Annotated in this window: 239 protein-coding genes and 7 pseudogenes (1 of these 246 only partly in view); 130 read left to right on the forward strand and 116 right to left on the reverse strand. The window is 61.3% G+C overall.

The genetic code is table 11. The features are described from left to right. Positions 1-693 carry the 3' portion of an NAD(P)/FAD-dependent oxidoreductase gene (locus tag FHX03_RS00320; RefSeq protein ID WP_183851931.1) on the forward strand. It extends 600 nt beyond the left edge of the window, so the window shows 693 of its 1,293 coding nt (coding positions 601-1,293); its start codon lies off the left edge, out of view; it ends in the stop codon at positions 691-693. 28 nt (positions 694-721) lie between these two features. Here the strand turns inward: FHX03_RS00320 and FHX03_RS00325 are convergent, their stop codons facing one another. Together FHX03_RS00325 and FHX03_RS00330 are read right to left on the reverse strand one after the other, a co-directional pair. Continuing rightward, positions 722-1,510: a polysaccharide deacetylase family protein gene (locus tag FHX03_RS00325; protein ID WP_183851933.1), complete on the reverse strand. Its 789-nt coding sequence runs from the start codon at positions 1,508-1,510 to the stop codon at positions 722-724. A gap of 91 nt (positions 1,511-1,601) precedes the next feature. Next, positions 1,602-1,991 carry a DUF930 domain-containing protein gene (locus FHX03_RS00330; RefSeq protein WP_003587774.1) on the reverse strand — a complete coding sequence of 130 codons (390 nt, stop codon included), beginning with the start codon at positions 1,989-1,991 and terminating at the stop codon, positions 1,602-1,604. Between the two features lie 253 nt (positions 1,992-2,244). Between FHX03_RS00330 and FHX03_RS00335 the strand changes: the two genes are divergently transcribed. Together FHX03_RS00335 and FHX03_RS00340 are read left to right on the forward strand one after the other, a co-directional pair. Next, the gene (locus FHX03_RS00335; protein WP_183851935.1) at positions 2,245-4,353 is read left to right on the forward strand and encodes a S9 family peptidase; all 2,109 of its coding nucleotides are present in this window, start codon (positions 2,245-2,247) and stop codon (positions 4,351-4,353) included. Between the two features lie 31 nt (positions 4,354-4,384). Then, positions 4,385-4,903 (forward strand): DUF1697 domain-containing protein, encoded by a 519-nt coding sequence (locus tag FHX03_RS00340; RefSeq protein WP_183851937.1) that lies wholly within the window; start codon positions 4,385-4,387, stop codon positions 4,901-4,903. A gap of 58 nt (positions 4,904-4,961) precedes the next feature. Here the strand turns inward: FHX03_RS00340 and FHX03_RS00345 are convergent, their stop codons facing one another. Further along, entirely contained in the window at positions 4,962-6,404 is a 1,443-nt protein-coding gene (locus FHX03_RS00345; RefSeq protein ID WP_183777465.1) for an MFS transporter, read from the reverse strand. Between the two features lie 260 nt (positions 6,405-6,664). On the opposite strand from FHX03_RS00345, the gene FHX03_RS00350 reads away from it, so the two are divergent. Next, positions 6,665-8,167 (forward strand): protein adenylyltransferase SelO, encoded by a 1,503-nt coding sequence (locus FHX03_RS00350; RefSeq protein WP_183851939.1) that lies wholly within the window; start codon positions 6,665-6,667, stop codon positions 8,165-8,167. Positions 8,168-8,309: 142 nt separating this feature from the next. Then, positions 8,310-10,649, forward strand: coding sequence for a glucose/quinate/shikimate family membrane-bound PQQ-dependent dehydrogenase (locus tag FHX03_RS00355; protein ID WP_183851941.1), 2,340 nt, complete (start codon positions 8,310-8,312; stop codon positions 10,647-10,649). Positions 10,650-10,871: 222 nt separating this feature from the next. Here the strand turns inward: FHX03_RS00355 and bla are convergent, their stop codons facing one another. From bla to dmeR, 3 genes are all read right to left on the reverse strand, one after another. After that, on the reverse strand, positions 10,872-11,762 hold the full coding sequence (bla, locus tag FHX03_RS00360) for a class A beta-lactamase (RefSeq protein WP_183851942.1): 891 nt from the start codon (positions 11,760-11,762) through the stop codon (positions 10,872-10,874). 128 nt (positions 11,763-11,890) lie between these two features. Further along, complete coding sequence (gene dmeF, locus FHX03_RS00365; RefSeq protein WP_183851944.1) at positions 11,891-12,910, reverse strand: CDF family Co(II)/Ni(II) efflux transporter DmeF; 1,020 nt, start codon at positions 12,908-12,910, stop codon at positions 11,891-11,893. Positions 12,911-12,933: 23 nt separating this feature from the next. Then, positions 12,934-13,206: a Ni(II)/Co(II)-sensing transcriptional repressor DmeR gene (gene dmeR / locus FHX03_RS00370; protein WP_003587785.1), complete on the reverse strand. Its 273-nt coding sequence runs from the start codon at positions 13,204-13,206 to the stop codon at positions 12,934-12,936. Between the two features lie 260 nt (positions 13,207-13,466). On the opposite strand from dmeR, the gene FHX03_RS00375 reads away from it, so the two are divergent. After that, entirely contained in the window at positions 13,467-13,961 is a 495-nt protein-coding gene (locus FHX03_RS00375) for a GNAT family N-acetyltransferase (RefSeq protein WP_097627633.1), read from the forward strand. Positions 13,962-13,973: 12 nt separating this feature from the next. On the opposite strand, the gene FHX03_RS00380 is transcribed toward FHX03_RS00375, so the two are convergent. The 3 genes from FHX03_RS00380 to FHX03_RS00390 form a co-directional block, all read right to left on the reverse strand. Beyond that, a complete protein-coding gene (locus tag FHX03_RS00380; RefSeq protein ID WP_183851946.1) occupies positions 13,974-14,888 on the reverse strand; it encodes a cytochrome c in 915 nt (304 codons plus the stop codon). A 135-nt stretch (positions 14,889-15,023) separates the two neighbouring features. Continuing rightward, positions 15,024-15,464, reverse strand: a complete 441-nt coding sequence (locus tag FHX03_RS00385) for a c-type cytochrome (protein WP_097627767.1) — start codon at positions 15,462-15,464, stop codon at positions 15,024-15,026. A gap of 144 nt (positions 15,465-15,608) precedes the next feature. After that, positions 15,609-16,244, reverse strand: a complete 636-nt coding sequence (locus tag FHX03_RS00390; protein WP_097627629.1) for a LysE family translocator — start codon at positions 16,242-16,244, stop codon at positions 15,609-15,611. Between the two features lie 130 nt (positions 16,245-16,374). Here FHX03_RS00390 and FHX03_RS00395 point away from each other — a divergent pair, with 130 nt between their 5' ends. Further along, entirely contained in the window at positions 16,375-17,067 is a 693-nt protein-coding gene (locus tag FHX03_RS00395) for a helix-turn-helix transcriptional regulator (RefSeq protein WP_183851948.1), read from the forward strand. A 196-nt stretch (positions 17,068-17,263) separates the two neighbouring features. Here FHX03_RS00395 and FHX03_RS00400 read toward each other — a convergent pair whose 3' ends face one another. Both FHX03_RS00400 and FHX03_RS00405 read right to left on the reverse strand, forming a co-directional pair. Beyond that, on the reverse strand, positions 17,264-18,109 hold the full coding sequence (locus tag FHX03_RS00400) for a metallophosphoesterase (protein WP_183851950.1): 846 nt from the start codon (positions 18,107-18,109) through the stop codon (positions 17,264-17,266). Positions 18,110-18,247: 138 nt separating this feature from the next. Then, positions 18,248-18,850 (reverse strand): superoxide dismutase, encoded by a 603-nt coding sequence (locus tag FHX03_RS00405; protein ID WP_003569477.1) that lies wholly within the window; start codon positions 18,848-18,850, stop codon positions 18,248-18,250. A 213-nt stretch (positions 18,851-19,063) separates the two neighbouring features. Between FHX03_RS00405 and FHX03_RS00410 the strand changes: the two genes are divergently transcribed. The 3 genes from FHX03_RS00410 (at position 19,064) to FHX03_RS00420 (ending at position 20,942) form a co-directional block, all read left to right on the forward strand. Beyond that, complete coding sequence (locus FHX03_RS00410; RefSeq protein ID WP_183851952.1) at positions 19,064-19,390, forward strand: hypothetical protein; 327 nt, start codon at positions 19,064-19,066, stop codon at positions 19,388-19,390. Positions 19,391-19,499: 109 nt separating this feature from the next. Beyond that, on the forward strand, positions 19,500-20,153 hold the full coding sequence (locus FHX03_RS00415; RefSeq protein ID WP_183851954.1) for a class I SAM-dependent methyltransferase: 654 nt from the start codon (positions 19,500-19,502) through the stop codon (positions 20,151-20,153). Between the two features lie 57 nt (positions 20,154-20,210). Continuing rightward, positions 20,211-20,942 (forward strand): sulfite exporter TauE/SafE family protein, encoded by a 732-nt coding sequence (locus tag FHX03_RS00420; RefSeq protein WP_012557008.1) that lies wholly within the window; start codon positions 20,211-20,213, stop codon positions 20,940-20,942. 98 nt (positions 20,943-21,040) lie between these two features. Here the strand turns inward: FHX03_RS00420 and FHX03_RS00425 are convergent, their stop codons facing one another. Continuing rightward, on the reverse strand, positions 21,041-21,382 hold the full coding sequence (locus FHX03_RS00425; protein WP_183851956.1) for a nuclear transport factor 2 family protein: 342 nt from the start codon (positions 21,380-21,382) through the stop codon (positions 21,041-21,043). A 115-nt stretch (positions 21,383-21,497) separates the two neighbouring features. Between FHX03_RS00425 and FHX03_RS00430 the strand changes: the two genes are divergently transcribed. Continuing rightward, complete coding sequence (locus FHX03_RS00430; RefSeq protein WP_183851958.1) at positions 21,498-22,796, forward strand: multidrug efflux MFS transporter; 1,299 nt, start codon at positions 21,498-21,500, stop codon at positions 22,794-22,796. A 51-nt stretch (positions 22,797-22,847) separates the two neighbouring features. Here the strand turns inward: FHX03_RS00430 and FHX03_RS00435 are convergent, their stop codons facing one another. Next, positions 22,848-23,459 carry a TetR/AcrR family transcriptional regulator gene (locus tag FHX03_RS00435; RefSeq protein WP_183851960.1) on the reverse strand — a complete coding sequence of 204 codons (612 nt, stop codon included), beginning with the start codon at positions 23,457-23,459 and terminating at the stop codon, positions 22,848-22,850. 114 nt (positions 23,460-23,573) lie between these two features. Between FHX03_RS00435 and FHX03_RS00440 the strand changes: the two genes are divergently transcribed. Continuing rightward, positions 23,574-24,257, forward strand: coding sequence for a glutathione S-transferase N-terminal domain-containing protein (locus FHX03_RS00440; protein WP_183851962.1), 684 nt, complete (start codon positions 23,574-23,576; stop codon positions 24,255-24,257). 11 nt (positions 24,258-24,268) lie between these two features. Here FHX03_RS00440 and nadE read toward each other — a convergent pair whose 3' ends face one another. The 4 genes from nadE to FHX03_RS00460 all read right to left on the reverse strand — a co-directional run bounded on the left by nadE (position 24,269) and on the right by FHX03_RS00460 (position 29,343). Continuing rightward, the gene (nadE, locus tag FHX03_RS00445; protein ID WP_097627612.1) at positions 24,269-25,102 is read right to left on the reverse strand and encodes an ammonia-dependent NAD(+) synthetase; all 834 of its coding nucleotides are present in this window, start codon (positions 25,100-25,102) and stop codon (positions 24,269-24,271) included. Positions 25,103-25,238: 136 nt separating this feature from the next. After that, positions 25,239-26,444, reverse strand: coding sequence for an adenylate/guanylate cyclase domain-containing protein (locus FHX03_RS00450; protein ID WP_097627610.1), 1,206 nt, complete (start codon positions 26,442-26,444; stop codon positions 25,239-25,241). 21 nt (positions 26,445-26,465) lie between these two features. Next, positions 26,466-28,076, reverse strand: coding sequence for an MDR family MFS transporter (locus FHX03_RS00455; protein ID WP_183851964.1), 1,611 nt, complete (start codon positions 28,074-28,076; stop codon positions 26,466-26,468). Positions 28,077-28,152: 76 nt separating this feature from the next. Next, a complete protein-coding gene (locus FHX03_RS00460; protein ID WP_183851965.1) occupies positions 28,153-29,343 on the reverse strand; it encodes an HlyD family secretion protein in 1,191 nt (396 codons plus the stop codon). A gap of 135 nt (positions 29,344-29,478) precedes the next feature. Between FHX03_RS00460 and FHX03_RS00465 the strand changes: the two genes are divergently transcribed. Continuing rightward, positions 29,479-30,381, forward strand: a complete 903-nt coding sequence (locus FHX03_RS00465; protein WP_183851967.1) for a LysR family transcriptional regulator — start codon at positions 29,479-29,481, stop codon at positions 30,379-30,381. A gap of 282 nt (positions 30,382-30,663) precedes the next feature. Here the strand turns inward: FHX03_RS00465 and FHX03_RS00470 are convergent, their stop codons facing one another. Continuing rightward, complete coding sequence (locus tag FHX03_RS00470) at positions 30,664-31,551, reverse strand: branched-chain amino acid aminotransferase (protein WP_097627602.1); 888 nt, start codon at positions 31,549-31,551, stop codon at positions 30,664-30,666. 249 nt (positions 31,552-31,800) lie between these two features. Here FHX03_RS00470 and FHX03_RS00475 point away from each other — a divergent pair, with 249 nt between their 5' ends. After that, positions 31,801-32,844, forward strand: a complete 1,044-nt coding sequence (locus FHX03_RS00475; RefSeq protein ID WP_183851969.1) for a zinc-dependent alcohol dehydrogenase family protein — start codon at positions 31,801-31,803, stop codon at positions 32,842-32,844. Between the two features lie 23 nt (positions 32,845-32,867). Here FHX03_RS00475 and FHX03_RS00480 read toward each other — a convergent pair. After that, positions 32,868-33,043 (reverse strand): annotated as a pseudogene (locus tag FHX03_RS00480) (sugar phosphate isomerase/epimerase); the annotation flags it as partial. A 183-nt stretch (positions 33,044-33,226) separates the two neighbouring features. On the opposite strand from FHX03_RS00480, the gene FHX03_RS00485 reads away from it, so the two are divergent. The 4 genes from FHX03_RS00485 to zwf all read left to right on the forward strand — a co-directional run bounded on the left by FHX03_RS00485 (position 33,227) and on the right by zwf (position 38,192). Then, on the forward strand, positions 33,227-33,706 hold the full coding sequence (locus FHX03_RS00485) for a cupin domain-containing protein (RefSeq protein WP_183851971.1): 480 nt from the start codon (positions 33,227-33,229) through the stop codon (positions 33,704-33,706). Between the two features lie 462 nt (positions 33,707-34,168). Continuing rightward, on the forward strand, positions 34,169-35,443 hold the full coding sequence (locus FHX03_RS00490; RefSeq protein ID WP_097627596.1) for a hemolysin family protein: 1,275 nt from the start codon (positions 34,169-34,171) through the stop codon (positions 35,441-35,443). A gap of 110 nt (positions 35,444-35,553) precedes the next feature. Beyond that, on the forward strand, positions 35,554-36,324 hold the full coding sequence (gene tam, locus FHX03_RS00495) for a trans-aconitate 2-methyltransferase (protein ID WP_183851973.1): 771 nt from the start codon (positions 35,554-35,556) through the stop codon (positions 36,322-36,324). A gap of 350 nt (positions 36,325-36,674) precedes the next feature. Beyond that, the gene (gene zwf, locus FHX03_RS00500; protein WP_097627592.1) at positions 36,675-38,192 is read left to right on the forward strand and encodes a glucose-6-phosphate dehydrogenase; all 1,518 of its coding nucleotides are present in this window, start codon (positions 36,675-36,677) and stop codon (positions 38,190-38,192) included. A 15-nt stretch (positions 38,193-38,207) separates the two neighbouring features. Here the strand turns inward: zwf and FHX03_RS00505 are convergent, their stop codons facing one another. From FHX03_RS00505 to FHX03_RS00515, 3 genes are all read right to left on the reverse strand, one after another. After that, the gene (locus FHX03_RS00505; protein ID WP_018241198.1) at positions 38,208-38,531 is read right to left on the reverse strand and encodes a hypothetical protein; all 324 of its coding nucleotides are present in this window, start codon (positions 38,529-38,531) and stop codon (positions 38,208-38,210) included. Positions 38,532-38,720: 189 nt separating this feature from the next. After that, positions 38,721-39,176, reverse strand: a complete 456-nt coding sequence (locus FHX03_RS00510; RefSeq protein ID WP_183851975.1) for an NUDIX hydrolase — start codon at positions 39,174-39,176, stop codon at positions 38,721-38,723. A 102-nt stretch (positions 39,177-39,278) separates the two neighbouring features. Further along, positions 39,279-39,671: a hypothetical protein gene (locus FHX03_RS00515; protein WP_183851977.1), complete on the reverse strand. Its 393-nt coding sequence runs from the start codon at positions 39,669-39,671 to the stop codon at positions 39,279-39,281. Positions 39,672-39,892: 221 nt separating this feature from the next. On the opposite strand from FHX03_RS00515, the gene FHX03_RS00520 reads away from it, so the two are divergent. The 5 genes and pseudogenes from FHX03_RS00520 to FHX03_RS34970 all read left to right on the forward strand — a co-directional run. After that, on the forward strand, positions 39,893-41,458 hold the full coding sequence (locus FHX03_RS00520) for a helicase HerA-like C-terminal domain-containing protein (protein ID WP_183851979.1): 1,566 nt from the start codon (positions 39,893-39,895) through the stop codon (positions 41,456-41,458). Positions 41,459-41,741: 283 nt separating this feature from the next. Further along, complete coding sequence (locus tag FHX03_RS00525) at positions 41,742-43,337, forward strand: ABC-F family ATP-binding cassette domain-containing protein (RefSeq protein ID WP_183851981.1); 1,596 nt, start codon at positions 41,742-41,744, stop codon at positions 43,335-43,337. Positions 43,338-43,514: 177 nt separating this feature from the next. Then, on the forward strand, positions 43,515-43,709 hold the full coding sequence (locus FHX03_RS00530) for a hypothetical protein (protein ID WP_183851983.1): 195 nt from the start codon (positions 43,515-43,517) through the stop codon (positions 43,707-43,709). Between the two features lie 168 nt (positions 43,710-43,877). Continuing rightward, positions 43,878-45,404 carry an ABC-F family ATP-binding cassette domain-containing protein gene (locus tag FHX03_RS00535; RefSeq protein ID WP_183851986.1) on the forward strand — a complete coding sequence of 509 codons (1,527 nt, stop codon included), beginning with the start codon at positions 43,878-43,880 and terminating at the stop codon, positions 45,402-45,404. A gap of 87 nt (positions 45,405-45,491) precedes the next feature. Then, positions 45,492-45,995: pseudogene (locus tag FHX03_RS34970) on the forward strand (outer membrane protein); the annotation flags it as partial. A 332-nt stretch (positions 45,996-46,327) separates the two neighbouring features. Here the strand turns inward: FHX03_RS34970 and FHX03_RS00545 are convergent. The 3 genes from FHX03_RS00545 to FHX03_RS00555 all read right to left on the reverse strand — a co-directional run bounded on the left by FHX03_RS00545 (position 46,328) and on the right by FHX03_RS00555 (position 48,500). Continuing rightward, entirely contained in the window at positions 46,328-47,107 is a 780-nt protein-coding gene (locus tag FHX03_RS00545; protein WP_097627572.1) for a VOC family protein, read from the reverse strand. 53 nt (positions 47,108-47,160) lie between these two features. Next, the gene (locus FHX03_RS00550; RefSeq protein ID WP_097627570.1) at positions 47,161-47,628 is read right to left on the reverse strand and encodes a DUF1579 domain-containing protein; all 468 of its coding nucleotides are present in this window, start codon (positions 47,626-47,628) and stop codon (positions 47,161-47,163) included. A gap of 143 nt (positions 47,629-47,771) precedes the next feature. Further along, positions 47,772-48,500: a DUF899 domain-containing protein gene (locus FHX03_RS00555; RefSeq protein ID WP_183851988.1), complete on the reverse strand. Its 729-nt coding sequence runs from the start codon at positions 48,498-48,500 to the stop codon at positions 47,772-47,774. Positions 48,501-48,586: 86 nt separating this feature from the next. Here FHX03_RS00555 and FHX03_RS00560 point away from each other — a divergent pair, with 86 nt between their 5' ends. Beyond that, positions 48,587-49,078 carry a MarR family winged helix-turn-helix transcriptional regulator gene (locus tag FHX03_RS00560; protein ID WP_097627764.1) on the forward strand — a complete coding sequence of 164 codons (492 nt, stop codon included), beginning with the start codon at positions 48,587-48,589 and terminating at the stop codon, positions 49,076-49,078. 298 nt (positions 49,079-49,376) lie between these two features. On the opposite strand, the gene FHX03_RS00565 is transcribed toward FHX03_RS00560, so the two are convergent. Further along, the gene (locus tag FHX03_RS00565; protein ID WP_003580247.1) at positions 49,377-49,799 is read right to left on the reverse strand and encodes an organic hydroperoxide resistance protein; all 423 of its coding nucleotides are present in this window, start codon (positions 49,797-49,799) and stop codon (positions 49,377-49,379) included. A gap of 125 nt (positions 49,800-49,924) precedes the next feature. On the opposite strand from FHX03_RS00565, the gene FHX03_RS00570 reads away from it, so the two are divergent. Further along, entirely contained in the window at positions 49,925-50,413 is a 489-nt protein-coding gene (locus tag FHX03_RS00570) for a MarR family winged helix-turn-helix transcriptional regulator (RefSeq protein WP_097627566.1), read from the forward strand. Positions 50,414-50,455: 42 nt separating this feature from the next. On the opposite strand, the gene FHX03_RS00575 is transcribed toward FHX03_RS00570, so the two are convergent. From FHX03_RS00575 to FHX03_RS00620, 10 genes are all read right to left on the reverse strand, one after another. Continuing rightward, positions 50,456-50,689, reverse strand: a complete 234-nt coding sequence (locus tag FHX03_RS00575; RefSeq protein WP_003580252.1) for a hypothetical protein — start codon at positions 50,687-50,689, stop codon at positions 50,456-50,458. A 107-nt stretch (positions 50,690-50,796) separates the two neighbouring features. Continuing rightward, a complete protein-coding gene (gene rpsU, locus FHX03_RS00580) occupies positions 50,797-51,033 on the reverse strand; it encodes a 30S ribosomal protein S21 (protein ID WP_003569533.1) in 237 nt (78 codons plus the stop codon). Between the two features lie 56 nt (positions 51,034-51,089). Next, positions 51,090-51,374: a cold-shock protein gene (locus FHX03_RS00585; protein ID WP_097627564.1), complete on the reverse strand. Its 285-nt coding sequence runs from the start codon at positions 51,372-51,374 to the stop codon at positions 51,090-51,092. A gap of 211 nt (positions 51,375-51,585) precedes the next feature. Next, on the reverse strand, positions 51,586-51,795 hold the full coding sequence (locus FHX03_RS00590; protein WP_003546468.1) for a cold-shock protein: 210 nt from the start codon (positions 51,793-51,795) through the stop codon (positions 51,586-51,588). 274 nt (positions 51,796-52,069) lie between these two features. Continuing rightward, a complete protein-coding gene (locus FHX03_RS00595) occupies positions 52,070-52,804 on the reverse strand; it encodes a L,D-transpeptidase (RefSeq protein WP_097627562.1) in 735 nt (244 codons plus the stop codon). 174 nt (positions 52,805-52,978) lie between these two features. After that, positions 52,979-53,785, reverse strand: a complete 807-nt coding sequence (locus FHX03_RS00600) for a L,D-transpeptidase (RefSeq protein WP_183851990.1) — start codon at positions 53,783-53,785, stop codon at positions 52,979-52,981. 294 nt (positions 53,786-54,079) lie between these two features. Next, positions 54,080-55,000, reverse strand: coding sequence for an alpha/beta hydrolase family protein (locus tag FHX03_RS00605; RefSeq protein WP_183851992.1), 921 nt, complete (start codon positions 54,998-55,000; stop codon positions 54,080-54,082). Between the two features lie 118 nt (positions 55,001-55,118). Then, positions 55,119-56,744 carry a cisplatin damage response ATP-dependent DNA ligase gene (locus FHX03_RS00610; RefSeq protein ID WP_183851994.1) on the reverse strand — a complete coding sequence of 542 codons (1,626 nt, stop codon included), beginning with the start codon at positions 56,742-56,744 and terminating at the stop codon, positions 55,119-55,121. Positions 56,745-57,011: 267 nt separating this feature from the next. Beyond that, the gene (locus tag FHX03_RS00615; protein WP_183851996.1) at positions 57,012-58,022 is read right to left on the reverse strand and encodes a ligase-associated DNA damage response exonuclease; all 1,011 of its coding nucleotides are present in this window, start codon (positions 58,020-58,022) and stop codon (positions 57,012-57,014) included. Positions 58,023-58,067: 45 nt separating this feature from the next. Then, positions 58,068-58,871: an alpha/beta fold hydrolase gene (locus FHX03_RS00620; RefSeq protein ID WP_183777455.1), complete on the reverse strand. Its 804-nt coding sequence runs from the start codon at positions 58,869-58,871 to the stop codon at positions 58,068-58,070. 120 nt (positions 58,872-58,991) lie between these two features. On the opposite strand from FHX03_RS00620, the gene FHX03_RS00625 reads away from it, so the two are divergent. Next, positions 58,992-59,963, forward strand: a complete 972-nt coding sequence (locus FHX03_RS00625) for a glycerophosphodiester phosphodiesterase family protein (RefSeq protein WP_183777454.1) — start codon at positions 58,992-58,994, stop codon at positions 59,961-59,963. A 132-nt stretch (positions 59,964-60,095) separates the two neighbouring features. On the opposite strand, the gene FHX03_RS00630 is transcribed toward FHX03_RS00625, so the two are convergent. Further along, the gene (locus tag FHX03_RS00630) at positions 60,096-62,393 is read right to left on the reverse strand and encodes an EAL domain-containing protein (RefSeq protein ID WP_097627547.1); all 2,298 of its coding nucleotides are present in this window, start codon (positions 62,391-62,393) and stop codon (positions 60,096-60,098) included. Between the two features lie 244 nt (positions 62,394-62,637). Here FHX03_RS00630 and FHX03_RS00635 point away from each other — a divergent pair, with 244 nt between their 5' ends. Beyond that, entirely contained in the window at positions 62,638-64,005 is a 1,368-nt protein-coding gene (locus tag FHX03_RS00635; protein ID WP_097627545.1) for a TIGR03808 family TAT-translocated repetitive protein, read from the forward strand. 100 nt (positions 64,006-64,105) lie between these two features. Then, positions 64,106-64,771 carry a glutathione S-transferase family protein gene (locus tag FHX03_RS00640; protein WP_097627543.1) on the forward strand — a complete coding sequence of 222 codons (666 nt, stop codon included), beginning with the start codon at positions 64,106-64,108 and terminating at the stop codon, positions 64,769-64,771. 106 nt (positions 64,772-64,877) lie between these two features. Here the strand turns inward: FHX03_RS00640 and FHX03_RS00645 are convergent, their stop codons facing one another. Continuing rightward, complete coding sequence (locus tag FHX03_RS00645) at positions 64,878-65,774, reverse strand: LysR substrate-binding domain-containing protein (protein WP_097627541.1); 897 nt, start codon at positions 65,772-65,774, stop codon at positions 64,878-64,880. Positions 65,775-65,887: 113 nt separating this feature from the next. On the opposite strand from FHX03_RS00645, the gene FHX03_RS00650 reads away from it, so the two are divergent. Further along, positions 65,888-66,082, forward strand: a complete 195-nt coding sequence (locus tag FHX03_RS00650) for a hypothetical protein (RefSeq protein WP_097627539.1) — start codon at positions 65,888-65,890, stop codon at positions 66,080-66,082. Between the two features lie 75 nt (positions 66,083-66,157). On the opposite strand, the gene FHX03_RS00655 is transcribed toward FHX03_RS00650, so the two are convergent. Beyond that, complete coding sequence (locus FHX03_RS00655) at positions 66,158-66,628, reverse strand: GNAT family N-acetyltransferase (RefSeq protein ID WP_239619797.1); 471 nt, start codon at positions 66,626-66,628, stop codon at positions 66,158-66,160. Positions 66,629-67,023: 395 nt separating this feature from the next. Here FHX03_RS00655 and FHX03_RS00660 point away from each other — a divergent pair, with 395 nt between their 5' ends. The 4 genes from FHX03_RS00660 to FHX03_RS00675 all read left to right on the forward strand — a co-directional run bounded on the left by FHX03_RS00660 (position 67,024) and on the right by FHX03_RS00675 (position 69,533). After that, positions 67,024-67,770, forward strand: coding sequence for a phosphodiester glycosidase family protein (locus tag FHX03_RS00660; protein ID WP_239619798.1), 747 nt, complete (start codon positions 67,024-67,026; stop codon positions 67,768-67,770). Between the two features lie 347 nt (positions 67,771-68,117). After that, a complete protein-coding gene (locus FHX03_RS00665; RefSeq protein ID WP_097627763.1) occupies positions 68,118-68,768 on the forward strand; it encodes a glutathione S-transferase family protein in 651 nt (216 codons plus the stop codon). Positions 68,769-68,871: 103 nt separating this feature from the next. Beyond that, a complete protein-coding gene (locus FHX03_RS00670; protein WP_097627535.1) occupies positions 68,872-69,126 on the forward strand; it encodes a type II toxin-antitoxin system Phd/YefM family antitoxin in 255 nt (84 codons plus the stop codon). Further along, entirely contained in the window at positions 69,126-69,533 is a 408-nt protein-coding gene (locus tag FHX03_RS00675) for a type II toxin-antitoxin system VapC family toxin (RefSeq protein ID WP_097627533.1), read from the forward strand. The genes FHX03_RS00670 and FHX03_RS00675 overlap by 1 nt, the downstream gene beginning before the upstream one ends. 45 nt (positions 69,534-69,578) lie before the next feature. On the opposite strand, the gene FHX03_RS00680 is transcribed toward FHX03_RS00675, so the two are convergent. Beyond that, a complete protein-coding gene (locus FHX03_RS00680; protein WP_097627531.1) occupies positions 69,579-70,199 on the reverse strand; it encodes a glutathione S-transferase family protein in 621 nt (206 codons plus the stop codon). 286 nt (positions 70,200-70,485) lie between these two features. Beyond that, positions 70,486-70,842: a DUF4406 domain-containing protein gene (locus FHX03_RS00685; RefSeq protein WP_183777452.1), complete on the reverse strand. Its 357-nt coding sequence runs from the start codon at positions 70,840-70,842 to the stop codon at positions 70,486-70,488. Between the two features lie 128 nt (positions 70,843-70,970). On the opposite strand from FHX03_RS00685, the gene FHX03_RS00690 reads away from it, so the two are divergent. Both FHX03_RS00690 and FHX03_RS00695 read left to right on the forward strand, forming a co-directional pair. Continuing rightward, a complete protein-coding gene (locus tag FHX03_RS00690) occupies positions 70,971-71,726 on the forward strand; it encodes a DeoR/GlpR family DNA-binding transcription regulator (protein ID WP_097627529.1) in 756 nt (251 codons plus the stop codon). A 110-nt stretch (positions 71,727-71,836) separates the two neighbouring features. Further along, positions 71,837-72,625 (forward strand): carbon-nitrogen hydrolase family protein, encoded by a 789-nt coding sequence (locus tag FHX03_RS00695; protein ID WP_097627761.1) that lies wholly within the window; start codon positions 71,837-71,839, stop codon positions 72,623-72,625. 79 nt (positions 72,626-72,704) lie between these two features. Here the strand turns inward: FHX03_RS00695 and FHX03_RS00700 are convergent, their stop codons facing one another. Then, positions 72,705-73,715, reverse strand: a complete 1,011-nt coding sequence (locus FHX03_RS00700) for an asparaginase (protein WP_097627527.1) — start codon at positions 73,713-73,715, stop codon at positions 72,705-72,707. A 684-nt stretch (positions 73,716-74,399) separates the two neighbouring features. Between FHX03_RS00700 and FHX03_RS00705 the strand changes: the two genes are divergently transcribed. After that, a complete protein-coding gene (locus FHX03_RS00705) occupies positions 74,400-75,611 on the forward strand; it encodes an MFS transporter (RefSeq protein WP_097627524.1) in 1,212 nt (403 codons plus the stop codon). Positions 75,612-75,639: 28 nt separating this feature from the next. Here FHX03_RS00705 and FHX03_RS00710 read toward each other — a convergent pair whose 3' ends face one another. Next, positions 75,640-76,236 carry a helix-turn-helix transcriptional regulator gene (locus FHX03_RS00710; RefSeq protein WP_097627522.1) on the reverse strand — a complete coding sequence of 199 codons (597 nt, stop codon included), beginning with the start codon at positions 76,234-76,236 and terminating at the stop codon, positions 75,640-75,642. Positions 76,237-76,239: 3 nt separating this feature from the next. On the opposite strand from FHX03_RS00710, the pseudogene FHX03_RS00715 reads away from it, so the two are divergent. Next, positions 76,240-77,660: pseudogene (locus FHX03_RS00715) on the forward strand (MFS transporter). 99 nt (positions 77,661-77,759) lie between these two features. Here the strand turns inward: FHX03_RS00715 and FHX03_RS00720 are convergent. The 4 genes and pseudogenes from FHX03_RS00720 to FHX03_RS00735 all read right to left on the reverse strand — a co-directional run bounded on the left by FHX03_RS00720 (position 77,760) and on the right by FHX03_RS00735 (position 81,763). Continuing rightward, positions 77,760-78,758, reverse strand: coding sequence for an NAD(P)H-quinone oxidoreductase (locus tag FHX03_RS00720; protein WP_097627518.1), 999 nt, complete (start codon positions 78,756-78,758; stop codon positions 77,760-77,762). Positions 78,759-78,834: 76 nt separating this feature from the next. After that, positions 78,835-80,696: pseudogene (locus FHX03_RS00725) on the reverse strand (GGDEF domain-containing protein). A gap of 114 nt (positions 80,697-80,810) precedes the next feature. Continuing rightward, on the reverse strand, positions 80,811-81,053 hold the full coding sequence (locus FHX03_RS00730; RefSeq protein WP_003587881.1) for a type II toxin-antitoxin system ParD family antitoxin: 243 nt from the start codon (positions 81,051-81,053) through the stop codon (positions 80,811-80,813). Positions 81,054-81,214: 161 nt separating this feature from the next. Further along, positions 81,215-81,763, reverse strand: a complete 549-nt coding sequence (locus tag FHX03_RS00735; protein WP_097627514.1) for an HdeD family acid-resistance protein — start codon at positions 81,761-81,763, stop codon at positions 81,215-81,217. A 157-nt stretch (positions 81,764-81,920) separates the two neighbouring features. Here FHX03_RS00735 and betI point away from each other — a divergent pair, with 157 nt between their 5' ends. The 4 genes from betI (at position 81,921) to FHX03_RS00755 (ending at position 87,328) form a co-directional block, all read left to right on the forward strand. Next, entirely contained in the window at positions 81,921-82,541 is a 621-nt protein-coding gene (gene betI / locus FHX03_RS00740) for a transcriptional regulator BetI (protein WP_246699188.1), read from the forward strand. Then, entirely contained in the window at positions 82,538-84,001 is a 1,464-nt protein-coding gene (gene betB / locus FHX03_RS00745; RefSeq protein WP_097627509.1) for a betaine-aldehyde dehydrogenase, read from the forward strand. Before betI ends, betB begins: the two co-directional genes overlap by 4 nt. 215 nt (positions 84,002-84,216) lie before the next feature. Continuing rightward, entirely contained in the window at positions 84,217-85,866 is a 1,650-nt protein-coding gene (gene betA, locus FHX03_RS00750) for a choline dehydrogenase (RefSeq protein ID WP_183852002.1), read from the forward strand. A gap of 118 nt (positions 85,867-85,984) precedes the next feature. Continuing rightward, positions 85,985-87,328 carry a chloride channel protein gene (locus FHX03_RS00755; protein ID WP_183852004.1) on the forward strand — a complete coding sequence of 448 codons (1,344 nt, stop codon included), beginning with the start codon at positions 85,985-85,987 and terminating at the stop codon, positions 87,326-87,328. A 43-nt stretch (positions 87,329-87,371) separates the two neighbouring features. On the opposite strand, the gene FHX03_RS00760 is transcribed toward FHX03_RS00755, so the two are convergent. Then, positions 87,372-88,286 carry a LysR family transcriptional regulator gene (locus tag FHX03_RS00760; RefSeq protein ID WP_183852007.1) on the reverse strand — a complete coding sequence of 305 codons (915 nt, stop codon included), beginning with the start codon at positions 88,284-88,286 and terminating at the stop codon, positions 87,372-87,374. Positions 88,287-88,386: 100 nt separating this feature from the next. On the opposite strand from FHX03_RS00760, the gene FHX03_RS00765 reads away from it, so the two are divergent. After that, complete coding sequence (locus FHX03_RS00765; protein WP_183852009.1) at positions 88,387-89,148, forward strand: SDR family NAD(P)-dependent oxidoreductase; 762 nt, start codon at positions 88,387-88,389, stop codon at positions 89,146-89,148. Positions 89,149-89,219: 71 nt separating this feature from the next. Here FHX03_RS00765 and FHX03_RS00770 read toward each other — a convergent pair whose 3' ends face one another. Then, a complete protein-coding gene (locus FHX03_RS00770; RefSeq protein WP_003569590.1) occupies positions 89,220-89,666 on the reverse strand; it encodes an RrF2 family transcriptional regulator in 447 nt (148 codons plus the stop codon). A gap of 419 nt (positions 89,667-90,085) precedes the next feature. On the opposite strand from FHX03_RS00770, the gene FHX03_RS00775 reads away from it, so the two are divergent. The 3 genes from FHX03_RS00775 to cysN all read left to right on the forward strand — a co-directional run bounded on the left by FHX03_RS00775 (position 90,086) and on the right by cysN (position 93,409). Beyond that, positions 90,086-90,844 (forward strand): phosphoadenylyl-sulfate reductase, encoded by a 759-nt coding sequence (locus FHX03_RS00775; protein ID WP_097627499.1) that lies wholly within the window; start codon positions 90,086-90,088, stop codon positions 90,842-90,844. Between the two features lie 113 nt (positions 90,845-90,957). Beyond that, on the forward strand, positions 90,958-91,911 hold the full coding sequence (cysD, locus tag FHX03_RS00780) for a sulfate adenylyltransferase subunit CysD (protein WP_064837453.1): 954 nt from the start codon (positions 90,958-90,960) through the stop codon (positions 91,909-91,911). Between the two features lies 1 nt (position 91,912). Next, positions 91,913-93,409, forward strand: coding sequence for a sulfate adenylyltransferase subunit CysN (gene cysN / locus FHX03_RS00785; protein ID WP_183852011.1), 1,497 nt, complete (start codon positions 91,913-91,915; stop codon positions 93,407-93,409). Positions 93,410-93,713: 304 nt separating this feature from the next. Here cysN and FHX03_RS00790 read toward each other — a convergent pair whose 3' ends face one another. Then, entirely contained in the window at positions 93,714-94,286 is a 573-nt protein-coding gene (locus FHX03_RS00790) for a TetR/AcrR family transcriptional regulator (RefSeq protein ID WP_097627495.1), read from the reverse strand. 129 nt (positions 94,287-94,415) lie between these two features. Here FHX03_RS00790 and FHX03_RS00795 point away from each other — a divergent pair, with 129 nt between their 5' ends. The 4 genes from FHX03_RS00795 (at position 94,416) to FHX03_RS00810 (ending at position 99,112) form a co-directional block, all read left to right on the forward strand. After that, on the forward strand, positions 94,416-94,763 hold the full coding sequence (locus FHX03_RS00795; RefSeq protein WP_183852013.1) for a DoxX family protein: 348 nt from the start codon (positions 94,416-94,418) through the stop codon (positions 94,761-94,763). Positions 94,764-95,175: 412 nt separating this feature from the next. Beyond that, positions 95,176-95,616, forward strand: a complete 441-nt coding sequence (locus tag FHX03_RS00800; RefSeq protein WP_097627491.1) for a hypothetical protein — start codon at positions 95,176-95,178, stop codon at positions 95,614-95,616. A 453-nt stretch (positions 95,617-96,069) separates the two neighbouring features. Then, positions 96,070-96,711 (forward strand): peroxiredoxin-like family protein, encoded by a 642-nt coding sequence (locus FHX03_RS00805; protein ID WP_097627489.1) that lies wholly within the window; start codon positions 96,070-96,072, stop codon positions 96,709-96,711. Positions 96,712-96,817: 106 nt separating this feature from the next. Further along, positions 96,818-99,112, forward strand: a complete 2,295-nt coding sequence (locus tag FHX03_RS00810; protein ID WP_183852015.1) for a PBP1A family penicillin-binding protein — start codon at positions 96,818-96,820, stop codon at positions 99,110-99,112. A gap of 136 nt (positions 99,113-99,248) precedes the next feature. Here the strand turns inward: FHX03_RS00810 and FHX03_RS00815 are convergent, their stop codons facing one another. Further along, the gene (locus FHX03_RS00815; RefSeq protein ID WP_183777448.1) at positions 99,249-100,286 is read right to left on the reverse strand and encodes a LacI family DNA-binding transcriptional regulator; all 1,038 of its coding nucleotides are present in this window, start codon (positions 100,284-100,286) and stop codon (positions 99,249-99,251) included. A 554-nt stretch (positions 100,287-100,840) separates the two neighbouring features. Between FHX03_RS00815 and FHX03_RS00820 the strand changes: the two genes are divergently transcribed. Then, on the forward strand, positions 100,841-102,343 hold the full coding sequence (locus FHX03_RS00820) for a DegQ family serine endoprotease (RefSeq protein ID WP_183852017.1): 1,503 nt from the start codon (positions 100,841-100,843) through the stop codon (positions 102,341-102,343). 158 nt (positions 102,344-102,501) lie between these two features. On the opposite strand, the gene FHX03_RS00825 is transcribed toward FHX03_RS00820, so the two are convergent. Then, positions 102,502-102,891, reverse strand: a complete 390-nt coding sequence (locus FHX03_RS00825; protein ID WP_097627481.1) for a hypothetical protein — start codon at positions 102,889-102,891, stop codon at positions 102,502-102,504. 171 nt (positions 102,892-103,062) lie between these two features. On the opposite strand from FHX03_RS00825, the gene FHX03_RS00830 reads away from it, so the two are divergent. From FHX03_RS00830 to FHX03_RS00865, 8 genes are all read left to right on the forward strand, one after another. Next, a complete protein-coding gene (locus FHX03_RS00830) occupies positions 103,063-103,365 on the forward strand; it encodes a hypothetical protein (RefSeq protein WP_183777446.1) in 303 nt (100 codons plus the stop codon). Between the two features lie 153 nt (positions 103,366-103,518). Beyond that, positions 103,519-103,782 (forward strand): DUF1488 domain-containing protein, encoded by a 264-nt coding sequence (locus FHX03_RS00835; protein ID WP_097627477.1) that lies wholly within the window; start codon positions 103,519-103,521, stop codon positions 103,780-103,782. Between the two features lie 126 nt (positions 103,783-103,908). After that, positions 103,909-104,271: a hypothetical protein gene (locus FHX03_RS00840; RefSeq protein WP_183852019.1), complete on the forward strand. Its 363-nt coding sequence runs from the start codon at positions 103,909-103,911 to the stop codon at positions 104,269-104,271. Between the two features lie 65 nt (positions 104,272-104,336). After that, positions 104,337-104,483 carry a hypothetical protein gene (locus tag FHX03_RS00845; protein WP_165503970.1) on the forward strand — a complete coding sequence of 49 codons (147 nt, stop codon included), beginning with the start codon at positions 104,337-104,339 and terminating at the stop codon, positions 104,481-104,483. 89 nt (positions 104,484-104,572) lie between these two features. Beyond that, entirely contained in the window at positions 104,573-105,016 is a 444-nt protein-coding gene (locus FHX03_RS00850) for a pyridoxamine 5'-phosphate oxidase family protein (protein ID WP_183852021.1), read from the forward strand. A gap of 201 nt (positions 105,017-105,217) precedes the next feature. After that, positions 105,218-105,454, forward strand: a complete 237-nt coding sequence (locus FHX03_RS00855; protein WP_183852023.1) for a hypothetical protein — start codon at positions 105,218-105,220, stop codon at positions 105,452-105,454. Positions 105,455-105,580: 126 nt separating this feature from the next. Further along, a complete protein-coding gene (locus FHX03_RS00860) occupies positions 105,581-105,748 on the forward strand; it encodes a DUF3606 domain-containing protein (RefSeq protein WP_097627471.1) in 168 nt (55 codons plus the stop codon). 265 nt (positions 105,749-106,013) lie between these two features. Then, positions 106,014-106,214, forward strand: a complete 201-nt coding sequence (locus FHX03_RS00865) for a hypothetical protein (protein WP_097627469.1) — start codon at positions 106,014-106,016, stop codon at positions 106,212-106,214. Positions 106,215-106,702: 488 nt separating this feature from the next. Here FHX03_RS00865 and FHX03_RS00870 read toward each other — a convergent pair whose 3' ends face one another. From FHX03_RS00870 to FHX03_RS00900, 7 genes are all read right to left on the reverse strand, one after another. Continuing rightward, positions 106,703-106,888: a hypothetical protein gene (locus tag FHX03_RS00870; protein WP_183852025.1), complete on the reverse strand. Its 186-nt coding sequence runs from the start codon at positions 106,886-106,888 to the stop codon at positions 106,703-106,705. 133 nt (positions 106,889-107,021) lie between these two features. Beyond that, on the reverse strand, positions 107,022-107,450 hold the full coding sequence (locus FHX03_RS00875) for a DUF1515 domain-containing protein (RefSeq protein WP_183852027.1): 429 nt from the start codon (positions 107,448-107,450) through the stop codon (positions 107,022-107,024). After that, positions 107,447-109,072, reverse strand: coding sequence for a hypothetical protein (locus tag FHX03_RS00880; protein WP_183852029.1), 1,626 nt, complete (start codon positions 109,070-109,072; stop codon positions 107,447-107,449). Before FHX03_RS00880 ends, FHX03_RS00875 begins: the two co-directional genes overlap by 4 nt. Continuing rightward, positions 109,069-109,281, reverse strand: coding sequence for a hypothetical protein (locus tag FHX03_RS00885; protein ID WP_183852031.1), 213 nt, complete (start codon positions 109,279-109,281; stop codon positions 109,069-109,071). The genes FHX03_RS00880 and FHX03_RS00885 overlap by 4 nt, the downstream gene beginning before the upstream one ends. Positions 109,282-109,300: 19 nt before the next feature. Then, positions 109,301-109,663 carry a hypothetical protein gene (locus FHX03_RS00890; RefSeq protein WP_183852033.1) on the reverse strand — a complete coding sequence of 121 codons (363 nt, stop codon included), beginning with the start codon at positions 109,661-109,663 and terminating at the stop codon, positions 109,301-109,303. Then, positions 109,663-110,127 carry a lysozyme gene (locus FHX03_RS00895; protein ID WP_183777436.1) on the reverse strand — a complete coding sequence of 155 codons (465 nt, stop codon included), beginning with the start codon at positions 110,125-110,127 and terminating at the stop codon, positions 109,663-109,665. Before FHX03_RS00895 ends, FHX03_RS00890 begins: the two co-directional genes overlap by 1 nt. Then, positions 110,102-110,356 carry a hypothetical protein gene (locus tag FHX03_RS00900; protein ID WP_183852036.1) on the reverse strand — a complete coding sequence of 85 codons (255 nt, stop codon included), beginning with the start codon at positions 110,354-110,356 and terminating at the stop codon, positions 110,102-110,104. The genes FHX03_RS00895 and FHX03_RS00900 overlap by 26 nt, the downstream gene beginning before the upstream one ends. A 160-nt stretch (positions 110,357-110,516) precedes the next feature. Between FHX03_RS00900 and FHX03_RS00905 the strand changes: the two genes are divergently transcribed. Further along, the gene (locus tag FHX03_RS00905; RefSeq protein WP_183852038.1) at positions 110,517-111,464 is read left to right on the forward strand and encodes an acyltransferase family protein; all 948 of its coding nucleotides are present in this window, start codon (positions 110,517-110,519) and stop codon (positions 111,462-111,464) included. 218 nt (positions 111,465-111,682) lie between these two features. On the opposite strand, the gene FHX03_RS00910 is transcribed toward FHX03_RS00905, so the two are convergent. The 17 genes from FHX03_RS00910 to FHX03_RS01000 form a co-directional block, all read right to left on the reverse strand. Continuing rightward, positions 111,683-112,240: an acyltransferase gene (locus tag FHX03_RS00910; protein ID WP_183696015.1), complete on the reverse strand. Its 558-nt coding sequence runs from the start codon at positions 112,238-112,240 to the stop codon at positions 111,683-111,685. A gap of 129 nt (positions 112,241-112,369) precedes the next feature. Continuing rightward, a complete protein-coding gene (locus FHX03_RS00915; protein WP_183852040.1) occupies positions 112,370-113,725 on the reverse strand; it encodes a hypothetical protein in 1,356 nt (451 codons plus the stop codon). A gap of 122 nt (positions 113,726-113,847) precedes the next feature. Next, positions 113,848-115,917, reverse strand: a complete 2,070-nt coding sequence (locus FHX03_RS34280) for a hypothetical protein (protein ID WP_246699178.1) — start codon at positions 115,915-115,917, stop codon at positions 113,848-113,850. A gap of 154 nt (positions 115,918-116,071) precedes the next feature. Continuing rightward, positions 116,072-116,383, reverse strand: a complete 312-nt coding sequence (locus tag FHX03_RS00935; protein ID WP_183777431.1) for a hypothetical protein — start codon at positions 116,381-116,383, stop codon at positions 116,072-116,074. Next, complete coding sequence (locus FHX03_RS00940) at positions 116,380-117,384, reverse strand: tail fiber domain-containing protein (protein ID WP_183852042.1); 1,005 nt, start codon at positions 117,382-117,384, stop codon at positions 116,380-116,382. Before FHX03_RS00940 ends, FHX03_RS00935 begins: the two co-directional genes overlap by 4 nt. Then, positions 117,359-117,766, reverse strand: a complete 408-nt coding sequence (locus FHX03_RS00945) for a GNAT family N-acetyltransferase (protein WP_183852044.1) — start codon at positions 117,764-117,766, stop codon at positions 117,359-117,361. Before FHX03_RS00945 ends, FHX03_RS00940 begins: the two co-directional genes overlap by 26 nt. Continuing rightward, positions 117,763-119,586 carry a hypothetical protein gene (locus FHX03_RS00950; RefSeq protein ID WP_183852046.1) on the reverse strand — a complete coding sequence of 608 codons (1,824 nt, stop codon included), beginning with the start codon at positions 119,584-119,586 and terminating at the stop codon, positions 117,763-117,765. The genes FHX03_RS00945 and FHX03_RS00950 overlap by 4 nt, the downstream gene beginning before the upstream one ends. Continuing rightward, positions 119,583-120,290: a hypothetical protein gene (locus FHX03_RS00955; protein ID WP_183777427.1), complete on the reverse strand. Its 708-nt coding sequence runs from the start codon at positions 120,288-120,290 to the stop codon at positions 119,583-119,585. The genes FHX03_RS00950 and FHX03_RS00955 overlap by 4 nt, the downstream gene beginning before the upstream one ends. Before the next feature lie 130 nt (positions 120,291-120,420). Further along, positions 120,421-120,984: a hypothetical protein gene (locus FHX03_RS00960; protein WP_183852048.1), complete on the reverse strand. Its 564-nt coding sequence runs from the start codon at positions 120,982-120,984 to the stop codon at positions 120,421-120,423. Between the two features lie 187 nt (positions 120,985-121,171). Beyond that, complete coding sequence (locus FHX03_RS00965; protein ID WP_183852050.1) at positions 121,172-121,957, reverse strand: hypothetical protein; 786 nt, start codon at positions 121,955-121,957, stop codon at positions 121,172-121,174. A 22-nt stretch (positions 121,958-121,979) separates the two neighbouring features. Further along, on the reverse strand, positions 121,980-122,954 hold the full coding sequence (locus FHX03_RS00970; protein ID WP_003587937.1) for a phage major capsid protein: 975 nt from the start codon (positions 122,952-122,954) through the stop codon (positions 121,980-121,982). 32 nt (positions 122,955-122,986) lie between these two features. Further along, a complete protein-coding gene (locus FHX03_RS00975; protein WP_183777424.1) occupies positions 122,987-124,039 on the reverse strand; it encodes a hypothetical protein in 1,053 nt (350 codons plus the stop codon). A gap of 35 nt (positions 124,040-124,074) precedes the next feature. Then, entirely contained in the window at positions 124,075-124,386 is a 312-nt protein-coding gene (locus FHX03_RS00980; RefSeq protein WP_183777423.1) for a hypothetical protein, read from the reverse strand. A gap of 14 nt (positions 124,387-124,400) precedes the next feature. Continuing rightward, a complete protein-coding gene (locus FHX03_RS00985; protein WP_183852052.1) occupies positions 124,401-126,500 on the reverse strand; it encodes a hypothetical protein in 2,100 nt (699 codons plus the stop codon). Further along, positions 126,500-128,071 (reverse strand): terminase, encoded by a 1,572-nt coding sequence (locus tag FHX03_RS00990; RefSeq protein WP_183777421.1) that lies wholly within the window; start codon positions 128,069-128,071, stop codon positions 126,500-126,502. The genes FHX03_RS00985 and FHX03_RS00990 overlap by 1 nt, the downstream gene beginning before the upstream one ends. Continuing rightward, positions 128,037-128,507 carry a terminase small subunit protein gene (locus FHX03_RS00995; protein ID WP_097627429.1) on the reverse strand — a complete coding sequence of 157 codons (471 nt, stop codon included), beginning with the start codon at positions 128,505-128,507 and terminating at the stop codon, positions 128,037-128,039. The genes FHX03_RS00990 and FHX03_RS00995 overlap by 35 nt, the downstream gene beginning before the upstream one ends. A gap of 18 nt (positions 128,508-128,525) precedes the next feature. Next, entirely contained in the window at positions 128,526-128,762 is a 237-nt protein-coding gene (locus FHX03_RS01000; protein ID WP_064837378.1) for a hypothetical protein, read from the reverse strand. 1,040 nt (positions 128,763-129,802) lie between these two features. Between FHX03_RS01000 and FHX03_RS01005 the strand changes: the two genes are divergently transcribed. Then, positions 129,803-130,648, forward strand: a complete 846-nt coding sequence (locus FHX03_RS01005) for a dienelactone hydrolase family protein (protein WP_183777420.1) — start codon at positions 129,803-129,805, stop codon at positions 130,646-130,648. A gap of 215 nt (positions 130,649-130,863) precedes the next feature. On the opposite strand, the gene FHX03_RS01010 is transcribed toward FHX03_RS01005, so the two are convergent. The 4 genes from FHX03_RS01010 to FHX03_RS01025 all read right to left on the reverse strand — a co-directional run bounded on the left by FHX03_RS01010 (position 130,864) and on the right by FHX03_RS01025 (position 133,409). After that, on the reverse strand, positions 130,864-131,301 hold the full coding sequence (locus FHX03_RS01010; RefSeq protein WP_183777419.1) for a hypothetical protein: 438 nt from the start codon (positions 131,299-131,301) through the stop codon (positions 130,864-130,866). A gap of 149 nt (positions 131,302-131,450) precedes the next feature. After that, positions 131,451-131,984, reverse strand: a complete 534-nt coding sequence (locus tag FHX03_RS01015; protein WP_183852054.1) for a YidB family protein — start codon at positions 131,982-131,984, stop codon at positions 131,451-131,453. 133 nt (positions 131,985-132,117) lie between these two features. Then, positions 132,118-132,459: a hypothetical protein gene (locus tag FHX03_RS01020; RefSeq protein ID WP_183777418.1), complete on the reverse strand. Its 342-nt coding sequence runs from the start codon at positions 132,457-132,459 to the stop codon at positions 132,118-132,120. A gap of 203 nt (positions 132,460-132,662) precedes the next feature. Then, positions 132,663-133,409 (reverse strand): glucose 1-dehydrogenase, encoded by a 747-nt coding sequence (locus FHX03_RS01025; RefSeq protein ID WP_097627421.1) that lies wholly within the window; start codon positions 133,407-133,409, stop codon positions 132,663-132,665. A gap of 108 nt (positions 133,410-133,517) precedes the next feature. Here FHX03_RS01025 and FHX03_RS01030 point away from each other — a divergent pair, with 108 nt between their 5' ends. Further along, positions 133,518-133,862, forward strand: coding sequence for an ArsR/SmtB family transcription factor (locus FHX03_RS01030; RefSeq protein ID WP_097627419.1), 345 nt, complete (start codon positions 133,518-133,520; stop codon positions 133,860-133,862). A gap of 76 nt (positions 133,863-133,938) precedes the next feature. Here the strand turns inward: FHX03_RS01030 and FHX03_RS01035 are convergent, their stop codons facing one another. Together FHX03_RS01035 and FHX03_RS01040 are read right to left on the reverse strand one after the other, a co-directional pair. Beyond that, entirely contained in the window at positions 133,939-134,346 is a 408-nt protein-coding gene (locus tag FHX03_RS01035) for a GFA family protein (RefSeq protein WP_183852057.1), read from the reverse strand. Between the two features lie 201 nt (positions 134,347-134,547). Next, positions 134,548-134,640 (reverse strand): annotated as a pseudogene (locus FHX03_RS01040) (RidA family protein); the annotation flags it as partial. Positions 134,641-134,963: 323 nt separating this feature from the next. Between FHX03_RS01040 and FHX03_RS01045 the strand changes: the two are divergent. From FHX03_RS01045 to FHX03_RS01060, 4 genes are all read left to right on the forward strand, one after another. After that, positions 134,964-136,877 carry an adenylate/guanylate cyclase domain-containing protein gene (locus tag FHX03_RS01045; RefSeq protein WP_183852059.1) on the forward strand — a complete coding sequence of 638 codons (1,914 nt, stop codon included), beginning with the start codon at positions 134,964-134,966 and terminating at the stop codon, positions 136,875-136,877. A 9-nt stretch (positions 136,878-136,886) separates the two neighbouring features. Then, complete coding sequence (locus FHX03_RS01050) at positions 136,887-137,621, forward strand: phosphotransferase (protein WP_183777413.1); 735 nt, start codon at positions 136,887-136,889, stop codon at positions 137,619-137,621. Between the two features lie 255 nt (positions 137,622-137,876). Continuing rightward, the gene (locus tag FHX03_RS01055) at positions 137,877-138,374 is read left to right on the forward strand and encodes a DinB family protein (protein ID WP_183852061.1); all 498 of its coding nucleotides are present in this window, start codon (positions 137,877-137,879) and stop codon (positions 138,372-138,374) included. Positions 138,375-138,768: 394 nt separating this feature from the next. After that, a complete protein-coding gene (locus tag FHX03_RS01060; RefSeq protein ID WP_183852063.1) occupies positions 138,769-140,559 on the forward strand; it encodes an ABC transporter ATP-binding protein in 1,791 nt (596 codons plus the stop codon). A 301-nt stretch (positions 140,560-140,860) separates the two neighbouring features. On the opposite strand, the gene FHX03_RS01065 is transcribed toward FHX03_RS01060, so the two are convergent. Next, positions 140,861-141,202, reverse strand: a complete 342-nt coding sequence (locus tag FHX03_RS01065) for an NIPSNAP family protein (RefSeq protein WP_183852065.1) — start codon at positions 141,200-141,202, stop codon at positions 140,861-140,863. A 204-nt stretch (positions 141,203-141,406) separates the two neighbouring features. Between FHX03_RS01065 and FHX03_RS01070 the strand changes: the two genes are divergently transcribed. After that, positions 141,407-142,417 carry a DUF4105 domain-containing protein gene (locus FHX03_RS01070; RefSeq protein WP_183852067.1) on the forward strand — a complete coding sequence of 337 codons (1,011 nt, stop codon included), beginning with the start codon at positions 141,407-141,409 and terminating at the stop codon, positions 142,415-142,417. 104 nt (positions 142,418-142,521) lie between these two features. On the opposite strand, the gene FHX03_RS01080 is transcribed toward FHX03_RS01070, so the two are convergent. Then, entirely contained in the window at positions 142,522-143,052 is a 531-nt protein-coding gene (locus FHX03_RS01080) for a dihydrofolate reductase family protein (protein ID WP_097627398.1), read from the reverse strand. 133 nt (positions 143,053-143,185) lie between these two features. Between FHX03_RS01080 and FHX03_RS01085 the strand changes: the two genes are divergently transcribed. Then, entirely contained in the window at positions 143,186-143,491 is a 306-nt protein-coding gene (locus tag FHX03_RS01085) for a hypothetical protein (RefSeq protein ID WP_097627396.1), read from the forward strand. Between the two features lie 88 nt (positions 143,492-143,579). On the opposite strand, the pseudogene FHX03_RS01090 reads toward FHX03_RS01085, so the two are convergent. Then, positions 143,580-143,744 (reverse strand): annotated as a pseudogene (locus FHX03_RS01090) (EthD family reductase); the annotation flags it as partial. A 362-nt stretch (positions 143,745-144,106) separates the two neighbouring features. Here FHX03_RS01090 and FHX03_RS01095 point away from each other — a divergent pair. From FHX03_RS01095 to FHX03_RS01110, 4 genes are all read left to right on the forward strand, one after another. Beyond that, a complete protein-coding gene (locus FHX03_RS01095; protein ID WP_165503968.1) occupies positions 144,107-145,603 on the forward strand; it encodes a winged helix-turn-helix domain-containing protein in 1,497 nt (498 codons plus the stop codon). A gap of 196 nt (positions 145,604-145,799) precedes the next feature. After that, positions 145,800-146,078: a hypothetical protein gene (locus tag FHX03_RS01100; RefSeq protein ID WP_097627392.1), complete on the forward strand. Its 279-nt coding sequence runs from the start codon at positions 145,800-145,802 to the stop codon at positions 146,076-146,078. Positions 146,079-146,200: 122 nt separating this feature from the next. Next, the gene (locus FHX03_RS01105) at positions 146,201-146,878 is read left to right on the forward strand and encodes a winged helix-turn-helix domain-containing protein (protein WP_097627757.1); all 678 of its coding nucleotides are present in this window, start codon (positions 146,201-146,203) and stop codon (positions 146,876-146,878) included. Beyond that, positions 146,865-148,232 carry a sensor histidine kinase gene (locus FHX03_RS01110; RefSeq protein ID WP_183852069.1) on the forward strand — a complete coding sequence of 456 codons (1,368 nt, stop codon included), beginning with the start codon at positions 146,865-146,867 and terminating at the stop codon, positions 148,230-148,232. Before FHX03_RS01105 ends, FHX03_RS01110 begins: the two co-directional genes overlap by 14 nt. A gap of 52 nt (positions 148,233-148,284) precedes the next feature. Here the strand turns inward: FHX03_RS01110 and FHX03_RS01115 are convergent, their stop codons facing one another. Continuing rightward, a complete protein-coding gene (locus FHX03_RS01115; protein WP_183852070.1) occupies positions 148,285-149,082 on the reverse strand; it encodes a glycosyltransferase family 25 protein in 798 nt (265 codons plus the stop codon). Between the two features lie 333 nt (positions 149,083-149,415). Here FHX03_RS01115 and FHX03_RS01120 point away from each other — a divergent pair, with 333 nt between their 5' ends. Beyond that, on the forward strand, positions 149,416-149,856 hold the full coding sequence (locus FHX03_RS01120; protein ID WP_183852072.1) for a copper resistance protein: 441 nt from the start codon (positions 149,416-149,418) through the stop codon (positions 149,854-149,856). A 307-nt stretch (positions 149,857-150,163) separates the two neighbouring features. Here the strand turns inward: FHX03_RS01120 and FHX03_RS01125 are convergent, their stop codons facing one another. Together FHX03_RS01125 and FHX03_RS01130 are read right to left on the reverse strand one after the other, a co-directional pair. Further along, on the reverse strand, positions 150,164-151,225 hold the full coding sequence (locus FHX03_RS01125; protein ID WP_183852938.1) for a DMT family transporter: 1,062 nt from the start codon (positions 151,223-151,225) through the stop codon (positions 150,164-150,166). Positions 151,226-151,471: 246 nt separating this feature from the next. Next, positions 151,472-152,365 (reverse strand): NAD(P)/FAD-dependent oxidoreductase, encoded by an 894-nt coding sequence (locus tag FHX03_RS01130; protein WP_097627369.1) that lies wholly within the window; start codon positions 152,363-152,365, stop codon positions 151,472-151,474. A 282-nt stretch (positions 152,366-152,647) separates the two neighbouring features. On the opposite strand from FHX03_RS01130, the gene FHX03_RS01135 reads away from it, so the two are divergent. The 4 genes and pseudogenes from FHX03_RS01135 to FHX03_RS01150 all read left to right on the forward strand — a co-directional run bounded on the left by FHX03_RS01135 (position 152,648) and on the right by FHX03_RS01150 (position 155,191). Then, positions 152,648-153,304 carry a TetR/AcrR family transcriptional regulator gene (locus tag FHX03_RS01135; RefSeq protein ID WP_183852940.1) on the forward strand — a complete coding sequence of 219 codons (657 nt, stop codon included), beginning with the start codon at positions 152,648-152,650 and terminating at the stop codon, positions 153,302-153,304. 34 nt (positions 153,305-153,338) lie between these two features. Next, positions 153,339-154,202, forward strand: coding sequence for a class I SAM-dependent methyltransferase (locus tag FHX03_RS01140; RefSeq protein ID WP_183852073.1), 864 nt, complete (start codon positions 153,339-153,341; stop codon positions 154,200-154,202). Positions 154,203-154,234: 32 nt separating this feature from the next. Beyond that, positions 154,235-154,414 (forward strand): annotated as a pseudogene (locus FHX03_RS01145) (IS630 family transposase); the annotation flags it as partial. Positions 154,415-154,495: 81 nt separating this feature from the next. Next, positions 154,496-155,191: a class I SAM-dependent methyltransferase gene (locus tag FHX03_RS01150; RefSeq protein WP_183852077.1), complete on the forward strand. Its 696-nt coding sequence runs from the start codon at positions 154,496-154,498 to the stop codon at positions 155,189-155,191. A 106-nt stretch (positions 155,192-155,297) separates the two neighbouring features. Here the strand turns inward: FHX03_RS01150 and FHX03_RS01155 are convergent, their stop codons facing one another. Beyond that, positions 155,298-156,908 (reverse strand): arylsulfatase, encoded by a 1,611-nt coding sequence (locus FHX03_RS01155; protein WP_097627366.1) that lies wholly within the window; start codon positions 156,906-156,908, stop codon positions 155,298-155,300. Positions 156,909-157,413: 505 nt separating this feature from the next. Then, a complete protein-coding gene (locus FHX03_RS01160; RefSeq protein WP_183852079.1) occupies positions 157,414-158,988 on the reverse strand; it encodes a carboxylesterase/lipase family protein in 1,575 nt (524 codons plus the stop codon). 543 nt (positions 158,989-159,531) lie between these two features. On the opposite strand from FHX03_RS01160, the gene FHX03_RS01165 reads away from it, so the two are divergent. After that, positions 159,532-160,089 carry a dihydrofolate reductase family protein gene (locus FHX03_RS01165; protein ID WP_310807000.1) on the forward strand — a complete coding sequence of 186 codons (558 nt, stop codon included), beginning with the start codon at positions 159,532-159,534 and terminating at the stop codon, positions 160,087-160,089. Positions 160,090-160,206: 117 nt separating this feature from the next. On the opposite strand, the gene FHX03_RS01170 is transcribed toward FHX03_RS01165, so the two are convergent. Next, positions 160,207-161,103 carry a LysR family transcriptional regulator gene (locus FHX03_RS01170; protein WP_097627360.1) on the reverse strand — a complete coding sequence of 299 codons (897 nt, stop codon included), beginning with the start codon at positions 161,101-161,103 and terminating at the stop codon, positions 160,207-160,209. A 228-nt stretch (positions 161,104-161,331) separates the two neighbouring features. Between FHX03_RS01170 and FHX03_RS01175 the strand changes: the two genes are divergently transcribed. The 6 genes from FHX03_RS01175 (at position 161,332) to FHX03_RS01200 (ending at position 165,136) form a co-directional block, all read left to right on the forward strand. Then, positions 161,332-162,066: an SDR family NAD(P)-dependent oxidoreductase gene (locus FHX03_RS01175; RefSeq protein WP_183852081.1), complete on the forward strand. Its 735-nt coding sequence runs from the start codon at positions 161,332-161,334 to the stop codon at positions 162,064-162,066. Between the two features lie 47 nt (positions 162,067-162,113). Next, positions 162,114-162,866, forward strand: a complete 753-nt coding sequence (locus tag FHX03_RS01180) for an SDR family NAD(P)-dependent oxidoreductase (RefSeq protein WP_097627350.1) — start codon at positions 162,114-162,116, stop codon at positions 162,864-162,866. Positions 162,867-162,897: 31 nt separating this feature from the next. Next, entirely contained in the window at positions 162,898-163,497 is a 600-nt protein-coding gene (locus FHX03_RS01185; RefSeq protein ID WP_183852944.1) for an NADPH-dependent F420 reductase, read from the forward strand. An 85-nt stretch (positions 163,498-163,582) separates the two neighbouring features. Then, a complete protein-coding gene (locus FHX03_RS01190; protein ID WP_183852083.1) occupies positions 163,583-163,996 on the forward strand; it encodes a nuclear transport factor 2 family protein in 414 nt (137 codons plus the stop codon). 107 nt (positions 163,997-164,103) lie between these two features. Next, positions 164,104-164,736: a class I SAM-dependent methyltransferase gene (locus FHX03_RS01195; RefSeq protein WP_183852085.1), complete on the forward strand. Its 633-nt coding sequence runs from the start codon at positions 164,104-164,106 to the stop codon at positions 164,734-164,736. Between the two features lie 163 nt (positions 164,737-164,899). Continuing rightward, positions 164,900-165,136 carry a hypothetical protein gene (locus tag FHX03_RS01200; RefSeq protein WP_027685648.1) on the forward strand — a complete coding sequence of 79 codons (237 nt, stop codon included), beginning with the start codon at positions 164,900-164,902 and terminating at the stop codon, positions 165,134-165,136. 212 nt (positions 165,137-165,348) lie between these two features. Here the strand turns inward: FHX03_RS01200 and FHX03_RS01205 are convergent, their stop codons facing one another. The 7 genes from FHX03_RS01205 to FHX03_RS01235 all read right to left on the reverse strand — a co-directional run bounded on the left by FHX03_RS01205 (position 165,349) and on the right by FHX03_RS01235 (position 167,814). Further along, entirely contained in the window at positions 165,349-165,942 is a 594-nt protein-coding gene (locus FHX03_RS01205) for a hypothetical protein (RefSeq protein WP_183852086.1), read from the reverse strand. 13 nt (positions 165,943-165,955) lie between these two features. Next, positions 165,956-166,153 carry a response regulator transcription factor gene (locus FHX03_RS01210; protein ID WP_183852088.1) on the reverse strand — a complete coding sequence of 66 codons (198 nt, stop codon included), beginning with the start codon at positions 166,151-166,153 and terminating at the stop codon, positions 165,956-165,958. Continuing rightward, on the reverse strand, positions 166,150-166,443 hold the full coding sequence (locus FHX03_RS01215; RefSeq protein WP_183852090.1) for a GcrA family cell cycle regulator: 294 nt from the start codon (positions 166,441-166,443) through the stop codon (positions 166,150-166,152). Before FHX03_RS01215 ends, FHX03_RS01210 begins: the two co-directional genes overlap by 4 nt. After that, complete coding sequence (locus FHX03_RS01220; RefSeq protein ID WP_097627343.1) at positions 166,440-166,835, reverse strand: hypothetical protein; 396 nt, start codon at positions 166,833-166,835, stop codon at positions 166,440-166,442. Before FHX03_RS01220 ends, FHX03_RS01215 begins: the two co-directional genes overlap by 4 nt. Next, the gene (locus FHX03_RS01225) at positions 166,801-167,166 is read right to left on the reverse strand and encodes a hypothetical protein (protein ID WP_064837306.1); all 366 of its coding nucleotides are present in this window, start codon (positions 167,164-167,166) and stop codon (positions 166,801-166,803) included. The genes FHX03_RS01220 and FHX03_RS01225 overlap by 35 nt, the downstream gene beginning before the upstream one ends. 23 nt (positions 167,167-167,189) lie before the next feature. Continuing rightward, positions 167,190-167,417, reverse strand: a complete 228-nt coding sequence (locus tag FHX03_RS01230; protein ID WP_246699179.1) for a sigma-70 family RNA polymerase sigma factor — start codon at positions 167,415-167,417, stop codon at positions 167,190-167,192. Positions 167,418-167,577: 160 nt separating this feature from the next. After that, positions 167,578-167,814, reverse strand: coding sequence for a hypothetical protein (locus tag FHX03_RS01235; protein ID WP_097627324.1), 237 nt, complete (start codon positions 167,812-167,814; stop codon positions 167,578-167,580). A gap of 82 nt (positions 167,815-167,896) precedes the next feature. Between FHX03_RS01235 and FHX03_RS01240 the strand changes: the two genes are divergently transcribed. From FHX03_RS01240 to FHX03_RS01250, 3 genes are all read left to right on the forward strand, one after another. Beyond that, entirely contained in the window at positions 167,897-168,544 is a 648-nt protein-coding gene (locus FHX03_RS01240) for a S24 family peptidase (RefSeq protein WP_097627752.1), read from the forward strand. An 820-nt stretch (positions 168,545-169,364) separates the two neighbouring features. Beyond that, positions 169,365-169,628 carry a hypothetical protein gene (locus FHX03_RS01245; RefSeq protein WP_183852092.1) on the forward strand — a complete coding sequence of 88 codons (264 nt, stop codon included), beginning with the start codon at positions 169,365-169,367 and terminating at the stop codon, positions 169,626-169,628. Between the two features lie 12 nt (positions 169,629-169,640). Beyond that, entirely contained in the window at positions 169,641-169,868 is a 228-nt protein-coding gene (locus FHX03_RS01250) for a hypothetical protein (RefSeq protein WP_183852094.1), read from the forward strand. 26 nt (positions 169,869-169,894) lie between these two features. Here FHX03_RS01250 and FHX03_RS01255 read toward each other — a convergent pair whose 3' ends face one another. After that, a complete protein-coding gene (locus tag FHX03_RS01255; protein WP_003580187.1) occupies positions 169,895-170,134 on the reverse strand; it encodes a DUF982 domain-containing protein in 240 nt (79 codons plus the stop codon). Positions 170,135-170,416: 282 nt separating this feature from the next. Between FHX03_RS01255 and FHX03_RS01260 the strand changes: the two genes are divergently transcribed. Continuing rightward, positions 170,417-171,997: a hypothetical protein gene (locus tag FHX03_RS01260; protein WP_183852096.1), complete on the forward strand. Its 1,581-nt coding sequence runs from the start codon at positions 170,417-170,419 to the stop codon at positions 171,995-171,997. 178 nt (positions 171,998-172,175) lie between these two features. Here the strand turns inward: FHX03_RS01260 and FHX03_RS01265 are convergent, their stop codons facing one another. From FHX03_RS01265 to FHX03_RS01305, 9 genes are all read right to left on the reverse strand, one after another. Beyond that, on the reverse strand, positions 172,176-173,519 hold the full coding sequence (locus FHX03_RS01265) for an integrase (protein WP_183852098.1): 1,344 nt from the start codon (positions 173,517-173,519) through the stop codon (positions 172,176-172,178). Between the two features lie 723 nt (positions 173,520-174,242). Beyond that, the gene (locus FHX03_RS01270; protein WP_183852100.1) at positions 174,243-175,586 is read right to left on the reverse strand and encodes a hypothetical protein; all 1,344 of its coding nucleotides are present in this window, start codon (positions 175,584-175,586) and stop codon (positions 174,243-174,245) included. Beyond that, positions 175,583-176,101 (reverse strand): hypothetical protein, encoded by a 519-nt coding sequence (locus FHX03_RS01275; RefSeq protein ID WP_183852102.1) that lies wholly within the window; start codon positions 176,099-176,101, stop codon positions 175,583-175,585. The genes FHX03_RS01270 and FHX03_RS01275 overlap by 4 nt, the downstream gene beginning before the upstream one ends. Beyond that, positions 176,092-176,565 carry a hypothetical protein gene (locus tag FHX03_RS01280; protein ID WP_183852104.1) on the reverse strand — a complete coding sequence of 158 codons (474 nt, stop codon included), beginning with the start codon at positions 176,563-176,565 and terminating at the stop codon, positions 176,092-176,094. Before FHX03_RS01280 ends, FHX03_RS01275 begins: the two co-directional genes overlap by 10 nt. A 2-nt stretch (positions 176,566-176,567) precedes the next feature. Further along, the gene (locus tag FHX03_RS01285; protein ID WP_183852106.1) at positions 176,568-177,056 is read right to left on the reverse strand and encodes a hypothetical protein; all 489 of its coding nucleotides are present in this window, start codon (positions 177,054-177,056) and stop codon (positions 176,568-176,570) included. Beyond that, the gene (locus FHX03_RS01290) at positions 177,049-177,348 is read right to left on the reverse strand and encodes a hypothetical protein (RefSeq protein WP_183852108.1); all 300 of its coding nucleotides are present in this window, start codon (positions 177,346-177,348) and stop codon (positions 177,049-177,051) included. Before FHX03_RS01290 ends, FHX03_RS01285 begins: the two co-directional genes overlap by 8 nt. Further along, on the reverse strand, positions 177,345-177,881 hold the full coding sequence (locus FHX03_RS01295) for a hypothetical protein (protein WP_183852110.1): 537 nt from the start codon (positions 177,879-177,881) through the stop codon (positions 177,345-177,347). The genes FHX03_RS01290 and FHX03_RS01295 overlap by 4 nt, the downstream gene beginning before the upstream one ends. Positions 177,882-178,187: 306 nt before the next feature. Further along, complete coding sequence (locus FHX03_RS01300) at positions 178,188-178,775, reverse strand: hypothetical protein (protein ID WP_183852112.1); 588 nt, start codon at positions 178,773-178,775, stop codon at positions 178,188-178,190. Then, complete coding sequence (locus tag FHX03_RS01305) at positions 178,772-180,163, reverse strand: replication initiation protein (RefSeq protein WP_183852113.1); 1,392 nt, start codon at positions 180,161-180,163, stop codon at positions 178,772-178,774. The genes FHX03_RS01300 and FHX03_RS01305 overlap by 4 nt, the downstream gene beginning before the upstream one ends. 434 nt (positions 180,164-180,597) lie before the next feature. On the opposite strand from FHX03_RS01305, the gene FHX03_RS01310 reads away from it, so the two are divergent. The 11 genes from FHX03_RS01310 (at position 180,598) to FHX03_RS01360 (ending at position 187,774) form a co-directional block, all read left to right on the forward strand. Beyond that, positions 180,598-180,936 (forward strand): hypothetical protein, encoded by a 339-nt coding sequence (locus FHX03_RS01310; protein WP_024315741.1) that lies wholly within the window; start codon positions 180,598-180,600, stop codon positions 180,934-180,936. Positions 180,937-180,968: 32 nt separating this feature from the next. Further along, the gene (locus FHX03_RS01315) at positions 180,969-181,274 is read left to right on the forward strand and encodes a hypothetical protein (RefSeq protein ID WP_024315742.1); all 306 of its coding nucleotides are present in this window, start codon (positions 180,969-180,971) and stop codon (positions 181,272-181,274) included. Positions 181,275-181,388: 114 nt separating this feature from the next. Continuing rightward, on the forward strand, positions 181,389-182,009 hold the full coding sequence (locus FHX03_RS01320; protein WP_024315743.1) for a hypothetical protein: 621 nt from the start codon (positions 181,389-181,391) through the stop codon (positions 182,007-182,009). Positions 182,010-182,011: 2 nt separating this feature from the next. Then, a complete protein-coding gene (locus FHX03_RS01325) occupies positions 182,012-182,305 on the forward strand; it encodes a hypothetical protein (protein ID WP_037070805.1) in 294 nt (97 codons plus the stop codon). Positions 182,306-182,436: 131 nt separating this feature from the next. Continuing rightward, the gene (locus FHX03_RS01330) at positions 182,437-183,195 is read left to right on the forward strand and encodes a hypothetical protein (RefSeq protein ID WP_183852115.1); all 759 of its coding nucleotides are present in this window, start codon (positions 182,437-182,439) and stop codon (positions 183,193-183,195) included. 66 nt (positions 183,196-183,261) lie between these two features. Further along, a complete protein-coding gene (locus FHX03_RS01335) occupies positions 183,262-184,749 on the forward strand; it encodes a DNA cytosine methyltransferase (RefSeq protein WP_183852117.1) in 1,488 nt (495 codons plus the stop codon). 53 nt (positions 184,750-184,802) lie between these two features. Continuing rightward, on the forward strand, positions 184,803-185,306 hold the full coding sequence (locus FHX03_RS01340; protein WP_183852119.1) for a hypothetical protein: 504 nt from the start codon (positions 184,803-184,805) through the stop codon (positions 185,304-185,306). Next, positions 185,306-185,479, forward strand: a complete 174-nt coding sequence (locus FHX03_RS01345; protein WP_183852121.1) for a hypothetical protein — start codon at positions 185,306-185,308, stop codon at positions 185,477-185,479. Before FHX03_RS01340 ends, FHX03_RS01345 begins: the two co-directional genes overlap by 1 nt. Beyond that, a complete protein-coding gene (locus tag FHX03_RS01350; RefSeq protein WP_183852123.1) occupies positions 185,479-185,814 on the forward strand; it encodes a hypothetical protein in 336 nt (111 codons plus the stop codon). The genes FHX03_RS01345 and FHX03_RS01350 overlap by 1 nt, the downstream gene beginning before the upstream one ends. Positions 185,815-185,871: 57 nt before the next feature. Then, the gene (locus tag FHX03_RS01355) at positions 185,872-186,672 is read left to right on the forward strand and encodes a hypothetical protein (protein WP_183852125.1); all 801 of its coding nucleotides are present in this window, start codon (positions 185,872-185,874) and stop codon (positions 186,670-186,672) included. Next, entirely contained in the window at positions 186,662-187,774 is a 1,113-nt protein-coding gene (locus FHX03_RS01360; protein WP_183852127.1) for a pentapeptide repeat-containing protein, read from the forward strand. Before FHX03_RS01355 ends, FHX03_RS01360 begins: the two co-directional genes overlap by 11 nt. Before the next feature lie 3 nt (positions 187,775-187,777). Here the strand turns inward: FHX03_RS01360 and FHX03_RS01365 are convergent, their stop codons facing one another. Together FHX03_RS01365 and FHX03_RS01370 are read right to left on the reverse strand one after the other, a co-directional pair. Beyond that, positions 187,778-188,020, reverse strand: coding sequence for a hypothetical protein (locus FHX03_RS01365; protein ID WP_183852128.1), 243 nt, complete (start codon positions 188,018-188,020; stop codon positions 187,778-187,780). Positions 188,021-188,024: 4 nt separating this feature from the next. Continuing rightward, the gene (locus FHX03_RS01370) at positions 188,025-188,936 is read right to left on the reverse strand and encodes a hypothetical protein (protein WP_183852130.1); all 912 of its coding nucleotides are present in this window, start codon (positions 188,934-188,936) and stop codon (positions 188,025-188,027) included. Positions 188,937-189,071: 135 nt separating this feature from the next. Here FHX03_RS01370 and FHX03_RS01375 point away from each other — a divergent pair, with 135 nt between their 5' ends. From FHX03_RS01375 to FHX03_RS01390, 4 genes are all read left to right on the forward strand, one after another. After that, the gene (locus FHX03_RS01375; protein WP_183852132.1) at positions 189,072-189,443 is read left to right on the forward strand and encodes a hypothetical protein; all 372 of its coding nucleotides are present in this window, start codon (positions 189,072-189,074) and stop codon (positions 189,441-189,443) included. A 116-nt stretch (positions 189,444-189,559) separates the two neighbouring features. Continuing rightward, positions 189,560-190,195, forward strand: a complete 636-nt coding sequence (locus tag FHX03_RS01380) for a hypothetical protein (protein WP_183852133.1) — start codon at positions 189,560-189,562, stop codon at positions 190,193-190,195. A 197-nt stretch (positions 190,196-190,392) separates the two neighbouring features. After that, entirely contained in the window at positions 190,393-190,941 is a 549-nt protein-coding gene (locus tag FHX03_RS01385) for a hypothetical protein (protein WP_183852135.1), read from the forward strand. A gap of 267 nt (positions 190,942-191,208) precedes the next feature. Beyond that, on the forward strand, positions 191,209-191,409 hold the full coding sequence (locus FHX03_RS01390; protein ID WP_183852137.1) for a hypothetical protein: 201 nt from the start codon (positions 191,209-191,211) through the stop codon (positions 191,407-191,409). Between the two features lie 38 nt (positions 191,410-191,447). On the opposite strand, the gene FHX03_RS01395 is transcribed toward FHX03_RS01390, so the two are convergent. From FHX03_RS01395 to FHX03_RS01405, 3 genes are read right to left on the reverse strand one after another with little or no spacing between them, the layout of a single operon-like run. Continuing rightward, complete coding sequence (locus FHX03_RS01395) at positions 191,448-192,341, reverse strand: hypothetical protein (RefSeq protein WP_183852138.1); 894 nt, start codon at positions 192,339-192,341, stop codon at positions 191,448-191,450. Beyond that, the gene (locus tag FHX03_RS01400) at positions 192,338-192,721 is read right to left on the reverse strand and encodes an HNH endonuclease signature motif containing protein (protein WP_183852140.1); all 384 of its coding nucleotides are present in this window, start codon (positions 192,719-192,721) and stop codon (positions 192,338-192,340) included. Before FHX03_RS01400 ends, FHX03_RS01395 begins: the two co-directional genes overlap by 4 nt. After that, complete coding sequence (locus FHX03_RS01405; protein ID WP_183852142.1) at positions 192,714-193,205, reverse strand: hypothetical protein; 492 nt, start codon at positions 193,203-193,205, stop codon at positions 192,714-192,716. Before FHX03_RS01405 ends, FHX03_RS01400 begins: the two co-directional genes overlap by 8 nt. Positions 193,206-193,368: 163 nt before the next feature. Here FHX03_RS01405 and FHX03_RS01410 point away from each other — a divergent pair, with 163 nt between their 5' ends. From FHX03_RS01410 to FHX03_RS01520, 23 genes are all read left to right on the forward strand, one after another. Further along, complete coding sequence (locus tag FHX03_RS01410) at positions 193,369-193,704, forward strand: hypothetical protein (RefSeq protein ID WP_183852145.1); 336 nt, start codon at positions 193,369-193,371, stop codon at positions 193,702-193,704. Between the two features lie 218 nt (positions 193,705-193,922). Next, positions 193,923-194,282 carry a hypothetical protein gene (locus FHX03_RS01415; protein ID WP_183852147.1) on the forward strand — a complete coding sequence of 120 codons (360 nt, stop codon included), beginning with the start codon at positions 193,923-193,925 and terminating at the stop codon, positions 194,280-194,282. Next, entirely contained in the window at positions 194,279-194,494 is a 216-nt protein-coding gene (locus FHX03_RS01420; protein WP_183852149.1) for a hypothetical protein, read from the forward strand. The genes FHX03_RS01415 and FHX03_RS01420 overlap by 4 nt, the downstream gene beginning before the upstream one ends. After that, entirely contained in the window at positions 194,491-194,778 is a 288-nt protein-coding gene (locus FHX03_RS01425) for a hypothetical protein (protein ID WP_024315764.1), read from the forward strand. The genes FHX03_RS01420 and FHX03_RS01425 overlap by 4 nt, the downstream gene beginning before the upstream one ends. Before the next feature lie 177 nt (positions 194,779-194,955). After that, positions 194,956-195,585, forward strand: a complete 630-nt coding sequence (locus FHX03_RS01430; RefSeq protein WP_183852151.1) for a terminase small subunit — start codon at positions 194,956-194,958, stop codon at positions 195,583-195,585. Between the two features lies 1 nt (position 195,586). Then, positions 195,587-197,734, forward strand: coding sequence for a terminase gpA endonuclease subunit (locus FHX03_RS01435; RefSeq protein ID WP_183852153.1), 2,148 nt, complete (start codon positions 195,587-195,589; stop codon positions 197,732-197,734). An 18-nt stretch (positions 197,735-197,752) separates the two neighbouring features. Then, positions 197,753-197,998 (forward strand): hypothetical protein, encoded by a 246-nt coding sequence (locus FHX03_RS01440; RefSeq protein WP_183852155.1) that lies wholly within the window; start codon positions 197,753-197,755, stop codon positions 197,996-197,998. A 1-nt stretch (position 197,999) separates the two neighbouring features. Next, positions 198,000-199,553 carry a phage portal protein gene (locus tag FHX03_RS01445; RefSeq protein WP_183852157.1) on the forward strand — a complete coding sequence of 518 codons (1,554 nt, stop codon included), beginning with the start codon at positions 198,000-198,002 and terminating at the stop codon, positions 199,551-199,553. 135 nt (positions 199,554-199,688) lie between these two features. Next, positions 199,689-199,868, forward strand: coding sequence for a hypothetical protein (locus FHX03_RS01450; protein WP_024315769.1), 180 nt, complete (start codon positions 199,689-199,691; stop codon positions 199,866-199,868). Beyond that, a complete protein-coding gene (locus FHX03_RS01455) occupies positions 199,865-200,263 on the forward strand; it encodes a hypothetical protein (RefSeq protein ID WP_183852159.1) in 399 nt (132 codons plus the stop codon). The genes FHX03_RS01450 and FHX03_RS01455 overlap by 4 nt, the downstream gene beginning before the upstream one ends. A 118-nt stretch (positions 200,264-200,381) precedes the next feature. Next, positions 200,382-201,476, forward strand: coding sequence for a hypothetical protein (locus FHX03_RS01460; RefSeq protein WP_183852161.1), 1,095 nt, complete (start codon positions 200,382-200,384; stop codon positions 201,474-201,476). Between the two features lie 23 nt (positions 201,477-201,499). Beyond that, positions 201,500-201,895 (forward strand): head decoration protein, encoded by a 396-nt coding sequence (locus FHX03_RS01465; RefSeq protein ID WP_183852163.1) that lies wholly within the window; start codon positions 201,500-201,502, stop codon positions 201,893-201,895. Between the two features lie 50 nt (positions 201,896-201,945). Next, a complete protein-coding gene (locus FHX03_RS01470; RefSeq protein WP_024315773.1) occupies positions 201,946-202,953 on the forward strand; it encodes a major capsid protein in 1,008 nt (335 codons plus the stop codon). Between the two features lie 81 nt (positions 202,954-203,034). Continuing rightward, a complete protein-coding gene (locus FHX03_RS01475) occupies positions 203,035-203,361 on the forward strand; it encodes a hypothetical protein (RefSeq protein WP_183852165.1) in 327 nt (108 codons plus the stop codon). Between the two features lie 5 nt (positions 203,362-203,366). Beyond that, complete coding sequence (locus FHX03_RS01480; RefSeq protein ID WP_183852167.1) at positions 203,367-204,536, forward strand: hypothetical protein; 1,170 nt, start codon at positions 203,367-203,369, stop codon at positions 204,534-204,536. Continuing rightward, on the forward strand, positions 204,533-204,778 hold the full coding sequence (locus FHX03_RS01485) for a hypothetical protein (protein ID WP_183852169.1): 246 nt from the start codon (positions 204,533-204,535) through the stop codon (positions 204,776-204,778). Before FHX03_RS01480 ends, FHX03_RS01485 begins: the two co-directional genes overlap by 4 nt. 1 nt (position 204,779) lies before the next feature. Continuing rightward, positions 204,780-206,873, forward strand: a complete 2,094-nt coding sequence (locus FHX03_RS01490) for a hypothetical protein (RefSeq protein WP_183852171.1) — start codon at positions 204,780-204,782, stop codon at positions 206,871-206,873. Between the two features lie 374 nt (positions 206,874-207,247). Further along, positions 207,248-207,706, forward strand: a complete 459-nt coding sequence (locus FHX03_RS01495) for a hypothetical protein (RefSeq protein WP_183852173.1) — start codon at positions 207,248-207,250, stop codon at positions 207,704-207,706. A 17-nt stretch (positions 207,707-207,723) separates the two neighbouring features. Continuing rightward, the gene (locus FHX03_RS01500) at positions 207,724-208,518 is read left to right on the forward strand and encodes a hypothetical protein (protein WP_183852175.1); all 795 of its coding nucleotides are present in this window, start codon (positions 207,724-207,726) and stop codon (positions 208,516-208,518) included. 60 nt (positions 208,519-208,578) lie between these two features. Continuing rightward, a complete protein-coding gene (locus tag FHX03_RS01505; protein ID WP_183852177.1) occupies positions 208,579-209,142 on the forward strand; it encodes a hypothetical protein in 564 nt (187 codons plus the stop codon). Between the two features lie 221 nt (positions 209,143-209,363). Next, positions 209,364-211,970, forward strand: coding sequence for a hypothetical protein (locus FHX03_RS01510; RefSeq protein ID WP_183852179.1), 2,607 nt, complete (start codon positions 209,364-209,366; stop codon positions 211,968-211,970). After that, the gene (locus FHX03_RS01515) at positions 211,970-212,506 is read left to right on the forward strand and encodes a hypothetical protein (RefSeq protein ID WP_183852180.1); all 537 of its coding nucleotides are present in this window, start codon (positions 211,970-211,972) and stop codon (positions 212,504-212,506) included. The genes FHX03_RS01510 and FHX03_RS01515 overlap by 1 nt, the downstream gene beginning before the upstream one ends. Next, positions 212,506-214,371, forward strand: coding sequence for a hypothetical protein (locus FHX03_RS01520; protein WP_183852182.1), 1,866 nt, complete (start codon positions 212,506-212,508; stop codon positions 214,369-214,371). Before FHX03_RS01515 ends, FHX03_RS01520 begins: the two co-directional genes overlap by 1 nt. A 203-nt stretch (positions 214,372-214,574) precedes the next feature. Here the strand turns inward: FHX03_RS01520 and FHX03_RS01525 are convergent, their stop codons facing one another. Beyond that, positions 214,575-215,330: a hypothetical protein gene (locus FHX03_RS01525; RefSeq protein ID WP_183852184.1), complete on the reverse strand. Its 756-nt coding sequence runs from the start codon at positions 215,328-215,330 to the stop codon at positions 214,575-214,577. Positions 215,331-215,339: 9 nt separating this feature from the next. Beyond that, positions 215,340-215,654, reverse strand: coding sequence for a hypothetical protein (locus FHX03_RS01530; RefSeq protein ID WP_183852185.1), 315 nt, complete (start codon positions 215,652-215,654; stop codon positions 215,340-215,342). 82 nt (positions 215,655-215,736) lie between these two features. Between FHX03_RS01530 and FHX03_RS01535 the strand changes: the two genes are divergently transcribed. Continuing rightward, positions 215,737-216,021, forward strand: coding sequence for a hypothetical protein (locus tag FHX03_RS01535; RefSeq protein ID WP_183852187.1), 285 nt, complete (start codon positions 215,737-215,739; stop codon positions 216,019-216,021). 141 nt (positions 216,022-216,162) lie between these two features. Next, a complete protein-coding gene (locus FHX03_RS01540) occupies positions 216,163-218,058 on the forward strand; it encodes a hypothetical protein (protein ID WP_183852189.1) in 1,896 nt (631 codons plus the stop codon). Here FHX03_RS01540 and FHX03_RS01545 read toward each other — a convergent pair. Further along, positions 218,055-218,417 carry a hypothetical protein gene (locus FHX03_RS01545; RefSeq protein WP_024315787.1) on the reverse strand — a complete coding sequence of 121 codons (363 nt, stop codon included), beginning with the start codon at positions 218,415-218,417 and terminating at the stop codon, positions 218,055-218,057. The genes FHX03_RS01540 and FHX03_RS01545 overlap by 4 nt on opposite strands. Before the next feature lie 410 nt (positions 218,418-218,827). On the opposite strand from FHX03_RS01545, the gene FHX03_RS01550 reads away from it, so the two are divergent. The 3 genes from FHX03_RS01550 to FHX03_RS01560 are packed head-to-tail and all read left to right on the forward strand — an operon-like array spanning position 218,828 to position 220,124. Beyond that, a complete protein-coding gene (locus FHX03_RS01550) occupies positions 218,828-219,625 on the forward strand; it encodes a glycoside hydrolase family 108 protein (RefSeq protein WP_183852191.1) in 798 nt (265 codons plus the stop codon). Beyond that, positions 219,622-219,864, forward strand: a complete 243-nt coding sequence (locus FHX03_RS01555; protein ID WP_183852193.1) for a hypothetical protein — start codon at positions 219,622-219,624, stop codon at positions 219,862-219,864. Before FHX03_RS01550 ends, FHX03_RS01555 begins: the two co-directional genes overlap by 4 nt. 5 nt (positions 219,865-219,869) lie before the next feature. Beyond that, positions 219,870-220,124 carry a hypothetical protein gene (locus FHX03_RS01560; protein ID WP_183852195.1) on the forward strand — a complete coding sequence of 85 codons (255 nt, stop codon included), beginning with the start codon at positions 219,870-219,872 and terminating at the stop codon, positions 220,122-220,124. Positions 220,125-220,184: the final 60 nt, after the last annotated feature.

The raw sequence follows: 220,184 nt of genomic DNA on the forward strand, positions 1-220,184 counted from the left end.
TTGATCGAAATGTCCGTCCGGCGCAGCGCGCGGCTGGTCAATGCTTCCGTCACCGCGCTTCACAGTGAAGGCGATCACGTCACGGCCGAGACGGACGGAGGCCACGTCATCGAGGCGCGGCATGCCGTGCTTGCCACCGGCTATTCGATGCCGGGCCTCTACATGCCGAAGCTGCACCGCACCAGTTCGAGCTGGGCGCTCGCCACCGTACCCCAGGACCCGGCAAATTTCTGGCGCGAGAGGGCGCTGATATGGGAGGACAGCCACCCCTATCTCTACATGCGCACGACAGAGGACAATCGCATCGTCGCCGGCGGCGAGGATGACGGCACGGCCGATCCCGAAGCCCGCGACCTCAAACTGCCGGCCAAGATCATGGCGATTCGCGAGAAGATAAATCGGCTATGGCCGAAAGCGGATACGCGGGTGGAGCACGCCTGGTGCGGAACCTTCGGCGAAACCGCCGACGGCCTGCCGCTGATCGGCCCGGTGCCCCATATGCCGCATGTGTTCGCAGCCTACGGCTACGGCGGCAACGGCATCACCTTTTCCTATCTCGCCGCCCAGATGATCGGCGCGATGCTGGCCGGCATGCATCGCGACTGGTTCGAGGATTTCGCGCTCGACAGGGATGGGCCGGGGCTGCGACGGTTTGGAGAGGATAGGCTGGGGGCTGGGAATGAGTTGCGGTAGAGGCCACGGCACACCGTTAGCCACAAAACTACTCCGTCGTCTTGTCGTCACCCATATCCTCGACATCCTCCAGACGAACGAACTCCGTCCCCTTCATCTTGAGATCGACCAGAGCCTTCGCCACCCCCTCGCCCGCCGCATGGGTCGGCTGGTTGATGTGCGAGATGACGACGTCGCCGTCCTTGGCCGAGGCGATGCGTTTTTCGGTGATGACGGCCCCGAGCAGCGAGCCGCCGTCGCCGTTTACCGAATAACCGGCGATGCGATAGCCCATGGCGCGGATCTCGCCGATGGCGGACAAGTCATATTTGGCGGTCGAGCCGCGGAACCAATGTGGCGCGGGAATGCCCGCCGCGGTCATTGCCGCGGCGCCGCCCTCGACCTCCTGCTTCACCGCCTGCGGCGAGCCGGCCGAGGCGATGCCATAGACCAGCGTCGGCGTGTCGACGGCCGGGATATGGTTCTCTCCGTGATTTTCGAGTTCGAAGAGATCAGGGTTCTGCAGGAACACGGCAAGGGCTGCGGGGTTGTGCTTCAGCCAGCGGGCGGTGACGAAGATCGTCGCCGGGATGCGCGCACGCACCAGCGTCGACAGGATGCGCTCGTCCGCCTGGCCCATGCAGGCATCGAAGGTCAGCGCAATGCGGGCATGGCCTGATATGTTGGAGCGGGCAATATGCAGATGCGGCTCGACGAGCTTTACCGCTGGGCTCTTCATGGGCGGAGCGGCGGCGGCCGGCAGCGGCGGCGCTTCGGCCGCGCACAGCGTAGACAGGCCGGCCAGAAGAAACGCCGAAGCAAGCAAGATGCGGTTCATGAAAGGACTTCTACGATTCGATCGGCCAAGTTTAGCGACTGCATTCGTCCAAAACCATGTGGCCTGTTAGCGCAGTCAATGGGACAGGCGATCAATCGTAGAGATAATACTTGTCCCACTTCTCGCGCGGCACCTTGTCGCCGATCTGGTAATTCAGTTCGCGCACGTTGATATGCTGCGGGCCGGTGATGCAATTGTAGGAGAGATGGTACCAGTCGCCCTTGCTGCGGAAAACGGCGCCCGGCGCCTGCAGCGAATTGTCGCCGGGGATCGGGTCCTTGAAGGTATAGGCAATCACCTTGTCGGGCTTGAAGCCGGCGCTGTCCTGGTTGATGCGGCTCATTGCCTCAGTGTCGCAGCTCTGTTCCAGGCGGGTGGAGGGATCGAGTTTTTCAAGCTGCTTCTTGATGGCGGGATCGACGGCAAAGGCAGGGGCAGCAAGGCTGACGAGGGATACAAACAGGAGCAGATGTTTCGGCATTGCGGAGAAATCCCTTGCTGTTGTCCATTCTTCACCCTGCCACAGGCAGCTTGCCGGGGGCTTGGCACGTGTAAATTTCGCTCTGCGATAGCGGACATTCTTAAATATTGTGGTGACATCAAGGCAAGGCCGGCAGGGTAGCCTCCAAGCCTGTGGAAGCTTATCCACCGCCTTGACGCAGCCTTGCCGCTTGATCCGGGACCAGTGCGCCTCTATCTCTTGCCAACCCGATATCCCGATCCGGAGCCATTCCTTGTCCGTTTTCAACAGCCTGCCGACACCGCCTGCCGCACCGAAGAAGCCCGTCTCCGATACGCGCCACGGCATTACCCGCACGGACGATTATGCCTGGCTGCGTGCCGACAACTGGCAGGCGATGTTCAAGGATCCATCGATCCTCGACCCGGAGATCCGCCGGCATCTCGAAGCCGAAAACGCCTATATGAACGCCGCGATGGAAGACACCAAACCGCTGCAGAAGCTGCTGTTTTCGGAAATGCGCGCCCGCATCAAGGAAGACGACAGCTCGGTGCCGGTGAAGGACGGCGCCTATGCCTATGGCACCTCCTACGTGACCGGCGGCGAACAGCCGCGCTATTTCCGCATCGCCCGCGACGGCGACGTCACTGATGAGACGATCCGCACGGTGCTGCTCGACGGCGACAAGGAGGCATCGGGCAAGGCCTATTTCCGCCTCGCCGGCCTCGACCATACGACCGATCACAGCCACGGCATCTGGAGCTATGACGACAAGGGCTCGGAATTCTACACGCTGAAGGTCCGCGATCTCGCAACCGGCGAGGACCTTGCCGACCGGATCGAGAACACCGGCGGCGGCGGCGTCTGGGCGCCCGACGGCAAGAGCTTCTTCTATTCGGCGCTCGACGAGAACCACCGGCCTTCCAAGGTGTTCCACCATATTGTCGGCCGGCCGCAGTCGGAAGACCGGCTGGTCTATGAGGAGGCCGATGCCGGCTTCTTCATGGGCGTCGGCGGCTCGCTGCTCGACGATGTCATCTATATCGACATTCACGATCACGAAACCAGCGAATACCGGCTGCTGTCGACCAAGGACCTCACCGCTGAGCCGAAGCTGGTGGCGGCGCGCGAGGAAGGCATCGAATATTCCCTGACCGAGGGCGGCGATATCTTCTACATCCTAACCAATGACGACGGCGCCAAGGATTTCAAGATCATGGAAGCGCCTGTCGACAATCCAGGCAAGGAGAGCTGGCGCGAAGTCGTTGCCCACAAGCCCGGCACATTGATCATCAGCCACATGGCCTATGCCCGCCATCTTCTCTGGCTGGAGCGCAAGGACGGGCTGCCGCAGATCATGATCCGCGATCGGGCGACCGGCGAGGAACATGCGATCGCCTTCGCCGAGGAAGCCTATTCGCTGGGGCTTTCGGGTGCGGCGGAATACGACACGGATGTCATCCGCTTCTCCTATTCCTCGATGACGACACCGTCGCAGCTCTACGACTACAACATGGTGACGCGCGAGCGGACGCTGCTCAAGACGCAGGAAGTGCCGTCGGGCCACAATCCCGACGACTACGTCACCCGCCGCGTCTTCGCGCCCGCCCGGGACGGCGAGACGGTGCCGGTCACCCTGCTCTATCGCAAGGACACGCCGCTCGACGGCACCGCACCTTGCCTGCTCTACGGCTACGGCGCCTACGGCATCACCATTCCGGCCGGCTTCAACACCAATTGCCTGTCGCTTGCCGATCGCGGCTTCGTCTATGCCATCGCCCATATCCGCGGCGGCAAGGACAAGGGATTTTCCTGGTACGAAGACGGCAAGATGGACAAGAAGACGAATACCTTCAAGGACTTCGTCGCTGCTGCAGATTATCTGAATCAACAGAAGTTCACCTCTTACGCGAGGATCATCGCCGAGGGCGGCTCGGCCGGCGGCATGCTGATGGGGGCCGTCGCCAACATGGCGCCGGAAAAATTCGCCGGCATCATCGCAGCCGTCCCCTTCGTCGACGTGCTGAACACCATGCTCGACGACACGCTGCCGCTCACCCCGCCGGAATGGCCGGAATGGGGCAACCCGATCGACAGCCAGGAAGAATACGAGCAGATCGCCGCCTACTCGCCCTATGACAATGTCGGCGCCAAAGCCTACCCGCCGATCCTGGCGCTCGGCGGCCTGACCGACCCGCGCGTCACCTATTGGGAACCGGCCAAATGGGTGGCGAAGCTGCGCGACCAGACGACCGGCGCAGCACCCATCCTGCTCAAGACCAACATGGACGCCGGCCATGGCGGCGCCTCCGGGCGCTTCCAGCGGCTGGAGGAGATTGCGTTCGAGTATGCGTTTGCGATCAAGGTGGCGGGGAAGATGTGAAATCTTTAGAGGTGTGCCGAGGAAGAAGCAAATGCCGGTCTATATCGCCCTCCTCCGCGCCGTGAACGTCGGCGGCACCGGCGCCTTGCCGATGGCTGAACTCAAGACCATCTGCGAAGGCCTCGGCTTCTCAGACGTGAAAACATACATCCAGAGCGGCAATGTGCTCTTCCGCTCGGATGCATCCGAAACGGCCGTGGAGGAAAAGCTCGACGCGGCGCTCGGGCAGAAGATGGGCAAGCGGCCGGGCGTCATGGTGCGGACCAGCAAGGCGCTCGAGGCGATTGCCGCCGACGCGCCCTTCCCTGATGCCAAGCCGAACTTCCTGCTCGTCTATTTCCTGCCGGAAAAGCCGCCCGGAAATGCGCTCGATAAAATGGTGGCGCCCGATGGCGAGGAAGCGAAGCTCGCCGCCCGCGAAATCTATGTGCATTATCCCAAGGGGTCCGGCCGCTCGAAGCTGAAGTTCCCCGCGCTGAAGTCCGGCACCTCGCGTAATCTCAACACCGTGCGCAAGCTTGCGGACATGGCGGCCGCGATGGAAGGCTGAGTGTCCAACGCAGAATTTGATTCAAGCGAGGCACCTCAAGCCTTTGTTTTATACATGGTCAATCCCTTGTCGTCCGTTTCGCCTTGTAGCCGCTGATCTCCTCGCCGGCGGTCTTGGAGAAGCGCAGGTTCCAGATGGTGGCGGTGATCGAGATGAGCGTGACGACGATGAAGGCTATGGAGAAATCGCCAAGCGACGGCGTTTCGACATTGTTGAAAGCCATCGAGCCGTGCAGCGCCAAGGCGCCGATGCAGATGCCGAGCGACAGCATGAGCTGCTGGAAGGTGGTGTAGAAGCTCGTGGCCGAGCTCATCCGTTCTTTCTCGATCTCGTCATAGGCGATGGTGTTATAGGCGGTGAACTGGAAGGACAGGAAGAAGGCGCTGAGCACCAGGACGATGAAGATCAGCGGCATCGGCCAGTCCGGCCGGAAGGCGGCGCAGAGACCATAACCGACGGTGCCGAAGATGCCGTTGAGGACGAGGCTGCGGCGGAAGCCCAGCCGGCTGAAGACGAACTTCGCCATCGGCTTCATGGCGAGCGCGCCAAGGGCGGTGGCGATGACGATCTGGCCGGCGGCGGCTGCCGACAGGCCGAAGCCGATCTGGAAAAGCAGCGGCAGCAGGAAGGGCTGGGCACCCTGGGTGATGCGCGTCAGCGAACCGGCGATCACCGAAGTGCCGAAGCTCGGCACCTTCATCAGCGAAAAATCCATGATCGGCGAGGGATGCCTGCGGGCATGCCTGAGATAGCCGATGCCGAAGATGAGGCCGACGGCGATCAGGAAGATCGAGAAGGCGCCCTCGCCCTCGTGGCTCGACATTTCGAAGCCGAAAAGCAGTGAGCCGAGCGAGAGGCCGGAGAGCACGAAGCCGATCGTATCGAAGGGACCGCTCGCCTTGCCCTTCACCTCGTCGATATAGATCGAGACGAAGATCATGCCGATGATGCCGACCGGCACGTTGATATAAAAAATCCAGCGCCAGTCGAGATAGGTGACGAAGAAGCCCCCGAGCGGCGGGCCGACGATCGGGCCGATCAGCGCCGGCACCAGCAACCAGGACATAGCGCTGACCATATCCTTGCGGGCAACGCTGCGCATCAGCACCAGGCGCCCGACCGGCATCATCATCGCCCCGCCTATACCCTGTAGCAGCCGCGCCAAGACCAGGAAGGACAGGGTCGGCGCCAGCGCACAGAGGATCGAGCCAATCACGAAGACGGCGATCGCCGCGCGGAACACGGTGCGGGAGCCGAAACTGTCGGCCATCCGGCCGCTCGCCGGAATGAAGATCGCCAGACTGAGCAGATAGGAGGTCAGCGCGATCGACATGGCCGGGGCGCTGACGGCGAAATCGCGCGCCATGGTGGGCAACGCGGTCGCCAGCACGGTCGCATCGATGTTTTCCATCAGCATAGCACTCGCGACGATCATCGCGATCACCCGGAAATTGGGCGCGGCGCGCCGAACCATCGGCGCCTGGTAAATCTGATCCGACATCGTCCGGGATCACTCACGGTGGCGCGGCGGAGCACACGAGGCTGCAGGGCCGCGGGGGATGACATGGCGTAACGCCAAGGGGAGACGATTTTCTATACGCCCGCGATCATGGCGGCGCTATGTCCTTTATGGCAAAGCTGCTTTGCCGAGAGGTAAAGGCAGATCACGATTCCTTGCATCGGCCCGCTCTTCGTGAAGGGCTGCGGGGTACTCATCCGAACCGGCTTGCGCCGCAGCCACCCCGGCCCTACCTATGAAGCATGACCTCCACGCTGCAGAAAAACCGGGCCGGCGCGCCCTTTCCATTCGACAACAGCTATGCCGGCTTGCCCGCCCGCTTCTTTGCGGCGCAGACGCCGACAGCGGTGGCCGAACCCTGGCTGATCAAGCTCAACGAGCCGCTGGCCGTCGAACTCGGCCTCGATGTCGAGGCGCTGCGCCGCGATGGGGCGGCGATCTTCTCCGGCAACCTCGTTCCCGAAGGCGCCGAACCGCTGGCGATGGCCTATGCCGGCCATCAGTTCGGCGGCTTCTCGCCGCAGCTCGGCGACGGGCGGGCGATCCTGCTGGGCGAGGTGATCGACCTGAGCGGCAGGCGCTACGACATCCAGCTGAAGGGAGCAGGCCCTACGCCTTTTTCGCGCCGCGGCGACGGGCGGGCGGCAATCGGGCCGGTGTTGCGGGAATATATCATCAGCGAAGCAATGTTTGCGCTCGGCATTCCGGCTACCCGGGCGCTAGCGGCAGTGACGACGGGCGAGCCGGTCTATCGCGAAGAAGTGCTGCCGGGCGCCGTTTTTACCCGGGTGGCGGCCAGCCACATCAGGGTCGGCACCTTCCAGTTTTTCGCCGCCAGAGGCGATACCGAGGGCGTGCGGGCGCTCGCCGATTATGTCATCGACCGGCACTATCCCGACCTGAAAGACGCCGACAATCCATATCTTTCACTGTTTTCGGCTGTCTCCGAGCGCCAGGCGGCGCTGATTGCCCGCTGGCTGCATGTCGGCTTCATCCATGGGGTGATGAACACCGACAATATGACTGTCTCCGGCGAGACGATCGATTTCGGCCCCTGCGCCTTCATGGACAACTACGATCCGGCAACGGTGTTCTCGTCGATCGACCAGCACGGCCGCTATGCCTATGCCAACCAGCCCGGCATCGGCCAATGGAACCTTGCAAGGCTCGGCGAAACGCTGCTGCCGCTGATCGACGAAGAGCCGGACGGGGCCGTCGACAAGGCAAATGCGGTGATCCGGGCCTATGGCGAACGCTTCCAGGCGCATTGGCTGGCCGGCATGCGGGGAAAGATCGGCCTTGCCGGCGAAGAGGACGGCGATCTCGAACTGGTGCAGGCGCTGCTGTCGCTGATGCAGACGCAAAGTGCCGATTTCACCCTGACCTTCCGGCGGCTGTCGGATCTTGCCGGCGATATCGCCGGAGAGCCTGCTTTTGCCGCAAGTTTCCGGGAGCCGGAGGCCTGCGGATCCTGGCTTGCGCAATGGCGCGAGAGATTGTCGCGCGATCCGCAGACGGCCGCTGAGCGCGCCACGGCCATGCGCAGCGTCAATCCGGCCTTTATCCCGCGCAATCATCGAGTTGAACAGGCGATCGAGGCGGCGGTCGAGAACAGCGATTTCTCGCTATTCGAGGCGCTGCTGACAGTGCTGGCGAAACCCTATGACGACCAGCCCGGCTTTGCCGCTTATATGGAGCCGCCGAAGCCGAGCGAACGGGTGCTTGCGACCTTCTGCGGGACGTGAGCGGGTTTCCTACAACCATACCGTGACGTCTGCCTGCGGCAAATGCAGCCGTTGAAAGGCATCTCCTTCGCGCTATCTGGCTGATCGGCGGAGCTTTTCCGCCGCATCTTCACCCGGCTAACCTCAGCGGGAGACAGCCCTTATGGCGATCGTCATCACCTCCATCCTCTTCATCATCATCGGGCTTACGCTCGGCGGCGGCGGGCTGTGGCTCGTCACGCTCGGCGGCAGCGTCTTCTATCTCTTCGCCGGGCTTATGTTCCTGATCACCGCCGGTCTGCTTCTGATGCGCAAGGCGGTGGCGCTCTGGGTCTATGCTGTGCTCGTCGTCGCAGCACTCGCCTGGGCGATCTGGGAGGTGGGTTTCGACTGGTGGCAGCTTGGGCCCCGTGGCGGCATGATCATCCTGCTCGGGCTCTGGCTGCTGACGCCGTGGATCCGCCGGCCGCTCGGCTTTCGCAGCCCGACGGGCATCATCTACGGCGCCAATCCCTGGCCGCTCGCCTTGCCGGTCATTCTCGCCATCGTCGTCGCGTTCTATTCGATGACCACGGACCCTCACGATCTTGCCGGAGAACTGCCGAAGGATGCGGTCGCCGCCAACCCCGCCGTCGGCGGCAACGTGCCGGATGGAGAATGGCACCAATATGGCCGCACGCCGTTCGGCCAGCGCTATTCGCCGCTCGACCAGATCACAACGGCGAATGTCTCCACCCTCAAGGAGGCCTGGCGATACCAGACCGGCGACGTCAAGCGACCGGACGATGTCGGCGAGACGACCTATCAGGTGACGCCGCTCAAGGTGAAGGACACGCTCTATCTCTGCACGCCCCACAACTGGGCGATCGCTCTCGACGCCAAAACCGGCAAGGAGAAATGGAAATATGACGCCAACTCCGGCATGAACCCCGACCGGCAGCATCAGACCTGCCGTGGCGTCACCTATTATGCCGATCCTGCCGTTGCCGCCGGCGAGCCCTGCGCCGAGCGCGTCTACCTGCCGACCTCCGATGCGCGGCTGATCGCGCTCGATGCCGCGGACGGCAAGGTCTGCACCGGTTTTGCCGACCAAGGCGTACTGCATCTGGAAACCGGCATGCGCTACAATCCGGCCGGCTATTATTATTCCACCTCGCCGCCGGTCGCGGTGGCGGGCAAGATCATCGTCGGCGGGGCGGTGAACGACAATTATTCGACCGAGGAGCAATCCGGTGTCATCCGCGCCTTCGATATCAAGACCGGTGCGCTGATCTGGAACTGGGATTCCGGCAATCCCGACGTGACAACGCCGCTGGCGGCAGGCCAGACCTATACGACCAACTCGCCGAACAGCTGGTCAGTCTTCAGCGTCGACGAGGCGCTCGGCATGGTCTACATCCCGCTCGGTAACCAGGTGCCCGACCAGCTCGGCATCAACCGCAGCGACAATGTCGAGAAATTCTCCTCCTCGATCGTCGCGCTCGACATCGCCAGCGGCCAGCTGCGCTGGGTGCGCCAGACGGTGCATCACGATCTCTGGGATATGGATGTACCGGCCCAGCCGGCGCTGATCGATCTGACCAAGCCGGACGGTACGGTGGTTCCCGCCCTCGTCGGCCCGACCAAGCAGGGCGATCTCTATGTGCTCGACCGGCGCAGCGGCGAGCCGATCATCCCGGTCAAGGAAATCGCAGCGCCCGGCGGCGCGGTCTCCGGCGATCACACCTCGCCGACGCAGCCGATCTCCGACCTCACCTTCTCGCCTGAGCCGCTGAAGGAAAAGGACATGTGGGGCGTGTCGCTGTTCGACCAGCTCGCCTGCCGCATCGATTTCCACCGATACCGCTACGAGGGCCGCTACACGCCGCCATCGCTTGTCGGCACGATCGTCTACCCCGGCAATTTCGGCACCTTCAACTGGGGCAGCGTGGCTGTCGATCCCGAGCGGCAGATCATGTTCGGCATGCCGACCTATCTCGCCTTCACCTCGCGCCTGGTGCCGGCCGCCGACATTCCGCCGAGAGGCCAGGACGAGAAGGGCAGCGAACAGGGGCTCAACCGCAATGACGGCGCGCCCTACGGCGTCTTCATGGGGCCGTTCCTCGGGCTTTTGAAAATCCCCTGCCAGGCGCCGCCATGGGGCTATGTCGCCGGCGTCGACCTGCGCACCGGCAAGATCGCCTATATGCACAAGAACGGCACCGTGCACGACATGACGCCACTGCCCCTGCCTTTCAAAGTCGGCGTGCCCGGCATCGGCGGACCGATGCTGACCAAGGGCGGGGTCGCCTTCCTCGGTGCTGCGGTCGACAACTATCTCAGGGCCTATGACGTGACGAACGGGCATGAACTCTGGCAGGCCCGGCTTCCGGCCGGCGGCCAGGCGACGCCGATGACTTATACGACAAGCGACAATAAACAATATGTCGTCATGGTCGCCGGCGGCCACGGCTCGGTCGGGACGAAGCCCGGTGATTATGTGATTGCTTATACGCTGCCGTGATGGAGGAGCGCGTGCTCCTTGCGGAAGCAAGACCCCTCCCCAACCCCTCGCCATACGGAGGGACTAACCCGCGGTGGGGTCCTTGCGACCAGAATACGGTGTCACAAGCTGCATCGGCAGAAATGAAAATGCGACGGGCATCCCAGGGGTAGCCCCTCCCCTTGTGGGGAGGGGTTTTCCCGCGAACCTGACAGCTGTCGATCATGCCCTTTGCATTTGCACTCAAACCATCTCCACAATCATCCGCCCAACCTCGGCAAAGACTGGATTGAGCTCCTTCACCGGTACGGACGCTTCGGCGATATAGACGGTGGCGACGATCGGGCCGCGGTCGGGGGGCCAGATGACGGCGATGTCGCCGAGGGAGCCGTTCGGGCCTGTGCCGGTCTTGTCGCCGACTTTCCACTCCGCCGGCAGGCCGGCCCGCAGCCGCTCGCCGCCGGTCGTGCTGGCCACCAGCCAAGCGATCAGCCTATCTGCGGAGGATTCGCTCAAGACCGAGCCAAGCGTCAGGTTGCCGAGCGTGTCGAGCATCGCATCCGGTGTCGTCGTGTCGCGCGGATCGTCCTTCCTTCCCTCGTTCAGTGTCGGTTCGGTGCGGTCGAGACGGGTGGTGCCGTCGCCGATCGAACGCAGCCAGTCGGTCAGCCCAGCCGGGCCGCCAAAACTTTCGAGCAGCAGGTTGCCGGCCGTATTGTCGCTGACCGTCACCGCCGCCTCGCAGAGCTCGGCGATGGTCATGCCGTCGGCACCGGCATGTTTTTCGCTGAGCGGCGAATAGTCGACCAGCTTATCCTTGCCGTAAGTCACCCGCCGGTCGAGGCTCTCCTCGCCCTTGTCGGCGCGGGCAAGCACGAAGCCGGCGGCCAGCGCCTTGAAGGTGCTGCACATCGGAAAGGCCTCGCTGCCGCGATAGTTGAAGGAAATGCTCGTGTCAGTGTCGAGCACCGAGACGCCGAGACGGCCGCCAGTGCGTTTTTCCAGGGCCGCAAGACGCTTCTGGATGTTGTCGTCGTCCTCCCCGGCCTTGTCCTCGGCAATGGCGGGCAGGCCCAAAACAGGCAGGCAGAGCGCCGAGCCGATCAGCATGCGGCGGGTAAGACTGAGATCCATGACATCCTCCGGCGGTGAGGAGGACAGAGCTAAGGCGCGATTGCGGCGGCATCTCGTCCCCGCGGCAACCTTGTTGCCGCCGAGCGAGTAATTCGGCCGCCGAGCAACCTTGTCGTCCGCCGCGGCGATTACGCCGCGCGCGTGACCTCGACGGTCACATGCGACAATTCCGTCAGCGCCGTAAGCCTGCCCTTGTAGAAGGCCGGCTCTCTCGGCGCCGGGGTGATAACGGCGACGATGGCGGCGTGATGGCCGGGGCCGACCTGCCAGACATGCAGATCGGTGATCCGGTCTTCCTCCGTCTCGATCGCATGGCGGATTTCTGCCGGCAACGTCTCGCCGTGCGGCACGACGTCGAGAAGAACGCCGCCCGAGGATCTCATCAGGCTCCAGGACCAGTTGGCGATGACAAGGCCGCCGACGATGCCCATGATCGGGTCCAGCCAGAGCCAGCTATAGAGGCTGCCGAGCGTCAGCGCCGCGATTGCAAACACGGAGGTCATGGCATCGGCAATGACATGCAGATAGGCGGCGCGGATATTGTTGTCGCCTGGCTTTGCGTGATGATCGTGGGCGTGATGATCGTGGACGTGATCAACATGACCGTGATGGGCATGATCGCCGTGATGGCGCGCATGGTGACCATGCGCGTGATGACCGTGGTGATGCCCATGCGCGTGGCCGCCGCCAAGCAGCCAGGCACTGACGAGATTGACAGCAAGGCCGATCACCGCGACGGCGATCGCCTGGGCAAAACCGATCGGCACCGGATTTGCAAGGCGCAGCCAGCTTTCCCAGGCCATCAGCAAGGCGATCAGCGCAAGGATGATGGCGCTGGCGAAGCCGGCGAGATCCCCGAGCTTGCCGGTGCCGAAGGTGAAACGCGGATTGCGTGCCTGCTTGCGGGCAAAGAGATAGGCGAGTGCCGAAATCAAAAGCGCACTGGCATGGGTCGACATGTGCCAGCCATCGGCGACCAGCGCCATCGAGCCATAGGCGGTGCCGGCGGCAATTTCCGCCACCATCATCACCGCCGTCAGCGCGATTACCAGCCAGATGCGCCGCTCGTTCACCGCATGGTCGGCGCCGAGGAAGATATGATCATGTTCCAGCGCGTTCACTCCGGCATTCTCGATCCCGGTACTCATTACAGGCTCCTTCGTCACGGCACTCAGCGGATATAGGTTCGCAAGACTTCCGATATTTCCTCGACCGCTTCGGCCCTTGCGGCGTCGTCCTCGGCATTCAGCACATGTTCGCGCAGATGATCGTCCAACACCTCACCGGTCAGCCCGGTCAGGGCGCCACGGACGGAAGCGAGCAGCTGCAGGATTTCGCCGCAGGGGCGCTCGGCCTCCAGCGCCCGCTCGACGGCCTCCATCTGCCCCTTCAGACGGCTGACGCGGGCGATGAGTTTCTTTTTCTGCAGCGTGGTGTGAGACATGGGTTCCTATATAGCATAGGGGGGTATACTATTAAAGACAAAAACGGGATCATTGCCGACGCGTGGCGATCGGCCTTGACAAACACGGCATTTCCGACGATTGATGCGCCATGATCAAAAACGCGCACCAGAGCCGCTCGTATTTTTGGCTGTACCTGTAAAGGGCGGCTGGACAGATCATATTGTCAACAAGCCGCCGTCAGGCGGCTTTGTTGTATCGGCAGCGTCCTGACGGCAGACTATCAAAGGACGCGAAGACCATGACCGAAATCGAAGACAGCGAAATTTCACTGATGCGCCCGTCTGTGGTGACGATCCGCGCCGCCAAGCCCCGCGACCTGCCCGAACTCAATTCGATGATCGCCCTCTTGGCAGCCCATCACGGCGATGCCGCGGCAACGACGCCGGAGCAGTTGGAGCGCGACCTCTTCGGCCCACTGCCGTGGATCCATGCACTGGTCGCCGAAACCGGCGACGGGCTGATCGGCTACGCCATTCTCGTGCCGCTCTACAGGGCGCAAGAGGGAAAACGCGGCATGGACCTGCACCATCTCTTCGTGCGCGACGGCCATCGCGGCCACGGCACCGGCCAGTTGCTCGTCGACCGAGCCCGTGAGACCGCGCGCAAGGCCGGCTGCGGCTACCTCTCCGTCAGCGCCGCCACCGGAAACGTGCTGGCGCACCGCTTCTACGAACAGCTGGATTTCACCCCGCGGCCGGTCACCGGCATGCGCTACATGCAGTCGATCGCTTGAGGCAGGTCTGTGCTACCGTCGCGGCACCGCCTTCAGATAGGCGGCGATCGCTTCGCGGTCGGCGGCCGGAAGATGAGCGATGTTCTGCTGCACATCGACCATCGAGCCGCCGACGCTATCGAAATCAGGCGTGAAGCCGGTTTCGAGATAGCTGGCGATATCGGCCTCGCTCCAGCCGCCGATGCTTTTGGAGGCCGGCGTGATATCGGGTATGCGGCCCTTGCCTTCCGGATTGGGAGCGCCGGCGAGCCACTGGTCTGCCTGGAAGCCACCGAGCGCATCCCTCGGTGTGTGGCATTCGCCGCAATGGCCGGGGCCTTCGACCAGATATTGGCCGCGCTTGATCTTGTCATCGCTCTTGGCGAGCGCAACACGCGGCTGATCGTTGAAATAGAGAAATTTCCAGCCGCCGAGCGCCAGCCGGATATTGTAAGGGAACGGCAGCTCGTGCGGGGGCGCGACATTTGCGCTCTTCGGCAGCGTCTTCAGGAAAGCGAAGAGATCGTTGACGTCCTTGTCGCTCATGCGGGAATAGGAAGCATAGGGAAAGGACGGGTAGAGGTGCTCGCCGCCTGGACCGACGCCGCGCTTCATCGCATTGCCGAACTCCGCCAGCGACCAGCCGCCGATACCGGCCTTTTCATCGGGCGAGATGTTCGGCACGTGGAAGGTGCCGAAAGGGCTCTTCAGCGCCAGGCCGCCTGATAGCGTCAGCTTGGCATCGCCTTCGGAACCGGGGGCGGAATGACAGCTGACACAGCCGCCCGCCCAGAACACCATCTGGCCGTTTGCCGGATCCGGCGCGCCGAGACCGGCCCAATGGCTTTCCGGCAGCGTATCGGGTGCGGTAACGAGATAGAAGGCACCCCCGCCCAGCACGGCGACGCCGATCAGACAGAGCAGTAACCGGATGAACCTGCGGATCATGCCCCGCCTCCCCTTTTTCCGAGATTTTCCTATTGGGACCGATTCTGCGACCAGCCCCGCACGGGCGGAGAATAAGGCGATCCGCGCCGGCGGCAAGGCGGCGCAGATCGGTGTCGGATGGGAATGGCCTATCGCTCACTCCTTGATGCGATAGGCCTTATGACAGCCGCCGCAGCTGGCGCCGAGCGTGTTGACCGTGGCGCCGACAGCCGCGGCATCGGCCGGAAGCTGGGCAAGCGCGGTTTCGGCATCGGCGGAGAGCTTCGCGGCGCGCGCCTTGAAGTCGTCCATGTTTTCCCAGATTTTCGGGCTCGCTTCTTGGTCGCCCGTTTCCGTGCCCGGCTTGAACTGATCGGGGAACACCTTGGCCGTTGCGGCGATCGTCGTCAGCGCCGTTTTTACCGCTTCGGCATCATAGGGCTTGGTGCCCTTGGCGATGGCTCCCAAGGCGCCGGCCGCACCGCCGATCTGCTTCATCAGGGCAATGCGCGAATCATGCGTGCCGTCGGCGGCGGTCACCGAACCGAAGGCTATTCCTGCCATCGCTGCGGCGGCAGCTACTGCTTTCCAATTCATATTCCTCTCCATTTCTTTTCTGCATTTTCCCGAGCCAAGGCGGCCGATGGCCAATCTGCACCGGGAGCATGACAAAATCCACGCCTGCCGGGCAGTCACGTTTTGCCGGATCATCATAAAAACAATGTGATAAGCCTTCGCAATTCAGGCGCTTTTCCAACCCTGCCAGAGGCTGAAAGCGGAGACCGCAACCAGGAGCAGCCCGGCGAAACGGCCGACGAATGCCGTGACGTCAGGATTGGCGACGAGCAGATCGCGGCTGCGGCCGGCCGTCATCGCCAGCGTACCGTAGATGGCGAACTGGGTGACTACCGTCATGGCGCCCATGATCAGGCCCTGCATCCAGACCGGGCCGTATTCCGGCTTCAGGAACTGCGGATAGACGGCGAACATGAATATATAGGCCTTCGGATTGACGAGACAGGTGACGGCGCCCTGGCGGAAGGCGCGCCAGCCGGAGCGCGCCGTTCCCGGCCCGACCGCCTCGACGGTGATCGAACTGCGGATCAGCGAAATGCCGATCCAGACCATGTAGGCGACGCCGGCAAAGAGCAGAACGTTGAAAAGCTGCGGCAGCATGGTGACGAGCAGACCGACGCCGGCCGCGCCATAGGCCGAATGTACGGCGCCGCCGGCCATGATGCCGCCTGTCGCCGCGAGCCCTCGCCTGACGCCGCCGGTCAGCGAATTGGCGAGCACGAAGAGCATGTCCATGCCCGGCACGATGATGATGCCGAAGAGAAGGGTGAAGAAGAGCCAGAGGTTTTCGTGGTAGTTCATGTCAGTTACCGCCTTGTCTGTGCATGGGCCGTTTTGAAAGACCATGATTGATTTCAATCTGATAGGCGGCTCTATACGCAAACCCAACTGACAGTGTATTGTCAGGAGCCTAAGGGATGGGAGAGGCAAAATGCGCAAGGCCTCGCGGCTTTTCGAGATCATTCAGATCCTAAGGCTCGCCAGAAAGCCGATGACGGCGGCTGTCATGGCCGAGACGCTCGAGGTGACGGTGCGCTCGATCTATCGCGATATCGCCGCCCTTCAGGCGATGCGGGTGCCGATCGAGGGCGGGCGCGGCATCGGCTACATCATGCGGCCGGGCTTCGACCTGCCGCCGCTGATGTTCTCGATCGAGGAGATGGAGGCGATCGTGCTGTCGCTGGCGCTGCTCGAACGCACCGCCGATGAGGAGCTGAAGCAGGCGGCGCGCCGGGTCAACCGGAAGATATCAGGCGCCGTGCCGGCGCCGCTCCGCCAGGCGATGGACACGAAGGCGCTTTACGCCTGGGGCTCGACCGCGCAGCCGGCAGGCTTCGATCTCGCGATCGTGCGCCGGGCGATCCGCGACGAATGCAAGCTCATGCTCGGCTACCGCGACGAACTTGGCCGCGCCACCGAGCGGACGATCCAACCGATCGCGCTGATCTATTATTCGCAGACCGCCAATATCGTCGCCTGGTGCGAACTGCGCCAGGCCATCCGCAATTTCCGCAGCGACCGGGTGGAGCGCTGTGCGGCAAGCAACGATTTCTTCAAAGGCGACGGCGACAGGCTGCGGGAATTGTGGACGAGCGGGTGGACGGAGAAGGCTGGGCCGGTGTGAAAATGTGAGACTTGAGATTGCTGCTTTCCCCTCCCCAAGGGGGAGGGACTACCGTGCCGCGCCCGTCACGCTTCAATTCTGACGATACCGCATGTGGCATCGCGTTTTGGTGGCGGGAGCGTGGCGCAGATTAGTCCCTCCCCTTGTGGGGAGGGGTTGGGGAGTGGTCTTGGATTTGCAAGAAGTCCCTTGCAGCCTAATAAACCAGCGTCCGGTTCTCCTCGCGGCCGAAACCGCGGATTTCGATGCGGTCGGGGTGGAGTTCGACAATGGCGAAGGCATTTTCGCTCTCGGTATCGACCACGCCCTTTAAATTGACGAAGTGGCAGGCGCCGACCTTGCCGTAATTGCCGGCATGGTTATGGCCGTTCAAATAGGCGATGACATTGTCGTGCGCGGCGAGCAACGCGACAATGTGGTCGCAGTCCCACATGTCGTGCTCGCCGGCGGGATAGACCGGATAGTGGTTCATGACGATCACCTTCTCGCCGGCCGCGGCAGCGCTTGCGATCTCATCGCCGAGCCAGGCGAACTGCTCGTCGCTCAGCGCGCCGTTCCACGGATGGGCGTTTCTTTCGCCCCTCGCCTGCAGGTCCGCCAGCATCTTTGTCGCCAAAGCCCGATGCGGATGGCCTTCGGGCGGCGCGAAGGTGCTGACCTCGTTGCCGTCAAGCACGACGAAGCGCCAGCCGTGGCGGCGGAAGCTGTAATAGGGCGACGGCATGCCGAGACGTGCGGGGATTTCGGAGAGATGGCACGAGGAGACCGAGAAGTCGTGATTGCCGAGCAGGAAGAGCGCTTCGTGCCTCAGTTTCTCATAGACCGGCAGGATGTCGTCGAAGCTTTTGAAGCTGCGGTCGATGACATCGCCGAGCGTCATGACGAAGCTCAATTCCTCGCCGTTGAAGAGCTCGATCGCCTCGGCGAGTTTGGCGAGGCTGTTGGCGTAATAGCGGTCCATGGCCGCATGCGGCGGGATTGCCGCATATTGCGGGTCGGCGATGATGCCGAAGCGGAACAGGGGAAGAGCAGAGGAAGACATGGAGCGTGATTAGGAGCGGCCGGTGACAGGGATGTGACGACTTGTCTTTGAAAGCGAAACACCCGGCGCTTGGAGCGCCGGGTGCCGAATTCAGAGAGGCTGCGACATTGCCGCCCATCGCGGCGGGTCTGGTGCCGCTTACTTCGTGGCTTCTTCGTAGCGCTCCAGGACGTAATCCCAGTTGATCAGGCTATCGACGAAGGCCTCGAGGTATTTTGGGCGGGCGTTGCGATAGTCGATGTAATAGGAGTGTTCCCAGACGTCGACGCCAAGGATCGGGGTGGCGCCGTGGACGAGCGGGTTTTCGCCGTTCGGGGTCTTGGAGATTTCGAGCTTGCCGTTCTTAACGGAAACCCAGGCCCAGCCGGAGCCGAACTGGGTGGCGCCGGCGTTGGCGAAATCGGCCTTGAACTTGTCGTAGCCGCCGAGATCGGAGGCGAAAGCCGCTTCGAGCTTGCCGGGCAGCTTGTTGCCGCCGCCGCCCTTCTTCATCCACTTCCAGAAATGGATGTGGTTGTAGTGCTGGGCAGCGTTGTTGAAGAGGCCGGCATTGGTGCCGAAGGACTTCTTCACGACGTCTTCGAGCGACAGATCCGAAAGACCGGCTTCGGCGGCGAGCTTGTTGCCGTTGTCGACATAGGCCTTATGGTGCTTGTCGTGGTGAAACTCCAGCGTTTCCTTCGACATGAAGGGAGCAAGCGCTTCGTAATCATAGGGAAGTTCAGGCAATTCGAAAGCCATGTCAGATCTCCTCTTGGCAATAGATTGCGTCATCGGCAGGTGTGGCGGAACATAGGAGGGGAACGGGGGAGAGGCAACCAGCGAAATGTCAAAAAACGATCCGTCGAAGGAAAATTTGCCTCAGTTGCAGAGTTGGAATCAGTCGTGCAAATCGCCTGGGATGCCCGCCTCGAAAACCGTTTCCCCGGCGATTCACTGCAACGGAGACCCGATATGAACAGGAATATAATCCCGCTTCTGGCCATGGCAGCACTTCCGCTGCTTTCCGGTACGGTGCATGCCTCTTCGGACGATGCCTGGAAACAGCTGGCAGCCGATGTCGAGGTCAAGTGCAAGGAAGCGGCGGTCACGCTCGAAAGACCTGCCGCCAGCGTCGATCCCTTCGGCACCAGCCGCTACGGGCTGGCTTTGGTGACGGGCAAGCCGAAAGGCGCCAAGGGGCTTGTTACCCAGATCTGCGTCTACGACAAGCAGAAGAAAACCGTGGAGATCGGTAGCGAACTGGACGCCAAACAGCTTGGCCTCACGCCGCCAAAATAGGCTGCGTCGGCACCGTGCTGTCTCCGCGAATCTGTGCCTTCGGTCACATTTCGTAGGGAACCGGACGCTACCCTTAGGAGTTGAAGTCTGGGCGTCAGGGAGGTGCGGTATGTCGGAGCTTCGCAGCAGGCCGGAAGATCAGCAGAAAATCTATCAGCGCTGGGCGCCGGTTTATGACCGTGTCTATCGCGGCCTCCTTGCCGACGGCCACCGCAAACTGGCGGCGCTTGCAGCCGCGGCCGGCACCGATATTCTGGAAGTCGGCGTCGGCACCGGTCTGACCCTCAGGCACTATCCCAGCCGCTGCCGGGTGACCGGCGTCGACATTTCCGAACACATGATCGCTCGGGCGCGCGAAAAGGTGCGTCGCGAGAAGCTGCAGCATATCAGCGCGCTCGAGGTGATGGATGCGCATGCGCTCGCCTTTGCCGACCGGTCTTTCGATGCGGTTTGCCTGCCCTTCGTCATCACGCTGATCCCCGAGCCCGAGCGGGCTCTCGACGAATGTGCCCGAGTGCTGCGGCCGGGCGGCGAGATCATCCTGGCCAGCAAGCTCGGCGACGGCGCCGGCCTGCAGGGCGCGATCGAGGCGGCGGTGGCGCCGCTGGTGCGTCACATCGGCTGGTCCTCCGCTTTCCGCATCCACCGCATCCTCGCCTGGGCCGAGCGGCACGGCGATTTTTCCGCTGCCGAGATTCTGCCGGTCTTTCCGAACGGCTTCTTCAAGATCGTCCGGCTGAAACAGCGCGGACTTTCCGCCTGAATTAAAAATTTTCCCGCATCGCGGATTCTGATGCTACCGTTCGTCTGAGGGGACCGCATGACATCGGATATCTTCTTCTTCATCGTGGTGGGCTTCTGTGCGCAGATTGTCGATGGCGCACTCGGTATGGCCTTCGGCGTGCTGTCGACGACGAGCCTTCTGGCCTTCGGGGTGCCGGCGGCCAATGCCAGCGCCATGACGCATGTGGCTGAGATGTTCACCACGGCAGCGTCCGGCATTTCGCATGCCTATCACCGCAATGTCGACTGGCGTCTGGTGGCGCGGCTGGCACCGGCCGGCATGATCGGCGGCGCGATCGGCGCCTATCTGCTGGCCAATATCGACGGCAAGGTGATCGCGCCCTTCGTGTCGGCCTATCTGATCGCGATCGGCCTGTTGATTTTCTACAAAGCCTTTCGGCCGCCGGCCAAGCGCGAGGTTCGCGACTGGGCGGTGCCGCCCGTCGGCTTTTGCGGCGGCGTTCTCGATGCGATCGGCGGCGGCGGATGGGGGCCGGTCGTCACCAGCACGCTGGTCGGCCGCGGCCACGACCTGAAGCGGGTGATCGGCTCCACCAATTTCACCGAATTTGCGGTGACGCTGACGATTTCGCTGACTTTCATCCTCACGCTCGGCTGGTCGGAACTCAATTCGGCGATCGGCCTGATCATCGGCGGCGTCATCGCCGCCCCTTTCGGCGCGATCCTCGTCAAGCGCCTGCCGGTGCGGGCGCTGATGGTGGCTGTCTCGATGGTCATCATCGTGACATCGGCAATACGGCTCCTCTAAAGCTCTTTGTTTTGATGCATGCCGTTGCGGCAAAAGCGCTTCGCGCTTTGCCTGGGAAACCGCTGCACACGTCCGGGCGACATGCATTTAGGACCGGACTACAGATTTCGGCCGAAATAGACCTCCACGGAGGCGATCTTGTCGCCACGGAAGCGCAGACTCTCCATGTTGGCGAAGCTTCCGCCGTCGAGTTTTTCGGCGCGGTAACGCACGGCTGCCTCGTCGCCGTCGACCGCCAGGAATTCGATGTGGATGGCGCGGAAGAACGGTTCCTTCGGCCAGCAGCGCTCGAAATAGGTCGCCCGGTCGATATGGTCGTCACGCGGGCTGGAGAAGGTGAAATCTTCCGTCAGCATGGCGACGACTTTATCCTTGCGGTCTTCCAGATAGGCGGCGTAGAGATCGCGGACGGTCTGCTGCCGCGTGTGCATATCGTTCATGGCAATATCCTCCGATTAACCGATTGCATCTCGCAATCAGTATATCTAGCACTTTTATCCTAGATGATCCAGTTTCGGCGCAATCGCGCCCTAACGATCGATGCCGAGGCACGGAATGACCGATAAGCAATTGGACGCTGCAAGCGTTAGCGCAGGCTCGATCTACTGGAAGCGCAACCTGGCAATCTCGCTGATCGGCTCCTTCACCACCATCGTCGCGATGACGCTGCTGCTGCCCTTCCTGCCGCTTTATGTCGAGGAACTCGGCGTCAGCGACCATGCGGCGATCGTGCAATGGTCTGGCATCGCCTATGGCGCGACCTTTCTGGCTGCGGCTCTGGTCGCGCCGCTCTGGGGGCGGCTCGGTGATATCTACGGGCGCAAGCTGATGCTGGTGCGCGCGAGCCTTGGCATGACGCTGGCGATCTCGCTGATGGGCATGGCCGGCAATGTCTGGCAACTGGTGGCGCTGCGCCTCTTTGTCGGGCTTGCCGGCGGTTATTCCTCCGGCTCGATGGTGCTGGTGGCGACGCAGACGCCGAAAGACCGCTCGGCCTGGGCGCTCGGCCTCCTCTCCTCCGGCATCATGGCCGGCAATCTCGTCGGCCCGCTGATCGGCGGGGCGCTGCCGCCGATGATCGGCATCCGCGGCACGTTTCTCGCCGCCGGGGCGATGATCTTTCTCGCCTTTCTCGCCACGACCTTCTTGATCAAAGAGGAAAAATCGCCGGCCCGCAAACAGGCGGCCAAGGCGAGCGGCGGCTGGAAATCCATCGGCGACAAACGGCCTGTCATCGCCATGCTGGCGACTGGCATGCTGTTGATGTTCGCCAATATGTCGATCGAGCCGATCATCACCGTCTATGTCGAGCAGATCGTGCCGGCCGCCGATGAGGTGACGATGATCTCGGGCATCGTCATGTCGGCGGCCGCCCTCGGCAGCATTCTTTCGGCCTCATGGCTCGGCAAGCTTGCCGACAGGATCGGTCATTGGCCGGTGATCTCAGGGGCGCTCGCCGTCGCCGGGCTGCTGCTGATCCCGCAGGCCTTCGTCACCAGCTCCTGGCAGCTGATCATCCTGCGTTTCCTGATGGGCGCGGCCCTCGGCGGGCTGCTGCCCTGCATCGCCGCCGTCATCCGTCACAGCGTGCCGGACAGTGCGGCCGGCGGCATTCTCGGGTTTTCCATCTCCTCGCAATATGTCGGCCAGGTGGCCGGCCCGATCCTCGGCGGCTTCGTCGGCGGGCATATCGGCATGCGGGCGGTTTTCCTCGGCACCTCGGTGCTGCTTGTGGCGGGTGCTGCCTATGCCTGGCTGGTACGGCCAAGAGATACGCAGACATCGGACCTAGAACTGGATGATTTTAGGCCGGATCGGCCAAAATCTGAATCCTGTTCTAAATTAACGAGTTAGAGCATGATGTCTTGAGAAAGCCGCTTACACTTTTCGGCATCATGCTCCAGCTTAGCGCCGTCCGCAGATCAGCTCGACTCCGGAGCGGGCAATCGCTTCCAGCGTCTCGCGGCTGTCGCCGGCGCGAGACCGCACGGCAAGCGAATGCATGACGGCGGAGGCGAGCCTCGCCATCGCCTGCGGATCGGCGCCCTCGGGAAGCTCGCCGCTTTCGACGGCAAGGCGCATGCGCTTTTCGATCTCGCCGTCGAAATCGCTGAGGCTGCGGCCGAGCACCTCGCGGACGCGCTCATGCTGGATCGCCTCGGCCGTTGCCGTGCCGATCAGGAAACAGCCGCGGGCGGCAGTTTCACCATGCAAATAGATCGAAAGCGCGCTCTCATAGACGCGGGCGAGATTGTCGCGCAGCTGAAGTGACGGATCGAGCGCCTCAGACAGCGCATCCATGCCGTCCTGCCGATAGCCTTCCAGCGTATCGAGATAAAGATCCTCCTTATCGCCGAAGGCACCGTAAAGGCTCGGGCGGTTGAGGTTGGTCGCAGCACTCAGATTGTCGAGCGAGGCAGCCGCAAAGCCCCTGTCCCAGAAAACGTCGCGCGCCTTGCCGAGTGCCGCCTTGGCGTCGAAGGCCCTGGGGCGGCCGCGTTTCTTCTCGTCCTTCATATTCTGTACCGTTTCGCATTAAATTCTTGACGAGGGTCATTTTATGCGAAACAGTACAGAAGTTCAACGCCATTAACGGGCGGCATCGCCCGCCTCATCAGAAGGAAGCCAGTCATGAAACTCTATATGCACGCCGCGGCATGCTCTCTTTCGCCGCATATCGTCTGCCGGGAGCTGGGGCTCGACATCGAACTCGTCCAGGTCGACCGGCAGACCCACAGAACAAGCGACGGCAAGGATTATCTCGCAATCAACGGCAACGGTTACGTGCCGGCATTAATGCTCGACGATGGCAAGGTGTTGACCGAAGGGCCGGCGATCGTGCAGTTCCTCGCCGACAGTGTGCCGCAAGGATCGGCCATGCTGCCGGCGGTCGGCGACCTCAAGCGCAATGAGGTGCAATCCTATCTGAATTTCATCACTGCCGAGCTGCACAAGCCGATGGTGCTGTTGTTCAACCCGCTTTATGCGAGCGTGCACGAGCAAATCCGGGCGCTGATATCGAAGCGGCTTGCCTGGCTGGACAGCCGCCTTGCCGGTCCCTATCTCACCGGCGAGGCCTTCACGGTGGCGGATGCCTATCTCTTCGTCTGCCTGAACTGGTCGCCCTGGACCGGCATCGATCTCCAGCAATGGCCGGGCTTGCACGGCTTCATGGCCCGCGTGGCGGCACGCACGAAAGTGCGTGAAGCGCTGCAGGCCGAAGAGCTCGAGGCCTTCGACGCGGACGGCATCTATTTCGCGCCGCAGGCCTATCTCGCCTCATCAGGCCGGACCGGCTCGCCGGTACGGCCGTAACATCAGGCCTGTCAGAGGGCGTTGACGGCCACCGGCAAAGCGCGCTTGTGGGCGGTGGAGCGATAGGCGGCAAGGATGCGGCGGCGGGCGATCTCGCCGACCGGCTTGCCTTCGAGAAAATCGTCGATCTCGTCATAGGAGACGCCATAGGCCTCCTCGTCGGGGCGCAGCGGCCGCTGATCCTCGAGATCGGCGGTCGGCACCTTGAAGACCAGTTCGTCCGGGGCACCGAGCCGCTTTGCCAGCAAGCGGACGCGGCGCTTGTTGAGACCGGCGAGCGGCAGAATATCGGCGGCGCCATCACCGAATTTGGTGAAGAAGCCCATGACTGCTTCGGCCGCATGATCGGTGCCGATGACGAGGCCGCCAACCGCGCCGGCCAAAGCGAATTGAGCGATCATCCGCTGGCGGGCCTTGATGTTGCCGAGGATGAAATCCTGCCGGCCGGCATCGGCGAAGGCAAGGCCGCCGTCCTGAGCGGCGGCCAGCATCGCATCCGCCGCGGCCTTGATATTGACCACCATCGAGCGGTCGGCGCCGATGGTTTCCAGCGCTCGGCTCGCGTCGGCCTCATCGGCCTGGACGCCGTAGGGAAGGCGAACGGCGATGAATTCGGCCGCATGGCCGCCGTCACGCAGCTCGCGCACGGCCTTCTGAGCCAACAGCGCCGCCGTCAGCGAATCGACGCCGCCGCTGATGCCGAGCACGTAGCCGCGCATGCCCGAAGCGACCAGATAATCCTTGAGGAAATTGGTTCGCCGCGCGATCTCCCGCTCAGGGTCGATCTCGGCGGCGACACCCAGTTCGCGGATGATCTCGCCTTGTTCGTCGAACAGCACAGTCATAAGCTCTTCCTCCCCGCTTACGGAATTCCGGCGCCACTATGGCGAAAAGATGAGGAAAGACGAAGCCGTTTCGGGCAGACCTGCCATGCATTTTATGCAAGTGAGCGTCGGATTTCGGATCACTGGATTGGGCGGCCTACCGTACGATCGTAAAGAGCTCCGCCGGCTCGGCAAACCCCTTCAGCCCATGCGCTCCGACGGAGACGGCATCCCCTGCCCCGGCCTCCCTGCGAAACGGCGCCGACATCAGCAAGGCTTCTCCCAGCTCGCTGCAGGCGGTCTGGATGCGGCTGACCAGATTGACGTCGCCGCCGATCAGGGTGAAGTCGAGGCGGCGGCCGGAGCCGACATTGCCGTAGCTGACTTCGCCGTAGTGGAGGGCAATACCGGCCTTCACGCCGATGCCCTCATATTGGAAATGGTCGATCTCATCGAGCATGGCGCGGGCTGCGGCAAGAGCCGCACCGCAGGAATGGGCGGCATCATAGCCCGGGAAGAAGGCAAGCACGGCGTCACCCATGAATTTCAGCAGTTCGCCGCCTTCGCGGGTGATCGCCGGCACGATCCTGTCGAAATAGGCATTGAGCAGGCCGAGCACGGTGCTGCCGGGCAACCGGTTCGACAGCTCGGTAAAGCCGCGCAGATCGCAGAGCAGCAGGGCCGCCTGCATGGATTCGATCTCGCCGCGGCGGATGCGGCCCGCCAGGATCCGGCTTGCCGTCAGCGGGCCGATATAGGTGTCGAGCAGGCTGAGCTCGACCTGGCGAAGAACGCGCAGTTCGCTGGTATTGCGCAGCGCCGGCAGGATGCGTTCGATCAGCTGCTGCTCGGAGGCGGTGAAGCCGCCCGGCCGCCTGGTGCCAAAGACGGCGGCGCTGACCGGGCCGTCGCCATTGCAGAGCGGCGCGATGACGAGCTGCATCAGGCCGCGATCAGCAAAGACGTCGATATGCTGCCAGCGGCCATGCATGCTTTCGCCGGCACCGACCACCAGCGGTTCGCGAGTGTCCATGACCTTGCGCAGCGGCGTATTGGCAATCGCAACCCGGGCGCCGTGTTCGCGGTCGTGGATCTCGACCGGCTCGCCCGGCGCCCAGGCGATGGTGCGGCCGATGAACTCAGGATGCAGCGTCATCAGATGCAGGGTCACCCGGTCGACGGGCAGGCCAAGCGCCTGAAGCCTGCGGCCGAGGCCGGAGACGAGGCCCGCCTCGTCGAGGGCGTGGCATTCGTCGCCGGAGAGCCATTCGATGATCGAGAGCAGCGCGCCGGCGCTGACGGCACTGCCGGCCGCCCTTGGCAGAAACCGGCTGGTATCGGGGGCATGGATCGTTGATGTCATGGTGTTCTCCTCCATCAAACTCTAGTGAGCGCCACCGCCGGAGAGTTGACCGGGTTTGCTGAGAAGCAGGCTTGCCAGCAGGGCGACGACAAGGGCGACGCCGAGCAGGAAGAAAGTGTCGCTGAAGGCCATAATATTGGCCTGCTTGCGTATTTTGAGCGCGATGGCGACAACGGCCTTGTGGCTGGCCAGCGCCTGATCGCTGACGCCGTGGCTCATGAAGTAGCCGGTGAGCCTCGCAATGCGATCGCGCGTGGCTTCCTCGAAGACGGAGACCGAGTTGGTCAGGATGTTCGAGTGGAACTGTTCGCGCTTCGACAGGAAGGTCTGCAGCGAGGCGATGCCGACCGCGCCGCCGAGATTGCGCATCATGTTGAAGAGCGAGGACGCCGAACCGGCATTCTCCGGCTCGATGCCTGATGTGGCGATGGCCGAGAGCGGGGTGAAGACAAGCGCCTGGCCGATGGCGCGCACGATGTTCGGCCAGAACAGCTGGTCGGTGGCATAATCGCCGGTCATGTGCACGTTCATGAAGTTCGAGGCGGCAAAAAGGGCAAAGCCGACGACGATCAGCAACCGGATGTCGAAACGCTTCATCAGCCGCGGCACCAGCGGGATCAGCAGCAGCTGCGGGATGCCAGTCCATGCGAGCACCATGCCGATCTGCTCGGAGTTATAACCCTGGATACGGGTGAGATAGATCGGCAGCACGAAAACCGAACCATAAAGCGCGATGCCGAGCAGGAAGTTGGCGACGATGCCGAAGCCGAAGTTGCGGCGCACCAGCAGACGCAGGTTCAGAAGCGGATGGGCCGTCTTCAGCTCGATGATGATGAACAGCGTCAACGAGACGGCGGCGATAACAGTCAGGCGCAGGATGAAATCGGAGCCGAACCAGTCCTCCTTGTTGCCCTCTTCCAGCACCGTCTGCAGAGCTGCCAGGCCGATCGCCATGGTGACGATGCCAGGCCAATCGCCCTTGGCGAGCAGCTTCAGGGTCATCGGCGCCCGGTCGAGCGAGGCAAAGAGCAGGCCGATCATCAGCGCGCCGGGCACCAGGTTGACGTAGAAGATATATTCCCAGCCCCAGTTCTCGGTCAGATAACCGCCGATGGTCGGGCCGATGGCCGGTGCGAAGGTGGCCGAAAGGGCAAAGAGCGCCAGGCCGATCGGCTGCCTCGCCTTGGGCAGCAGCGTGATGATTATGGTGAAGGCCATCGGGATCAGCACGCCGCCGGAAAAGCCCTGAATGGCGCGCAGGACGATCATCTGCTGCAGATTGGCCGCAAAGGCGCAGGCGACGGAAAAGATCAGGAAGAGGATGGCGTTGACAAGCAGGTAATTGCGCAGCGAGAAGACCCGTGTCAGCCAGCCGCTCAAGGGAATGACGACGATCTCGGCGATCAGATAGGAGGTCGAGATCCAGCCGCCGTCATCCGTGCCGGCGCCGATGGCGCCCTGGATATCGGCAAGCGAAGCATTGACGATCTGGATGTTCAAGACCGCCATGAAGGCGCCGAGCGTCGAGCCGACGACGGCCATCCACATGCGGACCGGGCTGATGGTGGCGGGCGCCCTAGCGGCGGGGCGCGTGAGCGAATTGCTGTTTGCGGCGATCTGAAGAGTGGCCATGGCTGATCTCTTTCCGGTTCTCACGGAAAACCTTCTCATGACGGGGTTCGGGCGAATTTGGGAAACGGCGGAAGGATTATCCGGCGTGGCGGGATACTCCCTCCCCGGTGACCGAGGTCTCTGCAGCCTTGGTATCGATTTCGGGCTCGACCGACATGCCCGAGCGCAACAGACCGCTCAGCGCCTCGTCGTCGATGACGATCTTGACCGGGATGCGCTGGACGATCTTGGTGAAATTGCCGGTGGCGTTGTCAGGCGGCAGCAGCGAGAATTCGAGGCCGCTCGCCGGCGAAACGCTGTCGACATGGCCTTTGATCGCCATGTCGGGAAAGCTGTCGACCTTGATTTCGACCGGCTGGCCGGGGCGGACATGGGTCAGCTGCGTCTCCTTGAAATTGGCGACGACATAGACGGCATGCAGCGGCACGACGGCCATCAGCTGCGTGCCCGAGGTGACATATTGGCCGACGCGGATCGAACGGGCGCCGACCGTGCCGTCGACGGCGGCGACGATATCAGTGTAGGACAGGTTGAGTTCGGCCTGTTGGGCGGCAGCAGCCGCCCGATCGCGCTCGGCAATTGCCTGCTGACGCTGCGTTTCAAGGACCGGCACCTTGTTCTCGGCCGCGACGAGGGCTGCCCGGTCGCGCTCGACGGCGGCGGCCGCCTGGTCGCGGGCCGACTGGCTCTGTTCGGCGCGCGATTGCGTGCCGGCACCGCTGGTGATCAGCCGGGCCGAGCGGGCGGCATCGGAAACGGCAAAATCCAGCGACGCCTGCGATGCATCGATCGTCGCCTTGGCCTGGCCGATGACCGACTGCTGCAAAGCGATCTGGGCGTCGATATTGGCGACGGCGGCTTCGGCTGCCTTCACGGCTGCCTTCGCCTGCGACAATGCCGCCTGGAAGTCGCGGTCGTCGATGCGGGCGAGAACCTGGCCTGACTTGACCGAGTCGTTGTCATTGACCAGCACCTGCCTGATATAGCCGGCGACCTTCGGGGCGACGGTGGTGTAATCGGCTTTCACATAGGCATCGTCGGTGGATTCGATGAAGCGGCCGACCGTCCAGTAGCGGTAACCGAAATCGCCGGCAAAACCGACGCCAGCAAGCAATGCTGCGGCGATGACCGCGCGCTTGACGGTCCTGCGGCCGGTTTTCTTCGGCGTCTCCTTAGCAGCGGCTTCGACGACAGGCGCTTCGGCCGCAGGCGTGGCATCGGCCTGCCGGGCAGTGTCGAAAACGTCCTTGCGGGGCAACTCAACCATCATGTTTCTCCTTCAATGCCGGCCCCGTTGAGAGGCCCTGTTCGATCGAAGGGACAATGCACCCTGCCGTTCATTGTGATAATCTGCTTAAATCGGGAAGGATCATCAACTCTCAGCGGATAATCCGAGGGCAATATGGATCGGCTGACAAGCCTCACAGTCTTTGGCCGCGTGGTGGAATGCGGCGGTTTTTCCGCCGCCGCGCGCCGGCTCAACATGTCGGTCACCATGGTCGGCAATCACGTGCAATCGCTGGAGGATCGGCTCGGCGTCAGGCTCCTCAACCGCACGACGCGCAAGGTCAGCCTGACGGAAACCGGCAAATATTACTATGAACGCTCCTCGCAGATCCTTGCAGAACTCGACGAGGCCGACCGGACGGCGGGCGCACTCAGCACCACGCCGCGCGGCACGCTGAAGGTCTATACCAGCAGCGCCATCGTGCGTTTCCTGCTGCCCGTCGTCAGCGAATATATGGAACTCTATCCGTCGATCGCGCTCGATTTCAGCATCGGCGAGCGGATGGTCGACATGATCGAGGACGGCTATGATCTGGTGATCCGCACCGTGCCGCCGCCGGATTCATCGCTCGTCGCGCGCAAGCTGACGCCCTGGCGCCATGTGCTCGTCTGCTCGCCGGACTATTTCGAAAGCCATCCGATGCCGCAAAAACCGGCCGAGGTTGCCGATCACAATTGCCTGCAATATGCCTATTACCCCCATGGCGAGGAATGGCGCTTCGAGGATGGCGAAGGCCGGCAGGAAAGCGTCAAGGTCGGCGGTAACGCCGTCTCCAACAGCGCCGAGATGCTGCGTTTCCTGACGCTGAACGGAAAAGGCATCTTCCTGGCGCCGAGCTTCGTGGTCTTCGACGACATCGCCGAAGGACGGCTGGTGAAGATCATGCCGGACTACCGCCCGGTCGAATTCAGCATCAACGCCGTCTATCCCAACCGCAGCCATCTGGCGACCAAGGTAAGGCTGTTCATCGACCTCCTGGCGGAGAGATTTGCGGAGCATCGGAAGTGGATGACGTGAGGCGTGAGGCGGCAGACCTCAGCGCGAGAGGCTGCCCCTCACCCTAGCCCTCTCCCCGTTCTGACGGGGAGAGGGGACGTGCCCCGCGAGACGTTGGGGAGGGACGAGAGGTTCACGGCATACCCCCTTCGCCCCGTTCACGGGGAGAAGGTGGCGGCAGCCGGATGAGGGGCGGGCCTTGCTCTGCGTCTCCGAACAACCCTGCCCTTCACTTGCGCTTCGGGCGTTCGTCATTGCAATCGATTCACTGGATCGATTGCTTCGGCTGCGCCGAACCGCTGCTCACTCCTCGCTCTCGCTTCTTCCATGGGCCCAGTCCATGTAGAGGTCGAGCGCCTTGCGGGTGACCGGGCCTTCCTGGAGGTTGCGGTCGTCGAGGCGGATGACGCCGACGACTTTGGAGTAGTTGCCGGTGGTGAAGATTTCGTCGGCGGCGAGGAAATCCTCGACGGACAGCGTTGTTTCCAAGACGTCGAAGCCGGCCTTGCGCAAGAGGTCCATGACGCGGGCGCGGGTGATGCCGGCAAGGAAGGTGCGGTTGGCGGCCGGCGTCATCACCACGCCGTCACGTACCAGGAAGACGTTCGAAGAAGCGGTCTCGACGACATTGCCGTTGAGATCGCGCACCAGCGCATTGTCGAAGCCGCGGCTGCGGGCTTCGGCAATCATGCGGCCACTGTTCGGATAGAGCGAGCCGGTCTTCGCCTCGGTCATCGCCGTCTCCGGCGACGGGCGCCGGTAGGGCGAGACGGTGAGGCTGGTGCCGCCATGGCCGCCCATCGGCGCCTCGAACAGGCAGAGCGCGAAGCGGGTCGATTCCGCATCGACGGAGACGATGCTGCCGGGCGAACCATGTTCGCCCCAATACATCGGCTTGATGTAGATCGGCGTGGCGCCGTCGAATTTCCCGACGCCCTCCCAGGCGAGTGCGGCGATTTCATCAGCCGATTTCACTGGCTTCAGCCCCATGGCGAGCGCGGAGCGGTTGATGCGCTGGCAATGCAGGTCAAGATCCGGCGCGATGCCGTCGAACCAGCGGGCACCGTCGAAAACCGTGGAGCCGAGCCACATGGCATGCGAGGTCGGCCCGATCAGCGGCGGATTGCCGGAAAGCCACTCCCCGTCGACATGAGTCCAGGTGGTTGAACGCGGTGATGTATCGACGGCCATATTGCCCTCCCCTCTGAAGTCGGGACAGCAAAAACCCCTGCGGTGAACCGGGTCAAGGACAAATCCGGGCGGCAAATGCGGAAGCAAGAAAATGCCGGAGGATGGCGCCGGGCCGCAATATTCGTGCGCGGTGCCCGCGGCGAAGCGATGGGTGCATCAGCAAAAATGATGGAACTGGATGTTGGAATGGCGGCCTGCTGCATGCGATCATGGGGAGAAATCGCGAGATAGCCGCAAGGGAAGACGCCGATGAAAGCCATGTATTATGAAGCCTTCGAAGAGGCGCCCGAGATCCGCACCCTGCCCGATCCCACGCCTTCCGAAGACGGCGTCGTCATATCGGTTGGCGCCAGCGGGCTCTGCCGCAGCGACTGGCACGGCTGGATGGGACACGACCCCGATATCCGCCTGCCGCATGTGCCGGGACACGAGCTTGCCGGGCGGGTGGTCGCCACCGGCCGCGGCGTGATGCGTTTCAAGGTCGGCGACCGGGTGACCGTGCCCTTCGTTTCCGGCTGCGGCCATTGCGCCGAGTGCCATTCCGGCAACCAGCAGGTCTGCCCGAACCAGTTCCAGCCGGGCTTCACCCATTGGGGATCTTTCGCCGAATATGTGGCGATCGATTATGCCGACACCAATCTGGTGCATCTGCCCGATACGATCGACGATGCGACGGCAGCAAGCCTCGGCTGCCGCTTCGCCACCTCGTTCCGCGCCGTCGCCGACCAGGCGCGCACCCGCCCCGGCGAATGGATCGCCGTGCACGGCTGCGGCGGCGTCGGCCTGTCGGCGATCATGATCGCCACGGCACTCGGCGCCAATGCGATCGGCATCGACATATCCGAGGAGAAGCTTGCCTTCGCCAGAGAATGCGGAGCGGTAGCGACCGTCAACGCCTCCGGCGTCGCCGACGTGGCGGAGGCGGTGCGCGAGATCACCAAGGGCGGCGCGCATGTCTCGATCGACGCGCTCGGCCACCCCGCCACCTGCTTCAACTCGATCAAGAATCTGCGCCGGCGCGGCCGGCATGTGCAGGTAGGGCTGATGCTCGGCGAACATGCCGCGCCGCAGATCCCGATGGCCCAAGTGATCGGCCACGAGCTGGAGATCTACGGCAGCCACGGCATGCAGGCCTGGCGCTACGACGCCATGCTGTCGATGCTGGCGGCCGGCAAGATCGCCCCGCAGAAGCTGATCGGCCGCCGCATCAGCCTCGAGGAAGCCGTGCCGGCGCTGATGGCGCTCGACAAGGCGGAGGCGACGGGGATCAGCGTGATCACGCGGTTTTCATGAGGCAGGCGGATGGCCAACTGCCCCTATTCGGCCACCCCAATCGAAGCGAGATAGGCAGCCGAAGCCCGGATCTTCGACTTATCCTTGATCTCGATGATCAGGGCGGATTGCCTTCGAGCCTGGCAAGGGCGGCGAAGACGGCGTGCCAGTGGATCGAGCCCTCGCCGAGGTTCCAGTGGCGATCGGCATAGAAACCCGCACCGATCCGGCCCATTTGCCGCAGCCCGGCAGGTCTTGCGAAAACGTCCCGCCGCACCGATATCGGGGACGTCGGTTTCCTGGCGCATATATTGTGATGGTTGCCAAAGCCGGCGCAAAGGTCTAACGGCTGCGCCCGCAAGAAAGGGCCAGCAGGAAAAGTCCGCAAGAAAAAGAAAGAGACATGATGTCCAACTCATTTGTGAACGTGCATGCCGGTGAAGAGACGGGGGATGAGGCGAAGCGCTACTTCGTCCTCGGCGAGCGGATCGAGCGGCGGCTTCGCATCCGCGGAAACTGGCTCAATCTCTTCGACGTCACCGTACCATCAGGCAGCCGGACGCCGAGACATGCGCATGCGAGCCCAGAGGTGTTCCGCATCCTTGAGGGATGCCTGACGATCTGGCGGCTGACGGACAACGGCCCCGAAGAAATCGAGGCCGGCGCCGGCGACATCGTTGCCATTCCCCCCTTCATGGTGCACGGCTATTCCAATCGCGGAACCGCCCCGGCAATCTTTTCCGCCGTCGTCGATCGTGACATGGCCGAATTCATCGAAGCGGAAGGCGTAACAGAGCCTCCGAAGGCCAGCCCTTCGACAGAGACCATCGCCCGCATGACGGCAGCCGCCAATGCTTACGGGATTACGATTCTGGCGGCTTGACGGCGCGAACGCATGATGTTGGAACGTTCGAGCTTTTTTGGCATCATGCAGAAATGCGAAAAATTCTCCGGAAAGCCCAGCCGGGAACACGGCTCCGCCGTCCTTTTCGAAACTGTCACATCGCTGCGGTGAGATGATTTTGCCCGGCGCCTCTTGCGCCGATAGCATTTCACCGCCAAAATTGCGACATGCCCGACAGCGACCCATCCAGTACAAGCTCCGCCCGTTCCAGCCGGGATTTCCCGACCGAGGAAGGTGGCGACCGCTGTAGACGCGATGGCCTCCGCCTCGCTCGGTTGATCCCGCAGAGCGCTGGTATCTTCCGGATCATTGCGAATGACGGGCCGCCTCGATGTTAACACGACAATGGAAAGACGAAGGGCGATGCTGATATAGCGTCTCTTCGAACGCCTCGCCGCATCGCTAGGGATGCGGCATAAAACCTCAACGAATAGGGTCCCTGTGTTTCTGGAAATTGGAATTGTGGCGTTTCTCACCATCCTCAATGGTGTACTCGCCATGTCGGAGTTGGCCGTTGTGTCTTCTCGAACGGCCCGCCTCAAGGTTCTCTCCGACAATGGCAGCAAGGGTGCGGCGCAAGCCATCAAACTTGCCGAAAACCCCGGCCGATTTCTTTCCACGGTTCAGATCGGCATCACGCTGGTCGGTGTTCTCTCGGGCGCCTTCTCAGGGGCGACGCTCGGGGGCCGCTTGGCAGGATGGCTGCAGGCGCAGGGGATGTCGTCAACGGCCTCCGACGCAATCGGCGTCGGTTCAGTCGTCGTCGCCATCACCTATCTCTCCTTGATCGTCGGCGAACTTGTTCCAAAGCAGATCGCATTGCGGGAGCCCGAAGCCGTTGCGGCGAGAATGGCGCCCGCCATGGCGTTGCTTTCAAAGATCGCGCTGCCGCTCGTGTGGCTGCTGAACGCCTCCGGAAATCTTGTACTGAAGCTCCTGGGCCAAACAGGAAAAGGCGGCGACAACGTCTCCGACGAGGAGATCAAAACCGTTTTGGCCGAGGCGCAGTCGGCCGGCGTGATCGAAAGCGAAGAGTCGGCGATGATATCCGGCGTCATGCGGCTGGCGGACCGCACCGCCCGAGCGCTGATGACGCCCCGGCGCGACGTCGAAATTATCGATATCGACGACAGCCTTGATGAAATTCGAGCTCAGCTGCATCGGACGAAACGGTCCCGGCTGCCGGTTCGGAAGGGCAGTTCGGACGAGGTGATCGGCATCCTTCCGGTCAAGGATTTTTACGACTCGGTGTCGCAATACGGCAGTGCCGATATCAAGGCCTTGACGCAGGACGTGCCGGTGGTTTCCGACCTTTCAACCGCCATCCATGTGATCGAAGCGATCCGGAAATCGCCAGTCCACATGGTGCTGGTTTTTGACGAGTACGGCCATTTCGAGGGGATTGTTTCGTCAGGCGACATTCTGGAAGCGATCATGGGGGCTCTGCAGGAGGGACCAGTGGACGAGCAGGCCATCGCTCGCCGCGACGACGGTTCCTACCTGGTGTCCGGTTGGACGCCGATCGACGAATTCGCCGAATTCCTGAATCTCAAGCTCGATGACGATCTCGAATATCAGACTGTGGCCGGCCTAGTGCTGGAAGAGCTGAAACATCTGCCTGAGCTGGGCGAGAGTTTCACCAGAGGTGGATGGCGCTTCGAAGTCATCGATCTCGACGGCAGGCGCGTCGACAAGATACTTGTGTCTGCGGAGTGAAGCTCGGCGGGGCCTGCTTCGCTTGAGATCATCGGGCCCGACGGCCGCAACCTGGACGAAATCCGCATCCGCCGCATGGAAAGTGTGGCCTGATATCAGGAGTAAACGCGATGGCATGGTCTGCCAGCCAATATGTGAAATTCGAGGACGAACGCACACGGCCGGCACGCGACCTTCTGGCGCAAGTGCCGCTGCAGAGCATCCGCCGCGCCGTCGACCTCGGTTGCGGGCCGGGCAATTCGACCGAGCTCATCATCGAGCGTTATGGGGCGGAAGGCGTTTCGGGCCTCGACAGCGATCTCAACATGCTGGAGGCCGCCCGCAAGCGGCTTCCCGGCACCGCCTTCGTCGAAGCCGATCTCGGCAGCTGGCAGCCGACTGAAACCGCCGACCTGCTCTTTGCCAATGCCGTCTTCCAATGGCTGCCCGATCATCTCGATATTTTCGACCGGCTGATGGACGGGCTTTCCCCCGGCGGCGTGCTGGCGGTGCAGATGCCCGACAATCTCGGCGAACCCACCCACCTGTTGATGGAGGAGAGCGCGCATGTGGGGCCCTGGAAGGCCGCCTTCGAGGGAAAGAGCGTGCGACGCAAGGGGCTGCCGGCGCCATCAGCCTATTACTCCAGGCTGATCGCCAAGGCCTCCCGCGTCGATATCTGGCACACCATCTACAATCACCCGATGGCGGATGCGGCAGATATTGTCGAATGGGTGAAGGGAACCGGGCTGATGCCCTATCTGGCCCAGGCCGGCGAGCAGCATCGCGAGGCCTTTCTGGCGGATTATCTCGGCCGGGTGGCAAGGGCTTATCCGAAGATGTCGGATGGGCGGGTGCTGCTGCGGTTTCCGCGGATTTTTATGGTGGCGGTGAAGGGGTAGTCGGCTGCTGATCAGTGCTTTCCAGTTAGGACGAAGCCAAATCCCTCCCCAACCCCTCCCCACGAGGGGGAGGGGCTAAGATGCCGCATGGGTTCACTAATCCTCAATCGTAACCATCCGTCGAACGGTAACAGCCTGCAAGACCCCTCCCTTTGGTCACTGCCCGACACCACAGCTTAGTCCCTCCCCTTGCGAGGAGGGGTTGGGAAGGGGTCTTGGGCAGCCGGACTGAGGAGCTGCGTCCCCAGCACGCCCCAGATAATGTCAAATGCGTGTTATCCCCCGCCCTCATATGTTGCGGCCAAACCGGCGCGCATTATAGTCGGCCGGAAAAACTCGGAGATGACATCATGGACGCTACCCCTACCCCGCCGGTCACCCTCGTCATCTTCGGCGCCACGGGAGACCTGACGCGCCGGCTGCTGGTACCGGCGATCATCAATCTGACGCGCGGCCGCCTCGTCGGCGAGGATCTCCACATTCTCGGCATCGGCATCGAGCCAGGTGACGATGAATTCCTGCGCGGGCGGCTCGACGACTTCCTCAGCCATCTGAGCGGCGAGGAGCAGACGCAAAAGGACGAAGCCTGGGAAAGCCTGCGCCGGCGTATTTCCTATACGTCAGGCGATTTCACCAAGGACGATATTTTCATCGAGATCGGCAAGCGGCTGGGGCCGAATGCCAATGCCGCCTTCTATCTCGCGGTGCCGCCATCCTTCTTCGGGACGATCGTCGAGAAGCTCGCCGCCCATGGGCTGACCGATGAAAGCGATGGCGTCTTCCGCCGTGTCGCGATCGAAAAACCGTTCGGCACCGATCTCGCCTCGGCGCAGGCGCTCAATGCGCAGATTCTCGCCCAGGTCGGGGAAAGCCAAGTCTACCGGCTCGACCATTTCCTCGGCAAGGAGACGGTGCAGAACCTGATGACGGCGCGTTTCGCCAACATGATGATCGAGTCCTTGTGGAACAGCCGCTACATCGACCATGTGCAGATCACCGCCGCCGAGATCGTCGATGTCGGCAGCCGCGGCAAGTTTTACGATGCGACAGGTGCGCTGCGCGACATGGTGCCGAACCATCTTTTCCAGCTGCTGGCGATGATCGCCATGGAGCCGCCGAACAGCTTCGATGCCGAGGCAATCCGCAACGAGAAGAGCAAGGTGCTGAAGGCGTTGCGCATCTATACGCCTGATGAGGCCAAGACGCACGGCGTGCGCGGCGCCTATGGCGCAGGCCCGCTCAATGGTGCTCAGCTTCCCGCCTATCGCGACACCAAGGACGTTTCGCCCGACAGCAGGACTGAGACTTTCGTGGCGCTGAAGCTCTATGCCGATACCTGGCGCTGGGCCGGCGTGCCCTTCTATCTCAGAACTGGCAAGGCGCTGACGGCGCGCGACACCGAGATCGTCATCACCTTCCAGCCGGTGCCCTTCGCACAGTTTCGCGAGACCGATGTCAAGAGCCGCCTGCCGCCGAACCGGCTGGTGATCCAGGTGCAGCCGGACGAGGGCATGAGCATGGAAATCTCGATCAAATCGCCTGGGCTTTCCGTCGATACCGTGCCGGTCTCGCTCGATTTCCGCTATGCCGACAAATTCGATATCGCCAAGACGACCGGCTATGAATCGCTGCTCTACGATCTCTTTATCGGCGACCAGACGCTGTTCCAGCGCGCCGACGGCATCGAGGCCGGCTGGGCGGCGGTGCAGCCCTTCCTCGACATCTGGGCTGGGGATCAGAGTGTGCCTGACGCTTACGCTCCGGGCAGCATGGGACCGGCCTCAGCCGACGAACTGATCCAGCGCGACAGGCGGCAGTGGCATGAACTCGGCGTCATCCTGCATCACGACAAGAAGAACGGCAAATAGCGCCCTCCCCTGGTGTTACTGGTTTCCGTTATCACGGCATGCGGCGCTGACCGAGGCGCCGCTCTTGCCGCCCTCGGTGGCAAGCGCTCCGCGTGCCTTGCGCGGCGGGCAGCGCGCCCAGTCGACCGGACCGCTTAGAGGCTCGTTGTCGATGCTGCCGGTTTCGATCGAGTCGAGCGGGATTATCAGCCCGCTTTGCGTTTCAACTCCCGGCGCGGTGCCGAGCGGCGGCGTGCCGTCGATCCGGCCGCTGGCATCCATGCCCATGTTCGACTGGGCAAGAACCGGGGCGGAGAGGCTGAGGAGAGCGATCGAAGTTGCTGCAATAAACCTGCGCATGATGCTATTCCTTCTGGTTTCAGCGATCGTTTTTGTCTCACGCAATTCCGGACGCAAAACCGCTGCACACTTTTGCTGGAATTCCTCTAGCAACAGCCGATGCCAGCTCATTGTTCCCCCGGAAGCGGGCCGCAGACGATCAAAGTTTGGCGATCGGCCGAAGCCACCTCAAAGCGGGTGATATCAGGCTCAATCGCGCCAGCGCGCCAGGAGTTTGTCGAGACCTGTCGGATAGAGATCGATGCCGGCGTCGCGCAGCCTGTCGCGGCCGAACCAGCGCGCCGTCGCCGCCGTCTCGTCGAGTTCGGAATAGTGGATTTCATCGCGCTCATAGAGCGACGCTTCGGCCAGCTTGATATCGGCAGCAAAGATGTATTCGTGACCGGTCGCGCCGTGATGCTCGTAGATGTTTTCAAGCAGATGCCAGGGGCCGACGATGCGAATATCGGTCTCGAGTTCCTCCTGGAATTCGCGCTGCAGGGCCTCTTCGCGGCTTTCGCCGAATTCAATGGCGCCGCCAAGCGGGCGAACGCCCTTGATGCGACCACTGTCATCCTCCACTTCGGCGGCGAGCAGTTGGTCTTTCCGCCAGGCGAGGCCGATCACCTTCACCCTGATCTGCTGCGATGGGCGCCAGATGGCCATGGGCTCTCCTTCCATCCAAGGGACCGCGGATGCTCTTCACTCCGGTGCTTCCGAAGCGAGAACAATGAGCCCCGCAAAATGCGGGGCTCCTGATCTCTCGTCTCAGACGAACTGGCTGAGACCCGGGACGGAAGCGACGACCTCGTCGACGAGTTCCTCGCCAGCATATTGCTTGGCCATCGCGATGGTTTCCTTGGCAAGCGAGGTGATTTCGCCCATGCCGAGGCCTTCGCCCATCAGTTGCTGGCCGAGCCCCATGATGCCGCCGCCGCCGAGCGAGCTCATCAGCCCGCCGAGCAGACCGCCGCCGCCGGCACCTGCGCCGTTGAACTGGGCGACGAGATCGGCGCCACCGGGGATCGCTTCGATCATCTTGGCAACCGGGCCATCGGCGGCCTCGCGCTGCAGGAAGCCGAGCATCATGCCGAGCGCCTTTTCGGCCAAATCAGGCGCAATACCCACACGATCGGCGATCTGGGTCACAATTTCATTCATCGTCAGCCTCCTGTTTTTTGACGTTAACGTCAACGTTATTCGAAATTCCACAGCAACTCAAGCCGGCCCTCCCCGGGCGGCGCTTTGTCCAGTTTTGCTTTCAATGCAAACAGTTGTCCGCATGCGCCTGCCTGCTTATAACAGGGAAACGATGGTTCGATGAAGGCAGCGGAAGCAAGCCTTCTCATAAATGGCGGCAGAGCCCCAAGGGAGCATTCCGAATGATCGAGGAAGGCAAGATTTTCATCGGCGCGAGCCGCAATCCCGATGACAGCATCAACAAGCCGGAATATCTCGACCTGAAATTCGGCAATCGCCACGGCCTCGTCACCGGTGCTACCGGCACCGGCAAGACGGTGACGCTGCAGGTGCTGGCCGAAGGTTTCTCCCGCGCCGGCGTTCCGGTGTTTGCGGCCGATATCAAGGGCGACCTTTCCGGCATCGCCGCCAAGGGCGAGCCCAGGGATTTCCTGACGAAGCGCGCCGAGCAGATCGGCTTCACCGATTACGAATTCGACCAGTTTCCGGTGATCTTCTGGGATCTGTTCGGCGAGAAGGGCCACCGGGTGCGCACCACCATCGCGGAGATGGGACCGCTGCTGCTTGCCCGACTGATGGATGCCTCCGAACCGCAGGAAGGCGTCATCAACATCGCCTTCAAGATCGCCGACCAGGGCGGGCTGCCGCTGCTCGACCTCAAGGATTTCAGCTCGCTCTTGAACTATATGGGCGAGAACGCCAGCGAGCTTTCCAATCAGTACGGACTGATCTCCAAAGCCTCGGTCGGCTCGATCCAACGGGCGCTGCTCGTTCTCGAACAGCAGGGTGCGGAACATTTCTTCGGCGAGCCGGCGCTGAAGATTTCCGACATCATGCGCACCAGCAATAACGGCTACGGCCAGATCTCGGTGCTTGCCGCCGACAAGTTGATGATGAACCCGCGGCTTTACGCCACTTTCCTGCTCTGGCTGCTCTCCGAGCTGTTCGAGGAACTGCCCGAGGTGGGCGACCCCGACAAGCCGAAGCTCGTCTTCTTCTTCGACGAGGCGCACCTGCTCTTCAACGATGCGCCAAAGGTGCTGACCGAACGCGTCGAGCAGGTGGTGCGGCTGATCCGCTCCAAGGGCGTCGGTGTTTATTTCGTGACTCAGAACCCGCTCGACGTGCCGGAAACGGTGCTCGCTCAGCTCGGCAACCGGGCACAGCATGCGCTACGCGCCTATTCGCCGCGTGAACAGAAGGCGGTGAGGACGGCGGCCGATACATTCCGTGCGAATCCGGCCTTCGATTGCGCCACGGTCATCACCAATCTCGGCACCGGCGAGGCATTGGTCTCGACGCTGGAGGCCAAAGGCGCGCCTTCGATCGTCGAGCGCACGCTGATCCGCCCGCCATCCGGCCGCGTCGGCCCGGTGACGGATGACGAGCGCCGGCAGATCATGGACAGGAGCCCGGTTCTCGGCATCTATGACGAGGATATCGACCGCGAATCCGCCTTCGAACTGCTGGCCGCACGGGCGAAGAAGGCGGCCGATGCCGAAGCCGCCAAGCGAGCCCAGGAAGAAGCGCCTCAGCAACAGGGCGGCACGACCTCCGGCTGGAACCTGCCGGGCTTCGGCGGCGGCAATGACGACAACCAGCAGGGCCGCGGCCAATCACGCGGCCGGTCTTCCGGCTACCAACGCGAAACGGTGGTGGAAGCGGCGATGAAGAGCGTCGCCCGCACAGTGGCGACCCAGGTCGGCCGGGCGCTGGTGCGCGGGATATTGGGGAGCCTGAAGCGGTAGGATTGCCTCGCTTCTCGGATCCACAGGATGGGTCGAGACCTATGGCTAGACCCTGGTCGATGCTGGCTGGGCTGTTGATCGGCCTGCATTTTCGCGACTGAACCCTGGTGGGGGGCAAGTTGGGGTATGCCTGAAAGAATGCAGAATCGCCGCCTTGCCTTGAACCCGACGTCTTTCTTCCCTAAATCCCCTGCTATCGACCATTTCAACAGGATGTGTGCCGCAATGGATTTCAACCTGATCGCAACGCCAGTTCGCCTTGCCAACAGGGAAATCCACATCCATGCCTGCATCCATCACTCTCTCCAAAATTTCATGGGCCACACCTGACGGGCGGCCGCTTTTTTCCGATCTCGACCTGAGTTTCGGGACGGACCGCAGCGGTCTCGTCGGGCGCAACGGCGTCGGCAAGACGACGCTGCTGAAGCTTGTCTCCGGCGACATCCGCCCGCAATCGGGGACGCTTTCGGTCAGTGGCAGCCTCGGCATTCTCCGGCAGAGCGTTCAGGTCGCACCTGACGAAACGGTGGCCGATCTCTTCGGCGCGACCGATGCGCTTGGCCTTCTTCACCGGGCCGAAACCGGCACGGCAACGGCCGAAGAACTTTCATCGGCGGATTGGACGCTGGAGGCGCGCATGGCTGCGGCCCTTGATCGCACCGGGCTCGACGCACAGCCGCAGACACGGCTTTCCGCGCTCTCTGGCGGGCAGCGCACCCGTGCCGGGCTGGCCGCCCTGGTCTTCGCCGAACCGGATTTTCTGCTGCTCGACGAGCCCACAAACAATCTCGACCGCGAGGGCCGCGCGGCGGTGATCGCACTGATATCGGGCTGGCGGGCCGGGGCAATCATCGTCAGCCATGACCGGGAACTGCTCGAAAGCATGGATGCAATCGTCGAATTGACGTCGCTCGGCGCCACCCGCTACGGCGGCAACTGGAGCCATTATCGCGAGCGCAAGGCGCTGGAGCTTGCGGCCGCACGGCATGACCTCGCCGATGCCGAAAAGCGGATTGCCGAGGTTGCCGGCAAGGCGCAGGCGACGGTGGAGCGCCAGGCGCACAGGGATAGCGCCGGACGAAAGATGGCCGCCAAGGGCGGCATCCCGCGCATCATGCTCGGCGGCATGAAGGAGCGGAGCGAAACGACCGGCGGCGACAACGCCCGCCTTGCCGAACGCCGGCGCGCGGCGGCACAGGAAGACGCAAAGGCGGCGCGCGCGAGGATCGAGATCCTCCAGCCCTTGTCGGTGCGCCTGCCGCCGACCGGGCTCGCCGCCAATAAGACTGTGCTGAAATTGGAGGGCGTCACCGTGGGCTACCGGCCGGGCGATCCGGTCATCGGCGATCTCTCTTTCGCCGTGACGGGGCCCGAACGGATTGCCGTCACCGGCAGCAACGGCTCGGGCAAGACGACGCTGCTGGCGCTTATCACCGGCGAACTCGCGCCCTGGGCCGGCACTGTCGCCGTCCTGACTGGCTTTGCCATGCTCGATCAGAAGGTTAACCTTCTCGATCCCTCAACTTCGATCCGCGACAATTTCCGCCGGATCAATCCGCTTTCCGATGAAAACACCTGCCGGGCGGCCCTTGCCCGCTTCATGTTCAGGGCCGATGCGGCGCTACAGGCGGTCTCGACGCTCAGCGGCGGGCAATTGCTGCGCGCCGGCCTCGCTTGTGTTCTCGGCGCCGCACCGCCGCCGCTACTGATCCTCGACGAGCTGACCAACCATCTCGACATCGACTCGATATCAGCGGTCGAGGCGGGTCTCAGCGCCTATGACGGGGCGCTCATCGTCGTCAGCCATGACGAGACGTTTCTCGAGAGTATCGGGATAGAGCGGCGGCTGGAATTGGTTGGCGGCGATCCGGCGGGTTAGGCGCAGAGAGACAGCCACTTGCGCCCGCCTAACAGGGGCGCGGCATCCTCCAACCTCCCTCATCCTTGTACGTTGCCGTTGCTGTATAATGCGGCTGTGCGGGATGCGTGTCATCCACCGCCAGTGCACCCGCCTCGTCTTTCGAGGCCCTGCGGGGCACCTCAGGATGAGACTCTCATGAGTGCCGAGCGCCGGCAGCACCGGCGCTACGGAGTTCCTGGCAACCGCGGTTCTCTTGCCTCCTACTCCAGGCAATGGTATTTCAATCCTGAAACCCGTTCGAGAAAGGAGGATCACGCTATGCAATATTATTTCCGGCATCATCGCCAGCGTGGTCCCGTCAACGCCCTGCAAATGCGTTTGCAGGGCTGACCAGAGACCGTTTCTCGACATCTCTTCCTGGTCTGCCCTCGTGGCCAATGCGGCGCCGTGCGAAATACCGCGCCCATTCCTGTCATTTTCCCGGGCCCGATAGGCGCAATCCCGTGATGGCTGAACGCCCCGGATCGCGTCGACACCCGGTCAGACCAGAGAACGATCATGACCCTCATCAATATCCGCAATCTCGGCGTGACGCTGGGCAATCCTTTATTTTCGAAACTCAATCTTGTCGTCAATTCAGCCGACCGCATCGGCCTCGTCGCCGCCAACGGGCGGGGGAAATCGACGCTGCTTGCCTGCATCACCGGTGCGCTGGAGCCGAGCGAGGGCGAGATCACCAAGGCGCGCGGGCTGACCGTCGGGCATGTCGCGCAGAATGTGCCGCCTGCCCTTTTCGACACGGTGTTTTACGATGCGGTGCTGCAGGCGCTGCCGGCCGATCAGGCCGAAAGCGAGAGCTGGCGGGTCGACGTCGTGCTGGAATCGCTCGACGTGCCGGAGGCCATGCGGAGCCGGCCGCTGAAGCAATTGAGCGGCGGATGGCAGCGGCTTGCCATGCTTGCCCGCACCTGGGTGAGCGAGCCCGACGTGCTTCTGCTCGACGAGCCGACCAACCATCTTGACCTCGAAAAGATCGGGCAAGTGGAGAGCTGGCTGAACGCGCTGCCGCGCGACGTGCCGGTTATCCTGTCCAGCCACGATCGCGCCTTCCTCGATGCGACGACCAACCGGACGCTGTTCCTGCGGCCGGAGCAATCGCCGGTCTTCGCCCTGCCCTATACCAGGGCGCGCGCCGCGCTCGACGAGGCCGACGCTTCCGAAGCCCGGCGCTACGAGCGCGACATGAAGGTGGCGGAGCAATTGCGCAAGCAGGCGGCGAAGCTCAACAATATCGGCATCAATTCCGGCAGCGACCTGCTCGTCGTCAAGACGAAGCAGCTCAGGCAACGGGCGGAGAAGCTGGAGGACGCGGCAAAACCGGCGCATCTGGAGCGCTCGGCCGGGGCGATCCGGCTCGCCAACCGCGGCACCCATGCCAAGGTGCTGGTGACGTTGGAGGATGCGGTGGTGACGACGCCCGATGGAACGCCGCTGTTCAAGACCGGCCGGCAGTTCATCTGCCAGGGCGACCGCATCGTGCTGCTCGGCCTCAACGGCGCCGGCAAGTCGCGGCTGGTGTCGATGCTGAAACAGGCGATCGAAAGACCGGAGACAGCGCGCGACAGCATCAAGGCGACGCCCTCGCTCGTGCTCGGCTACGGCGACCAAGCGCTTGCCGATCTTGCCGACAGCGATACGCCGATCGGCACGATCATCCGCCGCTTCGATGTCGGTGACCAGCGGGCGCGCGCCTTGCTGGCAGGCGCCGGCTTGACGATCGACATGCAGGCAAAACCGATCGGCCAGCTTTCCGGCGGCCAGAAGGCGCGGCTCGGCATGCTGGTGCTCAGGCTGACCGAGCCGAATTTTTACCTGCTCGACGAGCCGACCAACCACCTCGACATCGAGGGACAGGAAGCGCTGGAGAGCGAGTTGATGGCGCAGGAGGCGAGCTGCCTGCTGGTCTCGCACGACCGCAGTTTCGTGCGGGCGGTGGGAAATCGGTTCTGGCTGATCGAAAAGAAGAAGTTGGTGGAAGCGGAGAGCCCGGAAAGGTTTTTCGCTTCGGTGGGATCAGATCGGTGATGGGGGCGGCGCCGCCGCCCCCTCCGCCGCGATCGGCCCGCAACAAATCTCAACGTTAAAAGACACTCCGCAACATCGGGGCGGGGCATGTTCCTGAGAGTCGGGCGGTGTCGCCACTGCCCTCTTTTTGCTCCCAATGAACACGAGGCATCTTCATGCATATCAGATTTATCGCCTGCGCCGCTGGCGCTTTCGGCCGCCGTTCCGGCCGTTGCCGCCGACCTCACTTACGAGACACCTGCTCCCGCCGCCGAGCAGATATCTGTGGCCTATGATTGGTCGGGCTTCTATCTCGGCGGCCAGGGCGGATATTCCTGGAGCCAGACGAAGATCCTCGGCTCGGATGAGAATATCGACGGCGGCACGGCAGGGCTGCATGCCGGCTATAATTTCCAATCCGGAAATATCGTCTACGGCATCGAGAACGACATCAACTACAACTTCGAGAAAAACGACGATGCCAACCTCGAATGGGATGCATCCGGCCGGGCGCGGGTTGGTTACGCCTTGGATCGAACCCTGTTCTTCGCAACGGCGGGTGTGGCGGCCGGCGGTGGCAAGGTCGACATTCCCACCGCCGGAAAGAAGGACGGCATCCTGATCGGCTGGACGGCCGGCGGCGGCATCGAACACGCGGTCACCGACCATATCCTTGGTGCGCGGCGAGTATCGCCATTCCGATTTCGGCAACAAGGACTTCGGCTCCGCCATCGGCGATGTCGGCGCCACGCAGGACAAGGTTCTCTTCGGGAGCAGCTACAAGTTCTGAGGGGAAGAGTGGCGGGCGGTTGTCAGTCCGGCTGCCGCAAAGGGTGTGACGGGTGGCCCCTCATCCGCCCTACGAGCACCTTCTCCCGTGTGGGGAGAAGGTGGCAGCAGCCAGATGAGGGGGGCTCACGGCACGACGCTAAAGGGGCCAAAACCTACCGCTTCGGCGCCACCAGGCAGAAGAAGGCACCCTGCGGGTCGGTGGCCTGGATGATCCAGCTGCCGCCGGGGACTTCCATGGGACCGTGGACGACCTTGCCGCCGCCGGAGTTGACGCGTTCGATCGCGGCATCAAGCGCCGGCACGATGAAATAATAGCTCCAGAACGGCATCGGGATGTTTTCCGGCTTGGTCATCATGCCACCGATCTGCTTGCCGTTACGGGCGAAGAGGTAGTAGACGCCCATCGGGCCCATGTCCATTTCGCTGTCCTTGGTCCAGCCGAACAGCTTGGAATAGAAGGCGACGGCGTCTTTGCCGTTGCCGGCATAGAGTTCGTGCCAGCCGATATTGCCAGGCGCATCGGGGGCCAGTTCCGGCCAGGTTTTGTCCATCGGCGCCGGCGTCATGATGCAGAGCACCGCGCCATGCGGATCGGCGACAACGGCGAAGCGGCCGATACCCGGGATATCGTCCGGCGGACGACGGACCGATCCGCCATTGGCGACGAAATCCTTGGCCGACTGATCGACGTCGTCGACATCGACATAACCCGTCCAGTTCGGCGGAATGCCCTTACCCTCGAGTTCGGCTGGAAATTCCATCAGGCCGGCGACACCGATGCCGTTCGCCTCGAAGATCGTGTAGGTCGGCATGCCCTCCACCTTCATCTCGGAGGTGGTCCAGCCGACGACCGAGCTGTAGAATTTCGCGGCAGCCGATGTGTCGGGGGTCATCAACTCGCACCAGATGAACTTTCCATGCGTCTCAGACATCGTACTCTCCCTTTAGAGGCGCCCCTTTTTTCAAGGTTCGAGCGCCGTGATTGTCAGATCTGCCGGGCGTAATGCGCTTCCATGAACTGTTTCCAGGCGCCGTCCGGCTGCCTGGCGCTGGAGATGAAGGTGCGGTGATCGGCGTCGACGAAAGTGATCCGCTCGCGGTAATCGGCAAGACCTTCGCCGTTGAAGTCAGGCCCTGTCGTATAGAGGTCAAGCACATTGCCCGAAGCGTCGAGCTCGCCTTCGTAGATCCACATGAAGTCCATCATGCTGCCGATCCAGCTGCCGACATACTTGGCCTTTGCGGCGTTATAGCCGAGCGTCAGGATGCTGGTGGCCTGTTTGCCATCCGGCATGCGGCCGGTGCCCTCGGCGACGAACCAGATGCCGTGCAGCGAGCGGACGGTCTCCGTCCAGGGCTCGCCGCCGGACATTTCGGGTGCGGTGACGGTCCAGTCGCCCACCAGTCTCTCCAGGAAGGAATGTTCCTTCAGCACTTCTGCGGTCTTCATCATCCTTCTCCCTTGCGTGATGTTGGCCAATGCCTTTATCGGCGCAATTCCCAGGAGGTCTCTTTGTGACGTCTGCTCGAATTTGCGCTGGTTAGCCAGGGCATGATGCCGAAAACCGCTGACAGTTTTCGGCATCATGCTTTGGCTCAGTGACAGCAGGATGGCGCCCTGGGGGCCTCCTCATATTCGTCGTGACGGCGCACGAAATTCATCGTGCTGTCCTCGTTGCGGCCTTTCGGGGCGCGGTCGAGGATCATCAGGGTGCCGATCAGTTCCTCGGGCCCGCGGGCGTAGCTCGAATAGGTGTGGAAGACCTCGCCCTTGTCGTTTCGGTAGAAAGCGCTCAGACCCGGCAGTTCGTCATTGGCGTCAGCCGGCTGCATGGGAGTGAAATTGTAAAAGACCTTGTCTTTGGCAAGGTCCTCCGGGCTGAAAGAGACGTGATAATCGAAATTGAAATCGCTGCCGAAGGAAGAGACCCAGGGGAATTTCCAGCCCATGCGGCTTTTGTAGGCGGCGATCTTGTCGAGCGGCGCGCGCGAGACGGCGACCCAGGTGACGTCGTGATGGTTCAGATGCGGCAGGGCGCCATCGATATGATCGGACAGGAAGGAGCAGCCGGGGCAGCCGGCATCCCAATCCGGGCCGAGCATGAAATGATAGATCAAAAGCTGGCTGCGGCCATCGAAGAGTTCGGCGAGCGACTTCTTTCCCTCGGGCGTGTCGAAAACGTAATCTTTATCGACCTTCACCCAGGGCAGCGCCAACCGCTCGGCGTTGATGCTGTCGCGCAGCTTCGTCGCCTCCTTTTCCTTCAAGAGCAGGGCACGGCGGGCCTCGAGCCATAGCTCGCGGGAAACAACTTCGTTCTGCATTGGATGCGCCCTCCTCCGGCGCTGCCGGCGAGCCGGCCCCTCTCCTTCTCCTTGACTAGAAAGATTGATATCAATATAAAATGGCCATGTCAAATTCGGTTGAAATTCCTTTCTCTACAACGCTGCTGGTGCGCGACACCTGCCTCTGCCTGCATGCGCAGCGAGCGGCGCGGGCACTCGCTCGCCTGTTCGATGACGCATTGCGGCCCGCGGGGCTGACCAACGGGCAGTTTTCGCTGATGATGTCGCTGAACCGGCCGGAGCCGCCGCCGATGGGGCCGGTCGCCTCCCTGCTTGCCATGGACCAGACGACACTGACGGCGGCGCTGAAACCGCTGCAGCGCAAGGGCTGGGTGAGCGTGATGGAAAATCCGAAGGACAGGCGCGGCCGGCTGCTTGCCCTCACCGGCGAAGGCAAGGCGGTGCTAGCAACAGCGCTGCCGATCTGGAAAGAGACGCATGCGGCGCTCGACCAAAAGCTCCCGGATGGAAGTTCCGCGCGGCTGCGGCAGGATCTGCAGACGGTGTCAGGGATGACGGATGAGACGCCGAAGCCGGCCGGGCGCCGACTACGTTAAGGGGCACGGGCAATCGGCGAATAGGGCGAGCCGAACGTCACTCCGCCACTGTTCGCGTATGTTTGCAGCTGTTCGATCAGCGTCAAACGGCTGCCCCTCACCCTAGCCCTTGCCGGGGTCGAACCACGGGTCTCGACCCGTCCTGCGGACCCCCGTTTTGACGGGGAGAGGGGACGTGCCCCGCGCAAGGTCTGGGGATCGGAGAGTGTCCGGCTTGCCCCCTTCGCCCGTTTAGGGGGAGAAGGTGCCGGCAGGCGGATAAGGGGCCACCTCGCCGATCTTCCGGCTGTTACTGCAATCAGGCAACCGTGACCGGAACTTCGGTCGAGGTGCGCATGGCGTGGCTGTAGGGGCAGACGATGTGGGCGGCGGCGGCGAGCTTTTCGGCGGTTTCGCGGTCGAGGCCGGGGATGTTGACCGTCAGCGCCACTTCGATGCCGAAGCCGGTGCCATCTTCACGCGGGCCGATACCGACTTTGGCGGAGACCGTCGTGTCTTCCGGAATCTTGACCTTCTGCTGGCCCGCGACAAATTTCAAGGCACCGAGGAAGCAGGCGGAGTAGCCGGCGGCGAAGAGCTGCTCGGGATTGGTGCCGGTTGCGCCGTCGCCGCCGAGTTCCTTCGGAACGGTCAGCGTCACGTCCAGAACACCGTTTTCGGAAACGGCGCGGCCGGCGCGGCCGCCGGTGGCAGAGGCTTTGGTCGTATAGAGAATAGGCATGACGATCTCCTTTGGTTGGCCCTTCGATCGGGTTGGATTTTTACTATCGTACAATTAAATTGTACGCAAGTGAATTTTGCAAATTGCATTTTGGCATGGAAAAGAAGACAATCACGGCCTTAAGGATGATGGATATGAAAGCGCAGACGATAAAAACGATGGAGATACCGCAGGAGGAGAAACGGCTGGAAAAGCAGTTGTGCTTCGCGGTCTACGCAACGGCGCATGCTTTCACCCGCGCCTACAAGCCGATCCTCGACAGGGTGGGCCTGACCTATCCGCAATATCTGGTGATGTTGGTGCTATGGGAACGCGGCGAGTTGCCGGTGAAGACGATCGGCGAGCAACTCGATCTCGATTCCGGCACGCTGTCGCCGCTGTTGAAGCGGCTGGAGCAAAGCGGGCTGATCAAGCGGCTGCGCGACCTGCGCGACGAGCGCCAGGTGATCGTGTCGCTGACCGCTGGAGGTGAGGCGATGAAAGGGGAAATCGATACGATCATGACAGCGATCGGCCAAGCCGCAGGCTGCACGCTGAAGGAAATGGCTGAGATGCGCGACATGCTGCATCGGCTGCGCGGCAATCTCGGCCGGGCCGGCACAAACGGCGGCTGACCACATCCGCCCGGTTAGCTTAAAACGGAGTAAGCCTGAGGATCAGGGCCGCTTCACAGCCGCCTTGGCCGGCGACCGGCGTTTCTTTGCAGGCGCCGCTTCAGGTGCTGCCTCGGCCTCCTGCTGCAGACGCAGGGCCTTCAGCTTTTCCGTCTTCTTGTCTCGGGCCGACGCCTCGGCCGCGATGATGGCGCGCGCCGTGTGATCGGTCGCTTCCGCCTTGTCGCGAGACGAAAGCTTGGCGGGATTGAAGAATTCTCCCTTGGTGGCGGTCATGTGCCCCTTTCTCAGGTGATGACGGAGGCTTTAGCCATGGCTAAGAGCCGTGATTCCGCGGCCGGGCCGGCTGGCCGCGATGCCGCGGTTGGGCCGCGATGCCGGGATTAGCGGGCGCGGAGAACCTTTTTCGGCGCCGGCAGCAGGCCTTCGCGCTGCAGCTTCTTGCGGGCAAGCTTGCGCTGGCGGCGAATGGCTTCGGCCTTTTCGCGGGCGCGCTTCTCGGACGGCTTTTCGAAAGCGCTGCGCGCCTTCATTTCCCGGAACAGGCCTTCCCGCTGCATCTTCTTCTTGAGCACGCGGAGCGCCTGATCGACGTTGTTATCCCTGACGAGAACCTGCAAAACGATATCCTTCCTGTCGGCGGCCGGGCCGCGCTGTGATGGTAAAAACGGCGGGACTACTTGCCCGTCCGAATGCTCGAAAACTTCAGCCAAGGCTCGGCGCCATCAGACTTAGCCACTGCCTCGGGGGAAGCCCTGGAGGGCGATTCCCCGGTATCGATGTCGGCCTCGGTGATGCGGCGCTCAAAATTCTCCGCGTCGAACCGGACGCGATATTGCACATGCCCGTGGTCGTTGGGCAGAATGCTGGCGATCCGGCACCGCTTATCGGCTTTCGCCGTACGAGTGAGGCCCGATTTCAGCACGATCATATCGCCGATTTGATAGTTTAGTCTGCCCATTTCAGCGTCCCTTGAACTCTTCGGCTGCTCGCCGGTCAATCAGAATAACCGCGGTCAATTCGGACATGCCGGCGATCAAAGCAAAAAGGCCGGGTTGGCACCCGACCTCTTCCAGTCACTCAGCCATTTCTCCGCCAGTCGGTCAGCTCGCTGCCAGTACATCCGTGGTCAGCGCGCCGCCAGCATCTGGACAGCATAGGCGAATGACAAATCATGCGGCCTGAAGGTTGTCAGCCGAATTCTTGCCGGACTTCTTGTCGCGGACGAGATCATAGCGGATCTTCTGGCCTTCAACGAGTTCGCGCATGCCGGCGCGTTCGACCGCTGAAATGTGGACAAAAACATCCGTAGAACCATCATCGGGCTGAATGAAGCCAAAACCCTTGGTGCCATTGAACCATTTGACGACGCCTGAATTCATAACGATCTCCTTTTCAACCGTTGTGTTCGCCTGCGGAAGAATGTCCGACAAGCCGTATCGATGTTGAGAGGATATCTGACGGAGCGCTTCAGCGCGTGGACAAAGGTCGCAAGCAATTCGATACGCACCATGTAGGTTATTTACCGAATTAAGCAATGGTTTTCTGAAAATAAAACTTTTCCGGGCGTGGGAAACGAGGGCATTTACCCACGGAATGCCGCTCGGCCGGGCAAGATCGAACCGGGGCGGCCGGATCGCGGCCGCCCCGCTGACATCACTGCCAGACGACGATCGGCGCCTTTGTCGGCACGCGGTCGTAGAGATCGATGATATCCTGGTTCATCAATCTGACGCAGCCCGAGGAGACGGCCTTGCCGATCGAGCGCCAGTCGGGATTGCCGTGCAGGCGGTAGAGCGTGTCTTCGCCGTTCGAGAAGATATAGAGCGCGCGGGCGCCGAGCGGGTTCTTCAGGCCCGGCTCCATACCGCCGTTCTCGATCGAATATTTGACGAGTTCCGGCTGGCGGGCGACCATCTCGTTCGGCGGCTTCCAGCGCGGCCATTTCTGACGCCACTGGATGACGCCGGAACCCTGCCAGGCGAAACCCTCGCGGCCGATGCCGACGCCGTAGCGCATCGCCATGCCGTCACCCTGGACGAGATAGAGAAAGCGCGACGGCGTATCGACGACGATGGTGCCGGGCGGCTGGCCGGTGGGATCGAGAACGCGCTGGCGATAATAGCGCGGGTCGATCTGCTCATAGGGAATGGCGGGGATGAGAAAGCCACCATCCTCGACGGGACCATACATGACGGCAAGCTCGGCCCCACTCGGCACGCTCGACGCCCCAGGCGATTGGAAGAGGCGCATGGGCGAACGGTAGATGATCGTCGTATCGCCCGATGTGACCGTATTGGCCGAAGAGGCGCAGCCGGTGAGCGCGGAGGCTGCGGTCAATGCCGAAAAGGAAAGAAAGCTGCGGCGGGAAAGATGTCTATCGAAGCTCATGACGCGGGACTGATTTCCTCTGATGCGGGAGCCGGACAAAACCCTGCGTGAGCGGCGATTCGTCCGATGCCGAGAACAACATCAGAAGATCTATCGGCTTGCGCCAAATAAACCATAGCTTCACGCAGACGTGTCCGGCCTTGGGCAGACGATATCAGCGGCGCTGTTGCAGCGCTACATCACAACGATCTCCGCCTTGGCAGGAAGGCGGTCATAGAGATCGACGACGTCCTGGTTCAGCATGCGCACGCAGCCGGACGAGGTGGCCTTGCCGATCGACTGCCAGTCGGGTGTGCCGTGGATGCGATAGAGCGTATCTTGCCCGTCCTTGAAGATATACATGGCGCGGGCGCCGAGCGGGTTCTGGAGCCCCGGATTCATGCCGCCGTTTTCGGCCGAAAAGGCGCGAACCTCGGGCTGGCGCGAGACCATCTCGACCGGCGGCGTCCAGCGCGGCCATTTCTGCTTCCACTGAATGACGCCGCGGCCCGACCAGGCGTAACCATCGCGGCCGAGGCCGACACCGTAGCGCATCGCCTTGCCGTTTTCCTCGACGAAATAGAGGAAATGCGCCCTGGTATCGACGATGACCGTGCCGGGGCGCTCGGTCGTCTGGTAATCGACTTCCTGGCGGAGGAACTGCGGCTGCACGCGGCTGACCGGGATCGCCGGCAGGGTGAAATCCTCGTCGCGGACCGCGCCATACATTGCCATATGCACCGGATTGCTGACCGGCAGGCCGTAGGTCTGATGGAATTGGGTCTTGTAGAGTTCTCGCGTCTGCGGCACCGGCTGATCGGGTATCGGCCGCACCCGGCGCGGATCGACGCCGGGCGGCTGATAGAAGACCGGCGAGGTCTCCTGAACGAAGCGGGCGGGCGAATCGGCGGCGACATCGGGAATGAGGATGTTGCAGCCGCTCAGCGACCCGGCTGCGATGACGAGCCCGGCAATCGGGAAGACCCGGCGCAGAAAATTCATGGAACCACCCTTATCAACGATCGGCGAGACAGCGATATCTACCGCGACGATGGCATCCGCGGCTGGCGCGAGGCTGGTGTTGAGGGCGGGAAAGCCGGAAGCTAATGCATGCGACCCGAAGTGCAGAGCAAAAAGCGCTGTGCCTCAGGGCCATCCCCACTGCCCAGCTAAACTTCCTGCAATGGCGAAGGCAGCAGCTCGGGGAAGTCGTTCGGCACGATCATGGTCTCTGCGTCCGTTGTCACACCGGGAACACAGGCCCAATAGGCCTACGTTTGAAGCGGCGGCGAAAAATCAGGCCGCCACCCCATGGAAGAAGCGGATGCTCTGTTCGATCTCGGCCGGCAGCGCCGAAGTGTGGTTGCCGGCGACGGTTTCGGTTTCGATATGGATGCCGGCGGCGCGGGCGCGGCGGGAGAGAAGATCGGCCCGGTCGTTGAAATGAGCCTCTTCCGTGCCGTGAACGACACGGATAGGACATTTGAAGCTCTGGGCGTAACACAGCGCCGACCGCACCTCGAACTCATGCGCATTGCTGTCGTCGAAGCGGATATCCTGGGGATAGCGCTTGAAGAAGCGGAAGGCGTCGGGATTGCCCGATATCGGCGCGGCGGCCCGGAATTTCTGGGTGCTCATCGCCGTCAGCATGGTCAGCGTACCGCCGATGCTGTGGCCGGCGATGAACAGCCGCCCTGGATCGACCCCCGGCAGATGCGCCAGCCGCTCGGCGGCGGCAAGAACGTCGTCGACCTCGTCATAGAAGCCGGAGAAATTGCCCCTCTGGCCGTTTTCGCCGCGCAGCGACGGCATCATCACAACGTAGCCGGCATCCATGTAGGGCTTCATCAACTGCCAATGGCCGATGCCCATGGCATTGCCGCCGTGGAGGAAGAGCACGGCGGGCTTGGCGGCGCGCTCGCGCTTATATTTCGAGACCCAGGCGACCAACTCGAGTTCGCCGTAGCCGGAGCGATAAAAGATCTTGTCGGCGTCGGCCGGCGCGCTCAGCGGCTCGTATTTGTCGGGCGCCGGACCCTTCTGCAAAAGCTTGGTGCGGAATTGGTGGCGGACCTTGGCATAGTCATGCTTGGCAAGCCGCGGTTCATCCGGAACATCGAAGGCCGCCGCCACTTGCGGCAGGACGAGCGCGCCGGCAAGACCCGCCAGCACGGCACGGCGTTGGCGGAAAAAGGCATTTTGTTCATGCGAGCTCATAACGCAGCACCCAAATCACGTCCCCGGCACACAAGATTTGCACCGGAAGATCGTTGCCGCCAATACACATCCTGTTGAAATTTTGGGACTGCGGCATTGTTGCACAGGAGATTGTCCCTCACCCCGGCTTGGCGTCGATCATGGCGATAAGGGTGCGCAGCCGATCGGCCTCATAAGTGGGCTTGTCGGGGCGAAGACGGGCGATGCGGGGAAAGCGCATGGCGACGCCCGATTTGTGCCGGGTCGAGCGGTTGATGCCTTCAAAGGCCACCTCGACGACGAAGCCGAAATCCTTATCGGCGCGCACGGCGCGCACCGGCCCGAAGCGCTCGGTGGTATTGTTGCGCACGAATTTGTCGAGCACTTCGAGTTCCGCATCGGTGAAACCGAAATAGGCCTTGCCGACGGGCACCAGTTGTTCCCCGTCCTCGTCGTCGGCCCAGACGCCGAAGGTGAAATCGGAATAGTAGCTCGAGCGCTTGCCGTGGCCGCGCTGGGCATACATCAGCACCGCATCGACATTATAGGGATTGCGCTTCCACTTGAACCAGGGGCCCTTCATCCGGCCGGCCTGATAGATGCTGTCGCGCCGCTTGATCATCACGCCCTCGATGACCGGATCGGGCGGGGCCGCACGAAGACGGTCGAGCTCGTCCCAGGACGAGAAAGGCACGAGCGGCGAGAGGTCGAAACGGTCGTGGGGGGCACGGTCGATGATTTCGGCCAGCCGATCGCGGCGATCGGTAAAGCCATCGCCCCGCACATCCTCGTCGCCGTCGAAGAGCAGGTCGTAGGTGCGGATGAAGGCGGGGTAGTCGGAAAGCATCTTTGCCGTCACCGTCTTGCGGTTCAGGCGCTGCTGCAGATCGGAGAAAGTGCGGGTCGGGCTGTTGGAGCGGGCGGTGCCGCCGACCAGCAGCTCGCCGTCGACAACGCCGGAAAAGCTGATGGCGTCGAGAATATCGGGAAAGGCGCCCGAAATGTCGTCGCCGGAGCGCGAATAGATTTTGCGCCGGTCGCCGGAGCGGGAGAGCTGGACACGGATGCCGTCCCATTTCCATTCGGCGGCGTAGTTGGCCGGATCGAGCCCGCTAAGGTCCCCCTCCTCCACCGCATTTGCGAGCATGACCGAATGAAAGATCGCCGGTGTCGCCAGCACCGGTTTTTCGCCGCCCGCAGCCAGCCATTCGAACAAAGTCTCGTAAGGCGGCTGCAGGCCGTGCCAGAGCGTTTCGATTTCGGTGACGTCCTTGTCGCCGAGATCGGCCAGCGCCTGTTTGGCAAGACGGGCTGAGACACCGATGCGCATGGCGCCGGTCGCCAGCTTGATGAAAGCGAACCGGCCGGAGGAATCCAGCCGGTCGAGCAGGTCGCGGACGAAGCCGCGCACTTCCGTGCGGCCGAGCGCATTCATATCGGTGACAACAGCGCCGAGACGCGGCTGGGAAAGGGCCGAGCGGTCGATATCCCGCTCATTGTCCCAGACGAGCGAGATTGTTTCGGCGAGATCGCCGACATAATCGTAGGAATAACGGAACAACACCTCGTCCATGCGCTCCAGCACCAGTTCGCGCAGCATGGCGGGCTTGACGTTACGCACCTCCAGCGTGCCGGCGATGGCGGCAAGGCCGTAGCCGCGGTCAGGGTCCGGCGTGTCGCGGAAATAATCGGTCAGCAGCTTCAGCTTGCCGTTGCGGCTGGGGGTGAGAACGAGGCGGTCGAGGAGGTCGGCGAAGGCTTTCATGTCGGCCTCCGCGTTTGAGAGGAAGGCTCAATGGCTACGCCCTCATTCCTGTGCTCGTCACAGGAATCCAGTGCGCCCAAGTCCTTGAACGCGAGAAACTCTTCGGTGTCACATAAGTCATTCACCGCGCCGACGCGCGGTGGCTGGATTCCTGTGACGAGCACAGGAATGAGGGAGCGAGGGGCGTGCATAGCCGCCATTTCCAGCGCGCCGGCGATAGCGGCAAGGTCCGCTGGGGAGGGGTTCTGATCCAGCACAGAGCGCATCTCAATCCGCCTCATCTTCATAGCCCACCAGATGCAACGGCTTCGCCTTGATGCTCTGGAGCTGGCACCAACGCACCAGGGCCTCCTCGCGGCCGTGGGTTACCCAGACTTCGGCCGGGTGCAGTTCCCGGATGGTTTCCGTCAGCTCCGGCCAGTCGCAATGATCGGAGATGACGAGCGGCAGTTCGACGCCGTGCTGTTTGGCGCGCTGGCGTACCATCATCCAGCCGGAGGCGAAGGCCGGCAGCGGTTCGTTGAAGCGCCGCGCCCAGCGGTCGGCGAAGGCCGAGGACGGACCGACGACGACGGCGCCCTTGAAGGCGGATTTGTCGCGGCTCTCGATGGTCGCCGGCAGCAGCTCACCGAGATCGATGCCCTCGCCGACATAGTAGTCGCAGAGCTTTTCCATGGCGCCGTGGATATAGATCGGCTCGGTGTAGCCGGCATCGCGCAGCAGCCTGATGACACGCTGGGCCTTGCCCAGCGCATAGGCGCCGACGAGATGGGTGCGCTCGGGAAATTGGCGGAGCGAGGCGAGCAGCTTGCCGATCTCATCCATCGGATCGGGATGATGGAAGACCGGCAGGCCGAAGGTCGCCTCGGTGATGAAGACATCGCAGGCGACCGGCACATAGGCGGCGCAGGTCGGATCCGGGCGGCGTTTGTAATCGCCGGAGACGACGATGCGGGTGCCGTTTTTCTCGATGGCGATCTGCGCCGAGCCGAGCACGTGGCCAGCCGGATGAAAGCTCACCTTGACGCCGTTGATGAGCAGTTCCTCGCCGAAGGCGGCAGCCTGCTCGCTGACGCAAAAGCCCTCGCCGTAACGCAGGCGCATGATGTCGAGCGTCTGGCGGGTGGCAAGCACGTTCACATGGCCCGGCCGGGCGTGATCGGAATGGCCGTGGGTGACGAGCGCCCGCTCCACCGGCCGCACAGGATCGACATAGAAGCCGCCTTCGGGGCAATAGAGCCCTTCCGGGGCGGGATAGAGCAGCGCATCAGGTCTCATGAAGCAAGAGATAGCCGGAAATCGGCGCGAGGCCAGAGGTCGTCATCAGGCTATCCTGTCGAGAAAGGACAGTACCGCGGCATTGAACTCCGCCGGCCGTTGCAGCGGCGCGAAATGGCTGACGCCTTTGAGATAAATCATCTCAGCGTCCGGAATGCTGCGGACAAGATATTCGGCATGCTCCGGCTTGATGAACTCGTCGTGCCGACCGAGCACGATCGCGACCGGCACACCGATCCGTGCGAGGTCTTCGGCGCTGTAATTCGGCTCCGTGCGCATCATCTGGCTGACCGCCTCGACGAAGGCATTGAAGTCATCCGGCGTGGCGGACAAGGCCGCATAATCCTTGGCATGGCGGCTGAAGCATCGGTCGATGACCGGGGTCGCAACAAATTCCAGCGTACCGCTCGGATCCATGTTGCAGGCGAAGAAGAAGACGCCGTCGACACGTGACGGCACCGTCGCGGCGAGGATCAGCGCGATACAGGCGCCGTCGCTCCAGCCGATGAACGCTGCCTTGTCCAGACGCAGTTCGTCCATGACATCAAGCACGTCTGATGCCATCAGTTCATAGGTGTAGGGACGGGCATCGCGGGTGCTGCGGCCATGGCCGCGGCTGTCGATCAGCACGACGCGGCGGCCACTGTCGAGCAGCGCCGGGAGCTGATAGCCCCAGTTGCCGCTATGGCCGAGACCGCCATGCAGCAGGATGACGGCAGGACCGGTCCCATAGCTCGCATACCAGATGCGGGCACCGTCGCGTCCGACATGGCCTTCGACAGATGCCGGCGGCAAGGCGGCCGCGCCGTGTTCTGCGAAACGGATGAGCTCGTCGTCCTGTGGTTCCATGGCGATACCGATCCTCTCCGGGGAATAAACTGCCAGCATAGAAAAGCCGGAAAAGAGCCCAAGAACAACCAGAATCGCTTTCTAGCTGTTGCCTCTTTCGATGCAATCATCGGGAGCATAATGGGCAGGAAGCTTTTCTATTGCGTGGGCGCGGTCGCACTTGTCGCGGCGGGCATCTATCTCAACAACACCAGCCTACTCGCCGAGCATCAGCCGGGAAAGCCGGTGCTGCTCGCCCATCGCGGCATCGCCCAGCGGTTCGACGAGACCGATCTGAAGAACGACACCTGCACGGCGAGCCGCATGCTGGCGCCGAAACATGATTATCTCGAAAATACCATCCGCTCGATGCAGGCAGGCTTTGCGGCGGGCGCCGATATTGTGGAGATCGACGTGCATCCGACGACAGATGGCGCATTCGCCGTCTTTCACGACTGGACCCTCGACTGCCGCACCGACGGGCACGGCGTCACCCGCGATCATTCGATGGCGGAGCTGCGGAAGCTCGACATCGGCTATGGCTATACCGCTGACGGCGGCAAGAGCTTTCCCTTCCGCGGCCGCGGCATCGGCATGATGCCGACGCTGGCCGAGGTGCTCTCGACCCTTGCGTATCGGCGCTTCCTGATCAACGTCAAGAGCCGCGATCCGTCCGAGGGCGAAAAGCTCGCCGCCGTGCTCAACGGACTTTCACCCGCGCGACGGGCAGACATCATCGTCTATGGCGGCGACGAGCCGATCGATGTCCTGCGCCGGCTGGTGCCCGAGATCAAAACCGCCTCGCGCCAGAGCCTGAAAGGCTGCCTTTTCGGCTACATCGGCTATGGCTGGACCGGCGTGCTGCCGGATGCCTGCAAACACGCCATGATGCTGGTGCCGATCAATATTGCGCCTTGGCTCTGGGGCTGGCCGGACCGTTTTCTCAACCGCATGCAGGATGCAGGAACCGAGGTCTTCGTGCTCGGCCCCTATCGCGGCAGCGATTTCTCGACCGGCATCGACGACGCCGCGCTGTTGGCGCGACTGCCTGAGAACTATGCGGCGGGCATATGGACGAACGAGATCGAGGCGATCGGCAAGCTGGAAAAATAAGGCGTTCAAGCGCGTCGCGATCTTTCAGATTCACTCCTTACGCTTTAGTTCCTTATTTTACGCATGTCGTTGCCGCAAAAGCGCTTCGCGCCTTGCCTGCGAAAAACGCTGCGCAGTTTTGCGCGACGGGTTTTAGAGGCTGCGTGCCCGCAGCAATGCCGGGATCTCCTCCGGAGAAACGGGCTTGGAGAAGCGGTAGCCTTGCGCCTCCTCGCAGTGTGCGTGACGCAGGAAATCCATCTGCGCGTCGGTTTCCACGCCTTCGGCGAGCACCGAAAGCTTCAGCGTCTGCGCCAGCGAAATCACCGCCGAGGCGATGGCAACGGCGGTCTTGTCGCCCGGCAGGGCCTCGACCAGCGAGCGATCCATCTTCAGCCGGTCGAAGGGGAAGGTCTTCAGCGCCGCCAGGCTGGAATAGCCGGAGCCGAAATCGTCGATCGACAGGCGCACACCGAGCGCGCGCAGCGATTCCATCATGGCAAGCGCGCGTTCGGCATCCTGCATTACCACGCTTTCGGTGACCTCGAGTTCCAGCCAGCGCGCTTGCAGGCGGTGGCGCTCCAGCGCTTCGGCGACGTGGCACGCAAAATCCGGATCGGCGAACTGCTTGGCCGAGACGTTGACGGCGACGGTCAGCGACGGCAGGCCCATATCCTGCCATTGGCGCGCCTGGCGGCAGGCCTCGTTCAACACCCAGAGACCGAGGGGAACGATGAGGCCGGTTTCTTCGGCGAGCGGAATGAAATTGACCGGCGGCACCCTGCCCTTGGCCGGATGGTTCCAGCGCACCAGCGCCTCGATGCCGGTGATGCGGCCGGTGGCGACATCGACCTGCGGCTGGTATTGCAGGAACAGCTGGTGGCCGGTAATCGCCTGGTGCAGCTCCTCCTGCTCGCCGAGCGGCATTCCCACCGGCGCGCCACCGCCATCGTGATGCTGCAAGGTGTTGCGGCCAAGCTCCTTGGCACGGTACATGGCGCGGTCGGCATTGGCGAGAAGCTCTTCCGAGGTCGCGCCGTCGAAGGGGAAGGCGGCAACGCCGATGCTCGAGGTGACGGTGATCTCGCCGCCGTCGCTGGGGATCGGCCGGTTGATCGCCTTCTGCAGCTCGCGGAGGCGGCGCGTGATGCCGGCATCGTGGCTCGACTGGTGAACGAGCACGACGAGGAATTCGTCGCCGCCGAGACGCACCACCATATCCGAGGCCCGGATGCTGTTGGCCATGCGGGCGGCGGTTTCCTTCAGCACCTCGTCGCCGGCGGCGTGGCCGCGGCCGTCGTTGATGTCCTTAAAATTATCGAGATCGATATAGGCGACGGTGACCTTGCGGGTGTGGCGCCGGGCCTGGTCGAGGATATTGGCGAGCCGCTCCTTGAGGAAGGCGCGGTTCGGCAGGCCGGTGAGATCGTCGTGATGGGCCATGAAATGGATGCGATCATCGACACGCTTGCGCTCGATGGCGATGCCGGCAATGTGCGTGGCGAGCGCCACCAGCTTTATTTCGTGCTCCGTCGGACGGCGGACTTCCCTGGAATAGAGGGCAAAGGTGCCGAGCACATTGTTCTGCGAGGTGGCGATCGGTGTCGACCAGCAGGAGCGGAAGCCGAACGGCGCGACCAGCGCGCGGAAATCCTCCCACAGCGGATCGCTCATCACGTCCTCGACGATCACAGTCTGGCCACGCCAGGCGGCGGTGCCGCAGGAGCCGACCTTGGGACCGATGGTGACGCCGTCGATCAGCCGGCTGTAGCCGCCGGGCAGATTGGGGGCGGCGCCGTGATAGAGCCTGGTGCCCTCGCCGTTCAGCAGCAGCACCGATCCGTCGATGCCGGTCAGTTGCGCCTCGATCATCAGCACCAGCGCCTCGAGGATCATCGGCAGCGGCTCGTTGCGGGCGATCATTTCGAGCAGGTTCGCCTGCTCACGATGGAGATCCTCCTGACGCTTGCGTTCGGTGATATCGCGGGAAACGCCGATCAGGCCGATGATCTCGCCGCGATCGTTGCGCAGCGGGATTTTCGAGGTCAGCCGGCATATCGGCCTTTTGCCGCCGGGCAGGACGTAGCTTTCCTCCATATCGATGCAGGCTTGCCCCGTCGCCATGATCTGCTGCTCGATATCGAAATGGCGGCGAGCCGTCTCGAAATCGAACAGGTCGAAATCACGCTTGCCGGTAAGCAGATCAGCGCTCTCCAGACCGAGGCTGCTGGCGGTGACGGCGTTGGCGAAGACGAAGCGGCTGTCGCGATCCTTGACATAGAGGAAATCCGGAAGCTCGTGGACGATCGTCTTCAGGCGCAGGTTCTCGATGCCGTCGGAGAGGTGATGGGCGGTCGAGGCCATCATCGCCTCCGTCGCGGCGACGATGCGCCGCGTTTCGGCCGACAGGGCATCGGTCGATTCCCATCGCCTGGCACTCGGTTCGTGCATGCCGTCATTCTCCCCGGAGGCCGAAGGCCTCATCCCGCATAATCACCCCGTAATATTCCCTTCAAAGTAGTCCTCATTCCCTTCGGCTTGCTTAAATGAAAGAGTGAACAAGACGACAAGATCGGCGGCGATATCCTGCCCTTGGCCAAGGCGACAACCGCAATTCCGGCCACCTGTGCCAGAAAGAGACAGGCGGGTCTGGCACGTTTCGTGCTACGGGCGCGTTATGACGAGAGAATCCGGAATGCCTTCACGCCGCGACATGCTTTTCCTACTCGCCGCCGCAGCGGTTGCGGGAGGTTCAGCGCCGCGCGCGCTTGCCGCACCGCTGGCGGCTGCCGGGCAATCCGATCTGCGCGGCGCGATCGACGCGGTGGAATATCGCGCCATTCCCGAAAGCGGCGACCGCAAGACCCGCAACCTGCAACAGATGATCGAACAGGCGGCGCGCGAGAACATGCCGGTCTTCCTGCCGCCCGGCACCTATCGAGTCTCCAATCTCAACCTGCCTGACAATACCCGCATAACAGGCGTGCCTGGCGCCTCACGGCTCGTCTATACCGGCGAAGGCCACCTACTGACGGCGACAAATGTGCGGCGCATCGAGCTTTCCAACCTCGTCATCGACGGCGGCAATCGCTGGCTCGGTGATTATGCCGGCGGGCTCGTCCAATTCACCGGCGTCGACGAGGTGCTGATGGACAATTGCGAGATCGGCGGCAGTCGCAAACACGGGTTGCAGCTGGAGCGCTGCGGCGGACGGATCGAGCGCAGCCGCATATCCGGCGCGGCCGAGGCCGGGCTCTACGCGGTCGATTCCGCCAATCTTTCGGTCACCGGAAATACGATCACCGATTGCGGCAATGGCGGCATTCTGGTGCATCGCTGGAAGAAGGCCGAGGACGGCACGGTGGTTTCCGGTAACCGCATCTCCAACATCCGCGCCAATGACGGCGGCACCGGCCAGAACGGCAACGGCATCAACATCTTCCGCGCCGATGGTGTGATGGTGGTGAACAACCATATTTCCGACTGCGCCTTCACCGCGATCCGCGCCAATTCGGCATCGGACATCCAGATCAGCAACAATCAATGCCGGCGTTCCGGCGAAACGGCGATCTATGTCGAATTCGCCTTCGAGGGCGCCGTCGTTTCCGCCAACATGATCGACGGGGCGGCGAACGGCATTTCGATTGCCAATTTCGACGAAGGCGGCAGGCTGGCGAGCGTCACCGGCAATGTCGTGCGCAACCTCACCCTGAAAGGCCCCTACAAACACGAGGTCGGCTTCGGCATCGGCATTGCGGCGGAGGCCGACACGCTGATTTCGGGCAATGTGATCGAGGGCGCGCCGAGATGGGGCATGCAGATCGGCTGGGGTCCTTATCTCCGTAACGTCGTCGTCAGCGGCAATGTGGTGCGCAAGGCACCTGTCGGATGCGCCGTCTCGGTCGCCGACGGCGCCGGCACCGCCGTCATCACCGACAACGTCTTCCAGGAGACCGCTGAAGGCGCGGTCCTCGGCTTCCAATGGGAGAAGAAAGTGTCGGACGAGATGGCGGGCGGCGCGCCGTACAAACAGCTGACCGTCGAGCGAAACCGGGTCTCCTGAAGAGCATCAAAAGCTTTCATCATCCCATCAGCGGCAAGGACTTTTCCGCAGTCGCTGCGGCCTCTACCCTCTCGGACAATTACATCGAGGGGACAAGATCATGCTGACAATCTACGGAGTCTATCGATCGCGGGCGTCGCGCGTCTACTGGATGGCGGAGGAGCTGGGGCTCGAATTCCAGTCGGTGCCGGTGCTGCAAGCCAGGCGATTGGCGGAGCCCCTGTCCGAGAGCGCGCCGCTCAATACGCACTCGCCCGATTTCGCCGCCGTCAACCCGATGGCGCAGATCCCCAGCATCAAGGACGGCGATCTCCTCATGCATGAGTCGCTGGCGATCAATCTCTACCTCGCCCGCAAACATGGCGGACCGCTTGCGGGACAAACCGTCGAAGAAGACGGATTGCTGACGATGTGGACCGTCTGGGCTGCCTCGCAGGTCGAGCCGCATTCGGTCAGGATCGTGCTGACCTATGACAACGGCCTCGAAAACAGCCAGGAGGGCAAGGAGACGATCGCAGCCGCCTGTCATGCCTTGCGCAGGCCACTTGCCACGCTCGAAGGCCAGCTTGCCGGCCGGCAGTGGATTGCCGGCGACCGCTTCACCGTCGCCGATCTCAACATCGCCGAGGTGCTGCGATACGCCCAGAGCGAGGAGGCGCTTTTCCAGGCACATCCGAATATCGAGGCCTGGATCGAGCGCTGCCAGTCGCGCCCGGCCTACAAGAAGATGCAGGAGACGCGCGGCAGGGAGCCGATCGAGGTCTGAGCCAAAGCGCGTCGCGCTTTAGCTTGTTGTTTTGCGCATGTCGTTGCGGCAAAAGCGCTTCGCGCCTTGCCTGGAAAAACCGCCGCACAGCTTTGCGCGACATGCTTTAGCGGAACAAGGCAAGCGTGCCGGCCATTTCCTCGCGGATCCAGGCCTTGAAGTCCCTGACCTTCTTCGGCTCGCGCGTGCCCTCGGCGGTGACGAAATAATGACCGAAACCGGTGCGCGCCCGAATGCCGAAGGGCGCCGCCAGCCGGCCTTCGGCAAGCGCGAAGGCGGCAAGGGTCTGCCAGGCAAGCATGACGCCCTGCCCGGCGATCGCCGCATCGAGGCACAGCGAGGCATCGTTGAAAACGTGGCGCGTCGCCGGTGTGGCGCCTGACAGTCCCGCCTCGCGCATCCAGACCTCCCAGCTGAACATGGCGCGACCGTCGATGACGGCGGGCAGTTCCAGGATATCGGCGGGCGCCTTCAGTTTCGCCGCCATCTCCGGCGAGCAGACGGGAAAAACCTCCTGCTCCAGGAGCAGTTCGGCCTTCACGTCAGGCCATTTGCCGGTGCCGACGCGGATGCCGATATCGACGTCGGAGAGGGCGGGGCTGACGAGATTGGTGGTTGCATCGAGCCGCAGCTTGATATCGGGATGGCGCTCAGCGAAACGATCGAGCCGGCAGACGAGCCAGCGGGCGGCAAAAACCGGCGCCACCGAGATCGTCAGGATCGTGTCGTCCTTGCGTTGCGCAATCGACACGGCCGCCGAAAGACGGGCAAAGCCTTCATCGAGCGCGGCCAGTACCGGCCGGGCGGCTTCGGTCGTCATCATTCCCCGGGCGGTGCGCTCGAAGATCACCAGGCCAAGCTGCGCCTCCGCCTTGATGACCTGCTGGCTGACGGCGCCGACCGAGACGCCGAGCTCATCGGCGGCCGCCTGCAGCGAGCCGAGCCGACCGACGGCTTCCAGCGCCTTAAGGCCGTTGAGATGCACAGTGTTGAGGTTCTTCATATAGTTTTTCTATAGCAGAGCCGCATTAATCTCAATTGAAAATCCGCTTGAGGGAGCAGAGATTACAGCCTGCGGCGACCATCCCCCGCCGCTTGGAGAAAGCGAGGCATGCCATGTCATTGCTGAAGTTTTTCTTGAGGCCCGCCCTTGCCTTGGGCAGCGCAGACGCTCTCCCAGCCTGGAAGAACGATCCGCTGCGGCATCCCGAGGTCGAGCGCATGTCGATGCGGGAAATTGCCGATCTGCCGATTGGAACAGAGACCAACCTTGCCGCCGAGGCCAAACCGACGCTGGCGAAATGCGCGTGACGATGCGCGCCCGTGTCAGCCGCTCTGAAACGCGCCGCATCACTCGCGTGACGCGACGCGCTTTAGCGACCTGCCTCAGTCCACCGATGCCTGCCAGCAAATCACACGACCGTCCTCCGGATCAATGCGCTCGCCGATGCGGATGAAGCCGTTGCGTTCGAGGACACGTTGCGAGGCGATGTTTTCCACGCCCGTATCGGCCGAAACGTGCGTCACGCGCGGGTCTTTCCGCGCCCATTCGAGCAGTTCGCCGATCGCACGCGTGACATAGCCACGCCGCTCGCGGCTCGGCGCAATGCCATAGCCGACGTGGATTTCGCCCCTCTCAGGCGCACTGATGATGGAACACAGCCCGACGATCTCGCCATCCTCGACGATCATCCAGGCCGACGGGGTAAAATCGGCGCCGATCTCCGCGGCGATCCTCGCCAGCATCTCCAGCACCTCAGGCGGCGCGATGGCGCTATCGGAAACCAGGCGCGTATCTGCGGGCGCGGCGCCGTTCAGCAACCCGGCGAAATCATAAGCAGTCAATTCGATGATCATATTATTCTCGACATTGGACCTGCGCCAGCTTTGGCGCGTCATAGCCGAGCAGCAAGACTAGCCCTCGATTGAATTCGAGCCGCGTCTCGTCCTTCCGCCTCGGCCGGTGCGTTCTGAATATTTTGCGACGGCATACAAAGGCGTTCTCCTCTTCGGGCCTGACCCCGGAATGAGCGGATGCGGATCGATATTGAAGCTCGCCGGCCTCTTTGTCCAGCCGTTACGGAGAACTGGCCCTGGCAGGCTGAAGGGCTGATTCGACAGAGCGGGCAGCGCTTCCGCCGTAGAAAAAACCCTACTTGTCGCCTGCATTCGCGCGACCACGCCAACCCGGCGTCGGAGCCCTATCTGTTTCAGCAAAGAGAATTTCAGTGCCAGCAATTCGAAAAATCCTGTTGGGACTCCTCGCAATTTTAACGGTCGCCATTGTCGTCAGCGCCGGCTGGCTCTGGCAGGTCGCGGGTGCTTACGGTTTCAACACCGTCTTGCGGCGCGGTGGAACCTATTGGATCGACATAAAACCTGACGACGAGCGCCTTTCCGCCTCCGTGCAGTTGGCGTTGCGCCCGGTCATCCCGGCCGTTTTGCCCGGGCCGCTGGTCTGGCAAGAGCCGGAGACGGGCTTCGAGGTGGCGGAACTACCGGTTCTTGCCGATGGCCGCGAAGTCGACCGGATCTTGCTCAGCCGAATTGACCCGGCCCGCTTTCGATTCGTCACCCGTAACGCGGCTGCTGGCGATACCGGCATCGACGAATGGGAGAAGGTTTTGCCTAACGCCGCGCTGATCGTGAACGGCAGCTATTTCGACAAACATGGCAGGCCCGATACGCCTTTCATCAGCGAAGGCATTGCGATGGGTCCTCAGCAATATGACGCGAGGGCCGGCGCCTTCATTGCCGGCAAAGACACTGCCGAGATCCGCGACCTGACGCATCAAGATTGGCAGACAGCCTTTGCCGGCGCGTCGAACGCCATGGTCTCCTATCCGCTCCTGATCGGCGACGACGGGCAGACGCATGTGAATGTGAAAAGCCGCTGGCTCGCCAACCGTACGTTTGTCGCCAAAGACGACTTGGGGCGTGTCGTCATCGGGACGACAAAGGAAGCGTTCTTTTCCCTCGACCGGTTGGAGAGTTTCTGAAGACCTCGCCGCTCAATCTCAAGGTCGCGCTTAATCTTGATGGCGGTCCCGTCGCCTGCCGGAGCGTTCGGCTGGATGGCTATCGGCAAAAATTCTACGCAAGATGGGAGTCTCAGGCGGACGATAACAAAGTAAGCCTGCTCCGCTGGCCGATTTCCGAGGCCAATTGGGCCATGCCGATGGTGCTGACGGTCGAGCGGAAGTAGGTCGGGATCTGGCGATCGTCGCAAGGCCAGCGAGGATTATCGCGAGCATCGGTGTCGGAATCTCATTTCGCCGGCCGTCTTCAAGCCATTGCACAACGCCTTACATCGCATCGATCTAAGGATAATCATATGGAGGAAGCGATGACGATTACCATTACCGCCTTTGAACGCTCGCCCGATCGCGGCCGGGGTCTGGCGCGCGACATGCGCGTTCGCTGGGCACTCGAAGAAGCGGGCCAGCCTTACGAAGTTCGTCTCGTTTCGTTCAAGACGATGAAGGAGCCCGCGCATCTGGCACTTCATCCTTTCGGGCAGATTCCGACCTATGAAGAAGGCGATCTTACTCTGTTCGAGTCCGGTGCGATCGTGTTCCATATCGCCGAGCGCCATGCGGGCCTGCTGCCTGCGGATACGAATGCCCGGGCGCGCGCGGTCACGTGGATGTTTGCTGCGCTGAACACGGTGGAGCCGCCGATCTTCGAGCGCAGCCTCGCCACCATCCTCGAGCGCGACGAACCCTGGTACGAGCAGCGCCTGCATGCGCTTGAGGACAGCATCCGCAAACGGCTGGGGAGCCTTTCCGCTCGCCTTGGCGATGCCGACTGGCTCGATGGCGCGTTCAGCGCCGGCGACTTGCTGATGGTGACGGTGCTGCTCAGGGCGCAAGCATCAGGTCTCTTGGAGGAATATCCAAACCTTGCCGCCTATGTCGCCCGCGGCGAAGCCCGGCCGGCCTATCAGCGTGCTTTCGCGGCCCAGTTGGCGGTGTTCACCGCCGCATCGGCCGTGTGACAAGGGCCCCTTACCATCTTCATCCGATGGATGCTGCTGCTACCCATTGACCCTGCGTCTTTCCATGCTTAAATATCTAGACAGTCTAGCCAGGAGGCAAATAATGGAATGGCAGTTGCAGGAGGCCAAGAACAAGTTTTCGAAAGTGGTGCAGAAGGCGCGTGATGAAGGCCCGCAGGTGGTCACGCTCCGGGGCGAGCGAACGGCCGTCGTGCTGTCCGCCCGCGACTACGACGCCTTGCGCGCCGGCCGGCCGACACTGGTCGACGACCTGCTTGGCGGCCCGGCCTGGGACGATGAGCTTGCCAATACGGTGGAAGCACGCGCTGCGAGCCCAAGCCGCGACGTGACCTTCTGATGTATCTGGTCGATACCAATATCGTTTCGGAGGCGCGGCGCGGCACATCGCAGGCGATTTCCTGGCTGCGCTCCGTCGATCCGCTGAGCATACACCTGAGCGCGCTGACCCTTGGCGAGATCATGCGCGGCATTGCGCTCAAACAGAGGTCGGACCCGAAGGCTGCGGCGCACCTCACGGAGTGGCTGCGCAAGCTGCGTCATGATCACGGCGCCCGCATCCTGCCGGTAACCGATCAGATCGCCGTGGAATGGGGTCGCATCGCCGCGATCCGGCCACGCGGCGATATTGACGGGCTGATCGCCGCGACCGCGATCGTCCATGACCTGATCGTCGTCACCCGCAACGTCAGTGACTTCGCCGACACCGGGGCCTCGGTGATCAATCCTTGGGAGATGTCGGCATGAGCTCCGCTGCGCCTGCCCCGCAGGCCGCGGCGATCATGCAGCCTATCAGCCGCGATCGTAGGCCAGCGCCCGTTGGACGGCGGGGCGCTGCAGCATGCGGGCGTGATGGTCGCTCACGTCGACGAAGCGGGCGGGATCGACGCCGTCGGACGGCAGCCAATCTGTCATGACGAAAAGATAGGGATCGGCGATCGAATAGCTCTCGCCCATCACCCACGGGCCTTTGAACATCGTCTCTTCGATCAGGGTGAAACAACCGGCCATATTCTCAGGCACCTTGGCCTTCATCGCCTCGAGTGCCGCCTGATCGTCGGCCCAGCGGGAGCCGCGCGGGCGATGGGCATGGTTCACATGCACGGTCGAGCAGAGATAGCAGTTGAAGGATTGCAGCCGCGCCATGTCGAAAGCATCCCCGAGCGGCGCCAGCTTGGCGGCCGGCGCACTTTCCGCGACAAAGCCGAGGATCGCCGGCGTTTCCGTCAGCACGCCGCGATCGGTGACCAGCGCAGGCACCCGGCCCTTCGGGTTGATCTGCAGATAATCCGGCGAGCGTTGCTCGCCATTGGCGAAGCTGAGCTTCCTTGTTTCGAAGGCGAGGCCGGATTCCTCCAGGGCGATCAGGCTTGCGAGCGCGCAGGTTCCCGGCGCGTAGTACAATGTCAGCATAATGGGCCACTCCCTTTCGGCACGTGATATAGCGCAGGGATGGGTGCGCCGGAACTGGGGAGATTGGGTTTTGTCTCTGCGTCGGGCCGCCCCTCATCCGCCTGCCGGCACCTTCTCCCCGTTCTGACGGGGAGAGATATGCCGCACCCTCTCAATTCCTCGCAGACCTCTCGTAAGGCACGTCCCCTCGCCCCGTTTACGGGGGTTCGCAGGACGGGTCGAGACCAGCGGCTCGACCCCGGCAAGGGTTAGGGTGAGGGGCATCTTGCCAGGACAAACTCGCCGCTCAGCCGCAGCCCGGCACGTCCTCCAGCCGGTGCCAGACCGGAATGCCGCGCTCCCTGGCGATGCGCACGTCGTTATCCGCCCCCTTGGAGTCGCCCGGCAGCCGCAGCACGCCGTCGCAGAGCTGCAGCAGCCGGCCGGCGACAGGGTGGAAGATCTCTTCGTAGAGCGCATCGCCGACCGACTTGCCGCCGGCGGCGTGCCAGATCGGCAGAGCCACCCATTCGCCGATCATCGGCACATGGCCGGCGGCGAACAGTGCGGGCGAGGGTTCCTCCAGCCGCTCCAGGTTGGCGGCCATCTTTTCCGGGTCGTCGCCCGTTCCCGACCTATAAGGCCCGGCAATCAATATCAACATCATCCACTCCATCGCTGAGCATTCCCGGCGTCATGCACGGGATTTCGTGAAAATGCACGAGATTTCTTGAATGTCGAGTCTTTTCGTGCAATATCGGGCGAATGTGTTTAATTTCGTGCAGAGAGCCTATGCTGACGTCACAACGCAAAACCCTCATCCTCGACATATTGCGCCGTGACGGCCAGGTGGTCGCCAAGCGTGTCGCCGAGGATTTTTCCCTTTCGGAAGACACAATCCGGCGCGATCTCCGCGAAATGGCGGCGGAGGGGCTGTTGAAACGGGTGCATGGGGGCGCAATGCCGTTGGCGCCCGATCTGCCCGATTTTACCGCGCGGCGCAGCGTCTCGTCGGAGATCAAGGCGCGGCTCGGGGCTGCTGCGGCGGCGATGGTCAAGCCCGGTCAGTTGATCTTTCTCGATGGCGGCACAACCACGGCTGAGATCGCCCGGCACTTGCCGCGCGACACGCCGCTGACGGTTGCGACCCACAGCCCGACGATCGCCGCCGAACTCGAGCACCACCCGACGGCGGAGGTGATCCTTGCCGGCGGGCGGCTCTACAAACATTCGATGGTGGCGACAGGCGCGGCGGCGGCGGCGGCGATCTCGCAACTGCGCCCCGACCTGTTCTTCCTCGGCGTGACGGCCGCCCATCCGGTGCACGGGCTTTCCACCGGCGACTTCGAGGAAGCGGCGATCAAACGCCATATCGCCCGCTGCTCGGCCGAAACGCATGTGCTGCTGACGGAGGAGAAGTTCGACCTCGTCTCGCCCTGCCCGGTGCTTGGAATTTCTGAGGTGGCGGGGCTGATCGTGCCGGCGGAAATGCCGGCCGAGCGGCTGAAACCCTATCGCGATCTCAACAGCACGATCGCCGCGGCTTGATCGGCCGGGGAAACCGGGGACGCATGCCAGTTTGACGTGTGGGATCAGACTGCCTAACCTTCGACCTCACGAGGACGATGGCACGGCCCATGCATGAGGAGGAACAGAATTTGACAAGCATTTCCCTTCGAATCGCGCTGGCGCAGATGATGAGCGACGTAAATATCGATGAGGTTTGCGCATCTGCTGCGGCTGAAGGTGCCGCCATCATCTTATTTCCGGAGATGTTCTCAAACGGGTACAGTCGCTTTGATTCCGAGAATGCGGCGTCCCGGCAGGCTTGGATCGACGCGGCAATACCGCTTGATGGTCCCTATCTGGATAGATTTCGACAAGCTGCGCGCAATAATGGTCTCGCGATCGTGGCAACGTTCCTTGAGTACGGAGAGGCAAAACCTTTCAACGCGGCCGTAGTGATCAATGACAGCGGCGAAATCATCCTCCATCAGCGCAAGCGACACATTTGCTTTTTCGACGTCCCGGAAGAGGCTTGCGCCCCAGGCGATGGCTCAAGAGTGGCAAAGCTGAAGACAAAAGCGGGCGAGGTTGCGATCGGCATAATGATTTGTATGGATCGGGAGTTTCCCGATGTAGCATCGGATCTCGTTCGGAACGGCGCGGAGATTATTCTCGTTCCAAACAGCTGCCCACTCGTGGACGATCCAAGCGTAGGTGACGTGCGCGTGGCGGGGGTGCGAGCACTGGCCTTCCAGTCCGTCGTGGGGATAGCCGTGGCCAATTATCCGGTACCGAAAGACGACGGTCGTTCTTTCGCCGTCGATCCGCTAGGCAAGGTTCTTATTATGGGCGGCAAGCAGCAGGAATTGGTCATAGTAGACTTCGATATCAATGAGATCAGGGCTGTTCAGAAGCGAGAGTGGTTCCGACGAGCCCGATGACCTGTGTTGACGCCGTCCCATTGCTGGGTTCCGTTATCTCCGAACCGCTAAATACTTCCTGATAAAGGTATTGGCTCGTTTATTTTCCAGTCAGCACGGACGTGACTCTGATATCGCCGACATGGATGCCATTCCAATTGCGCATCGAGGTTGCGGCAAAGGCCGTCAGGGCGGCGTGCACTTCGCTTTCCGTCTCGAAGAAACGGGCAAGTGTCGCCGCCACCGTGGCTTCGGCGGCGCGGGTGGCGCCATCGTCGCATTTCAGGGCGATGGCGATGCCCTTTTCCGGGATCGCGGCGCAGAAGACGCCCTCGGCGCCTGTCTTGGCGAAAATGCGGCCGGGGGCGAGCTGCATCAATTCCGTGCAGGCGCGACCGGTACCGGCGACATAGAAGGGCTCGGCCATGCAAGCCTCGATCAGCCGGCGGGATGCCTTGGCGCGCAAAGGTTCCAAGCCGACGCCCGTCGCCATTTTTGCAAAGCCGTGGGCAAGGCTCTTGAGCGGCACGGCATAAGTCGGAATCGAGCAGCCGTCGGTGCCGCAGCTCTCGGCACCGAGCACGGCGCCGGTCAGGCTTTCTATCGCCGCGCGGATCTCGACCTGCAGCGGGTGCTCATAGCCGACATAACCCGTCGGTTCGATATCCTGATGGCAGCAGGCGCAGATGAAGCCGGCATGTTTTCCCGAGCAATTGTTGTGCAGCGCAGTCGGCGCATCGAGCGCACGGGCCTGCTGGATCAGGACCTTCTGGCTCATCGACCAATGGGCGCCGCATTCCAGCGCCTCGGCATTGCGGCCGGCCCGCGACAGCATGGAGGCGGCAAGCGCCACATGCTCGTCCTCGCCATTATGCGAAGCACATGCGAGCGCCAATTCCTTATCGCCAAAACCATAGGCATCGGCCGCGCCGCTCTCGATCAGCGGCAGCGCCTGCATCGCCTTGCAGGCCGAACGCGGGAAAACGGCGGCTTCGATATCGCCGAGCGAGAAGACGAGCTTGCCGTCACCATCGACGACAGCCACCGAACCACGATGGCGGCTTTCGACGAGCAGGCCACGGGTAACTTCGACGGTGACGGGATTGGTCATGAGCTCTCATCCGGATGCTGGCGGGATGCCGCAGGCATAACGCGTCGCGGCGCGAAAGCCAACGGGGTTTGGCCCACCCTCCGTCATGCTCGGCCTTGAGCCGAGCATCCACACCCGCACCCGCACCCACCAGCGGTGGCAGCATGGATCCTCGGATCAAGCCCGAGGAGGACGGAGTGTGGGGTGGGCTTCTGCAGCAAGAACCGCAATGCGGGGCGGATCAGGGGGATAATTGCGCCCGCCGCCGGTCGTTGTTGATGAGGCTGCTCGGGGAGCGCCAGCTTTGTCCGCCTCCTGTGAAAAGCAGACCTTGAGGTTAGGCGTATCGGCACACTATCTTGCAACCCAGTTCGCATCGAAGGAATTGTTTTGCAATCCGGCCTGGGTATTTTTCACGGTCGTCTCTCTCTGCCTGGCGTGCTGGCTGGCGCGCCGGCCCACGAGGACGAGCGTTGGAGTCATCCTTGGAGCGCTTCTGGGGTTGGTCTTGATATCGATTGCGTCAGTTCTGGTCGGTTTCCTCGGTAACGTTCTGCCCTTGGGCCAAATCGATTTCTAACTTTCCAGTTTGACAGCGCAGACCTGACGCAGACAAACATCACAAAAATTGACCGCGACGATCGAAAACTATCGTTTTCCTGATGTGTCCCTTCCCGCTAAAGGTGATGCATCAGGAACCGTCCCATGTCATCCACCCTCTCCTTGATCCTGCGCGACAAACGGATCCGTATCCCGGCCGTGACGCTTGTGGCGCTCGCCTTCACCTATGCTTCGACCGCGCCCTATCAGTCGATCATCGGGATCAACGAACTGAACTTGAGCAACGGCACCTATTCGGCGCTGATCTTCTTCTCGGCGATCGTCAACGTCACAACCAGCCTGACGCTCGGCATCTGGTCGGACAGGCTGAAAGAGCGGCGGCCGCTGGTGCTGGGGCTTTCGGTGGCCGGCATGCTCGGCTTCGGGTCGATCGCGATCTTTCACAGCCCTGCCGTCTTCATCGTCTCGACACTGTTGCTGGTGCCGATGAGCAACTCCACCTATTCGCTGCTCTTTGCCAGCCTGCGTGCCAGGACCAACCAGATGGATCGCGGCCAGGCGGCGGGGATCACCGCAACGGTGCGGGCGCTGTTTTCCGGCTCGTGGGCGGTGGCGCCGGGGATGATCGGCCTTTATCTCGTCAATTCGCCGTCGATGACGCCGGCTTACGGGATCGCCGCCCTGGCAAGCTGCACCTGTTTCTGCCTATATTTCTTCTTCGCGCCTGGAAACGGCACGGCCGGTCCCTCCCCCGATCAGCCCGGCTTCCTCGCATCGCTGAAGCGGATTTTCATGCCCTATGTGCTTGTGCGCGTCATCGTCATGGCGCTGCTCTTCGGGCTGCAGCGATTAAACAGCATGCTGCTGCCGCTGATCATCACCCATGCGGCTGATGGAAGCGTGGTCGATGTCGGCTTCATCGCCGGGCTGACGGCCTTTCTCGAAATGCCGTTCATGATGATGTGGGGCATGGCGCAGCGGCGGTTCCGCACCGTGCATGTCCTGGCCTTCGGCGCGCTGATCTACTGTGCCTATCTGCTGCTGCTCGGATTTGCCTCAGCGCCCTGGCACATCTATGCGCTGCTCCTCCTCAACGCCTGCGGGGCGGCGGCAATCCTCAGCGTGCCGATCACTTATCTGCAGGACCTGATCGCAGACCGGCCGGGGCTCGGAACCTCGCTGATCTCGCTCAACACCTTCATCGGCACCGGCATCGCCGCCGGGCTCTTCGCCTTCGGCACATCGGTCAGCGACTATTCCGGCACCGCCTTTGTCGGCGCGGCCGCAGGCTTCGCGTCGATCGGTGTCCTGCTTTATCTCGAAAGCGCCAGGCGGCAGGCGCGGCAGCCGGCCTGAAGCGCGAGCTGCCTGCGCGTGCTCCGCCTCAACGCGGCGTGATGCGATAGGCGCAGCGGCGGGCGCCCAAGAGGATGTGTTCGCTGCGCTCGACCTCGGCGCCGAGTGCAGCACGGAAGGTTTCGAGTTCGGAGCGGCAGAAGCCGGCGCAGGCGGTGGCCGCCGCGCAGATCGGGCAGTGGTTTTCGACCAGCATGAAGGAGCCATCCGCCTCCTGCCAGTGATCGGCCATATAGCCCTCGCGGGTGCGGATGGCGGCAAGACCTTCGACACGCGCGGCAAGGTCGCCGGCATTTTGCAATTCCAGCCGATAGCGCTGCAGCGCCTCGGCCTCGCGGGCCGAGATGACAGTGTCGAGGGCCGCGGGTCCGAGCTGTTCGACCAGCGTGCCGAGCAGGTTTGCCGTCAGTTCGGCATGACCGTCCGGGAATTGGCGGTTGCCCGCGGCAGTCAGGTGCCAGAGCTGACGCGGCCGGCCCCTGCCCGTGGCGCCGACGGTGACCGGCTCCACCAGCCCCTGTTCCGCCAGCTTGGCGAGCTGCTGACGGGCGGCCTCGCCCGATATGCCAAGCACATCACCGATCGCGGCGCCAAGCTGCGGGCCGTCGGTCTTTATCAGGGTCATTCCATGTCCAATATCGACCAGACTGCGGCCATCCCCGCCACCAGCTCCCTCCTGCGCCTCTTCCTGCCCGAGCACCTGCCGGCAACGTTGATGCTTGCCGGCGGCGTTATGCTTTACGCGGTCGAGAGCTACATCACGGCGACCATCGCGCCTTCGATCGTGCGTGATATCGGCGGGCTGGCGCTGTTTTCCTGGGCACCAGCCTGTTCGTCGCCGCCGCCGTGCTCGGCTCGATTTTCGTCGCCATGCGCCCGCGGGGGATCGGGCTTCGCGCCATCTATGTGATCGCCGCGCTGGTCTTCGGCGTCGGCAGCCTGATCGCCGCAGCCGCGCCGTCCATGCCGGTGGTGCTGGTCGGACGCGCGGTGCAGGGTCTCGGTACCGGAGCGCTTGCCGCGCTTGGCTATGCCTTCATCCGCTTCGTCTATCCCGAGCCGTTATGGACAAAGGCGTCGACGCTCTATGCGGCGATCTGGGGTGTGGCGACCGTTATCGGGCCGACGCTTGGCGGCTTTTTCTCCGCCGGCAGCAACTGGCGCTACGCCTTCATCGTGCTGATGCCGCTCGGCCTGGTGATGGCGGTTCTGGCGCCGCGGCTGTTGCCCGAGGTCGAAGACGACCGCGAGCAGGCGAAAACGCCGATTGCCCAGATCGGGCTGCTGCTCGGCGCCGTGCTGATGGTCGGCACCGCCGGGACGATCGAGGTGACGGCCGCGAAAATTGGCCTGATCGCGGCATCGATCGCTGCGGTCGGCGGCATGCTCCTCATCGAAAGTCGAAGCCCGAACCGGCTGCTGCCCTCCGGCGCGGTCAGCCTTTCCAGGCCGATTGCGCGTGTCTACCTGACGATGCTGGCCATGACCGTCGTGCTCGTCAGCGACGTATTCATTCCCTATTTCCTGCAGGTGCTGCACGGGGTGACGCCGCTTGTTTCAGGTTATCTGGTGGCACTTGTCGCCCTCGGCTGGACGTTTTCGGCTTTCCTCAGCGGCTCGCTGACCGGCGGTCGCGCGCAGGCGGCGATCGTTGCCGGCGCGCTCATCGAGGCGGCGGCGACCATTTCGCTGGCGGTCTTTCTCGCGCGCGACAATCCGCAGGCGCATATGCTCTTCATCGTGCCGGCGGCAGTCGGCATGTTCATGATGGGCTTCGGCGTCGGGCTCGGCTGGACGCATCTCGTCGCCATGGTTCTGACGCTCGTCGCCGACAGCGAACTGGACAAGGCTTCGGCGGCGATCCCGACGATGAGTTCGCTCGGCGGCGCTTTCGGTGCTGCCTTTGCCGGCGTCATCGCCAATGGCGCCGGCCTCGTCGATCCGGGCGGCGTTGCCGGGGCGCTGTCGGCAGCCTACTGGCTCTATCTGCTGATTGCGCTGCCCGGCGTTCTCGCCATCGGCGTGTCACTGTCACTTAGAACAGGATGATTTTAGGCCCGGTTGGCCCAAAATCTGAATCCTGTTCTAAATTAAAGAGTTAGAGCATGATATCATGAGAAAACCGCTCACACTTTTCGGCATCATGCTCTAGCCGACGCTGAGCATGATCTTACCAACATGGCTGCCGTCTTCCATCAGCCGATGGGCTGCGACGACCTCTTCGAAGGCGAAGACCTTGTGGATGACGGGGGCGATGGTGCCGGCGTCCAAAAGCGGCCAGACCTCGGAGAGCAGATCGTCGCGAATGGCGCGTTTTTCCTCCGCCGTGCGCGGGCGCATGGTGGAACCGGTGACCGTCAGGCGCTTGACCATGATCGGCGACAGATTGACCTTTTCGGCAACAGCCCCGCCGAGGAAGGCGATGATCGACAGGCAGCCGTCTTTTCCGAGCGAGGCGAGGTTGCGCTCGAAATAGGCGGCGCCGATCATATCGAGAATGATATCGACGCCCTGGCCGGTCTCGGTCTTGATCACCTCGGCGAAATCCTCGCGTCTGTAGTTGATCGCACGTTTGGCGCCGAGCCTTTCGCAGGCCGCGCATTTCTCGCTTGAACCGGCCGTCGCATAGACCTCGGCGCCGAAAGCGCGGGCGAGCTGGATCGCCGTCGTGCCGATGCCGCTGGAGCCGCCATGGATCAGCACGGTCTCGCCTTCGGTCAGCCCGGCCATCTGGAAGAGATTGGCCCAGACGGTGAAGAAGGTTTCGGGAAGGGCCGCGGCCTTCACCGCGTCATAACCCTTGGGAAAGGGCAGGATCTGGCCGGCCGGCAGCAGGCAATATTCGGCATAGGCGCCGCCATTAGCGAGGCCGCAGATCTTGTCGCCGACGCCGTAGCCGCTAACGCCAGGGCCAATCTCAACGATTTCGCCTGACAGTTCCAGGCCAAGGATCGGGCTTGCATCCCTGGGCGCGGGATAGCTGCCCTGGCGCTGGGCGACATCGGGGCGGTTGACGCCGATCGCCTCGGCGCGCACGAGAACCTGCCCCTCACCGGGCACCGGCAGCGGGCGTCTGCCGATCGTCATCACCTCCGGGGCGCCGAAGGACTTGAGATCGATGAAACGCATTTCCTGGGGCAGTGACATGGCGCGACCCTCCCTGATCGGAACCAGGAAATAAGTCAGCCCCGCGGGCTTGGGAAGGCTTGATGTGGCAAGGGCGTCAATTCGCCTCGCCCAGCAAGTGAAAGACGAGACCTTCGTCGCTCTCCTTGGCGGCCGACTTGATGACGGCGATCTCAGCGCTGACGCGGTTGATATCGTCGATGACCAGGCCTTTCGGCAGTTCGATGACGCCGATCGAGCAGCGCATCAGCGGAAACAGCGCCTCGGCGCCGGCGCGATCGTGTCCGAGGATGCGGCCAGCGGCGCGATGCTCGTCGGAATAGAGATCGAGCACATCGTCGTGAAAATCGCTGATCAGCCGGTCGAGAATTTCCGTCAGCTCCTCCTGCGTCCAGCCGACGACGCCGATGAAGAAGTCGTCGCCGCCGACATGGCCGAGAAAATGGCGCTCGGCGAAGAAATAGCGGCACATCAGCGCGGCAAACAGCGAGATGGCATGATCGCCGAGATGGAAGCCGTAAGCATCGTTGAATGGCTTGAAATTATCAAAGTCGCAGTAGCAGAAATGGCGGACCTCATCGCCGTCGCGGCCGGACTGGCGCATGAAATCGCGGATGGCGCGATTGCCCGGCAGGCCGGTCAGCGGGTTCTGGTCCTGGGCTGTCTTCAGCTGCTTCTCGTTGATGACCTTGATCAGCGAGGCGGCGGAGACGACGCCGGCATAACGCATATTGTCGGTGAGGATCAGGCAGTTGCTGCCTTCCATATTGGCGAAGATCGCCATCAGTTGCTCGGCATCGCTGTCGAGGCCGACGATCGGGGCCATTTCGACGAAATGCGAGATGCTGCGCTCATACATCTTGTTCTTCAAGAGATCGCGGCCGAAGGGCTGGTAGATATATTCCTTAAGGTGCTGCTCGTGAATGATGCCACGCGGCTCGCTATTGGCGTTGAGCACGGGAAAGAAAGCCTGGCGCGGATTGCGGCGGAAGAGTTCGAAGACGCTGTCGATGCTGTCGTTCTCGTAAACCGTCGGCAGGAATTCGATCTGCTTGCGGATGAGGATTTCGTCGAGCGATTGGCTGCCTCGCTTGGTTTTTCCGAGCTCCTGCAGATGCGGGAAGGACGGCGCCAGCTCCGACATATGCGTCGTCGGGCGGGAGATGAACCAGCCCTGGACGAGGTCGACGCCATATTCGCGGCAGGCGATGAATTCGGCCTCGGTCTCGATGCCTTCGGCGATGACGCGGGTGCCGAGCACATGGGCGATGTTGACGATGCTCTTCAAAAGATGGCGCTTGCGGGAGCTGCGGTCGAGCTCGGCGACGAAATGGCGGTCGATCTTCAGGTAATCGACGGCATAGTCGCAAAGCAGCTTCATCTCGCCGTGACCGACGCCGAAATCGTCGATCGCCAGCTTGAAACCTGCCTTGCGCAGCTTGGAAACGAGCGCGGCAAATTCCGGCACGCTGGTGTTGTCGAAACGTTCGGAGAATTCGAAGCAGACGGAGGACGGCGGAATATTGGCCTTCCGCAGGTGCTGCAGCAGGCTCTCGACCAAGCGTTCGCCATGCGGGATGAGCCGGACATCGAGATTGAGGAACAGCGTCGAGGTGGAGAAATTCGACAGGGTGGCGAATTTGGCGAGCGCGCGGCTCGCCAGCATCTGTTCGAGCTGCAGCAGTTGGCCGGCCTGATGGGCCTCGTCGAGAATGTCGACCGGGGTGTCGAAGCCGATACGCTCCTGGCCGCGCATCAGGGATTCGTAACCGAACACCGTGCCGGTGCCGGCCTCGACGATCGGCTGAAAGGCGTTCTCGACCACGAGCTTGGCAAGCGTGACGATCTGGTCGCTGGCATAGCGGCGCAGGACGCCGGGCTCGACGGTGGCAACCAGTGAAGTCCCGCTCTTCATTTGGCTGATCTCCACTGTGACTTGTTCTTCTTGGTCAGAAAGATGCACCGGAAGGATCAATGAACCCTTTCGCCAATATGAAAGTTTTGTGAAAGACGCAGGGCACGACCACGCGTTCCGCGTTCATCTTGAATTTCAGAATACAATCAGGCGCTTAATCAGGCGGAGCGGCGGCGCTCTGCCTCGTGATCAGCGAACATGTCGGCGACGCATCTGCCGCCGGACGGAGCGCCCTCGTCGTCGAGGACATCGTCGCGGAATTCGTTGAGCTTGCGGGCGGTGTCCCAGAGGCGGAGCGCCTCGCGGACGACCTCGCTGCTCGAGGCATAGCCGCCTGTGTCGACGGCGGCGCGGATGCCCGCTGCCTGTTGCGGAGAGATGGAAACGGTGACCATCGGCATGAACTTCCTCCCTTTTTATTGAGGCAGAACCCTGCCTTTGGGGGACGCATGACCATTTGCGGCTATCGCACACAGGACCACCCGCTTTTGGCGATCGGTCCATACCCCTTTAGTCTAATCCCCTGTCATGCCCTTGTCAAAATAGGGGTATCAAAAAGGCTTCAGCCGCGCATGCCGAGGCCGAAGGCAATCATGGTCGAGCCCTGGATGATGAGATCGACGGCCAAGAACAGACCGAGGATCCAGAGGCTGTTCACCGGCCAGCCCAGCGCGATGACGAAGCCGGCCAGCGCCGTCATGACGCCGCTGGTCGCGATCCAGCGCCAGCCCTTCAGCGGCCGCATCCGCATCCCGACCCAGAGACGGAAAATGCCGGCCACCAGCAGCGCAATGGCCAGAAACAAAGTCAAGGCGGCCGAGGTGAAGATAGGATTGATGAAGGCGCAGATGCCGGCAAGCACGTAAAGCACACCGCTCAGAGCCCAGAAGAGCACTTGATCCCAACGGCGCACCTGAAAAGCGTGGATGAGATAGATGACGCCACCCGCCAGCATGAGCATGCCGACATAAAAGACCGAAGCGACGGTCGCCATTAGCAGGTTGCTAAGAGCGATGAGGCCACAGATTAGAAGCAGCACGCCGAGGCCGAGGAACCAGACCCATTTCGACCGTAGCGGGGATCCGGGCATTTCGTTGAAGACGCTGGTCATGGCACACCTCCTGATCAACTTTGAATATGTTGCGCCCGTTTCTCTGGAAAAGATCTGCGCGAAATCAATTCGGTCAATATTTTTGTTGATTGATCAGTCAATCAAAAATATCCTTATCGAAAATGCGTGAGGAGTTGGCGCTTTGCCGAAAGTCGGAATGGAGCCGGTGCGTCGCAAGGCGCTCGTTGATGCGGCGCTGCGGGTGATCGGCGATCACGGCTCGCTTGCCGTCACCATGTCCGACATTGCCCGCCAGGCTGGCGTGTCGCCGGCCCTTGCCCATCATTATTTCGGCAGCAAGGAACAATTGCTGATCGAGACGATCCGCTCGCTTCTTAGGCAACTGCGCAGCGATACGGTGGCGGCGCTGATGGCAGCGCAGACGCCGCGCGCCCGGCTTTCGGCCGTCATCCGTGTCAACTTCCACGCCGACCAGTTCGCGCCAGACACGATCGCCGCCTGGCTTGCCTTTTACGCCGAAGCGCAGCGCTCGGAGGAGACGCGGCGTTTCCTGGTGATCTATGCCCGCCGGCTGCGCTCCAACCTGCTTGCCGATCTCAAGGCGCTGCTGCCGGCCGACGCCGCAGAACGCATCGCCGAGGGCGCTGCGGCGATGATCGACGGGCTCTACATCAGGCAAAGTCTGAAATCGGCACCGATCGGCATCGAAGCCTCGATCGCACTGACAGAGGATTATCTGAATGCGCTTCTGGCCGCCACCTTCCCTTCCAGCCGAGATGGGACAACCACATCGAACATCCAAGGACAAATGACATGAAAGCCCAGCCGAGAGCCTCGCACTTCATCGACGGCGAATATGTCGAGGACACCGACGGGACCGTCATCGAGAGCCTCTATCCGGCGACCGGCGAGGTGATCGCCCGGCTACATGCCGCAACGCCCGCGATTGTCGAGAAGGCGATTGCCGCGGCCAGACGCGCCCAGCCGGAATGGGCGGCGATGAGCCCGATGGCGCGCGGACGCATCCTCAAACGCGCCGCCGACATCATGCGCGAGCGAAACCGGGCGTTGTCGGAACTGGAAACGCTCGATACCGGCAAGCCGATCCAGGAGACGATTGTCGCCGATCCGACCTCGGGCGCCGATGCCTTCGAATTCTTCGGCGGTGTCGCACCGGCCGGCCTCAATGGTTCGCATATCCCGCTCGGCCAGGATTTTGCCTACACCAAGCGGGTGCCGCTCGGCGTCTGCGTCGGCATCGGCGCCTGGAACTATCCGCAGCAGATCGCCTGCTGGAAGGCTGCGCCGGCGCTCATCTGCGGCAATGCCATGGTTTTCAAGCCCTCGGAAAACACGCCGCTCGGCGCCTTGAAGATTGCCGAGATCCTGCACGAGGCGGGGCTGCCGAAGGGGCTTTTCAACGTCATCCAGGGCGACCGCGATACCGGGCCGCTGCTCGTCAACCATCCCGATGTCGCCAAGGTGTCGCTGACCGGATCGGTGCCGACCGGGCGCCGGGTGGCGGCGGCGGCGGCCGGCAATCTCAAGCATGTGACGATGGAACTCGGCGGCAAGTCGCCGCTCATCGTCTTCGACGACGCCGATCTCGATTCGGCGGTCGGCGGCGCCATGCTCGGCAATTTCTATTCCACCGGCCAGGTCTGCTCGAACGGCACCCGCGTCTTCGTGCAGAAGGGGGTCAAGACCGAGTTCCTGAAGCGGCTGAAGGCGCGCACCGAGGCGATGCTGATCGGCGATCCGCTTGATGAGGCGACGCAGATCGGCCCGATGGTTTCCTGGGCACAGCGCGAGAAGGTGGTCGCCTATATCGAAAAGGGCAAGGCCGAGGGCGCAACGCTTGTCGCCGGCGGCGGTATTCCCAACAACGTTTCCGGCGAAGGCTATTATGTGCAGCCGACGGTGTTTGCCGACGTAACCGACGACATGACCATCGCCCGCGAGGAGATCTTCGGGCCGGTGATGTCGGTGCTCGATTTCGACGATGAGGACGAGGTCATCACACGCGCCAATGCCAGCGAATTCGGCCTGTCAGGCGGCGTCTTCACCGCCGACCTCACCCGCGCCCACCGCGTCGTCGACCGGCTGGAGGCCGGCACGCTCTGGATCAACACCTATAATCTCTGCCCGGTGGAAATCCCCTTCGGCGGCTCGAAACAATCCGGCTTCGGCCGCGAGAATTCGCTGGCGGCGCTGGAGCATTATTCCGAGCTGAAGACGGTTTACGTCGGCATGGGGCCGGTGGCGGCGCCTTATTGAGAGTGAGAAGACCCCTCCCCAACCCCTCGCCACGAGGGGGAGGGGCTAGAATGCCGCACCGGTTTTGCCTCCCCTCGATCGCACCATTTGCGGCGCTGATTTCGGAGTGAGGCAGTGCCGCAGGTTAAGCCCCTCCCCTTGTGGGAGGGGTTTGGGGCGGGGTCTTGATGTCCCGAAGTCTTCGGGGACCGTGCAAAGGAATTTAAGGGAACGCCATGCAAGCAGATTTCGTCATCATCGGCTCGGGCTCGGCGGGGTCCGCCCTCGCCTATCGCCTGTCGGAAGACGGCAAGAATTCCGTTCTCGTCATCGAGGCGGGCGGCAGCGATTTCGGGCCGTTCATCCAGATGCCAGCGGCGCTTGCCTGGCCGATGAGCATGAAGCGCTATAATTGGGGTTATCTGTCCGAGCCGGAACCCAACCTCAACAACCGGCGCATCACTGCGCCGCGCGGCAAGGTGATCGGCGGCTCCTCCTCGATCAACGGCATGGTCTATGTGCGCGGCCACGCCGAGGACTTCAACCGGTGGGAGGAGCTTGGCGCCGGCGGCTGGGCCTATGCCGACGTTCTCCCCTATTTCAAGCGGATGGAGCATTCGCATGGCGGCGAGGAGGGCTGGCGCGGCACAAACGGGCCGCTGCATGTCCAGCGCGGCGGTTTCACCAATCCGCTGTTTCGCGCCTTTGTCGAGGCCGGCAAACAGGCGGGCTTCGAGACGACCGAGGATTATAACGGCAGCAAGCAGGAAGGCTTCGGGCTGATGGAGCAGACCATCTTTTCCGGCCGCCGCTGGTCTGCCGCCAATGCCTATCTGAAACCGGCGCTGAAGCGGGACAATGTCAATATCGTCTACGGCTTTGCGCAGAGGATCTTGATCGAGGACGGACGGGCGACCGGCGTCGAGATCGAACGCAACGGCAAAATAGAGGTGGTGAAGGCGAACCGCGAGGTGATCGTCTCGGCCTCCTCGTTCAATTCGCCGAAGCTGTTGATGCTGTCGGGCATCGGTCCCGGCCAACATCTGCAGGACATGGGCATTACGGTGAAGGCCGACCGGCCGGGCGTCGGCGCCAATCTGCAGGACCATATGGAGTTCTATTTCCAGCAGGTCAGCACCAAGCCGGTGTCGCTCTATTCCTGGCTGCCGTGGTTCTGGCAGGGCGTGGCCGGCGCACAATGGCTGCTCTCGCGCGGCGGGCTCGGCGCCTCCAACCAGTTCGAGGCCTGCGCCTTCCTGCGCTCCGCCTCTGGGCTGAAGCAGCCCGACATCCAGTATCACTTCCTGCCGGTGGCGATCAGCTATGACGGCAAGGCGGCGGCCAAGAGCCACGGCTTCCAGGTGCATGTCGGCTACAACCTGTCGAAGTCGCGCGGCAGCGTGACGCTGCGTTCGTCCGACCCGAAGGCCGATCCGGTGCTGCGCTTCAACTATATGAGCCATGCCGAGGATTGGGAGAAGTTCCGCCACTGTGTGCGCCTCACCCGCGAGATCTTCGGCCAGAGCGCCTTCAACGACTATCGCGGGCCGGAGATCCAGCCGGGCGAAGGTGTGCAGAGCGACGCGCAGATCGACGCCTTCCTGCGCGAACATCTGGAAAGCGCCTATCACCCCTGCGGCACCTGCAAGATGGGCGCCAAGGACGATCCGATGGCGGTGGTCGATCCGCAGACCCGGGTGATCGGCGTCGATGGCCTACGCGTCGCCGACAGCTCGATCTTCCCGCACGTCACCTACGGCAATCTGAACGGCCCCTCGATCATGACCGGCGAGAAGGCCGCCGACCACATCCTCGGCAAACAGCCGCTGGCGCGCTCCAACCAGGAGCCCTGGGTCAATCCCAGGGCGGCGGTCAGCGATCGGTGATGGCTGGAGATATGGTGCGGATCGAAGACTGGTGGGGGCGGCGATTTCCGACGAAAGAGGTGGTTCTTTCCCCGCAAACCGGTTTAGGAAGAAGCTCTGTTCAACTTCCGCTCCCGGCATGCCAGTGTTGTATCGCAAGTCCCGACTTCTTCGCCGCTCCCGTGTTCTCTGGGGTTCCCTCGCACTCTGGCGCCCACGGCTGATCTTCTGGTTCGGCGCTTGCGCGATCGGCATCATCAGTGTCGGCTTTGCCAGGCTGGCCGATCTCGCCCAACGCGCCTTTGCCGGCATAACAGCCTCCGGCGAATGGGGCTTTCTGCTGCCGCTCGTCGTCACGCCGCTCGGTTTCATGCTGTCGGCCTATCTCGCCGCACGGTATTTCCCGAACGCGCAGGGCAGCGGCATTCCGCAGGCGATCGCCGCCCGGCATCTGCGCGATCCGGAAGACCGCACCCGCCTGCTGTCGCTGCGGCTGGTCTTCGGCAAGATCGTGCTGACGGTGGTCGGTCTCCTCAGCGGCGCATCGATCGGCCGCGAGGGACCGACCGTGCAGGTGGGCGCATCGATCATGCTGGCGGTCGCTCGCTTCGGCGGCATGGCGCAAGCCCGCGGGCTGATCCTTGCCGGTTCTGCGGCCGGCATCGCCGCCGCCTTCAACACGCCGCTCGCCGGCATCGTCTTCGCGATTGAGGAGATGAGCCGCACCTATGAATCGCGCGCCAACGGACTGGTTCTGACCGCCGTCATCCTGTCCGGCCTTGCCGCGCTCGGGCTCGCCGGCAGCTATAATTATTTCGGCTCGACATCCGTTGCGCCGGCATCGCTGCGCGACTGGGAACTGGTGCTCGTCTGCGGCATCGGCGGCGGCGCCCTTGGCGCTGCATTCAGCGGGCTGGCGCTCTATGCCGGCCAGCATGTGCGCCGCTTTGCGCAGCCGCAACCGCTGCGGCGGATGGTAATGCTGGCGGCCGTCTGCGGCCTCGCCGTCGCCGCCGTCGGCATCCTGTCGGGTGGTACGACCTTCGGCACCGGCTACGACCAGGCGAAGGGTGCCGTCGAGGGCAATCCCCTGCCCCTGCTTTTCTTCCTCGAAAAGCTTGTTGCCGGCTTCCTGTCGATGATTTCGGGAATCCCGGGCGGCATCTTCGCGCCCTCACTCGCCATCGGCGCCGGCTTCGGCAGCACGGTCGGCCAATTGATGGGCAGTGGCATCGCCCTTGCGGCGATCCTCGGCATGGCCGGATATTTCTCCGGCGTCGTACAGGCGCCGATGACGGCCTTCGTCATCATCCTCGAGATGACCGGGGATCACGAGGCGGTCATCCCGATCATGGCAGTGTCGATGATCGGCTACATCACCTCGCGCCTGCTATCGCGCGAGCCGCTCTATCACGGCTTGTCGCGCGTCTTCATTGCCGCGGCGATCCGGGCACGGCGCGCCAGGGAACTGGCGGAAAGCTAATCACGCCACCAGGCGTGACGTCGGCCCAAGGCATCGATTGCGGTCACTCGGCAGGGCGATTTGCCGGACTCTCCGGCTCTGCTCCAAACTCCGCAACGACGAATGAGATGATGCTTCGCACGCGTGGCGTCATGCGCCGATCCCGGTGGTAGACGAGTGACATAGGCCGCTCACGCAGATGCCAATCGGGGAAGAGCTGGACGAGAAGGCCGGCCCGGATATCCGAAGCCAGCAGGATGGCAGGCTGCATAACGACACCCAATCCGGCACGAGCGGCCATGCGCACGGCCTGACCGCTATTGACGGTGATCGACAATCTGGGCGCGACCTCGACCTCATCCTTGCCTTTCGACAGCCTCCAGGGCGAGCGCGCCGCCGGGGTGAAACCAATGGTTTCGTGGCCGGAAAGCGCGCTTGGATGGGCAGGATTTCCATGTCGAGCGAGGTAATCCGGTGACGCGCAAATCATCATTCGATAGGGAGCGAGCTGACGCGCGATGAGGCGGCTGTCGGGCAGGTCCCCGATGCGGATCGCGATGTCGAAACCTTCCTCGACGATATCGACGTTACGATCGGTCAAGGTAATATCCAGCATCACCTCGGGAGCGATCTCTCGGTAGCGTTGCAAAGCCGGCATCAGCACCTCCGCCCCGAACGTCGCCGGCGCCGTGACCTTCAAGAGGCCGCGCGGTTTCGTCTGCGATGCCTCGGCGTCCTGATCCGCAATAGCCACCCGCTCCAGAATATCCCGGCACTGCTCGACATAGCTCTTGCCGAAATCCGTCAGGCTCTGCCGACGCGTGGTTCGGTTGAGGAGGCGCGTACCCAGCCGTTCCTCCAGTGCGGCGACGTGTTGCCCGACCATTGCCGGCGAGATGCCAAGCTTGCCCGATGCTGCGCTCATCGAGCCTTCCTGGACGGTTGTGACAAATACCTGCATGGAACGAAAGAGACCCATTCAATACTTCTGCTTTTAAATGATCGCGTATTTTCCCCAATTATCATGAGTAAGTGCTCGAATTACAACCGCCTCGACGCAATCATTCAAGGAGCAAGACATGACGCGAACGCGGTTCATCGGCAAAACGGTTCTCATTACAGGTGCTGGAACGGGGATGGGCCGGGCTGCCGCCCTTCGCCTAGTGGCGGAAGGAGCCGAGCTCGTCCTCGTCGGACGCCGCCCCGAGCCGATCAATCGACTGCTTGGAGAGATCGAGGCATCAGGCGGTGCGGCCATCGCAATTGCCGGCGATATCGCCGACAATGAAGCCATCGCCGCGATTGTCGAGAAGACGATCGCACGCTTCGGACGGCTGGATGCGGTCTTTGCCAATGCCGGAGTTCTCGGCGAATTCAAACCGTTGGCAGTGACGGATGGAGACGATTTCGACGCGCTGATCGACACCAATCTCAAGGGCACCTTCTTCACGATCAAACACTGCCTGCCCTTCCTGGAAGGCGGCAGCATTCTCATCAACGCCTCGTGGACAGCAGCCGGCGTGATGCCGGGTGCTGGAGCCTATGCCAGCACGAAGGGGGCGTTGCTTGCGATGATGCGGACCCTGGCGGCGGAGCAAGGACCTCGCAACGTCAGGATCAATGCCATCAATCCAGGGATTATTCTCACACCCATGGCGGATGATGTTATCGATCCGCCTTTTGCTGCAAGGCTAGCCGCCCACACACCGCTTCGGCGAAATGGAACGTCAGAAGATATCGCAGGTACTGTCGCCTGGTTGCTTTCCCATGATGCCGCCTTCGTCACCGGGCAAGAAATCACCGTCGATGGCGGCTATACGCTAGGAGGTCTACGCCCGTAGGGTGGAGATACCGGTCTCGCTGCCCCAGCAAAAGACGCGCGACCGCACCGGGGATAGCCGGCCAAAGCCGCTTAGGCCAGCAGCCGGGTGACTTCGGCGCCGTGTCTTGGGCCGACGGCGTCGGCGATGGTTGTCGAGAACAGCACCTTGCGGGTGGCGTCGGCGACCTTGGCGAAGACGTGACGGATCTGGCAGTTCTGTTCGCCGTCGCAATCGTCGCACCGGCGGTAGGCGGTGATCGACAGGCACGGCAGCGGCGCGATCGGGCCGTCGATGATGCGCAGGATCTCGCCGAAGGTGATGGTGTGGGCGGGCTTCAGCAAGAGATAACCGCCCTGTTTGCCGCGACGGCTGACGACGATGCCGTGATGCTTCAGATCGAGCAGGATCTGTTCGAGGAACTTTTTCGGGATCTTCTGCTGGGCGGCGATATCGGAAATCATCACCGGTTCGTCGGCATCGGCATCCGCCAGAACCGTCAGCGCCCGCAGCGCATATTTCGCCTTTTGCGTAATCATCTCAGACCATCGACACACAGGCGGCGCGAATCTCCGCGCCGCTACGGAATTACTTTCGCCTCTATGGCACAACCAGCATGAACGGAATTTGAACGCGCCGGAGAAAGCCTTGAGGACTAAGCGTTTTCGGCCTTGTTTTTCCCTCTCGGCCGAACTGTCACAATCTACGCTTAAACCGCCCTTTCTGCACCTTTTTCGGCATCACTTCAGATTTCGGATTGACAGGCCGCGTGTAACTCTACTATTTTTATAGACATACCAGCTGTTCGCGGGGATTTTTGTCCCCGGGCGGCTGTTTTTTTGCATTGCGGCAGCTTCGGAGAGATATTTGCTCCTCTGGCCGCAGCTTTCGAAATCCCTTTTTCTGTCCGATCCAGGATTGAACTGCGATACTCCCGTCAACAAAGGACAGGATTCTCATGACTGTTATCAATACGATTGCGGAAGAAGGGCCCATTGCCGAAGCCGAGGCGCTGAACGACAAGCTGGCAGGTCTCGACCTGGCCGGACGTCTGTCGCTGGTCTCCGGCCTCGGGGGCCGCGTGGTGTTCACCACCTCGCTCGGCATCGAGGACCAGGTGATCACCGCCGAGATCGGCACGCACCGCCTGCCGATCGATATTGCGACGCTGCAGACCGGCCGGCTGTTTGCCGAGACGCTGTCGCTGATTACCGAGACGGAAAGCCAGTACGACGTAAAGATCCAGCGCTACGAGCCCGAGAAGGCCGATATCGACGCCTATGCGGCGCAGTATGGCCTCAACGGTTTCTACGAGAGCGTCGAAGCCAGGCATGCCTGTTGTGGCGTGCGCAAGCTTAAGCCGCTTGCGCGCGCACTCGAAGGGGCAACGATCTGGATCACCGGCCTGCGCCGCGGCCAATCGGCCAACCGCGCCGAGACGCCCTTTGCCGAATACGACGCCGAACGGCACCTCTTGAAGGTCAATCCGCTCGCCGATTGGGACTTGGAGGCGATCAAGGCCTTCGTGTCCGACAACGGCGTTCCGGTCAATCCGCTGCATGCCCGCGGCTATCCCTCGATCGGCTGCGAGCCCTGCACCCGGGCGATCAAGCCCGGCGAGCCGGAACGCGCCGGTCGCTGGTGGTGGGAGCAGGACGAGACGCGCGAATGCGGCCTGCATGTCGCCGAAGAGGCCGCCGTCATCGCCGCACAATAATCAACTTCACGGCTTACCGAACCCGGGCGCGGCCACCGCCGCAGCCTTGGGAAAGCCAGCATCAGGAACTGCTTTGCGGCGAACCGCAAAGGATCGACAGTCTGGAGTAAAACATGCCCGATAGCCGTCCGGATACGGAACTCAGCAATCCCCAGAGCGCCAAGGCGCCACTCGACCCGCATCTGAAGGCGCTGGAAAACGAATCCATCCATATCTTTCGCGAGGTCGCGGCCGAATTCGAGCGTCCCGTCATGCTCTATTCGATCGGCAAGGACTCCTCGGTGCTGCTGCATCTGGCGCGCAAGGCCTTCTATCCCGGCCGCGTGCCCTTCCCGCTCCTGCATGTGAACACCGGCTGGAAATTCCGGGAGATGATCGCTTTCCGCGACGAGACCGCTAGGAAGTACGATCTCGACCTGATCGAGCACATCAATCCGCGCGGTGCGGCCGAAAACATCACGCCCTTCACCCATGGATCGGCTGCCTTCACCGACATCATGAAGACCGAGGGCCTCCGCCAGGCGCTCGATGCCGGCCAGTTCGACGCCGCCTTCGGCGGCGCGCGGCGCGACGAGGAAGCCAGCCGCGCCAAGGAGCGCATCTATTCCTTCCGCACGCCCGACCATCGCTGGGACCCGCGCAACCAGCGGCCGGAACTCTGGAACGTCTATAACGGCATGATCCGCAAGGGCGAGAGCGTCCGCGCCTTCCCGCTGTCGAACTGGACGGAGGTCGATATCTGGCGCTACATCCAGGCCGAGGACATTCCGCTGGTGCCGCTCTATTACGCCAAGAAGCGGCCCTTCGTTGAGCGCGACGGCATGATGATCCTGGCCGAGGATCCGCGTCTCGAACTGCTGCCCGGCGAAGTGCGCCAGGAGGGCATGATCCGCTTCCGCACTCTCGGCGACTTCCCGCTGACCGGCGCCATCCGCTCACAGGCCACCACCCTCGAAGAGGTGATTGCCGAACTCGAAATCGCAACGGTGTCCGAACGCCAGGGCCGCGCCATCGACCGCGACCAGTCCGGCTCCATGGAAAAGAAGAAGCGTGAAGGATATTTCTGAGATGACCGCAGCCCAAACCGCCGTCTCGGCCGCCACCGTCGTCAGCCTGCCCGCCGCCGAGCCGCAGAAGGCCCAGCGCGACACGCGCCCGCTGCGCCTGATTACCTGCGGCAGCGTCGATGACGGCAAGTCGACCCTGATCGGCCGCCTGCTCTGGGACACCAAGGCGGTCAAGGAAGACCAGGCCGCCACGCTGCAGCGCGATTCCACCGGCAAGCAGAACGATCTCGGCCTGCCCGACTTCGCGCTGTTGCTCGACGGCCTGCAGGCCGAGCGCGAGCAGGGCATCACCATCGATGTCGCCTATCGCTATTTCTCGACCGACAAGCGCTCCTTCATCGTCGCCGACACGCCCGGCCACGAGCAATATACCCGCAACATGGCGACCGGCGCCTCGACCGCCGATCTCGCCATCCTGCTGGTCGACGCGCGCTTCGGCATTCTCGACCAGACACGCCGTCACGCGACGATCGCTTCGCTGCTCGGGATCAAGCAATTCGTGCTTGCCGTCAACAAGATCGACCTGACGGGCTACGACCGCGCCGGCTTCGACAAGATCAGCCATGAATTCCGGGAATTTGCGCTGTCGCTCGGCGTCAAGCAGATCACCGCCATTCCGATGTCGGCGCTGAAGGGCGAAAACGTCGTCTATTCCGGCCAGGCCGCCATGCCTTGGTACAGCGGCCCGACACTGGTGGAGACGCTGGAGCTTGCGACCGTGCGCTCGTCGCAGACGGTCGGCTTCCGCCTGTCGGTGCAGCGCGTCTCGCGCCCGGGCGAAAGCTTCCGCGGCTATCAGGGCACGGTTGCCGGCGGCTCGGTCAAGCCGGGCGACAGCGTCATGATCCTGCCATCCGGCATGGTCGCCAATGTCTCCAAGATCGTTACCTTCGATCTGGTGCGCAACGCTGCCGTCGCCGGTGATGCGATCACCCTGGTGCTCGATCGCCAGGTCGATGTGGCGCGCGGCGACATGATCGTCTCGATCGACGCTCAGCCGCAGGTCGGCCTTGCTTTCGACGCGCAGATCGTCGCGCTGCAGCCCGAGGGCATCGAGCCCGGCAAACGCTACTGGCTGAAGAGCGGTTCGCGGCGCCAGCGCGTCCAGGTGCAGCCGCTCAGCCAGCTCGAGCTGAAGACCGGCACCTGGACTGCCGCCCAGCGGCTCTACATGAACGCTATCGGCAAAGTCCGGCTTGTCTTCGACGAAGCGGCGATCTTCGACCCCTATGAGCAGAACCGGCTGTCCGGCTCCTTCATCCTGATCGACCCGGAGACCAACAACACGGTCGCCGGCGGCATGGTGACAGGCAAGCGCACGGAACTCGGCGGCCTGCACAATGGCGAAGGCCGCGTCATCCTCTCGCTCCCGGCCGATCTTGCCGAGCAGATCATGGCCAGCGAACTCTTCGCCAGCCGCAGCCATGAAGCCGAGGTGCGCCGCATGACGGCGGCCGAAGCAGCCGACCTCTGGTCGAGCGCTGCAAGCGATATCTGATGAGAGATAAGGGGCCAGCAAAACTGGCCCCTTCTGTGAGGCCGAACCCGCAGGCTGCGGACTGGCGGATTCCTCGCGAACGGCGCTGTCGCATTTCAGCGTTGAAATCGAGCAGATCCTCGGACGTTGCACGCCGGCTTTCGGCCCGAAGCGGCCAAACTCCTAAAGCTCTTTTTTCATGCATGCCGTTACCCCGGAACCGCTGCACACTTCCGGGCGACATGCATTAGCCTTAAGGCCTTTGCCTTGTCCGGCATTTTTCAAGCCACTTAGGCGGGATCAGATTAATCGCAAGACCCTGCTCTCAGAGTTGACCCGACACCATCTTCATGATGAGCGTAATACGTTGAGCCCGGAAAGTGGGTCTTATCCTGCCGTGACGTTCAAGCTCCGCCAAACCGTGAAGTGCCGCCCAGAAAGTTTCGGTAGCGGTATCTACATCCTGAGAGAACGGCGCGATCACCGTCGCCATGGCTCCGAAGCCATCGCGAAGTTGGGCTGGCGTGTCGGATCTGGCGAAGTGGAGCCCAGTCGGCAGGACGAACATCGCCTCGTACATCGCAGGGCAAGCGAAAGCGAAATCGAGATAGGCGGCTGCGACGTCTTCCACTCGCGCCTTTGACGTGGACGATGGGTGGATCGCAGCGCGGAGCGTCGCAGCCAATTCGCCGAAGCCTTCAAGCGCGACTGCTCCGACGATCTGATCGCGATTTTCGAAATGCGAATAGAGAACTGGCTGGCTGTATTCTATCTCCTCGGCGAGACGCCGGATCGTGACGGCAGCCCAGCCGTCGCGTTCTGCGATCGTCCGTGCAGCTACGACGATCCTGCGTTCACGGTCGACCCGCTCTCGAGCCTTGCGTTCGCTGATACCCACTCAGTGCCCCAATCTTCATGCGCGCGATTTTTCCTGGCGCGAAATTATCAAAAGGAACATTGATTGACAAACTAGCATTGCTAGATTATATAACGTTGATATATAGAAAAGACCTAGACGGGACTTCCAATGAATATTTTCACAAGCACATCATTCGGTACCATCTTCATCTGGCTGGCCGCCGGCGCGTTTCTCGTCGGCGCCATCGTCAATGCAAGTGGACATCCGAAAATCCGCATGGGTTTCGTGCGACTTGGATTTCCTTTCTGGTGGTGCTGGGTCACGGCCGCCTTCGAGCTCGTAACTGCGGTGCTTTTGGTGATAGCCGGCACCCGATATATCGGGGTCGCGTTGGGCGTCTCGATTATGCTCGCCGCGATCGTAGCCATTGTTCGTATCAGGAACTATCGGGAGCTCCCGCCACCTCTCGCGTTCCTGTTGCTCCTGGCACTGGCGAGTGTCACCGGCCATGCCTGAATATCGCGCGGTACAGTGCCATCCAGATGAAACCTGGGCGTACGGCCCCAAAAGTCTCCATCGCCAGACGTCGGTTGTCGCCCAATCCCCTGTCATCGCCCCCCTAGAAGAAGGTGTCGGTCGGAGCGAACTCCTGCGGCAGCGCAAATCGTATCCGGATGAATACGACAATTTCGGCGCTCGACATCACCGTCCATCATCGACAAATGCTCGAGATTTCGGCAATGCTGAGTGAGCCGAGCGTTGGCTGCCATCGGCTGGCCACCGAGACTATTATCAACCTCGTTTCGTGGCGGCCGTCTCCCAGCTGGAGTCTGGAACTATTGACGATCGATACTGTTTCAGCTGTGACTTTGGCATACTGCTGACGTGCCCTCCTGGCTGGGTTAGCCTCGATTTTAGGAGACGCATCATGAAGATTTCGTCCGGATTTCGTTCAGTCGCGGCTGCGGTTATCGCAGCAGCAGGAATCAGCGCTGCTGGCGCCGCGTATGCCGACGACGGTAAGATCAGTTTCTCAGTCTACAAGGCGGCCTTCTTTGTGGGTGGTTCTGGAGGCGAGGGCATGCTGACCTTTCATGGTCGCCGCTATCCCATCTCTGTCGGCGGCATCTCGGGCGGCCTCGCCTTCGGAGCTTCTAAGACCTATTTCCGTGGTACCGTTCACCATATTCGCCGCGCCCAAGATGTGACGGGGGTATACGGTGCGGCGGGCGGTGGCGGCGCCGTCGGCAAAGGGGCCCAGGTGATCGTCATGACCAACGACAAGGGCGCCCAACTCGAACTCTCAGGCAAGCAGGTAGGCCTGCAGGTCAACGCCGATCTTAGCGGTATTGCCATCACGGTAAAGTAAGAGCCGTCGCTCCGTTCGTCGTCCCTGCAATCTGCCACCCCGACGATCAGAAGCGCGCCTTCGTTTGAGAAGCGACCAAGGCCGCCGTCGAACGCTGGCGTGCCGCCGGAATCGCTGGAGATCTGGCAAACCGGAGATCGCCTAAGGATTCCTGGGCGGTCGGTGGCAAGCTGAAATCTGCTGCTTGAGCCATGACCCACAGCATTGAAGGCTTGAGCTGCGGGAGCGGCCAGAGACCAACAAAGAAAATTGAGCTGGGGGGACTGAAAACGAACTTTCTCAATTCACGATTCGCCGTTTACCGCTTGCCCGCGGGCTCAAGTGGGGCCATTCTTAGATCGGATCCTGGCGGTGCGGTAAAACGAGAGGTCAGGTCTGCAACGTTCAATCTCGACCTCGAAACACTCGACGTGGCGCCTTTTCTCGACTGATCCCCGAGCGAGGAGGTTGTCCATGTCCACGCCCTATGTCGACCATCCGCTACAACCGGGCGACCGGGTCCCGAACGTTGAGTTCGATGCGATCTCGCGCGAGGGGAAGATCGCACTTGATGATTTTCGTGGCCGCAGCCCATTGTTGATCGGTTTGTTTCGAGGCCTGCATTGCCCGTTCTGCCGGCGCCATGTCGCGGCCATGGCATACCTCAACCCGATGCTGCGTGAGAAAGGCGTCCAATCCCTGGCCGTGGTAAACACCCCGGTCGAACGCGCGCGGCTCTATTTCCGTTACCACCCAATATCCGATCTTCTTGCTGCTTCCGACCCGGCACGGGCTTCGCACCAAGCCTTCGGCTTACGCGAGATCGGGATCGACGCGGCCATGGCGATACGGATCGATCTTCCGGACGAGTTGCCCGAGCCGATGAGCGTGATGGCAATGGACGAATTTCTCAACGAGAAGGAAGGATATCAAGTTACGGCAGCCGATGAGCAGATGATGACTGCCGACCACGGGCAGCTTGTCGGTCAGTTCCTGATAGACCGGGAGGGCATCGTGCGCTGGAGCTTCACTGAAGTTCTGGAGGCCGGGCTGCAGACATTCAAGGCACCGAATTCCCAGGAATTGATGTCGGCAGCTTCCCAAGTCGCACTTTAACATCAAAAAACGCGCTCGACGCCCACCGCGCGGTTGCGCAGTGGGTTGCTGGCCATTTACGACTGGGCGGTAGATCATCAAAACGACCTGTCCGAGGCGGTAACCGATGCCCAATTCTCCCGAATCCTCTGGTGAAAGCGTCAGCAGCTCGAGCTCGGATCGCGAGAAGACACTGAATTCGGCAGCGCAAGCGGACACCTTGGATTCGCCTGGAACTCAAGGCGAAGACCCGCAGCCGCCCCACGGATCCTTCGACCAAACCAGACGGGCCGCCAGAACGCTATTGGGTGCGATACGCCAGGATTTGCAGGCAAGTTCTGCTTTGGCAAGGATCAAGGCAGCCGCCTTGTTATTGAAGACGAAGCTAACAAGGTCGAGCCGGTCTGCAGTCACCTCAGCTCCCCACAGATGGCTGACGACTGCTTCGGTCAAAGCCTGGCGCGGTATTCGCGGTCGGCGTTCAAAGCCGCGTGAAAGTCGTGGGAGCGCATCGTTCATTGCGGGCTGGCGGAAACTCGCTCTCGGGTCGATCCTTCTTGTCTGCCTCCTCGTCGGGAGTGTGCTGGTCTGGGCCCTGAAAGACGTGCCCTGGAGCGAAATCCGGGATGGAACGTTAAAGCCGATCGTGGTGCTGGAAACTGCCGACGGCGCGCCGTTGGTCAGACAGGGACCTTATCAAGGGCCATATGCTCGATACGACCAATTTCCACCGCATCTGATCGATGCCGTCCTGTCCATCGAGGATCGCCGGTTCGTGGATCATTTCGGCATCGATCCCAGGGGCATCGCAAGGGCGTTTTGGCGAAATTTGGAGGCCGGCTCGGTGGTGGAGGGTGGCAGCACCATCACCCAGCAACTCATCAAGCTGCAATATCTCGACAGCGACCGAACGATCAAACGAAAGATTCAGGAGGTCGTGATCGCCTTCTGGCTGGAGTGGAAGCTCGGCAAAGCGGAAATCCTGACGCGTTATCTCAACGGCGTCTATCTCGGCGCGGGGGCGACGGGCATGCCTGCCGCCGCGCGCATCTATTTCAACAAGGATATCGGCGCCCTCAACCTGCCGGAGTCGGCGATGCTGGCGGGACTACTGCGGGCGCCGAGCCAATGGAATCCGATCGACAATTTCGAAGGCGCCCGGCAGCGCACCATGGTCGTCCTCGACGCGATGGCGGCCAATGGCAAGATCACCGCGCCGGAGGCGGCCGAGGCCAAGACGAGCTTTGCGAGCCTCCATCCAACGACACCAACGCCGCGTTCCGGAAGCTGGTTTGCCGACTGGATTTCGCCGCAAGCGAGCGAAATCGCCGGCGCCTCGCCGGGTTCGACCACGGTGCGCACCACGCTGGTGCCGACATTGCAGCAGATCGCCGAAAGGGTGGTGAAACGAGCCCTCGACGGTGAGGGAAAGACGGTCGGCGCATCGCAGGCGGCGTTGGTTGCGATGACGCCCGACGGCGCGGTCGTTGCGATGGTTGGCGGCCGTGACTACAAGGCGAGCCAGTTCAACCGCGCCGTCACCGCGATGCGCCAGCCGGGTTCCACCTTCAAGCTGTTCGTCTATTACGCAGCATTGAAGGCTGGTCTCACTCTGTCCGACCAGGTTCTGGACGCGCCGATAGACATAAACGGCTGGTCGCCGGAAAATTCCGGTGGCGACTATCGCGGTTGGGTCACGCTTGCCGAGGCGTTCGCGCGATCGCTGAATGCTGCATCGGTGACGCTTGCGCAGGAGGTGGGGCTGGACAATGTGATTGCCGCCGCGCGCGAACTCGGCATCGATGCGCCACTGGCCAACACGCCGTCATTGGCGCTCGGCACATCCGAAGTCAATCTGCTCAACCTCACCAGCGCCTATGCGTCGGTCCAGCTCGGCAGGGCCCCCGTCAAACCCTGGGGCATTATCGACTTTCAAGCGGCGGGGCAGCCCAAGACGTTTCGCGTTGGCTCACAATCAAAGCCGAATGTCGACCTTGCGCCCTACCAGTCCGATCTGCTCGGCCTGCTGCAGCTGGTGGTCGAGCGTGGTACGGGACGCGGAGCAGATCCGGGAACCTTTGCCGCCGGTAAGACCGGCACGAGCCAGAACAATCGCGATGCCTGGTTCGTCGGCTTCACGGAAGCCCTCGTCGTCGGCGTCTGGGTTGGCAACGATGACGACGCGCCGATGAAGGGAGTGACCGGCGGCGCCCTGCCAGCGCATATCTGGCGGGACTTCATGCGCGAGGCGACGAGCGAACCAACGTTGGACGGTGTGCGATCGACAGAAGCAGCCGTCGATGGCCAAGGCGCGCCGCAGTCCTGCAACATCACTGCCTGCTCGCGCAGCTACCGCTCCTTCCGGCCGTCCGATTGTACCTATCAGCCATATTCCGGCAGCCGACGGCTTTGCGAAAAGTGATGTGGATGGGCAGAGATCGAACCGGTCGCCCAGCCTGACGCCGCTGTTTTCGATCGGCCGCAACGCCTCGAAGGGCGAGGTCGGCCATCGGCATCTCTCCCGGCAATGGATATGGGGACGGGTGCAGCTCGCGCAATTACCGCGTCGAACCGCGCGGAATAATGGTAAAGCCCAGGTCGGCCTTGTCTTCATCCGGCGGCTGGTCGCGGACGGCGCGCAGCAGCATGTCGGCGACGCGGTAGCCGATATCGTAGCGCGGTATATGCACCGTCGTCAGCGACGGCTCGATGAAGGCCGAGAATTCCAGATCGTTGAAGCCGCAGATGCCGAGCTCTTCAGGCACGCGGATGCCGCGCGCCTTGCATTCGATGAGGACGCCGAGCGCCAGTTCGTCGCTCTGGGCAAAAACGGCATCGACATCGGGTACGCGCTGCAACAGGCGGGAGAACAGCTCCCTGCCGAGGCCGGTGCGGCTTGCCGCCTCCCCGCCGATGATGAGATCTGGGTCGAAACGCCCGGCGTCCCGCATCACGGCCTCATAGCCTTCGATACGGCGGCGCGAGCGGACATCGGCGCCCCGGCCGAAGAAGGCGATCCTCTTATAGCCCCTCGACAGAAGGAAGCGGGTGGGTTCGGCGCCTGCCGTATAATGATCGAGGCCGACGACCAGCTTCTGCGGTTCCTGGCTGAGATCGGTGATATGGGCGATGGGACAGGCAGCGCGCTCGATCAGCGGCAGAAGATCGCGATAGGATTCGGCGCCGGCGATGATGACGCCGGCCGGCTTCTGCGTCAGGAAGGATTTCAGCAGACCGGCCTCCCCCTCGCCATGGTTCAAAGTATTGGCATATTGCACGGTGAATTCGGTGTCGCGGAAGCGATCCTCGATGCCGACCATCAGGCCGGTGAAGCCGTATTGGTGCAAGGCGGGCGTGATGACGCCGACGATGCCGTTGTGGCGGCCGGCAAGCGCCCGGGCGGCAAGATTGGGGATATAACCCATCTCCTCGACCGTGCGCAGGATCACCTCGCGCAGATCTTCCGAGACGATCTGAGGATTGCGAAGCGCACGCGAGATGGTGATCGGGCTGACGCCCACCTTCTTCGCCACATCGCTCAACGTCACATGCGCGCCGCGCTTGCCGTTGCGCCCCCGCTCAACTGCCTTGTTCATCGCCCCTCTTATGCCACCGCGAGACTCAGCTGCCCCGATTCGCAGTCTTCACTTCTGAAGAATAAATAATTTAGAGTCTACTAACATTTTATATTCGCAACAGATTCCGGGAATAGAATCTCCGGAAACGGCGGCGCGATCGTCTGTCGGCAAGTTACGGGCGGATATGGCGGTCGGATCACCGCGCCCTGGAATAAGTCCGTTTATTTGCGAAGGAAATCGCTGCGAAGAGTGCGCTGCGAGACAACGTCCCGGCCGGAATTTCCGGCGCGCGGCACCCCGGCCAAAGACATTCGGCACAAAGATTAAATTCCGGTCATTTCTTACAAATCGGCAATATAAAGATGATCAATATTTAATTTGTAAATCCACCAACCGCGATCATATGAATCCCGAGCGCGAATTCTTGCATTCGCCCGGTCGCGACCTAAACGACTGCGCTGCGATGAGATGAATTGGCGCCAACGCCATCCGACGCCAGGTCCCAAGACATGAACCACGACGCCATGGAACCCCGACGCCACAATCCAACACTCTCGCAAGGGACCATCACCATGTCACACATCCTCCGCAAACATCGCGCCGCAGCCCTGGTCGGGGCTGCCATCATCGCCGGCGCGGCATGCCTGCCCCTCACCCTCAACGCGGCGAATGCCGTCGCCTCGCCTGCGGATGCCGGCGGCGTCCTCGCCGCCGGCGGCTCCTTCGCCTCCATCGTCGACACCGACAAGCCTGCCGTCGTCACCATCACCACGACTGTGAAGGCGACCGATGTCAGCGCCGATCAACAGTCGCCGATGGATGAGCAGTTCCGCCAGTTCTTCGAGGATCAGGGCATCCCACTGCCGCGGCAGGCGCCGAAAAACCGGCCCTCGCAGCAGGCAATGGCGCTCGGCTCCGGCTTCATCATCAGCCCGGACGGCGTTGTGGTCACCAACAACCATGTCATCGACAACGCCGTCGACATCAAGGTGACGCTTGATGACGGCACCGAACTGCCGGCCAAGCTGATCGGCACCGACCCGAAATCCGATGTCGCCGTCTTGAAGATAGAGGCGGGCAAGCCGCTGCAGACCATTGCCTGGGGCGATTCCGACCGGCTGAAGCTCGGCGACCAGATTCTCGCGATCGGCAACCCCTTCGGCATCGGCACCACGGTGACGGCTGGCATCGTCTCGGCGCGCGGCCGCGACCTGCACAGCGGCCCCTATGACGATTTCATCCAGATCGACGCGCCGATCAACCATGGCAATTCCGGCGGCCCACTCGTCGACCGCAGCGGCAATGTCGTCGGCATCAACACTGCCATCTATTCGCCGAACGGCGGCAGTGTCGGCGTCGGCTTCGCCATTCCATCCGACGAGGCCAAGGCGATCGTCGCCAAGCTGCAGAAGGACGGCACGATCGATCACGGTTATCTCGGCGTGCAGATCCAGCCCGTGACGAAAGACGTCGCGGATGCCGTCGGCCTCGACAAAACAGGCGGCGCACTGGTTGCCGCCGTCACCGCCGATACGCCGGCGGCCCATGCCGGTGTGAAGCCGGGCGATATCATCACCTCGGTTGGCAGCGAGAGCGTCAAGACGCCGAAGGACCTGTCGCGGCTGGTGGCCGATCTTTCGCCAGGCGCCAAAAAATCTCTCGGCATCTGGCGCGACGGCAAGACGATCGATCTTAACGTCACCGTCGGCGGCAATGAGGATGGCCAGAAACAGGCCGCCGCCGAAAGCTCGGACAACAAGGGTGAGAGCAGCGGCCAGCCGAGCCTCGGCATCGGCCTTGCCGACCTGACGCCGGACGTGCGCCAGCAGCTCAACCTGCCGCGCGCCGTCAGCGGTGCGGTGGTCGCCAGCGTCGATCCCGACAAGTCGGCCGCGGCCGCCGGCATTCAGTCGGGCGATGTCATCGTCTCGGTCAACGACAGGCCGGTCCACAACAGTCGCGACGTCAAGACTGCGATTGCCGAGGCCGGCAAGGCCGGCCGCAAATCGGTGCTACTGCTCGTCGAACGCGATGGCGGCAAGACTTTCGTCGCCGTGCCGTTCGGTGCGGCCTGACGGCTCGAAGTCAAAGGAAAGCCCGTGAGAACGGGCTTTCGACCAACCGCCCCCCTCGCGTTCGGCTCTCGCCAATCTATTGCGTCGAATTGCTGCTGCGTCGGGAGATCACCCTCTTGGGTGCGTATGCCGCCGCAGTGAGCGGCGGTGACTGACGATCATCGTTCAGGCAACCTGGTTCTTGGGAAGCGATAGCCGACCGGTCGCCGCGATGGGTTGGCACCCGTGGGTGCCGTATACCGGCCAATCCGATAGGCTTTGGGCGGAGCGCCGCCGTCATCCTGCCATCTTACAAAGGACGCGTCTTCGATTGCTTGGGTGAGCGGCCCTGAACTCAATTGGGTTGCAAGATACATTCTCAGAGCCGATCTCAGCGCCGCCTCATCGACGATTCCAATCTGGAAACAATGAATGAGGAAACTAGTCGCGCTGATCTCGCTGATATCAATCGCATAGGTTTCGCCGCCGCGGAAACCGGCCTTTCGAAGAATGCGCTCCAGCATTCGCAAATTGGTGACATCGAAAAACCGTTCAGATGTGGAAGACATGAAGTCCTCCTTTATTGGGGCTAGGGTTCACGCGCCCCAAGCGGCGGTGCCCTTATCGTGCCCGCCGATCGCTCAGCTTGCGCTCTTTGCCACATGGCCGCAACCTCATTCGCCGGCAGCCATTGATAATGTCGTCGCAAAACCCATTTTAGAGAGAGGAGGATACGCATCATGCAGTTCAACGGTGAAGCGACCCTCACAAGGCCGTCGGCATTGGCGGTTTCCGAACGACGTGCCCTTATAGATCATCTGAGTGAGGCCATCGGCCGCCTGGCTTACGGGCTGGCGGCTGATGGATTGCTCAATCTTGTGCCGTCTCTGCTTGAGATAAACAGCGTTCTCCGCGATATGACGGATGAAATTTCCCGTGCGGACCCTGTTTATTCCGACCAGATTATTGCCAGCACTGTGCGCTTGATCAAGACATCGGAGGCCTTGCTGGAGAACAGGGTCATCGTGCAGACTATCCATTAAGATCGGTTGGCCACTAAGATGGGCCATTAAGATCGGTTGGCGGTCGCTACATGCCGACAGGCTTCAAGCTCGTGCTTCTCTGAGTGCATCCAGATCATCGTCGGCTCCCGGGCCCGCACAACGGCCCGCGCCCATCTCTAAGGATCGACCGCCATGGCACTTATCTTTCCAAACCGAAGCCGGAGCTTCGACGAAGTGCGAAAAGGCGTGCGCTTCACCGGCTATGACGGCATGTTCGAGGTCCGGTTCCTGGTCGAGGAAGGCGCACTCGGTGGTGCTATCACACAGAGTTCGTCCGAGGCCGCATACCTCAATGCCTTCGACGCCGCGCGTTCTTCCATTCAGGAGGCAGCATCGAGAGCCTATCAGCATCGACGCGGAAACAACTTCACGCTCAAGGCCGAAGATTTTCGTTAGAATATTTCCGTTTTCTCAGAACCACGGAAATGCTCACCTTTTTTGTTCTGCACAATTCCGGACGCAGAACCGCGGCGACTGAAACGACGGTGGACCTGCGGCTGCCGGATGAGAGAGGGGCAAAGCATGGTTTCGACACGATACCGAACGAAAGACCTGAGGCTTGCACGTTGCCACATCGTGAAGGCGGCGCAACGCATTGCCCAGCAGGAAATGGTGATCGGGAGACTACGGCTTAAGGGCAGCCCCTCGGGATTGGCCTACGAGCTGTTGGGCAGGCTCTACGATGATCAACGGCGAAAGCTCGATCGCCTGAAGCTGATCGAAGCGATGGTCGAGGTAAAAGCACAGTCCTGTATGAGCGCGCCCCGTCCTCGCGGCACGCTCGCGCCGCCCTTGGCGATTGTGCGCAGCGGCGCGAGCTCCCTGCCTGACCGGCAATCGCGCACGCCTTGTAGCGCAGACGTTTGGCACCCATATCTGGTGTAGTGGCAGTTTGTGAACGGGCACCGCTTCGGGGTAGTTAGAGTTCACCGGCCCCAAAGGAGGGCATCATGTCAGCCATGATAAAAATCCATTCGTGGAAAAGTCTGGCTCAGCATGCCGGGAGGCTCCGCTACATCGACTTTCTGGTGAAATTGACGCCGGCGATCAGCGTGGCTTTTATCATCTATGTCGTCTTCAAGGATGTGCTCTGGTAAGCGCTGCAACACCGTGGCGGGCCAAGACGCGCCTCGCTGCGCTTGTCGGACGAGGTCACTAACCCTGATGACGGAACTGGACAACGCAAATGCAGTTGCGAGAAATGGATGAACAAGATTGCCTCGCCTTTCTGGCCGGCCACACCCGTGGCCACCTAGCATGCCAGGGCGACCAATATCCCTATATCGTTCCCATCCACTATGCGTATGAAAAAGACCGGATTTTTATATTTTCGATGCCGGGCCTGAAAGTTGATCTATTGCGGGCCAATGCACCAGCCTGTGTTCAGGTCGAAGAATTCGGCGAAAACCGAACGTGGAAGAGTGTGCTTGTTCAGGGCACCTCTGATGAGCTGACCGATACGCCGGCCCGCCGTGACGAGCGCATCCACGCCTGGTCTCTTCTGCAAAAGCAACCGTTTTGGTGGGAACCCGGAGCGCTTGCGTTAAACTCGGAAAGCGAAGACAGTCCTGCTCCCTCCATATTCTTCGGCATTTCGATTGATATGGTATCTGGGAGGCAAGTGGTTTAAGGTGCAGCCTTCAGACCTGCCGTGCCCCCTCGATTTCGCAGGGCGGCGTTGCTGCACGATATATGGAACTCCACACAGACACGGCTAAGCGCTGTCCGATACCAGCCTTCCCATAGGGGCGCGGATTGCTTGATGCTTTTTACCAACGCGTGCTGAGCCAGCATCGCGTTTAGTGGCACGCGACCATCACGAAGGAAAACCATGAACCACGCACCCGAAAACGAGACGCTTTTCAACATCACCGGACATTTCGTACAGGAACTGAAGGACGTTCTTCAAAGCGAGAGCATCATCGAAGGCTCCGACTACGAAAACAGCGCTTTCGACGAAAAACGACGGGCGGAAGGGCGTCACCTGCTCACCTTCTACAAAATCGGCACCGCAGCTCAGGCAACCCAGATCTGGGAAAAACACACGACAGCTCGGTCGCATCGATAACCGGAACGAAGCCAGTCCGGCCGACGTTGACGGAATGCTGGCTCTCAAATCCTGATGAGACCATGCAGCTGGCGTGTCCTGCCATGACGCGCCACTCAGCTCGACAATTCCATGAAAGGAAATAGCATGACCGATGACAAAACCAAAAACGCGGCGACGACCGACGGACCCTACGACGTGATCTACTTCGCAAAGAAACATCGTATTTCCAATGAGGATGCCAAAGATATCATCGAAAAATATGGCGCCAATCGCAAAGAGGCCGATAAGGCCGGCCGCCGCACCAGCGCCTGAAAAAGGGAACAAGGATAGGGGGTTGCCAGGTGGGCAACTCTCACGGCTCCCGGCACTGGCTTGCGATGACACGATTCAGTGGACGAATTAACCCTACTGGCTTACCTTAATATCAGCATACGCTTGAATACATCAGGCCCTATGCCATCGTATCTTCAGGGTAACATCTGTGGTTCCTGAAGCAGCTCGCCGGAACCGTGGCCCGCCTCTCCTGAAGAGGCCGGCTTCCATATAGGCCGGAGCTCGATCATATGGAGGGTAAGCCATGAACAACGTCTTGGAATTTCGTCCCAAATGCCCGCATGTCGAAACTCTCGCCGACTGCCGGGAAGCGCTTGAACCTCTCGTCATGAAGATCCTCGGCGAGGCCGTCAGCAGGGGCTATCCGCCGGCGGAAGCCGCGATGGTGATCGCCGATATCGCCGACGATTATATCCTCATGCTGTCGCGCCAACTTCGGTATTGATTGGATTTGTGCGCTGCTGGGCGGAAGAGCACTTCCGCCATGAGAGATGTGGCAGTGGACCGCGCAGCGACTGCAGGGGCAGCAGTTGGTACAGGAGACAAGACCTGCTACGCGGTCCGTCGGCCACAACGTCAATATTTGTCGGAAGTTCCGCCCATATCGGCGCCGCAAATGAGCCTTTGCTCTCGCAAGTCGGCCGGAGGAACAAGCGGAAATTGCTTCGCTTCGCTTCAATCGCTAGACTGGTATGTGTCGGCGCTGACGAAAAACGAACGCGCATCATCAGCCCAGCAAAAAACCCCGGCAGAGCGGGGCTTTCGGCGGGTTTCGCGGGATAATCACCATAAACGGCCCTGCATGAGCAACAGAATCGGCCGTAGAGACCGGAAAACGGGATCATCTCCCCTCCCCTTTCCGCGGTTCGCTCAATCTTTGAATCATCACCGTAACGCAGCGTGAAAGATCCTCTGCCTGAACCGCGACCGTTGCTAACGCCACCGCGGCTGTCTCGGCGGCGCATTGGCCTGGATTTCATGCAGCGGCGCCCGAACCCCGAGAAGTTTCTTCAGCTTCTTTTCCTCGGCCGGACCGATCCCGAACTTGCGGCAATGTTCTGCAACATCATGCTCCCGCGGACCGGCGATGCGAACTTGGCGATTGTTCATGTTTTTCATGACCGTTTCCTCCTGAGAGGGAAACCAGCACGATGCGAATTGGTTCGTTAGCAAAGTCTAAATTTTGGTATTACTTACTCCCTGTTCAGCAAAAATGTATCGATCGTCAAGCAGCGCAGTAACTTAGGCGAGCTCAACTGATCTTCAACCAATGCCTCAAGCCCGCCACCGCACCGTCGCTCGCATAGGCAATCATCCCGCCGACCGTCAGCCCGGCAAAGGCAATCAGCCCCGAAATGCCGTAACCGATCGATTTCATCCGTTTCCATTCTTCCAGCGCCGGCGCCACCGTCTCCTGGTTCTTCTCGACGGTCTCCTTGAGGCTCTTGATCTCCTCGCGGATCTGGGCGTCGACACCGCCGCTGAGCGCTGCCCTGGTATCGAGATGTGCGATCTGCCTTGCCTGTTCGTCGAGCCGGGTGTGGATCACGGCGCGGCTGTCATGAGCATTGGCCTTTTCGTCGCTGACCTCGTTGCGCAGCAGCGCGACGTTTTCCTCGATGCCGGTCAGCCTTCCCTCGACGCGCCCGAGAGCGCGGAGAATATCGTCATTGGATGTCATGGATAGAACTTCGCCTTTTGCGATTGAGGCAGACGGCTGACGAAACGCAGGACGCCATAGAGAGCCGGGTGAACGAAATCGGCGGCCGTATAGGCGTGACCGAGCAGGGCGGCGTTATCCTGCACGTTGGTCGCCAGCACTTCGGCGACGCGGTAGTTCGCCGTGCCGTCTCCCAAATCCGTTCGGTCTACCAGCGTCCGGCTGGTCCAGAGCCCAGGCTGATATTCGAACATGATGCGCGCGCCGAGCTTTGTCGTGTTTGGCAGGCGCATCGTGTCCCATGTCGTCACGCCATCTTGGTTGCCGGGATGGCCGATGACGTTGCCGAGCGGCGTTAATTCGGCCGCCGATCCCTTCGTCGGATCACTGTCCGACATGAAGGCCGGCACGATATCAATCGTCTTGGCGAACCGCGACGACGCGATGAGTGACGCGTTCATGCTGGCAAGCGTCCCCGTGACCGGGTTCCACAGCGCCGACGTCGCGCTGTAGCCGGCGACCGTGCGGCCGCTATCCGACGATCCCGCCATGGTCGGCAGAATGGTCATGCCCACCATATGCGCGCCGGGATACCGGGCGATGATCCGATCATCGAGCCCGAACTTGCGCGACTGCCAGAGCGAAAGCGTCGTGTTGTTGTCGTTGCGGCCGCCCTGGTCGAGGCAGAAAGTCCAAATGTCTTTGCCGCCGTTGAACGTCGTCTTGATGGCGTCGATCATTGCCCATCGCTTGGTAGCGTTGGTGGCAAGCTCGAATTCGTTATGCTCGCCAGGCACGCCCATGACGAGCGGGACAGTGCTCCCCCATACCTGATCGCGCTGGTCGAGCCATCGCCGTATCATGCCCATGTTGCCGCGCTCGTCGGCCGACGCGGCGATCTCCTGCCGCTCGATCAGGCTGTCACCGACGACGAGTGGAACCGGCCGTCCGTCCCATCCTTTCGCCAGGACAAGCGCGGGCCCGTAAGCCTGGATCTGCGAATTCGTCGCGTTGCCGATCGTGTTGTAAAGGCTGTCAGGATCGAGCGCCGCCGTGGACGCCCCGTTGGCGGCCGCCAGCGCCTGTACAGACGCCAAGTCGGCGGCACCCCAATACTTTTCGCCGCGATGGCGCTGGATGCGATAGGAGCCGCAGCGATGCGCACCCTCTGCGCCGTGATAGACCGTCCGGACGCCAAAGATCGACCATGCCGGCAGAGCAATTGGCAGTATGACCTGCCCGTAAACAATGCCGGTTGCGGCGGTGACCGTCGCCGGCACCAGACCGCCAAACAAGATCGGGTATTCCGTGCCGTTCGGCATCACGAAGAACGCCTCGTCGATCACGGTATCGGCGTTCGGAGACTGCGTTTCTTGCGGCGCATTGCCGCCTTCGGTCAGCGCGAAGCCGACGAACGGGATAAGGAAGTCGTTCGTCGGATAGTCGGGCGAGCCGAAGAACAGCTTGGTGCATTGGTAATTCAGCCCGGCCGGGAACGTCCATGGCGTGGCGGTCGCGCCGGTCGGCCAGCGCGTGCGCGTCGCCGCCGGCATGTAGCGATCAGGATCCGGCACCCAAGGCGGTGGCGCCAGAACAGCTCCACCCCTCGGATACGTCAGGGCAAGTGAGATGGCATTCATCATCGGCGGGTTCCATATCTGGTGGCGAGGTCGTCGTAGAAGCGAACGGTGCGCCCCTGGCGGGCATTGGCGCGGTCGAGCGCCTGCCGCTCGCGGGCGAGGATGGCGATGACGGGCTGACCTTCCACGACAGGCGCATGCGCTTCCTGCCTCAGGAGATCGTCCGGCAAAGGCGGCAGCGCCAAGCCTGCCGCGGCCTGCCCCTTCGTCACCGCCGCCCTGTTCAGCCGCTCAGTGGCGGAGCAGCCACTGACGATCAGCAGCAGTGACAGCGCAAGCGCGGTTCTTTTCCGAAAGCTGAAGCTCATAGGATTGGATCTCGGTTTCGAGTGTGTCTCTGGCCGCCTGCTCCGACGCGTCGGCGGCGGCCAAGCGCTTGCGGTGCTCTTCGATGGCTTGGGACGCCGCATTGCGCTGGCGCTCCATCTCGGCGGCTCTTGCGTCGGCTGCGCTCTTCTCGGCCAGCAGGATATAGCCGGCCCGCGCCTCGCGGGCCGCCGAGGGATAGCCGATCGAAACGGCATAAAGGTGATAAAGCACCAAGCCGGCGGCGATGCCGGCGCCCATCTTGAGCATGTCGAGGAGGGAGAACATCAGATGCCCTCGAGGCAGAAGGCGCGCTCTTTCTGCCGGCGCCGGGTGAGGCCCGGAAAGGTGATGCCGGCGGCGCGGTTCCACTTCAACAGCGCCTCGCAGCCCTCGGCCGTCCTGCCCTGGTTGATGAGCCTGATCGCGCTCGAGCCGCAGGCCGCCGTAACGCCGACATTATAGGCGAACGAGGTCAACGCCACGAAACGCGCATCCGGCAGCGGCACGCGCACGCAGCGTTCGACGCCGCCCGCATAGGACTTGAGTTCCAGCGCCAGCAGCGCCTTGCACTGCTCCACCGTCTTGTGATCGCCGGGTTTGACGCCATTGGTGCTGCCATAGCAGATCGTCCATGGCTGCCCCTTCGTGGCCGGATCGGGATAGGCATTCTGCCGCAATCCCTCGAACGAGCCGACAAGCGCCACAGCCATGGCCGCTGCGGCACTACCCTTCTGCAGGCGGTTTGCCATTCAATTCTCCTGAGATTTTCTGCTGAACGAAGATGCGGGCGACGATCGCCGCCACGGCGAAAAGCCCCGTTGCCGCCGACATGGCGAGCTGGATGTAGAGGTTGCGCGACACCCAGGTTGCAGCGACGAAATTGATGACGGGCTCAAGCACGATGAAGATGAGCGCCAGCGCCATGAGGCGGACGGACCGGGCGTGCTTGATCACCGCGCGCCAGTTATGGACGAGCATGGGGTGGGCTCCGGGTTGTGTGGGGGTCAGGGGTGCCCGGCTCCCGGACAGAGAGCCGCGTAGGGCTGACTTTCCGGCGCAGCAACACAATATAGGTACCGTGAGGTACACTAATAGTTGTCTCTTGCTAAAGTTTTCGCTTAACGGTTACGTTAGCGGTATGCGATCATTTCCACTTTCAAATAGAATCGAAGGCCTGGATACTGTCAGAGCAGTTGCCGCTCTGTCTGTTGTGTTTGCGCATTTGCTTGGGCCGTCGATGCCTGGCATTTCGCGATACATCTTTACCGGCCACCCCGCCGTCATAGTCTTCTTTGTCATCTCGGGGTTCTGTATTCACTTTCCGTTCCGAGCGGCGGAAATGTCGGCGGTGGCCTTTCTAAAGAGGCGTTACCTCAGGATCATGATACCGACCGCTGTCGCGCTGGCTCTGGCGCAGTGGGTCGGCCTCCGGGCTTACAACCCGGTCGACGGCTACATCTTGTGGTCCGTGGTTTGCGAGGTCATTTACTATTCGCTCTACCCGCTATTCCTGCCAATTTCACGAAAATTCGGGTGGCCGGTAATGATCGTCGTTTCCGTCATCGTCTCCTACATCACCGTCATCGGTTTAGGGTCTAATGAATCTGGCAACGCGCAGATCTACGGCCCGTCACTGAATTGGGTGGTCTCTCTGCCAGCCTGGTTCATGGGTTGTTACATCGCCCAGATCCATCGGAGGGGACTGTATTTGGGGAACATCTGGATATGGAGAGCGGCGACCGCGATCACGGCCTCTATTCTCTATTGGGCGACGATCAACACGCCGGTCGGGTTCTATCTGACAATGATGCCTTTCGGTGTTCTTGCCTGCGGATGGATACTTTCCGAGGCTGCGAACGCTGAGCGTGGTAACGCGTCTCCGATCATGGAGAAGGTTGGCGAAGCTTGCTTCTCGATTTATTTGGTCCATGTCATCGCAGCGGCAGCGATAGAGCGGCTTGGCATCACTAGCCCGATCATTGTCTGCGCCGGTTCGCTCCTGCTCGTCATCCCGTTCTTCTTTTGCGTGGAAAAACCTGCCCATGAACTTTCCCGCCGCCTGGGAAGACGGATGGTTGCCGGGTAGTCCCATTCTTCATGAGATAAGGTCCGCCACTGCAGAAAAATTTATCAATATGCTGCATGGTGAGGCAGCGAATGACAGACGTTATTGGCAACCTGAGAAGGAATAGTCGCTGAACTCGTAGGCGCGGAATATCACGCAACTGCAGCGTGACGAGGTCGCCTGCGAAACGCTTGAGGCAAAACGCCGCCTCGATAATGCTGCCCACAAGCAAGCGCTGACTAAGCGCGGTATTTGACGACTTTCGCCGGGGACCCCACGGCGATTGCATAGTCGGGAACATCGGCCGTGACGACAGAATTTGCTCCGATCACGGCGCCGGTCCCTATCGTGACGTTCATCAATATTTTGGCACCCGCCCCAATCCAGACATCATCACCAATTTCGACAAAACCGATTTCGGCCTTCTGAAGCCTGATTGGTACGTCTCGTCTCATACCGTGGCCGTGATCGATGATCTGGACATCCGAGCCGATCAGCACATCGTTGCCTATAGATATGCGGTTCTTGGCAGTGATGATGTTCCGGCGGCCGATGACCGTATTGTTTCCAATAAACACCTTCGGCTCAGGCATCGTGAGTTGGAAGAAGGAATAGTCTTGAATCGTGACGTTGCTGCCGACCTCAAGAACTGCTTGCTTCACCATGCGGAACTCGGCGCTGCGCTTGACAACCAGGTTCGAGCCGGCGCGGCTGAAGTAGCGAAATCGCTTGTAGGCGGTAACGAGACGCTGAAGAATTCCTCCGCGATTTCGGTACGATGCTTTATCGGTTGCCATGATTTCCTCCGAGTCCGGAGGTCATTAGCTCACGACGTCTTCTATTGCCAGAGATCGCGTGCGTAATCCTCGCCAAAAGCTCGCGAGCATGCGCCTTTGCACTATCGCTCGATGGAAAAACAACCGGCGCTATGCACTCCTCCCGCACGGGAAATGAAACCCATCGGTCCACACCCAGATATTACCGGCAGCGCCAGCGACCTGCCTGACCTGCTTGCTCGTGTTCGTCCAAACATCCTGGCTGCCTATGGCATAGTTGTTTGCAACCTGAACGGCGCCTAGGTTGCCGCCATCACCAGAGATGCCAGCAGTAAGAATACCCTGCGCCGGATCGTGAATCAGTGCAGCATTGGTCGTCGCGCTCGATGTGAGTTCAAACCGGAGCTTCGCCTTCACCTTCACCCCGTTTGGCACTGTAAGCGCAAGGAGTGCGGAAGTCGTAGAGATAGCCCCATTGAGAGCGTCTTTTGCAGGCGTAACGAAAGTATATTCGTCACGCGGGTACATCACGAATTGCCGGACGAGCGAGTTGGCATCGGTCAGCACCACGCCGATGCATTTGACGATGCTATAGCCGGTGAGCAGCGTTGTGGCGATGCCGCCGATCGTCGCCGAGGTCGAGAGAACAATGTCGAAAGACAGGTCTGCGTCCTTGCGCAAGGCATATGCAAAGTAGGTCGCGTTCGCCGCAACGGCGCCAGTGTCAAGGCCGCCGGCACCGGTGCCAGCCGCAAATGTTCCCGTCACTCGCTTCGTCAATGACGTTGCGCTGGAAACGAAGCTCGATCCCGTCCTGGCAGATCCTGCGGCAAAATCGATATGCGTATTCGGGCTGGCGCCGTTGTTAGAAAGGGTGAGCCCGACAATGAAATCGCCGACCGCCGAACTGTCGGCTTTGCTCTGGATCCTGGCGAAGAGCTTGTTGGTGAAGAAAGCGGCGCCGGAACAGATGATTTCGACGCTGTAACCGTCCTTGAGAATAAGCGTGGCTGCGCCGTCGATCGTCTCCGAACCATTCGGGTCGATCGTCACATCCCCGCCATCGGCGATGACGCAATAGTGCCAGTTTGCACCGAGCGTTGCCGCCGCGGTCAAAGTGAGCGTGGCTGCCGCGGTAAAGCGATGGACGGCGTTATCGTCGGATGCGAGCGCGGTGTAATCGCCTGACTTCACCGCATAGACCAGATCCTGATCGAATGCGACCTCAACGCCGTTCTGGGCAAAGCCGAGCAGGCCGCCGCCTTTCAGATAGAGGCCGGTCTGCGGGGTCGAGGCGAAGCCGACGCCCGGCGCGGACACGGTTCCGCCTGCGGCCTTGAGCGGTGCGATCATCGGCGCCGAACCGTCGCGCGGCAGCGAATTGGTGATTTCGTTGCCGAGGTCGGTTGTCAGCGCGTTCCACGGCGCCGGGTCGATGACCTGGCCGACGGAAGGTGTCGTGCCGGCGGGTTTGGAATAGACGCCGGTTGATGGATTTCTGGGCATTTACCTTGCTCCGAAATGAAAAGGCCCCGCGATTGCGAGGCCTGAGATCGAGTATTGTCGGCCGCGGAAACTGATTGATCGCGATCCAAGCGAACGTTCGCATGTTGCCGCCCTTAACCGGCCTACCAGAGGCCACTTTGCTGCCGGGCAAGGAGCGCACGCACGAGGGCGGCCGCCGCCGGTTCGCGCCTTTGATTCATCGTCTGCCGCGGATTGCGAGAGTCCGGCTTCGATGTTGGAATGGGCGGGTTGTCAGGCAGGGCGTAAGGATCGGCGGCGCCGTCAGTCTGGTACTGCGGCAGAAAGCTCTTTGCTCTGGCGAACCGATTTGCGGCCTCCTGGTTCTCCGGAACATTGTAATCTCGAAAAGCCCAAGCCCTGTTCATCAGGCGTTGCGCCTCCTCGAGCGATTGAGCCGCGTTCAGCCTGGCGATCAGGCGAGGGTCCTCCTGCAGGAAGAACTCGGCCTGTGTCTGCGGGCTGATCGAACCCGGCTTTTCGCCCTTGGCGGCGGCGAAGTCGTAAAGTGCCTGCAGTCGGGTGTTGCGCCACGACATGATGGCGCCTGATCTGCCGGGCTTTCCGCTCTTGCTTGGGTCGGACCAGGAACTATTGGCTCTCTTGGCCGAGAACTGGCTTTCGGACTGGCCCGTCGAGGCGATAGCCGCAAGACCATAAGGGTTGGTCACCTTGATGATCGATCCATCCCGCTGCTTATAGCCGTTCTTGATCGTGCCCATGAAGCCGTCGAAGACATCGGCGTCGACGGGTTGCTGGCTGGGAGTACCCCTTGTCGCCTGCCGATCGTGGCGGCCGGGTTTCGGTGTGGGAACGGGCACTTTGCCCGTTGGAACGAAGGGATCGTCGCCAGGCCGCTGGGGCGCGGTCGCGGGCTGCTGGCGGCGCTCGTCCGTCGTCATCTGCGGATCGGGATATTCCGGTCGCGGCGTCGGAATGGGCACCTTGGTCCTCGTAGGGACGGCATGCGCGGTCCCAGCGGTCTGTGCCGCGATCGCCGCTTCAATCATGCTGTCGGGATAAAGCGCGCCCGACGTCCCCTGCTCCTGCGTGATGAGGGCGCGAACGAACTTCTTTGCCATGGCCTGGTCGTCCAGGCGCAGATCATCGTCAGGGCCAATGCCCATCATTTGCGCGACGTTGGCAGCCGCCGTAAAAGACTTAGGCGTCCAGCCCATATCGCTGGCAATCATTTGGTTCGGCGTCAGCATGCCTTTTCGATACTTCCTCATGATCTGCCAGAAATTGTGCCGCATGCCCGCTTCCGGCGAGGCATAGACGACTTGCGGATCGCCCTGGTCGGTGTTCTCGGAGGGGCCGATGATTCCTGGGCCATGCTGCCCGGCGTATTTGAGATTGGCGGGATTGTTGTTGCGCATGCCGGGCGGTAGTTCGGCGCGACGAACGGGATCGGACAGAATCGTTCGAAGCTCTGCCCCGTCGTTTGCGGATCCGGCGGCGTCACCGACAGCAGCCGGTGCCGCGGGCTGTTGGCGGCGTTCGTCCGTCGTCACCTGCGGGTCGCGATATCCGGGTCTCGGCGAGGGAATGGGTCCGTTGTCAGGCAACGGAGCGAAGGCATCGTCGCCTGGTTCATCGGCCGCCATCGGCTGCTCGCGGCGATAGTCGGTCGTAACCATCGGGTCGCGATAAGGCCGCTGCGTCGGAATGGGAGGATTGGCAGGCGGTGCGAAGGGATCGTCACCAGGCTGGTCGGCCGCCCGGCGATAGTCCGTCGTGACCATCGGGTCGCGATAGGGCTTCGGCGTCGGAATAGGCCCGTTGTTGGGCAGCGGCGCGAAGAGACCGGCGCCGGGCTGGGCGGCCGGGGCCATGGGCTGTTCGCCGCGATCGTCCGTCGTCATCAGCGGGTCGAGACTGGGTCTTTCCGGCGGAACGGGCCCGTTGTCGGGCAGCGGCGCGAAGGGATAGTCGCCCGGATCGCCGGCCGGCGCCGCGCTGCCCTCGCCGCTTGCCTGCTGCTCCTGCTGTCGGATCGCCAGCCCGCCCAGGAGGGCCTGGACAAGACGCGCGGCCCCTTGCCAGGGGGATTGTACGGGGCCTGAATCCATGCCCTGCTGCAGCATGGCATCAGCCAGCTGCTTGCGCCGGTTGCTGATGTCGCCCTGTGTCTTGCCGGTATCGCCGCCGAAAATGAATGACGCTAGTGACATTGGTCCACTGCCCTTTCGTAGAAGACGCGGTCGAAACCGTCTGTCTGGATGGATTTTTCACACATTATTGAACGCGAGGCCGATCCGGATCGGACCGTCGTCCCTGTATCGGTAGGGACCGATCGGCACGCCGTTATCCCGCTGATGTCCTAATTCAGCCGTCAGTCCGGCGCGTCGGCGCGCCCCCGAAGAACAGCGACAGGAAGCCGGGAGAGGCGGGCGCTGGTTTGGAAGGCTGGCCTGTCGAAACGCCGGCACCTTGACTCGCGTCTGCCTGCTGCTCCTGCTGGCGGATCGCCAAGCCGCCGAGTCCTGCCTGCGCCAGCCGTGCCGCGCCCTGCCAGGGAGATTGCACCGGGCTCGCATCCATGCCCTGCTCCAGCATGGCATAGGCCAGCTGCTTGCGTTTGTCGTCGATGTCGCCCTGGGTCCTGCCGGTATTGCCGGCGAAGATGGTTGGGATCATGCCACTGCCCTTTCGTAGAAGACGCGATCGAAGCCGTCGGCGTGTTCGAACACGGCATCCGGATGGATTTTTCGCACATCGTCGGACATCAGGCCGATCTGCATCGGGCCGCCGTCCTTGTATCGGTAGGCGTAAACAGGCAGGCCGTTGTCCAACGTGCCGACGCGTTTGATGTCCTCCTTCAGCCGCCGGTCGGACTTCGCCCAGCCGCCAAGGAGTGTTCCGCCGAGGCCGAAGAGGCCGCCCATCGCGGCGTTCGACTGGGCGACCTGGCGGTCGTAGAGACCCATCTTCTGGTTGAAATTTTCATTGATCAGCCCGGCCTGGTCGACGTTCGGCAGCTGCGTCGTCGGGGTGTTGACGTAGCTCGGCTGGTGGACCTGCGATCCCGACATCAGCGCCGAAATCTCGTTCAGCGGCTGGTTCCGCTCTGTCAGGATCGAATTCTGGGCATTCGAATACATGTCGCCGAGATACTGGTCGGAGGCGGCCTGCTTGCGGGTGGAAAAATCGCGCATGGCGTTGTCGTAAGCCGCCGAGCCCATCGCGATGCCCTTGTCGGCCAGGCTCTGGTCGAGGCTCGCCTGGTCGCGGTCCCACTGGTTGTTGAAGCCGGACTGCCAGTGATTATTGACATATTTGTCGACATTGCCGGCGCTCAGATCAACATTGGTGCCGAGGATACCGGAAATCTTGCCGGTCTGGTCGTTGGCGAGCCTGGCGAGGCCGAGCTGCGTCTGCTGCGTCTGGTCGTAGATCGCCTGGTTCTGAGGCGAATAGGTCTGATAGGCGGAATAGGTCGGCAGTTGATAGGTCTTGCCGGTCTGGTCTTTCATCGTCTGGTAGCCGCTGACCTTGTATTCCAGCGAGCCATCCGGCGTGTACTGGTTGGTGTGGCTCAAGCCGGCATTGGCGATGGCGGTGTCGACGTTGGTGGCCGTCTGTGCCGCCGCGGTCTGTGTCGGATCAGGCGCCTTAGGCGCCTTCGGCGTGGAGACCATAGGGGAAATCCTCCTTCATGATTGCGTAAAGCAGGCCGTCGCAGTCGCCGAAATAGGCCTGTTGGCGGCCTTCCAGCTGGGCGCCGAGCCTTGCGAGCATCGTCTGGGCGTCAAGATTGTCGGCCCGTGTCCTGGCGGTTGCGCGCCGGCAGGCGAGCTGATGCACGACATAGTGAAAGACCGATCGCATCAGCGTCCGCGTCAGCCGGTCGGCGGCAAGCGAGACCTCGACGTCATGCGCGGTCCAGACGTTGAAGACGAAGCCGGCGATGATCCGGCCGCGGTCGACATGGGCGAGCGTGGTGTAAGGCGGGTGGAAGCTGACGCCGATCCGGCCGCCGACCCAGGCAGCGATTTCCTCGCGCGGTTCGGAGACGATCAAATCGGGGTGCCTCTCTCATAAAGCACCGAGCCGCCGACAACGGCAGCTTCCGAGACCGAGCCTGAGGAGCCGGAGATCAGCGCGCGGATCGTCGGCGCCAAGGCCGAGCCGGCGCCACCGGCGGAAGCGAATTTGCGCACCAGCGAAACGCCGGGGAATTTCGAGACGCCCCAGACCGCCGCTCCCCATTTCGCCGCCGCGTTGTTTTCGACGGATGACAGCAGCGCTGTGGGAATCTTGGTCTGGTAATCCACCGAGATCCCGCCATACATCAGCGAGGAAACGCCGATCTGCGCCGTCACCCCGATCAGCTTCGAGAGCTTGGTCGAAAGCCCGTCGCCATAGCGGCTCCAGGCGCCGACCATCAGCGCGTCGATCGCCACGCCATTGTCGTTGGCGCCGACCTCGGCCTCGTAGACCGTGCCGTCGCCGGCGCCGAAGAACAGCCGGTCCTGCCACGTCGCCCAGCAGGAGGCCGGCATGCCGACGAAGCGGCACCAGGCGCCAGTTTCGGTGTTCATCACATATTGATAGGGGCCGAAGGAGGACGGCAGGTTGACGATTGCCATCTGCCGCGCGGGGAAGCTCGAAAGCTGCCATTCCTGCGAGGTCGTGCCGGTCGCCGCCACCGTCTCGCGCCATGTCGGGCCGATCCTCGCGGTAATCGCCCCGAGGCTGGTGGCGCCGCGGTCGAGCTGCACCGCCTTGGTGATCGGCACGATGCCGTCGGTCGTCATGATCGCCAGATCGGCGCCGACCGAGAGCAGGCATCGGTCGCTGCCGAGCGGCCGGCCGAGCTTGAAAGTGCCGATCAGCCCCCAGTTCGAAACGCTCGAAGGATCGGAGCCCTGGAAGACGATCACCTCGCCTTCCGAGGAGATCAGCACCAGGCATTGCTGCAGTCCTGTCGAAACCGGGATCGTCCAGACGTTGATCGCTACCAGCGTGCCGCCATATTTCATGTTGCCGCCGACCGGCAGAACCGTGGCCGCACCGCTGACGGCGTCGGTGGCGAGGTACCAGACATTGGTCGAATTCTTCTCGATGAACCAAAGGCGCGAACGATAGGCGGTGACCGCGATCAACAGCGACGAGTCCGATATGCCTGATATCATCGTCGAGGCGACGTAAGGGGTGGCGGCCGCGCCCTTTTCCAGCTGCGCATTGGTGACCGTTCCCGTCACGGTGACGACAAGCGTGCCGGCCGCCGGCGTGAAGGAAAGCGAGACGCGGTTGTTGACGCCGGTGCCGTTCAACGTGCCTGAGAAAGCGCCGGAGAGCGTGACCGAGCCGGTGCCGAAGAAGCTCAGCGTATAGGGCGTGTTGCGGACGGCAACGTTCTGAGTGGCGAGCGCTGCCGTGCCCACCAGAAAATTATTGGTCCAGGAGGTGCCGTTGAAGATCAGCGGCGTGTCGAGGCCATTGACGAGACGCAGGAATTCCTGGCCGGCCGGGTTGGTATATTGCTGCACCGACCAGTGAGCGCTCGCCATGCCCGAGACGACGGGCGCACCGGCAGCACCCCCAACTGTGACGTCGAAGATCTTGTCGCCGGCGGCGGCAAACAGCCTGTTGCTGACGCCCGAATAGGGGATGACCGTCTGCACGTCGCCGCCAAGGCCGGTTGAAAAGGCGAGAAAGCCATAGCGGGCGCGCACGCGGTTGGCCTCGGGAAAGAAATTGTCGAGCTGAAACGCCGCATCCGCGGGCATATCCGCCATCTCGACATCGGTTCGCCAGCCGCCGATCGGCGCGATCCAGTCCTTGCTCGGCGAAACGCGGCCGGTGCGCCCATTTGGAGGGACAGGTTTGCGGGTCATGGATTTGCCACCGTGATCGTGCCGGGCCAATAATTCTCGGGCGCCCCGTTCCTCGCCGGCAACGAGAGATCGACGGGGCTGGCGGCGCGGTCGGCGCCGATCGCCGCTTCCTTGGATCGCTCGAAACCGGCAAGCTCCTCGCCGTAATCGAGGCCCTTGGCCCGCTTCCAGCGCCAGATAAGCGAGAGTTCGAGGAGGTCTTCGGGAAGACGGGCGGTATCAGTGTCGTTGGCCCAGGTGTCGGCCGTCGCCGCACCGCCATTCACCGCCACCCAGAAGCCGGAGATATAGGCATATTCGATCATCTCGCCGGCAACGTTTGGGTAGATGTCGAGCTTGCCGCCGGCCATGCGCCAGATCTGCGGCACCGGGTTGGCGTTGAGGATCGTCTGGCGCTGCCAGGTCTGCGGCTCGACGGGGCCGTTGAGCTGCCAGAGGCGGGCGGCATTCCAGATCTTGGCATTGGCGGCGAAGCGGTTCCAGTCGGCGGGCGGCTCGGCCGGCTCCGGATTTGCACCGGTCGCTGCGAATTGCCGCCGCACCATCAGCGCCGACCAGTCATGCTCGCGCATCAGGTCGCGGCCGGCGCGGGTGGAAAGGATGCGCAGCTGCATGATCTGCGGATCCGCCGAGGACATGACGGCCGTCGGCGGATCGAGGTCGATTTCCGCGCAGACGTTCTGAATGATGGTCAAGAGCGACATGCGCGGATCTCCGGTTCAGAGCGGTTGGCGTGGCGGGTGAGGTGAATCTGCGTGAGGGTTGAGACCCGTGGCTCAACCCCGGTCGGTGCCCGAAGGGTCGGATGAGGGGGCGTCTTGTGTCAGCGCTTCTTCAGGCTGCTTGCCGACCGCGGGACTTGCCGCCGCTTTCGTTTTCGAACGCCTCGAAGCGGGCCGCCATCTCCCGCATCTGCTCCTGCAGGCGGGTGACTTCATCCTTCAGCCGCTCGTTTTCGGCGGCAAAGGCCGAGGCGGCGCTGGAGCTTTCGGCGGTGGCGAGATAGGCCCGGGCGGCAGCGGTCAGCTCGTTGGCGCCCATGCCGATCTTCTGCTTGGCGGTGTCGGAAAGGGCGGCGAGCTGCTCGACGGTATAGATGTTGACCGCCTCCAGCTCCTTGATCTGGCTGGGCTTCAGATAGGGCCATTGCGAAAGCGGCGTGCCGGTCAGCTGCTCGCGGGCCGCTGCCCCTTCCTTGAACCGCTTATAGGCGTCGGCAAAACGCTGTTTGTCGTTGTCGGTCACCTCGCGGTAGACCTCGGTGTGTTTGTCGCCTGATATGAAGATGCGGACGAATTCCTTATCGGCAAAAATCGGCCGGCCTTCCTTCTCGGTCAGAAAGGTCTGTTCGACCGGCTCGAGGCTGAAGGAGGCGTAGATTCCGGTGTTGTCGGGCATGTGCTGGTCTCGCTGTTGATGGCGGGGAGATGCGGGCGCCGCAGCGCCGCTGTGATGTCGTGTCCGGTGTGCGCCTCACCCTAACCCTCTCCCCGTCAAAACGGGGAGAGGGTGGCGGCAGCCGGATCAGGGGCACGCCACGCGGATAGAGGTCGGTGAAGCGGGCGCCGAAACGCCCACCGATTGTTTAGTTCACCTTCGACAGAAACGGCCGCATCAGCGTCGCCTCAAGCACACCCGTCGCCGTGATGGTGATGCCCGTGCCGTTGGCCGTGGCATTGGCCGAGAGCGTGATGCTCTGGACGACGCCGTTCGGGCTGTAGGTGATGCCCGAAATCGTCGTGCCGCCTGCGATGCCGGTGCCGGAAACCGCGGCGCCGATGAACGGGCCGGAACCGGCGCTGAGCCCGGCAATACCCGTCAGCAGGTTGGAGCCGTTGACCGTCGTTGCCGTAAACGTCTGGTTGGCGGCGGCAAAGTTGACGTTGGCGATCGCCTTGGTGGTGGCGGTGGCCGAGGCCGGGGCGCTCGCCTGGCCTGCGGTGGTGGTGGTTTCGGCAACGACGAGGGCCGCCGTTGCGGTCGCCACCTGCGACGGCGCCTGGCCGTTGCGCTGCAGCCAGATATAATAGGTGCCGGCGGCAAGGGTGATGGCACCGACCGGGCCGCCGGTCAGCGTCGGCGGCTGGGCCGCACCCGAAAAGACGCCGCAGCGCTGGCCGACGACGGCCGCCGCCGTGGTCAGCAGCGAAGCGACGTAATCCCGGGTCCACTGGAACCACTGGCCGGGCTGAAGGGTCGTCTGCGACGCCAACACCAGCTGGCAATAGACCCATTCGGATTCACGATCGCCGCCGGCAATCGCGCCGAGGGCGAAGTTCGGTCCAGGAATACCGGAGCCGGAAATGATCGGGCCTTCGACGACGAACGGGTTCGCGCCAAGACGATCGGACTGGATTGTTGCGACCGACATTTGCTGTGTTCCTTTCGTTCGATCAGGCGAACAACACGCCCTGCAGGAAGGCGTTGTTCATGGTGAGGTTGCCGGCAAAGCCCATGAGCTGGACGAAGGCATCCTGGTTGGTGTTCATGCGCTCGTCGCCGATCGGCGCCATGTCGCGGTCGCGATGGGGGCGGTAGAACAGATATTTGGTGTTCAGGAAGAACATCTGGTTGAGCGGCGCACCGCCGCCGAAGCCGCCGTCGAAAATCACGTCGGCCCCCATGTATTGCAGCGACTGGAAGCCGGCCATGCCCTTGTCCGCCGAAGTGATACGCTGGATTGCCTGCAGCGATTCCCAGTAGAGGCGGAAGAAGTTGTTGTCGGCGACGACGAGGTCGGGCGCGTCGGAGCCGCGCACGCAGGACATATAGAGCCGGTTCATGTAGCTCTGGATGTTGGCGTTGGTGGCGGCCGCACCGCCATCGGCCGAGGCCGAGAATTTCTGGTTGCGCCAGAAACCCCAGGTGGCGCGCGAAATGCCGCCGACGGTGCCGGATGTCGGCGAGGTCGAAATCAGCAGCTGCAGGCCGCCGATCTGCCGCCCGCCATCGGCCGTGCCGTCGGAATAGCAATCGAGCGCGATGTTGTTTTTCAAAGTCGTTTCGGCATTCTCGATGCGCTGCTCGAGCAGATCGAGGATCGCATCCTCGCCGGAGTTCTGCAGCTGTTCGAGGCCGGACATCGAGACGGCGACCGCGGCCTGCTTCAGATCGTATTCGGCGGCGGTGATGACGTCGGAGGGCTGGACATTGAGGATGTCATAACCGGAATAGCGCTTGAAGGTACTATTCTCTTGATACTGCAGCTCCTGGACGATGGTGCGGCCGCCGGAGATCGGCTTCTTGCGGCCGCGGCTGTTCAGACGGGTGAGAAGACCGTTGTTCTTCGTCACGTCGTCAGCGACCGTGCCGCTGCGGTTGCGCAGCGTCGTGGTGACGATTTCAGAGAGGTTGGGGGAGATGGGCATCGATCATTCCTTTGATCAGAATTGGCCTTTGATCAGACTTGGCCGCGCGAAAAACGTATGGCGTCGCGCAGCGAGTCGCGGATGGAGGTGGGCTGGCCTCTTGCCGCATCGCGGGTCGGGCCCGGCGCGGAAGAACCAGAGATGGATCGCGAGGCGCGGCGGGCTTGATCTGCCGCTGCGGCCCTCTGGGCTTGGAGTTGTGGGACGGAGGCTTGAGCAGTCTGGCTGATCAACTGCCGGCGAATGTCCGGGCGCATCCAGCATGCGGCGTCGTAGGCGTCCTGGAGCGACGTTGCCCGCCCTGCGTTGACAAGGGCGATCATGTCCTCAAGCACATCTTCGGCGTGCGCGTTTGCTGGGTCGGAAAGGAAGGCATCGACTTGAGTTTCGGTGTCCCTTTTCCGCAAAACATGTTCGACCGTCGCCTCGACATTGAAAGATCGAGGCTGCGGTTGTGATATGGCCTGCTGCGAATTCCGCTGCAGGATTTCTCCCGTCTGACCGTTGACCAGAGCGTGAAGATTGACCCCGGCCATCCTGGCGACGTGAACGACGGTGTTGACGGGATCATGGATGAGCGCCTTCTCCCAGTCGATCGCCCGGCGCATGACATCGGCATGGGTCATGCCGGCCTGGCGGATGATCGGGGTGAATTCCTCGAGCCCCTTGTAATCCTGCAGGACGCGGAAGCCGTTATCGACCTCCTGTTCCCGCTTGGCGATCGCCGCCTGCACTTCGTGGGGCAGGCTTGTGAACTGCGCCTTGGCTTCCGCCGACCAGCCGGGCGGAACCCGGCTGGCGCTCACTGCCGGCTGTTCACCAGCCTGGCCTCGCGACTGCGGTTGAAGCGCCGGCTGCGGGGGGGCCTGCGCCCCTGCCCTCGCTGCAGGAGCTTGCTCCTGCCCCTTGGCCAGAAAGCGGCCGTTTTCGCCGTCGCGCGGCTGGCCTGATATATCGCCCGGTCCACTGGCTTCGACGGTGTCGATCGCCGCTTTCAGGCTGTCGCGGATGCTGACCGGCTTATCGTCGAACGCGCCAAAATCTTCGCTGCCGTTGCCGGCCTCGTTCAGGTCTTCCATATCCATTGGGAAATTTCCTATGTCGGGGATTGATGCCCGGTTCAGGCGTTGTATTCGGCGTGCACGCGCCGCAGTTCGTTGCGGATCGCCGTTCGATCCGTCTTCGGCTTCTCGATCGGCTGCGGCTTTTCATTGCCGATCTCAACCACGCCGGCTGCCCGGTAGGCCGAGCGCAGCCTGGCTTTCGAGGTGTAATGCTTTCCGTCATGCATCGACTGGATATCGATGTTGTCGCTGACGAAATGCGGCGCCGGCAGATCCGACTGCGCCGCATTTTGCGCCGGCAGGCAATTCTGCGGCCATTGGTCGAGTGCGTGCCAGCCGCCGCAGACGCGGCAATAGCGTTCTCTCATGCTTCTGCTCCCGTTCACTGATAGTGCGGCTGCTGTGCCCGAAGTTGCTGCCCCCCGATCTGCTGCAATGCCCGCGCCGCCATCTCGCCGCGCGCCTGCTCCACCGTGGCGCGATGCTCGATCTCGGCCTCTGCGACACTGAGTTCGGCCCTGCGCTGTTCGGCACCCGCCTTCACCTCGGCGGTTTTCAGCTTGAGCATTTCGCCGGGCGAAGGCTGCGGCTCCGGTTTTGGCGCGGCTGCCGCTTGGGAAAGCTGGGCTCCCACCTGCTCCAGCGTGCTTTCGAGCTGGCGGCCGGCCCGGAAGCCGCGGGCGGCAAAGAGCAGCGTCTCAACCATCACCGGCACCAGCATCGGGCTCTGCTGCGCCATGGCGCCGGCCTGCTGCATGAAGCCGCCGACCATCTGGACGAATTCCATGCGGCGCTGCTTTTCGGCATCCTCGTCAGGCTCGATCGTCGAATCCGTCTCGATCTCGATCTGGAAGCCGCGAATGCTGTCATTGCGCAGCAGTTGGACCACCTCGTCGATCGTCGGCTGCTGCATCATCTGCTGCAGCCGCGGCGGTATATCGGGCGGCGGTGGTGCGGGTTGCCCCATCTGCTGCGCCCGCATGGCCGCCTGCTGTGCCGCCATCTGCATCTGCTGCATCTGCATTTGCGCCTGCTGTTTCTCGGCCATCGTCGGCAGCTTGATGCCGCTCACCAGCATCAGCGTTTCCGGCTGGAACTGGTCGCAGATGATCTCGCCGGCAAGGCGGATGATGTCGCGGGCGAAGCGGGCAAGCTCGGCCTGGCGGTCGCGAATGCGGATCGAGCCCCACTGGCTCTTGATCCGCTGCGCCGTCGCGGTTTCGGAGGCCTGCGTGTCGCCGCGCACGATGTCCGAGATGCCGGTGATCTGGTAGACATCCTCGATCAGCTGCTTGCGCGCCTGCATGCAGGCGACGATCACCTTCTGCACCTCGTCGATCGGCAATGTCACGATCGCCTTCGAGCCGCCCTTGTCGGTGAAGGCCGCCCATTCGGGGATCGGCACCATCACCATGTCGTTCTCAGGCCGCATCGCCTTTTCGATCGCCGGCGAGACCGCGCCGTCGCCGGAGGGGTAAAAGACTTTCAGCCGCAGCTGATCGGTCAGCTTGTTGATGCGCTTGGTGAGAAGATCGATCTCCTCGCATTGCTGCTGGTAATAGACATAGTCGGGAACCGGGATCAGCGAGCTCGTCGACATCGTGCCGTAGGCCGGGCGCGGGCAAGGCCAGAAATGCGTCAGGTCGAGCGGCGGCTCGGAGACCTCGAGCGCCACCGGCGAACCGTCGGCGATCCAGACGGTGTAGTTCTCGCTCTTGCACCAGATTTCCCAGACATGGGTCTTGCCTTCATTCTCCAGGCGCTCGGCCTGGCTGGCGCCCTTATTGCCGATTGAACCTTCGGCCGCCCGCGATGCCATGGCCTCGGGGCCGAAGCGCTTTTCCATCTCCTCGTCGGTCATCGGCACGCGCCGCGCCACCCAGGTCACATCCTTCCAGCGCCGCGCCGGCGAATGCAGGAAATCCGACCAGTGGACATAATCGATGCAGACACGCTCGTCGCTGATCGCTTCCGGCCGCGCCTCGCCCATCTCACCGGGCAAAGCCTCAGCCGCCGGGTCCGAGGGCTGGACGCCCATATCGAGCGGCTCGAAATCGGCCTCGTAACGCAGCCACACCGTGCCGCGGGCGCAGAGCAGGAAATCGTCGCGCACCGCCCGCATGATCGAATCGATATCGGCTTCATCGCCGGTATAGGCGAGATTGCGCTCGACCAGTTCCGAGGCAATGCGCGCCACCGGCTGTGCATCCTTGAAGCGGCGCTCGACCACCGGCTGCGGCACGCGGGCATAGACCGCCGGCTGCATCACCGAAGTATTGGCCCAGAGCATCGGAAACCGGCGCTTGGCGGCGCTCGTCTGGTCCGATTGCTGGTCGAGATAGATCTTCTCGATCTTGACGCAGCGGTCGTGCCAGGACTTGAAATAGCGCTGGGCGCGTTCCAGCTCCTGCTGCCAATGGGCGCCGACCTTTGCCGGGTCCCAGCGCTGCCCGCTCTCTGAAGCCGTTATTTCGTCTTCCATCAGACACGCTCGCTCTGTCTTGGGGTGGCATCGGCAAATTCGTTGAATGTCATCGTCTGGAATGTCGGCAGCGGCTTACGCTCTGGCTTCAGCGGTTCCGGCGCCAAGCCGGTGAAGATGATCGCCAGACCGCCGAAGGCATCCGCCCCATGCGACGCCCAGTTGTGCAGCGGCTCGTCGCGGAAGACGGCGAGATCCTCGTCCCAGTCCTTGCGGTAATTGCGCAGGCATTTGATGCCCTCGGCGCAGCCGGCCTGGTCGAACTCGATCTTTGCCAGGATGCGGCGGGTGGCGTTGATGCGGTCATGCACATAGGCGCGCTCGACCTTGCGCACCGTGCCGAGGCCGCGCGCCTTGACCTCCTTCAGCATGACTTCGATGCGGGTCATGCCGCCGCGCGTCCATTCGCGGACCTTGATGTCGTGCGGCATGTTGTGGACGCCGTAGACATAACCATTGTCGCCGCCGCGCCGCTCCAGCTCGCCGAGCATGCCGTCCATGCCGGTGCCGGTATGTTCGAAATAACCGATCATCCGGATACGGCCGGGCAGCACCTGAAACAGCCAGACGCTGTTGGTATCGTCCATGCCGATGTCGGAAATGGTGTGGACGGGATAACCGTCCACATGCGGGAAAACCCCGATGCGCTCCTCAGCGTCCGCCACCGCCATCTGATCGGCATAATAGGCGCCCTCGACACTTGCTTCGAAAGCCTCGGCCGGCGTCGAGGGATATTCGCGCTTCATGTCGCCGAGCTGGGTCTCGGCCTTCTTGACGTACCAGGCCTTCTGCCCCTCCGTCAGGGTGATGCCCTGTTCGGCCAGCTGGCCGAAATATTTGGCGAAAGCGTCGCTGATGATGACCCCCTGAGGCGCGACCGCATATTGCGGCTCCTTCCACCAGGGGAAGAAATGGAACTTGAAGTCGAGTTCGGTCAGCTCCAGCGCTTGGCGCTGCTTCACCTGGGCATCGTCGCAGAGCGCGTAAAAATGCCCTTCCTGGCCTTCCGCCGTGCTTTCGATGAACACAAGCTGGCCGGCCTGCACCGTATTCAGCGCGCCAGTGCGCACTTCCCGCGCCTTGTCGGGATATTTGGCGCAGAGCTTGCCGTATTCGGAGATGTGCAGATATTGCAGCGTTCCCGAGCGCAGCGAGGTGCCGACGCGGATGCTCGAATTGTTGGCGAGCAGCAGTTCGGCCTGGTTGGCCCGGACGATAGGCACGGCGTTGCGAATACCCTCGGGCAGATTGTCGTAGGGATATTTGACCTTGTCCCGGAAGATCGTCTGCACGTCGCCGAGCGTATGGGCGATGGTGCCGGCGCGGATATCCCGGTTGAAGACGCAGGCATCGAGCATGAAGATCTGGATGAAGGTGGTCAGGCCGAGCTGGCGGGCCTTCAGCAGCACGTTGAGGTAATGCATCTCCTCGAAAAACGTCATCTGCGTCCAGTTCATTTCGAACCTGACGCGCCGGCCGGATTTGTCGGTGATCCAGTAGAGATTGTTCAGCCGCCAGCGCCAGTCGGAAAACTGGTCAACCGCCGTTTGGAAGTCCGCGGGTTTTGCCATTGATATCTTCCAGCAATTGCGAGACTTCGCCGGTTGCGCCCTGTTCGGGCTCGGCTTTCGAGCCGTATTTCTTCGGCCTGAGCTTCTCGGCGACCCATTGGCGGGTGGCGATGCGCAGCTGCGAGCGCCGGATCGCCTCGCCATTCTCCTGCCAGCCGGTGGTCTCGCCGGCGGCGTTCTTCTTCTCGATCCAATCATTGCTGCGGTCGTCGGCAATCTCGACCAGCTCGTCGACAAAGCCGTCGGCCAGGATCTCGCGCGCCAGCGCATAGCGCGCCCGAAACGCCGCCTTGCCGTCATCGGCGAGCCAGGAGAGCACCGTCGATTTCGCCGGCATATCCTCGTCCCGGCAGATCGACCGCAGGCTTTCCCGATCGGCAATGCGATCGCAGATCTTCTCGGCCAGCGCCTGGGTGAACTTGGTCGGCCTGCCCATGCTCTGCTTCCGAAAGGCTTAGAACAACGCGACGATATTGGACGCCGTCGTCCCGGTCAGCGCCACGATGGCCGCATGCACGGGCAGGATCGTCCCGGCCGGCACGCTCCTGAAAATGACCGGATCCATATCCCGCCGCGGCGCAATCGCCACATCGCCCGCCGTGCCGATATAAAGCGCCCGCGCGCCGACAATCGCACTATCATTCGGCGTCACCACGGCAGCCCGCGAGGCCGGCGCAATCGAAGCGTCCATTGCTGTTCTCCTTGTGAGGTGGTCTTCGATGTGGGCGGCCGCAGGGACTTAGCTCCGATAGGCCTGGCGAAACGCCCACCCACCCTCCGTCATCCCAGGCCTCGAGCCTGGGATCCATGCCCACGTCTGGCAGAGGCCACGTGGATCCTCGGGTCAAGCCCGAGGAGGAGGAAGAAAGGGGTGAGCACTTTGCCAAACCCGCCGTGGCGTTCGGTGACTAGCCGTGCAGCCTCGGCAAATGCATGCGAACGAAGAGCGATACCGACTTGATCATCGACATTGCCTTCGGATTCAATATTCGCAGCTTGGATTTACGGTAGTGATAAATGATCCGCCGGGGGGTGATCAAGCGCTAATGCGGCCTAGAATCAAGCCTGCCCGCCCCATTTGACGGCAGCCCCTCTGGCGCCCGGCTGCGGAATTGGCGCAAACGCCACCCCACCCTCCGTCCTCCCCGGCCTTGAGCCGAGGATGCATGCCCGCCGCTGATGGAAGCCAGCGTGGACCTCGGGTCGAGCCCGAGGAGGACGGAGCAAGGGGTGAACTCTGTGGCAAACCTGCGATTGCGCTCAACGACCTTGGCCGGCTCGCAAGTCTTGGTGAGCAACGCATTCGGCGGCAAGGACGACACCGATTTGATCGTCATTCGGTAAGGATTCAAATTTTGCAGCTTGGATTTACGGTAGGCTTAACCGACTTGCCGGGGGGTGATCAAGGCCTTTCAAGCATAGCATGAGCGAGGCTCAGCCTAAAACTCTGCTCTGCCCGACCCAGTTGGCGGCAGAATGTCCCGGTTTCCGACAAGTTTGGCGAAAACGCCACCCCACCCTTCGTCCTCCTCGGCTTTGAGCCGAGGATCCATGCCCGCTGCTGATGGAGGCCCGACGTGAATCCTCGGGCCGAGGAGGATGGAGCAAGGGGTGAACTCTGTGAGAAATAGCGGTAGTGAACTCTTTCCCGCCCAGCCCCATCAGCGCCTTTGCCAACCGTCAAGTCCGGCGTAAAATTAGCATTCTGTCGCTCAAACGATGGAGGCGTCAGTGAAAACCGCGAGACTTTTTCTTTGCCTTGCCGCCTTTCTAGGTATCACGCTCGCCGAAAACCGGGCCGATGCCGACGAAATGGTGCGGTTTGAAAGCGCTCCCGTCACGCTCAGCGCCTTTCGAATTCGCAAGGCTGCGGAACAAGGCAAAATCCTTTCGCAGCCGCCAGGCACGCCATTGCTCGGATATTTGTCCCGCCCTCCGGGCGACGGCCCGTTTCCGGCGGTCGTGATCATGCATGGATGCGACGGCATGCGTCCGAGCGTCAAGGACCTCTGGCCGAAGCGGCTGGTCTCCTGGGGTTACGTCGTGCTTGTTGTCGACAGCTTCACCACCCGCAATATCATGGACACCTGCCGAAGCTCTCTGCCCGACCGGGTCTTCGACGCCTATGGCGCTTTGAATTTCCTATCGAAATCGAGCTTCGTCGATATCAGGCGCGTCGCACTGATGGGCTTTTCCACGGGCGGCACCGCGACGCTGGAGGCCACAAAGATCGAGGGGAACGAACAGCTGATGGAGCACAAATTCAAGGCGGCGGTCGCCTATTATCCGGCCTGCGCCGCCAGTCAGGGCGATGCGACGGTGCCGACCCTGATTTTAAGCGGCGACCGAGACAATTGGAGCCCGGCTGAGCCATGCCGCAAGAGGCTCGCCCGTATCGGTGACGATGCCCCGCCCATCGAGTTCAATCTCTACAAGGGCGTTTATCACAATTTTGATGCCGCGGAATTCGCGGTGGGAAGAAGGGTGCTTGGACATATCGAAAAATACAATCCGGACGCCGCAGCAAAGTCCATCCGCAGCGTTTACGCGTTTCTTCGGACATCCCTGTCGAGATAAAGGTCGGCCGCAATCGGCAAGACGCTGCCATGCGGAACGCCGAGTTCGGCATCACCCCCCCAACCTCCGTCATTCCAGGCCGTGAGCCTGGAATCCATGCCACCGCTGATGGGGGCCGGCGTGGATCCCCGGGTCAAGCCCGAAGAGGACGGAGCGTGGAGTGAACTCTGCGGTAAATCAGCGACGTATGGCATGCCCACCCGTCATCGGAGGCACTACCGCGAAAGCATCGCCTGTAATCGCCGTTGCAAGGCGGGATGTTCGGCAGACATGCGAACCTGACCAAGCGCGTAACGCATGGCGGGCGTAAACGGCAGCCAATGGTGCAGATGATCCAGCAGTTCATCCGACATCATGTCTTCGAGCGGGCCAGCGCCCAATTGACCGAGCGCCTCCTCGTGATCGGGCAATTTGGCTTGCTCGACAATGGCGAGAACCCGCTGCAATACCATCTCTTTCGGATCGTGAAGCAGGATCGTCGACCAGTACCATCCGCCGGGATCCGCCAGATAGGCCTGGATATAGGCTTCAGCGGCAATCGATGGCTTTCCAAGGCCGACCATGTCAGGCAGCCAGGCAAGATCTGACGCGATGGCGCTGCGTGTGAAAACATGGGTTGCGGAAGTATCGGAGCTGCGATGTCTCTTGATCACTTCGGGCGATCCGCGTTGATGGCAACAGGTGATTTATCGCGCCGCAGAATCTTCATCAAGTCCGACCACAATTGTCGAGTCCACTGTGGCGAAACGCGCGGCCCCGGCAGGTCCCGCGCGCTTTCATCGCCATCACTTTTATCGCAAGTTCAGATGCTGCTCGGCCGCCCGGAGGTGGTCGATTGGCTCGCCGACGACAGAAAATCCTCGTCGGCGGTCGGCAGCTTTCCCTCAGGCGTCAGATCATCGACGGCCTTGGGGAGATCGCGGCTCAGCCGCCCGAGAATCTCGTCTCGCGACAGGCCGGTATTCCGGGCAATCTCGTTCAGGACATCGGGGCCAAGGGCTTCGGCGAGCTGGCCATCATTGATCTCGGCATTCTGGCCGGGTTTTACCCATGAGTCGATCTTGTCGCCATGGCCGTTCTGCTGAAAGGTCGTGAGCAGATCGCCGAGACCGCCGCTGACGATGCCACCGGAGGTCAGCCCGCCGAGAAGGCCGCCAAGACCACCCGAACCGCCCAGCCCGCCGAGGATGCCGCCGAGCCCGCCCGGCTGCTGGCCGCCGGAGCCAGCCGACTGCGGGTTCTGAATGCCGCGCAGGAGTTCCCCGATCTTGTCTCTGTTCTGGTAGCCGGCAACGGCAAGAACGGCGAGAAGCGCCTTCAATTGACCGCTCATCATGATGAATCCTCCCAAGGTTCAAAGACTGCAGCCGACCCGTGCAGAGCGCTGCATGGGCAGCAATGTCCGGCGCGCCCAAAGGTTCCGCGCCGCGCTCTCAAACCCGGCCCGTCCAACTCGTCGCTGACGCAGTTCAGATTTCCGGGCAGCCGCGGCGGTTGGCAAAGGTCATTCGATCTGGTCCCCGGCGCGTCATCCCTTGGACGACGATGCTGCGCGGCGACATGCGGACGATCTGTGCCCGGCGAAGTCCTTCGCTGCGGGCGATGTCGAGCGCATCGTTGGGATCGCAGCCGCGCCGACCTCGGCGTTCATATCCGTCATAGCGGTCAAGATCACGGTCGCGATCGTAAACACCGACACCGCCAGGGCCGACCCGCAATTCCAGATCCTGCGCAGCCACGATCGTCGGCGAGATCGTCAAGCCGGTCATGGCGGCGAGGCCAACCAGGATGAATTGAAGAGATTTCCGCATGAGTTTCTCCCAGGATTTTGCGCTGTATCGCAATACCAACCTCGCCATGCGGACTTTGTTCCTGAAGGCTGAGGGCCTGGGACTTTGGTCGGAATGTGCGGCGCGGCTTACCTATGCGGGAGCTTTTGGTTGCCATGGAAGTGTTAGGCTCTCTCCGGCGGGCAGCGCGCGCCCCGTCAAGACGCGCGCGCCATCAGCCAGCTTTAGCGAAAACCACCGCTGGCAGCCAGCCGTTCGCCGGTCATCCAGCGGGCGTCGTCGGAAGCGAGGAAGACGGCGACGCCGGCGATATCATCCGGCTGGCCGACGCGGCCGAGCGGCGTCTGGCCGACGACGACCTGCTCGAAATCCGAGCCGATGACGCCGGCCGTGTGCGCGCCCTCGGTCTCGACCATTCCAGGCAGGATGGCGTTGACGCGGATCTTGCGCGGGCCGAGTTCCTTGGCGAGCACGCTGTTGATGCCCTCCAGGGCGCCCTTGGTGCCGGTGTAGACGGCAGAGGCCGGCGGCGCCATGCTGGTGACCACCGAGGAAATGTTGATGACGCTGCCGCCCTCGCCGAGATGCTTGACCGCCGCCTGGGTGGTCAGGAGAACGCCGAGAACGTTGACGTCAAAGATGCGGCGATAATGTTCCTCGGTCACTTCCTCGATCGACGCGAATTCGTAGACGCCCGAATTGTTGACCAGCACGTCGAGCTTGCCGAATTGCTTGACGGCGGCATCGACAAGGCCCTGCGCCTGTTCGGCCTTCGAGACGTCGCCCTGCACGGCGATCGCCTTGCCGCCGGCGGCGCTGATAGCGTCAACCACGGCGTCTGCTCCAGCCTTGCTCGAAGCGTAATTCACCACCACTTGCGCACCTTCGGCCGCAAGCGCCTTGGCAATCGCGGCGCCGATGCCTTTGGAGGCCCCCGTGACCACAGCGACCTTTCCCGTAAGCTTAGCCATATCCAATTCCTTCTGATCCGGACTGCCGCCGAAACTGGCGGCCTTGTTCCGTAGTTCGGAAATTCGGAACTGTTGATCTTGATGTCAAGGGTCGCTATATAAAATTTGATGAGACCGCTTTTTCACCCCGCATTGGAGGACATCCGGCCCGAGGCGATCCTCTATGCGCTTTCCGATCCGGAGCGCGCCGCAATTTTCGCCTGGCTTTCCGGTGCCGGCTGCGGCAGGACCTGTTCGGCACTTGGCCAACTCGGCGAGCGCGTCATCCCGAAGTCGTCGCTGTCGAACCATTTCAAAGTGCTGCGCGAATCCGGCCTGATCCTCAGCGAACGCCAGGGTATCGAGATGCGCAATCAAACCCGCTGCGCCGAGCTGGACGAGCGTTTCCCCGGCCTGATCAAGGCCATTCTGACGGCTTACGGAGAGCTTCCCGGGCAGCCGAAGGCGGATTGAGCCGTCGGCAGACCGCTTGGCGACACCCTTGCGCCCTGACTTCCGTCATTCCAGGTCTTCAGCTGCTCGAACGAATTCACTCGTCGGCATGACGTTGGATCGCCTCGGCCAGATCGATCCAGTGCGGGCGACTATTCCACCAATGAACATGATCCGGCGCGGGAAAGGATGGATCGGCAAATGTGCCGCCTGCGATGACGACCGAGCCGGGGAAGTATGCTCCGGATTTCGAAAATCCACCGCCGCCGCAGATCCGGCAAAACGCTTTCATCACATCAGCTGTGCTTTCGCCCTGCGGATACCATACGGAATAGTCTCCGGAAACGACCCGGACATTCTCCTCGCGGAACCATACATTGTGTGAAAGCGCGCTGCCGGATGCACGCTGACAACGTCTGCAGGTGCATATGTGGTTGTGCAAAGGATCGCCATCGACCTCCAGGGACAGGGCGCCGCAGCTGCACTTGGCATGAAAGATCGGCATGTGATTGTTCCGTGTTGACAGACGGTTGTCGATCTTACGGTTCTGCAATCGACAAGGTCCATCGGAAATTTCAAGCCTTTCGATGCGAAATCGTCCGTCCGCTACATCCCCTGCAGCCGCGCAGAATTTCACGCTGCCCGCGGGCCAGTCCGCTCGCGAGCTTGCTTCGCTTTCGAAAGCTGGCGAGCTGCAGTCCCACCGCTACTCCAGAACAACGACGGCTTCGACCTCGAAGAGCATGGGGTCGATCGCCAACTTGGGAACGGGGATCAAAGTCTGCGCCGGCAGGGCCTCGACTTCCTGCTCGATGGCCTCGTTCCCGAACAATGAATTCGTCGTTTCAGCATGCCGCTGGTGAGGCCGGCGTCGATCCTCGGGGCAGGCCCGCGGAGGACGGAGGGTGGGGTGAGCTCAGTGGCAAACTCAGCGACGTTCGTAGCTCAGCCTCCATTACCCCCGGCATCGCGCAGCAACAGCCAAATTCCCAGGGTGGGAGCGCTGGTATCACCAGCTTGTGCAAGCCTTCAAAAAGCAGTTAGCTGGCATCGTTGGGTAGCGCATGCCGGGCAGGCATTGCGCTACCTGCTGAGACAGGTCCGCATTTCGGGGGAAATCGCGTGCGCTGGTCCAAACCGCTCAGACTGCATCTCGGCGTCCTGGTCGTCGCGTCGCTGCTTTGCACATCGGCGCCGATCATCTGGATGGCATTCAGCCATGGAAGCGAAGCTGCGGTCAGCGCCGGCGCGCAGCAGATGCGGGCGATGAGCTTGCGGCTGATCGAGGGATACCGCAATACGCTGCAGGGCGGCACCGAGGCCGTGGCGCTGGCCTCCACCCTGCCGCAGCTCATTTCCCCGCCGCCTGAGGACATCAAGGCAAAACAGCAATTCTTTCAAGAAGTTCTGCGAAACGTCCCGAACGCCACCAGCGTTTACGCCGGCTATCCCGATGGCTCCTACCTGCAGGTGATCAACACGGCCCGGCGCGACGTCCGCCAGACGCTGGCCGCACCCGATGGTACGGCTTTCGCGATTAGAATGATCGCACGGCGACCAGCGGCCGATATCGTCTCGACGCTTGGTTTTGTCGACAACGATGCAAAGCCGATCGCGGAGCGCACGATCGAGGATACATCCTTCGATCCGCGGCAACGCCCCTGGTATCGATCCGTCATTCAGGACGGCGCGCCGGTGTCCGTCGGGCCCTATATCACCGGGACACTGAATGTTCCGACGCTGACGATCGCAGCCCCGCTGCGGGACGACGGCAAGGTGGTGCTCGGCATCAACATTCACCTGCAGACCGTCAGCCGGCTGCTCGACGCAGCTGAGATCTCGCCGCGGGCCCGCGCCTACATCATCGATGCCGACGGCAATCTCGTCGCCCATTCCGACCCTGATATCATGAGCAGGATCATCGCATTATGGTCGAGAACATCAGGCGCCTTTGCCACGACGGCAAACGGTTTCGACCCGAGCCTTAAAACCGTGGTGCGGCTCAGGCAGGACCCGGCCTTTGCCGGCGGTGGCTTGGCGCGGGTCGATTTCGATGGCGAAACCTATCTTGTGCAGATCGCCCCGGTCAGCGTCTCCGGCCTGTTCACGGGCAGCGTGGCTGCCATCGTCGTGCCGCTGGCGGATCTGGTGGCGGAAGCCCATCGGCTGCTGGTGCGCAATCTCTTCATTGCCGCCGCCTTGGTGATCGCCGGTGTCGGCGCCTCGGTGCTGCTGTCGCGCATGGTCAGCCGCTCGCTCTATCGGCTGGCCGACGAGGCGCGCAGGATCGGCGATCTGGATGTGGGGGAGAAACCGATGGCCCACTCCTGGATCAGCGAGATCAACACGCTGGCAAACGCCCTGGCGGCCAGCCGTCATGCCATCGGTCAGTTTGCGCTTTATGTGCCGCGTGAAGTGGTCCGGCAGATCGTCAACCCCGAGACGAGAGCGATCGTCAGGGCGAAGCGACAGGATGTGACGGTGCTGTTCACCGACATCAAAGACTTCACGACCATCGCGGAACAACATTCGCCCGAGGAGGTGGTCGACACGCTTTCTGCCTATTTCGAACTGCTGAACACCATCGCCGAGCGGCATGGCGGGGCCGTCGTGCAATATCTCGGCGATTCCATTTTCGTCATGTGGAACGCCCCGGTCGACGATATCAGCCATGCCGAACATGGTTGTCGATGCGCCCTGGCCATGAAAGCGGCGGTCGACGGGTTGAACGAAGCCAATCTCAGCAATGGCCGCCCCGAGCTTTTGACTCGATTTGGATTGCACACCGGCCCGGCAGTCGTCGGCAGCTTCGGGGCGATTTCGCGCCAGCAATATACGGCGATGGGCGATACGATCAATGTGGCGTCACGGCTCGAAGGCATGAACAAGGAGCTGAACACATCGATCCTGGTCAGCGCCGCCACCCGCGACGCCGTCGCCGACCGCTTCACCTTCCGCCCCCTCGGCCTCGCCCCGGTCAAGGGACGCGCTGAGAAGGTCGACATTTGGGAGCTTGTCGGGGAAATCAAAGACTGAGGATTATGTATGGGATGGGAAGCGCTGGAGCTGTGGGGCAAGGACGCGGTTCGCATCGAAAGGCTCTCCGGCGGAGTTGCCAATGATGTCTGGAGCCTGCGCATCCGCGGCCAACTTGCAGTCGGTCGTCTGGGGACCAGGAGCGACGCTGATCTCGCTTGGGAAGCAGAACTCCTACGCCACCTCGACCGCGAAGGTCTGAGCGTGCCGGTGCCGATCCCGACGGCCGATGGCCGCCTCTTCGCCGATGGTCTGACAGTGATGGAATACATGCAGGGCGGGCCGCCCGAGACGGAGGCCGACTGGCGTCGCGTGGCCGAGACACTGCGCGAGTTGCATGGGTTGACGCAGGGCTGGCCGCAGCGCCCAGCTTGGCGATCCTCGACTGACCTCCTGCACGCCGAAACGGGGACGAGGATCGACCTTGCCGCGATGCCGCCAAATGGCGTCGCCCGATGCCGCGCGGCGTGGGCGCGGCTTGTCGGTCGCGAAACAAGCGTCGTCCACGGCAACCCGACCAACCCCGGCAACATCCGCATGACCGCAAACCGCGTCGCCCTGATCGACTGGGATGAGTCGCATGTCGACGTGCCCGACCTTGACCTCGTCCTGCCCCACAATGCAGCCGGTCTGGAAGGCATCGCCTATGACATCGCCGCGCAAGCATCGGCAGCATGGGAAGCCGCCATCTGCTGGGACGACGAATACGCCGTCAAGCGGCTTGCCGAAGTTCGCACGCTCTGAGCAGTTTCGGCGAACCGACGGGCTGCGTCGGGAACCTCCCGCGACGACCTGCCCCGTGAACGGAAGACCCTTGAAAAGAAAAAATGTCATCAGCAATTTGCGGCGAGGCCGTTTCAGGATAGACTGATCGCTGTCCGTGCCCTCTCGCACGGCACGCCTTCATTGGCGCAGGCGACAGAGCACGAACGGCCCCATGGGTCTTCCCTGCAATCGCCACCCTCCCCCCATCATCGCTAACCATTGGAGCCCGAGACAATGATCTCAGCCGACTATTGCCGACTCATGGCCCGCTACAACAGCTGGCAGAACACCTCACTCGTCACCGCCGCCGACGGGCTGACGCATGCGGAACGCTGGAAGGATCGGGGGGCGTTCTTCCAATCGATCGCCGCGACGCTGAACCATCTTTATTGGGCCGACGCCCTCATCCTCGCGCGATTGAAGGGCAATGAGCGGCCCGAGGAAACCATCACGCACTCGCTGACAAGCCCGTCGGATTGGGATGCATTCAAGGTCTTGCGGCTGCAACGCAACGCCGAAATCGAAGGCTGGGCGCGAGGATTGCGCGACGCGGAGCTCGACGGCATGCTTGTCTGGTATCCCGGCGATGGTGCAACGCGGGTCGAGAAGCCGAAGGCCAACTGTGCGATCGAACTTTTCAACCACCAGACCCACCACCGTGGCCAGGTCCACGCGATGCTGACGGCAGCGGGCGCAAAGCCGGAGCCGACCGACCTTTCGCGTCTGGCGTAGTATTTCCGCCATCGGCTCGGCGAACCCGCCTGCAAACGGCGGCGCGTAAACCTGCACGTTGCAGATTGTGTCGTTTTCGCATCACTTTCTGTCAGGTTGCAAATTCCCGGTTGGCAAGCGCGGTTGCCTTCGCTACAAGAGGCTCACCGCGTCAGATCGAACAAAAGGGAGGCGTTGCATGACATCATCAGCAATCACCAAAATCCTCCCGTGCGGAATGAACCGACACTAGGTCATTTCCATTCGCGGCCCGCCTCCAGCGCGCCCGACATGCGGTTTTCACTCTCTTCATAGCCCGATGATCTGACGGGATCATTTTGTCTCCCGCTTGGGCTGTGCCATTTAACTCTCGATTTTGAGGACCGGTTGCCGATATGCGGCCGGGTTGGTTCAAATGACTCGCAAGAAGCTCGATTTCCGCGCCGATGCCTATCGCAACGTGCTCGGCTTTATCTTTCATCATTGGAGCCACCGGCCTGGATTGGTGGGTCTCATCATCGTGCTGGTGATCTCAAGCACGCTCGCCGAAGTCATGGTGCCGGTCTTTTCAGGCCAGATCGTCGATGCCATCGCCGGCGGCAATCCGGCCGACAGCGCCCTCAGCGCCTTCGTCATCGTCGTCGCCTTGGGCTTCACCAGCGTGGCGCTGCGCTATTTCATCTTCAACGGCATCATCCGGCTGACGCTGCGCACCATGGCGGATGTGACCAATGGCGGCTTCCACAAGGTGCAGCGCTTCTCCACCGACTGGCACGCCAACAGCTTTGCCGGCTCGACCGTACGCAAGATTACCCGCGGCATGTGGGCGCTGGATTCGCTGAACGACCTGCTGCTGGTCGCCCTCCTGCCGTCGATCGTCATGCTGGTCGGCGCCAGCATCGTGCTCGGCAGCTATTGGCCGGTCATGGGCCTGATCGTCAGCCTCGGATCGCTGATCTATATCGGCGTCACCGTGGCGCTTTCCATGGGCTTCGTGTCGCCGGCGGCAAGGCTTGCCAATGCCTGGGACACCAAGCTCGGCGGGGCGCTCGCCGATGCAATCAGCTGCAACTCGGTGGTCAAGGCATTCGGTGCCGAAAACCGCGAGGAGACCCGGCTCGGCCGTGTGCTCGGCACGTGGGACAGCCGCACGCGGCGGACATGGAAGCGCGGCACATTGAGCGGCACGATCCAGGGCTTCATGATGGTCTCCATGCAGGCCGGCATTCTGGGCACGGGCCTCATCATGTGGCAGCAGGGGCTGGCGACGCCTGGAGACGTCACCTTCGTGCTCGCGATGTTCTTCGTCCTGCAGGGCTATCTGCGCAATGTCGGCCAGGACATCCGCAACCTGCAGCGTGCCGTCAACGACATGGAAGAGCTGGTGCTGCTCGACAAGATGCCGCTCGGCATCGAGGACGGGCCGGGCGCGACGCCCATCGCGATCGACCAGGGCGAGATCGTCTTCGATCGCATCACCTTCCAGTATGGCGCGCATCCCAGCCCGCTTTATGAGGACTTTTCGGTCACCATCAAACCGGGCGAGCGTGTGGGCCTTGTGGGCCATTCGGGTTCGGGCAAGACGACCTTCGTCAAGCTCATCCAGCGTCTCTACGACGTGAATTCGGGCTCGATCCGCATCGACGGACAGAATATCGCCGAGGTGAGGCAATCCAGCCTGCGCAGCCAGATCGCCATCGTGCAGCAGGAGCCGATCCTGTTTCACCGCACGCTGGCCGAGAACATCGCCTATGCCAGGCCGAATGCCTCGCGGCGCGAAATCGAGCAGGCGGCGAAGCAGGCGAGCGCCCACGACTTCATCCTGAGCCTTCCCAAGGGCTATGAGACGATGGTGGGAGAACGCGGCGTCAAACTCTCGGGCGGCGAGCGGCAGCGCGTCGCCATCGCCCGCGCCTTCTTGGCCGATGCACCGATCCTGATCCTCGACGAGGCGACCTCCAGCCTCGACAGCGAGAGCGAAGTGCAGATCCAGCAGGCGATGGAACGCCTGATGGACGGCCGCACCACACTGGTCGTCGCCCACCGCCTGTCCACGGTGAGGGCGCTCGACCGGCTGCTGGTCTTCGACAAGGGCGAAATCGTCGAAGAAGGCGACCACCAGGCGCTGATCCGCCGCCCCGACGGCATCTACCGCCGGCTGTTCGAGCGGCAGGCGCTGGAGCTGACCAAGGGCCTGGTGGCCTGAACCGAAACGCCAGGGCTATGCTCTGGCGTTTCCTTTTTGCGGCTCAACGCACAATGGCTGCGCTGTTCGGCAGATGGCGGTGGTCCCGGCGGGAGCCCGCTTCGTGCAGATTGCGCCATTTGCGCACGACGGCCCGCACTCATGCAGAAACACATCCGAAACACTTCTCAATGAACTGCGTTCGGAGTTTCTAGAGCATGTCGCGCAAAAGTGTGCCGCGGTTTTGCGGCAACGACATGCGTAAAAACAAAGAGCTAAAGCACGTCGCATGAATCAAATTTGGCACGACGCGCTTTAGCCGTTATTCCGACGGTTTGGAGAAGCCGCGGTAGAAGCGTGTCGGCTGCAGCAGCGAACTGGCGATGTTGGCGACGATCGGCCCATCCGCCTCGCTCTTCGCCCTCGCTTCCTGCCACTCGCGATCGGCGATGAACTCGGCCCATTTCTGCTCGCGCTCCGAAAGCGACCGCCATTCGAGCAGGTAGGTCAGATCGTTGCTGGAAGGACCGATCATCGTCGTCCAGAAGCCGAGTGAGCGGATGCCGAGCCGTTCCCAAATCGCCAGCGTCGCGGTCTCGAAACGCTGCTGCAGTGCCGGCAATCTCCCCGGCAGACATGTATAGATGCGCAATTCGTGGATCATCGGATGCTCTTCATGTTGGATCAGGCAAGATCGTCCATATCGTTCAGCGCCGGAAAAAGCGAGGGCCGTTGCCGGCGCAATCGAGCCTTGCCAAAATAGAAAATCCGGAGCCCCGTCGCTTCGGATAGGTTCTGGGCTTCACGCTCGGAAACCGCTAGGGTCGACGATCAGGACGAACGTTTCAAACCCGTTTGGAAAATCAAAATGGTTCGACCGGTCCGCGCGATCGTCATTGCAGTGCTCCTGTTTGTCGTCGCCGCCGCCGCTGCCTGGTCGTCGCTCGCGCTTTGGTACCGCTTGCCGTTGCCCGAACTCGGCAGGCAAGCCAGTGCCATCTTGTTCGGGCTTTTTGGCGCCTCCGTCATCGTGGCGCTCTTTGGCAGGAGACGCATTCGTGCGGTCCTCGCGTTTGTGGCCGCGTTCGTCATAGTCCTCTTCTGGTGGAGCACGATCGAGCCGCAGGCAAATGGCGCGTGGGCTCCGGACGTTGCTCGTCAGGTCACCGGCGAATTCGACGGTGATCTGTTGACGCTGACGAATGTCCGCGAGTTCCAGTGGCGCAGTGCCACCGATTTCACGGAACAATGGACGACTCGCAGTTACGACCTGAACAAGCTGAAGAGCGTCGACATGTTCATGTCATACTGGTCAGGTCCGACCATCGCGCATGTCATAATGAGCTTCGGCTTCGACGACGGCCGTTATCTGGCGTGGTCTATCGAAGTGCGCCGCCTTTCCGGCGGTTCGTTCTCACCGCTGGCGGACCTCTTCAAAAGCAGTCCTCTGGTCATCATCGCGGCAGACGAAAGAGATGTGATCGGCCTCCGCTCCAATTTTCGCGGTGAGGACGTCCAGATCTACCGCCTGAGGGCGACGCCGGCGGCTGCGAGGCTTCTTCTGCGCGAGTACGTCTCCGACGCAAACGCGCTTGCAGCACGGCCCGCCTTTTACAATTCGCTGACGACCAACTGCACGACGACCATCGTCAAGATGATGCGCGTGGCAGGCGACGCCGTGCCGATGGACTGGCGTCTCATCGTCAACGGATACCTGCCGGAATACGCCTATGACCGGCGCGCGCTGGACATCTCGGTTCCCTTGTCGCAACTGCGGTCGGCCGCACACATCGCTGCAAGAGCGCACGAGGACGGTCTTTCGCCGAATTTTTCGCAGGCCATTCGCGTCGGCGTTCCGTCGCCGCAGGGCGCGTTCTGACGTCTTCTATCCCAACGATATCGAGATGGGCTCTCCTCGCCCGATGCTCTTCATCAGCGGTGACCAGACCCATTTGAGGGATTTCAGTCAGGGCACCGACCCAATCAACCAGGAACATAGGTCAATCGCACCGCATCCCCGCCGATCAGATCGCTGGCGACAAGGCGGAGCGGAGGCCTCGGGCCGGTGAAGAACGGTTTGCCGTGGCCGAGCACGACGGGGTGGAAGTAGAGTCGATACTCGTCGATCAGGCCAAGGTCGGCCAGACTTCCCGCAAGCTCCGGCCCACCGACTTGAATCTCCCCGGCAAGCTCGGCCTTCAGGCCGCGGATCACCGTCTCGATGTCGTCGGTGACAAGCGTGGCATTGGGGCCGACCGAGGTCAGCGAGCGCGACACGACCCATTTGGGCTGGCGCCGCCAGGCAAGCGCGAAATCGTGCAGCTCCGGGGTCCACTCGGCATTGTCTTCGTCCCAATAGCGCATCACATCGTACAGGCGGCGGCCATAGAGGCTCCCCGTCTGGCCGCGCGCCTGCTCGATCCAGTGGCGAAAGAGGATGGGGTCGGGCGCAAATTTCTGGTGATCGACATAGCCATCCAGGGAGACGTTCATTCCGAAGACGAGCTTCGCCATGCGCTGTTCCTCCATCCGGGACGTCAGGATAGCTTAACCGCCATCGATAGCGAAGGGTCCCCTCAAAGTTTGAGTTGACCGCTTTCGTTGGCGAGGCGACAGTTGCACAAGCAGCAAGGCAGGAGGCAAAACGATGGACGAGGCAGACCGCTGGCGCAGCATGGCCAGCGCACCGAAAGACGGCAGTCGGATCCTGGTCACCATCCGCCCGTCCGAACAGGGGCCAGCGGAAGTAGACCTCGCCTATTGGTCGCATGGCGATCAGTTTGGCGCAGAAGGCTGGCGCGCCTCGGATTCCTCGCCCGGGCAGATCATCGAATATGCCGAGCCGGAATTGAAGTGCTGGATGCCGATGCCCTCGGCCAATCTCGCCCGCCTCTCGATGCCCTCACCTTGGGAAGGCGACGACGCCGAGCAGCTCGACGGCTCGGGGATTTAACAAACGCGCCGAATAACCTGCGTCGACACGGCCAAGGTCGGTCAGACTTCAGGCGAAATCAGGCCCGCGGCAAGTGTCGGATCGCCGCCGGCGCGCTTCCAGGTTCGGGACCCGCAAGGCCCTTTTCGATCTCGTAGCGCAGGCAGGCATCGCCGAGCCGTTCCTGGATCAGTGGCATGTGGCTGGTACGATAGTAGTCGTGATCGAACTTCGAGCCGCCGGCGGCCGGATAGTAGACGCTCATCTTGATCATGGTCGGGCTCCTGCCCGAACGCCTCTGCGAGCATTCGAGGGGGGCTATTCGATGCGCAAGGCATCACTGTCGTAGGCGCGATCGGCGAGCAGCACGTGGCCGCCGCCGAGCGTATCGGGCATGTGTCCCCACAACGCCCAGCAATCCGTCATACTCCCCCTGGGTGATTTGAAACGCTCGACAACGGTAGTAACTTTACCGGCAATCGAGGTTTTGCCGGCCTGGCTACCATGACATGCCCGAGGCCGGCGACCGCCAGAATTGCCGTGAGGCGCTTTAGCGCCTCCTCATCTGCACCGTCGCGCGGGGCTTCGGTTCGCGCTCGCCTTGGTATAATTCCTACGGTTAAAGCGGTCTCTGACATGACGGATTTGTTCACCTTCGCAGACGTCACGCTTGACCCCGAAAGGGGGCGGCTCATGCGGCGCGGCATGGATGTCGACATCGGCGCCAAGCCGCTGGCCATGCTCACCTATCTCGTCCAGAACGAGGGCCGCGTGGTCTCCAAGGACGAGCTTATGCAAGCGGTCTGGCCAGGTGTCATCGTTACCGAGGATTCGCTGACCCAGGCGATCAGCCAGATCCGCAAGGCGATCGGCGCCGACGGATTGATCCGCACGCTGTTCCGGCGCGGCTATCTGTTCGAGAACAAGCAATCGGCCGCCAACGCCATGCCGGAGAAGGCCTTCGTGCGGACGCTTCCCCTGGCGGTGGCCCCGTTCCGTCTGATCGGCCCCGGCAGCGATGCGGCCTGGTTTGCCGAGGCCTTCTCCACCGAGGTCGCCTCCAGGCTGGCCCGCTACCACGACCTGGAGGTCACCTGGTTGCCGGAGAAGGCAGTCCCCTCGCCTCTGCGCGCAACACTCGGATTCGACCTCAACGGCATGGTGCAGTCGGTCGACGGCATGATGAAGGTCACCGCCGTGTTGACCGAAATGTCGAGCGGCCGGATCGTCTGGTCAGCCAGCTGGGACGGGGCGATCGCTAATGCGCTCGAAATCCAGTCGGAAATCGCCGAGGGCATCGTCAACGCGCTTGCCGGCCACGGCGTGCTGCTGAACGTCGCCGCCGAGCACCTGCATCGACGGGCGGCGGCCGATCGCGATGCCTTCGAACTCTATCTGCGCGGGCGATATCACACCAATCGCTTCAACCGGGAAGATGCCGAAAAGGCGCTGCACTGTTTCCAGCGGGCAACCGAGATAGACCCCTTGTTTTCCCGCGCCTGGCTCGGTCTTGCCTGGTCGCACGATGAACTCGCCTCCTTCGGCGTCGACATGACCGAGAACGACGCTGCGGCGCTCAATTCCGCCAGGCGCGCCGTTGAACTCGATCCGTTCGACGCGGAAGCGCTGGTGGCGCTCGGCGAGATGCTCGGCAACATGGGACAGATGGAAGCGGCGGAGGCGGCGTTGGATCGGGCGCTCGGTCTCGGTCCTTCGAACGCCGACGTGCTGGCGATGTTCTCCGGCTGGGCGCCGGTCTTCGGGCGCATCGAGGAGGGTATCGCTGCGGCTGAAAAGGCCCGGCGGCTCAATCCGAGCTGGCCGATCTGGTACGACAGTTCATTCCGCCGCGCCTCCTTCCATGCCGGCCGATATGAGGAAGCTTTGTCCTTCGTTTTGCGCCGGCAACCGAACACCCGCTCGATGGACGACCTGGTGACGGCTGCCTGCTGCGCCGTTGCCGTCGGCCGGCCGGAAGAAGCCGCGGGCTGGCGCGACCAGGCGATGCTGATCGGCTACAAGTCGGCCAGCCAATATCTCGATCATGCCGGGGTGAAGCGGCCGGAGCAGCGCGCCCACATACTCGATCTGCTGAAGTCGGCCCGGTTCCCGGTCCTTCCCGGAGAGGCTTAAAGCGCGGCAAAAGCGCTTCGCGCTTTGCCTGGGAAAAGCGCTGCACACTTTTTGCGCGACATACTTTGGCGCGGCCCCACGCCGTCGCACTGGCAAACGTTGTTTTCAGCGAAAATTCAGCTCTTCGTCAGCCGCCCGTCGGTACATGTCCAGCCCGTGATGCCAGCATGCACCGTCAACCGAGGGGAACATGCAAATGACCAGCTTCGCCAGATCGAACACCCAGTCCGCCATCTTCGCCGCGATCGCGCATCCGCTTGCGCTTGCGCTTCACAGCCTTTCCAACTGGCGTGAAAACAGGGCATCCCGCCATGATGCGATGCCGGATCTCGATCGGCTGGATGATGAGCATCTGGACGATGTCGGCCTCGTCAGACGGAGCCAGCCCGCCGGCTGGACGCCGGTCGCACGCGGCCTTGACCCCACTTCGATCGTTCGGACGACATATGAGGCGAAACCACGCCCGCGAGGCTGAGAGCGCTGCAAATGCAGAGGGGTTCGGCTGCTCAAGCCCTGCCCACCTTACAAATCCGTAAGTTGTCGCTCAGCCGTAGGCTCCGCTAGATTGCCTCCACACCTGTGGGAATGATCGGGCTGATGCGGATCCTGCTTATCGAGGACGATCGGAAGACGTCCGATTATATCGCCAAGGGCCTTTCCGAGGCAGGCCATGTCTGCGACGTCTTCGGTGACGGCCGCGATGGGCTGTTTCAGGCGCAGCGCGAAGCCTATGACGTTATTGTCGTCGATCGCATGCTGCCGGGGCTGGATGGGCTGGCGATTATCCGCTCGCTGCGGGCCGCCAAGGTCGGCACATCGGCGCTGTTCCTGACCTCGATCGGCGGCGTCGATGACCGGGTCGAGGGGTTGGAGGCGGGCGGCGACGATTATCTCACCAAGCCTTTTGCCTTCTCCGAGCTTCTGGCCCGGGTCAACGCGCTCGGCCGCCGGCCGCCGGTGCAGGAGCAGAAGACGGTGCTGAAGGTTGCCGACCTCGAGCTCGACCTGATTCGCCGCGAAGCTCGCCGCGCCGGCCAGGCGATCGAATTGCAGCCGCGCGAATTCACCCTGCTCGAAGTGCTGATGCGCGGCGAAGGCCGGGTCATCACCAAGACGATGCTGTTGGAGCGGGTCTGGGACTTCCACTTCGATCCGAAGACCAGCGTCGTCGAGACCCATATCAGCCGACTGAGAGCGAAGGTCGACAAGCCATTCCAGGTCCAGCTCCTGCATACGGTCCGCAACACCGGATACAGCCTGCATGCGCCTCGCTAGCCTACGCAGGAGCACGCCGTTCCGGCTTGCCGTCACCTTCGGCGTGCTCTTCGTCGTCGCCTTCATCCTGAGCGGCGCGATCATCTATCACATGCTGCGCCTGGGCCTTGCGCGTGATCTCGAACAGTCGCTGGGCGAAATGAATTCGCTGGTTGTCTCGACCTACGAGCCCAACGATACCGAGGATCTGATCAATACGCTGAACAATTATGCGAGCTTCCAGTCGACCTCCGACGGGCTCTACTCGCTGACCGACCATGCCGGCAAGAAACTCGCCGGCAATTTTGCAGCACCCCGCATCCCCAACGGCGTCTACACCGTCACCTCTAGGGATGTCGGGTTGAAGGGGCATGAGCGCTACCGGATGCAGGTCTCGACCATCGGTCCCTACACCCTGGTGGTGGCGGAAAACTTCAACGATGTCGACGAGATGCTGCGGATCGTGCTGGTCAGCTTCGAATGGGCCGCTGCGATCGTCGTGGCGACAGCGATCGGCGGCGGCGTCTTTCTCGCCTTCCGGGCCCAGGCGCGGCTGGACGGGGTCGCCCATACCATGAACGATGTCTCCCACGGCGCACTCGACGCCCGCATTCCGATCACCGGCAACGGCGACGACCTCGATACGGTGGCGATCCAGATCAACGCGGCGCTGGAGCGGCTGCAAAGACTGGTCGAGAGCATGCGGCAGGTGAGCGCCGATATCGCCCACGATCTGAAGACGCCGCTCAACAGGCTGCGCCTGACGCTGGATACGGCGGTGGCTGGAAACGACCAGCAGGCGGACGTTTCGGCTCTGCTTGACGAAGCGAGACACGAGAGCGACCGGATCAACGCCACCTTCGAGGCGCTGCTGCGCATTTCCCAGATCGAGGCCGGCGCCCGCAAGGAGCGTTTCCAGGCGACCGATATCGACACCGTGCTTGCCGTCATTTCCGAGGTCTATGCCGATGTCGCCGAAGATGCGCTGATGGCGTTGACGATCGCGGAGCGCTGTCCCGCGCTCGTCTGGGGCGACCGCGATCTCCTGACGCAGATGATCGCCAACCTGGTGGAGAACGCGATCAACCACTGCCCTGATGGAACCGGCATCACGGTCTCGCTCCGCTGCCAGGGCGGCCGCGCCATTGTCTCGGTCGGCGATAGCGGCCCCGGCATTCCCGCCGACGAAAGGGACAAGGTCTTCCGGCGTCTCTACCGGCTCGACAAGAGCCGCACGACGCCGGGAAGCGGCCTCGGGCTCAGTCTCGTCAAGGCAATCGCCGACCTGCATTCGGCTGACATCACCATGGCGGACAATCATCCCGGCCTCATCGTTTCGGTCGGTTTCCCGCTGATCTCGGCCGAGAAGCCCTAGCCGCTCACCCCGGGGGAGCGGGCCCTAGCCGCTCACCCCGGGGGAGCGGGCCCTAGCCGCTCCAAGCCGCGAGACGGCGGAAGCGGCGAACGAACCGGCGCACCTCAGCCGCCGCGCGATACGGCAGCACGCTCCACGGCCGGCGGCGGCCCAGCCGGTATGCCGAAAGCCCTGCCTGGATCTGGGAGCAGGGATCGGCCCTTTGGCTGACCGGCAGCGGATCGACGAAGCAGGCGCTCAGCCCATCATCGAACTCCAGATCGAAGGCGAGATCATAGGGCAGGCGCATGGGGACAAGCACATCGGCAATCCAGCCCGCCGCCTTGCGGTTGATCAGATAGGCGCCGGACCCCTTCTCGCGGGTGAGCGCGATGGCGAGCGAGCGTGACGCGGTCAGCGGCTCCACCTTGTGCTTTTTCCCGGAATTGACGGTCGACAGGCGCAGGATGTCCCAGCGCGCCTGATGGTCAAGCGCGGCCTCGAGCAGCTCGGCCAGATCGTCATCGAAATCGAGATCGTCTTCCAGAATGAGCGCGAACTCGGCATGGCTTCCGAGGAAGCGCTTGGCGCATTCGACATGGCTTAGAAAACAGCCGATCTCGAAAGGGTTCGGCCGACGGCCATGCCGGCTCAGATAGGCGGCTTCGTCGAAGCCCGGATGCGGCAGGCTCAGCCCTGCCCCATCGACCGCCGCCACGCGCTCGAAGGCAAGGCCGAAACCTGCCAGCAGGCGTTCCATTCGAAACCGGCGCAAGGGCGCACGGTCGAGATTGATCAGGTAGGTATTCACCCGCAGGCTGACCGGATGAACGGCCGGCATAAGGGCTGCAGGTGCGGCGCGCATGTTCATGAGAGAGCTGACCTCGACTTGGCAATGATGGCGCCAAGCTGCGCTCCAAACCTCACGGGAACCTCGCCCGGACTATACATTTTCGTAAAGTGCGAGGGTCGAACGGCCGGGGCTGCATTCTTACGGATCGGTATGATCCCGGCAAAGTGCGCGTAAGAATGCCGCGCTACCAGCGTCGTGCGGCATGCAGTGGACGCCTCCCTTCCCGCGATCGAAACGACAACCAGCGAGCCTTCGATGACGACAGCGACCCACTGCATGCCGCCCCGGATGATCCTTGGCTGAGCAACCGGCTCAGCGCCCACCACTCTTAAACCCCGACGGAGACCAACGATGAAGCCACGTGCCAGACTGCTGTCCCTTTTCGCCGGAGCTGCCATTCTCGCCTGCTCGGCCGGAGCAAGCTTTGCGGCCGCCACCGTGATCAATGTTACGGAAGATGGAGAAGGCGGCGGTGCGATGTCGCTGAAGCTCGACCCGCCGACGGTGAAAGCCGGCCCCGCGACCTTCGCAGTCCACAACGATGCGATGACCGAGCAGCATGAAATGGTCGTCGTTCGCCTGAAATCTCCGGACCTGCCCATCCCGGTCAACGCCACCAAGAATCGCATCGATGAATCGAAGCTGAAAAGCCTGGGCGAGGTTTCCGATTTGAAACCAGGCGCCAGCGGCAAGCTGAACGCCAGGCTGACGCCGGGTACCTATCTGCTCTTCTGCAACATGAAGGGCCACTACGAAGCCGGGATGCAAGCCAGGCTGACGGTTACGCCGTAGGGCGTGCGAAGGGCTTGCCTTTTGCAGAACCTTGGCTGGGCCTTGTTGCCTACGCTGCGACGAACAGCTCGCGCCAGCGAGACCGACACCGCAGAACTAGGCCGATGTCCAGCCATTCCTCGCTGAGGCGCGCTTGTCGATGGTAGGCGCCGATCCATGGTTGCGGCCGATGGCTCGATCTTCGGGCAAGACCGCGGCTGTCCGTATTGCGCCTGAAGTGGCCGTTACAAGGTGATTTCTATCGGGGTCGCGCTCTTTAACCGGAGGGTCTGTCCGACCACATCGCGTGCCCTACCGTTTCGATGGCTTACTCATGCGGATGGCGATGGTGCAGGTCGGGGTAATGGGCGTGCCTGTGACTTAACGGCTCGTGTCGATGCCAGTGAGAATGAGGCTCCGTGAATGGCCCGTCGTGGACGTGTTGGTGATGTGCGTCGTGGACATGCGAGTGGTCGTGTTCCAGCGCCTCGTGCAAGTGTTCGTGGTCGTGACGCTCGGCCAGATGCAACCATAGGCCAATGCCCATCAGGATGCCCGCCGCAACAAGCTGCAGTGTAACGGCTTCGCCAAAAATGAGGACCGCAAGAATTGCGCCAATGAACGGAGCCAACGAGAAGTAGGCCCCTGTCCTGGCTGCCCCAAGATGGCGGAGCCCGAGCATGAACATCACCAGGCTGACTCCTACGCCGAGGAAGCCGACCAATGAACCAGCGCAAACGAGAGTAGCATTTGGCAATGACGCGCCAAACATTATCGCCAACACAAGGTTGGTCGTACCGGCGACGAGCCCCTTGATCATCGCGATTTGAACTGGGTCGGACGAAGACAACTTGCGGGTAAGGTTGTTGTCGATACCCCATGACAGGCACGCAGTTGCAATAAGCAGACCACCGATATCGAGGTGAAGCGTCTCACCGTTCCATGACAGCACAGCCGCCCCAGCGAGGATAGCCATAGCGCCAAGCAATAGCCGCCGATCAACGTTCTCGCGAAATACAAGCCAAGCAATGCCCATGGTCGCCAGTCCTTCAAGATTGAGAAGCAGCGATCCCGAAGATGCCGAGGTCCGAGAAAGACCCAGCATCAACAAAAGCGGACCGAGTACGCCACCAAACAAGACGACCAGGACCAACCAGGGAATATCTCCCTTTTGAAGCGGAGCCTCCACGTTCGGCAGCCCGATCAGGCGACGCCCCCAACTGACGGCGGCGAGCCCAAGCCCGGCTCCAAGATATAGAACGCCTGCCAGCAACCAAGGCTCGATTGACCCCAAAAGCAGCTTGGAGAGCGGCGCTGACGCCCCGAACAGAATGGCCGAGCCAAGAGCGAGCGGGACGCCGGGCCAAAGGTGTTGATGCTTGTAGATCATCCCCATGAACTATCACAGGATATGAACCGGCAGCCACCACCTTCTTATCTGCGTTAAGGCGGAACCGCCTTCTATCTCACGTAATTCCAAGGCCGCAACTCATCGATCCGGCTTCGCTTGTGGCCGTTGACGATAGCGGCAAGTGTGCTGGCCAGACAGGCCAGCTGGTCGACAGCACGTGGGCGACCATGGCTTCCTCATTGATCAGAGTCGAAGGTGACGTGTTGGAACTCCATCTGTGTCTTCTCAAACCAGCATCGACTGCTGGGCGGAGATACCCGCCGTCGCGCCCTGCGATATTGCCGTGGTGACCGAGGCCATGGCTGGGTTTGCAAGATCGCCGGCAGCGTAGATGCCGGGCGTGCTGGTTTCGCGGCGCTCGTCTACCTTGAGGGCGATGCCGAAGGGCGTATTGACCGTGGCGAGGCCCAGTGAGTCATGCAGGCTTGCGGACGGCTTGTTGCGCGGATGTGCGAACAGAATGTCGACTGCGGCATTGCGGCCGCTCTCGAGATTCACGGTGGTGATATGGCCCCGGTGATGGGCGATTTCGGCGATGCGGCCATCAACGACAGGTATGTTGCGGCGCGCCAGATCGGCCCGGATATCGGGTGAAATGTCGTGACCATCGGCGAAGACCGTCAACGTTTCGGTCCAGTCGTGGTACAGCCTGACATAATTGTGCGACGGCGGGCCGGACCAGACGAGGCCCCAATGCTGGTCGGCGACTTCAAAGCCATCGCAATAGGGGCAGGGCACGATGGATGTGCCCCAGCTTTCGGCAAAGCCCGGAACATCGGGCATCTGGTCGGCAACGCCGTAACTCAGGATCAGGCGGCGGGCCCCAAGGCGCTCGCCATCGCCAGTGAGGACGGAGAAGTCGTCGATGGTGCCGGAGATGCTGTCGGCCCGGGCATTGACCAGCCTGATCGTGGGATAACGCGCGAGTTGCTGCCGCGCCTCGGCCAGGATGTCCAGCGGTGGCTTGTGATCGTGGCCGAGCAGGCCATGCGAGTGGCCGGCGAAGCGATTGCGCGGCAGGCCGGTATCGAGAACGGTGACCTTGCGGCGAGCACGGCCGAGCTGAAGGGCGGCGGCGAGGCCGGCAAAGCTGCCGCCGATGATGATGACGTCATCCATGGTGATGGGCTCCGTGTTGCGGATGGTGGGGGTTGGGGTGGGCGTGGCGCGAAATAGCGGCCAGCGATAAGCGCTCGAGACGGGCAGCGAGCAGGGCTCCGGCATCGCCGAGACAGTCGCCCATCACTGTGTTGACCGGGCGGACGATGCCGCATTCGATATTGCCGGGCGCCCTCGGGAAACTTGATTTGGGGGACAGGGTAAAATCCAATCTCTGGCTTGCACATTTCCGATACTGCGTGGTATCTTAATGCAGGAATTAAGATACTGTCAAGGATCGTAATTGTCGTGACCGAAAAAAACAGCCAGGCCCGGCGCGGCCGGCCCGCCAATGAGGCGCTTGGCCAAACGATAGCCGACGCCGCGTGCGAACTCTTTGTGGAATTGGGCTTTCAAGCGACGACATTGGAAAAGGTCGCCCAACGGGCGAAGATATCCAAGCTCAGCATCTATCGGCACTTCGAGAACAAGGAGGCGCTGTTCAGTGCGGCCATTGCGGCCCACTGCCATCAGTTTGCACCACAGGCCCTTTTTGAAGGCATCGACGGTTCGGCCCAAGAGCAGCTCATGGCGGTGGGATCATCCCTGCTTCGCACGCTGTTGAGCCCGGAGGTGCGCAGTGTCGAAGCCATGATCATGGCCGACAAGACGAATCAAAAGTCGTTAAGCAAGCACCATTACGAAGCCGGCCCCGCCTATGTCATCGCCCAAATCGAGGCCCTGCTGCGTCAGTTGCACACGAAGGCGGTTTTGAACGTGCCCAATCCTCTCCAGTCCGCCCGCTTGTTTGCCGCGCTTATCAAAGGATCCGATCTCCTGATTATCGCACGCTTCGATGAGGCGAGAGCAGAGGACGATAACGAAATCGAATCCTATTGCCGGTCGGCCGTTGCCATGTTCATCGCCGCGCACGGTGGCAACAATCACGCGGGCGGATAGCTTCATTAAGAACAGATCAGGACAAGGATATGGCATGACAGAGGAAAATGCTTATCAGGTCGCCGACTGGAAAGGCCAAAGCGGGGAGCGCTGGGTCGCTTACCAGGTCCGGCTCGATGCCATGATGGCGGTGTTCGGTCAGGCCGCGATCGAAGCCGCCGCGCCCGCTACAGGCGAACGCGTGCTGGACGTCGGCTGCGGCGCGGGAGCGTCCAGTCTGGATCTTGCCGCCCGCGTCGGCGCGGGGGGCCATGTGCTGGGCGTGGACATATCCGAACCGCTGATCGGCAGAGCGCGCGTGCGCGCGCCGCAGGATACGCCGGCCCTGTTCCAGGTGGCCGACGCCAGCAGCGCCGATCTGCCCGAGGGCGCGTTCGACATCCTGTTCTCGCGCTTCGGAGTGATGTTCTTTGACGATCCGACCGTGGCGTTCGCTCATATGCGCCGTGCGCTCAAGCCGGGCGCGCGGGTCGCTTTCGTCTGCTGGCGCGGCATGGCCGAGAACGATTGGGTTCGCTTGCCGATGGGCGCGATGAAGGGCATCCTCCCGCCGACGGCGCCGCCCGATCCCGAAGCGCCCGGCCCGTTCTCGTTTGGCGACCAGGGGCGGGTAGCGCGCATTCTAACGGCGGCTGGCTTCACCGATATCGCTATCGCGCCCTTCGATGCCTCTATCCCATTCGGCAAGGGGGAGACGCGGGATGCGGCGCTCGACGACGCGGTGAAGATGACACTCGAGGTCGGCCCGCTGGCGCGCTCTCTCGCTGATCAACCCGACGATATCCGGGCCCGCGCCTCGGCTGCGGTTCGTGCCGCCTTCGCGGGCTGCCCCGGTGAGCGGTCGGTGATGATCAACGGCGCGGCGTGGATCGTCACCGCGCGCAATCCGGCAAGCTGACAGGGATCAATACGCCAAACGAGAGGTTTGCGATGGGAGCAGCGATTTCATTACGGGCGGATTTTGACGCGGAAGGTGTTCGGCGTCTGGCCCGCAAGAGCAAGCACGCGGCGCAGGCGCGTCGTCTTTTGGCGCTTGCCTTGATCTATGGCGGAGGCTCGCGCTCGGATGCAGCGCGTCTTGGCAATGTCACCCGTGAGATCGTGCGTGACTGATCTCGGCCTTTTGCAGGTCGATCGAGCAAGCTTCTGACACAGAGGCGTCTTCGAACAGTCTTCGGAAAGGGAAAAATCTTGGCCGAGAATGACTATGATGCCTTCGCGGCGGCCTATGATGCCGATAACGAGACCAATGCCTGGAATGCCTATTACGAGCGGCCGGCGATTCTTGCCCTGGTTGGCGACGTCGCCGGTCTCTCCGTGCTCGATGCGGGATGCGGCGGTGGGGCGCATACGGCAGCGCTCCTTGAGCGCGGGGCTGTCGTGACCGGGATCGACGCCAGTGCCGGCATGCTTGAGATCGCGCAACGTCGCCTGCAAGGGCGCGCGCGGCTGCTGTTGGCGGATCTCAACGAAGCATTGCCGTTTACGGACAAAGCTTTCGATCTGATCCTTGCCTCGCTGGTCATGCATTATCTTCCCGACTGGTCGGGGCCCCTTTCGGAGTTCAACCGGCTGCTGCCCGAAGGCGGTCGCCTGGTTCTTTCCACCCACCATCCCTTCATGGATCACGCCTCGACCGGTCGCGACAATTATTTCGAGACCTACAGTTTCGATGAGACCTGGCAGCGCGGCGGAAAGGATATCGCCATGCGCTTCTGGCATCGGCCGCTGCACGCCATGTTCGAGGCGCTGAAGTCGGCCGGATTTCAGATCGACATCGTCAGCGAGCCCCAGCCCGATCCTGAAGCCCGCACGCTTTTTCCGCAGGCCTATCAGAGCCTGACGACCAAGCCGCGGTTCCTGTTCTTTTCGGCTGTGAAAGCATGAGCACGTGGATGAGAAGAGCTTGCTGTTACGGCCGGGACCGCAGTCTTGCGGCTTAGCCACGAAAGTGGGCAGCCCCTGCGAGCTGCCCTTCGAAATGCAGGACTGCCTATTGCGCTTGCTTCCTCATGGCTTCGGCAATCTGCGCCTTGACGGCACTCAACCCGAAGCTCGCACCAGCCTGCATGGGTGGGAATTCGACGGCGGATTTCGCCAATTGTTCTACCCGCTGCTGTACAAGCACGAAGCGCCAGAACTCGAATTTATACCATTCGAAATATTCGAGAGAGCCGGTGTTCCCCTTGTAAAATGCTGTCCGCTCGAACGGGTCCAGACGTAGATTGACGATGGTTGGCGCACCCAATGTCACTGTGTCACCGAGCCAGCCGCCGGGCTGTTCCTTGAAGGTATATTTGTAGTCTTCGACGCGGGCGGCGCCGAGAGCACTTTCGGCGAAATACCAGATTTCGTGGCGGTTCGACGGACCCGACCCGGTGATCATGCTCGTTTGGTCATAACCGTCGAGATACACTTTGTACTTCTGCCCGTTCATTTCCTTTCCGGCCTTGAGTTCCACGGCAATATTGGCATTGCCTGCGGCCGCGGTGAAAGTCGGGAACCAGTCGAGGCCCGAAATCAAGCCGTTGCCGATTGAGCCGGCCGGGACATGTCCAGGCCAGCGGATCATTGCCGGTGCGCGAAAGCCGCCCTCAAAGGTCGTGCCCTTCCCGCCATAGAACGGCGTCTGCCCGCCATCAGGCCAGGTAAAGTTCTCGGTTCCGTTGTCGGTGGTGAACATGACGATGGTGTTGTCGTCTACGCCCATATCCTTGAGCTTTTGCATCGTAGCGCCCACGATGTCATCAAGTTGCGCCATGCCAGCCTCGTGAATGGTCCATCCATTCTCCGAGTTGCGCATATTTTCATACTTCTCCGAGAGATGCGTTACGATGTGCATGCGGGTCGGGTTGAGCCACAGGAAGAATGGCTTTCCGTCCGCCTTGGCCTTTTCGATGAACTTGAAAGAGAGGGACTGGATTTCGTCGTCAACTGTCTTCATGCGCTCAGGATAGAGCGTGCCGGCATCCTCGATCCGTTGTTTGCCCACCTTGCCCCAGCGCGGCATTTCTGTCGGATCATCCACCTCTGTCGCCCAGGAATGGACCATGTTGCGTGGCCCGACGACGTTCAGTTGGTCCTGCGGATATCCAGGATGCGCGGGGTCTTCCATCGCATCGAGGTGGTAGAGATAACCGAAGAACTCATCGAAACCGTGAACGGTCGGCAGGAACTCGTTCAGGTCACCGAGATGGTTCTTGCCGAATTGCCCAGTGGCGTAGCCCATCGACTTGAGCACGGTCGCGAGCGTGGGGGCAGCAGCCGGCAGACCGATCGGAGAACCCGCCTGGCCCACCGTGGTCATGCCCGTGCGGACCGGCAGCTCGCCGGTGATGAAGTTCGCACGGCCTGCGGTGCAACTCGCCTCGGCGTAGTAGTCGGTGAAGAGCATGCCATCGGCCGCAAGCTTGTCGAGATTTGGCGTGCGGCCCGCCATCATACCGCGATTGTAGGCCCCGATATTCCAGATGCCAACGTCGTCGCCCATGATGACGACGATGTTTGGTTTCGGCGTTTGGTTCTGAGCGATTGCCGGTGCACTTAACGTGACAGCAAATGCCGAAGCCAGCAGTCCGAAACAGAGGTTTTTTGTATAGCTCATAATGACTCCTCCTCCTGAGTTTTGCGCGCCCGTTAAGGCACCGGCTTGAACGGTGCTACGGTGCGTGCAATGCGGTAGGCTGAAAGTTGTTCGTGGCTATGTATTATGCGCCGAAGGGGCGATCATGCCTGCTAGTGCAGATGGGATCAGCGTCAAGGACGGCTGTGTTTGCCGGCATCGGCAGATTGTCTTGCAAAGAGCTGCGGTAGACAGAGTTCGATCCCGCTTTGAATATCGCACAACTTTAGCTCAGCGACTAGGCGAGATTCTCAGCCTATGCGAGACAGCCCAGCGGGAATCGGACGTCTGCTTCCGGCCCAATCCGACCGACCCGGCTGCCGCCTGTCGCCCCAAAGCTGCCAAGCGCAATTCAGCGGAGATCGGGCTTCCGTCAATCGCGACATCCGGTCTTCCCAGGAAGATTCCAATGACAAAGCGGGCTTGTGTTATTCGGCAGTTCCCGCAATGGGTAAGGCAACACATCAGGCGACAGGTGCCGCCCCCGTCATTTCGTCTCCTCCCAATGGCTTTGCCAGAGGTCGAGCCTCGGCTTCAGCGGATCGGCTCCGACCATTGCACCGTGATTGCTGAAGTCGATGAGCCTGTCGACGGCCGGGTTGTGCTGGGGCCATTTTGGCCGTGAGCCGCCATTGGGGTCACCGCTCCTTGCAAATTCGAGCCAGTATTCGCTTGCCAATGTGGCCATGGCCCAGTCGGCAGGTGTCACCTTGTCTTTCACCAGTGCGTTTGGAATGGCGAGCGTATACGGAATTTCGAAGCCGTGCAGAGTGCCTTTCCACATCGGATCGTTGCGCAAGGCCTCGGCGACATAGGAGAAACGATACCACCATGTCGGCTGGCCGGTGCGGGCGATCTCGTCAGCGAGATGGCGGGATGGCTCGACAAGCGTCTTGTCGGCCAGAACCTGCTGCTTCAGCTCATCGAGGGTCTGTTGGCCGCTGGGATCGTAGAGGCTGCGGGCTTCGGCTGCATGATTGCCGAAGAGCGCGAAGAGATCGTCTTTCGTCGCGGCCTCACCGATGCCGAGATCTCGATCATTTGCCCCGACGATGACCGGAACCGGCGCTTGACGGCCCGCCGCAAAAGCCGCTTCCGGCGTTTCGAGCAAAAACCGTCCGTCAATGATCGCGCCTGAGATGCCGATGACAGGCTTGCCTGTCGACATTCCCACAAGCACCTCTTGTGCCGATGCACCTTCGGTCAGCTTTTCCGCAGGCAGCGCCCGAAGGGCCGCGAGAGCCTCGGCATCGCTGCCATTGATTCCCAGAGAAGCCGCATAGTCCAACGCGATTTTCTCTGCTTCTTCCAAAGGTGACAAGGGCGTGCTCTGCGCACGCGCGGTCGGCAGACCCGGTGACTGTAGAATGGCGCCCCGGAACAGCCCGCGTGACAGTGGCGATATCATGTGCGCCATCACCGAGCCGCCACCGGCCGACTCTCCGAAGATCGTCACTTTCTTCCGATCGCCGCCGAAGGCTTCGATATTCTGCTGGACCCATTTCAGGGCGGCAAGCTGGTCCATGTAACCATAGTTGCCGACGGGCTCATCAGGGGATTCCTTCATCAGCGCCGGATGGGCAAAATAACCCAGTCGGCCCATGCGGTAATTCATGCTGACGAACACAACTTTCCGGGCGGCCAGCTGGCCACCAGGATATTGGGGGGTGTTTCCATGGGCAAGAGCGCCGCCGTAAATCCAGACCATCACCGGCAGCGGTGTGCGGGGACGCTTGACGGGTGTCCAGACATTGAGGGTCAGACAATCCTCTGACTTCGGCAGGTCGTCGGTCTGCATGCAGGACGGACCGAAATTGCGGGCATCCCTAATACCGCTCCATGTCTCCGCTGGCCGCGGATTGCGCCATCGCAGATCACCAACCGGCGGCGCCGCATAGGGTATGCCCTTGAAGCTGACGACCGTGCCCGACCTCTCACCCTTCAGCATTCCGCCGTCGATCGTCACGGTGTCGTCGGCCGCCCCTGATCGCGGCGCGAACGCCATCTGACAGAATGCGATGGCCAAAAAGAGCAGAAACGTGCGACGGCCGTCTACAAACACTGCACTCTCCAGCGCCAAGTTGAGTGCGATCAAAATACTCCCACAGAACGGCAACGGAAAGGGTTCATCAGGCATCGCTAAAGTGCACTATTGCTCCACGGCGGGTTTCGGCTCGATCGGCGGGGAGTTTAGCGAAAACACACGCCCACCCTCGGTCATCCCAGGCCCTGAGCCTACACGCACCGACACGCCTTCCCCGAACGACCAGGGAAATATGCCAGGGGCTTCCCGCCGCTGGTCCTGATCGTTCGCCCAGGCCAGGATCGTTACGAGTTTTCCGACGAGCAGTGCGCTGATTTCACCGCGCTTGGCGCCAACCCAGTCGGCTCGAGCATGGTTCGGTCCCCTGTGAGATAGGGCAGTACCTAAATCGTATTCGGGATGTCGGCGTCAGCGTCGCTCGAGCGTCCTTGGGAACATCGAGACTGTCCGCCCGCGCGCTCGGCTTGCCTGAACGCGCTTTTGCATCAATAGCCCACCCGCAGAGAGAATTCCCACCGCCCAGTTTGGAAAAGACCAAAGGAGATAAAAGTGTCTGCATCAGTGCTCTTCATGTCCATGTCACTGGACGGGTATATCGCGGGGCCCAACGATGAAGTGGGCAATCCTGGCGGCGACGACTTTATGCGGTTGCACGAGTGGTACGGGGATTTTTCCCGACCGACCGGACCGGTCGGAGAATTGTGGGACGAATGGAACGCGCCAGGTGCGATTCTGGCGGGTCGGCGAACCGTGGAGCAGGTCGATCACTGGGGCGGTGACAATCACGGTGTCCCGATCTTCGTACCCAGTCACAGGCCGCCCGGGCCATCCGTCGCGAATTATCCGTTGGTCAAATACGTGAGCGACGGGATCACGAGTGCAATGGCGCAGGCGAAGGCCGCCGCCGGGGACCGGGACGTGTTGATGCTTGGCGCGTATACGGCGCAACGGGCGCTGGAAGCTGGCGTGCTCGACGAACTGCAAATACACCAGGTTCCAGTCTTGTTCGGATGTGGCCGCCGAATGTTCGAAGTCTTACCATCGCGCGTCGAGTTGGAGATCGTTCGGGTGATCGATACACCCGAGGCCACGCACATCCGCTACCGCGTCCGCCGCTGAGCCCGCCGACCCAGCCGTCACTCGTTTGTGGTCGCCAGCATCAAGGCATGGAGGGACCTATGGACTATCGGCTCCCAATCAAGCGGCTCGACATGCCCGCCGGCGACCTGCCGGGCGTCAGTCGCGGGATATGGACAGCCCCGTGAGAAGCGGAGCGTAGGCGGCGAGCCTGCCGGATACGAACTCCGTGAAGAGCCGCACGCGCTTCGTCTTGCGTGTCTCCCCCTGCGTGAGAAGCCAGAGCGTTCCGTACATGTGCAGGTCGGTGCCCGGCACCCTCACCAGCTGGGGATCGGCATCTCCGACGAAGCACGGCAGTGTCGTGATCCCGAGCCCCTGCCGTACTGCAACGATCTGCGCCTCGCCGTCCGTCGTCCTGAACGGGACCCCCGTGGTGCGAACTTCGCCGTCGCGGACCCAGTCCGGGATGCCATGAATGCTTATGACGATCCATCGGATGGGATCCGGCGCCCCCGCACGCCACGCTGCCAGCAGATCGCGGGACATGTAGATACCGCCGAATATATCCGGCCCCTTCAGGCCGTGAAGATTGAGCGGCAGGGTTTTGCGGTCGTAGACGACGCGGATCGCGACGTCAGCCTCTCGGTTGGTCAGATTCGCCAGCTCGCCGGACGACACGATTTCCATCTCGATATCAGGATGCAGACGCGCAAAATCGGCGAAGTCCGGCATCAGCAGGTGTGTCGCAAGGGTCGGAGCCAACGTCACCCGCAGAAGCCCGCGCACGCTCTGGTCGCGACCGAAGACGCGCGTCTCCAGCTGGTGCGACGACGCTTCCATCTCCTCCGCGAGCTGGAGGACCTCCTCGCCCGCAGCCGTCAGGCGGTAGCCTGAAGGCAGCTTTTCGAACATCTGCGCCCCGAGGCGTTCCTCGAGCTGGGCGATGCGTCGCAGCACCGTCGCGTGGTTCACCCCGAGGCGCTTGGCGGCAGCCCGCACTGAGCCTCCGCGCGCGGCGGCAAGAAAGTAGCGAATGTCATCCCAGTCGATCATGGTGCATTCCCGCGCCGCGCGGCGCGGCTTCCGAAGCCCGTTCTAGCACACTGAGCCGCAATGTGCGCGAGCGTTGCGGCACTTGATCATCTGGATGGATCGTTTTTGCACCACCCATGTGCGTGATTGCGCACTCACCGCCCGACTTCGACGAACCCATATCGGAGTTCTCGGGAGACATCCCCGTACAGCCGAAAACATGTGACGGCGAAACGAAGGACGCATGACATGAACAGACTGAATGGAAAGACCGCCGTGATCACCGGCGGCGCTACCGGCATCGGCCGCGCCGCAGCCAAGCGCTTCATCGACGAGGGGGCCTTCGTCTTCATCTTCGGCCGCCGGCAGGAGGCGCTTGACGCCGCTGTGGCGGAGCTCGGGCCCAATGCGCGGGCGGTAAAGGGCTCGGTCTCGGATGAGGCCGACCTTGTTCGCCTGTACGACGCGGTGAAGGCAGAGCGCGGAGCGCTCGACATCGTCTTCGCCAATGCCGGGGCGGGAAGCCCGCTTCCGCTCGGCAAAATCACCGCCGAGCACATTGATGAGACCTTCGACACCAATGTGAAGGGCACGATCTTCACGGTCCAGAAGGCGCTGCCGCTGATGGGCTCAGGCGGTTCGATCATCCTGACGGGATCGAGCGCCGGCACCACGGGAGCCCCGGGATTCACTGCCTACAGCGCGAGCAAGGCCGCGGTACGCAATCTCGCGCGGACCTGGGCAGAGGACCTGAAGGGCACCAACATCCGGGTCAACGTGCTGTCACCCGGGGCGACGGCGACCGAACTCGCGAAGGAGGCGCTGGGTGAGGAAGGCCAGAAGGCCTACGGCGCGATGACTCCACTCCAGCGTATGGCCGATCCCGCGGAGATCGGGGCGGTGGCCGCCTTTCTCGCGTCGTCGGACAGCAGCTTCATGACAGCCAGCGAAGTCGCCGTCGACGGCGGCCTGGCGCAACTCTGACCCGACGCGATCCCGCGTCCTAGGAACACAACGAAGGATAGAACATCATGAAAAAACTCGAAGGCAAAGTAGCAGTCATCACGGGCGGAAGCAGCGGCATCGGATTGGCCACTGCCAAGCGCTTCGTGGAGGAAGGTGCGCAGGTCGTGATTATCGGGCGACGCGAGAAAGCCTTACAAGAGGCTGCGGCCCTTATCGGGAAAAACGTGACGACAGTCGTGGGCGACGTCTCGCGCCTGGAAGATCTGGACCGGCTCTACGCCACCGTGAAGGAGAAACATGGTCACATCGACATTCTCTTCGCAAACGCGGGCGCAGGTACGGTCGCGCCGCTTGCGGCAGCGACTGAGGCCCATTTTGACCAGACCTTCGATGTGAATGTGAAGGGTCTGTTCTTTACGGTGCAGAAGGCCCTTCCCCTCTTCAAGGACGGCGGATCGATCATTCTGAACTCTTCGGTCTCGAATGTGATGGGGCTGCCAGCGTTCAGCGCTTACGCAGCGAGCAAGGCGGCTGTTCGCAGCTTCTCGCGGTCTTGGACCCAAGAGCTGAAGGACCGCAATATCCGCGTCAACACGATGAGCCCCGGCGCGATCGAGACTCCCGCCTTGGCGACAACGACCGGCCTGACCGCTGAGCAAGCCGAGGAGGCGGTCGCCCAGTTTGCTGCACAGATCCCAATGGGACGCAGGGGCAAGCCAGAGGAAATCGCGGCTGCGCTCACGTTCCTCGCCTCCGATGAGAGCTCCTACATCACCGGTATAGATCTCGCCGTCGATGGTGGTTGGGCGCAGGTCTGACCCGGCGTCAACACAGGATCGGAGAAGCATTATGAGCTACTCAATTATAGGATTCGGCAATATCGGCCAGGCTATTGCTAGGGCCTTTGCCAGAAACAGCATCGAAGTTTCCGTTGCGACCACGCGCGACCCGGAAAGCTTCGCATCCGCCGCAGCTGCGATCGGGCCCACGATCATTCCCAAGAGATTGGCGGAAGCCGTCAAGGCGGACATCATCTTTTTGGCCGTCCGTTTCGAGGCGCACCCGGAGGTCGCGAAGACGCTTCCCACCTGGCAGGGGAAGACAATCGTCGATGTGACCAATGCCTACGGCGTGCCTCCGGAGGAACTGGAAGGACAGCCGTCTTCCAGGTACATCGCACAGGCGTTTTCCGGTGCGAAACTGGTCAAGGGCTTCAACCATTTGATCGCTGCCAGCCTTGACCAGGATCCCGCCGTAAAGGGTGGCAGGAGAGTCGTGTTCCTGGCGAGCGACGATGACGCTGCCGCAGCGGAGATTGGTGCGCTGGCGAAAAATCTCGGTTTCGCGCCGATCGAACTTGGCGGGCTTTCTAAAGGCGGACTGCTTGTGCAGGCGCGCGGAAATAGTTGGGGCCGGCTGATCTTCAAGGACCTGGTCAAGTTCGACTGACGAACACGACATCCCCATCAGCAGCGACACGATGCACCCGATCGGATCGAGCGCGATCCGATCGGCAGAAAATGGAGAAGATGCCATGAGCATCGAGAAGAACATCAAGACCGTGAAGGACTTCTTCGCCGCGATCGACCACGGCGACAGGGAGGCTCTGCTGGCGCTGGTCGCCGAGGACATCGAGTGGATCATTCCGGGCAAGGACTGGCCGCTGGCCGGAACGCACCGCGGGCACGCGGGACTGGCAGATTTGCTCGAGACGGCATCCAATTCGATAGAAACGTCCACGGAACCCCGGGAGTTCGTAGCGCAAGGAGACCGGGTCCTGGTCGTCGGCTTCGCGAAGGGAAAGATCAAGGCCACGAACAAGCCGTTCGAGGACGACTGGGTCTTCGCCATCACGGTCCGGGACGGCAGACTGACCAACATCCGGGAATACGTCGACACGCAAGCATTGGCGCGCGCCGCGCAGATGGACGCGTCAGGGCCGGCGTAGCGCTGGCCGACGGCGGCCCTCCGTCCGGCGTCGAAGGTGAATGAGCCATGGATCGGAGCCTCGCACGCCGCGCGCTCGTCGAATACTCAACCGTAAAGGAGATCCCAATGTACGACCAATCCAAGCTATCCGAATTGATCCGGTTCGCACGGGTCGATGCGGGCTCCACCGTCATCGACGTTTACCCGGGCGACGGTGACTGGACCCGCCTCTTCTCCGACATCGTGCGACCCGACGGACGGGTCTTCAGCTTCGTGCCGGCCGAAGTCGCTCACTTCAAGAACGATCCGGTCGGCCGCATGCGAACGCTTGCGATGGAACCGGGCCGAGCAAACGTCGAAGCCGTCTCGGCGGACCTCTTGGCGATGCCGGAGGTCACACAAACAGCGGATGTCCTGTGGCTGCATCTGTTTTACCACGACCTCCACACCGCCCTGATCCAGGCCAGGGGCGCGACGGCCGCCGCCTTCAATCGAGCCGTCTACGAGCGGCTGAAGCCCGGCGGGTCCTATGTTATCGTCGACCACGCCGCCGCCGTCGGGGCGGGCACGAGCGATGCACAGTCGCTGCATCGGATTGAGCCTGCATCCGTTCGCGAGGAGGTGGAGGCGGCCGGCTTCGTACTGGACGCGCAAAGCACCGTGCTCGCGAACAAGGACGATTCGCACTCGATCAAGGTCTTCGATCCCTCGATCAAGGGAGCGACCGATCGCTTCGCCTATCGATTTTTGAAGATCTAACACTGAGCCATTCGCCAACGATGAGGTCGGCTCTCGTACAGGAGGCGGCTTCTGGTGGTTCATCTTCGAAAGTGGACGAAATGTTCCAATCCATTGTCACCCATTGACGTGAACAGGTTTCACCCCAATACGGTCAGGCCAGCCAGACGACAACAGGAGTGTAATCGTGAGCGAACCGACCGTAGCAGATGCAACAAACCGCATTTATGAGTCGCTCCAGGCGGACAACGCCGACATCGACGTGCATATCGCGGCCCTCAAGGCAGCGTTGACGCGGGCGGGTTTGAAAGAGGCCGTATTCGACCCGGCCAGGCTCGTGCAGAATAACCGTTCTGGCAGGAAGCGGATGGAGGCCTACTTTCGGCAGCGCGGTGTCATGGTGAAATTCTCAGCTTCGTGAAGCCTTCCTATGAAGGCAGACGGCTGTAATCACAGATGTCGCAGCATGCCCCTCGCCCCGCTCCCGCCCGTGTCTCCGGGCCGCTGCTGATGGAGGCCGAGCGTGGATCCTCGGGCAAGCCCGAGGACGACGGAGGGTGGGTGAGCTCTGCGGCAAGGACAGCGACGGCGGATGGGATGTGGGCGAATTTCGCGTCCGTCGCCCCGTCATCATCACCCAACCCTCGCCCCGCGTAGCGCGATCAACCCGCGCCGCAGCCAGAGCAATTGCTGCGGCGGCATCTGGCGCAGGTGTTCGTAGTCCATCACCGTGACGTTATAGACGGTGCTGCGCACCTGCGGGCCGTCCTGGCAGCGCAGCAGGATGCCCTGCAGCGCCATCATGCGGTTGCTGGCTTTGCGGGCGCGGTCGGCGAGGCTTTCGGTGACTTCGCCTTCGTGGCCCTTGACGGAAAAGAGCGATTGCGCCCGCGGGCTCGGGGCCGGGATGCCGGTGGTTTTGTGGTAGCGGGCGATCGCCTCGGCATAGTCGTCGCCGGCCTGGCGCTGCTCTGCGGTGATCAGGCCGTCAAGGAACATGCGCCCCAGCGTATAACCGGCAAAAGGGCTCTTGACCGTCTCGTCGTCGACCGTCCGGCCGAAGCCGTGGATGCGGCGGCGGGCTGATATCGCGACGCTGATATTGTCCTTCTCGGTCTCGAAGGGCTTGATCTTGCCGCAGGGAAAACGCTCGACATTTGCCTTGCGCGGCCGGCCGGCGCCCTTGTTTGCCCGCTGTGTCCTGACCTTGGCTGCTTTGCCACCCATGCTGATTGTCCTTCTATCGAATAATGCCGTTGCGCTGTGCGGCGGCGACCAGTGCGGTATCCTTGAAGACGCCGAGTCTCGCCTTGGCGTTGGCGATGTGCGTATTCACGGTGATGGGGGAGATGCCGAGAATGGTGCCGATCTCGGCGGCGGTCTTTCCGGCCGCCATCCAGCCGATGATTTCGGTTTCGCGCGGGGTGGGCTGGCTCATGATGCCGGCCCATCGATGCAGGGCACGCGCGGCATCGTCACCTCAGCACCCGACAAGGTCACCCGCGTGACGCGGTCGGGGTGGCGGATCGGTGCCGGCGCCTCGCAGGTCTCGGGCGGCGGCCGGGTGACCTGCCTTGCGGGGAACCTGTCGCGGTTGCGGTGCGCCATGTTGATGACGGTGTTCTTCTTCGAGCCGAACAGGTTGGCGATCTCTCTTGCCGAGAGCCCCTGCTGCCAGAGCTTCTGCGCCTTGACGATCTTGTCTTCCGTCCAGAACAGGCTTCTCACCTCAATGCCTCCTCGTGTCGTGTGGCTCGTGCAATGATCGGGTTGTCGGGAAACATCTTCGCCAGCTCCCGCCTGGCGCTGCGGCTGCCATTCGCGGCGTCGCGCAAGAGCTGCAGCTTGTAGGCCGCGACCTTCGGCTGCGGCGGCTCGGGCGCCGGCGCGACGCGCGGGCGGCTTTGCGCCGTTATCGCCGCCTGCTGCCGGCGGCATTGCTCGGCGAAACTGGCCGAGCTCGGTGCGAAGGCGCGGTTATGATTCCTGACCTTGCCTGAAATGAACAGTTTGGCCGCCTGCCAGACGGCCTCCAGCGGGATGCCGTCGATGGCGAGGAGATAGGCGCGGATCTGCATGTCGGGATCAGTGCCTGATGATGCCGGGAAACCCGAAAGCATCCCCGCTATGATCTTCACCGGAGAGGAAATCTCTTGCGGCATCGACTGTCGTCCTTCTCGTGCTGCTGTTGATCGACCCGGCTTCCCTCGCCTTCTCCTTGAGGTACCAGTCGCATTTGATCGCCTGCCAGCCGCGGAAGATCTGCATCTCGGCAGCGCCGGCCGGATCGCCGGTCAGCAGATATTCCCTGGCCTGGATGCGGGCGGCGTAAGCCGTCAGCGGCTTCCTCAGCGTGCGCCTGCGATGCTCGATGACGGCCGCCGCCAGCTCTTCCCCCAGCACCGGGCTGAGGATGTCCATGATGTCCTTGCTCATTGTGTCCTTCGCCATGCCGTTTTCCCTTCTCCCGCCGCTCAAACCTGCCGCCGCTGCCCGCCGGCAAAATTCACCGGCGTGCCCGGCCTAATCCGATGCGGAAAGCGGCGGATCTCCGCGCCGGCATGATCCTGCTGGGCGGTATCGCCCCTCTCGGCGCTTCGAAGCCGGTGGATCTCGCTTTCCACCGAAGGCACCGACATGCCGAGAATGGCTGCGATTTCGATGTAGTCCCTGCCGGTGCGGAAGAGCTCGAGCGCGTTCATGCCGGGATGATCCTTCTTGTCCATTTCGGGCGCAGCGGGCCGTTGCCGCCGAAGCGGGCGCTGCCAGCTGCTTCATGTGAGTTCATCGGCGGCGATGGCCGCCCGGAAATAGCTGCCGGCGTCGCCGAGGGAGGGCGACGACGCCGGCCACCGAGAGCCGTCAGGGAGGCGTGAGGCTGTCGGGATCGGTGAGCGCAGACGCGCCGGGTCGATCGGCTGTCTGCCGCATCTCCTTCGGGCTGGTCTGCCGGCCGCAATTTTCGCAATGGTGCTCGATCACCTCGGCGATCGACAGCGCCTTGCCGCAGTTCGGGCAGCCGGTGTAGCGGGCGTTTTCGCGCTGGAATGGACCGACTGTCGCCTGGATGGAGGCGTTGATGTTTTGGCTGTTTGTCATGCGTATAGGGTACATTTAATACCCCGCACGTCAAGCAGAAAAAAGCATGACATATACCCTGGAATGGGGTATTTTTTATATCATGTTGAAAGATCAGGAACAATTTGAGCGCGAAGAACGCGCAAAGCGGCTGGTCATGGCCCGGAAAAACGCGGGCTTTGCCGGGCCGAAAGCGATCGTCGACCGGTTCGGCTGGAATGCGAATGTCTACAAGGCGCATGAGTCCGGCCGCAACGGCTTCGGAATTGCCGATGCGAAGAAATACGCCCGCGCCTTCAAGGTCAATCTCAACTGGCTGCAGTTCGGCACCGGCAATGCGCTCGATCCGGATGAGCTGCCGGTCTCTGTCGCCGACGTGCCGAAGATCTCCTGGGTCAGCGCCGGCCAGCTGAGCGAGCAGGCGCCGATCACCGACTTTTCGGAATTCCCGACGGTGGCCGCCCTCGATCTGCCTGATGGCGAATGGATCGCGCTCGAGGTCGAAGGCAATTCGATGAACAAGATCTCGCCGCCGGGCTCGATCATCTTCGTCAACCTTCGCGACAAGCGCCTGGCGCCGAACGCGCTTTATGTCGTCGCCGACGAGACGGGGGCTGCCACCTACAAGCGCTATCGCCCGAACGACAACCCGCCCTTTCAGCCCGCTTCTTATGAGGACGTGCCGCCGCCGGATTTCCAGGGCGTCGTCACCATCGTCGGCCGCGTCCGCCGGTCGATCATCGAGATGTAGGCATCCATGCTCGTTGCGAACAAGCCATATTTATCAAGGAAAACAAGACGATCCTCCCTTCCTCTCGCGCCGGCAGAATCTGGTTCCATATCGTCACATTAGCGGCGCTTCTCCTGGCCTTCAGCGCCACGCGCGAAATGTACGGCCTGTAGGATCCCACTCGATTTCCCCGATCCGGCAACCAGGATCGCGAGAGCATCCTTTCTTCCGAAATCAAAAAATGCAAAAGCTCCGGACGTCGTCCACGCACCGCCGCGTTACCGCCGGGATGGAGCGAATGGCTGCGAGAATATCCTTGGCAGCCCTCCCCCACGACTCCAAATTCGGCGACCCCAAGACCCGGGCCCGGTCACCCTCGCCGGCGATTTCGATCTCGTTGCGCTTGCCGTTTTTCTCGCAGCATCAGACTCCAAGAGAATCTTGTTTCTACCTCTCTGTCTTCGCTTCTGAAGGCTGGTGAGGGAGGGTTCCGGCCAAAGCTTCCCCCTACCCCATGAGCAAAGCCCATGAAGCCGGGAGAGCATTGGCCAGGTCCTGAAGGCCGGAGCCGGGATGGGACACGTGCCAGAGGGGCCATTCGCTTCGCCCTCGTCCTGATTTTCTGACAGCGCACTTAAGGACTTTCGCTTCCCGCGCCGCTGGGCTTCGTCAGCTCGGGAGTTGCACCCGGTCGCCCAATCACTGGCGACACACATACGCCTATGATTCGTACCTCGTCAATCAAAAGGGTATTTTTTATACCTGATGCGGTTGACGATTTGGGGTATTATATATACCTTCCTCTTATGAGCCAATTAGAGGCGCGTGAGAGGACAGGGCGATGCAGCACATCCGCAATATCGAGACCGTGGAAAGCAGGCGCGACGCCCGCTGGAATGGCGCGCTGGGGATGGGAGACTGCAGCGCCTATATGGCGATCGAGGCGCAGCGCATGGGCGCCCTCGGCTTTGCCTTCCTGCGCCGCCCCGAACATTTAATCCGCGGCCCCTCCTGGCTGCGCGGCGCCCGCGCCTCCGTCGAGGAGCATTACCGCTATGCCCGCGAGATCATGGGCATGACCGATCGCGATCAGCTTTACGCCTGAGGGGGAACGGAGATGTCTGCCGATTGCATCGTCAAGGCCTTTTCCGGCTGCGCCTGCCCGCCGGGTGAATGCGCGCAAAAGCCCCTCACCCCGGCGCCGGTCACCTTCATTTCCTGGCGCAAGCAGGCCATCACCTGCCTCACCTTCGGCTTCCTCGCCGCGATCATTTCGGCCGCCTGGATGGAGACACAGTTCAAGTACCAGGACCGCGCCAATCAGGAGCTGATGTCATGGAAGTGAACCGGAGCTTAGCCCAGCCTCACCGATCAGGAACTATATTTGATGTCGCTCGCCTTGGCGGCGGTAATGAAGGCACGGCGCACCTGCTCGGGCTCGGCGGCATCGTTGAACACATCAAGCACAAGCCGCTCGGCAACCTTGGCCGCCGGCGTCTGGTCGGGCCAATCGTTCAGCAAAGTGTTGCCGGCCTGGACGACGTTATAGACCGTCCTCACCTTGCCATTGATGGTGATCTTCACCGGCTTGAAGCTTCGTCGCTTGCTCATGGCCCAGTATCTCACACGGAACGCGACTCAACGAATCACTTTGGGACTCGTTCCGGTTGATTCGAAAACCGACGCATTGAACCGCGATCTGGCAACGCCGAGATCAACCGCGCTGCTGCTCAACCGCGTCGTTATAACTTTCCTGCAGAAAAATTATAACTGAAGAGAAGAGCGAGCTCGCGATGCCCTTCTACGGCAAAGGGACCGATCTGAAGCTGATCTAAACCCTACATCCCCAATGAGATCGTGATATGGTTGGTGTCTGAGGCGGGAGAAAGAACTATGCTGAAAAATCATATAGTTCTGGCGGTTGGCACGCTTATGGTTTTTGTGAGCCACGCAGTAGCGATTGCCGATCCGCTCCCCAAAGGTTTCGAACGCCACAAGTTCAACGGATCGGTCAGGCCAGAGGTCAAGGACGGCGTGACCCGGTTTGAGATATTCGACCGTCAATGTTCCAATGTCGATTATGGCGATGGACGCGGCGAAAATGATTGCCGCAATGGCAACGTCCGCTCAACGATTCGCTATACGCGAGACATGAGGGTTGGCGAAAGCGTCGAATACAAGTTTGATTTCCGGCTCGATCCGACCTTTGCCTACAAAGGCTGGCACAACAACTCCGCCAATGGCTTTTATCCCGATGGCTGGGACAGCCATTTGCGTTTCGCCTCCTGGGAAGGACCGGCAATCCACAATTTCATCTACATGCTGAAAGCCGACACGCGCAACGGCGTGAACTTTCTCGCCCGCCAGTGCCAAAAACCGCAAGATTTCGGCAAATGGGCGACATTCTCGCTGAAAATCCGATGGGCAAACGATGAGAGCGGATGGGTTACGGCAAGCTGCGACAACAAGGTGATCTACGCCGCCGAAGGCGAAGCAACCAACCAAGCTCCGCATTGCTGGGAATCGAACGAGTGCGAGCCGCAATCAAACCGCGACCCGAAATCATTCAACTTCATTCTCGGCCCGGTGATGATGGGTTGGGGCGGTGACTGGAAGAGCTATGACCATCATACGTCCCAGTTTGACGTGGTGCAGCCGGATGGTATCGGCATCGATGTCCGCAATATCAGTGTGACCCGCGGTGTCAGCGACTATTCCGCTGAACAAACAGGTTTGCTCAAGAGGCTGCAGCAGCAACTGGCTCGTTTGGGCTGCAAACCAGGGAATCTCGAGGGCAGGCCTGACAAGGCAACGCGGCAAGCCGCGCTCTCTTGCCGCAAGTTCGAGAGCGGTTCGCTTCCCCAAGCGCTCAACCTCACGACGCTGCAAGCCTTCGCTGACGCCTATGCCAAGCCGGAGACGGCAAGTCTGCCTTCAGGCAACGCCGCGGGTGCCGAAAGCGTTTCGTCAAAACCGAGGACCTACATCAAGCTCGGCGAAATGCTTGCCATGAAGACGGGTAAGGACACAAAGGTGAATTCCAACTTCTTTGGCAAGATCAAAGGCGCCAAGAAGGGGCAGAACGAGCTGGACTTCATTATCCTGGGTCAGTTCGACTACACGGACAACAGTTTCAGCCAGCTGTCATTTCTCCTGCAGGACAATCTCTCCAAGGCCGAAGTGAATGCGGCGGCCAAGTGCGGCTATGGGACAATCAGATTTCCAGACGGCACAGATCATTTGGAGATCGGCATGCAACGTTCAGGAAACACCTTCTCGTCCCCGCCAAGAACTGACTGCTTGATTCACGCGCTCGGCAAACGACCGGCATCGCAGGTTCCCTACCTCACCACCGGGTTTGCCGATCTGGCGAAATCAATGGTCTCCGACGGCGGCTGGAAGAAACTGAGGCATGAAGGTTTGAAGATTTTTGTGAAACGTGTTGCGGATGGCGAGATCACAGTCGGCGGCTGAGGCCGCAGCACAGCGCCGCACGTTCCTCCCTCACGGGTTGGGGAACATCCCCGGGAGATTTTTTGCTGATATCAGCGGAAACGAAAAACCCCGCCGGAGCGGGGTTTCTAGCTGGTCGGAGTGGAGTGATTCGAACACTCGACCCCCACGTCCCGAACACGATACATAAGTAATGTTGTTACGCTGCCTTCTTTGATTTCATTGATCTTTTTGAAAACGGGATAACGGCTGGTTTCGTCTCGTTTTTCGTCATTCTGTCGGTAACCGTCGGTGCGGATTGCTGATAGCTCCATCCGTCGTAGCCATCCACATTGTATTTGTCGCGCCCGGCATGGCCGCGAGTCATCGCCAGATCGATTCCCGTCTGATGGTGAGTGCGGTGCTTGCCATAGACGCGCTCAAGGACTTCGAGGGACATGCCCAAGAATCCGCTGATGTCATGAATGGACAGCTCGGGCTGGCGCATGAGCCATGTCGCAGCCGTGTGCCTTAGTGTATGTCCGACAACCTTGCGCTGCTCTCCGAAGACGGCGTTTTTCACAGACGAAAACGCCCGGACATCGATCACCTGCTCACCGTTATACTCAATCGGGTACCGAGCGCCCTTGTCATACCAGCGGCGCATATGTGCCAGAAGTCGTCGGGGGATGCGGATCGTGGGGGCGCGTTTGTTCGCGGCTACGACCTCTCCCGGCGCGGCTCTGTGATACTCTCCGCGGCGCAGATCGATCCATGGCTTGCCTTCCTCGCGAACGAAACTGGCTCGCACGATGCGATCTTTGCGAGTGCCTGTATATAAGGCAATCAAGACATAACGGCACACATGCCGCCACGGATAGAAACTGGTAGCGACGACCCGACCTGCCAGTCCGGTGTCCGCCGATTTTGTGGCATTGTGCGTGTAATTGCGACGATGCCGCCACGCTTTCCAGAGCAACATGGCGACCTCGTCGCGTTCCAGAAATTCCTCGCGTGGCTTCGCCTTCGGCGGCAGCGTGACCTTCACGGCCGCACGCAGGACCCCGTCGGCATGTGCCTGGTTCACCGCGTTACGGAGGTAGTCCAGACGATTGCGAGCGGCGAGCGGCGAGCGGCATGTTTCGGTGAACTTGCGGCAGTTCTCCTTCGTGATCTCATCGACGGTCTTGTCACCCCACCATTCGAGCAGATCCTCCATGTATTTCAGGATCTCGTTCGGGCGCGAAAACGGCTTGTATTCCGAGCCTGGCTTGGGCGGCAGCCGTTCCTCGATGAAGTGCGCGATGATGTCGGCGATAGGCACCTCATCGGCCTTGCGATCCTTCTGGATTGGCTCGTCAGACAGCTTTTCCGTCAGCCATTTGGAGAAGTATTTTTGCGCTGCTTCAGCTTCGCTAGGGCCAAATCCCGTGCTGAACTTAACTGTTTTTCCCTTTCCCTCGTCATAATATTTGACGACCCACTTTGCGGCTTCGGTGCTACCGTTCTTGTTCTTGCGCTCTGCTTCGAGCTGGAGCCGAGGGGGTTCGCGACGTCTTGCCATGCCATCCATTCCTTGATCAGTGTTCGTGAAATTCTGTGAGACCCCCGGCGAGACGCGGGGTGAAGCTGCAGCCGTCCCTCTGCGATTGCCGTTCGAACCGCGTAGACGGTCACGGTCTTGCTCGGGATCGCCGTGCCGTCCGAGAAGAGCCGCCCACCGAGTTCCGGTAGACATACTGCCTCAATGATCGTCAGCGGCTCGTGCGGATCCACATCGCGAAGCTGCTTGGCCACCGGAACGGGCGGACCCTCGGATTCCAGGTTCAGTGCGCGTCGAATGTCGTTGAGAGCTTCAATGGCGTCGTCTTGATCACGGATCTGCCGAGATACGAGGCTCTCGAACTCAATCATGATGCGATCGACTTCACGGTCAAGGGCACTCACGAACGACTGGGTGTCGGGATCGGGGTACGGCCCAAGCATTCCTTTCGAAGCGAGATAGCTTTCGTATTCGACCGCTTCGCGCTCGTCCTCTTCGAGCTGCCACGCTCTCTCAGCTAGATAGAGTTCACGGTTCCGCTCGGCTTCTTCGAGCATGTCGACAAACGGCTTAATGTTGACAACGTCAGTCACGGACTACTCCGTAATATGTTGACAATGATTTCTGTAATGACACGATTTTTCGATGCCTTCCGTTTCAGGTTCCCTGGCGAAACCCATAGAAAAGGCATATCGGAACGCGAAAGGTTTGTCCGGGGGATTTCTGTCGGTAAGCGTGGATTAGTTAATGCCGGGTTTCATCGTCATCGTCCGCGCTCTCGCCGAGATTGTCGAACAGGCCTGCAGCTTGTGCTTCTTTCATCGCATCGACGCCATCTCCGAAGTCGTCGAGGAAGTGCTCAAGCTCTGCCGCCTGCCGGACTCGGATGCGCTCGCACTCAGCGTCAACGAGTTCACGGAGATACCCGCGCAGGAACTGCTTGTCGTCGTCCGACAGCGGCTGGACGCTCGACCACCCATCGACCTCCTCGCGGACGTAGTTGTCGAGGAATTCCGGCTTCACAACGCTCCCCACCGCGGAGTGTTCGAGAGCACCGCAGAATTCGAACAACAGCTCGTGCTCGCGACCGGTCCTCGTCTCCAAGTCGGCTTCAATTCTACGGGCGATGAAGCCGCCAAAGCTGTCCTCGTCGAGCACGTGCATCGTCGCCCGCGGTCGCACAGGATTCATGCCTTTGAGGAACTCGGCTGATGCGGCGGGGTAGTCATCGTCTATCCAGTTGTACGGATCCGCCTGAGTTCCATCGTCATCACGCAGGGCGCCGAGAACGTCGACGTGCTTCTTGCAGAGCGTTTTCGCATACCCGCCAAGCCGCAGCCGACCAGGGTTGCCGCAAATTTCGCAGACCGACAAAGACGTCAGCCGGATTTCTTCACGGAGGCGCTCGACTTCACTACGACAACCGCGCGCGGAGTAATCGCAATCGACGGACAGAACGAGGCACCCCAACTTCTCCTTGCCGCTGACGATCTTGGCCCTCCACGCCGCCGGATAGGATTCGATGCGGGTAGCTGCGCGCTGGAGAAGCGCAGCCCAACCGATATCCATCCGGAACTCGGCGTCCTCTGCGATCGCCGCGGGATTCAGGCTGCGAAGATGAGAGAACGTGCTTGCCCGGAGTTCGGCGTGCGCCGTCTTCAACCGGGGCCACAGTTCCGTCAACACGATATCGCGGAAGAGATCCCAGTCTTCGATGGGGAGGTCACTCTCATTGAGAGCCTTTCCGACTGCAGCATCAAACTCGAGCTGATCGAAGTCATAGGCCCGCGATGCGGAGTCCATCTTGAAGAGCGCGACAGTCTGCGCGATCAGGATCCGATACCGTGAGCGCAACTCCCCTTCACGGCGCTCTCGAATGATCTTCTCGACTTCGCTGACGGTTTCATCTCGAAGATACGCGTGATCGTCCGAAGACAGCTCGTGAAGATAGTCGTATTCGTTGGCCAACGCATGAGCGACCTCGGGCTCATCAAACGTCGATCGCTTGTCGGCGATCCACATGGCGACCTCACGGATGCGATCCATGTAGGCTCCGCGCAGCCAGTCCTTACGCTTCTGATCAATCACGATGCAAACCTCCGTCCAAGCTTCATCCATCCTCTATCTGTCAGAGCCATCCGCTTATCCCTGTTGAGGTACAGAAGCCGGAACCACTCCGTGATGCAGTCCCACGACGGGTGGTAGACGATGCCTGACAGCTGCCACTCAGCCGGACGCGCGCCGCTCTGGAAAAGCGTCAGCGACCACGGCTGAAGCATGGGTGCGCGGTACATCTCCTCGGCTGTCGGCTCCGTTTCCCGCGATAGCCTGAATTCAGGCGGAGGCATGACGTATCCGTCCGGCGATGCAAGTTCGAGCAGGCGCCGACCGATGCGGAATGTGACGCCCGGATACTTCACGATGCACCAGCCGACGCGATAAGCAGTGGTACGGTCGGCAACCCAGTCGATCTCGAGCATTCCTTCGAGTTCAGGGCAGCGATTGATTGCTTCACAGATACCCGTTTCGATGTCCATCGCTTCGGGCGTCAGAGATCCCCATCGGTGGCGCCGGAAAGCCCTCTGTGCGTCGCTCATTCCCATGTCGGTTTCTCCGATTCCACAAAAAGATCGAGTTCAGGATCGTATCGCCGCCATCCAGCCCCGGACTTAATGAACAGTTCCGCTGGCGGATCCAGCGGCACCGCCATGCGTCCCTCGTAGAGCGCGTGCTCATCGCACGTGGTCGTATAGTAGCCCTCGCGATTCCGCAGAACGCCCGGCTGCCCGCACCATTCGCAGACGTGGTAAGAGCGCGCTTCAGCAAGCTCGCGAGCAGCGGCGATGGTCGCGATGACCTCATCGGGCACGCCCTCGATGTCGTCGTAGAGCCTCAACGTGCCCATTTTTTCTTTGACCTGCCGGATCCGATAGCGACCGTCAGGCGGCAGGACGTGATCAACGACCGCTAGGAAAGCATCAAGAATATCTGCCCAGCCCCCGCGATGCTCGAACCAGACGTTCGTCAGAAGCCGTGGATATTTCGCTTTCAGTTCTTCGAGCGTCATCGTCATCTCCACCGTGCCGGCGGCTCGCTCGGAACCATGACATCGGCATCCTCATCGTATCGGTACCAACTGCCCTCCACTTGTGCGTAGCCGTACATCGGACCCTGAAGCCTAGTGCCCCAGCTCCGCTGATCGGGAGATGCATGCTCGTCGCAGAGACACTGCCACCATGCGTAGCGGCCGGGCGGCGGGCGGCGGACAAAAGCAGGCTCCCCGCATACCTCGCAAACGTAGCTCGACTTGATCTCCGCCTTCACTTTAGCCAACCGCGCGCCGATAACTGGGGTGTCGCTCCAAATCCTCAGACAGCCCCACTTCTGTTTCATTTCCATAACTGAGAGGCTCGGATCCAGCGGCAGCGCGGTCGCGATGAATTCTCGGATCAGCGGCAACCAGCCGATGCCCACATCGACGTATTTCGCGCTGTCGAAAACGCCCGGGAAGTCGCTCTGCAGGTCGTCGAGTTTCAGGCGCGGGATCTCGTTAGGCATCACAGGACTCCTTTTCGCATTCGTCGCACGTGACGACACGACGGTCGGCACGATCACGGCCGGAGCCGGATCCACAGCACATACAGGTCGACAAGCTTTTGGTGACGTAGCCCTGGATGCGACGATCCAAGATCTGGCGCCCGGTCGGCGCGAGGGCACTGTCGTCGACTCGAACGTGAAGCCAGCCGCGATCTGCCGACATCTCCGAAACCGTGACAGTGGGATACGCAAGCTGAAGCATCACACGGAGTTCGGTGACCAGGTCGAGCCAGCCAACAGGAATCTTGCTCATGCCATACCTCTCGTGAGTTCTCGGAAAGTTCGGGGAGTGAAATCAACATCTGGAAGGTCGACGCCGACATCTCGACTGCGGCCGACGCCCGGCAGGTTTCCGTGAGAGTGACCGTAGAAGTGCCAACCGCCCTTCCGCTCCCACTGCCATGACCGCTGCGCGTAGTGAGCGAGGACGAGCTTCTGGCCCTCGTCTTCAGCAAAGAGAAAGCCTTCGGGGCGTTTGTCCCACGGGAGATCCGCGATGGTTGGGTGGAGTTCTCCGTGCCTCAGATCATGATTACCGATGCAGAGGCGCTTGCGGCCGTTCAGACGGCCGAAGATCCACCGGACTCGGTCAGCGCGCTCGCTGAGACTGAAGGCGAAATCCCCGAGATGGTAGACAATATCGTCGATGCCGACGACTGAGTTCCAGCGCGCGACCATGGCTTCATCGTGCTCCTCGATCGTGGAGAACGACCGCGGCTGCATGGAGAGGATGTTGTTGTGACAGAAGTGGGTGTCGGCGACGTAGAATTTCTTCGTGAAGGACATTCGAGGACTCCTAGAATAGATAAACGAGAGCGGCTCCGCGGGGTGCGGTCAGGCTATCGGGGCTATTCGGAGTGCCTTCGTCATTGATGTTGTCCTTTGTTCTCGGCTCTACTTAGCAGGACCCGGAGTGGTTGTGAGCCCGTCCCAGACAACTTATTCCAGGGAGAGTTAAAAATCCACGATCGGATAGCGGATAGGTCCGTGCAGTGGGAATCGCTTATATTGAAAACAATATTAAATCGGCCGGATATATCGTTCTCAATATCGAGGAATGAGAAAAGGGATCTCACCGGATCCCTACTGCTGTCATGCACGGTAGGTTGTGACCGTGTATCCCGACTTCACGCGAGCGGCCAGCCGCGCTCGCTCGGCTATGGCACGCTGTTTGTCTTCCTCACCGCGCTTCATCTGGCGCGCCTTATCAAGGACACGATACTCGGCTCGTGCCTTCGCAATTTCCTCAGGCCCGTATCCAGCCAACGCTCCTCGGTCGGCGATGAATTCCGCGGCATCGTATGGGGTCATCAGACTATAAGTCATATGGAGCTCGTCCGGGCGCATCCGAAGCCACTCGTACGGCAGATCGCGGGTATCCTTGCCCGAAGGACAATCGTCGACGACCCGGCTGATCCGAGTGTTCAGGACTGCCACGGCAGATTCGAACTCGGCCTTCTCCATGCGAAGGATTCGCTTTGCGATGTGAACGGCATCGCGAAAGAAACCAGGAGCCGCGCTCGTGCAGAGCTCGTCGGGCGTCGCTAGGCCTTCGATCGCAGACCGTGTCCATTCGACTAGCTGTTGGAAACGCGCTCGATGGGCATATTGATCGCGATCGCTCTCTTCGGCGAGAGCAAGAAGATTGGCTCGTAGGGTGGCTTTGGGTAGGTTTTTCATTTCAGGAACTCCACTGTTTCGATGATGTCGTCAAAGTCGCGCACGAATAGCGCGATGTCTGTTTGAGTTGCCGCAACTTCGAAGTCGCGATGGCCGCCGAACCATTGCAGTCGCAGCGTCTTCGTTTTCGCCGCCGTCCATCGGAAAGACCCCACTGCAGGCGCGAACACGCTTTCGACCTCAGCGGCATCGCTTCCGCCAGCAAGACCGAAAAGGATCCTGCTTGCTGTATCGAACGCGATGTCCTCGTCGGTGGGCGTCCACTCTTCTTTCTGAATCCAGGTCTCAAAGGCTTCGGACTGACTGCCGTTTTCCAGGTCGTGGATGACGGCGGCGTCGCCTTCGGTGATGGCGTTCGTCCAGCTGATCGCAATTTCGGTCGCGGTCTTGCCGAGGCGAGTTGCTGCACGACGTAGAGCGTCTTCGCCCGGCATGTGTTGGTCATCGACCATCGCCTTCGCTGCGATGTTGCGCACCAGGCCACGGTCTTTCTTCGTCAGGACTGACTTCTCGTACTCGTCTGCAGTTTTTACCGAGCTTCCGACCACGATCTTGATAGCGGTTACAGGACGACCGCGCGTATCGGCTCGGTCGTAAGACCACGAGATCGAAAAGCGCCGGACATGACGCTGGATATCGTTCAGTACTGGCAACAGAACGCGAGCTTCGAAGTTCGAAAATTTGAACTCACCGCTCGTCCGGCACCCCAGTTCTTCCGCAAGCTCTTCCGGAGTCCAAACCATAGCCGGGCGCATATCGCGACCTGCCATCAGCGCGAGCTTTTCATAGAGCCGCCAAGTGTACTTCGAAGAGAATTTTGGGAAGGCGCCCAGTTCAAGGTGAGTATATGCGCCGTAGCCGAGGATCACCTTCCGGACGGATGGATGCAGTGAAAAGACTATCGAGCGCACGCCTGTCGGAGAGACATCTTCTTCGAATTGGATGAGCTGCACCCGACGTCCGATCCGTCTGGACCCGTCTTCTGTAGACAAGAAGTCGTAGGACACCCAGACCTTGGCTAGGGCATCGACTTGCTCCAGGAGTCGAGATGTCTTCTCGATCTTGAGATAGGCCTTAGCATCAGCGAAGCTCACTTGGTGCTCAGTGTTGTCCTTCATCGACAGCCGGGCCGAAGCCATGAGAAACTGGTAGAGAGCGGCAACGGACGCCGTCATCGCCTCGGCTGGCGTATTACCTTCGCGTTCACCGTAGTATCGGACAGAGTTGATGAGCACGGCCGGACGCTCCAGCGTGGGCTCCCTGTCGATGGAAGGACGGCCGTCTTCCAAGTCTTCATTGTGATCGATGACGAGCCGCAGATCGCCTCGGATTCCGCGTCTATCGGATCCAGCAATGTGTCGTCTTGTTGCGTAATGTTGTGCGTCCATGCCAACCTCCATAAGATTATGGTCATCGCCGGCGGAGCGCGAAGCAAGTGTTTAAGATGCATATCGGCAAAAATGTAGCTGAGACGGTCAAAGTGTAGCTGAGACAGACCTCGAAGCGGCCAAAGTGTAGCCAAAACACGTTGACACGGTGAAGCGGTAGAGGTGTTTTTCTTTGTCAACTCTCGGGAATCCGAAAAGAATTTTTGGATACCTGAACTGGGGCTGGATTTGATCCTTAGCGGATCGGGGTACGCTCCGCCCCGCTACGCTCTATGAGGCGCCTCACCCGCTCGTCCTCCCTCCCCGTTCCTTCCGTGGCAACGCCGCCGGCGGCCTTCATCGGCGTTAGTCGCTTGCAAGCCGTCGCGTGAATATCTCACGTAGTGACGTGACGGCCGTATGCCCGAGCGTCTCGTAGTGACGGGAGGAAGACCATGCCGAGACCGAAGAGCACTGTTCCACGGCTGGTGCGCAAGGCTGAGCGACAGGCCAAGTACCGCGCGCGTCTGCAGGAAGCAGGGCGGCCGGAGGCGTCTCAGGTCGACGTCGCGGTGGCTGCGGCGACAGCGAAGGCGGTTCGGTGGCTAGTTGCCGGACTGAAGGACGGGAAAATCGGCGAACGGGACGCCCGTCGCTCCCTGCTGGATAACATTGTCGCCGATTCCGCGAGGATCCTGATCGATTCCGGGTGCTCGGCCGACGAGGCTTCGGCGAAGCTGAGGTCTCGTCTGCGCTCGGCTGGAAAGCCCCGTTTTCCCCCCATTACTCCGTAAGCGAGAATCGTTTTTCCAGGAGGCACATAGTGATGCGCCATGCTTCAATCTTCCTACCGATCTTCAGACCGCAGTTCAGGCCTCGTCCAGATCCACGGGCGGATAAACTCCGGGAAGCGCTGAGCGTTCTCGAAGCTGTCGCAGCGGAAGACGCTGACTACGCGAAGAACCGCAATGGTCGGGGGTTTTCCAAGGCGGACTCGGCGAAGGGCCATGCCCTGGCAAGCGTCTCCCTGTCGTCCGCCTTGCAGGACCGTGCGCTCTCATCCGCGGTGCTCGCGATGGCAGCGCGATATCGCCGACAAGCTTCGCGCATCGCCCAAGGCAATTTGATCTGATTTCTGGCACGTCATCTCAAGTTGCGTAAATCCGATTCAGTTCGCCGCGGTCGCCGGCGATTGAATCTTTCACTGTGTTGGATCGATCATGGATCAAGTATCCGGAGATCCAGGATGGCAGAGAAGTCGGCCGACATTCACACACTCGCCCCGCGACTGAGCTACGTCGAGGATCTTGCCGCGTGGCTGAAGGACAACCGTGGCGGCGGGAGCGATCCGTCGGAGCTGCTCAAAAAGCTTTACCGTCAGCTCGTATGGGGAGCTGAAGACGGTGCGCTCAATCCCGACGTATGGAATTACGACACAGTTTACACAGATCCCGTCGGCGAAAAATCGATGCACATGACCCTGTTCGGGATGGGATCGGCAAATGCCGAGGCTTGCCAGTGGAATGCAAAAGGCCTGTACGGCTGGGTATTCGCTGACGGCGAGACGCGTTGGTCGACGGATGGAGGTTCATACAATCTATCGTCAGACGTCTTCGGCGCCCGGCTTGGCGCGGGAAACACGTTCCTCGAAAACCTCCGATCGAAGAATCTGTCCCTTGTGAAAGCGATTTTCGGCGACGTATCGACGATCGGTCCTAATCGGCCTGATTCAGTGATGGGACGCATCGAACAGATCGAGACGTCCATCGAAGATCTGGCCTCGAACTTCGAAGGCGTTGTAGCCGATCTGCAGAACCAGATTGACGCGGTGAACGAGCGTATCGATCACCTCATCGAAAGCTCGTGATCATGACGAATCTCTCCCCCCGCGAAGTGATCCTTGCTTACCTCGGCTACGAATTCGTTCCGTCCGAGACCCTGCGCGCGGCTGTTGCTCAGCTCGTCTGCGCTTACGATTCTATCGTCGACCTTGCTTCCGACGCCGCGGACGATCCGCACTCCAAGACCATCATCAACGCGCTGGCATCCGAGCTACTGATGCAGCAGACGCTTCTTGAGGACTACCTGGTACTCGACGCGGCGGCGACCGCTCTGCCGGATCTCGTCCGCAGCCGCCGGACGGCAGCAAGGAGCACGACATGAATCCACTTGCGCCCCGAGTCGCCGACGCACACCATTCTCATACCCGCGGAATTCTCTCTTCGGTTTCTTTCCAACTCGGCCCCGTGCTGCGCACCGTCCCGCGCGCCGGGGTTTTCTTTTGAGGGAATGTGATGGCCAAGGATGGATTCAGCGTAGAATTCGACACCAAGTCCTTCGCGCGCTCGCTGACGAAGCTCGAGAAGCAAGTGCTGCCCCAGGCGCAGGCTGGATTTTTGAATGGACTTGCGTTCCGCGCTCGCAAGGATTTGCTGTCCTATGCAAACCGAACGATCGAGGGCGGCCCGACGCCATGGACGAAACGCGGGTTCGTGGTCGACAAGGCCGACACAGGTAGATCAAGTGCCGCTGTTGTGCGTATCCAAGATCAGCAGGCTGGGTACATGAACTATCTCGTCAACGGCGGGAAGCGAAGGAAGGGAGATCCCGGAGCTACCCCGTACGACGTCCTTACCGACGCGCCTGACGGCGAGAAAAACGCGTTCGGCAATTTGAAGCGTGGCTACCTGAAGCGACTTGCGCGACAGGCCAAGAGCGAGAAGACGAAACGCGCCAGACTGCATGCCAAGCGCGCCAAGCTCCGCGCTGCGGGGAAATCGACCGATCCAGCTCGCTGGGCGACAAACAATCCGAGCGGAAATCCAGGAATCTTTTTCGGCACAGTTGGCGGCCACAAGGGATACTGGCAACGCGCTGCCAAGCGCGACGGCGACTACAGGCTGATACTGCTCGCTCGCCTGTCCGAAGAAGCCGACTACAAGCCGACGTTCCAGTGGAACGCAACGGTCAACGCTTCAGTCCGAGAGCAGGATCCACAACAGCTCTATGCCGCCGAACTCGCCCGCGCTCTCCGAAAACTCAACGGCGCTTGATCTGCCGGCGGCGTTTACTGGAGCTCAACGGTCCCGCAGTATGGATGCATGGATGCGGAGATATCCGTGAGGTTCGTGGTCATGAAATTTGTTGAGCTGTTTGCTGGGGCTGGCGGTCTGGGTCGAGGTCTGGAAGCTGCAGGGATGCAGCACGGTCTGTCCTTCGAGCTCAATGAGCAGGCCGCCGACGTTCTTGTTCGCTCCGGAAAGCTAGTCAGACAGACGGATCTCAATGACATCGCCGCTACCGCATTCACGATCGCTGGTCGTCCCGACCTAGTCTGCGGCGGACCTCCGTGCCAGGATTTCAGTAAAGCAGGGTCGCGCGAAGAGCGGGAGCGTGCTCGTCTCACCCCAATCTATGCGATGACCATCGCCGTCCTCCGCCCCCAATGGTTTATTCTGGAGAATGTCGACCGAGCACCATTCTCGAAGGCGTATCATCAGGCGAGAGCGATTTGGAAGAGATCCGGTTACGGACTTACGGAAGTGCTTGTCGACTGCTCGCACTACGGTGTCCCACAGCGCCGCATGCGCTTTTTCACGATTGGTCGGCTTGGAGAACGCGACGGGTTTCTCGAGTCTGCAATCGTCGATGCCGCGACACCTAAACCGATGACCGTGCGTCAAATTCTCAACCCACGTCAGTTTCCCGAAGACCGGGCACTTCTCGATACAGGGTACTACTGGGCGCGCCCGTGGATGGGCAAGAGCGGCGAGGTTGGTGGCCGCGGCGTGAGATCGATTGAGGAACCGTGCCCCACGATAATCAGGACGACGCATGAGCCGCCGGGACCTGCTTATGTTGCACATCCGGACGACGCCATTCCTGCGAACGAAGCTCATATCCTGACCTTGAGCCAGATCGCGCGCATCCAAGGTTTCCCTTCCGGGTTCGACTTCCGAAGGAAACAATTCCGATACGACAAGGACGGCTGGAGCGAGAGGTCCGTCACGCAGATGATCGCAAACGCGGTGCCATCGCCCACCGCCGAAATTATCGGTCGATGCATAATGGAGCGGGAATATAACGATGACGGCACATCGATCCCTACGCTCCGTCAAGGATTCGAAGACTTCCTCAGAAAACCGAATTTGGCGATTGGCCGGAATGGACTCCTGTCGCCTGCGATCTCGAATACGTGCAGCCGTGTTCGGCGTGCGCGGCGGATTCTGAAAGGGCGGACATACGAATCCGAGGCGGAAGAGCTATATGCCCTCGACAACAGCTACGAGTTCTCCGAGAAGAACCCAGACAGGCTGGAAGTGAAGACCCGCAGCGACCTGCGGTCAGCGCTCAGGCTCTATCGTGAGTTCGAAGACGCTCTTCCTGCCGGGAAGTTCGAACAGATCGCTCGTCGGGAAGAACTCCGGCTGAGGTTCTGGCCGTCGCTCCGAAAGACAAAGAAACCTCGGAGGAAGAAGCCGAATCCGAATGCTGCCGTCTCCCGTGGCCCTCTGAACCTCAATGCAGGCGGGCGCGTTGACGGATATCTGGAGGAGCCACTCACGGACGCAGAGTTCATAGAGTACTTTGGCGATCAAGACGACTGACTTGCATCAGGCGCCGCCGGCACGAACACTATTCTCAACAAGGAGAACAGTTCATGTCGGCAGCCATCCAAATCGAACGCTTCCCCGTGTGGGAGAACCGCTTCCGCCCGCGCCCATCGGAGCCGAAGCTCGATGTCGTCCGCCTCGGCTCCGAATACGATATCGCCCACATCTGTCGGGTATGGCAGCGCGTCATGCTCTTCAAGTTTGATTGCCTGCCGGACGACCTCGATGTGATGTGGTCACTCGCCGACGTTCTGCTCGGCAACTGCAGTCGCCCGGGCGTCTACATCGTTGATGCCATTGTCAGCATCGAGCGTAGGGTACTGAGGCAGTTCCTCGACCAGATCGATTTCATCTGGGATCACCTCGCGTATGAGCATCACGAGCAATTCTACGAGATTCTTGGTACGGAAGAGAAGCCGATCTGGAAGCGCCGTGCAAAAGCTCCAGAGCCGATCATTTCCCTCGAAGATTCCTATCGCGCTCACGACATCATGGAGGCGTTGCATCCTTCTTGGACAGACAATGTCGTGAAGATCGTCGAGGTTGCGTGATGAAGCCAGCACCGAGCCTGCTCCGCATCTGGGGCATCCGTCATATCAGAGCAGCCGCACTTACGATCAAGATCGACCTCCACTACGAACGCATGGCTGCGTTCGGGTTCATTCCCGCGTGGAGCCGTCACGAGATCGAGGTCGTCGATCGTATTCGCGCAGGAGAACTCTGATGGCAGCTCGCAAACCCAAACTGGAAACGGTTGTCACCGAAGTCGCCGCGACGGAGCAGCCGCCGATGACCTACATCACAAACCCGGTGGCGGTCGCCGGGCAGACACCGCGCACTCGCGACGATATCGCCCTACGTGATGCTATCCGCGCCCGGCTGGCCGTCATCGAGCGCGTCATCCTGGACTTCGTCGCCGAGAAGGAAGCGGAAGGGTTCAGCCGCGCCGATATCGACCAGCTCTATGCCGTTGAGCTTCCGCTCCTACTTGGATACCGAAATGACGGCGGGAGGATCCGGGTTTCATATGACGCTTCAATTGTAGAGCGCACGCGATAACCATAGATAGGCGATGTTCGCTTGTATGCAGGCTTACTTACAACCATATAATCCGGGTTGCTCAACCCGGAGGATTCGATGCCCTTCTATCCTAACGACACCAACCCGCTCCCGCAGATCGTGGGCCTCAAGAGTGTCGTAAGGGAGAACGAATCCGATCCGACCACCTTCGACCTTCAGGTGGAACTTGGCATCTTCCAGGATGAGGTCACCGTCGATCGCGCGACCATCGCTGTCAGCCTTAGGCAGGCCTCTTTGTCCATGGATCTTGAGGGGCTGGATGTCGTCGAGAAATCAAAATACGGCATCGATCACACGCCCTCGAAAATGACGGTGAAGACGACGTCGGAATCCACCCTTCAGACTTCCGTCGAGAAGACGCGTGCCTATGAAGCTATCGTCAGCGGTGAGCTTTCACCGCTGACCCAAGGGCTTAAGGGTAGCGGCAGTCGCTCCGGCAAGCAGGTCGATGGGGCAACGGCGACTTTGAAGGAGAACCGCGAAACGCAGGCTGACTTCTATCCTGTCAAAGCGGTCGGCAACGACACATGGCGGGTCACGGACGCGGCCGGTGCAAATCTCGACCGAACCTACTTGAATTATGACAAGCTCTGCGGACTCCGGATGAAGCCAGCCAAGCCGAACCACGTGGCGACCAGCCTCTCAGTCCATGCACCTCAGAAACACATCAACGCCGAGATCGTGCGGGATGGCCGTACGTTCATGGGCCGTGTCGGATCGAACAAGGAGAAGGTCATAAATATCCTTGTGGCGAAGGGTCTGCATGAGGCCACTTCGCAGGTCGAATATGATGGCGTTGTAACCTTCAGCGTGTCGACGACCGAATATGAAGGATAATCTGCTCCTCGACACGATCATTGCTGACGCGACGAAGACCGCCATTGGTCAGGTATTGGAATCCACCAGCGAGTCCTTTGGTTACCTGCTGACCGTAGCGCACCTCGATCCGAAGAAGCATCTTCGGCACTCCGACCTTCGTGAAGTCGACCTCACCGATACCGATTTGACGGGATACGATTTCACGGGCTGCGATCTTCGCGGCGCGCGCGGCATTCGCGTAAAATGGAGTCCGGAAACCGTCAATCTGACGGACGCCCTAATTGAAGGGTCGTTGTTCGCCCATCAGATGGCGATCACTGCCGCACTTGCGAACCCTGAGATCCGTCAGTTGCACAGACGCATCAACGGTCTTTCGTGGCAGGATCAGATTGTCTGGGCAATCCGCAACGTTCGCCGCGGTGTTCCAGATCTGGACCGCAATCGCCTACTTGCGGCAACCTTGTTCGAGCGGACCACGGACTCATTCCTGAAAGGCGAGCTGCTCAAGTACCTGGAGAAGTCTGCTTCCGAAGGTGACGAGCAGATTTACAATATGATGCTCGACATCATCAATGGCCACAGCAATGATCTGCATCTCATCTCGAAGACAATCAAGATCCTGAACGAATCCCAAGCGTTCGGCCGCGCTCGTTTGAAGTCTGCCGTAGAAGCTCTGTTGAGCTCCAATGATAACCGAATTGTGGCCTTGGCCATCCGGTTCCTCGTTTCCGTCGGAACGAAAGAAGAGATCCGGGAGCTGTCAGACTTTGCCCTGAGCAAACGTGCTGCACCGCTGCGATATGTCTTCATCGGCACGCTCGTAGGACGACTCGGTGCAGGCTACGACATGATTGCACGGAATCCGACTAACAAGGATCTTCGGGATATTAATCGGGGCCTTCCCGCCGAAGAACTCCTTGTTCTGATCAGAAATATTCGGCGCGCGTACATGAACGAGCAGGCTGGTATCCGCGATGGCACTCTACGAGATGAGCCGCGGATATCGAAGGAATTCGGCGCTGCGATCGAAGGAAACTTTCTGATCGAAAAACTCGATCAGATGTTCGCTCGCATGGCGGAGTTCGGGTTGCCAAGGATCAAGATACCGCAGGGGACTTAGTGATCACCTGACAGGTCTGTCTTTCGAGATTCCGTATCTGTTGCCAACAACGCCACCGATCAGAGCAAAGATGACGGCCGCAGGCACACCTGCTGCGCCACCCATCGCGGCTATCCCGACACCGCCGACGAGCAGACCAAGGATAGCTCCGGCGGCCGCGCCGATGATCGACCATCGCGTCTCTGCAGGTCTGGCCTTGGCCGCGGCAGTAACTTTCTGCGCGCCGGATGACAGTTTCTGTTTCACGAGATCACCTTGAAATGAGTACGAAGAAAATGGCGGCCAGACCGATTCCCACGGTTATGGCGATATTCTTGAGATGCTTTTCGATCTTCTTGACGGTGGCAGCCGCCACAGGCTCGAACGGCGTTGGTGGCTGGTAGACCCCGTCATCGTCTATCTTCGCCTCCGGAGGCGGCGGGACGACATTCGGCCGGTAGGTCACCTGAAGCGTTTCCACACGAGCGCGGGTGGTTCCCCAGTTATCCTTGCTGCGCATCAGGAAGCCGTAATCCTGTCGAAACCACGGCTCGGATAGGCTGGCCTCGACTTCGTACTGAAACAACTCGAGGAGCACACGGATTTCCGCCTTCTGGATCGGCGCGTGCGTCATCGAGAGACGCTGCATCAGGCTGTTGAACTCCGTCTCGTCAATGTAGCCTTCGAGGCAGAGGTGGGGATCCTTGATCCTCGACGGCCACTTGTCCTCCCTGGGATCGACATAGAGGAGAGTGCCCGGCTCCTCGACCATCAGACCATCCCCAGGAACGTCATGCGACGACATCCCAGAGAAGCCTATACCGTCAGACGACGTGGCGCGTTTCGTACCGCCGACGTGCCCTTTCGGAAGCGGCTTGATGATCACGTCAGCGATCTCTTTGAACGTGCCGACGGCACCATCCATTCTGAAGACGGTGATACTGTCCTTCGTCACTCCCCGCGCCCAGATGATAGACCGCATCCGGAAGTTCGGCTCGTTAGGATCCTTGACCTTGTCCTTCCACTCGGCGCCATGACTGATGCGGAGATCGAAGAGATCCAGGTAGACGGCCTGCGGCACGCATGTCGACATGAACGGCCGACCGCCCGAGAGCTTGTCCTTGTGATGGATCGTGAATGAATTGACGAGCGTTGCGCCGCTGAGATCGGAAAATTGCGACATCGAAAAAGTATTCCCCCAGAAGTTTTGGAGACTAATCAGAGACTACTTTTCCGGCAAGCCGATTTCTGCCGGCGTTTGCGCCGTGCCCCGCCAGCGCACACCATTCTTGTCAGGCACCAAACATAGGAGGGTGATATGAGCATCGTTGAGTGGAAGGCGCACAATGGGGATGGTGTGACTGGGTTCGTCGGCCGCGAGAGGGTCTTCGACATCATGCCATGGACGGAGGAAGCCAGTCGGTGGCCGTGGCAGTTGCAGATCAGGCAAGATCTGTTCAGCCAAGGCGAGTACGTGCGAGCAGCAAGAACACAGCAAGAAGCCAAGCTCCTCGCCGAGGAACTGACACGGTACGCCTTCGTCGTCCTGGATGTCGTCCCTGCCGATCCCGTTATCGCTGCGGACTTCAACGTTCCTCGAGATGATCCGGAACGGAAAGCTGGGGATGAAAGGATCCGATCCCGGCACGACTGGCTTCGAGAGACCGGATGGTATGATCCGACGGTGTGACACCACAAGCCGCCTCCGGGCGGCTTTTCCATGCCCATCGATTTCTGCCGGCGTTTGCGCCGTGCCCCGCCAGCACACACCATTCTTGTCAGGCACCGAATGACGAGGAGGATGTGATGCCGGTACTGAATTTCAATGAAAATGAGAAGACGATTCTGATCACCGCGCTTACCCACGAGCGTGTGCGTCTCATGAAGGAGTGGACGAGATCCGCGGAAGACTATGAGAGCTCCACCTTCTCGCGCGAAGTGGACTGCGCCGAGATCGATTCGCATGCTGATGATGTCACGGATTTGCGCAGACGGATCGAAACTGCGGAGTATGCGTCCGCTGCCGCTCCGAAGGGCAAAGATGATGTTTGGCATCGGACGCTCGGCTGGCTTCATCCTGTAAAACATCTCGAAGAGGCAGCAGCTGCCGTGGCGTCCAACGCGATCACCCGCGAGGAGGCCGCCGATGCATTGGGTGTCGATCTCGCCGAGGTTGATGCCGAGAATACCCGCGACCAGGAGCGCCTTAAGGTGACTGGCTGGACGACGCTACCCGAAGGATTCGAGGTCACCGCTGGCGAAGCTAATGAAACGTGGCCATACGATACCAGGGAGGACGATGACCCGGTCACTGCAGATATCGACGTTCAGTCCAATGCTGGGGACGTTCGAGTGGAAATCACTGTCAACGGACAAACGGCCAGTTTCACGGGCGAACGCGACACAATCATCAGAATGGTCGAGACCATCTCAAATCTCTAGTCTATCTGCCCACAAGCCGCCGCCCAGCACATCACTGGCGGCGGATTTGCTTTGCGCGCCGCCTCAGCCTTTTCTGGTCTCCGGGGCAGCGCCAGGAGACATATTGAAGCTTGTGCGATGAATAAAATTACGTGCATTGGCTCCATGGAACCCTAACAATTGCGAGATATGTCGTTCTCTCAAAAAGGAGAGTAACGATGCCGAATAACCACCGTTTTTGGGCCGTCGCACACGAAGCTGGTCATGCTACCGTGGCCATCGCGCAGGGACTGATCCCTGCTTATGCACTCGTTGGGTCGGACGACGCGCCTGAGGGCGGGAAGGTCGATCTTCCGATGACCCGCTCTACCAACTTCGAACAAGAATTTCGCTTTGCCACCTCGGGAGCCGCGGGCGAAATTTACGTCTATAGGACCGAGAAAGATTCTCTACCAATGGACCAAATGGTTGATGCGATCCTTAACAGAGCAAGGGTGGACATCGCCACATTTGAAATGAATATCGACCGTAAATCCATGGGTCTTGACACAGACGAAAAGCTCAAGGACGCTTTCTTGCTTCACGCACGACAGAACTCCCTTCGAGACATTCAAGCTAACCCTGCAATCTACAAGGTGATCCGAGATCACCTAGAACGGCACCGTTTCATGGGTAAAGCAAGCTTGGAACTGGCGGCGAAAGGTCTCCCGGCTACCGCTGAGACGCTTCGGAAGGACGCTGAACAGAGACTTACTATTCCGTCGTAAGCGGGCATATTGCCCAAGAAGCGGAACACCAGGGAGGAGCAGTCTTTCATGCCTGTCCCCGGTGTCCTTGCGGCCCGACCGACGATCGTCGATCCCGACCCATTGACCTGACCGTAGCCGGTGGCCCCAGTTGTCGGCAAGCTCTTAGAAGCTGCTACGTCGGACTCAGCTCGCATTGATCGCCACATTCAAATTTCCGGCGACAGGGGCTTGCGCATCATGAGTATCCGGCTGACCATTTTGTAGACAACAATTGGAGATGACGAAATGGATTACATGACCGACGAGCAGAAACTGCAATTTCTTCCTCGTTTGGAGGAGTCTTATCGTGGGCTGACGAAAATGGCGGCCGATCTTCGCGAGCGATTGAGCGCTCATGAAGCCGAAATCAAAGTGCTCAAGGCACGCTTGGAGATTGCTGAAAAGACGAATGATGATCTGATCGCGAGGATTGCAAACGCCGCATAAAAGCCGTCGGCGTTCGCACCGCGCCTTACGCAATCGCCTCAAGACTTACCGAACGGATCGTCGTCATCGTCGAGGTTCTCGAAGAACTTCTTGGCCTGCTTGTCCCTGATCGCATTGTCCAGCGAGTCCGCCATCTCAGCGAAGATGTCGCCAAGCTTCTGCAGGTAATCGTCCGTCAGGTCGTCGTGCGTATTACCTTCCTTATCGACGCCGTTCCGGTGAACGCAATCGTGCCGCTTATCGACGGATTTCATCACCAGAGCGCGATCATCCTTGTCGCGGGGCAGGATTGGCTTCCCGAAGCACGATTCACACATGCCGTTGACGGCACGGAGGTTGTGGAACGACATTCCTTGAAGCGTAGTCTTGACCATCTCCCTGACAATGTCGGGGTTGTCGAGGATGGTTTCGAGACTGATCTGCTTATCCTTCAGGCCATCCAGCTTGAGCATCTTCCGCTGTACCGACACATCCTCCATAGCCGATCCTATGATAGCATCCGACAGGTAGGCTTCGAGGATCGAATACGCGGTGACGAACAGCATTCGATTGCGGCTGCTCGCTCCGAACGGCGTGCCCAGCTCGCGGACATTGCTCCTCCAGTCTGTGAGTGCGCGCCGGAAGATCCCATAGGCATCGGGCTCTGGCTCCGGCTCGTCCCAATCATAGGTGTCGTCGACCTTGATCGTGACATCGACGTCCGCGGCTTTCTCAAGCTCTGCTGACCATACGTTTTCATCGTGGCGGATGATGACGGTCCAGGCGTCCTCGTCCTCATCGTACTCGCATGCGACTTCCTCGAACTGCTCCGCTTCGTCTCCGGCGACTTTCAGCCACTTGGAGATCGGGTTGCGGCAATGCGGGCACGTGAAGGTGACCTCGACGTCGACCTGCGACCAGACTTCATGCAGGTATTCCTTGACCGAACTCATGTGCGCTCTTCCTGCAGGGTCAAGCGGCCTGCATTCTTCGTGAAGTTACACTGGTAGCACTCAGCCTGCAGATTGACGATGTCGTTGGTTCCGCCGTCGAGGACATGGATCTTGTGGCCCTTCGTCCATGTGTTCTTGTAGCGTGGATCCGGGCGCTTCGGGATCTCGCCCCAAGGACGATTGCATTCTGCGCAGGTTGGGCTGGCAGCTAGAAGCGCTCTCCACTCGGCAGCGGTATGCTTCCCGCCGTTTGCCTTTATTCTCCCCTGCCGGACACGTCCCCTGGCGTTCCTGCAGTCCATGCAGCGATCCCACGAGTTGAAGCGATTGCCGCCGCACTTGGTGCATCGCTTCAACGGCATCAAAGGTACATCAGACATCCAGTAGCGCTTCCTTGCGGAGATCGTCAGCCGACCGATAATCCGTATCGCGGCCCGGCCGACGGATCCAGACGTCGAGCCACGCATTCCTGCTCGTACCGCCTGCGACATGCCGAACCCACTGCGAGACGCTGTCGAATTTACGGTCGTCGCCCTGAATCCTATCGCCACGAACCTCAGCGTAGTGGCTCTTGCCTTTGTAGCTCATGCGAAGTGCGGTGCCATTGATCAAGAACACGGGCTTCCAGAGATGGCCACTCAAAATGTCTTTGTCGTTCTTCCCGGAGTTGCGCACGCGCTCCTCCTCGGCGAATGCCTCTAAGCCTGCCTCCGTCCAGAAGCCGTCCTCGGTCGTGTTGCGCTCCACGAAATGCTCGACCTGTTCGGCCGCGAGCTGGACGGGATCGAGCTTTCCGCCGGATCGGATGATGATCATGTCGTAGAGCGACTTCGGAAATGGGATCGAAATGTAATCTGTGTCCACGCGCTGTCTCCTTTTGCGTTTCCTAATGTCAACTATTTGGCACTACGCATCGTAGGAGTCAATAGGGCGATATCGTAGATTTTTCCTATGGTGAATTCCTGCCGGCGTTTGCGTCGTGCTGATCGCGCGGACAGCATGAACTTGCATTCCAGTGGAGATTCCCATGGCGGTCATCAGTAGATACATTCCCGACGGGAGCACGTCGGCCGTTCGGTGGGACGGCGATTTCGATGCGTACGTGGGCAATCAGCATATTGCTCACATCGTCGACCTGCAGCGCATCTATCATCAGGATTCAATGCACCATCCAACGCACGACAGACCTCGGTTCGAGATTCATATGACGTCCGGGAGGCTGCGCAACCGCGGCGCCAAGTCGTCCCTTTGGCTCGCCCAGTATGTTGTCGAAGAAATCTGGCGCTCTCGCCATTCCGAACATCCTGCCCGGTGGCAACGGCGCCTGAACGATCAAAACCTGCCGGCGTTTGCGTCAGGCTGAACGGGCGCCCACCATAATCCCATCGATTGCGAAGGAGGCGGCGATGGGTGTGATCAGGTGGGAAGAACGGCATGACGGATCCTGGCACGGATCGATCGGCCGCATGGGCACCGCGACGAGGTCTACCGCTTGGGCTACGGGTTCGTCTTTGAGATGCTAGATGGCGGCGATGTTCGCATCGTGGGCTTCCGCAACATGAATGAGCTAGAGGAAGTGGCATGACCAGAAATCCGGAGGAATGGTCCATCGCGGCGATGGTAGACCGCACGCCCAAGATCGAGCTCGCGTCATATCAGCAGAAGGCCGTAGACTGCATACGGAATTGGACGTCGACCAGCGAAATCAAACTCTCCCCGTTATCAGCCAGCCGTCTCAAGGAGATGGCGGAGCAGATCGATGCGGTGGCTCGCGAAATGGACGAAGCCGAGCGGAAGCTGCAGGCGTTCGCCGACTTCGCAAAGGACATTCCGGTAACTCCCCGTGACGCGACCGACGAATGGCTGATGACACGGAAATCGAAGTGGGTGATCGCGCCAGATGGGCGGTGGATGTCAGTAAGCATTGGAGACGACACATGACCAACGAATTCGTTGCCAGATTGCCGAGCCGTATCGCACACCATGTCGAACAGGATGTCGTCGAGATGTACAGAGCAACGGCAGCCGGACTCTATTACATTGAGACGGGAGATCCGTGCTGCTCGCCCGAGATGTCATGGGATAGCTGGGTCGCATTCGCACGGCAGATCATCGCGGCCGATGAAGCGGCGCGTGCGGGAGGTGCGGCATGAACCCGACACCATACACAGCCGACTTCCTACTCGACATCGCCAAGAGCACGCCATTCCCTCTAGCCGTTCCCTACGAGGATTGGCATTCGACGCTGACGTTCGACGCTCGTAACGGCTGGCAGATAGCTGTCTTCTACGACGGTGAAGAGTTTGATTACATCGAGCACTTCGTTGCGCCTGATGGTAGCCTAGTTAATGCATGGGATTGGCCGGACACCGAACAGGACGAGAACGCGCCGTTTGTCTGTGGTGACAAGGAGCGGATCATTTTCTGGAGACCATAGGACCGCGGGGGACCCTGAGTGGGTCGCCCCAGTGCGGGTAATTCGCGACCCCAGGTGATCTCTCTTCCAGAATTTTTTGAAATTGGTTCAGCATCAGCACCCCCACCCCCTTCGACATTGAATCTTGCAGCCGCCGACGACCCAATAGTCCTGAAAACATTGGGAGTTCGCGGAAGCATGGCGCGCAGGAAATCCGTCAGGGGGGTGACCTCTGACGACGAAAATCTGGACGAAACGTGGGCACCCCCGTCGATCGACAATGATGACCCCTCATCTTCCCACCGGGAAGCGGACAAGCACGGCCATATGTCCCTGAAGCAGTGCGCCGCCCTGCTCGGACGGAACAGGACCACGGTTGAAAAATGGATCGATCTCGGCTGTCCCTACGTCACTAAAGCGAACCGCGACCTCGGTCTGGCATGGGTGTTGGATATCGCCGACGTCGTCCGATGGCTTGAGCGCCACGCAGCTGAGACCACGGCGGAGCGCTTCGGCAAAACCGTCGACGGTGACGTGTCCGAGGGTGATGCCAAGCGTAGGCGCCTCGTTGCGCTGATGCACCTCGACGAAGCGGAGGCCGCTGCGGTGCTCCGATCACAGGTGCGGATGCAGCTCGTCATCGACGAGATCGAGAAGCTCCTGACGGAGGTTCGCGGTGGGGTCGCCAGTATCCCGGACATCGTCGCAGGTAAGGTCGACCCCAAGCATGCGGTGAAGGTTCGAAAGGACGTCGACGACACGCTGCGCGCTCTTCTCGACTCGCTCAGTGTGACCGCCGTGATGGCGAAGATCACAGCCGGAGACTGACATGCTTCCGGGTGACGAGATCGATTACGAGAAAGCTGTGCTGGGTGGAGAGGAAGACTTCCTCGCCGCGCTCGCTGCCATCCGTCAGAAGATCCTTCAGCTTCCGAAATTCAAGGATCCGGTCGAATGGATCTACGAAAACATCAGGCTTCTCACCAACGAGACCTCGCGCGCAGGATATATGCGCCTCAACGGGTACCAGCGGCCGGTAGCCGCCGACGCCATGTCGGGTGATGTCGATCAGATCACGATCTTGAAGGGCGTTCAGGTCGGCTATTCCACTTTCATGAAGTCGATGATCATTTACGCGCTCGCTTATTTGGCGATCAATGTCATCGTCGCGCAGCCGACCGCGAAGGATGCCCAAGGCTATTACAACGACGAGCTGGAGCCAGTCTTCCGAAGCTCCACTGCTATGACCGAGATCGTGCGCCCTCCCGTGCGTGGTCAGCCGTTGGATACCTGGAGGGAGCACCGCTTCAAGAACGCCGCGCGTCTCTACATGCGCGGCGCCGCGTCAGACGACTCGTTCCGCCGTATCCGTGCCAAGTGGCTGTTCGGCGATGAAGTGGACGCCGACGGTTGGCAGGCACTCCTGTCAGACTCACAAGGTGACAAGCTCGAGCTATTCCGCGCCCGCGGCACGACCTTCTTTGATTCCATTCTGTGGATCGGCTCCACGCCGCTCGTCCGCGATACCAGCCTCGTCTGGCGGGAATGGTGCCTGTCTGATCAACGCCGCTTCTTTGTCCGCTGCCCGCAATGCCATACGCAGCAGACCCTGAAATGGGGCGACCGCAAGACCCCGTACGGATTCAAGTACATTCTCAACGAACGGAACATCGTCACCGACTGCTATTATATGTGCGAGGGGCCGGATCATTGTCGTATCGATGAAGACCACAAGGAGGAAATGGTCGAGAACGGAGAGTTCATTCCTCAGAACCTGTCGCCCAACCGCGAAGGCCATCGGGGATATCACTGGCCGCAGTGGCTCTCCATGGCTCCCAAAGCACGCTGGCGCTCCCTTGCTCAGCAGGATGTGAACGCTCGGGGGAACCCTGACGCACGGAAGGTCTTTGTCAACAACGTCCTCGCCGAGCCATGGGACGACCTCGGAAATTCGGACCTCAACTCTGCGACCACGAGTTCGCAGCAGGCTCCTTATCCTGCCGAAGTCCCCGACGACATCGTCGTACTAACCTCATCGTGGGACATGCAGACGAATAAGGAAGGCGGTCATCTCGAACAGATTGCATCACGCGAATACCACATCATCGGCTGGAACCGGAAAGAGATGCCGTCGGTTATTTCTTACGGCAAGGTTCTAGGTGAGCCGTCGGATCCTGATGCACGTCGCCATTTCGACGATATTCGCACCCGTCCATACACCAAGCGAGACGGCACTCGGTTGTACATCCAGGCGACGGCATGCGACATGGGCGGTCACTTCGGTGACCAAGTCAAAACCGAGTGCGCGCGCTATCCGAAGAGCGCGAACGTTTGGGCCATCAAAGGCAAAGCCTATGCTTCCAAGGGCAAGCGTGGGCCTTCTGTCTGGCCAAAAAGCATTTCGAAGCGGATCAAGGGTTCGAATATCGGCTGGTACATGATCGACACCCAGCTCGCTAAGGACGCTGTCGCCCGGAAGCTGATGGTCAAGGGTCCCGGTGGTCCGCGCTTCCCGATGTCCCTGCCGGAAGGCTATTTCGACCGCCTGATGTGCGAACGCCCGTTTCCGCAAAAGAAGGGCGGCTATCACTGGGATCACCCCAAGGGCGGCCGCTCACATGAGGAGTGGGACACCTTCATCTATTGCTACGCGGCCCTGCAGGGGTTGAAGCATTCTTATCTTCGTTGGCGCGACTTGAATCTTGCAGCGGACAAGATGGGAATTGTGGATGTGCCGCACGATCCCGAGACGGGAGAGATTTTCGACGAGGCCTACAAGGGCCCAGATCTTTCAGTCCTTGCATCGGCGGCCACCGAGTCTGCCGACGTCGCCGCAGCGGTTCCATCCGGGATCGCGCAACGCGCTATCGCTAGCAGACCTGCGGCGCAACGATCGGTGCCAATGGCGGCACCAGTGGTCGTGGGCGTGAAACCGATGGTGAGGAAAAGGCGGTCAGGCGGCGTGATTTCGTTCTGATCGTGTTGGTGAGGACGGATGGATACAACATATTTTCAGGACTGGTCATCGACCGAGCTGCGTGCCGAGCGAAAGGCTATCGAATCCCAGCTCCTTATCGGCGCACAGCAGGTCTCATATTCCGGAGGCGGCAGCGCGAACTTCCTCAACCTCGCCGACGCCAAAGCCCTGATCCGTCTCATTTCCAATCGTATTGCCGAGATCGAAGGCCGCCCGGTGAAACGACCCGGCCTGCGCTTCATCACTCTGATTTCGGGAGAGTGAAATGAGCGACATCGAGATCCGCGGTTCTGTCCCTTCCACCTCTCCTAAGTCTCGTACTCTACGTCCGGGCGGCATTCGATCCGCAGCAGCCGACCTGTTTTCATCGGCAGCCGGCATCGTGAAGACGTTCTACAAATCCGCCAGCCGTCTCCATAAGGCAGCCTCCAAGGATCCCGGCCCGAACGGCGCCAATGGTGAGATCGAGATTATTCGCCAGGTCTCTCGTTTCCAACGAGCCAACAACGGCTACTACCGCAATGGTATGCGGCAGGTCGCGAATAACGTGGTCAGCTATGGCATCACACCTGTGATCCCATATTCCGACCTGAAGGCACTGTTCAGGGTATGGACGCCGGAAGCCGACGCTCGCGGCCGCTATGATTTCTATGGACTGCAATGGCATGCCGTCGAAACGGTTGCCACGGATGGCGAAGTTCTGTTCAGGCTCCGTGATCGGCTTGAGGGTGATATGCTGTCGGGTGTCCCGCTTCAGATCCAAATGCTCCAGGCAGACCATCTTCCTCTTGGTTGGACTCAGCAGTCACCGTCGGGCAACTGGATCGTTGACGGCGTCGAACGCAATGCCATCGACCGCGTCGTCGCCTACTGGCTATACCAGTGGCACCCGAAGGACTGGCGCGGAAAAACCGGGGACATGATGCCGAAGCCGGTCCCCGCAGTAGACGTCCTGCACATGTTCATTCCGGACACGCCGAGTTCTGAGCGCGGCTCGCCTTGGGCAGCGCCCGTGCTGGACATCATGGATATCCTGCAGGAATACCGCCATAACGAAGTCGGTCGCAAGCGGCATCAGAGCAAGTTCACGGTGTTCTATAAGAAGCCGCTGGCCGCAGATGACGAATCCGCGTTCGGAGACGACGAGCCGCCGAAGTTCCAGACAGTTCCTGCTGGCGGCGCCGTTGAAGTGCCCGAGGGATACGATGTCTCCTTCCCGGATCAACCCGGTACTGACAACAACTTCGAAGCCTTCAACCGCGTCAATCTATCGGAAGTCGCAGTTTGTATTGGCCTGTGCGTCGAGCAGCTCACTCTCGACTTCAAGGATGTGAACGATAGGGTTTACAGAGCGATGATGCTCGAGGTCGGTCGCTTCATCCTGTCTATCCAGCACCACATGGTCATCCAGCAGTTCTGCGCTCCCGTTTGGCGCCGCTGGGTATCGGCCGCAATCCTCGCTGGCAAGTGGACACCTCCTGCAGATGCGAAGCCCGAGGACTACATGCGTGTGGAGTGGATGCCTCCGGCACGTGGCCATATCCACCCGATTCAAGAAGTGACCGCCTTCATGCTCGCCGTACAAAATGGTTTCACGTCTCGCCAACAGGTAGCCTCCGAATTCGGCTACGACATCGAGGAGATCGACCTGCAGAATGCTAAGGACTCCGCGAGAGCGGGAGAACTTCGCCTTCCTTATCCTGTTTATGAGGGTGCTGGTGCCATGCCGCAGACGCAAGCTGCCGGCGCCGTGCAGGCGCTGGCTCAGAAGGCCGTGATGGATGCGCTGTTCAAAATGGCTGAGGAAGAGGCCGCCTGATATAACGGACAATTCCGTTGACATTGTGAGTGAATCCACTGAAAAATAATCATATTTTCCGGACTTTCTCTCTTGCCACGAGGTTTAAGACCCGGTTTTGTGCGGTCCTTCGAAAACGAGCCAACAGGAGGTCAAATGTTTTTCGTAGACTTCGCGGTCAGCGGCGACGATCGCTACCTGATCGTCATCGACACTATGGCGCCGGAACGGAACCGGATCGAAAAGGTCAGCGACCAGCGGTTCATGGAGTTCATCCAGAAGGTTCTGGACATCAATATCCCGCTCTCTGAGATCGAACAGGAGATGGCAGTATGACCGAGCGCAAGCCCATGCCTTTGGCCTTTCTCGACGAGCCGTTTCCGAACTTCGAAAGCGTCGCTCAGCACCTGGAGAGTCTGACGAAGCGCATCGTCAATTACCTAGCAATGGAGCCGTATGTGGTGGTCGAGCATCCTTACGAACAGCTCGACGTCGCACTGTGGCTCCAGTCGGTACCGAACGGTTACATTGCTCACATGCTCATTGCTGACCCCGAGCATATCGCAAGCCAGTGCCCTGATGACGCCCTCTTCTTCGACATCGGAGACGCCATCAAGAAGGAGCAGGTGCGCATTCGTGACGTGCACGAATACCTTCGGTCGGACGCATGGGTACAGGTAATCCATACTGATCGCCACCTGCGTTGGCTCACCGACTTCCCAGTCGCCTAGTCGACAACGACACTTGAAGCCCCCGAGATCCGGGGGCTTTCATTTTTATTCGCCATCGCGCTCGAATCTTGCAGGAACCCAGGCAACGCTCGTCTCACATTGGAAATGAGACGACGGAATGCCGACACCTATCCGCAAATCCACGACACCTGACCAGCGCTCCGAGCGCCCCTTCAGCATGCGCGCGTTTGCCGGACAGCCCACCTCCGTTGATGTTGCGACCAGATCTTTCGACGCCGTTGTCACCACGGAAACGCCTGTTACTCAATGGATCGAGGATCCACGGGTGGTTCCGCTTCCAGGCAAGTGCCCTCCGATCATCGCAGTTGGCGAAATCCTCCTCACCGACGGAATCGATCTCTCCCGCGCCCGAGGCATGCCATTCGTCGACTGTCACCAGACCCACGGCGGGATCAACGCCATCCTGGGAAAGGTCACTGATATTCGGGCTGAGGGACAGTCCATCGTCAGCAGGATCACCTTAGCCACCCGCCACTCGGATCTCATCGGCGACATCGCCGAAGGGTTCTATTCCCAGATCAGTGCTGGCTACTACTACGACCTTGCCGATGCGGAGTTTGTGGAGCAGTCGGACGGCGCCATGCCGATCCTCCTCGTCAAAAAATGGGTTCTCACTGAAGTGAGCAACGTAGCCGTTGCCGCCGATCCCAACGCCTTCATCCGTAGCTTTCAAAACTCCGCTGTGCCGGGAGCCATCCGGCTGCGCAGCGCTGCCCCCCAAGATCAGGAGACCACCATGGATATCGAAGAAGTCGTCGCAGCCGCAGAAGCTGCTGTCACCGCAGCCGAGGAAGCCATTTCGGCCGCAGAGGATGCAGTTCCTGAGGAACTTGTCGAACGCATCAAGGCATTGCGTGCAGTTCGCGCCGACGAGACCACGGATGCCGAAAAGATCGACGGCAGTGGGTCCGCAGATGATGCCGCCGCGGCCGACGCCGAGAAGAAGGATGCAGAGGCTGTTCGCTCCATCGCCAAGACCTACGGCCTGACCAAGCTCATCGATGACATGCGGTCTCTTGGGGCTAAGCCTGCCGAGCTGAAGGAAGCCCTGAAGCGCTCGATCGCTCAGCGTGGCACGGCCTCGGAAAAGGAGGTCGCCGTCGAGCCGTCCAAGCGGTCTGCACCTGTCGTGGAGAAGACCGACTTCCAGCGCGCTCGTAGCGCCTACGACAAGCTGAACGGCAAGAAGTAACCCCCAGTTTTCAGGAGAACCCCATGACCAGAGTTAATCAGAACAAGCCGGATCAGCTTCACATCCGCTCGAAGGCCAACGGCGACCGCACCATCGACGTAATCACGCTGAAGCAGTCCGCAACCGTCTACAAGGCCGGAACGGTCGTCGTCGCCGAATACACAGGAGCATCCGGCAGCCAGGTTGCGACTGGCCTGTACATTGACCCCGCCTCCGCTGTCGATGTCACGACATACGACAAGATCAAGGTCGCCGTCCTCAATGACCGCGTCGATGCCACTGCGGGCAGCCATGCCGCTGTCGCCATCACCCGCGCTGCCGAGGTCTACGGCCAGTGGATCAGCCTCAAGGATCTCGCAACTGGCGAAAAAGCCGTCGTCGCAGCCGCGCTCGACGCCGCCGGCATCGTCGTCCGCTAACCCATCGCGCTTTGTCAAAGAACAAAACGCGAACCAATTGGAGAAAAAGAATGTCTTTCAATTTCGTCGACGTCTTCAAGGACGACATCTTCACCGTCCGCAGCATGATGGACTACATCGACTCGAAGCCGTACGTGCCGGAAGAGATCTCGAAGTGGCTGCCTTGGAATTCCGCAGGCGAGCTTAATCACCTTACGGCTATCGAGTTTCGTGATGGTGTCATCGACATCGTTCCCGATGCCGAACGCGGTTCCGCTGGCTTCACTGGCCGCGTGGCTGACCGTTCAGCGATCCCGGTCTACATCCCGCACTATCCGCAGCAGCGCACGCTCCTCGCGGAATCCGTCCGTGGCGTTCGCGCCTTCGGATCCGAGCTGGTCGAGACGTTCGAGCAGAAGCGCAACGAGATCCTCGATGCCTTCAACGTCAACAACCGCCTGACATGGGAGCGCACGCGCGCCGCCGCGATCACCGGCATCATGTACAAGGCCGACATGACGACCCCGCTGATCAACTGGTTCGACACGTTCGGTATTGCTCAGAGCACCCACGAGATCGATTTCGGCAATTCTAATACGGAGGTCGTCGAAGAACTGACGGATGCCAAGATCAAGTCGGAGGAGGCCCTCGGCGACCTGTACGCCAACGGCTACTACCTGATCGCTGGTCGCAATATCCAGAAGAAGATCAAGACGCATCCGACCGTGAAGACTGGATACGAGCGTTGGAATGCTGGCGGCCTGTTCCGTGACGATGTCCGCGACGGCTTCCCGATCTCCACCGACATCAATGTCGTTACCTACACGCGCGGCAAGATCGGCAACCACTATCTCATCGATCCGGACACGGCATACCTCTGCCCGATCGTTCAGGGCATGTACCAGACGCGCTTCGCACCTGGTACCGGAATCCAGACGCTCGGCGCCATGGGCGTGCCGGAATACATCTCGCCGAAGCTGCTCGACCACGACGAGGGTGTCGAGCTGAAGGGCCAGACCAACCCGCTCAGCTACGTCCAGAGGCTCGGCGCCGTCATCAAGATCACGGACGCAGACTAATCGCTACCGTGTAGCGCAGCCGGGGTTTCCTCCTTTGACCCGGCTGCGCACTTCCTTTCCTTTCATTCCCGGAGCGCCCTGATGGCAAACACAATCGAATCCCCGGTCAGCTCTCTCGGCGAATCCTTCGATGTCGCTCTGCTCGATTCCGCTCGCGTCTTCGCGGTCGATGTCGCCGCCGACACCACTGTAAAACACACCCTTGGCAGCACGACCACGCTCATCACGATTGCTGTCGGTCTCGACGCGTCCGCAGCTGCTCTGACCGTCGTCCGTGGCTCCTCATACGATGCCGCCAAGGCGTGGCCCCTGATGCCGGGATATTTCCCGTTCGGTGTGCCGGGTGGCAGCCGTGACATTCATTTCAACGCCGCGGCCGACACGGTCGTCTACGTCATGGAGAACTGATCTACATGATGGTTCCGAACGTCATTGGCTTTGGAGGGAGCGGTCACGAATTCACCGCCGACGATCTGCTGAACCTCGAAGTCGAGGCGCTGGAGACAGCTGCCGGCTCCGAGGACGTGATTGTGCGCATCACCGACGGCCTGCGACTTCTGACGACGCGACAGATCCTTGCTCAAACGCTCTCGGCTGCCGGCACCCTGACAGGAACGGAGAAAGTCGTCCTCAGAACCGCTTCCGGTCTCGTCGAGACGTCGCTCGCACTCATTCGATCATTCGTATCGCTTGATCCCACCAAGATCCGCATCAAGAAGCGGCTTCTTACACGCCTGTCGGATGGCGGCGATCACTGGATGTGGACGGCCTCGGGCACAGCGAACCGTCAGATCATCCTCGATATCGTCAAGGCGAACTTCCTGACGGCTGCAGAGCAGTCCCTTGCGATCGCCGAGCACATCGATTGCAAGCTGTGGGTCTGCTCGGGTGGCGGTGGTGGGGGTTATAACCATGCTCAAGCATTCGGCGGACATCCAGGCAACCTGACGATCCGCGAGTTCAAGCTTTCGGACGTGCCGACGGCTTCATGGTCATTTCAGGTCGGCGCAGGCGGATCCGGCGGCAACGTGGGCGGAGCCAGCTATTTTGGTCCTAATGGATCTGTCTGTCACGCATTCTCGCAGGGCGGCTGGCCGGGCGGCCAAGGCACGGCCAATCAGGGCCTTTTCTACGAGCTGATGAAGTCTTACGGGGCTGATCGCGTCCTCGCGACGCATCTTGGAGACACGGCCAACGACTGGACGTCGAACGCACCTCATGGATGGGTCGGCCCCGGTGGTGGTGGCTCTCAGATCTGGGCGCTTCGCCGCGGCGGAAACGGTTCGATGGGATCCAAAGTCAACTTCCGGCAGGGATCTGTCGAATCCTCGACGGTTTCCACCTCACGGACGTACGACGCACCAAAAGGTCAGGACCACAATCCTCTCTACGCAGATTCATGGGGCGCAGGCGGCGGAGTTGGCGTTGGAGCCACCGTCGGACCTAACGGCCCAGGAGCTGGTGGCTTTCCGGGCGGTGGCGGTGGCGGATCAAACACCACCAACCAAGCGCAGATTGCCTGGGGGGCGGCTGGCGCCATCAAGATTCAATTCTGGCTGACAACGATTGAGGTGACCGCATGAGCGATCCTTTCGAAAACCGATTCCTGGTCGTCGGCGAAGACGCCACAGTGATCAATGTCGTCGTTGGATATGTCGACGTACCCAAGGCAGGAATGATCGCACAGACTGCTGAGACGGGTATCGTCGGCATTGGATGGGTCTTTAACGCCGACGAGACCTTCACTTCACCGGGCGGCCCCGTTGCCGCGCCGATGCCCGATTACCTGAACTCTGCCCCTGCAGAAGAAGCTGCGGAGGCCTGACATGATGGTTCCTAACATCACATCCACCGGAACTGGCGGTGGCATTCCCGGACAACGAGGCAAAAGCGCTTACGAAGTCGCCGTCGACAACGGTTTCGATGGCTCCGTGGTCGAATGGCTCGCTTCCCTTGAAGGTCATGACGGCGCGAGCGCCTATGCGGTTGCCGTCGCAGAAGGCTTCGATGGCTCGCAGGCCGAGTGGATTGAATCCCTGAAGGGTGAAGCCGGGGTTGGGCTCACCAATCGCGGCGCCTTCGTACTGGGATCCTCCTATTCGCCGTCGGACTATGTATTCGCCCCCGGCAATTCCTCTCCGACGTCCATGTTCATTTGTCAGGCATCGGGGCCATTCGTGGCCTCCGTCGCGCCGGCTGCCGATCCCGATCGATGGGTCGAATTCTCTGCTCCCGCGGGTGCCGACGGTTCGGACGGAAAATCCGTGGAACTGCGTAAGACCTCGACCGCGATTCAATGGCGCCAGGTGCCCGACGGCAACTGGGCCGACCTTGTACTCCTCGCCGATCTCGAAGGAACCGACGGCAAGTCCGTTGAACTGCAGAAGACATCGACCGCCATTCAGTGGCGGCAGACTGGGGGCGTATTCGCCGACCTCGTGACGCTCGCCGACATCACCGGAACGAGCGGCCGCGATGGAATCGACGGTGCCCAGTATGTCGTCAGCACCATGTCGACCGTCACGCTACCATCAGCTGTTACTGCGATCCGTGCAGGCGGTTATTACACTCCGGGTGACGGCGGGGCGGCCCTTTATAAGGTCGTTGCAAGCCAGCCTGCGCATGGTGGCAAGTTCCAAACCGCGGATTCTCGGTGGTGGGAGCTGCAGGCATCGGGCGAGGTCTGGGCACAGCAATTCGGTGCGAAACCGGAGGCTGGTTTCAACAACTCGCCCGCGATCAACGCCGCTACCGATTTCCTTGTCTCTAAGGGTGGTGGCTACATCAAGTACGGCCCTGGCGTCTATGAGCTCGGTGCCGAGGTCACCCTGAAGTCTCGCGTCGTTCATAGCGGCGTGGGTCGGCGTGTGACGTGGCTGCGGCGGAAAGACGGATATCTTGGCGACCTTTTGAAGACGCAGGACTTTGACACTCTCTGGACAGGCGACAGCGCCAACGGCCCGAACCGTTTCGGCATCGAACACATGACGATCCACGGGCGGAAGGACCAGAACCCGACGTCCACCGGGTGGAACATCAGGATCTACGGCCGCGCATATCATATCCGCGACGTTGACTCCGAATACTGTTGCAACGGCGGCTACTACAGCCGCTGGGGTTCGGTTGCTGCGGCGTGGGACAACGACACGACAGATAGCGCTGGTGAGTGCTTCATCGACGAATTCTTCGTGCAGTTCTCGCGTCAATGGCCCATTTTCGACGGCCCCCACGATAGCCAGATCGGCCGTATGCTGGTGTCCATGTCGCGGCACTTCATGGATGCGCTTCAAGGATCAAGCACGTTCGAGATCGGACCTCGCGCTTCCGGCTCGCAGTTTGCTCAGTTGCATTGTTGGGGCGACAGTCCGGAATGGTGCCTGACACAGTACGCGCAGGCGATCTCCATCAGTGATCTCATCCTCGATGATGCTCGTGCGGGCACGGGTCTCACGGGCGGCGGATTGCTGAAGATGCTCGGCTCAGACTGCTTCATTCAGGGCCGCGGCGTCCAGTGGGGAAACGACAACATTAAGGGTATCCAGCTCGGTCAGCCGGGCACGGCGACAGCGCAACGGAACCGCATCACGATGCTCCTGACATCGGTACCAGCGGTGGCCATCGACTTCTCTGACGACGGCGGCAATGACATTGACCTCACGGTGACAGCATATTCGTCGACACTGAACTGGACCGGAACGCGTCACGCGACGACGACGTTCAAATACACGGAGCGCGGAGGTGGTGCTGGCACGAACGATATTTTCAGCAAATTCGGCGCTCTGCAGATTACCCGTCAGTCGATCAAGCTCGACCCGCGCAGCAGCACCCCGACGGACCCGTGGGAAGATGGCCTGATCTACTACGACAGCTCGTTGCATAAAGTGCGCGTGTATTCGAACGGCGCCTGGGTGAACCTCTGATGGTAGCCCGCATCTTCGCCCCACTCCCTCGGATCTTCATGCGCACCTTCTCGGAGCCGGCACCCGCCACGTGGGTACGGCATCGAGAGGATGGCAGCACTGCATCCGACAATCTGCAGGTCATCTTCAATGCGTCCTCGACGATCGCTGACGCTGACGGGATTTCCATGCTGACCGGAGTACCAACGGCTCGGTGCGCTGTCGCTGACGCCCTGAGGCTTGAGCCGACCAGATCTGATGGCAAGCAGGAGAACATTTTCCGGAACGAAGGTCGCGATGAGCTGGTCATCGGAGGCCGGGCGTACGATGTCGAATCTTGCAGCGGGGATGGGTACGGTATGCTGACCATCGTCCTTAAGGGATAGCGAGATCGCATGCCGCATGTCCGTACGCAGCTCAGGAACGCCGTTAAAACCCGGCTCTCTACCGTGCCCTCAATCAAGAGCGCGCAGAACGCCAGCCGTTTCCTTCGCAAGTTTCAGGACGACAACCTTCCCATCGCTCTTGTCGGCGTTTCGGAAACCGTCACGCAGGCTGCCGGCAGCATGATCGGCCAGCAGCCGCAGACCAGGTCATACACTATCCATGTCAGGCTCGGCGTACACGGAGACGATGATGTCGAAGATCGTCTCGAACAGATCGCGGTCGATGTCGAGAAAGCGCTTCTGTTTCCGGTGACCGGGATCGGAAAGATCTCGAACTGGAAATATGCGGGAGCCGAAGACCTCGCCCCTGCCGAGATCGAGTGCGGCATCCTGTGCTCGCAGCTGCTCACCTACACCGCGGACATCTGGACGCTCGACGCCGAGCCCGACCGCAATCTTCACGCCTAATTCTTTGGGAGAACAAAATGGCAACTTACCCCATCAGACAACTTACCTCTATGCAGCGCCTCATGGGTGGTGCCGGACTTGTTCGCGCGCATGGCGACCAGAAGTGGACGAAAACAGGTCCGATCGAGACTGTAAACCTCACTCCGAATATCACCGTGCAGCCTGTCTACAGCAACGAATGGGGCGACAGGCGCCTCCTGCGGAACATGACCACCACAAAGGAAGCCACACTTGAGCTGACCGGAATCCAGATGTGGACGGAATGGCTGTACGAGGCGTTGTTCATGTCGAACCACAAGTACAAGACACAGGCCGCTGTCGTGACGGCTACGCTGGAAGTCGAGGATGTCGCGGCCGGGACTGTTGTTACGTTGCCTGGAATCAACGGCACGATCACTGCGATCGACGATGGTGCTTCCGGCGATCCGGTTGAATACACCGAAAACGTCGACTTTATCTTCCATCCATCAACGGGAACGATCGAATTCCTAAAGGTCCCCGCGGGCGCAGCCGCTGATGCCACAGTTCGTTATTCGCTGCCGGCCGTCACCGAAACTGCAGGACTCCTTGATCTCGAGATCATGGAGAACAGCGGATGGCGCGGTGAGTTCATCTACATCGGCGTGACAAAGGACGGAAACGGCACGGAAGTCAAAATGCACCTCCCGGATGTCGAGTTCCGCCCCAACGGCGCCATTGCAACTGGTGACACTGCGAACCCGAACGTCGGTGGTCTGACGGGATCGGTCTATTCCACGCCCGACCACGGCTACGGCACCATCCAAGGCCTCGCTAAGATCGTGAACGCCTAATCCTTCGGGAGCCGGAGATCTCCGGCTCCTTCCCCCACGCATGCAATCAAGGAGGAACGCATGTCCAATCCCGAATTTTCAGTCCGCGATCTGCTCGCGTCCGTTCAGCATCGTTATGAGGCCGTCGAAATCGTTCCCGGCGCGTCTGCAGAGCTCCGTGCCCCGACGATTTCCGAAATCTGCGCCATTGTGGCCGATCACGAAGATCTGCTCCGTCTGTTTGACGGTCTGCCTCCGGCGGAAAGCCAAGATCGCGCCGTTCGCGACCAGCATATTGTCGTCAATCTCTTCCGCCGCACGCCGCTCGCTCTTGCAGCCCTCGGTGCCTGCTCGTTGGGCAAGCCCAACGACCGCGAAACGATCGACGGCATCCTCGGCGCTCCGGATGACTTCCAATTGAACCTCGCCGTCCTCGCATATTCGATGATGATCAGGGAATACGAGGGCGTTCAGGGCCTTTTTACTCGGGTCCTGGCGCGAATGGGCGAGCTGGGACTGAAATCGCTGCAGACGCTTATCTTAACGATCTTGGACTCGACATTGCCGACGGCCCCGTCGATCAGCCTGCCCCTGTCGAAGCCGAAAAGCCAGAAGACGAAGGCATCTGGACGGAAAGCGGCCTGAGACTGGACGGAGTTTTCGTCCATATCCTGAAGCTGGCGCTCGAATACGAGATCCGCACCGGGCGTAGCGGTCTCGATTTCACCGTCGGCCAGCTTCTCGCCCGTGTCGGCACGATGAAGGAGATGGATAAGGCGAAAACCATCGACACCGCGCGATCAGTGGCCGTGGGGATGTCCGGAGAAGAGAAGGCGTGGAAGACGCTGACAGATAAGTGAGTAGTGATGACCACAACGCCGGAAATCAAAACGAAATTCACACTCGAGGGGCTTGAGAACGCCACCGCGAGATTGCGTTCGTTCGGTCGATCTTTCGGTCTTGTGATGCTTGGCGTCCACAAGGATACGACAGCGTTTAAGAACCCGTTCAAAGGTCTCGACCTGTCCTTGCGGAATATTGAGAACCACGCACGGGCGAAAGAGGTCGCGAAGGTTGGAGCAAAGGCGGCTTTCACTGGTATCAAAATCGGAGCACTCGGCGCGGCGGTCTCGGTCGGCGCTCTAGCACTGAAGTTCGCGGCCCTTTCCAAGGTAGCCGTAGACTCAGCAAAGGAGACGGCTGCCAGCCTCAAGCAAATTGGCCTTGATGCGGACAAGATTGGCGCATCCCCGCAGGATGTGAACGTCCTCGGTTTCGCAGGCGAGCGCAGCGGCGTCGATCGCGACGAGATTATCAACCAAATCTCCACGATCTCCAACGAATTCTTGACCGTTCGTGACAACATCGGGAAGGCTAACTCTGCCTACCAGAGTTTCCTTGGCATGCAAGCCAAGCAGGCCGCACTCGGCGCTCGTGTCGGCGGCGCGGCTGGATTTGGATCTGTACTTTCGGGTTTCTCGGAAGCCGACCTCCAGGCTCGAACGCAGTCGATCACGGCAATCGAGGCTCGCCTTCAGCAGATCGACGAATACCAAAACCGCATCTCGGTCGAGCGCCCTCACTACGGCGGGATCGACCCAGACACGCTCTCTCAAGCCGGAAATCTGGCACTCGATAGAGAGCGCCAGCAGCTCCTTGCCGCCCAGTCCCAGTACAAGCAAGGGCTTTCGCCTCAGGGTCAGGCGCTTACCGAACTCCAAGGCTTCGGGATCGATTTCGACCGCGCGTCCAAGGGTGGCGTGGACGGTCTTGTTGCGATTAGTGAGGCTTTCCAAAGGATTCAGGATCCCGCGCAGAAAGCCCGAGTTGCTATGCGTCTCTTCGGCGAAGATGCCGGAACGAAAATGATCCCGCTGTTGAACGGCGGCAAGAAAGCGATCGACGAATACCGTGAGACGTTGAAGCGGCTCGGCGGAGAAGTCACGGCCGAAGACGTTGAGAAAGCAAAGGCCTATGAGAACGCTGTGCAAGATATGCAGACGGCGATTGGTGGGATTCGACTCGAAATCGCTCGGAATCTTCTGCCATACCTCACAGAAACCTCGGTACAGCTCACGAACTGGTTTGTGAAAAGTCGTGTAGCGATTGCGAAATACGCTACTGGGGCGTTTCTTGATCTTAGGCAGTTCACGACAGACATCATCAGCATCATTGGCGGCGACACGGACGATATCAAAACGAAATGGCTCGATTCCCTCGTCAAAAAGTCTGCCGAGCTGGTGCCGTTGTGGAACGCGATTAAGGCGACCTGGTCTGATGCCATCAAGCAGGTCTCATTGCTGTGGAACGGCAAGGATGCCGACTACGCTTGGCTCAATACGCTTCGAGACGGCGCCATCAGCGTTAAGAACGTCATTATGGACGTATGGGCGCAGATCGTACACCTCGTGAAAGGCGAAAACACCGACTATGCGTGGCTCAACAAACTGCGTGACGGAGTGGTGTGGTTCTCTTCGCACCTCGCCGACGCCTTCGCGCTCTTTCGGAAGACGATGTCCACAATCGCAGACGTCGTGAATCCGATTCTGAAGATCTTCCACACAGATTTAACCACGACGCTGCTGTTCGTCGGAATGCTCCGGTTCTCTGGACTTCTCGGGAAAGTGGCCCTCTCGCTCGTTGGCTTAAAAAGATGGGCTCTCGGTTCGTCGGTAGCAACTGAAACCACCGCGGCATCCGTGGCAGGCGGTGCCGCCGCCGAGGCTGCTACTGTCCAGTCATCCGCCGCTATTGCTGCGGCAGCTACGGAAGCGAAAGTGGCATCCAGGGCGGCGACCGAAGGCGTCAAGGGTATTGGCACCGCTGCGACCGGAGCAGTCCCGAAGATCCGGTCGCTTGGCTCCTCCTTCGCCGCAGTTGGCAAGACTGCGGCTGGATCCCTCGCGAATGCTGCTAAGGCCGTTCTCGGATCCGTCGGCGGAATCAAGCTCGGCGTCGACGGCATCCTCAACGCCCTGCTCCTCCTGCCTGTCGTAGCAACGACGACATATACCCTCGGCCAGCAGTTCGCGGCTTGGATGCTGAAAGACGTTGAAGCCGCGACGGACAAGGTGATCTCGGCGCAGGCAAGGCTTATGGCTGTGCAGGGGAACAATGCACTGTATGAGCGTCTTGGCATGCGCGACGACAGCGTCAGGACCAAGGGAGCACAAAAGCTCGTTTATGGCGACCAGATGGGCATTCAGGCTCCCGATCCGACGTATTACATGACCGCGGCTCAAAAGGCTCAGTATTCCAAGGAACTCATGAATGGGTTCATGGGCTGGGACAAGAACTACGACGGGGGCGACCTCGGTGCGCTCGCACGCGAGTCCGAGGCTCGTCGTGGTGCTGTCTCGAAGCGCGTTGCCGTCGATATCAACGTCAACGGTCGCCCGACGACGCTCTACGGAGACGATGTGTCTTCGACGCAGCTCACACGCGACCTAGAGTACGCAAATAGGAGCTACTGATGGCTGAGTTCGAAGGACACACCAAACTTCTCTGCCCGGCGCTCGGGATCGGATGGCAGACGGCGTTCAATCTCAGCGTCGAGATGCAGCCGATTTCCGGATCCGCGATCATGACCCGAGATTGGAACGGTAAGATGGTCAACCTCGCCGATCCGATGTTCCGTCTCTACGCCATCCGGATCTCATCTGGTGCCGACGACCTTCGTCCGCCAGCGCTGGCTGGGATGTGGCCGGGGGAGGTTTTCACCGTGGTCCCTCCTTCCGAACTCTGCGTCGTCATCCCGGTCGGTAGCTCGACAGCCATTTTCCCGAGGCAGATTCATACCGCCCGCGCCATCACTCTCGGGTTCGACCATGTAGCGATGACGTTCGCCGACAAGACGGCTACGCTCTCGGCTCCGGCGACAGAGGTCGTGCGCGTCTATGCCACGATGGAGCACGAAGTCATGGTCATCGAGCCTTGGCAACAGACCTTCCGTGAAGCGGAAGCCCAGTATTCGTGGCAGATCTCCACCGAAGAAGTCGGAGGATTCTGATGCTCCGACTCCAATTCATCGAGAGCTACAGCGCTCCGTTCGCACCGTCTGGAGCAGACGGTGATGCTTTCGTCGTGCTGTCGGGGTCGATCCTTGAGCAGCGAAACGGCCGCAAAGTGGAGCCTATCTTCCGCGTCACAATTCAGAATCCTGGAATTGTCGGCTGGATGCCGGCAGCTCTGAGATACGCGATCTTGTGGGAGCAGCGCACCGAAGACGTGGCGCCCGTTCTCCTTGCTCGCGGGAGGCTCGTGCCCCTGCCGACAGGCATGGCCGGAGCCACGATCGAACTAACATTCCGCTGCCTGCCGCCGTCCAGCGACGATGTCGTCAAGTCCGCCGCCAATCTACTGCGGATTTCCGAGGCCTTTGACTACGATCCCGACGCCGAACTCGTCGATCGACTTGACGCCGAATATTACGATCCGCTTTTCTTCGGTGCTGCCGCCGATGACGACTACGAAGGCGTCCTTGTTGCCCGGCCGGAAATCTGGCGCTGGGATCGCCAGACGCTTGAAGTCAGCCGTACGCATATCGTCGACAGCGATGTCATTCACGACATCGGTTTTAACGGCGTCGGCGATCCTCCTGCCCTGAGCGTCACGAACCCGCCGAAGCCGATTTCTCGCATCCGCCTGTCGGCTGCATGGACACAGACAGCTAAAGGCCGCCAGACAGTTTCAGAAAATAGCAGTGTGACCACGTTTACGTGGGAAGACTTCCAGAACACGTTCCCGCAGCCGGGCACATCCATCGGATCCAACACCGGATGGACTGTCGGCGAGTCCGAGATCGTCGACGTATCGGATTCGACTCCCGTGTCACTGACGATTTCCGGCTCGAAGTTCGGATCGGCATCGGGCGGCACGGTCAAGCTGCTTCCGAAATACATTGAATTCCGTATCGCCGCCGCGTTCGACTATCAGCAGCAACGCGAGGAGATGCTGGAGATCCTCATGCCTTCCGGACTCCAGGAGCTTCCAGAAGAAGATGATCAAACGGAAACCATGGAGCAGCCAACCCTGCAGGCGCTCAATGTCGATCCCTCGACGCCGGAGTGGCAGTATGAGGATCCCGATACGCTCGAGCGTATGCATTATGATGTCGGTTATGAAGTCCTCGCGAACGGATCGGCATGGTCGTGCGTGACCGAGCACGATGCCACCGAAGATTTCACAGTCCGCGAGATCGATGATGGCCCGGTTCTATGGGAACGCCGCGAGAAGCGCGCACCGATGAAGGACTCAAAGTCAGCCAGATATTTCGACCTACCTCGCGGCGTTCGTTCCGTTCGCCACGCAGTCCTGCGCCTTTATCGATCCGTACTCGAACGCAGCCAATGTGCCGAGACGACATTCGAAGTGCCGTGGATGGTCGGCCGCTCTATCACGACCGCGGACTCCTGTCGGATCGCGCACCGTCGTCTCCCGGGTGGGGAGGTGACAGGCAAGGTCACCAGTGTCGAGCTGGTCATGGAACAGGGCGGCAGACGGTCGGCTAAGATCTCCATCGTCAGCGTACCCGGGACCGGTACGATTGTACCCGCGCCCGGCGAGGGCCAATTCCAGACCGGAGATGTGGTCTACTCGACTAGCTACCGAGGCGTCACTGAACCAGTGAACGCCGCAGCTCTCGCCGCGCAGTCGCCGAGGATCTTCGAATTCGAGAACATCTGGTCCGAGCAGGCGTCCGCGGCTAACGGCTCCTCGGATCCTGTTGCTGTAATCGGAGCGAACCCGACACGGTTGCGGATTGCCTTCAACCCACTGCGCGAAGAAGACACCCTGCGTCGTCGGATGACGGTTACATGCCTTCCGCCGTCGCTGCCGAAGCAGCTAAATCTGCGTCCGGACATAGGAGCCTGACATGTCCCAAAGAACGAACCTCGCGATGAGTGCCTTTGTCGTCAGACGCATCCGTTCCGAAGTCGATGGTCGGCCGAAGACTGTGACCTATGATGTCATGCCACGATGGGATGTGACCAGCGAGACAGGACTTGTCATCGGTAGTGAGGGTGCGGTGGACGCCTCGTCGTGTATGATCTCAACCAGCATCCCGTTCACGCCGCCTACGTGATGCGCCTGATTTCCTCGCGGTGATCGCCCCACTTCCAATCTGGCAACTCCCATCGAGGAACATCGAGCATTACACCCGCCAGCGCTTCTTCCATCTCCATGGCCTTGTGAAACTGCGCTCGTCCAAAGTGCAGCGGCAGCCGTTCCTCTGGATATTCATCCTTCGAGTCTAGGATAATTCGGAAGGGCATGATCTCCTGAAGATCAGCTAGGAAACGGCCATGCTCCTTGTAGTAACCCGTGTTCGCACTCGCGATCGCCTTAGTCAGCCTTCCAGACACAGGTTCGTATGAGATGATCCAGCAAACCTTCACGCCGGACCGAACGTAACGATCACTTCTGCTGAGGAAGTCCCGTAGATGCTGGCTCGATAATTGGATTTCGAATGCGACGCGCCGTCCATCGTGAGTCTCCGTCAGGACATCCGCGACCCATTCCTCGCCGTCTGGCGAAACTCCGGGGACCTCGATGTTCGCTTTAAAGCCCATAGATCGCAGCGACTTGACGACGTCGATCTTCAGGCGGGTGTGCGCGTAGCTCTCCGGCTTTGGAAGAGCGCCAGTGTATCCTGGATAGTGTGCGAAAAACCTCAACCCCTTGATCGAGGTCTTCGCAGTCGCAGGCCACTTCGTCCGGGGCATCGTTATGCTGCCTTTGGGCAGTTGGCAGAGCGCATCCCAGACGGAATCCGTTACCGAAAAAGCCTCAAGCTCTTCTCCGGTTGCGGTTAGGTATGCGATCTGCCCCATTCGTGATCCTTAGATTGTGATCTCTGCTTCATACTGCCCGCTCGGCAGCTTTCGATATACTACCCGGCCGCCCTTATTGCCTATCTTGACCAGCTCTCGCCCCCATACGTCTCCGTAGCGGAGAGCCAGTGCGATATCCCGAGGGTTCGTCGGAGGGGTTAGTGGCAGCTCGAATCCGGTCGTCAGATTGGGGGCGATGTCCGGCCATTGCTCGGTTTCCGAGGTCATCTGAATGTCCGAGGCATCGATGACCAAAGTATATGTGCCGCCATTGGCCAGGATGTTGTCGATTCCTGCTCGATCAGCAGCGGTGAGAGCCACCATTTTTCATCGTCCTCCTCGAATCTTGCACGGTAGTCGGTTCCACTCACTGGAGATCACATTCCAGAACCGAGTACAACCGACAATGAGCGATACACTTCCGTCCGGTGAGATCCTTGAGTTGATCAAGGGACAGGCCCGGCTCGAGACCAAACTCGACCAGTTTTTCTCGAGCCAGACGGCCATGAAGAGCGAGATCGACACCCTGAAGGTCGATATCGGCGCCGTGAAAGCCGATATCGCCGAGATCAAAGTCCAGCGCCGGATCACCAAGGGCTATATTTCGTTCATTGTCGCCGGCGTCTCGCTGGTTGCGGGTGTCGTCGGCCAGTTTATCGATCCCCTCATGAAAAAATTGTTCGGCGTATAATCGTTGGGCGGCCCAATGTCGTCAACCGGATTGCCGATACGCTCGCAAAAACAAAGCGTTGACGACTTGCGGCGGAGTCCGCCGACGCAAACCATCTTTTCAGACCTGCTCAAAGAAGCGGGCTATTGAAAGGATACCGAAATGCAGAATTCAAGCAGGTCCGCAGTCCGTCCGCTCATAGAAGACGTTCCCGCCGTCCGGCAAATGCTTGCCGATGGCACTCGTTACACTGACATCTGGAAATCTCTCGGCATCACAAAACAACGGCTGGATCGCATCAAGAAATTAATCGCCGAAATCGACACCGCCGAACCAGCCGCCGTTGAGCCGCCTGCTCCGGCACCTAAATCCCCCAAGATCAAGCCGAAGACCGAAAATGATCTTCGGGAACGGATTGCCACCGATGAACTCACGGTGCCGTTTTCGAACTGGCTCGGGAACGGCTGGTACCGTGAATCCGGAGATCCGCAGGAAATCTTCGAAACCGACGAGAATGGCGAGCAGCAGCTCGTAGGCATGAAGATCGACCCCGGTGTTCTCTGGCCGGACGAATGGAATGGACCGAAGTCGCTCGACGATATCTGGATCAGCCCGAACGTGCCTGCTCCTCGTCGATCGAGGAAAGCGGGTATCATCGTCTCGATGCACCAAGCACAGACTCCGACCCACGGGCCGTTTGCGGTGAACCTGCATGCTCTCGCGGTCGCACTGGGCGGATACGACATCCTTCTTGGTGGTGCGACCTACGGGAAGAGCCTGTTCACGAAGAAGCGGAAGCGTGACATCCTCGAAGTCGCGCCGTGGTCGTCGATGGTCTCCCATCTGGTCACCCGCAGTCGGCAGCATCTCGCTCCTGGTGTGCAGTTCTGCGCCGAGATGAACATGCGTCCAACGAAATCGAATCCGCTCACAGGCCTCAACGGATATATCCGCGGAACGACGTCGATCTTCGCTCATCCTAAACGCGCCATCGTCTCCGTGCCGCGGCCGCAATTCTCCGATCCGGTGACGATGTGGACGACAGGCGCATGCAGCGTGCCAAACTACGTCGAGCAAGAAGCCGGGTTGAAGGGGCTTCAGCGTCATACCATCGGCGCCGTCATCGTTGAGATCGACAACGAGGATCGCATCTTCGTCCGCAATATCGATGCCGATCCCGAAACCGGAAATTTCTTCGATCTGGATCTCTTCGTCTCAGGCGGGAACGTCTACACGATCGACGAAGCGATTGAGGAATCTCAGGGACAGCTCGAGCGCCCATTCCTCGGCATCCCGTGCACGCATCGCGCCGGGATCCACCCACCCTATGCTCGCGCGATGTGGGGATATGGTGGCAACCCGGAGGGTGACCGTCCTCTGATCGATCTTGTCCGTGCTCGTGGCCAAGCTTTCAATGACCTCTTCGACGGTCAGGCGATCAATCACCACGAAGATCGGAATCCGCTGGCGCTCTATCGCCGACACGCGGACAAGAAGCAGTTCGTTGAGCCTGAGATCGATCAGGCAGCGCGCTTCTTGTCGGAGACTGCAAGGCCCTGGTGCAAGAGCTACATCGTCTATTCCAACCACGACGACTTCCTAAAGCGGTGGCTTGAGCGGCCTTCTACTGAGGTATCCGTCGAGAACTCGAAGCTGTGGCACCTCGCCAACTATGAATGCCGCGCTGCCATCGATCGTGGCGATGCTTTCGACGTCTTCGAGTGGGTCATTCGCCGTTCGAATCCGTCAGCCGAGTTCGAACTGGTGAACGCAGACAAGCCACTCCACGTGTACGGCACCTACTACAATTTCCACGGAGATGTCGGCGCGAACGGCGCCCGAGGATCCACCGCAGGGCTGGCGAAGCTCGGGCTGAAGATCTCGAAGGCCCACGACCACGGCCTCGGCTGGATCGACGACTGCATCTCCATGGGCAACCTGATCCACCGTGCTGACTATGCTAAGGGGCCGACGGGATGGGTCGGCGCTTGGCATCTCGGACACTCAGACGGAAACAGACAAGTTGGTCTTCTCGTCGGCGACAAGTATCGAGCCTAGTCTTCGGCTTCCTCTTCCTGAAGTCCAAGCTCCGTGTATAGCGCGTCTTGGTCAATTGATCCCGTCGTGCGGAAAGCCCGCATCTCCGCCGAGACCAACTGACCAGCCCGTAACGGGGTCGCGCCCTCGAGCGTCGTTGCTTTGAGTAGGCCATAACCACCGCGTTGCTCGAGTGGATACATCAGGAGTCCGAACTCAGCCGCCCATTCGACAACACTAGTCCTAAACGCCGCCTTCAGCGTGGTGCGTCTGGAAACTGTTTTCAGCGTCTGATCGCTGATGCGAGCGCGAGTGCGTTCAGATCTGTGCAGCATCGTGGCGAGCAGTAGGGCAGTATCAGCAGACGACATGTAGGCCATGGTTGACGATCCTCCTTCAGGATTTGTGTGATCCTAAATAAGGATTTTTTGGATCTCGTCAATCGAGTTTTGCTGCCGGCGATTTCCTTGTGTTTTGTAATGTTAGAACATAACATGAGTATCACTCTGGAGACTATCATGGCTGCCACATACCTACCCACCCCTTTCAAATGCGCAACGGCAGTGGAGATCGAGGCCAAGCTCTCCGCGGAAGTCATTCAGCACATTGATGCTCGGCGACTGTCCTCGGCCGAAATCAGCCGCCGATATCCGACAATCCGTCTCGAACATCTCCAGAAACTTCGCCGCGGGGAGCCTCTAAATTTCAGGGTCCTGTCGGCGCTCATCGAAGCTACGGGCGCGCCCGTCAACATCCGGGTGAACTCATGAAATTCACGTACCCCCGCGCCATGAAGCAGATCCGCATCTTCGAAGGCGGCTGGTCGAACCACCCGAAAGATCCGGGCGGCGCCACCATGTACGGCATCATCCAGCGGGAATACGATGCTTACCGGACACTCAAGGATCGCTCGAAGCAGTCGGTCCGGTTGATCACCGAAGACGAGGTCGCCGAGATCTATCGCAGTCAGTATGCGGACAAGGTTCGCTACGACGACCTGCCTGCAGGTGTCGATTTCGCGACTCTCGACGGCGCCATCAATTCGGGTGTATCGCGCGGATCCAAATGGCTTCAAGGTGCCCTCGGTATTGCCGCCGACGGAGTGGTCGGCGCGCAGACGGTTGCTGCGGCTGCCAAGGCCGATGCCCTGAAGACCATCAAGGCCATCTACAGCAAGCGCACTGGGTTCCTCCGCGGGCTGACGACATTCAGCACATTCGGCAAAGGGTGGATCTCCAGGTGCACGACTGGCGAGGCGTTCTCGATGAAGCTCCAACTCGATCAGCGTGCCACATCCCCGGCATCACAACAGATCGTCCTTCTGTCGGAATCCACGACAGCATCTAAGAATTCGAAGACTGCAGGTGCAGGCGTTGCGGGATCTGCGGCTTCTTCAGCGACATCCAGCACGCAGATCGACACGTCGAATCTTGCAGGACTGGAGAGCATTCTGGTGATCGGAGCGGTCATCGGTCTCGCCGTGCTGACCGTCTACCTTATCCACCGTTATCGCGTCCAGAAGGCCAGATCCGAGGCCTACGCCGCTGTAGCGGCAACCGCCACTGAAGCTTCAGGAGCTGCCGCATGAATCCGAGAATGCTCGATCTCGTCCGAACCCTTGTCACGATCGTCGCGACCGTGCTCCTTGCGGACAGCAAGCTGTCCCCGGATGACATCAATACCCTTGCAGCCGGCGCCACAATTGCTCTGACGCTTGGCTACGGCATCTATGAACGCAAGCACGAAGGTTGGAAATTCGGCCGGAAGCGCTTCGAGCCGGGCGCCGAGATCAAGGACGGCGGCCAGACATGGGTCTGTAAAGAGTGATGATGATGTTGACGGCACTGTTCGCATGGATGACCTCGTCGTGCGGTAAGGTCGTGGCCAAATGGGGCGCCATCGCCGCCGCCGTCGGACTGGCCTACTGGCGAATCCGAGAATCCGGTCGCGCTGCCGAACGAGCTGATCGGGCGTGCGAGACCACCAAGGCAGCCGCCAACCGAGAGAAGATCCATGACCAGGTTTCGAAACTGCCTGACGCTGATGTTCGTGATGAGCTGTCTGGCTGGGTGCGCGACGACATCTGACTGGTGCGCGTCCAACCGTCCGATCCGTCCGACCACCGAGGATGTCGCAACGATGTCATC

It is taken from the genome of Rhizobium sp. BK456 (assembly GCF_014194045.1).
GTDB lineage: Bacteria > Pseudomonadota > Alphaproteobacteria > Rhizobiales > Rhizobiaceae > Rhizobium > Rhizobium redzepovicii.

Bases quoted from the DNA above. Each gene is read 5' to 3' on its own strand.
- FHX03_RS00570 (WP_097627566.1), top strand. From the start codon at position 49,925: ATGATGGATATGAAAGCGCAGACGATAAAAACGATGGAGATACCGCAG.
- FHX03_RS00525 (WP_183851981.1), top strand. From the start codon at position 41,742: ATGCCTGCATCCATCACTCTCTCCAAAATTTCATGGGCCACACCTGAC.
- FHX03_RS00820 (WP_183852017.1), top strand. From the start codon at position 100,841: ATGTCACACATCCTCCGCAAACATCGCGCCGCAGCCCTGGTCGGGGCT.
- FHX03_RS00435 (WP_183851960.1), bottom strand. From the start codon at position 23,459: ATGAAGGACGAGAAGAAACGCGGCCGCCCCAGGGCCTTCGACGCCAAG.
- FHX03_RS01295 (WP_183852110.1), bottom strand. From the start codon at position 177,881: ATGTCCTTCACGAAGAAATTCTACGTCGCCGACACCCACTTCTGTCAC.
- FHX03_RS01400 (WP_183852140.1), bottom strand. From the start codon at position 192,721: ATGTCTGATGTACCTTTGATGCCGTTGAAGCGATGCACCAAGTGCGGC.
- FHX03_RS01000 (WP_064837378.1), bottom strand. From the start codon at position 128,762: ATGGACGCTTCGATTGCGCCGGCCTCGCGGGCTGCCGTGGTGACGCCG.
- FHX03_RS00590 (WP_003546468.1), bottom strand. From the start codon at position 51,795: ATGAATTCAGGCGTCGTCAAATGGTTCAATGGCACCAAGGGTTTTGGC.
- FHX03_RS01265 (WP_183852098.1), bottom strand. From the start codon at position 173,519: ATGGCAAGACGTCGCGAACCCCCTCGGCTCCAGCTCGAAGCAGAGCGC.
- FHX03_RS01375 (WP_183852132.1), top strand. From the start codon at position 189,072: ATGAGCATCGTTGAGTGGAAGGCGCACAATGGGGATGGTGTGACTGGG.
- FHX03_RS00980 (WP_183777423.1), bottom strand. From the start codon at position 124,386: ATGAGAGAACGCTATTGCCGCGTCTGCGGCGGCTGGCACGCACTCGAC.
- FHX03_RS00845 (WP_165503970.1), top strand. From the start codon at position 104,337: ATGTCAGCCATGATAAAAATCCATTCGTGGAAAAGTCTGGCTCAGCAT.
- FHX03_RS00815 (WP_183777448.1), bottom strand. From the start codon at position 100,286: ATGAACAAGGCAGTTGAGCGGGGGCGCAACGGCAAGCGCGGCGCGCAT.
- FHX03_RS01440 (WP_183852155.1), top strand. From the start codon at position 197,753: ATGGATACAACATATTTTCAGGACTGGTCATCGACCGAGCTGCGTGCC.
- FHX03_RS01410 (WP_183852145.1), top strand. From the start codon at position 193,369: ATGGCGGTCATCAGTAGATACATTCCCGACGGGAGCACGTCGGCCGTT.
- FHX03_RS00935 (WP_183777431.1), bottom strand. From the start codon at position 116,383: ATGATCCCAACCATCTTCGCCGGCAATACCGGCAGGACCCAGGGCGAC.
- bla (WP_183851942.1), bottom strand. From the start codon at position 11,762: ATGGATCTCAGTCTTACCCGCCGCATGCTGATCGGCTCGGCGCTCTGC.
- FHX03_RS00330 (WP_003587774.1), bottom strand. From the start codon at position 1,991: ATGCCGAAACATCTGCTCCTGTTTGTATCCCTCGTCAGCCTTGCTGCC.
- FHX03_RS01080 (WP_097627398.1), bottom strand. From the start codon at position 143,052: ATGGCGAAGCTCGTCTTCGGAATGAACGTCTCCCTGGATGGCTATGTC.
- FHX03_RS00380 (WP_183851946.1), bottom strand. From the start codon at position 14,888: ATGATCCGCAGGTTCATCCGGTTACTGCTCTGTCTGATCGGCGTCGCC.
- FHX03_RS00880 (WP_183852029.1), bottom strand. From the start codon at position 109,072: ATGATGAATGCCATCTCACTTGCCCTGACGTATCCGAGGGGTGGAGCT.
- FHX03_RS01325 (WP_037070805.1), top strand. From the start codon at position 182,012: ATGACGAATCTCTCCCCCCGCGAAGTGATCCTTGCTTACCTCGGCTAC.
- FHX03_RS01030 (WP_097627419.1), top strand. From the start codon at position 133,518: ATGAGACCGCTTTTTCACCCCGCATTGGAGGACATCCGGCCCGAGGCG.
- FHX03_RS01310 (WP_024315741.1), top strand. From the start codon at position 180,598: ATGCCGAGACCGAAGAGCACTGTTCCACGGCTGGTGCGCAAGGCTGAG.
- FHX03_RS00465 (WP_183851967.1), top strand. From the start codon at position 29,479: ATGGATCGGCTGACAAGCCTCACAGTCTTTGGCCGCGTGGTGGAATGC.
- FHX03_RS01015 (WP_183852054.1), bottom strand. From the start codon at position 131,984: ATGATGAGCGGTCAATTGAAGGCGCTTCTCGCCGTTCTTGCCGTTGCC.
- FHX03_RS01130 (WP_097627369.1), bottom strand. From the start codon at position 152,365: ATGGATGACGTCATCATCATCGGCGGCAGCTTTGCCGGCCTCGCCGCC.
- FHX03_RS00600 (WP_183851990.1), bottom strand. From the start codon at position 53,785: ATGAATTTTCTGCGCCGGGTCTTCCCGATTGCCGGGCTCGTCATCGCA.
- FHX03_RS00775 (WP_097627499.1), top strand. From the start codon at position 90,086: ATGACTGTTATCAATACGATTGCGGAAGAAGGGCCCATTGCCGAAGCC.
- FHX03_RS00625 (WP_183777454.1), top strand. From the start codon at position 58,992: ATGGGCAGGAAGCTTTTCTATTGCGTGGGCGCGGTCGCACTTGTCGCG.
- FHX03_RS01420 (WP_183852149.1), top strand. From the start codon at position 194,279: ATGACCAACGAATTCGTTGCCAGATTGCCGAGCCGTATCGCACACCAT.
- FHX03_RS01065 (WP_183852065.1), bottom strand. From the start codon at position 141,202: ATGATCCACGAATTGCGCATCTATACATGTCTGCCGGGGAGATTGCCG.
- FHX03_RS01190 (WP_183852083.1), top strand. From the start codon at position 163,583: ATGAGCATCGAGAAGAACATCAAGACCGTGAAGGACTTCTTCGCCGCG.
- FHX03_RS01380 (WP_183852133.1), top strand. From the start codon at position 189,560: ATGCCGGTACTGAATTTCAATGAAAATGAGAAGACGATTCTGATCACC.
- FHX03_RS00910 (WP_183696015.1), bottom strand. From the start codon at position 112,240: ATGGCAACCGATAAAGCATCGTACCGAAATCGCGGAGGAATTCTTCAG.
- FHX03_RS01495 (WP_183852173.1), top strand. From the start codon at position 207,248: ATGCCGCATGTCCGTACGCAGCTCAGGAACGCCGTTAAAACCCGGCTC.
- FHX03_RS00810 (WP_183852015.1), top strand. From the start codon at position 96,818: ATGCCCAATTCTCCCGAATCCTCTGGTGAAAGCGTCAGCAGCTCGAGC.
- FHX03_RS00635 (WP_097627545.1), top strand. From the start codon at position 62,638: ATGCCTTCACGCCGCGACATGCTTTTCCTACTCGCCGCCGCAGCGGTT.
- FHX03_RS01235 (WP_097627324.1), bottom strand. From the start codon at position 167,814: ATGACAAACAGCCAAAACATCAACGCCTCCATCCAGGCGACAGTCGGT.
- FHX03_RS00765 (WP_183852009.1), top strand. From the start codon at position 88,387: ATGACGCGAACGCGGTTCATCGGCAAAACGGTTCTCATTACAGGTGCT.
- zwf (WP_097627592.1), top strand. From the start codon at position 36,675: ATGGACGCTACCCCTACCCCGCCGGTCACCCTCGTCATCTTCGGCGCC.
- FHX03_RS01555 (WP_183852193.1), top strand. From the start codon at position 219,622: ATGAATCCGAGAATGCTCGATCTCGTCCGAACCCTTGTCACGATCGTC.
- FHX03_RS00770 (WP_003569590.1), bottom strand. From the start codon at position 89,666: ATGATTACGCAAAAGGCGAAATATGCGCTGCGGGCGCTGACGGTTCTG.
- FHX03_RS01470 (WP_024315773.1), top strand. From the start codon at position 201,946: ATGTCTTTCAATTTCGTCGACGTCTTCAAGGACGACATCTTCACCGTC.
- FHX03_RS00840 (WP_183852019.1), top strand. From the start codon at position 103,909: ATGGTTTCGACACGATACCGAACGAAAGACCTGAGGCTTGCACGTTGC.
- FHX03_RS01120 (WP_183852072.1), top strand. From the start codon at position 149,416: ATGAAGCCACGTGCCAGACTGCTGTCCCTTTTCGCCGGAGCTGCCATT.
- FHX03_RS00915 (WP_183852040.1), bottom strand. From the start codon at position 113,725: ATGCCCAGAAATCCATCAACCGGCGTCTATTCCAAACCCGCCGGCACG.
- FHX03_RS01155 (WP_097627366.1), bottom strand. From the start codon at position 156,908: ATGAGCTATACAAAAAACCTCTGTTTCGGACTGCTGGCTTCGGCATTT.
- FHX03_RS01320 (WP_024315743.1), top strand. From the start codon at position 181,389: ATGGCAGAGAAGTCGGCCGACATTCACACACTCGCCCCGCGACTGAGC.
- FHX03_RS00755 (WP_183852004.1), top strand. From the start codon at position 85,985: ATGCCAGTGTTGTATCGCAAGTCCCGACTTCTTCGCCGCTCCCGTGTT.
- FHX03_RS00530 (WP_183851983.1), top strand. From the start codon at position 43,515: ATGAGTGCCGAGCGCCGGCAGCACCGGCGCTACGGAGTTCCTGGCAAC.
- FHX03_RS00575 (WP_003580252.1), bottom strand. From the start codon at position 50,689: ATGACCGCCACCAAGGGAGAATTCTTCAATCCCGCCAAGCTTTCGTCT.
- FHX03_RS01560 (WP_183852195.1), top strand. From the start codon at position 219,870: ATGTTGACGGCACTGTTCGCATGGATGACCTCGTCGTGCGGTAAGGTC.
- FHX03_RS01530 (WP_183852185.1), bottom strand. From the start codon at position 215,654: ATGGTGGCTCTCACCGCTGCTGATCGAGCAGGAATCGACAACATCCTG.
- FHX03_RS00630 (WP_097627547.1), bottom strand. From the start codon at position 62,393: ATGCACGAACCGAGTGCCAGGCGATGGGAATCGACCGATGCCCTGTCG.
- FHX03_RS00795 (WP_183852013.1), top strand. From the start codon at position 94,416: ATGAATATTTTCACAAGCACATCATTCGGTACCATCTTCATCTGGCTG.
- FHX03_RS01220 (WP_097627343.1), bottom strand. From the start codon at position 166,835: ATGCTTTCGGGTTTCCCGGCATCATCAGGCACTGATCCCGACATGCAG.
- betA (WP_183852002.1), top strand. From the start codon at position 84,217: ATGCAAGCAGATTTCGTCATCATCGGCTCGGGCTCGGCGGGGTCCGCC.
- FHX03_RS00830 (WP_183777446.1), top strand. From the start codon at position 103,063: ATGCAGTTCAACGGTGAAGCGACCCTCACAAGGCCGTCGGCATTGGCG.
- FHX03_RS00455 (WP_183851964.1), bottom strand. From the start codon at position 28,076: ATGGCCACTCTTCAGATCGCCGCAAACAGCAATTCGCTCACGCGCCCC.
- FHX03_RS00870 (WP_183852025.1), bottom strand. From the start codon at position 106,888: ATGAAAAACATGAACAATCGCCAAGTTCGCATCGCCGGTCCGCGGGAG.
- FHX03_RS00550 (WP_097627570.1), bottom strand. From the start codon at position 47,628: ATGATGAAGACCGCAGAAGTGCTGAAGGAACATTCCTTCCTGGAGAGA.
- FHX03_RS01240 (WP_097627752.1), top strand. From the start codon at position 167,897: ATGTTGAAAGATCAGGAACAATTTGAGCGCGAAGAACGCGCAAAGCGG.
- FHX03_RS00865 (WP_097627469.1), top strand. From the start codon at position 106,014: ATGAACAACGTCTTGGAATTTCGTCCCAAATGCCCGCATGTCGAAACT.
- FHX03_RS00410 (WP_183851952.1), top strand. From the start codon at position 19,064: ATGAACAGGAATATAATCCCGCTTCTGGCCATGGCAGCACTTCCGCTG.
- FHX03_RS00470 (WP_097627602.1), bottom strand. From the start codon at position 31,551: ATGGCCGTCGATACATCACCGCGTTCAACCACCTGGACTCATGTCGAC.
- FHX03_RS00650 (WP_097627539.1), top strand. From the start codon at position 65,888: ATGTCATTGCTGAAGTTTTTCTTGAGGCCCGCCCTTGCCTTGGGCAGC.
- FHX03_RS00610 (WP_183851994.1), bottom strand. From the start codon at position 56,744: ATGAAAGCCTTCGCCGACCTCCTCGACCGCCTCGTTCTCACCCCCAGC.
- FHX03_RS01175 (WP_183852081.1), top strand. From the start codon at position 161,332: ATGAACAGACTGAATGGAAAGACCGCCGTGATCACCGGCGGCGCTACC.
- FHX03_RS00710 (WP_097627522.1), bottom strand. From the start codon at position 76,236: ATGACCCTGATAAAGACCGACGGCCCGCAGCTTGGCGCCGCGATCGGT.
- nadE (WP_097627612.1), bottom strand. From the start codon at position 25,102: ATGACTGTGCTGTTCGACGAACAAGGCGAGATCATCCGCGAACTGGGT.
- FHX03_RS01450 (WP_024315769.1), top strand. From the start codon at position 199,689: ATGTTTTTCGTAGACTTCGCGGTCAGCGGCGACGATCGCTACCTGATC.
- FHX03_RS01390 (WP_183852137.1), top strand. From the start codon at position 191,209: ATGGATTACATGACCGACGAGCAGAAACTGCAATTTCTTCCTCGTTTG.
- FHX03_RS00890 (WP_183852033.1), bottom strand. From the start codon at position 109,663: ATGTTCTCCCTCCTCGACATGCTCAAGATGGGCGCCGGCATCGCCGCC.
- FHX03_RS00605 (WP_183851992.1), bottom strand. From the start codon at position 55,000: ATGAGCTCGCATGAACAAAATGCCTTTTTCCGCCAACGCCGTGCCGTG.
- FHX03_RS01070 (WP_183852067.1), top strand. From the start codon at position 141,407: ATGGTTCGACCGGTCCGCGCGATCGTCATTGCAGTGCTCCTGTTTGTC.
- FHX03_RS01340 (WP_183852119.1), top strand. From the start codon at position 184,803: ATGTCGGCAGCCATCCAAATCGAACGCTTCCCCGTGTGGGAGAACCGC.
- FHX03_RS00760 (WP_183852007.1), bottom strand. From the start codon at position 88,286: ATGGGTCTCTTTCGTTCCATGCAGGTATTTGTCACAACCGTCCAGGAA.
- betI (WP_246699188.1), top strand. From the start codon at position 81,921: ATGGAGCCGGTGCGTCGCAAGGCGCTCGTTGATGCGGCGCTGCGGGTG.
- FHX03_RS00585 (WP_097627564.1), bottom strand. From the start codon at position 51,374: ATGGGCAGACTAAACTATCAAATCGGCGATATGATCGTGCTGAAATCG.
- FHX03_RS00640 (WP_097627543.1), top strand. From the start codon at position 64,106: ATGCTGACAATCTACGGAGTCTATCGATCGCGGGCGTCGCGCGTCTAC.
- FHX03_RS00960 (WP_183852048.1), bottom strand. From the start codon at position 120,984: ATGCCCGACAACACCGGAATCTACGCCTCCTTCAGCCTCGAGCCGGTC.
- FHX03_RS00595 (WP_097627562.1), bottom strand. From the start codon at position 52,804: ATGAGCTTCGATAGACATCTTTCCCGCCGCAGCTTTCTTTCCTTTTCG.
- FHX03_RS01550 (WP_183852191.1), top strand. From the start codon at position 218,828: ATGAAGCAGATCCGCATCTTCGAAGGCGGCTGGTCGAACCACCCGAAA.
- dmeF (WP_183851944.1), bottom strand. From the start codon at position 12,910: ATGAGTACCGGGATCGAGAATGCCGGAGTGAACGCGCTGGAACATGAT.
- FHX03_RS00385 (WP_097627767.1), bottom strand. From the start codon at position 15,464: ATGAATTGGAAAGCAGTAGCTGCCGCCGCAGCGATGGCAGGAATAGCC.
- FHX03_RS01385 (WP_183852135.1), top strand. From the start codon at position 190,393: ATGCCGAATAACCACCGTTTTTGGGCCGTCGCACACGAAGCTGGTCAT.
- FHX03_RS01525 (WP_183852184.1), bottom strand. From the start codon at position 215,330: ATGGGGCAGATCGCATACCTAACCGCAACCGGAGAAGAGCTTGAGGCT.
- FHX03_RS01280 (WP_183852104.1), bottom strand. From the start codon at position 176,565: ATGACGCTCGAAGAACTGAAAGCGAAATATCCACGGCTTCTGACGAAC.
- FHX03_RS01185 (WP_183852944.1), top strand. From the start codon at position 162,898: ATGAGCTACTCAATTATAGGATTCGGCAATATCGGCCAGGCTATTGCT.
- FHX03_RS01370 (WP_183852130.1), bottom strand. From the start codon at position 188,936: ATGTCGCAATTTTCCGATCTCAGCGGCGCAACGCTCGTCAATTCATTC.
- FHX03_RS00940 (WP_183852042.1), bottom strand. From the start codon at position 117,384: ATGGTCTCCACGCCGAAGGCGCCTAAGGCGCCTGATCCGACACAGACC.
- FHX03_RS00535 (WP_183851986.1), top strand. From the start codon at position 43,878: ATGACCCTCATCAATATCCGCAATCTCGGCGTGACGCTGGGCAATCCT.
- FHX03_RS00835 (WP_097627477.1), top strand. From the start codon at position 103,519: ATGGCACTTATCTTTCCAAACCGAAGCCGGAGCTTCGACGAAGTGCGA.
- FHX03_RS01505 (WP_183852177.1), top strand. From the start codon at position 208,579: ATGTCCAATCCCGAATTTTCAGTCCGCGATCTGCTCGCGTCCGTTCAG.
- FHX03_RS00560 (WP_097627764.1), top strand. From the start codon at position 48,587: ATGTCAAATTCGGTTGAAATTCCTTTCTCTACAACGCTGCTGGTGCGC.
- FHX03_RS01445 (WP_183852157.1), top strand. From the start codon at position 198,000: ATGAGCGACATCGAGATCCGCGGTTCTGTCCCTTCCACCTCTCCTAAG.
- FHX03_RS01490 (WP_183852171.1), top strand. From the start codon at position 204,780: ATGATGGTTCCTAACATCACATCCACCGGAACTGGCGGTGGCATTCCC.
- FHX03_RS00700 (WP_097627527.1), bottom strand. From the start codon at position 73,715: ATGACCAATCCCGTCACCGTCGAAGTTACCCGTGGCCTGCTCGTCGAA.
- FHX03_RS01315 (WP_024315742.1), top strand. From the start codon at position 180,969: ATGCGCCATGCTTCAATCTTCCTACCGATCTTCAGACCGCAGTTCAGG.
- FHX03_RS01020 (WP_183777418.1), bottom strand. From the start codon at position 132,459: ATGCGGAAATCTCTTCAATTCATCCTGGTTGGCCTCGCCGCCATGACC.
- FHX03_RS01230 (WP_246699179.1), bottom strand. From the start codon at position 167,417: ATGAACGCGCTCGAGCTCTTCCGCACCGGCAGGGACTACATCGAAATC.
- FHX03_RS01195 (WP_183852085.1), top strand. From the start codon at position 164,104: ATGTACGACCAATCCAAGCTATCCGAATTGATCCGGTTCGCACGGGTC.
- FHX03_RS00705 (WP_097627524.1), top strand. From the start codon at position 74,400: ATGTCATCCACCCTCTCCTTGATCCTGCGCGACAAACGGATCCGTATC.
- FHX03_RS00730 (WP_003587881.1), bottom strand. From the start codon at position 81,053: ATGCCGATGGTCACCGTTTCCATCTCTCCGCAACAGGCAGCGGGCATC.
- FHX03_RS00850 (WP_183852021.1), top strand. From the start codon at position 104,573: ATGCAGTTGCGAGAAATGGATGAACAAGATTGCCTCGCCTTTCTGGCC.
- FHX03_RS00990 (WP_183777421.1), bottom strand. From the start codon at position 128,071: ATGGCAAAACCCGCGGACTTCCAAACGGCGGTTGACCAGTTTTCCGAC.
- FHX03_RS01480 (WP_183852167.1), top strand. From the start codon at position 203,367: ATGATGGTTCCGAACGTCATTGGCTTTGGAGGGAGCGGTCACGAATTC.
- FHX03_RS01115 (WP_183852070.1), bottom strand. From the start codon at position 149,082: ATGAACATGCGCGCCGCACCTGCAGCCCTTATGCCGGCCGTTCATCCG.
- FHX03_RS00735 (WP_097627514.1), bottom strand. From the start codon at position 81,763: ATGACCAGCGTCTTCAACGAAATGCCCGGATCCCCGCTACGGTCGAAA.
- FHX03_RS00875 (WP_183852027.1), bottom strand. From the start codon at position 107,450: ATGACATCCAATGACGATATTCTCCGCGCTCTCGGGCGCGTCGAGGGA.
- FHX03_RS00900 (WP_183852036.1), bottom strand. From the start codon at position 110,356: ATGCTCGTCCATAACTGGCGCGCGGTGATCAAGCACGCCCGGTCCGTC.
- FHX03_RS01415 (WP_183852147.1), top strand. From the start codon at position 193,923: ATGACCAGAAATCCGGAGGAATGGTCCATCGCGGCGATGGTAGACCGC.
- FHX03_RS00975 (WP_183777424.1), bottom strand. From the start codon at position 124,039: ATGGATATGGAAGACCTGAACGAGGCCGGCAACGGCAGCGAAGATTTT.
- FHX03_RS00515 (WP_183851977.1), bottom strand. From the start codon at position 39,671: ATGAATGAAATTGTGACCCAGATCGCCGATCGTGTGGGTATTGCGCCT.
- FHX03_RS00805 (WP_097627489.1), top strand. From the start codon at position 96,070: ATGTCCACGCCCTATGTCGACCATCCGCTACAACCGGGCGACCGGGTC.
- FHX03_RS01395 (WP_183852138.1), bottom strand. From the start codon at position 192,341: ATGAGTTCGGTCAAGGAATACCTGCATGAAGTCTGGTCGCAGGTCGAC.
- FHX03_RS00405 (WP_003569477.1), bottom strand. From the start codon at position 18,850: ATGGCTTTCGAATTGCCTGAACTTCCCTATGATTACGAAGCGCTTGCT.
- FHX03_RS00995 (WP_097627429.1), bottom strand. From the start codon at position 128,507: ATGGGCAGGCCGACCAAGTTCACCCAGGCGCTGGCCGAGAAGATCTGC.
- FHX03_RS00955 (WP_183777427.1), bottom strand. From the start codon at position 120,290: ATGTCGCTCTTGACCATCATTCAGAACGTCTGCGCGGAAATCGACCTC.
- FHX03_RS00860 (WP_097627471.1), top strand. From the start codon at position 105,581: ATGACCGATGACAAAACCAAAAACGCGGCGACGACCGACGGACCCTAC.
- FHX03_RS01225 (WP_064837306.1), bottom strand. From the start codon at position 167,166: ATGGCGAAGGACACAATGAGCAAGGACATCATGGACATCCTCAGCCCG.
- FHX03_RS00325 (WP_183851933.1), bottom strand. From the start codon at position 1,510: ATGAACCGCATCTTGCTTGCTTCGGCGTTTCTTCTGGCCGGCCTGTCT.
- FHX03_RS00545 (WP_097627572.1), bottom strand. From the start codon at position 47,107: ATGTCTGAGACGCATGGAAAGTTCATCTGGTGCGAGTTGATGACCCCC.
- FHX03_RS00655 (WP_239619797.1), bottom strand. From the start codon at position 66,628: ATGATCATCGAATTGACTGCTTATGATTTCGCCGGGTTGCTGAACGGC.
- FHX03_RS01465 (WP_183852163.1), top strand. From the start codon at position 201,500: ATGACCAGAGTTAATCAGAACAAGCCGGATCAGCTTCACATCCGCTCG.
- FHX03_RS01460 (WP_183852161.1), top strand. From the start codon at position 200,382: ATGCCGACACCTATCCGCAAATCCACGACACCTGACCAGCGCTCCGAG.
- FHX03_RS00965 (WP_183852050.1), bottom strand. From the start codon at position 121,957: ATGTCGGTCGCAACAATCCAGTCCGATCGTCTTGGCGCGAACCCGTTC.
- FHX03_RS01455 (WP_183852159.1), top strand. From the start codon at position 199,865: ATGACCGAGCGCAAGCCCATGCCTTTGGCCTTTCTCGACGAGCCGTTT.
- FHX03_RS01285 (WP_183852106.1), bottom strand. From the start codon at position 177,056: ATGCCTAACGAGATCCCGCGCCTGAAACTCGACGACCTGCAGAGCGAC.
- FHX03_RS00800 (WP_097627491.1), top strand. From the start codon at position 95,176: ATGAAGATTTCGTCCGGATTTCGTTCAGTCGCGGCTGCGGTTATCGCA.
- FHX03_RS01330 (WP_183852115.1), top strand. From the start codon at position 182,437: ATGGCCAAGGATGGATTCAGCGTAGAATTCGACACCAAGTCCTTCGCG.
- FHX03_RS01105 (WP_097627757.1), top strand. From the start codon at position 146,201: ATGCGGATCCTGCTTATCGAGGACGATCGGAAGACGTCCGATTATATC.
- FHX03_RS01250 (WP_183852094.1), top strand. From the start codon at position 169,641: ATGTCTGCCGATTGCATCGTCAAGGCCTTTTCCGGCTGCGCCTGCCCG.
- FHX03_RS00400 (WP_183851950.1), bottom strand. From the start codon at position 18,109: ATGTCTTCCTCTGCTCTTCCCCTGTTCCGCTTCGGCATCATCGCCGAC.
- FHX03_RS00485 (WP_183851971.1), top strand. From the start codon at position 33,227: ATGATGTCCAACTCATTTGTGAACGTGCATGCCGGTGAAGAGACGGGG.
- FHX03_RS00390 (WP_097627629.1), bottom strand. From the start codon at position 16,244: ATGAACTACCACGAAAACCTCTGGCTCTTCTTCACCCTTCTCTTCGGC.
- FHX03_RS00430 (WP_183851958.1), top strand. From the start codon at position 21,498: ATGACCGATAAGCAATTGGACGCTGCAAGCGTTAGCGCAGGCTCGATC.
- FHX03_RS00475 (WP_183851969.1), top strand. From the start codon at position 31,801: ATGAAAGCCATGTATTATGAAGCCTTCGAAGAGGCGCCCGAGATCCGC.
- FHX03_RS00825 (WP_097627481.1), bottom strand. From the start codon at position 102,891: ATGTCTTCCACATCTGAACGGTTTTTCGATGTCACCAATTTGCGAATG.
- betB (WP_097627509.1), top strand. From the start codon at position 82,538: ATGAAAGCCCAGCCGAGAGCCTCGCACTTCATCGACGGCGAATATGTC.
- FHX03_RS01435 (WP_183852153.1), top strand. From the start codon at position 195,587: ATGCTTCCGGGTGACGAGATCGATTACGAGAAAGCTGTGCTGGGTGGA.
- FHX03_RS00665 (WP_097627763.1), top strand. From the start codon at position 68,118: ATGACGATTACCATTACCGCCTTTGAACGCTCGCCCGATCGCGGCCGG.
- FHX03_RS01210 (WP_183852088.1), bottom strand. From the start codon at position 166,153: ATGAGCCAGCCCACCCCGCGCGAAACCGAAATCATCGGCTGGATGGCG.
- FHX03_RS00345 (WP_183777465.1), bottom strand. From the start codon at position 6,404: ATGTCGGATCAGATTTACCAGGCGCCGATGGTTCGGCGCGCCGCGCCC.
- cysD (WP_064837453.1), top strand. From the start codon at position 90,958: ATGCCCGATAGCCGTCCGGATACGGAACTCAGCAATCCCCAGAGCGCC.
- FHX03_RS00680 (WP_097627531.1), bottom strand. From the start codon at position 70,199: ATGCTGACATTGTACTACGCGCCGGGAACCTGCGCGCTCGCAAGCCTG.
- FHX03_RS00415 (WP_183851954.1), top strand. From the start codon at position 19,500: ATGTCGGAGCTTCGCAGCAGGCCGGAAGATCAGCAGAAAATCTATCAG.
- FHX03_RS00420 (WP_012557008.1), top strand. From the start codon at position 20,211: ATGACATCGGATATCTTCTTCTTCATCGTGGTGGGCTTCTGTGCGCAG.
- FHX03_RS01520 (WP_183852182.1), top strand. From the start codon at position 212,506: ATGCTCCGACTCCAATTCATCGAGAGCTACAGCGCTCCGTTCGCACCG.
- FHX03_RS01140 (WP_183852073.1), top strand. From the start codon at position 153,339: ATGACAGAGGAAAATGCTTATCAGGTCGCCGACTGGAAAGGCCAAAGC.
- FHX03_RS00355 (WP_183851941.1), top strand. From the start codon at position 8,310: ATGGCGATCGTCATCACCTCCATCCTCTTCATCATCATCGGGCTTACG.
- FHX03_RS01025 (WP_097627421.1), bottom strand. From the start codon at position 133,409: ATGGCTAAGCTTACGGGAAAGGTCGCTGTGGTCACGGGGGCCTCCAAA.
- FHX03_RS01060 (WP_183852063.1), top strand. From the start codon at position 138,769: ATGACTCGCAAGAAGCTCGATTTCCGCGCCGATGCCTATCGCAACGTG.
- FHX03_RS01485 (WP_183852169.1), top strand. From the start codon at position 204,533: ATGAGCGATCCTTTCGAAAACCGATTCCTGGTCGTCGGCGAAGACGCC.
- FHX03_RS01245 (WP_183852092.1), top strand. From the start codon at position 169,365: ATGCAGCACATCCGCAATATCGAGACCGTGGAAAGCAGGCGCGACGCC.
- FHX03_RS01305 (WP_183852113.1), bottom strand. From the start codon at position 180,163: ATGGACGCACAACATTACGCAACAAGACGACACATTGCTGGATCCGAT.
- FHX03_RS00395 (WP_183851948.1), top strand. From the start codon at position 16,375: ATGCGCAAGGCCTCGCGGCTTTTCGAGATCATTCAGATCCTAAGGCTC.
- FHX03_RS01110 (WP_183852069.1), top strand. From the start codon at position 146,865: ATGCGCCTCGCTAGCCTACGCAGGAGCACGCCGTTCCGGCTTGCCGTC.
- cysN (WP_183852011.1), top strand. From the start codon at position 91,913: ATGACCGCAGCCCAAACCGCCGTCTCGGCCGCCACCGTCGTCAGCCTG.
- FHX03_RS01100 (WP_097627392.1), top strand. From the start codon at position 145,800: ATGACCAGCTTCGCCAGATCGAACACCCAGTCCGCCATCTTCGCCGCG.
- FHX03_RS00505 (WP_018241198.1), bottom strand. From the start codon at position 38,531: ATGCGCAGGTTTATTGCAGCAACTTCGATCGCTCTCCTCAGCCTCTCC.
- FHX03_RS01260 (WP_183852096.1), top strand. From the start codon at position 170,417: ATGCTGAAAAATCATATAGTTCTGGCGGTTGGCACGCTTATGGTTTTT.
- FHX03_RS00675 (WP_097627533.1), top strand. From the start codon at position 69,126: ATGTATCTGGTCGATACCAATATCGTTTCGGAGGCGCGGCGCGGCACA.
- FHX03_RS00375 (WP_097627633.1), top strand. From the start codon at position 13,467: ATGACCGAAATCGAAGACAGCGAAATTTCACTGATGCGCCCGTCTGTG.
- FHX03_RS34280 (WP_246699178.1), bottom strand. From the start codon at position 115,917: ATGTCACTAGCGTCATTCATTTTCGGCGGCGATACCGGCAAGACACAG.
- FHX03_RS00450 (WP_097627610.1), bottom strand. From the start codon at position 26,444: ATGACATCAACGATCCATGCCCCCGATACCAGCCGGTTTCTGCCAAGG.
- FHX03_RS00690 (WP_097627529.1), top strand. From the start codon at position 70,971: ATGCTGACGTCACAACGCAAAACCCTCATCCTCGACATATTGCGCCGT.
- FHX03_RS01475 (WP_183852165.1), top strand. From the start codon at position 203,035: ATGGCAAACACAATCGAATCCCCGGTCAGCTCTCTCGGCGAATCCTTC.
- FHX03_RS00615 (WP_183851996.1), bottom strand. From the start codon at position 58,022: ATGAGACCTGATGCGCTGCTCTATCCCGCCCCGGAAGGGCTCTATTGC.
- FHX03_RS00555 (WP_183851988.1), bottom strand. From the start codon at position 48,500: ATGCAGAACGAAGTTGTTTCCCGCGAGCTATGGCTCGAGGCCCGCCGT.
- FHX03_RS00460 (WP_183851965.1), bottom strand. From the start codon at position 29,343: ATGGTTGAGTTGCCCCGCAAGGACGTTTTCGACACTGCCCGGCAGGCC.
- FHX03_RS00685 (WP_183777452.1), bottom strand. From the start codon at position 70,842: ATGTTGATATTGATTGCCGGGCCTTATAGGTCGGGAACGGGCGACGAC.
- FHX03_RS00905 (WP_183852038.1), top strand. From the start codon at position 110,517: ATGCGATCATTTCCACTTTCAAATAGAATCGAAGGCCTGGATACTGTC.
- FHX03_RS01050 (WP_183777413.1), top strand. From the start codon at position 136,887: ATGGGATGGGAAGCGCTGGAGCTGTGGGGCAAGGACGCGGTTCGCATC.
- FHX03_RS00565 (WP_003580247.1), bottom strand. From the start codon at position 49,799: ATGCCTATTCTCTATACGACCAAAGCCTCTGCCACCGGCGGCCGCGCC.
- FHX03_RS01350 (WP_183852123.1), top strand. From the start codon at position 185,479: ATGGCAGCTCGCAAACCCAAACTGGAAACGGTTGTCACCGAAGTCGCC.
- FHX03_RS01170 (WP_097627360.1), bottom strand. From the start codon at position 161,103: ATGATCGACTGGGATGACATTCGCTACTTTCTTGCCGCCGCGCGCGGA.
- FHX03_RS00510 (WP_183851975.1), bottom strand. From the start codon at position 39,176: ATGGCCATCTGGCGCCCATCGCAGCAGATCAGGGTGAAGGTGATCGGC.
- FHX03_RS00985 (WP_183852052.1), bottom strand. From the start codon at position 126,500: ATGGAAGACGAAATAACGGCTTCAGAGAGCGGGCAGCGCTGGGACCCG.
- FHX03_RS01290 (WP_183852108.1), bottom strand. From the start codon at position 177,348: ATGAGCAAGATTCCTGTTGGCTGGCTCGACCTGGTCACCGAACTCCGT.
- FHX03_RS01535 (WP_183852187.1), top strand. From the start codon at position 215,737: ATGAGCGATACACTTCCGTCCGGTGAGATCCTTGAGTTGATCAAGGGA.
- FHX03_RS00895 (WP_183777436.1), bottom strand. From the start codon at position 110,127: ATGGCAAACCGCCTGCAGAAGGGTAGTGCCGCAGCGGCCATGGCTGTG.
- FHX03_RS01255 (WP_003580187.1), bottom strand. From the start codon at position 170,134: ATGAGCAAGCGACGAAGCTTCAAGCCGGTGAAGATCACCATCAATGGC.
- FHX03_RS01360 (WP_183852127.1), top strand. From the start codon at position 186,662: ATGAAGGATAATCTGCTCCTCGACACGATCATTGCTGACGCGACGAAG.
- tam (WP_183851973.1), top strand. From the start codon at position 35,554: ATGGCATGGTCTGCCAGCCAATATGTGAAATTCGAGGACGAACGCACA.
- FHX03_RS00425 (WP_183851956.1), bottom strand. From the start codon at position 21,382: ATGAACGATATGCACACGCGGCAGCAGACCGTCCGCGATCTCTACGCC.
- FHX03_RS01545 (WP_024315787.1), bottom strand. From the start codon at position 218,417: ATGGCCTACATGTCGTCTGCTGATACTGCCCTACTGCTCGCCACGATG.
- FHX03_RS01425 (WP_024315764.1), top strand. From the start codon at position 194,491: ATGAACCCGACACCATACACAGCCGACTTCCTACTCGACATCGCCAAG.
- FHX03_RS00970 (WP_003587937.1), bottom strand. From the start codon at position 122,954: ATGCCCATCTCCCCCAACCTCTCTGAAATCGTCACCACGACGCTGCGC.
- dmeR (WP_003587785.1), bottom strand. From the start codon at position 13,206: ATGTCTCACACCACGCTGCAGAAAAAGAAACTCATCGCCCGCGTCAGC.
- FHX03_RS01035 (WP_183852057.1), bottom strand. From the start codon at position 134,346: ATGCCGATCTTTCATGCCAAGTGCAGCTGCGGCGCCCTGTCCCTGGAG.
- FHX03_RS00950 (WP_183852046.1), bottom strand. From the start codon at position 119,586: ATGACCCGCAAACCTGTCCCTCCAAATGGGCGCACCGGCCGCGTTTCG.
- FHX03_RS00645 (WP_097627541.1), bottom strand. From the start codon at position 65,774: ATGAAGAACCTCAACACTGTGCATCTCAACGGCCTTAAGGCGCTGGAA.
- FHX03_RS01510 (WP_183852179.1), top strand. From the start codon at position 209,364: ATGACCACAACGCCGGAAATCAAAACGAAATTCACACTCGAGGGGCTT.
- FHX03_RS01430 (WP_183852151.1), top strand. From the start codon at position 194,956: ATGGCGCGCAGGAAATCCGTCAGGGGGGTGACCTCTGACGACGAAAAT.
- FHX03_RS01345 (WP_183852121.1), top strand. From the start codon at position 185,306: ATGAAGCCAGCACCGAGCCTGCTCCGCATCTGGGGCATCCGTCATATC.
- FHX03_RS01300 (WP_183852112.1), bottom strand. From the start codon at position 178,775: ATGAAAAACCTACCCAAAGCCACCCTACGAGCCAATCTTCTTGCTCTC.
- FHX03_RS01515 (WP_183852180.1), top strand. From the start codon at position 211,970: ATGGCTGAGTTCGAAGGACACACCAAACTTCTCTGCCCGGCGCTCGGG.
- FHX03_RS01205 (WP_183852086.1), bottom strand. From the start codon at position 165,942: ATGGGTGGCAAAGCAGCCAAGGTCAGGACACAGCGGGCAAACAAGGGC.
- FHX03_RS00340 (WP_183851937.1), top strand. From the start codon at position 4,385: ATGCCGGTCTATATCGCCCTCCTCCGCGCCGTGAACGTCGGCGGCACC.
- FHX03_RS00670 (WP_097627535.1), top strand. From the start codon at position 68,872: ATGGAATGGCAGTTGCAGGAGGCCAAGAACAAGTTTTCGAAAGTGGTG.
- FHX03_RS00855 (WP_183852023.1), top strand. From the start codon at position 105,218: ATGAACCACGCACCCGAAAACGAGACGCTTTTCAACATCACCGGACAT.
- FHX03_RS01125 (WP_183852938.1), bottom strand. From the start codon at position 151,225: ATGATCTACAAGCATCAACACCTTTGGCCCGGCGTCCCGCTCGCTCTT.
- FHX03_RS00720 (WP_097627518.1), bottom strand. From the start codon at position 78,758: ATGTCACTGCCCCAGGAAATGCGTTTCATCGATCTCAAGTCCTTCGGC.
- FHX03_RS00440 (WP_183851962.1), top strand. From the start codon at position 23,574: ATGAAACTCTATATGCACGCCGCGGCATGCTCTCTTTCGCCGCATATC.
- FHX03_RS01540 (WP_183852189.1), top strand. From the start codon at position 216,163: ATGCAGAATTCAAGCAGGTCCGCAGTCCGTCCGCTCATAGAAGACGTT.
- FHX03_RS01055 (WP_183852061.1), top strand. From the start codon at position 137,877: ATGATCTCAGCCGACTATTGCCGACTCATGGCCCGCTACAACAGCTGG.
- FHX03_RS01500 (WP_183852175.1), top strand. From the start codon at position 207,724: ATGGCAACTTACCCCATCAGACAACTTACCTCTATGCAGCGCCTCATG.
- FHX03_RS01095 (WP_165503968.1), top strand. From the start codon at position 144,107: ATGACGGATTTGTTCACCTTCGCAGACGTCACGCTTGACCCCGAAAGG.
- FHX03_RS01085 (WP_097627396.1), top strand. From the start codon at position 143,186: ATGGACGAGGCAGACCGCTGGCGCAGCATGGCCAGCGCACCGAAAGAC.
- FHX03_RS00520 (WP_183851979.1), top strand. From the start codon at position 39,893: ATGATCGAGGAAGGCAAGATTTTCATCGGCGCGAGCCGCAATCCCGAT.
- FHX03_RS00620 (WP_183777455.1), bottom strand. From the start codon at position 58,871: ATGGAACCACAGGACGACGAGCTCATCCGTTTCGCAGAACACGGCGCG.
- FHX03_RS01275 (WP_183852102.1), bottom strand. From the start codon at position 176,101: ATGGGAATGAGCGACGCACAGAGGGCTTTCCGGCGCCACCGATGGGGA.
- FHX03_RS01180 (WP_097627350.1), top strand. From the start codon at position 162,114: ATGAAAAAACTCGAAGGCAAAGTAGCAGTCATCACGGGCGGAAGCAGC.
- FHX03_RS00350 (WP_183851939.1), top strand. From the start codon at position 6,665: ATGACCTCCACGCTGCAGAAAAACCGGGCCGGCGCGCCCTTTCCATTC.